Source organism: Qipengyuania sp. (assembly GCF_964227205.1).
Lineage (GTDB): Bacteria > Pseudomonadota > Alphaproteobacteria > Sphingomonadales > Sphingomonadaceae > Qipengyuania.
In genome coordinates this window covers 55,915-273,342 of the sequence record NZ_CAXQVB010000003.1, presented here as the reverse complement: position 1 = coordinate 273,342, position 217,428 = coordinate 55,915, and the positions used below count along the sequence as shown (strand labels likewise).

General features: G+C 65.7%; 232 protein-coding genes and 4 tRNA genes (2 of these 236 cut by a window edge). 111 read left to right on the top strand and 125 right to left on the bottom strand.

Annotation, left to right across the window (positions count from 1 at the left end; genetic code table 11):
- Window positions 1-645 carry the 5' portion of a ribose-phosphate pyrophosphokinase gene (locus ACEQZ0_RS08925; protein WP_370190473.1) on the bottom strand. It extends 291 nt beyond the left edge of the window, so 645 of the gene's 936 nt are visible here — the first part of the coding sequence; it begins with the start codon at window positions 643-645; the stop codon falls past the left edge of the window.
- A 151-nt stretch (window positions 646-796) separates the two neighbouring features.
- Window positions 797-1,771 (bottom strand): class II fructose-bisphosphatase, encoded by a 975-nt coding sequence (gene glpX, locus ACEQZ0_RS08920; protein ID WP_370190471.1) that lies wholly within the window; start codon window positions 1,769-1,771, stop codon window positions 797-799.
- A gap of 90 nt (window positions 1,772-1,861) precedes the next feature.
- Here glpX and ACEQZ0_RS08915 point away from each other — a divergent pair, with 90 nt between their 5' ends.
- Window positions 1,862-2,431 carry a hypothetical protein gene (locus ACEQZ0_RS08915; RefSeq protein WP_372520103.1) on the top strand — a complete coding sequence of 190 codons (570 nt, stop codon included), beginning with the start codon at window positions 1,862-1,864 and terminating at the stop codon, window positions 2,429-2,431.
- Here ACEQZ0_RS08915 and ACEQZ0_RS08910 read toward each other — a convergent pair.
- Window positions 2,385-3,692, bottom strand: coding sequence for a homoserine dehydrogenase (locus tag ACEQZ0_RS08910; protein WP_370190467.1), 1,308 nt, complete (start codon window positions 3,690-3,692; stop codon window positions 2,385-2,387). The two genes, ACEQZ0_RS08915 and ACEQZ0_RS08910, sit on opposite strands and share 47 nt — an antisense overlap.
- A gap of 70 nt (window positions 3,693-3,762) precedes the next feature.
- Window positions 3,763-4,605: a hypothetical protein gene (locus ACEQZ0_RS08905; protein ID WP_370190466.1), complete on the bottom strand. Its 843-nt coding sequence runs from the start codon at window positions 4,603-4,605 to the stop codon at window positions 3,763-3,765.
- A gap of 359 nt (window positions 4,606-4,964) precedes the next feature.
- Here ACEQZ0_RS08905 and ACEQZ0_RS08900 point away from each other — a divergent pair, with 359 nt between their 5' ends.
- The 5 genes from ACEQZ0_RS08900 (at window position 4,965) to ACEQZ0_RS08880 (ending at window position 8,129) form a co-directional block, all read left to right on the top strand.
- Window positions 4,965-5,621: an energy transducer TonB gene (locus ACEQZ0_RS08900; protein ID WP_370190464.1), complete on the top strand. Its 657-nt coding sequence runs from the start codon at window positions 4,965-4,967 to the stop codon at window positions 5,619-5,621.
- Between the two features lie 53 nt (window positions 5,622-5,674).
- Window positions 5,675-6,460 carry a MotA/TolQ/ExbB proton channel family protein gene (locus ACEQZ0_RS08895; protein WP_370190462.1) on the top strand — a complete coding sequence of 262 codons (786 nt, stop codon included), beginning with the start codon at window positions 5,675-5,677 and terminating at the stop codon, window positions 6,458-6,460.
- Window positions 6,461-6,544: 84 nt separating this feature from the next.
- Window positions 6,545-7,075 (top strand): ExbD/TolR family protein, encoded by a 531-nt coding sequence (locus ACEQZ0_RS08890; protein WP_370190460.1) that lies wholly within the window; start codon window positions 6,545-6,547, stop codon window positions 7,073-7,075.
- A gap of 39 nt (window positions 7,076-7,114) precedes the next feature.
- Window positions 7,115-7,552 (top strand): ExbD/TolR family protein, encoded by a 438-nt coding sequence (locus ACEQZ0_RS08885; RefSeq protein WP_370190459.1) that lies wholly within the window; start codon window positions 7,115-7,117, stop codon window positions 7,550-7,552.
- A gap of 142 nt (window positions 7,553-7,694) precedes the next feature.
- Window positions 7,695-8,129: an ExbD/TolR family protein gene (locus ACEQZ0_RS08880; RefSeq protein ID WP_370190457.1), complete on the top strand. Its 435-nt coding sequence runs from the start codon at window positions 7,695-7,697 to the stop codon at window positions 8,127-8,129.
- On the opposite strand, the gene ACEQZ0_RS08875 is transcribed toward ACEQZ0_RS08880, so the two are convergent.
- Genes ACEQZ0_RS08875 through ACEQZ0_RS08860 form a run of 4 tightly spaced genes read right to left on the bottom strand, consistent with a single transcriptional unit; the run spans window position 8,126 to window position 13,102 of the window.
- Window positions 8,126-10,597 (bottom strand): ligase-associated DNA damage response DEXH box helicase, encoded by a 2,472-nt coding sequence (locus ACEQZ0_RS08875; RefSeq protein ID WP_370190893.1) that lies wholly within the window; start codon window positions 10,595-10,597, stop codon window positions 8,126-8,128. The genes ACEQZ0_RS08880 and ACEQZ0_RS08875 overlap by 4 nt on opposite strands.
- Window positions 10,594-11,997, bottom strand: coding sequence for a phosphoglucomutase/phosphomannomutase PgmG (gene pgmG / locus ACEQZ0_RS08870; RefSeq protein WP_370190455.1), 1,404 nt, complete (start codon window positions 11,995-11,997; stop codon window positions 10,594-10,596). Before pgmG ends, ACEQZ0_RS08875 begins: the two co-directional genes overlap by 4 nt.
- On the bottom strand, window positions 11,994-12,296 hold the full coding sequence (locus ACEQZ0_RS08865) for a J domain-containing protein (protein WP_370190453.1): 303 nt from the start codon (window positions 12,294-12,296) through the stop codon (window positions 11,994-11,996). The genes pgmG and ACEQZ0_RS08865 overlap by 4 nt, the downstream gene beginning before the upstream one ends.
- Entirely contained in the window at window positions 12,293-13,102 is an 810-nt protein-coding gene (locus ACEQZ0_RS08860; protein ID WP_370190451.1) for a division plane positioning ATPase MipZ, read from the bottom strand. The genes ACEQZ0_RS08865 and ACEQZ0_RS08860 overlap by 4 nt, the downstream gene beginning before the upstream one ends.
- Window positions 13,103-13,324: 222 nt before the next feature.
- On the opposite strand from ACEQZ0_RS08860, the gene ACEQZ0_RS08855 reads away from it, so the two are divergent.
- Window positions 13,325-14,098 carry a CsgG/HfaB family protein gene (locus ACEQZ0_RS08855; protein ID WP_370190449.1) on the top strand — a complete coding sequence of 258 codons (774 nt, stop codon included), beginning with the start codon at window positions 13,325-13,327 and terminating at the stop codon, window positions 14,096-14,098.
- Between the two features lie 75 nt (window positions 14,099-14,173).
- Window positions 14,174-15,025, top strand: coding sequence for a pantoate--beta-alanine ligase (panC, locus tag ACEQZ0_RS08850; protein WP_370190892.1), 852 nt, complete (start codon window positions 14,174-14,176; stop codon window positions 15,023-15,025).
- A 228-nt stretch (window positions 15,026-15,253) separates the two neighbouring features.
- On the opposite strand, the gene ACEQZ0_RS08845 is transcribed toward panC, so the two are convergent.
- The 9 genes from ACEQZ0_RS08845 to pepN form a co-directional block, all read right to left on the bottom strand.
- Window positions 15,254-15,327, bottom strand: a tRNA-Gly gene (locus tag ACEQZ0_RS08845).
- A gap of 46 nt (window positions 15,328-15,373) precedes the next feature.
- Window positions 15,374-15,988 carry an OmpA family protein gene (locus ACEQZ0_RS08840; RefSeq protein WP_370190447.1) on the bottom strand — a complete coding sequence of 205 codons (615 nt, stop codon included), beginning with the start codon at window positions 15,986-15,988 and terminating at the stop codon, window positions 15,374-15,376.
- A gap of 1 nt (window position 15,989) precedes the next feature.
- Window positions 15,990-17,843 (bottom strand): cation:proton antiporter, encoded by a 1,854-nt coding sequence (locus ACEQZ0_RS08835; RefSeq protein WP_370190445.1) that lies wholly within the window; start codon window positions 17,841-17,843, stop codon window positions 15,990-15,992.
- 104 nt (window positions 17,844-17,947) lie between these two features.
- Entirely contained in the window at window positions 17,948-18,478 is a 531-nt protein-coding gene (locus tag ACEQZ0_RS08830; protein ID WP_370190444.1) for an adenine phosphoribosyltransferase, read from the bottom strand.
- Window positions 18,479-18,557: 79 nt separating this feature from the next.
- Window positions 18,558-19,424, bottom strand: coding sequence for a cytochrome c1 (locus tag ACEQZ0_RS08825; RefSeq protein WP_370190443.1), 867 nt, complete (start codon window positions 19,422-19,424; stop codon window positions 18,558-18,560).
- Window positions 19,425-19,447: 23 nt separating this feature from the next.
- Entirely contained in the window at window positions 19,448-20,743 is a 1,296-nt protein-coding gene (locus ACEQZ0_RS08820; RefSeq protein ID WP_370190442.1) for a cytochrome bc complex cytochrome b subunit, read from the bottom strand.
- Window positions 20,744-20,766: 23 nt separating this feature from the next.
- Window positions 20,767-21,339, bottom strand: a complete 573-nt coding sequence (gene petA, locus ACEQZ0_RS08815; protein ID WP_370190440.1) for a ubiquinol-cytochrome c reductase iron-sulfur subunit — start codon at window positions 21,337-21,339, stop codon at window positions 20,767-20,769.
- 230 nt (window positions 21,340-21,569) lie between these two features.
- Complete coding sequence (gene pgeF, locus ACEQZ0_RS08810; protein ID WP_370190438.1) at window positions 21,570-22,232, bottom strand: peptidoglycan editing factor PgeF; 663 nt, start codon at window positions 22,230-22,232, stop codon at window positions 21,570-21,572.
- Window positions 22,233-22,237: 5 nt separating this feature from the next.
- Window positions 22,238-24,886, bottom strand: a complete 2,649-nt coding sequence (gene pepN, locus ACEQZ0_RS08805; RefSeq protein ID WP_370190436.1) for an aminopeptidase N — start codon at window positions 24,884-24,886, stop codon at window positions 22,238-22,240.
- A gap of 203 nt (window positions 24,887-25,089) precedes the next feature.
- On the opposite strand from pepN, the gene ACEQZ0_RS08800 reads away from it, so the two are divergent.
- Window positions 25,090-25,875 (top strand): SDR family NAD(P)-dependent oxidoreductase, encoded by a 786-nt coding sequence (locus ACEQZ0_RS08800; RefSeq protein ID WP_370190434.1) that lies wholly within the window; start codon window positions 25,090-25,092, stop codon window positions 25,873-25,875.
- Here the strand turns inward: ACEQZ0_RS08800 and ACEQZ0_RS08795 are convergent.
- The gene (locus ACEQZ0_RS08795) at window positions 25,859-26,797 is read right to left on the bottom strand and encodes a DMT family transporter (protein WP_370190891.1); all 939 of its coding nucleotides are present in this window, start codon (window positions 26,795-26,797) and stop codon (window positions 25,859-25,861) included. The two genes, ACEQZ0_RS08800 and ACEQZ0_RS08795, sit on opposite strands and share 17 nt — an antisense overlap.
- Window positions 26,798-26,799: 2 nt before the next feature.
- Window positions 26,800-27,795, bottom strand: a complete 996-nt coding sequence (locus tag ACEQZ0_RS08790) for a low specificity L-threonine aldolase (protein WP_370190432.1) — start codon at window positions 27,793-27,795, stop codon at window positions 26,800-26,802.
- 53 nt (window positions 27,796-27,848) lie between these two features.
- Between ACEQZ0_RS08790 and ACEQZ0_RS08785 the strand changes: the two genes are divergently transcribed.
- Entirely contained in the window at window positions 27,849-28,145 is a 297-nt protein-coding gene (locus tag ACEQZ0_RS08785) for a GNAT family N-acetyltransferase (protein WP_370190430.1), read from the top strand.
- On the opposite strand, the gene ACEQZ0_RS08780 is transcribed toward ACEQZ0_RS08785, so the two are convergent.
- Complete coding sequence (locus ACEQZ0_RS08780) at window positions 28,142-29,671, bottom strand: PH domain-containing protein (protein ID WP_370190429.1); 1,530 nt, start codon at window positions 29,669-29,671, stop codon at window positions 28,142-28,144. The two genes, ACEQZ0_RS08785 and ACEQZ0_RS08780, sit on opposite strands and share 4 nt — an antisense overlap.
- A complete protein-coding gene (locus ACEQZ0_RS08775) occupies window positions 29,668-30,135 on the bottom strand; it encodes a PH domain-containing protein (RefSeq protein ID WP_370190426.1) in 468 nt (155 codons plus the stop codon). Before ACEQZ0_RS08775 ends, ACEQZ0_RS08780 begins: the two co-directional genes overlap by 4 nt.
- Window positions 30,136-30,223: 88 nt before the next feature.
- Between ACEQZ0_RS08775 and ACEQZ0_RS08770 the strand changes: the two genes are divergently transcribed.
- Window positions 30,224-31,120, top strand: coding sequence for an SDR family oxidoreductase (locus ACEQZ0_RS08770; RefSeq protein ID WP_370190424.1), 897 nt, complete (start codon window positions 30,224-30,226; stop codon window positions 31,118-31,120).
- 301 nt (window positions 31,121-31,421) lie between these two features.
- Here ACEQZ0_RS08770 and ACEQZ0_RS08765 read toward each other — a convergent pair.
- Window positions 31,422-31,496 (bottom strand) — tRNA-Thr (locus ACEQZ0_RS08765).
- Window positions 31,497-31,610: 114 nt separating this feature from the next.
- Here ACEQZ0_RS08765 and ACEQZ0_RS08760 point away from each other — a divergent pair.
- From ACEQZ0_RS08760 to ACEQZ0_RS08715, 10 genes are all read left to right on the top strand, one after another.
- On the top strand, window positions 31,611-31,754 hold the full coding sequence (locus ACEQZ0_RS08760; RefSeq protein ID WP_370190423.1) for a hypothetical protein: 144 nt from the start codon (window positions 31,611-31,613) through the stop codon (window positions 31,752-31,754).
- A 132-nt stretch (window positions 31,755-31,886) separates the two neighbouring features.
- Window positions 31,887-32,573, top strand: coding sequence for a 2,3-diphosphoglycerate-dependent phosphoglycerate mutase (gene gpmA, locus ACEQZ0_RS08755; RefSeq protein ID WP_370190422.1), 687 nt, complete (start codon window positions 31,887-31,889; stop codon window positions 32,571-32,573).
- A 1-nt stretch (window position 32,574) separates the two neighbouring features.
- On the top strand, window positions 32,575-33,069 hold the full coding sequence (gene purE / locus ACEQZ0_RS08750; protein WP_370190421.1) for a 5-(carboxyamino)imidazole ribonucleotide mutase: 495 nt from the start codon (window positions 32,575-32,577) through the stop codon (window positions 33,067-33,069).
- On the top strand, window positions 33,069-34,124 hold the full coding sequence (locus ACEQZ0_RS08745; RefSeq protein ID WP_370190419.1) for a 5-(carboxyamino)imidazole ribonucleotide synthase: 1,056 nt from the start codon (window positions 33,069-33,071) through the stop codon (window positions 34,122-34,124). Before purE ends, ACEQZ0_RS08745 begins: the two co-directional genes overlap by 1 nt.
- On the top strand, window positions 34,121-34,627 hold the full coding sequence (locus ACEQZ0_RS08740; RefSeq protein ID WP_370190418.1) for a dihydrofolate reductase: 507 nt from the start codon (window positions 34,121-34,123) through the stop codon (window positions 34,625-34,627). The genes ACEQZ0_RS08745 and ACEQZ0_RS08740 overlap by 4 nt, the downstream gene beginning before the upstream one ends.
- Window positions 34,624-35,793 (top strand): dipeptidase, encoded by a 1,170-nt coding sequence (locus tag ACEQZ0_RS08735; protein ID WP_370190416.1) that lies wholly within the window; start codon window positions 34,624-34,626, stop codon window positions 35,791-35,793. The genes ACEQZ0_RS08740 and ACEQZ0_RS08735 overlap by 4 nt, the downstream gene beginning before the upstream one ends.
- Window positions 35,790-36,716 (top strand): bifunctional riboflavin kinase/FAD synthetase, encoded by a 927-nt coding sequence (locus ACEQZ0_RS08730; RefSeq protein ID WP_370190415.1) that lies wholly within the window; start codon window positions 35,790-35,792, stop codon window positions 36,714-36,716. Before ACEQZ0_RS08735 ends, ACEQZ0_RS08730 begins: the two co-directional genes overlap by 4 nt.
- A gap of 129 nt (window positions 36,717-36,845) precedes the next feature.
- Complete coding sequence (gene ileS / locus ACEQZ0_RS08725; RefSeq protein WP_370190413.1) at window positions 36,846-39,701, top strand: isoleucine--tRNA ligase; 2,856 nt, start codon at window positions 36,846-36,848, stop codon at window positions 39,699-39,701.
- On the top strand, window positions 39,698-40,246 hold the full coding sequence (lspA, locus tag ACEQZ0_RS08720; RefSeq protein WP_370190411.1) for a signal peptidase II: 549 nt from the start codon (window positions 39,698-39,700) through the stop codon (window positions 40,244-40,246). The genes ileS and lspA overlap by 4 nt, the downstream gene beginning before the upstream one ends.
- Window positions 40,246-40,668, top strand: a complete 423-nt coding sequence (locus tag ACEQZ0_RS08715) for a DUF3035 domain-containing protein (protein WP_370190409.1) — start codon at window positions 40,246-40,248, stop codon at window positions 40,666-40,668. Before lspA ends, ACEQZ0_RS08715 begins: the two co-directional genes overlap by 1 nt.
- 285 nt (window positions 40,669-40,953) lie before the next feature.
- Here ACEQZ0_RS08715 and ACEQZ0_RS08710 read toward each other — a convergent pair whose 3' ends face one another.
- A complete protein-coding gene (locus tag ACEQZ0_RS08710; protein WP_370190407.1) occupies window positions 40,954-42,273 on the bottom strand; it encodes a hemolysin family protein in 1,320 nt (439 codons plus the stop codon).
- Between the two features lie 184 nt (window positions 42,274-42,457).
- Between ACEQZ0_RS08710 and ACEQZ0_RS08705 the strand changes: the two genes are divergently transcribed.
- Window positions 42,458-43,153, top strand: coding sequence for an OmpA family protein (locus ACEQZ0_RS08705; protein WP_370190405.1), 696 nt, complete (start codon window positions 42,458-42,460; stop codon window positions 43,151-43,153).
- A gap of 218 nt (window positions 43,154-43,371) precedes the next feature.
- Here the strand turns inward: ACEQZ0_RS08705 and ACEQZ0_RS08700 are convergent, their stop codons facing one another.
- Window positions 43,372-44,139, bottom strand: a complete 768-nt coding sequence (locus ACEQZ0_RS08700; protein WP_370190403.1) for a 3'(2'),5'-bisphosphate nucleotidase CysQ — start codon at window positions 44,137-44,139, stop codon at window positions 43,372-43,374.
- Window positions 44,140-44,258: 119 nt separating this feature from the next.
- On the opposite strand from ACEQZ0_RS08700, the gene sucC reads away from it, so the two are divergent.
- Entirely contained in the window at window positions 44,259-45,458 is a 1,200-nt protein-coding gene (gene sucC, locus ACEQZ0_RS08695; RefSeq protein ID WP_370190401.1) for an ADP-forming succinate--CoA ligase subunit beta, read from the top strand.
- Window positions 45,459-45,474: 16 nt separating this feature from the next.
- Here sucC and ACEQZ0_RS08690 read toward each other — a convergent pair whose 3' ends face one another.
- The gene (locus ACEQZ0_RS08690) at window positions 45,475-45,984 is read right to left on the bottom strand and encodes a DUF6265 family protein (RefSeq protein ID WP_370190399.1); all 510 of its coding nucleotides are present in this window, start codon (window positions 45,982-45,984) and stop codon (window positions 45,475-45,477) included.
- Between the two features lie 200 nt (window positions 45,985-46,184).
- Between ACEQZ0_RS08690 and ACEQZ0_RS08685 the strand changes: the two genes are divergently transcribed.
- From ACEQZ0_RS08685 to ACEQZ0_RS08675, 3 genes are all read left to right on the top strand, one after another.
- Window positions 46,185-46,931, top strand: a complete 747-nt coding sequence (locus ACEQZ0_RS08685; RefSeq protein ID WP_370190397.1) for an electron transfer flavoprotein subunit beta/FixA family protein — start codon at window positions 46,185-46,187, stop codon at window positions 46,929-46,931.
- 28 nt (window positions 46,932-46,959) lie between these two features.
- Window positions 46,960-47,889: an electron transfer flavoprotein subunit alpha/FixB family protein gene (locus ACEQZ0_RS08680; RefSeq protein WP_370190395.1), complete on the top strand. Its 930-nt coding sequence runs from the start codon at window positions 46,960-46,962 to the stop codon at window positions 47,887-47,889.
- Between the two features lie 88 nt (window positions 47,890-47,977).
- Complete coding sequence (locus ACEQZ0_RS08675; protein ID WP_370190393.1) at window positions 47,978-48,868, top strand: energy transducer TonB; 891 nt, start codon at window positions 47,978-47,980, stop codon at window positions 48,866-48,868.
- Between the two features lie 10 nt (window positions 48,869-48,878).
- Here the strand turns inward: ACEQZ0_RS08675 and ACEQZ0_RS08670 are convergent, their stop codons facing one another.
- The 6 genes from ACEQZ0_RS08670 to ACEQZ0_RS08645 form a co-directional block, all read right to left on the bottom strand.
- Complete coding sequence (locus ACEQZ0_RS08670; protein WP_370190890.1) at window positions 48,879-50,090, bottom strand: DUF445 domain-containing protein; 1,212 nt, start codon at window positions 50,088-50,090, stop codon at window positions 48,879-48,881.
- 65 nt (window positions 50,091-50,155) lie between these two features.
- Window positions 50,156-53,632 (bottom strand): efflux RND transporter permease subunit, encoded by a 3,477-nt coding sequence (locus ACEQZ0_RS08665; protein ID WP_370190391.1) that lies wholly within the window; start codon window positions 53,630-53,632, stop codon window positions 50,156-50,158.
- A gap of 15 nt (window positions 53,633-53,647) precedes the next feature.
- Complete coding sequence (locus ACEQZ0_RS08660) at window positions 53,648-54,850, bottom strand: efflux RND transporter periplasmic adaptor subunit (protein ID WP_370190389.1); 1,203 nt, start codon at window positions 54,848-54,850, stop codon at window positions 53,648-53,650.
- Between the two features lie 239 nt (window positions 54,851-55,089).
- Entirely contained in the window at window positions 55,090-55,353 is a 264-nt protein-coding gene (locus ACEQZ0_RS08655) for a GlsB/YeaQ/YmgE family stress response membrane protein (protein ID WP_221602176.1), read from the bottom strand.
- Between the two features lie 137 nt (window positions 55,354-55,490).
- On the bottom strand, window positions 55,491-55,790 hold the full coding sequence (locus ACEQZ0_RS08650) for a DUF1153 domain-containing protein (RefSeq protein WP_370190387.1): 300 nt from the start codon (window positions 55,788-55,790) through the stop codon (window positions 55,491-55,493).
- On the bottom strand, window positions 55,787-56,080 hold the full coding sequence (locus ACEQZ0_RS08645) for a hypothetical protein (protein ID WP_370190385.1): 294 nt from the start codon (window positions 56,078-56,080) through the stop codon (window positions 55,787-55,789). Before ACEQZ0_RS08645 ends, ACEQZ0_RS08650 begins: the two co-directional genes overlap by 4 nt.
- A 104-nt stretch (window positions 56,081-56,184) precedes the next feature.
- Here ACEQZ0_RS08645 and mnmA point away from each other — a divergent pair, with 104 nt between their 5' ends.
- Window positions 56,185-57,339, top strand: coding sequence for a tRNA 2-thiouridine(34) synthase MnmA (gene mnmA, locus ACEQZ0_RS08640; protein ID WP_370190383.1), 1,155 nt, complete (start codon window positions 56,185-56,187; stop codon window positions 57,337-57,339).
- On the opposite strand, the gene ACEQZ0_RS08635 is transcribed toward mnmA, so the two are convergent.
- Window positions 57,336-57,680 (bottom strand): hypothetical protein, encoded by a 345-nt coding sequence (locus ACEQZ0_RS08635; protein WP_370190381.1) that lies wholly within the window; start codon window positions 57,678-57,680, stop codon window positions 57,336-57,338. The two genes, mnmA and ACEQZ0_RS08635, sit on opposite strands and share 4 nt — an antisense overlap.
- A gap of 32 nt (window positions 57,681-57,712) precedes the next feature.
- On the opposite strand from ACEQZ0_RS08635, the gene ACEQZ0_RS08630 reads away from it, so the two are divergent.
- Window positions 57,713-58,843 (top strand): serine hydrolase domain-containing protein, encoded by a 1,131-nt coding sequence (locus ACEQZ0_RS08630; protein WP_370190379.1) that lies wholly within the window; start codon window positions 57,713-57,715, stop codon window positions 58,841-58,843.
- On the opposite strand, the gene ACEQZ0_RS08625 is transcribed toward ACEQZ0_RS08630, so the two are convergent.
- Genes ACEQZ0_RS08625 through pdxH form a run of 3 tightly spaced genes read right to left on the bottom strand, consistent with a single transcriptional unit; the run spans window position 58,840 to window position 61,188 of the window.
- On the bottom strand, window positions 58,840-59,637 hold the full coding sequence (locus ACEQZ0_RS08625; protein ID WP_370190377.1) for a PhzF family phenazine biosynthesis protein: 798 nt from the start codon (window positions 59,635-59,637) through the stop codon (window positions 58,840-58,842). The two genes, ACEQZ0_RS08630 and ACEQZ0_RS08625, sit on opposite strands and share 4 nt — an antisense overlap.
- On the bottom strand, window positions 59,634-60,569 hold the full coding sequence (locus tag ACEQZ0_RS08620; protein ID WP_370190375.1) for a cation diffusion facilitator family transporter: 936 nt from the start codon (window positions 60,567-60,569) through the stop codon (window positions 59,634-59,636). Before ACEQZ0_RS08620 ends, ACEQZ0_RS08625 begins: the two co-directional genes overlap by 4 nt.
- Window positions 60,570-60,579: 10 nt before the next feature.
- Window positions 60,580-61,188, bottom strand: a complete 609-nt coding sequence (gene pdxH / locus ACEQZ0_RS08615) for a pyridoxamine 5'-phosphate oxidase (RefSeq protein WP_370190374.1) — start codon at window positions 61,186-61,188, stop codon at window positions 60,580-60,582.
- A gap of 183 nt (window positions 61,189-61,371) precedes the next feature.
- On the opposite strand from pdxH, the gene ACEQZ0_RS08610 reads away from it, so the two are divergent.
- From ACEQZ0_RS08610 to fabI, 3 genes are read left to right on the top strand one after another with little or no spacing between them, the layout of a single operon-like run.
- On the top strand, window positions 61,372-62,325 hold the full coding sequence (locus tag ACEQZ0_RS08610) for a DnaJ C-terminal domain-containing protein (RefSeq protein ID WP_370190373.1): 954 nt from the start codon (window positions 61,372-61,374) through the stop codon (window positions 62,323-62,325).
- 3 nt (window positions 62,326-62,328) lie between these two features.
- Window positions 62,329-63,345, top strand: a complete 1,017-nt coding sequence (locus ACEQZ0_RS08605; protein ID WP_370190371.1) for a YihY/virulence factor BrkB family protein — start codon at window positions 62,329-62,331, stop codon at window positions 63,343-63,345.
- Window positions 63,342-64,151, top strand: coding sequence for an enoyl-ACP reductase FabI (gene fabI, locus ACEQZ0_RS08600; protein ID WP_370190369.1), 810 nt, complete (start codon window positions 63,342-63,344; stop codon window positions 64,149-64,151). Before ACEQZ0_RS08605 ends, fabI begins: the two co-directional genes overlap by 4 nt.
- Window positions 64,152-64,154: 3 nt before the next feature.
- Here fabI and wecC read toward each other — a convergent pair whose 3' ends face one another.
- The 10 genes from wecC to ACEQZ0_RS08550 form a co-directional block, all read right to left on the bottom strand.
- The gene (wecC, locus tag ACEQZ0_RS08595) at window positions 64,155-65,420 is read right to left on the bottom strand and encodes a UDP-N-acetyl-D-mannosamine dehydrogenase (protein WP_370190367.1); all 1,266 of its coding nucleotides are present in this window, start codon (window positions 65,418-65,420) and stop codon (window positions 64,155-64,157) included.
- 185 nt (window positions 65,421-65,605) lie between these two features.
- Window positions 65,606-66,730 (bottom strand): non-hydrolyzing UDP-N-acetylglucosamine 2-epimerase, encoded by a 1,125-nt coding sequence (gene wecB / locus ACEQZ0_RS08590; RefSeq protein ID WP_370190365.1) that lies wholly within the window; start codon window positions 66,728-66,730, stop codon window positions 65,606-65,608.
- 39 nt (window positions 66,731-66,769) lie between these two features.
- Window positions 66,770-67,342: a hypothetical protein gene (locus ACEQZ0_RS08585; RefSeq protein WP_370190364.1), complete on the bottom strand. Its 573-nt coding sequence runs from the start codon at window positions 67,340-67,342 to the stop codon at window positions 66,770-66,772.
- Window positions 67,343-67,433: 91 nt separating this feature from the next.
- Window positions 67,434-67,961, bottom strand: a complete 528-nt coding sequence (locus ACEQZ0_RS08580) for a demethoxyubiquinone hydroxylase family protein (protein ID WP_370190361.1) — start codon at window positions 67,959-67,961, stop codon at window positions 67,434-67,436.
- A complete protein-coding gene (locus tag ACEQZ0_RS08575) occupies window positions 67,958-68,434 on the bottom strand; it encodes a disulfide bond formation protein B (protein ID WP_370190359.1) in 477 nt (158 codons plus the stop codon). Before ACEQZ0_RS08575 ends, ACEQZ0_RS08580 begins: the two co-directional genes overlap by 4 nt.
- A gap of 15 nt (window positions 68,435-68,449) precedes the next feature.
- On the bottom strand, window positions 68,450-69,790 hold the full coding sequence (locus ACEQZ0_RS08570; RefSeq protein ID WP_370190357.1) for a S41 family peptidase: 1,341 nt from the start codon (window positions 69,788-69,790) through the stop codon (window positions 68,450-68,452).
- 104 nt (window positions 69,791-69,894) lie between these two features.
- Window positions 69,895-71,106 carry a murein hydrolase activator EnvC gene (locus tag ACEQZ0_RS08565; protein WP_370190356.1) on the bottom strand — a complete coding sequence of 404 codons (1,212 nt, stop codon included), beginning with the start codon at window positions 71,104-71,106 and terminating at the stop codon, window positions 69,895-69,897.
- Between the two features lie 18 nt (window positions 71,107-71,124).
- Window positions 71,125-71,547, bottom strand: a complete 423-nt coding sequence (locus ACEQZ0_RS08560) for a 23S rRNA (pseudouridine(1915)-N(3))-methyltransferase RlmH (RefSeq protein ID WP_370190889.1) — start codon at window positions 71,545-71,547, stop codon at window positions 71,125-71,127.
- A gap of 108 nt (window positions 71,548-71,655) precedes the next feature.
- Window positions 71,656-72,075, bottom strand: coding sequence for a ribosome silencing factor (gene rsfS, locus ACEQZ0_RS08555; RefSeq protein ID WP_370190354.1), 420 nt, complete (start codon window positions 72,073-72,075; stop codon window positions 71,656-71,658).
- A gap of 57 nt (window positions 72,076-72,132) precedes the next feature.
- Complete coding sequence (locus ACEQZ0_RS08550; protein ID WP_370190888.1) at window positions 72,133-72,792, bottom strand: nicotinate-nucleotide adenylyltransferase; 660 nt, start codon at window positions 72,790-72,792, stop codon at window positions 72,133-72,135.
- A 296-nt stretch (window positions 72,793-73,088) separates the two neighbouring features.
- Between ACEQZ0_RS08550 and ACEQZ0_RS08545 the strand changes: the two genes are divergently transcribed.
- Both ACEQZ0_RS08545 and ACEQZ0_RS08540 read left to right on the top strand, forming a co-directional pair.
- Window positions 73,089-74,207 carry a peptidoglycan DD-metalloendopeptidase family protein gene (locus ACEQZ0_RS08545; protein ID WP_370190352.1) on the top strand — a complete coding sequence of 373 codons (1,119 nt, stop codon included), beginning with the start codon at window positions 73,089-73,091 and terminating at the stop codon, window positions 74,205-74,207.
- Between the two features lie 16 nt (window positions 74,208-74,223).
- Window positions 74,224-74,607: a polymer-forming cytoskeletal protein gene (locus ACEQZ0_RS08540; RefSeq protein ID WP_370190350.1), complete on the top strand. Its 384-nt coding sequence runs from the start codon at window positions 74,224-74,226 to the stop codon at window positions 74,605-74,607.
- A 74-nt stretch (window positions 74,608-74,681) separates the two neighbouring features.
- Here ACEQZ0_RS08540 and ACEQZ0_RS08535 read toward each other — a convergent pair whose 3' ends face one another.
- From ACEQZ0_RS08535 to ACEQZ0_RS08510, 6 genes are all read right to left on the bottom strand, one after another.
- Complete coding sequence (locus ACEQZ0_RS08535) at window positions 74,682-76,355, bottom strand: long-chain fatty acid--CoA ligase (RefSeq protein ID WP_370190347.1); 1,674 nt, start codon at window positions 76,353-76,355, stop codon at window positions 74,682-74,684.
- A gap of 97 nt (window positions 76,356-76,452) precedes the next feature.
- The gene (locus tag ACEQZ0_RS08530; RefSeq protein ID WP_370190345.1) at window positions 76,453-77,184 is read right to left on the bottom strand and encodes a DUF1013 domain-containing protein; all 732 of its coding nucleotides are present in this window, start codon (window positions 77,182-77,184) and stop codon (window positions 76,453-76,455) included.
- 104 nt (window positions 77,185-77,288) lie between these two features.
- Window positions 77,289-78,275 (bottom strand): glycosyltransferase family 4 protein, encoded by a 987-nt coding sequence (locus tag ACEQZ0_RS08525; protein WP_370190887.1) that lies wholly within the window; start codon window positions 78,273-78,275, stop codon window positions 77,289-77,291.
- A gap of 50 nt (window positions 78,276-78,325) precedes the next feature.
- Window positions 78,326-79,222 carry a UDP-2,3-diacylglucosamine diphosphatase gene (locus ACEQZ0_RS08520; RefSeq protein WP_370190344.1) on the bottom strand — a complete coding sequence of 299 codons (897 nt, stop codon included), beginning with the start codon at window positions 79,220-79,222 and terminating at the stop codon, window positions 78,326-78,328.
- Between the two features lie 99 nt (window positions 79,223-79,321).
- The gene (locus ACEQZ0_RS08515; protein ID WP_370190342.1) at window positions 79,322-79,936 is read right to left on the bottom strand and encodes a glutathione S-transferase family protein; all 615 of its coding nucleotides are present in this window, start codon (window positions 79,934-79,936) and stop codon (window positions 79,322-79,324) included.
- Window positions 79,929-80,939 (bottom strand): NAD(P)H-quinone oxidoreductase, encoded by a 1,011-nt coding sequence (locus ACEQZ0_RS08510; protein ID WP_370190340.1) that lies wholly within the window; start codon window positions 80,937-80,939, stop codon window positions 79,929-79,931. The genes ACEQZ0_RS08515 and ACEQZ0_RS08510 overlap by 8 nt, the downstream gene beginning before the upstream one ends.
- Before the next feature lie 105 nt (window positions 80,940-81,044).
- On the opposite strand from ACEQZ0_RS08510, the gene ACEQZ0_RS08505 reads away from it, so the two are divergent.
- Both ACEQZ0_RS08505 and clpA read left to right on the top strand, forming a co-directional pair.
- Window positions 81,045-81,245, top strand: coding sequence for a DUF1192 family protein (locus ACEQZ0_RS08505; protein ID WP_370190338.1), 201 nt, complete (start codon window positions 81,045-81,047; stop codon window positions 81,243-81,245).
- Between the two features lie 130 nt (window positions 81,246-81,375).
- A complete protein-coding gene (gene clpA, locus ACEQZ0_RS08500; protein WP_370190336.1) occupies window positions 81,376-83,748 on the top strand; it encodes an ATP-dependent Clp protease ATP-binding subunit ClpA in 2,373 nt (790 codons plus the stop codon).
- A 57-nt stretch (window positions 83,749-83,805) separates the two neighbouring features.
- Here the strand turns inward: clpA and ACEQZ0_RS08495 are convergent, their stop codons facing one another.
- Together ACEQZ0_RS08495 and ACEQZ0_RS08490 are read right to left on the bottom strand one after the other, a co-directional pair.
- Entirely contained in the window at window positions 83,806-84,060 is a 255-nt protein-coding gene (locus tag ACEQZ0_RS08495; RefSeq protein WP_370190334.1) for a hypothetical protein, read from the bottom strand.
- A gap of 14 nt (window positions 84,061-84,074) precedes the next feature.
- Window positions 84,075-84,893 carry a caspase family protein gene (locus tag ACEQZ0_RS08490; protein WP_370190333.1) on the bottom strand — a complete coding sequence of 273 codons (819 nt, stop codon included), beginning with the start codon at window positions 84,891-84,893 and terminating at the stop codon, window positions 84,075-84,077.
- A gap of 122 nt (window positions 84,894-85,015) precedes the next feature.
- Between ACEQZ0_RS08490 and ACEQZ0_RS08485 the strand changes: the two genes are divergently transcribed.
- Both ACEQZ0_RS08485 and ACEQZ0_RS08480 read left to right on the top strand, forming a co-directional pair.
- On the top strand, window positions 85,016-86,020 hold the full coding sequence (locus ACEQZ0_RS08485) for a ligase-associated DNA damage response exonuclease (protein ID WP_370190332.1): 1,005 nt from the start codon (window positions 85,016-85,018) through the stop codon (window positions 86,018-86,020).
- 123 nt (window positions 86,021-86,143) lie between these two features.
- Window positions 86,144-87,736: a cisplatin damage response ATP-dependent DNA ligase gene (locus ACEQZ0_RS08480; protein WP_370190331.1), complete on the top strand. Its 1,593-nt coding sequence runs from the start codon at window positions 86,144-86,146 to the stop codon at window positions 87,734-87,736.
- Here the strand turns inward: ACEQZ0_RS08480 and ACEQZ0_RS08475 are convergent.
- Genes ACEQZ0_RS08475 through ACEQZ0_RS08450 form a run of 6 tightly spaced genes read right to left on the bottom strand, consistent with a single transcriptional unit; the run spans window position 87,726 to window position 92,297 of the window.
- Window positions 87,726-88,004, bottom strand: a complete 279-nt coding sequence (locus ACEQZ0_RS08475) for a DUF167 domain-containing protein (protein WP_370190329.1) — start codon at window positions 88,002-88,004, stop codon at window positions 87,726-87,728. The genes ACEQZ0_RS08480 and ACEQZ0_RS08475 overlap by 11 nt on opposite strands.
- Complete coding sequence (locus tag ACEQZ0_RS08470) at window positions 87,985-88,587, bottom strand: gamma carbonic anhydrase family protein (protein WP_370190327.1); 603 nt, start codon at window positions 88,585-88,587, stop codon at window positions 87,985-87,987. The genes ACEQZ0_RS08475 and ACEQZ0_RS08470 overlap by 20 nt, the downstream gene beginning before the upstream one ends.
- Window positions 88,569-89,126 (bottom strand): GNAT family N-acetyltransferase, encoded by a 558-nt coding sequence (locus ACEQZ0_RS08465; RefSeq protein WP_370190325.1) that lies wholly within the window; start codon window positions 89,124-89,126, stop codon window positions 88,569-88,571. The genes ACEQZ0_RS08470 and ACEQZ0_RS08465 overlap by 19 nt, the downstream gene beginning before the upstream one ends.
- Window positions 89,119-89,682 (bottom strand): GNAT family N-acetyltransferase, encoded by a 564-nt coding sequence (locus tag ACEQZ0_RS08460; RefSeq protein WP_370190323.1) that lies wholly within the window; start codon window positions 89,680-89,682, stop codon window positions 89,119-89,121. The genes ACEQZ0_RS08465 and ACEQZ0_RS08460 overlap by 8 nt, the downstream gene beginning before the upstream one ends.
- Window positions 89,675-90,673, bottom strand: coding sequence for a porphobilinogen synthase (gene hemB, locus ACEQZ0_RS08455; protein WP_370190321.1), 999 nt, complete (start codon window positions 90,671-90,673; stop codon window positions 89,675-89,677). Before hemB ends, ACEQZ0_RS08460 begins: the two co-directional genes overlap by 8 nt.
- A 37-nt stretch (window positions 90,674-90,710) precedes the next feature.
- A complete protein-coding gene (locus tag ACEQZ0_RS08450; protein ID WP_370190886.1) occupies window positions 90,711-92,297 on the bottom strand; it encodes a M23 family metallopeptidase in 1,587 nt (528 codons plus the stop codon).
- Between the two features lie 222 nt (window positions 92,298-92,519).
- On the opposite strand from ACEQZ0_RS08450, the gene ACEQZ0_RS08445 reads away from it, so the two are divergent.
- The 7 genes from ACEQZ0_RS08445 to ACEQZ0_RS08415 all read left to right on the top strand — a co-directional run bounded on the left by ACEQZ0_RS08445 (window position 92,520) and on the right by ACEQZ0_RS08415 (window position 98,725).
- A complete protein-coding gene (locus ACEQZ0_RS08445; protein WP_370190320.1) occupies window positions 92,520-95,024 on the top strand; it encodes a helicase-related protein in 2,505 nt (834 codons plus the stop codon).
- A 13-nt stretch (window positions 95,025-95,037) separates the two neighbouring features.
- The gene (locus tag ACEQZ0_RS08440; RefSeq protein ID WP_370190318.1) at window positions 95,038-95,295 is read left to right on the top strand and encodes an RNA-binding S4 domain-containing protein; all 258 of its coding nucleotides are present in this window, start codon (window positions 95,038-95,040) and stop codon (window positions 95,293-95,295) included.
- A gap of 51 nt (window positions 95,296-95,346) precedes the next feature.
- On the top strand, window positions 95,347-95,685 hold the full coding sequence (gene fdxA / locus ACEQZ0_RS08435; protein ID WP_370190316.1) for a ferredoxin FdxA: 339 nt from the start codon (window positions 95,347-95,349) through the stop codon (window positions 95,683-95,685).
- 258 nt (window positions 95,686-95,943) lie between these two features.
- Entirely contained in the window at window positions 95,944-96,477 is a 534-nt protein-coding gene (locus ACEQZ0_RS08430) for a CarD family transcriptional regulator (protein WP_115415586.1), read from the top strand.
- 167 nt (window positions 96,478-96,644) lie between these two features.
- On the top strand, window positions 96,645-97,382 hold the full coding sequence (locus ACEQZ0_RS08425; RefSeq protein WP_370190314.1) for a head GIN domain-containing protein: 738 nt from the start codon (window positions 96,645-96,647) through the stop codon (window positions 97,380-97,382).
- Window positions 97,383-97,518: 136 nt separating this feature from the next.
- Window positions 97,519-98,337, top strand: a complete 819-nt coding sequence (locus ACEQZ0_RS08420; RefSeq protein WP_370190312.1) for a head GIN domain-containing protein — start codon at window positions 97,519-97,521, stop codon at window positions 98,335-98,337.
- 55 nt (window positions 98,338-98,392) lie between these two features.
- A complete protein-coding gene (locus ACEQZ0_RS08415) occupies window positions 98,393-98,725 on the top strand; it encodes a hypothetical protein (protein WP_370190310.1) in 333 nt (110 codons plus the stop codon).
- Here ACEQZ0_RS08415 and ACEQZ0_RS08410 read toward each other — a convergent pair.
- Window positions 98,722-99,651 carry an L-threonylcarbamoyladenylate synthase gene (locus tag ACEQZ0_RS08410; protein ID WP_370190307.1) on the bottom strand — a complete coding sequence of 310 codons (930 nt, stop codon included), beginning with the start codon at window positions 99,649-99,651 and terminating at the stop codon, window positions 98,722-98,724. The two genes, ACEQZ0_RS08415 and ACEQZ0_RS08410, sit on opposite strands and share 4 nt — an antisense overlap.
- Before the next feature lie 46 nt (window positions 99,652-99,697).
- Between ACEQZ0_RS08410 and ACEQZ0_RS08405 the strand changes: the two genes are divergently transcribed.
- Window positions 99,698-101,437, top strand: coding sequence for an acyl-CoA dehydrogenase (locus ACEQZ0_RS08405; protein ID WP_370190305.1), 1,740 nt, complete (start codon window positions 99,698-99,700; stop codon window positions 101,435-101,437).
- A gap of 1 nt (window position 101,438) precedes the next feature.
- Here the strand turns inward: ACEQZ0_RS08405 and ACEQZ0_RS08400 are convergent, their stop codons facing one another.
- A complete protein-coding gene (locus ACEQZ0_RS08400; protein ID WP_370190303.1) occupies window positions 101,439-102,899 on the bottom strand; it encodes a sorbosone dehydrogenase family protein in 1,461 nt (486 codons plus the stop codon).
- Window positions 102,900-102,975: 76 nt separating this feature from the next.
- Between ACEQZ0_RS08400 and ACEQZ0_RS08395 the strand changes: the two genes are divergently transcribed.
- Both ACEQZ0_RS08395 and ACEQZ0_RS08390 read left to right on the top strand, forming a co-directional pair.
- Window positions 102,976-103,458: a GAF domain-containing protein gene (locus ACEQZ0_RS08395; protein ID WP_370190301.1), complete on the top strand. Its 483-nt coding sequence runs from the start codon at window positions 102,976-102,978 to the stop codon at window positions 103,456-103,458.
- Between the two features lie 122 nt (window positions 103,459-103,580).
- The gene (locus ACEQZ0_RS08390) at window positions 103,581-104,531 is read left to right on the top strand and encodes a glycine zipper 2TM domain-containing protein (RefSeq protein WP_370190300.1); all 951 of its coding nucleotides are present in this window, start codon (window positions 103,581-103,583) and stop codon (window positions 104,529-104,531) included.
- Between the two features lie 93 nt (window positions 104,532-104,624).
- Here ACEQZ0_RS08390 and ACEQZ0_RS08385 read toward each other — a convergent pair whose 3' ends face one another.
- From ACEQZ0_RS08385 to ACEQZ0_RS08360, 6 genes are all read right to left on the bottom strand, one after another.
- The gene (locus tag ACEQZ0_RS08385) at window positions 104,625-105,602 is read right to left on the bottom strand and encodes a ParB/RepB/Spo0J family partition protein (protein WP_370190298.1); all 978 of its coding nucleotides are present in this window, start codon (window positions 105,600-105,602) and stop codon (window positions 104,625-104,627) included.
- A complete protein-coding gene (locus ACEQZ0_RS08380; protein WP_370190296.1) occupies window positions 105,599-106,390 on the bottom strand; it encodes a ParA family protein in 792 nt (263 codons plus the stop codon). Before ACEQZ0_RS08380 ends, ACEQZ0_RS08385 begins: the two co-directional genes overlap by 4 nt.
- Window positions 106,387-107,016: a 16S rRNA (guanine(527)-N(7))-methyltransferase RsmG gene (gene rsmG / locus ACEQZ0_RS08375; protein WP_370190293.1), complete on the bottom strand. Its 630-nt coding sequence runs from the start codon at window positions 107,014-107,016 to the stop codon at window positions 106,387-106,389. Before rsmG ends, ACEQZ0_RS08380 begins: the two co-directional genes overlap by 4 nt.
- The gene (gene mnmG, locus ACEQZ0_RS08370; protein ID WP_370190291.1) at window positions 107,013-108,863 is read right to left on the bottom strand and encodes a tRNA uridine-5-carboxymethylaminomethyl(34) synthesis enzyme MnmG; all 1,851 of its coding nucleotides are present in this window, start codon (window positions 108,861-108,863) and stop codon (window positions 107,013-107,015) included. The genes rsmG and mnmG overlap by 4 nt, the downstream gene beginning before the upstream one ends.
- A 62-nt stretch (window positions 108,864-108,925) precedes the next feature.
- Window positions 108,926-110,197 (bottom strand): tRNA uridine-5-carboxymethylaminomethyl(34) synthesis GTPase MnmE, encoded by a 1,272-nt coding sequence (mnmE, locus tag ACEQZ0_RS08365; RefSeq protein ID WP_370190289.1) that lies wholly within the window; start codon window positions 110,195-110,197, stop codon window positions 108,926-108,928.
- 15 nt (window positions 110,198-110,212) lie between these two features.
- Complete coding sequence (locus ACEQZ0_RS08360; RefSeq protein WP_370190287.1) at window positions 110,213-110,476, bottom strand: DUF6489 family protein; 264 nt, start codon at window positions 110,474-110,476, stop codon at window positions 110,213-110,215.
- Between the two features lie 94 nt (window positions 110,477-110,570).
- Between ACEQZ0_RS08360 and ACEQZ0_RS08355 the strand changes: the two genes are divergently transcribed.
- Complete coding sequence (locus ACEQZ0_RS08355) at window positions 110,571-111,269, top strand: dienelactone hydrolase family protein (RefSeq protein ID WP_370190285.1); 699 nt, start codon at window positions 110,571-110,573, stop codon at window positions 111,267-111,269.
- Window positions 111,270-111,402: 133 nt separating this feature from the next.
- Window positions 111,403-111,804 (top strand): nuclear transport factor 2 family protein, encoded by a 402-nt coding sequence (locus ACEQZ0_RS08350; RefSeq protein WP_370190283.1) that lies wholly within the window; start codon window positions 111,403-111,405, stop codon window positions 111,802-111,804.
- Here the strand turns inward: ACEQZ0_RS08350 and ACEQZ0_RS08345 are convergent.
- The 4 genes from ACEQZ0_RS08345 to hemE all read right to left on the bottom strand — a co-directional run bounded on the left by ACEQZ0_RS08345 (window position 111,799) and on the right by hemE (window position 115,302).
- Complete coding sequence (locus tag ACEQZ0_RS08345; RefSeq protein WP_370190281.1) at window positions 111,799-112,323, bottom strand: AAA family ATPase; 525 nt, start codon at window positions 112,321-112,323, stop codon at window positions 111,799-111,801. The two genes, ACEQZ0_RS08350 and ACEQZ0_RS08345, sit on opposite strands and share 6 nt — an antisense overlap.
- A gap of 13 nt (window positions 112,324-112,336) precedes the next feature.
- The gene (rho, locus tag ACEQZ0_RS08340; protein ID WP_370190279.1) at window positions 112,337-113,602 is read right to left on the bottom strand and encodes a transcription termination factor Rho; all 1,266 of its coding nucleotides are present in this window, start codon (window positions 113,600-113,602) and stop codon (window positions 112,337-112,339) included.
- Window positions 113,603-113,799: 197 nt separating this feature from the next.
- On the bottom strand, window positions 113,800-114,243 hold the full coding sequence (locus tag ACEQZ0_RS08335; RefSeq protein WP_370190277.1) for a CopD family protein: 444 nt from the start codon (window positions 114,241-114,243) through the stop codon (window positions 113,800-113,802).
- A gap of 33 nt (window positions 114,244-114,276) precedes the next feature.
- Window positions 114,277-115,302, bottom strand: a complete 1,026-nt coding sequence (gene hemE / locus ACEQZ0_RS08330; RefSeq protein ID WP_370190275.1) for a uroporphyrinogen decarboxylase — start codon at window positions 115,300-115,302, stop codon at window positions 114,277-114,279.
- Between the two features lie 285 nt (window positions 115,303-115,587).
- On the opposite strand from hemE, the gene ACEQZ0_RS08325 reads away from it, so the two are divergent.
- The 9 genes from ACEQZ0_RS08325 (at window position 115,588) to ACEQZ0_RS08285 (ending at window position 121,599) form a co-directional block, all read left to right on the top strand.
- On the top strand, window positions 115,588-116,466 hold the full coding sequence (locus ACEQZ0_RS08325) for a pyruvate, water dikinase regulatory protein (RefSeq protein WP_370190273.1): 879 nt from the start codon (window positions 115,588-115,590) through the stop codon (window positions 116,464-116,466).
- Window positions 116,463-117,068 (top strand): Maf family protein, encoded by a 606-nt coding sequence (locus ACEQZ0_RS08320; RefSeq protein ID WP_370190272.1) that lies wholly within the window; start codon window positions 116,463-116,465, stop codon window positions 117,066-117,068. Before ACEQZ0_RS08325 ends, ACEQZ0_RS08320 begins: the two co-directional genes overlap by 4 nt.
- On the top strand, window positions 117,065-117,919 hold the full coding sequence (aroE, locus tag ACEQZ0_RS08315) for a shikimate dehydrogenase (protein ID WP_370190270.1): 855 nt from the start codon (window positions 117,065-117,067) through the stop codon (window positions 117,917-117,919). The genes ACEQZ0_RS08320 and aroE overlap by 4 nt, the downstream gene beginning before the upstream one ends.
- Window positions 117,916-118,524 carry a dephospho-CoA kinase gene (coaE, locus tag ACEQZ0_RS08310; protein WP_370190269.1) on the top strand — a complete coding sequence of 203 codons (609 nt, stop codon included), beginning with the start codon at window positions 117,916-117,918 and terminating at the stop codon, window positions 118,522-118,524. The genes aroE and coaE overlap by 4 nt, the downstream gene beginning before the upstream one ends.
- 47 nt (window positions 118,525-118,571) lie before the next feature.
- Window positions 118,572-119,267: a DNA polymerase III subunit epsilon gene (gene dnaQ, locus ACEQZ0_RS08305; protein WP_370190268.1), complete on the top strand. Its 696-nt coding sequence runs from the start codon at window positions 118,572-118,574 to the stop codon at window positions 119,265-119,267.
- A gap of 79 nt (window positions 119,268-119,346) precedes the next feature.
- Window positions 119,347-119,916 (top strand): ribosome hibernation-promoting factor, HPF/YfiA family, encoded by a 570-nt coding sequence (hpf, locus tag ACEQZ0_RS08300; RefSeq protein ID WP_370190266.1) that lies wholly within the window; start codon window positions 119,347-119,349, stop codon window positions 119,914-119,916.
- A 16-nt stretch (window positions 119,917-119,932) separates the two neighbouring features.
- Window positions 119,933-120,397, top strand: a complete 465-nt coding sequence (locus tag ACEQZ0_RS08295) for a PaaI family thioesterase (RefSeq protein ID WP_370190264.1) — start codon at window positions 119,933-119,935, stop codon at window positions 120,395-120,397.
- Window positions 120,398-120,402: 5 nt separating this feature from the next.
- On the top strand, window positions 120,403-120,738 hold the full coding sequence (locus ACEQZ0_RS08290; RefSeq protein ID WP_370190262.1) for a DUF1491 family protein: 336 nt from the start codon (window positions 120,403-120,405) through the stop codon (window positions 120,736-120,738).
- A 201-nt stretch (window positions 120,739-120,939) separates the two neighbouring features.
- Entirely contained in the window at window positions 120,940-121,599 is a 660-nt protein-coding gene (locus tag ACEQZ0_RS08285; protein ID WP_370190260.1) for a cell wall hydrolase, read from the top strand.
- Window positions 121,600-121,659: 60 nt separating this feature from the next.
- Here the strand turns inward: ACEQZ0_RS08285 and xth are convergent, their stop codons facing one another.
- Genes xth through ACEQZ0_RS08270 form a run of 3 tightly spaced genes read right to left on the bottom strand, consistent with a single transcriptional unit; the run spans window position 121,660 to window position 123,276 of the window.
- Window positions 121,660-122,445: an exodeoxyribonuclease III gene (gene xth / locus ACEQZ0_RS08280; protein WP_370190258.1), complete on the bottom strand. Its 786-nt coding sequence runs from the start codon at window positions 122,443-122,445 to the stop codon at window positions 121,660-121,662.
- Between the two features lie 38 nt (window positions 122,446-122,483).
- Window positions 122,484-122,813: a HesB/IscA family protein gene (locus ACEQZ0_RS08275; RefSeq protein WP_370190256.1), complete on the bottom strand. Its 330-nt coding sequence runs from the start codon at window positions 122,811-122,813 to the stop codon at window positions 122,484-122,486.
- A 31-nt stretch (window positions 122,814-122,844) separates the two neighbouring features.
- Window positions 122,845-123,276, bottom strand: coding sequence for a CBS domain-containing protein (locus ACEQZ0_RS08270; RefSeq protein WP_370190254.1), 432 nt, complete (start codon window positions 123,274-123,276; stop codon window positions 122,845-122,847).
- A gap of 115 nt (window positions 123,277-123,391) precedes the next feature.
- Here ACEQZ0_RS08270 and ACEQZ0_RS08265 point away from each other — a divergent pair, with 115 nt between their 5' ends.
- Window positions 123,392-123,682 (top strand): hypothetical protein, encoded by a 291-nt coding sequence (locus ACEQZ0_RS08265; protein ID WP_370190252.1) that lies wholly within the window; start codon window positions 123,392-123,394, stop codon window positions 123,680-123,682.
- Here the strand turns inward: ACEQZ0_RS08265 and ACEQZ0_RS08260 are convergent.
- Genes ACEQZ0_RS08260 through ACEQZ0_RS08245 form a run of 4 tightly spaced genes read right to left on the bottom strand, consistent with a single transcriptional unit; the run spans window position 123,679 to window position 126,669 of the window.
- On the bottom strand, window positions 123,679-124,053 hold the full coding sequence (locus ACEQZ0_RS08260) for a ferredoxin (protein WP_370190250.1): 375 nt from the start codon (window positions 124,051-124,053) through the stop codon (window positions 123,679-123,681). The genes ACEQZ0_RS08265 and ACEQZ0_RS08260 overlap by 4 nt on opposite strands.
- Before the next feature lie 17 nt (window positions 124,054-124,070).
- Window positions 124,071-124,538, bottom strand: coding sequence for a DUF2497 domain-containing protein (locus ACEQZ0_RS08255; protein WP_370190248.1), 468 nt, complete (start codon window positions 124,536-124,538; stop codon window positions 124,071-124,073).
- 52 nt (window positions 124,539-124,590) lie between these two features.
- Window positions 124,591-126,072 (bottom strand): TolC family outer membrane protein, encoded by a 1,482-nt coding sequence (locus tag ACEQZ0_RS08250; RefSeq protein WP_370190246.1) that lies wholly within the window; start codon window positions 126,070-126,072, stop codon window positions 124,591-124,593.
- Complete coding sequence (locus ACEQZ0_RS08245) at window positions 126,073-126,669, bottom strand: protein-L-isoaspartate O-methyltransferase (RefSeq protein WP_370190244.1); 597 nt, start codon at window positions 126,667-126,669, stop codon at window positions 126,073-126,075.
- A gap of 160 nt (window positions 126,670-126,829) precedes the next feature.
- Here ACEQZ0_RS08245 and ACEQZ0_RS08240 point away from each other — a divergent pair, with 160 nt between their 5' ends.
- The 3 genes from ACEQZ0_RS08240 to ACEQZ0_RS08230 are packed head-to-tail and all read left to right on the top strand — an operon-like array spanning window position 126,830 to window position 130,403.
- The gene (locus ACEQZ0_RS08240) at window positions 126,830-128,347 is read left to right on the top strand and encodes a fumarate hydratase (RefSeq protein ID WP_370190885.1); all 1,518 of its coding nucleotides are present in this window, start codon (window positions 126,830-126,832) and stop codon (window positions 128,345-128,347) included.
- Window positions 128,348-128,407: 60 nt separating this feature from the next.
- Window positions 128,408-129,661, top strand: a complete 1,254-nt coding sequence (locus ACEQZ0_RS08235; RefSeq protein ID WP_370190242.1) for a sensor histidine kinase — start codon at window positions 128,408-128,410, stop codon at window positions 129,659-129,661.
- Window positions 129,654-130,403, top strand: coding sequence for a LytR/AlgR family response regulator transcription factor (locus ACEQZ0_RS08230; protein ID WP_370190240.1), 750 nt, complete (start codon window positions 129,654-129,656; stop codon window positions 130,401-130,403). Before ACEQZ0_RS08235 ends, ACEQZ0_RS08230 begins: the two co-directional genes overlap by 8 nt.
- Window positions 130,404-130,493: 90 nt before the next feature.
- Here ACEQZ0_RS08230 and ACEQZ0_RS08225 read toward each other — a convergent pair whose 3' ends face one another.
- The gene (locus tag ACEQZ0_RS08225) at window positions 130,494-130,787 is read right to left on the bottom strand and encodes a UrcA family protein (protein WP_370190238.1); all 294 of its coding nucleotides are present in this window, start codon (window positions 130,785-130,787) and stop codon (window positions 130,494-130,496) included.
- 193 nt (window positions 130,788-130,980) lie between these two features.
- Here ACEQZ0_RS08225 and ACEQZ0_RS08220 point away from each other — a divergent pair, with 193 nt between their 5' ends.
- The 4 genes from ACEQZ0_RS08220 (at window position 130,981) to ACEQZ0_RS08205 (ending at window position 133,291) form a co-directional block, all read left to right on the top strand.
- Window positions 130,981-131,247, top strand: a complete 267-nt coding sequence (locus ACEQZ0_RS08220) for a hypothetical protein (RefSeq protein ID WP_370190236.1) — start codon at window positions 130,981-130,983, stop codon at window positions 131,245-131,247.
- A 40-nt stretch (window positions 131,248-131,287) separates the two neighbouring features.
- Window positions 131,288-132,142 carry a diacylglycerol kinase family protein gene (locus ACEQZ0_RS08215; protein WP_370190234.1) on the top strand — a complete coding sequence of 285 codons (855 nt, stop codon included), beginning with the start codon at window positions 131,288-131,290 and terminating at the stop codon, window positions 132,140-132,142.
- Window positions 132,132-132,992 (top strand): metallophosphoesterase, encoded by an 861-nt coding sequence (locus ACEQZ0_RS08210; RefSeq protein WP_370190232.1) that lies wholly within the window; start codon window positions 132,132-132,134, stop codon window positions 132,990-132,992. The genes ACEQZ0_RS08215 and ACEQZ0_RS08210 overlap by 11 nt, the downstream gene beginning before the upstream one ends.
- A gap of 77 nt (window positions 132,993-133,069) precedes the next feature.
- Window positions 133,070-133,291 carry a hypothetical protein gene (locus tag ACEQZ0_RS08205; protein WP_370190231.1) on the top strand — a complete coding sequence of 74 codons (222 nt, stop codon included), beginning with the start codon at window positions 133,070-133,072 and terminating at the stop codon, window positions 133,289-133,291.
- Window positions 133,292-133,368: 77 nt separating this feature from the next.
- Here the strand turns inward: ACEQZ0_RS08205 and rpsI are convergent, their stop codons facing one another.
- The 5 genes from rpsI to ACEQZ0_RS08180 form a co-directional block, all read right to left on the bottom strand.
- A complete protein-coding gene (rpsI, locus tag ACEQZ0_RS08200; protein WP_370190229.1) occupies window positions 133,369-133,893 on the bottom strand; it encodes a 30S ribosomal protein S9 in 525 nt (174 codons plus the stop codon).
- Window positions 133,893-134,372: a 50S ribosomal protein L13 gene (gene rplM, locus ACEQZ0_RS08195; RefSeq protein WP_370190227.1), complete on the bottom strand. Its 480-nt coding sequence runs from the start codon at window positions 134,370-134,372 to the stop codon at window positions 133,893-133,895. The genes rpsI and rplM overlap by 1 nt, the downstream gene beginning before the upstream one ends.
- A 169-nt stretch (window positions 134,373-134,541) precedes the next feature.
- Window positions 134,542-135,270 carry a hypothetical protein gene (locus ACEQZ0_RS08190; RefSeq protein ID WP_370190225.1) on the bottom strand — a complete coding sequence of 243 codons (729 nt, stop codon included), beginning with the start codon at window positions 135,268-135,270 and terminating at the stop codon, window positions 134,542-134,544.
- A 26-nt stretch (window positions 135,271-135,296) separates the two neighbouring features.
- Window positions 135,297-135,602 (bottom strand): divalent-cation tolerance protein CutA, encoded by a 306-nt coding sequence (gene cutA, locus ACEQZ0_RS08185; protein WP_370190223.1) that lies wholly within the window; start codon window positions 135,600-135,602, stop codon window positions 135,297-135,299.
- A complete protein-coding gene (locus ACEQZ0_RS08180) occupies window positions 135,599-136,621 on the bottom strand; it encodes a COX15/CtaA family protein (protein ID WP_370190221.1) in 1,023 nt (340 codons plus the stop codon). Before ACEQZ0_RS08180 ends, cutA begins: the two co-directional genes overlap by 4 nt.
- Before the next feature lie 142 nt (window positions 136,622-136,763).
- On the opposite strand from ACEQZ0_RS08180, the gene ACEQZ0_RS08175 reads away from it, so the two are divergent.
- The 3 genes from ACEQZ0_RS08175 (at window position 136,764) to ACEQZ0_RS08165 (ending at window position 138,849) form a co-directional block, all read left to right on the top strand.
- Window positions 136,764-137,168, top strand: a complete 405-nt coding sequence (locus ACEQZ0_RS08175) for a MerC domain-containing protein (protein WP_370190219.1) — start codon at window positions 136,764-136,766, stop codon at window positions 137,166-137,168.
- A gap of 10 nt (window positions 137,169-137,178) precedes the next feature.
- Complete coding sequence (thiS, locus tag ACEQZ0_RS08170) at window positions 137,179-138,150, top strand: sulfur carrier protein ThiS (protein ID WP_370190217.1); 972 nt, start codon at window positions 137,179-137,181, stop codon at window positions 138,148-138,150.
- 171 nt (window positions 138,151-138,321) lie between these two features.
- Window positions 138,322-138,849, top strand: coding sequence for a hypothetical protein (locus tag ACEQZ0_RS08165; RefSeq protein WP_370190215.1), 528 nt, complete (start codon window positions 138,322-138,324; stop codon window positions 138,847-138,849).
- Here the strand turns inward: ACEQZ0_RS08165 and ACEQZ0_RS08160 are convergent.
- The 3 genes from ACEQZ0_RS08160 to ACEQZ0_RS08150 all read right to left on the bottom strand — a co-directional run bounded on the left by ACEQZ0_RS08160 (window position 138,846) and on the right by ACEQZ0_RS08150 (window position 143,501).
- Window positions 138,846-140,648, bottom strand: coding sequence for a long-chain fatty acid--CoA ligase (locus ACEQZ0_RS08160; RefSeq protein WP_370190213.1), 1,803 nt, complete (start codon window positions 140,646-140,648; stop codon window positions 138,846-138,848). The two genes, ACEQZ0_RS08165 and ACEQZ0_RS08160, sit on opposite strands and share 4 nt — an antisense overlap.
- A gap of 95 nt (window positions 140,649-140,743) precedes the next feature.
- The gene (gene ggt, locus ACEQZ0_RS08155; RefSeq protein WP_370190211.1) at window positions 140,744-142,462 is read right to left on the bottom strand and encodes a gamma-glutamyltransferase; all 1,719 of its coding nucleotides are present in this window, start codon (window positions 142,460-142,462) and stop codon (window positions 140,744-140,746) included.
- A gap of 10 nt (window positions 142,463-142,472) precedes the next feature.
- Entirely contained in the window at window positions 142,473-143,501 is a 1,029-nt protein-coding gene (locus tag ACEQZ0_RS08150; protein WP_370190209.1) for a quinone-dependent dihydroorotate dehydrogenase, read from the bottom strand.
- Window positions 143,502-143,844: 343 nt separating this feature from the next.
- Between ACEQZ0_RS08150 and ACEQZ0_RS08145 the strand changes: the two genes are divergently transcribed.
- The 10 genes from ACEQZ0_RS08145 (at window position 143,845) to ACEQZ0_RS08100 (ending at window position 151,067) form a co-directional block, all read left to right on the top strand.
- Window positions 143,845-144,768 carry a hypothetical protein gene (locus ACEQZ0_RS08145; protein ID WP_370190207.1) on the top strand — a complete coding sequence of 308 codons (924 nt, stop codon included), beginning with the start codon at window positions 143,845-143,847 and terminating at the stop codon, window positions 144,766-144,768.
- Window positions 144,769-144,872: 104 nt separating this feature from the next.
- Window positions 144,873-145,283 (top strand): SUF system Fe-S cluster assembly regulator, encoded by a 411-nt coding sequence (locus ACEQZ0_RS08140; protein WP_370190205.1) that lies wholly within the window; start codon window positions 144,873-144,875, stop codon window positions 145,281-145,283.
- Window positions 145,280-146,761 carry a Fe-S cluster assembly protein SufB gene (gene sufB / locus ACEQZ0_RS08135; RefSeq protein WP_370190203.1) on the top strand — a complete coding sequence of 494 codons (1,482 nt, stop codon included), beginning with the start codon at window positions 145,280-145,282 and terminating at the stop codon, window positions 146,759-146,761. Before ACEQZ0_RS08140 ends, sufB begins: the two co-directional genes overlap by 4 nt.
- Window positions 146,758-147,291, top strand: coding sequence for a DUF559 domain-containing protein (locus ACEQZ0_RS08130; protein ID WP_370190201.1), 534 nt, complete (start codon window positions 146,758-146,760; stop codon window positions 147,289-147,291). Before sufB ends, ACEQZ0_RS08130 begins: the two co-directional genes overlap by 4 nt.
- Entirely contained in the window at window positions 147,288-147,419 is a 132-nt protein-coding gene (locus ACEQZ0_RS08125) for a hypothetical protein (protein WP_370190199.1), read from the top strand. Before ACEQZ0_RS08130 ends, ACEQZ0_RS08125 begins: the two co-directional genes overlap by 4 nt.
- A complete protein-coding gene (gene sufC, locus ACEQZ0_RS08120; protein WP_370190197.1) occupies window positions 147,419-148,168 on the top strand; it encodes a Fe-S cluster assembly ATPase SufC in 750 nt (249 codons plus the stop codon). The genes ACEQZ0_RS08125 and sufC overlap by 1 nt, the downstream gene beginning before the upstream one ends.
- On the top strand, window positions 148,161-148,919 hold the full coding sequence (locus ACEQZ0_RS08115; protein ID WP_370190195.1) for a SufD family Fe-S cluster assembly protein: 759 nt from the start codon (window positions 148,161-148,163) through the stop codon (window positions 148,917-148,919). Before sufC ends, ACEQZ0_RS08115 begins: the two co-directional genes overlap by 8 nt.
- A 14-nt stretch (window positions 148,920-148,933) precedes the next feature.
- Complete coding sequence (locus tag ACEQZ0_RS08110; RefSeq protein ID WP_370190193.1) at window positions 148,934-150,205, top strand: aminotransferase class V-fold PLP-dependent enzyme; 1,272 nt, start codon at window positions 148,934-148,936, stop codon at window positions 150,203-150,205.
- On the top strand, window positions 150,202-150,708 hold the full coding sequence (locus ACEQZ0_RS08105; protein WP_370190192.1) for an SUF system Fe-S cluster assembly protein: 507 nt from the start codon (window positions 150,202-150,204) through the stop codon (window positions 150,706-150,708). The genes ACEQZ0_RS08110 and ACEQZ0_RS08105 overlap by 4 nt, the downstream gene beginning before the upstream one ends.
- A complete protein-coding gene (locus tag ACEQZ0_RS08100; protein ID WP_370190190.1) occupies window positions 150,708-151,067 on the top strand; it encodes a HesB/IscA family protein in 360 nt (119 codons plus the stop codon). Before ACEQZ0_RS08105 ends, ACEQZ0_RS08100 begins: the two co-directional genes overlap by 1 nt.
- Window positions 151,068-151,082: 15 nt before the next feature.
- Here the strand turns inward: ACEQZ0_RS08100 and ACEQZ0_RS08095 are convergent, their stop codons facing one another.
- Window positions 151,083-151,340, bottom strand: coding sequence for a hypothetical protein (locus ACEQZ0_RS08095; RefSeq protein WP_370190188.1), 258 nt, complete (start codon window positions 151,338-151,340; stop codon window positions 151,083-151,085).
- A 148-nt stretch (window positions 151,341-151,488) separates the two neighbouring features.
- Complete coding sequence (locus tag ACEQZ0_RS08090) at window positions 151,489-152,172, bottom strand: EI24 domain-containing protein (RefSeq protein ID WP_370190186.1); 684 nt, start codon at window positions 152,170-152,172, stop codon at window positions 151,489-151,491.
- A gap of 111 nt (window positions 152,173-152,283) precedes the next feature.
- On the opposite strand from ACEQZ0_RS08090, the gene ACEQZ0_RS08085 reads away from it, so the two are divergent.
- The 3 genes from ACEQZ0_RS08085 (at window position 152,284) to ACEQZ0_RS08075 (ending at window position 155,268) form a co-directional block, all read left to right on the top strand.
- Window positions 152,284-153,279, top strand: coding sequence for an adenosine kinase (locus ACEQZ0_RS08085; protein ID WP_370190184.1), 996 nt, complete (start codon window positions 152,284-152,286; stop codon window positions 153,277-153,279).
- A gap of 76 nt (window positions 153,280-153,355) precedes the next feature.
- The gene (locus ACEQZ0_RS08080; protein ID WP_370190182.1) at window positions 153,356-154,453 is read left to right on the top strand and encodes a GNAT family N-acetyltransferase; all 1,098 of its coding nucleotides are present in this window, start codon (window positions 153,356-153,358) and stop codon (window positions 154,451-154,453) included.
- A complete protein-coding gene (locus ACEQZ0_RS08075; RefSeq protein WP_370190180.1) occupies window positions 154,450-155,268 on the top strand; it encodes a proline dehydrogenase in 819 nt (272 codons plus the stop codon). The genes ACEQZ0_RS08080 and ACEQZ0_RS08075 overlap by 4 nt, the downstream gene beginning before the upstream one ends.
- Before the next feature lie 43 nt (window positions 155,269-155,311).
- Here ACEQZ0_RS08075 and ACEQZ0_RS08070 read toward each other — a convergent pair whose 3' ends face one another.
- Complete coding sequence (locus tag ACEQZ0_RS08070) at window positions 155,312-155,815, bottom strand: helix-turn-helix transcriptional regulator (RefSeq protein WP_370190178.1); 504 nt, start codon at window positions 155,813-155,815, stop codon at window positions 155,312-155,314.
- Window positions 155,816-155,898: 83 nt separating this feature from the next.
- Here ACEQZ0_RS08070 and ACEQZ0_RS08065 point away from each other — a divergent pair, with 83 nt between their 5' ends.
- Window positions 155,899-156,696, top strand: a complete 798-nt coding sequence (locus ACEQZ0_RS08065; protein ID WP_370190176.1) for a hypothetical protein — start codon at window positions 155,899-155,901, stop codon at window positions 156,694-156,696.
- A 6-nt stretch (window positions 156,697-156,702) separates the two neighbouring features.
- On the opposite strand, the gene purD is transcribed toward ACEQZ0_RS08065, so the two are convergent.
- On the bottom strand, window positions 156,703-157,977 hold the full coding sequence (gene purD, locus ACEQZ0_RS08060; protein WP_370190174.1) for a phosphoribosylamine--glycine ligase: 1,275 nt from the start codon (window positions 157,975-157,977) through the stop codon (window positions 156,703-156,705).
- Here purD and xseA point away from each other — a divergent pair.
- The 4 genes from xseA to ACEQZ0_RS08040 all read left to right on the top strand — a co-directional run bounded on the left by xseA (window position 157,976) and on the right by ACEQZ0_RS08040 (window position 161,603).
- The gene (gene xseA, locus ACEQZ0_RS08055; RefSeq protein WP_370190172.1) at window positions 157,976-159,433 is read left to right on the top strand and encodes an exodeoxyribonuclease VII large subunit; all 1,458 of its coding nucleotides are present in this window, start codon (window positions 157,976-157,978) and stop codon (window positions 159,431-159,433) included. The two genes, purD and xseA, sit on opposite strands and share 2 nt — an antisense overlap.
- A gap of 24 nt (window positions 159,434-159,457) precedes the next feature.
- Window positions 159,458-159,667 (top strand): DUF2093 domain-containing protein, encoded by a 210-nt coding sequence (locus ACEQZ0_RS08050; protein ID WP_370190170.1) that lies wholly within the window; start codon window positions 159,458-159,460, stop codon window positions 159,665-159,667.
- A 110-nt stretch (window positions 159,668-159,777) separates the two neighbouring features.
- Window positions 159,778-160,578, top strand: a complete 801-nt coding sequence (locus tag ACEQZ0_RS08045; protein ID WP_370220874.1) for a M23 family metallopeptidase — start codon at window positions 159,778-159,780, stop codon at window positions 160,576-160,578.
- A 44-nt stretch (window positions 160,579-160,622) separates the two neighbouring features.
- Entirely contained in the window at window positions 160,623-161,603 is a 981-nt protein-coding gene (locus ACEQZ0_RS08040; protein WP_370190166.1) for an esterase-like activity of phytase family protein, read from the top strand.
- A gap of 52 nt (window positions 161,604-161,655) precedes the next feature.
- Here the strand turns inward: ACEQZ0_RS08040 and rpmB are convergent, their stop codons facing one another.
- Window positions 161,656-161,943 (bottom strand): 50S ribosomal protein L28, encoded by a 288-nt coding sequence (rpmB, locus tag ACEQZ0_RS08035; RefSeq protein WP_370190163.1) that lies wholly within the window; start codon window positions 161,941-161,943, stop codon window positions 161,656-161,658.
- A 159-nt stretch (window positions 161,944-162,102) separates the two neighbouring features.
- Here rpmB and ACEQZ0_RS08030 point away from each other — a divergent pair, with 159 nt between their 5' ends.
- On the top strand, window positions 162,103-162,558 hold the full coding sequence (locus ACEQZ0_RS08030) for a nucleoside deaminase (protein ID WP_370190161.1): 456 nt from the start codon (window positions 162,103-162,105) through the stop codon (window positions 162,556-162,558).
- Between the two features lie 21 nt (window positions 162,559-162,579).
- On the opposite strand, the gene ACEQZ0_RS08025 is transcribed toward ACEQZ0_RS08030, so the two are convergent.
- The 6 genes from ACEQZ0_RS08025 to ACEQZ0_RS08000 all read right to left on the bottom strand — a co-directional run bounded on the left by ACEQZ0_RS08025 (window position 162,580) and on the right by ACEQZ0_RS08000 (window position 167,316).
- Window positions 162,580-163,293: a ribonuclease T gene (locus ACEQZ0_RS08025; protein ID WP_370190159.1), complete on the bottom strand. Its 714-nt coding sequence runs from the start codon at window positions 163,291-163,293 to the stop codon at window positions 162,580-162,582.
- Window positions 163,280-163,714: a hypothetical protein gene (locus tag ACEQZ0_RS08020; RefSeq protein ID WP_370190157.1), complete on the bottom strand. Its 435-nt coding sequence runs from the start codon at window positions 163,712-163,714 to the stop codon at window positions 163,280-163,282. The genes ACEQZ0_RS08025 and ACEQZ0_RS08020 overlap by 14 nt, the downstream gene beginning before the upstream one ends.
- A 122-nt stretch (window positions 163,715-163,836) precedes the next feature.
- On the bottom strand, window positions 163,837-164,259 hold the full coding sequence (locus ACEQZ0_RS08015) for a hypothetical protein (protein ID WP_370190154.1): 423 nt from the start codon (window positions 164,257-164,259) through the stop codon (window positions 163,837-163,839).
- A gap of 44 nt (window positions 164,260-164,303) precedes the next feature.
- Complete coding sequence (gene nadC / locus ACEQZ0_RS08010; RefSeq protein ID WP_370190152.1) at window positions 164,304-165,164, bottom strand: carboxylating nicotinate-nucleotide diphosphorylase; 861 nt, start codon at window positions 165,162-165,164, stop codon at window positions 164,304-164,306.
- Between the two features lie 119 nt (window positions 165,165-165,283).
- Complete coding sequence (locus ACEQZ0_RS08005; RefSeq protein ID WP_370190150.1) at window positions 165,284-166,081, bottom strand: LytR/AlgR family response regulator transcription factor; 798 nt, start codon at window positions 166,079-166,081, stop codon at window positions 165,284-165,286.
- Window positions 166,078-167,316, bottom strand: a complete 1,239-nt coding sequence (locus ACEQZ0_RS08000; protein ID WP_370190148.1) for a sensor histidine kinase — start codon at window positions 167,314-167,316, stop codon at window positions 166,078-166,080. Before ACEQZ0_RS08000 ends, ACEQZ0_RS08005 begins: the two co-directional genes overlap by 4 nt.
- Window positions 167,317-167,398: 82 nt before the next feature.
- Here ACEQZ0_RS08000 and ACEQZ0_RS07995 point away from each other — a divergent pair, with 82 nt between their 5' ends.
- Window positions 167,399-168,010, top strand: coding sequence for an HD domain-containing protein (locus ACEQZ0_RS07995; RefSeq protein ID WP_370190147.1), 612 nt, complete (start codon window positions 167,399-167,401; stop codon window positions 168,008-168,010).
- A 4-nt stretch (window positions 168,011-168,014) separates the two neighbouring features.
- On the opposite strand, the gene ACEQZ0_RS07990 is transcribed toward ACEQZ0_RS07995, so the two are convergent.
- From ACEQZ0_RS07990 to ACEQZ0_RS07955, 8 genes are all read right to left on the bottom strand, one after another.
- Window positions 168,015-168,701 carry a DsbA family protein gene (locus ACEQZ0_RS07990; protein ID WP_370190145.1) on the bottom strand — a complete coding sequence of 229 codons (687 nt, stop codon included), beginning with the start codon at window positions 168,699-168,701 and terminating at the stop codon, window positions 168,015-168,017.
- A gap of 16 nt (window positions 168,702-168,717) precedes the next feature.
- Entirely contained in the window at window positions 168,718-170,097 is a 1,380-nt protein-coding gene (locus ACEQZ0_RS07985) for a M48 family metalloprotease (RefSeq protein WP_370190143.1), read from the bottom strand.
- 11 nt (window positions 170,098-170,108) lie between these two features.
- Complete coding sequence (locus tag ACEQZ0_RS07980; protein ID WP_370190141.1) at window positions 170,109-171,011, bottom strand: alpha/beta hydrolase; 903 nt, start codon at window positions 171,009-171,011, stop codon at window positions 170,109-170,111.
- Window positions 171,012-171,096: 85 nt separating this feature from the next.
- Window positions 171,097-172,980, bottom strand: coding sequence for a hypothetical protein (locus ACEQZ0_RS07975; RefSeq protein ID WP_370190140.1), 1,884 nt, complete (start codon window positions 172,978-172,980; stop codon window positions 171,097-171,099).
- Between the two features lie 107 nt (window positions 172,981-173,087).
- The gene (locus ACEQZ0_RS07970) at window positions 173,088-173,615 is read right to left on the bottom strand and encodes a DUF2141 domain-containing protein (protein WP_370190139.1); all 528 of its coding nucleotides are present in this window, start codon (window positions 173,613-173,615) and stop codon (window positions 173,088-173,090) included.
- Entirely contained in the window at window positions 173,579-174,295 is a 717-nt protein-coding gene (locus ACEQZ0_RS07965; RefSeq protein ID WP_370190137.1) for a sterol desaturase family protein, read from the bottom strand. Before ACEQZ0_RS07965 ends, ACEQZ0_RS07970 begins: the two co-directional genes overlap by 37 nt.
- A gap of 48 nt (window positions 174,296-174,343) precedes the next feature.
- Window positions 174,344-174,823 (bottom strand): MmcB family DNA repair protein, encoded by a 480-nt coding sequence (locus ACEQZ0_RS07960; RefSeq protein ID WP_370190135.1) that lies wholly within the window; start codon window positions 174,821-174,823, stop codon window positions 174,344-174,346.
- A gap of 71 nt (window positions 174,824-174,894) precedes the next feature.
- A complete protein-coding gene (locus ACEQZ0_RS07955; protein WP_370190133.1) occupies window positions 174,895-175,296 on the bottom strand; it encodes a hypothetical protein in 402 nt (133 codons plus the stop codon).
- A gap of 130 nt (window positions 175,297-175,426) precedes the next feature.
- Between ACEQZ0_RS07955 and ACEQZ0_RS07950 the strand changes: the two genes are divergently transcribed.
- The 3 genes from ACEQZ0_RS07950 to ACEQZ0_RS07940 all read left to right on the top strand — a co-directional run bounded on the left by ACEQZ0_RS07950 (window position 175,427) and on the right by ACEQZ0_RS07940 (window position 177,630).
- Window positions 175,427-175,503, top strand: a tRNA-Arg gene (locus ACEQZ0_RS07950).
- Window positions 175,504-175,699: 196 nt separating this feature from the next.
- Window positions 175,700-176,737 carry a diacylglycerol kinase family protein gene (locus tag ACEQZ0_RS07945; protein ID WP_370190131.1) on the top strand — a complete coding sequence of 346 codons (1,038 nt, stop codon included), beginning with the start codon at window positions 175,700-175,702 and terminating at the stop codon, window positions 176,735-176,737.
- On the top strand, window positions 176,734-177,630 hold the full coding sequence (locus tag ACEQZ0_RS07940) for a hypothetical protein (protein WP_370190129.1): 897 nt from the start codon (window positions 176,734-176,736) through the stop codon (window positions 177,628-177,630). Before ACEQZ0_RS07945 ends, ACEQZ0_RS07940 begins: the two co-directional genes overlap by 4 nt.
- On the opposite strand, the gene ACEQZ0_RS07935 is transcribed toward ACEQZ0_RS07940, so the two are convergent.
- Window positions 177,621-178,118 (bottom strand): DUF2141 domain-containing protein, encoded by a 498-nt coding sequence (locus ACEQZ0_RS07935; RefSeq protein WP_370190127.1) that lies wholly within the window; start codon window positions 178,116-178,118, stop codon window positions 177,621-177,623. The genes ACEQZ0_RS07940 and ACEQZ0_RS07935 overlap by 10 nt on opposite strands.
- A gap of 270 nt (window positions 178,119-178,388) precedes the next feature.
- On the opposite strand from ACEQZ0_RS07935, the gene rpe reads away from it, so the two are divergent.
- From rpe to ACEQZ0_RS07890, 9 genes are all read left to right on the top strand, one after another.
- Entirely contained in the window at window positions 178,389-179,051 is a 663-nt protein-coding gene (gene rpe / locus ACEQZ0_RS07930) for a ribulose-phosphate 3-epimerase (RefSeq protein WP_370190125.1), read from the top strand.
- An 80-nt stretch (window positions 179,052-179,131) separates the two neighbouring features.
- The gene (locus ACEQZ0_RS07925; protein ID WP_370190123.1) at window positions 179,132-180,907 is read left to right on the top strand and encodes a heparinase II/III family protein; all 1,776 of its coding nucleotides are present in this window, start codon (window positions 179,132-179,134) and stop codon (window positions 180,905-180,907) included.
- 5 nt (window positions 180,908-180,912) lie between these two features.
- Window positions 180,913-182,499, top strand: coding sequence for a bifunctional phosphoribosylaminoimidazolecarboxamide formyltransferase/IMP cyclohydrolase (gene purH / locus ACEQZ0_RS07920; protein ID WP_370190121.1), 1,587 nt, complete (start codon window positions 180,913-180,915; stop codon window positions 182,497-182,499).
- A gap of 110 nt (window positions 182,500-182,609) precedes the next feature.
- On the top strand, window positions 182,610-182,741 hold the full coding sequence (locus ACEQZ0_RS07915) for a hypothetical protein (protein WP_370190119.1): 132 nt from the start codon (window positions 182,610-182,612) through the stop codon (window positions 182,739-182,741).
- Window positions 182,741-183,421, top strand: coding sequence for a peptide-methionine (S)-S-oxide reductase MsrA (msrA, locus tag ACEQZ0_RS07910; protein WP_370190118.1), 681 nt, complete (start codon window positions 182,741-182,743; stop codon window positions 183,419-183,421). Before ACEQZ0_RS07915 ends, msrA begins: the two co-directional genes overlap by 1 nt.
- Before the next feature lie 36 nt (window positions 183,422-183,457).
- On the top strand, window positions 183,458-183,925 hold the full coding sequence (locus tag ACEQZ0_RS07905; protein WP_370190116.1) for a Fur family transcriptional regulator: 468 nt from the start codon (window positions 183,458-183,460) through the stop codon (window positions 183,923-183,925).
- Window positions 183,926-184,001: 76 nt separating this feature from the next.
- A complete protein-coding gene (gene dxs / locus ACEQZ0_RS07900; RefSeq protein WP_370190114.1) occupies window positions 184,002-185,924 on the top strand; it encodes a 1-deoxy-D-xylulose-5-phosphate synthase in 1,923 nt (640 codons plus the stop codon).
- Window positions 185,925-186,234: 310 nt separating this feature from the next.
- Window positions 186,235-186,531, top strand: a complete 297-nt coding sequence (locus tag ACEQZ0_RS07895) for a hypothetical protein (protein WP_370190112.1) — start codon at window positions 186,235-186,237, stop codon at window positions 186,529-186,531.
- A gap of 143 nt (window positions 186,532-186,674) precedes the next feature.
- Window positions 186,675-187,472: a crotonase/enoyl-CoA hydratase family protein gene (locus tag ACEQZ0_RS07890; RefSeq protein ID WP_370190110.1), complete on the top strand. Its 798-nt coding sequence runs from the start codon at window positions 186,675-186,677 to the stop codon at window positions 187,470-187,472.
- A gap of 39 nt (window positions 187,473-187,511) precedes the next feature.
- Here ACEQZ0_RS07890 and ACEQZ0_RS07885 read toward each other — a convergent pair whose 3' ends face one another.
- The 5 genes from ACEQZ0_RS07885 to ACEQZ0_RS07865 form a co-directional block, all read right to left on the bottom strand.
- The gene (locus tag ACEQZ0_RS07885) at window positions 187,512-188,192 is read right to left on the bottom strand and encodes an NnrU family protein (protein ID WP_370190108.1); all 681 of its coding nucleotides are present in this window, start codon (window positions 188,190-188,192) and stop codon (window positions 187,512-187,514) included.
- A gap of 64 nt (window positions 188,193-188,256) precedes the next feature.
- The gene (locus ACEQZ0_RS07880; RefSeq protein WP_370190106.1) at window positions 188,257-188,748 is read right to left on the bottom strand and encodes an FKBP-type peptidyl-prolyl cis-trans isomerase; all 492 of its coding nucleotides are present in this window, start codon (window positions 188,746-188,748) and stop codon (window positions 188,257-188,259) included.
- A gap of 10 nt (window positions 188,749-188,758) precedes the next feature.
- Window positions 188,759-190,147, bottom strand: a complete 1,389-nt coding sequence (locus ACEQZ0_RS07875; RefSeq protein ID WP_370190104.1) for an amidohydrolase family protein — start codon at window positions 190,145-190,147, stop codon at window positions 188,759-188,761.
- Window positions 190,144-191,526: an amidohydrolase gene (locus tag ACEQZ0_RS07870; protein ID WP_370190102.1), complete on the bottom strand. Its 1,383-nt coding sequence runs from the start codon at window positions 191,524-191,526 to the stop codon at window positions 190,144-190,146. The genes ACEQZ0_RS07875 and ACEQZ0_RS07870 overlap by 4 nt, the downstream gene beginning before the upstream one ends.
- Before the next feature lie 105 nt (window positions 191,527-191,631).
- Window positions 191,632-193,140, bottom strand: a complete 1,509-nt coding sequence (locus ACEQZ0_RS07865; RefSeq protein WP_370190884.1) for a peptide MFS transporter — start codon at window positions 193,138-193,140, stop codon at window positions 191,632-191,634.
- A 337-nt stretch (window positions 193,141-193,477) separates the two neighbouring features.
- Between ACEQZ0_RS07865 and ACEQZ0_RS07860 the strand changes: the two genes are divergently transcribed.
- The 7 genes from ACEQZ0_RS07860 to ACEQZ0_RS07830 all read left to right on the top strand — a co-directional run bounded on the left by ACEQZ0_RS07860 (window position 193,478) and on the right by ACEQZ0_RS07830 (window position 199,036).
- A complete protein-coding gene (locus ACEQZ0_RS07860) occupies window positions 193,478-193,819 on the top strand; it encodes a GntR family transcriptional regulator (protein WP_370190100.1) in 342 nt (113 codons plus the stop codon).
- Window positions 193,820-193,968: 149 nt separating this feature from the next.
- Window positions 193,969-194,250, top strand: a complete 282-nt coding sequence (locus tag ACEQZ0_RS07855; RefSeq protein WP_221602440.1) for an integration host factor subunit beta — start codon at window positions 193,969-193,971, stop codon at window positions 194,248-194,250.
- Between the two features lie 66 nt (window positions 194,251-194,316).
- Window positions 194,317-194,401 (top strand) — tRNA-Leu (locus tag ACEQZ0_RS07850).
- 153 nt (window positions 194,402-194,554) lie between these two features.
- Window positions 194,555-195,187 (top strand): PilZ domain-containing protein, encoded by a 633-nt coding sequence (locus ACEQZ0_RS07845; RefSeq protein ID WP_370190098.1) that lies wholly within the window; start codon window positions 194,555-194,557, stop codon window positions 195,185-195,187.
- Between the two features lie 81 nt (window positions 195,188-195,268).
- Entirely contained in the window at window positions 195,269-196,843 is a 1,575-nt protein-coding gene (locus ACEQZ0_RS07840) for an NAD(P)/FAD-dependent oxidoreductase (RefSeq protein WP_370190097.1), read from the top strand.
- Window positions 196,843-197,259: a GtrA family protein gene (locus ACEQZ0_RS07835; RefSeq protein WP_370190095.1), complete on the top strand. Its 417-nt coding sequence runs from the start codon at window positions 196,843-196,845 to the stop codon at window positions 197,257-197,259. Before ACEQZ0_RS07840 ends, ACEQZ0_RS07835 begins: the two co-directional genes overlap by 1 nt.
- Window position 197,260: 1 nt before the next feature.
- Window positions 197,261-199,036 carry a hypothetical protein gene (locus ACEQZ0_RS07830; RefSeq protein WP_370190093.1) on the top strand — a complete coding sequence of 592 codons (1,776 nt, stop codon included), beginning with the start codon at window positions 197,261-197,263 and terminating at the stop codon, window positions 199,034-199,036.
- On the opposite strand, the gene msrB is transcribed toward ACEQZ0_RS07830, so the two are convergent.
- From msrB to ACEQZ0_RS07810, 4 genes are all read right to left on the bottom strand, one after another.
- Window positions 199,023-199,520 carry a peptide-methionine (R)-S-oxide reductase MsrB gene (gene msrB / locus ACEQZ0_RS07825; protein ID WP_370190091.1) on the bottom strand — a complete coding sequence of 166 codons (498 nt, stop codon included), beginning with the start codon at window positions 199,518-199,520 and terminating at the stop codon, window positions 199,023-199,025. The two genes, ACEQZ0_RS07830 and msrB, sit on opposite strands and share 14 nt — an antisense overlap.
- A gap of 81 nt (window positions 199,521-199,601) precedes the next feature.
- Complete coding sequence (locus ACEQZ0_RS07820) at window positions 199,602-200,942, bottom strand: cytochrome P450 (protein ID WP_370190089.1); 1,341 nt, start codon at window positions 200,940-200,942, stop codon at window positions 199,602-199,604.
- 121 nt (window positions 200,943-201,063) lie between these two features.
- Complete coding sequence (locus ACEQZ0_RS07815) at window positions 201,064-202,302, bottom strand: ABC transporter permease (RefSeq protein WP_370190087.1); 1,239 nt, start codon at window positions 202,300-202,302, stop codon at window positions 201,064-201,066.
- Window positions 202,299-203,300 carry an ABC transporter ATP-binding protein gene (locus tag ACEQZ0_RS07810; protein WP_370190085.1) on the bottom strand — a complete coding sequence of 334 codons (1,002 nt, stop codon included), beginning with the start codon at window positions 203,298-203,300 and terminating at the stop codon, window positions 202,299-202,301. Before ACEQZ0_RS07810 ends, ACEQZ0_RS07815 begins: the two co-directional genes overlap by 4 nt.
- A 45-nt stretch (window positions 203,301-203,345) precedes the next feature.
- Here ACEQZ0_RS07810 and queG point away from each other — a divergent pair, with 45 nt between their 5' ends.
- Window positions 203,346-204,398, top strand: a complete 1,053-nt coding sequence (gene queG, locus ACEQZ0_RS07805) for a tRNA epoxyqueuosine(34) reductase QueG (RefSeq protein ID WP_370190084.1) — start codon at window positions 203,346-203,348, stop codon at window positions 204,396-204,398.
- A 10-nt stretch (window positions 204,399-204,408) separates the two neighbouring features.
- Here the strand turns inward: queG and ACEQZ0_RS07800 are convergent, their stop codons facing one another.
- From ACEQZ0_RS07800 to ACEQZ0_RS07760, 9 genes are all read right to left on the bottom strand, one after another.
- The gene (locus tag ACEQZ0_RS07800; protein WP_370190082.1) at window positions 204,409-205,635 is read right to left on the bottom strand and encodes an NAD(P)/FAD-dependent oxidoreductase; all 1,227 of its coding nucleotides are present in this window, start codon (window positions 205,633-205,635) and stop codon (window positions 204,409-204,411) included.
- A 56-nt stretch (window positions 205,636-205,691) separates the two neighbouring features.
- Window positions 205,692-210,380: an NAD-glutamate dehydrogenase domain-containing protein gene (locus ACEQZ0_RS07795; protein ID WP_370190080.1), complete on the bottom strand. Its 4,689-nt coding sequence runs from the start codon at window positions 210,378-210,380 to the stop codon at window positions 205,692-205,694.
- 177 nt (window positions 210,381-210,557) lie between these two features.
- A complete protein-coding gene (locus ACEQZ0_RS07790; protein WP_370190078.1) occupies window positions 210,558-211,535 on the bottom strand; it encodes an LLM class flavin-dependent oxidoreductase in 978 nt (325 codons plus the stop codon).
- Window positions 211,532-212,371 carry a tetratricopeptide repeat protein gene (locus ACEQZ0_RS07785; RefSeq protein WP_370190076.1) on the bottom strand — a complete coding sequence of 280 codons (840 nt, stop codon included), beginning with the start codon at window positions 212,369-212,371 and terminating at the stop codon, window positions 211,532-211,534. Before ACEQZ0_RS07785 ends, ACEQZ0_RS07790 begins: the two co-directional genes overlap by 4 nt.
- Window positions 212,368-213,111, bottom strand: a complete 744-nt coding sequence (locus ACEQZ0_RS07780; RefSeq protein WP_370190074.1) for an alpha/beta hydrolase family protein — start codon at window positions 213,109-213,111, stop codon at window positions 212,368-212,370. Before ACEQZ0_RS07780 ends, ACEQZ0_RS07785 begins: the two co-directional genes overlap by 4 nt.
- A 95-nt stretch (window positions 213,112-213,206) precedes the next feature.
- Complete coding sequence (locus ACEQZ0_RS07775) at window positions 213,207-213,401, bottom strand: helix-turn-helix transcriptional regulator (protein WP_370190072.1); 195 nt, start codon at window positions 213,399-213,401, stop codon at window positions 213,207-213,209.
- Window positions 213,398-213,994 carry a hypothetical protein gene (locus ACEQZ0_RS07770; RefSeq protein WP_370190070.1) on the bottom strand — a complete coding sequence of 199 codons (597 nt, stop codon included), beginning with the start codon at window positions 213,992-213,994 and terminating at the stop codon, window positions 213,398-213,400. The genes ACEQZ0_RS07775 and ACEQZ0_RS07770 overlap by 4 nt, the downstream gene beginning before the upstream one ends.
- Window positions 213,976-214,152, bottom strand: a complete 177-nt coding sequence (locus ACEQZ0_RS07765; RefSeq protein WP_370190068.1) for a hypothetical protein — start codon at window positions 214,150-214,152, stop codon at window positions 213,976-213,978. Before ACEQZ0_RS07765 ends, ACEQZ0_RS07770 begins: the two co-directional genes overlap by 19 nt.
- Window positions 214,153-214,211: 59 nt before the next feature.
- Window positions 214,212-214,394 (bottom strand): hypothetical protein, encoded by a 183-nt coding sequence (locus ACEQZ0_RS07760; RefSeq protein ID WP_370190066.1) that lies wholly within the window; start codon window positions 214,392-214,394, stop codon window positions 214,212-214,214.
- 113 nt (window positions 214,395-214,507) lie between these two features.
- Between ACEQZ0_RS07760 and ACEQZ0_RS07755 the strand changes: the two genes are divergently transcribed.
- Both ACEQZ0_RS07755 and ACEQZ0_RS07750 read left to right on the top strand, forming a co-directional pair.
- A complete protein-coding gene (locus ACEQZ0_RS07755) occupies window positions 214,508-215,476 on the top strand; it encodes an IS1595 family transposase (protein ID WP_370190064.1) in 969 nt (322 codons plus the stop codon).
- A gap of 1,091 nt (window positions 215,477-216,567) precedes the next feature.
- Window positions 216,568-217,428, top strand: the 5' portion of a protein-coding gene (locus ACEQZ0_RS07750; protein WP_370190062.1) for an alkaline phosphatase. The gene runs 804 nt beyond the window's last position; the window shows 861 of its 1,665 coding nt (coding positions 1-861); its start codon is at window positions 216,568-216,570; its stop codon lies beyond the right edge, outside the window.

The window sequence follows — 217,428 nt, the reverse complement described above, 5'->3', positions numbered from 1 at the left end:
CAGGATGCAGTGGCGGCCGGAAACCTCGCCAATGATGTTCATCACCTCGCTCTCGCCGGGGCGGTCGCGGCGCTTGTCGACGATCGCCAGCGGGGCGTTGTCGAGCCGCTTGGCCAGCGCACGAGCGCGGACCACGCCGCCGACGTCGGGGCTGACCACCATCAGGTCCTGGTCGCCGTAGCGAGCCTGGATATCCGCCGCCATGACGGGCGCGGCGAAGAGGTTGTCGGTCGGGATGTCGAAGAAGCCCTGGATCTGCCCGGCGTGGAGATCGACCGCGAGGACGCGGTCGGCGCCCGCCTCGGTGATCAGATTGGCAACCAGCTTGGCCGAGATCGGCGTGCGCGGCCCGGGTTTGCGATCCTGCCTTGCGTAGCCGAAATAGGGCACCACTGCCGTGATGCGCCGCGCCGAGGCACGCTTGAGCGCATCGATGCAGATCAGCAGTTCCATGAGATTATCGTTCGCTGGATAGCTGGTCGACTGGACGACGAAGACGTCTTCGCCGCGCACGTTTTCGTGAATCTCGACGAAGATCTCCTCGTCGGCGAAGCGGCGTACCTGCGCATCGACGAGCGGCATTTCGAGATAGCCGGCGATCGCGCGGGCGAGCGGCAGGTTCGAATTGGCGGCCATGATCTTCATGTGGCGATTCCCTGGGTCAGCTGGCGATGCGCACCGCCTAGCCGAGCGTCACGGGAATGCAACACGGGGATGCGCGTTTCGGCAAGTCTTTTGCCGGCGCGCGGCCGTGCCCCATCGGCAGCGGCCGGTGCACCGGCGTTGCGCAGGATCGCTACTTCGCGCGGTGTTCGCCCTTGACCCAGCGCACCGTGCCCGAACTGGCGCGCATGACCACGCTGTCGGTCGTCATCCGCCCGCCGCGGAGATATTTGACGCCGTCGAGCAGCGAGCCCGAGGTGACTCCCGTGGCGGCGAAGATGCAGTCACCCTTCACCAGATCGTCGCGCGTATAGATTCGATCAAGATCTTCGATCCCCCACTTGGCCGCGCGCGCCTTTTCGTCCTCGTTGCGGAAGACGAGGCGGCCGTTGAACTGGCCGCCGACGCAGCGCAAAGCCGCAGCCGCGAGCACGCCTTCGGGCGCTCCGCCCTGCCCCATGTACATGTCGATCGTGGTGTTCTCGTCGGTCACCGCGATCACGCCGGCAACGTCGCCATCGCCGATCAGCACCACGCCGCAGCCGAGGCTGCGCAGTTCGGCGATCAAGTCGGCGTGGCGCGGACGGTCGAGCACGCAGACGATGATGTCGCCCGGTTCGACACCCTTGGCTTGGGCCACCGCCTTGACGTTTTCGGTCGGAGTCCTGGCCAGATCGATGATGCCTTCGGGATAGCCCGGGCCGACCGCCAGCTTGTCCATGTATACGTCGGGCGCATTGAGCAGGCACCCCTCGGCCGCCGCGGCGAGCACGGCGAGCGCATTGGGGCCCGCCTTGGCCGTGATGGTAGTGCCTTCGAGCGGATCGAGTGCGATGTCGATCTTCGGCCCGTCGCCCGGCGCGCCGCCGACCTTCTCGCCGATGAAGAGCATCGGCGCCTCGTCGCGCTCGCCCTCGCCGATCACCACCGTGCCGTCGATGTAAAGCGTGTCGAATGCCTTGCGCATCGCCTCGACCGCGGCGGCATCGGCGGCCTTTTCGTCGCCGCGCCCGATCAGCTTGGACGCGGCGACGGCGGCGGCTTCGGTCACGCGGACCATTTCCATGACGAGGACGCGATCGAGCGGATTGTCGGCGGGCGAGTTCATAGTCGGTTCAGTCCCTCAGGTGAGTTTGGCGCGACAGGGTGCCGCCGCGTGAATTCGTATGCGCGGCGCGAATAGACAGGGAGCCTTGCATTGTCGAGACGCTGGTGGGTGGCATGCGCGACAATCGGTCCGGGGCTGGTCGCCGTGCCCTGCATGGCGCAGCAGGCCGAGGAGGCTCCACGGCAGATCGACATTCTCATTCCGCAGGAAGAATTCGACGCGCCGCTCGAGGATTGCAGCGCCGAGCAGGAAGCGGCGAGCATATCTGGCGAGATCGTCGTCTGTCGGCGCCGCCGCAGCGGGCGCGAGTTCGGTTATGACGAGGAGCGCGCGGAGCAGCGCTATGCCGCTGAAACGATGAACAAGGGCGATCCGCGTGCTCCGGATTTCGGTGAGTCCTGCAAGAAGAACCCGGAAAAGGGCATGTGCATCGGTTTCGGCAAGGTCCCGCCTCCCGCCTACTTCGTCGATTTCGACGCGATCCCGGAAGCGCCTCCGGGCTCCGATGCCGACCGGGTCGGGCGCGGCCTTGCGCCGCGCGGCATCGAAGCGCCGGTAGCGGCCCAGGACGCGAAAGGAGCCGAGCTCGGCCTGCCCCCGGTCCCCACAGAGATCACTCCTTCAGGATCGGCATCACCAGCGGCGGAGCCGTCAGGCTAGGCGAACCCTCGAGCAGGTCGAGCGCCCGGGTGACGCAGCGCTCGGGACCTTCGTGGGTCACCATCGCCACGAGCACCTCGCCCCCGTCATGATCGCGACCGCGCTGGATGAGGCTTTCGATCGAGACTTCGGCGTCGCGCATGGCGGCAGTGATCTCGGCCAGAACGCCGGGCCGGTCGGTAACGGTGAAACGGATATAGTCGCGGCCCACGCGGTTGCCCGGATCGGCAGGGGCGAACTGCTCGAGTTCCTCGACCGGGACCGAAAAGGGCGCGCCGGAGTCGCCGCGGGCAATATCGATAAGGTCGGCGACCACCGCGCTGGCGGTCGGACCGGCTCCCGCGCCCGCGCCCTGGAACAGCAGGCGGCCGGAGAAATTGCCCTCGGCCACCACCGCGTTGGTGGGCCCGGTCACCGCTGCCAGCGGATGGCCGCGTGCCACGAGGCAGGGGCGCACCCGCTGGAGCAATCGCGGCTCGGCATCGCTTTCGTCGAGCGAGGCGATGCCGACCAGCCGGATGACATAGCCGAGCGTTGCAGCCTGGGTGATGTCGGCTGCGCGCACCTCGCCGATGCCCGTCGCGCTGACACTGTCGAAATCGACCCTTGCGCCGAAGCCGATCGCGGCGAGGATTGCGAGCTTGTGCGCGGCATCGACACCCTCGACATCGAAGGTCGGATCGGCTTCGGCATAGCCCTTATCCTGCGCCGCGCGCAGCATGTCGGAGAAGTCGGCGCCGGTCCGCTCCATCTCCGAGAGGATGTAATTGCAGGTGCCATTGAGAATGCCGTAGATGCGTTCGATCCGGTTGGCGGCGGCACCTTCGCGCAGGCCCTTCACCACCGGGATGCCGCCCGCAACCGCCGCCTCGAATTTCAGGGGCAGGCCGCGCAGCGCAGCCTGCTCGGCCAGGGCGAGGCCGTGGTGTGCGATCATCGCCTTGTTCGCGGTGACGAAGCCCTTGCCCGCATCGAGCGCCGCGCGCGCGAGCGTCAGCGCAGGGCCGTCGCTGCCGCCGACCAGTTCGAGCACCACGTCGATATCGCCGCGCTCGGCCATGGCCTGCATGTCGTCGACCCAGGCATAGGGAGACAGGTCGATACCCCGGTCGCGCGTACGATCGCGGGCATTGACCGCGACGATTTCGAGCGCACGCCCGGCGCGCCGTTCGATCGTCGCGCGATTGGTTTCGAGAAGGTCGATAACACCGGTTCCGACGGTGCCGAGCCCGGCGAGGGCGATGCGAAGCGGTTCAGCCATGGCCGCCCGCCTAGCGCAGGCGCACCTGCCGATGGAACCAGTTTGTCTTGGCGAGGGTCAAGCGCGGCCTTCAGTCGCGCGTGCGGGCGCAGGCCCCGAGCTCGGAACGAACCAGCGCATAGTCGCGCGCCGCCAGCGCGCGCGCCTGCGGATCGCGCGACAGGTTTGCGCTGGCCGGCAGCGTTTCGGGCAGCGAGCAGGCGAGGCGGTACCATTCCAGCGTATCGCGCCGCGGAGGCCGCGCCGCCTGATCGACGATCTCGGTCCAGGAAACACCCCAGCGCGGTGCCTGGCCGGGACGGCGGACCACCGTCACCGACACCGGGCCATCGCTGCTCGTATCGAGGAACAACTGGGTTTCCGATTCCCCGACCAGTGTCCCTTCGACCGCGAGCGCGTCGCGGATTCCGGTGATCCGCGGCGGGGCATCGGGCGACAGGAGATCGGTCAGGATCGGGCGCAGGCGCTGCTCGACTGCCTCGCTATAGGGCAGCTGGGCCTGCGGATCGACCAGCTGCAGCTGACCGGGACGGCCGGGCACGGACCGGGCAAATAGGATGACTTCCTGCTTCTTGAGCTTGGGCGGCTTGCCCTTGGCGTCGAGCGGTACGTCGACGAGATAGCGCAGCGCTTCGCCCACCGGTGCGTTGCCGGCGATCAGCGCGGTCGTACGTGCCTCGATATAGAGGCGCACGAAGCCGGGCGCGAGGCCGGGAGAGCGTTCGCGCTCGACTGTCGCCTGCTTGCGGATCTGCGCGCGCAGGACCAGCGGCGTGCCATCGGCCAGATCGACCATGTCGGCATAAGTCAGCGGCGTGGCAGCGGCGGGGGCCTGGGCGAGAGCCGGGCCGGACGCTGCCGCCAGCGCTGCGGAAAGGAAGAACACGCGGGCGGAAGTAAGGAAGGGTGGCATGGCGAGAGATTCTTTTTCGCTGGATTGGGCAGGGTCCGATTCGGTGAACCCGCGGGCGTCATGGTAGGTTCCTTTGCCCAAGCCACTGAATCCGCGGTTAACCGATAAAGCATTTGCGGTGAGGGGGCATCGTAGCTAAAGGGTCGGGCCGGACCCGAGTGCATGATACATTATTGCTTGGGGAGAGGTGTCCGGGTTCTTATCGGGAACTTCTGTGCACCTTCGTCGCTAGAGCTTCTAGAAGCCCTAGCGGCGCGAATGCGTTAACGATGCCCCTGTCACGCCATACCGGCGGGTCGCAAGGGGGGTGTCCAAATGCCCCGGCCTTTCCGGGGCGACCGATGGAGTGATGCAACCGAATGGCTTATGCTGACCAACAGATGAGCGGCAATCGCGTGGTCGCGATCATCATTGTTGCCCTCATCCATATTGCTCTCGGTTACGCTCTCATCACCGGTCTCGCATATAATGCGGTCCAGCAGGTGGTCGAGCGCGTGACGACGATCGATATCGAGGAGCCCCCGCCGCCCGAGGAAGAACCGCCGCCGCCGCCGGAACAGGTGCCCGACACCCCGCCGCCGCCGGTCGCGCCGCCGCCGCCGATCAATATCGCGCCGGCTCCGCCGCCGATCCGCACGCAGGTGACGATTCCGCCGCCCGCGCCGCCGCGGCTGGTGATCCCGCCGCCGGCACCTCCGGCTCCGCCGCCGCCGCCCTCGAAGGCGCAGGGTGCCTCGCCCAAAGGCCTCAATGGCTGGGCTTCGCGAATCCAGAACAACTATCCGCGTCGTGCGGAGCGTGAAGGAATCGAGGGCGTCGTCGGCATGTCGGTGACTGTCGGACCCGACGGCCGCGTTTCGGCCTGCACCGTGACCCGTTCGAGCGGGTCGAGCGATCTGGATAGCGCCGCATGCGACGGCATGATGCGTTACGCCCGCTACAACCCCGCTCTCGATGCGGCTGGCAACCCGATCTCGGATACGCTGCCGCAGTCGATCCAGTACAAGCTCAACTAGTTTAATCGGGTCCGGGCGACCGGACATCGGAATTTTCAAAAGGACCATTCGTTATGACCTTCGAACTTCTTGCTGCTGCCGGTGAGGCGGCCCCGCAGAACTCCTTCGGCTTCATGGAAGCGATGGAACAGGGCGGGATCATCGCCTGGTCGATCCTCACCGTGCTGGTGATCATGTCGGTCGGCTCGTTCTACATCCTGTTCACCAAGCTCCTCGAACAGCGCAAGGTGATGAGCCAGTACAAGAACGTCCGGACCCAGTTCTGGAAGGCCAACAGCCTCAAGGAAGGTGCGACCAAGCTCGAGAAGAACAGTGCATGGCGCCAGCTCGTCGACGATGCGATCACCGCCGAAGACCAGCACACCAAGATGACCGACAAGCTCGAAGCGCATGACTGGATGCACGGTTCGCTGCAGCGTTCGGAAGATACGATCAACGCCAAGCTTGCGGGCGGCCTGCCGTTCCTCGCCACCGTCGGCGCGACCGCGCCCTTCGTCGGCCTGCTCGGCACCGTCATCGGCATCTACCGCGCGCTGATCAACATCGGCATCGCCGGTTCGGCCTCGATCGACAAGGTCGCCGGTCCGGTCGGTGAAGCGCTCATCATGACCGCCATCGGCCTGCTCGTCGCGGTTCCCGCGGTGTTCGCCTACAACTGGCTGCAGGGCCGCAACCGCCGCATCGCGGAAATGCTGCACGCTTTCTCGACCGATCTGCTGGCCAACATCAGCTCGAACGGCACCGTGAAGCCGACCTTCCTGACCGCTACCTCGACCCAAGCGGCGGGCAAGGCTGCTCGCACCGCTCCGGCTGCTGCGACCACCACGGCCAAGAAGTAATCGAAGCTGTTAGCGGGGGCGGCTCCGGTCGCTCCCGCCCAGCCGCCTCGATCCCAAGAATTTTCGTACGATAGGATTTGAACCATGGCGATTTCGACAGGAGGTGGCGGCGATACGCCCATGTCGGACATCAACACCACCCCGCTCGTGGACGTGATGCTGGTGCTTCTGATCATCTTCCTCATCGCGGTTCCGGTCGCGATCCAGACCATCGAAAAGCTGGAAATCCCGGTTTTCGAATCGGTCGAGTCCAAGGATAAGGTCGAAAACCTCCTCCTGACCGTCAGCACCACCGACGAAAACGGCGTCAGCGCCGGCGAGCCTGGCTTCCAGGGTGCGTCGCGCAATGGCCAGTGCCGCGTCTATTTCAACAATATTTCGCCGGTCTCCTCGGAAGAACTCTACGATCAGGCATTCGAGCGCCTCGATGCGATCGTCCAGCGCGCCGGTGGTCCGGACGCGATCATGAACGATCCGGAGAAGATCCCGCAGGTGCATATTCGCGGCGACGTCAACGCTCCGTGGTCCTGCGTGGCCGGCGCGATCTACAACGTCCAGGCGGCGGGCTATCCCACCGTCGGCTTCATCTCGAACCCGGTCGACCCGAACGGTTGATCGCGCGGTTCGGCAAAGCAGATTAGGGAGTAACCCACTATGGCAATGTCAGGCGGCAAGGATGATGGCGCGCCGATGATGGAAATGAACATGACGCCGTTGATCGACGTCCTGCTCGTTCTCCTCATCATGTTCATCATCACCATCCCGGTGGCAACGCATTCGGTCGACATCGACCTGCCCGCACCCAGCCAGACCCCGCCCGACGTGACCGTCGAGCCGGACAAGAACAAGCTGGTGCTCACGGTCAACAACGAGATCCTGTGGAACGGCAATGCGATCGACATGGGCCAGCTGCGCACGCTGCTGGACGAGTCGACCAAGATGGCGGTCGAGCCCGAACTGCAGTTCGAGCCCGAAGCCCTCGCCAGCTACGATCTCTCGGCCAAGGTGCTGCAGATCATCAAGGCCAGCGGGGTGACCAAGTTCGGCTTCGTCGGAAACGAGCGTTACCGGACCTTCGGCAAGGCCGGCTAAGCCCGATCTTACCCACACGAACACCGGAAAGGGGCGGAGCGATCCGCCCCTTTCTTTTTGCCCCGCCCGCCAATCCCTTTCGAAGCTTGCCAATCGGTGTACTGGTGATGTAATCACATCTCATTGCAATGGGAGAGATTGCATGCCTTATGGAAATCGGTTCCACCGCCACGCGCCGACATCGCGCCCGATGGCCGACATGAACATCACACCGCTGATCGACGTCCTGCTGGTTCTGCTGATCATGTTCATCATGGTGATCCCCATCGCAACGCACACGCTGCTGGTACCCCTTCCCAACGGAGGGCCTGGATTTGCCATAGAGCGCGTGAACACGGTCCATATCGACGATGCGGACCGGCTCTACTGGAACGGCCAGCCGCTCGATCGGCAGGCGCTTCTCAACCAGCTTGCCGCGACTGCAAAGGCTGCACCGCAAGCGGTGCTGCGTTTCGAACCCGATGCCCGGGCGAGCTACGGTTCCTCGGCAATGACGATCGCCCTCATCAAGGGTGCCGGAGTCGAACGCTTCGCCTTCGTCGGCAACGAGAAGTTCCGCCACTTCGCGGCCGACTAGCCTTCCTCGAGCGGGGGCCCGTCGACCCGCATCGCCGCGCCTGCCAAGCTTTCTGCCTCGAGCAGCAATTCGTCGTCCACCGCGCCCTGCGGCGTCGCCTCGCGGCCGATCATGACCATGACCGGCACCGCGAGCGGGCTGACGCGATCGAGCTCGACATGGACCAGTTGTTCCGCCGAGCGGTCGAGCAGGTCGCCCAGGCGGCCGACATCCGTCAGCCGCGTGCGCGCATCGGCCCATGCAGCTTCGAGCAAGACATGGTCCGGTTCGTATTTGCGCAGCACATCGTAGATCAGGTCGGTCGAGAACGTAACCTGCTTGCCGGTCTTCCGCCTGCCCGGATGCTGTCGCTCGACAAGCCCGCCGATTACCGCCACTTCACGGAAAGCACGGCGCAAGAGGTGCGAATTCTGCACCCATTCTATGAATTCATCCTGCAGGATATCGGGTGACAGGAGCGGAGCCGGGTCGACCACCGGCTTCAGACCCCACACGGCGAGCGAATAGTCATTGGCAACGAAGCCGCCGGGCATCAGCCCGCGATCCTCCATCCGCCGCGTGATCAGCATGCCGAGGCTCTGGTTCGCGTTCCACCCCTCGAAAGTGTAATAGACGCTGTAGTGTCGCTTGGCGTGCGGGAAGCTTTCGACCAGCAAGTGCCCCGGCCCCGGCATCTGCGAACGCCAGTCCTGCACTTCGAGCCATTCGCGCACATCGTCCGGAAAGCGCGCCCAGCCCGCGCGGTCGACCAGCATTGCCCGCACGCGATCGGCAAGATGCGTGGTCAGCGGCATGCGCGCGCCGCCATAGCTGGGGATCATGGCGCTGGCCTTGGCCGCCTTTACCACCACCTCCATGTCCTGCAGCTTGACCACCTCCAGGCTCATCCCGGCGAAGGCGAAAGTATCGCCCGGGCTGAGCGAGGCAGCGAAGCGTTCCTCCACCTTGCCCAAGCTGCGCCCGCCCCGCCCGCGCCCGGCATTGATGCGCACCTCGAGCATTTCGGAGTCGATGATGATACCCGCGTTCATGCGGTGCCGGGCAGCCTGTTCGGGATGCGAAAGCCGCCAGACCCCGTCCGCGTCGCGCACGATCCGCCTGAACTTGTCATAGGCCTTGAGCGCATAGCCACCCGTTTCGACGAAAGAGAGCACGCGCTGCCAGACCACCTCGTCGACCCAGGCATAGGACAGGCTCGAACGAATCTCCCCAAGCAGCTCGTTTTCCTGGAACGGCGCCGCGCAGGCACAGGCCATGACATGCTGCGCGAGCACATCGAGCCCGCCGGGCCGGAAATCCTCGCCGTCGCGCTGCCCCTCGTCGACCGCCTCCTTGGCCGCGGTCGCTTCTAGAAATTCGAATCGGTTGCCCGGGACGAGCAAGGCGCGGCTGGGCTGGTCGAGCCGGTGGTTGGCGCGTCCGATCCGTTGCAACAGCCGGCTGGAGCCCTTCGGCGCCCCCATCTGCACCACGAGATCGATATCGCCCCAGTCGACCCCCAAATCGAGGCTCGCGGTAGCCACCAGCGCGCGCAGCTCGCCGCGAGCCATGGCGCCTTCGACCTTGCGCCGCGCCTCCTTGCTCAGGCTCCCGTGATGGACGCCGATCGGCAGGTTCCCCTCGTTCACGTCCCACAGGTTCTGGAAGATGTATTCGGCGAGGAAGCGGGTGTTGGTGAAGATCAGCGTGGTGCGGTTGGCGCGGATCAGCTCGTAAAGCTGCGGGATCGCCCAAGTCGCGGCATGCCCGCCCCAAGGCACGCGTTCCTCCTGCGGGAGGAGGATCTCGACCTCGGCCGGGGCGCCGGCTTCGCCCGTGACCAGCTCGACCGCATCGATCTCGCCCCAAGGCGCCAGCCACTCGCGAAAGCCCTCGGGATTGGAGAGCGTGGCCGACAGCGCAGCGCGGCGCATCCCCGGTGCGATCGCCTGGAGGCGGCTGAGCGCCAGCGCCAGCAAGTCGCCGCGTTTGCCGGTGGCGAAGGCGTGCACCTCGTCGATGACGATGCGCTTAAGGTCCCGAAACAGCTCGAAGCTGTCGGGATAGGAGAGCAACAGGGAGAGGCTCTCGGGTGTGGTCAGCAGCACATGCGGCGGACGCGTGCGCTGGCGTTTCTTGCGATCCGACGGTGTATCGCCGCTACGCGTCTCGACGCGGATCGAGAGGCCGATCTCCTCGATCGGGGTTAGCAGGTTGCGTTGCACGTCATGCGCCAGCGCCTTCAGCGGCGAGACGTAGAGCGTGTGCAGGCCTTCGGGAGGTTCGTTTCCTGCCAGCCGCGAGGGGACGAAATCGGCAAGCGTGGGGAGAAACCCGGCCAGCGTCTTGCCCGCCCCGGTATCGGCCACCAGCAACGCATGCCGCCCGGCATCGCTCGCGGCGAGCATCTCGTCCTGATGCCGCCGGATACGCCAGCCGCGCCCTGCGAACCAGGAGGAAAGCTCAGGAGGGATTTCGGTTACGGTCAGTGCCCCGCCTGCGGGCCTCGTTCGAGTCCGCTGAGCGCCAATTGCTCGTCGATCTGGGCAACAAGGCGGTCGAGCCCTTGCTTGCTGTCGCTTTCGGCGCGGGCGACGAGGACGTCTTGCGTGTTCGAGGCGCGCAGCAGCCACCAGCCGTCGTCGGTGGTCACGCGCACGCCGTCGGTCGTGTCGGCCACGGCCCCACTGGCTGCCACGCGCGCGGCAATTTCCTCGATCGCGGCGAACTTGCGGCTTTCGTCGACCTGGAAGCGCATTTCGGGCGTGTTGACCATCGGGGGCATCGCGCCGCGCAGATCGGTAACCGATTTGCCGAGCCGGGCGCTCGCGGCGATCAGGCGCACGCCGGCGTAGAGCGCATCGTCGAAGCCGTAATAGTCGTCGGCGAAAAAGACGTGCCCGCTCATCTCCCCGGCCAGTGGTGAGCCGGTTTCCTTCATTTTGGACTTGATCAGCGAGTGGCCGGTCTTCCACATCAGCGGGGTGCCGCCATGCGCCGCGACATCGTCGAACAGCGCGCGGCTGGCCTTGACGTCGGCGATGATCGTCGCCCCCTTGCGGCGCGCAAGCAAATCCTCGGCATAGATCATCAGCAGCTGGTCGCCCCAGATCACCCGACCCTGGCCGTCGATCGCCCCGATCCGGTCGCCGTCGCCATCGAAGGCGACACCGAAATCGAGCGACTTTTCGGCGACGAGCGCGCGCAGATCGGCGAGATTCGCCTCGACCGTGGGATCGGGATGATGATTGGGAAAATTACCGTCGACTTCGGTGTAGAGCAGGTGGTGTTCGCCTGGCAGGCGCGCGGCAAGCACTTCGAGCGCGGGACCGGCAGCGCCATTGCCTGCATCCCAGCCGACGCGAAGGCTGTCGAGGGTGGATGCATCGATCCCCCCGAGCGCTTCGAGCAGGCGGTCGATATAGGCCTCGAGCACCTCGCGCCGCTCGACCTCGCCCGCGCCGTCGACCCATTCGCCCGCGGCGCTGCGGCGCCCGAGTTCCTGGATGTCCGCGCCGAAGAACGGACGCCCCTGGAATACCATCTTGAAGCCGTTGTAATTGGCGGGGTTGTGGCTGCCGGTTATCTGGATGCCGCCATCCACGTCATCGGCTGACGCCTCGGCATAATAGAGCATCGGCGTCGGGCCCATGCCCACGCGCACCACATCCATGCCCGAGCAGGTCAGCCCTTCGACCAGCGCATGTTCGAGCATGGGCGAGCTGACCCGCCCGTCATAGCCGACCGCGACCTTGCTGCCGCCTGCCTCGCCGAGCATCGAGCCGAAGACGCGTCCGATCGCGCGGGCGTCGTCGGGCCCCAGCGTTTCGCCGATGATCCCGCGGATATCGTATTCGCGCAGAACGGTGGGGTCGAAAGTGTGGGTCATTCGGAACGCTCCAGTCGGGTCCGTGAAAGGTTGTCGAGCAAGAGGTCGCGCGCGGCATTGGCCTCTTGCAGGTCCGCGGCGCTACCCCCTCTGTCGGGGTGAATTATTGTAACAATGCGACGGTGCGCGGCACGGATGTCCTCGGCGCTCGCGTCGCGTGCCACACCGAGGGTCGTTCGCGCACGGGCGAGCGCCCGTTCCGCCGCGCTTTGCGTCGTGAGATAGTCCCATGGCCATTTGCCGAAGATCCAGCGGCAGGCCACCGAGAGCAGAACGGCGAGGGCCAGCAGGCGGATCACTGGGCTGCTTCCACGACCTGCTCGGCCCCCGCGCCCGGAAGCCGCAGGCTGGCGACCAGTCCGCGCAATTCCTGGCGGGCAACCAGGTGACTGGTGCCGAGATCGCCGAGATGCCCCTTGTCGAGCAAGGTCAGGCCCGAAGGGAAAAGCTCGCGATAGATCACGCGCTCCGACAGCCCCTTGGCAACCCGGAAGCCGACTCGCTTGGACATTTCCATCAGCGCCTGTTCGATGCGCGCCATGTTGCGCGCCTCGGTAAAGCCGGTGCGGTTCCGCACCACGACCCAGTCCATCTGCGTGCGGTTCTGTTCGATCGAGGTGCGGCTGCGTTTCAGGCGCGCTTCCCAGATCAGCTCGGCGTAGAAGGACAGCTTCCTAACCTTGAAGTTCTCGCCTTCGACCTGCCCGATGAGGTCGAAGTCGACGAAACTGTCGTTCATCGGCGTGACCAGCGTATCGGCAGTGGTGGCCGAATGGCGGGCCAGCGGATCGTCGCGCCCCGGGGTGTCGACGACCACGAAATCCGCGTTGCGCGCCGTGTCATGGACGAAGGCTTCCATCTGGGCACCGTCCATGCCCTCGACCACATGGCAACGGACCGTGGGCAGGTCGATCCCGCGACGCTGCATGGTTTCGGCTCGGTTCTCGAAATAGCGGCACATGGTGCGCTGGCGATGGTCGAGGTCGTAGGCGACGACATCGGCCCCGCGACTGGCGAGCGCGACGGCGACATGGACTGCCGTGGTCGATTTGCCGGTCCCGCCCTTCTCATTGGCGAAAACGATGCGATGGGGCTGCGAATTCATCAGGATTGGGCCGTCGATATCATGCTGGCGGTGTCCCTATCCAACCCATGGCGCGGCGGCAACGCGTGCTCCCCCGGCGGCGCAGGATAACCCACAATGGCGGATGCGTACTAGCCTGCCCGCTATCATTTGATAATGTCGGCCTTGCCTGGGTCGCATTCGACCAGCGTCGATCGGCAAGAGCCGGCGGCCGGAGACGAACCAAAGAGGGGATCCCAGGACATGAAAAAGCTACTCTTCACCGCGCTCGCCGCGCTCTCGATCACCGGCGTGGCGGCCGAACCGGTGTTCGCCCAGGGCCGCTCGTCCGGCCGCAAGGCCCAGGACCGCGCAACGATGGAAATTCCGCAATGCTCGCGTAATCTCGGCACGATCGCGGTGGTCGAACCCGACGACAAATGGTGGCGCGAGCTCAACCTCGGCAGCCCGGAACAGATCATCCGCGTCTTCGTCCAGCGCTCGGGCTGCTTCACCCTGGTCAACCGTGGTGGCGCGATGCGCAGCCGCGCCATGGAACGCGCGCTGCAGGAACAGGGCGAACTGCAGGAAGGCCAGAACGCGGGCCTCGGCCAGGTGGTGACGGCGGACTATTTCCTCCAGCCCGACATCGTAAGCACCAACAGCAATTCGGGTGGCGGCGGCGGGCTGCTCGGCGGCGTGGTCGGCGGATTGTTCGGCCGCACCGCAGGAGCGCTCGCGGGCGGTATCCGGGTCAAGAAGGGCGAAGCCAATGTCGTCCTCTCACTGGTCAACGCCCGCACCACGGTGGAGGAAGCGCTGGTCGAAGGCTATTTCCGCAAGAAAGATCTCGGCTGGGCCGCGGGTGGCGGCCTGTTCGGCGGCGGCGGCGGCGCGGCGGGTGGCTTTGGCGGATATGAGAACACCGCCATCGGACAGATCATCGTACTCGCCTATCTCAACGCCTATACCGATCTGGTGGCCCAGCTTGGCGGCCTGCCCGAGGATGCGGCGGCAGCGGCGCCCGAAGCGCGCTGAACGGGCAGCGCTTGCAACATTGAGGGCGGGGCGGCAGATGTCGCACCGCCCCTTGTCGTTGCAGGAGCAGGAACGCTGCACACCGTCACCACCCTCGCCGATCTTCGACCTGCGACCGAGGCGCTGCGCGCCAGCGGAACCCTTGCCCTAGTACCGACGATGGGGGCGCTACACGAGGGTCACCTGGCGCTGGTACGCGAAGCCCGCGAGGCTGCCGACCACGTCGCGGTATCGATCTTCGTCAATCCTCGCCAGTTCGGGGCGAACGAGGACCTCGATGCCTATCCACGCCAGCTTGCCCTCGATTCGGCGCTGCTCGAGGTTGAGGGCGTAGGGCTTCTGTGGGCTCCCTCGCCAGAGGAAGTCTATCCGCAGGGCTATGCCACCAATATTTCCGTCGCAGGTGTCAGCGAGGGCCTGTGCGGTGCCGACCGTCCGGGCCATTTCGACGGCGTCGCCACGGTGGTCTGCAAACTTTTCAACCAGGTGCGGCCGGACATAGCCTTTTTTGGCGAGAAGGACTGGCAGCAACTGGCGGTAATCCGCCGGATGGCGCGCGACCTCGACCTGACGCTTCCGCATGTCGAGGCGATCCATGGCGTCCCTATCGTCCGCGAAGCCGACGGTCTCGCGATGTCGAGCCGCAATGCCTATCTCTCCGCCGATCAGCGCGCGACGGCGGCGGCGCTTCCGCGCGAGATGCGCGCCGCTATCGCGCGCCTCGCTGCCGGAGACCCAGCGCACTCGGTGCTTCCCGCGCTGACCGGGGAACTGCTCGAGGCAGGATTCGACAGCGTCGACTATGCCGAGCTGCGCCATGGCGACAATCTTGCCCCGACTGCGGGCGCGGCGCCGGGCACCCGCCTTTTCGTCGCCGCGCGTATCGGAGGAACCCGGCTGATCGACAACATGCCGGTGGTCGGCTGAAACGCCGCGTGGTCCTCTGCCTGGGGGACTGTCGCAAAAGAGAAACAACCGCTATTCGAACGGTCCGTCGTGAACGGTGCCGAACAGCACCGGCCCTTCGGTTCGCAAGGGTCGGGTGCACGGCGCCAAAGGCATGGTGCACCCGGCTTTTGCCCATCCCCCTTGAACGCAAGGATTTCTCCTGCGAGCCGTGGCCCGGAGGCGGGAACATCTGCGCCTTTGTGGGAGTGGAGCGGGTAAGGGGAATCGAACCCCTCTAGCCAGCTTGGAAGGCTGGAGCATTACCACTATGCTATACCCGCCCGGGTGAGGCGCCAATGCCACCGAAGTCGCGCCCGCGTCAACACGCTATTGCGCCGGTTGGTCGGCTTTCGCCTCGTCTTTCTCGGCTGCCTCCGCCAAGCTCTCGGCCAGCGTCGGAGGCTTGTCGAGAGCAGCCTCGACCTTGCCGCGTATCTCGATTTCCACCCTGCGATTCGCTGCCCTGCCCGCTTCGTCGGGCGAGCCGTCCGGCAGGGCATTGGGCCTTTCCGGATTCTGTTCGCCGAATGCGATAACGGTGATGCGGTCCGCAGCCACCCCGTTCTCGACGAGCCAGTCGCGCACAGCATCGGCACGCTGCTGCGAGATCCGCATATTCGCGTCGTCGCTTCCTCCGCTGTCGCTGTGGCCGCGCAAGACGATGGCCCCGCCTTCGGCGATCTGCGGCGAGGCGAGAACCGTTGCCAGTTCGGCGCGCGCCGCTTCGGTGAGGTCCGCGCCCTCGGGAAATTGCACGCGGGTTTCGAGCGAGCCTTGCGGATCGAGAGCCTCGATCGGTTCGACCTGGAATTCGGGGCGGAAGATGGAGCGTTTCTCGCCTGCGGTCTCGTCTTTGGGCGGAGCTCCACGATTGTCCTCGCAGGCAGCCAGGCCAAGGCTGGCGACGGTAGTTGTGAGGACAAGGGCAAGCCGGTGGGTCATGTCATCCTCCCTGTTCGGCGGTCTTGGTGCGCTTGCGTTCGCGCTTGGCAGCGGCCTCCTGCGCGCTGCGCTCCTGCGGCGGGGCGAAACTGACGATCACATCGCCGGCCCTGGGTTCGGGGCGTGCAGCGTGGGTGAAGAAGCGAATCGTTCCGTTGTCGCGCACGAGCAGCAGCAGCGAGGCACCTTTGGGCAGGCGCTCCTGGGCGGCGTCGAAGTCGAATTCCTCGGACAGCTTGGTCTTGCGGAAGACCCAGCCACGCGCGAGCCGCTCGTTGACGTCCTCGACACCGAAGCCCGATTCGAAAAGCGCCCGGCCGCGAATGCTGCTGGGCAGCGCGTGGCGATCGTCGTCATCGACAGCATCGCCGAGCTGGAACACCGTGTCGCGACCGATCTCATAGGCGAATTCATTGCAGACCAGCGCGTTGTAGGCTTCGTTCTCGGTCGCTGCGACCAGGACCGCATAGGGCGAAAGGTCGAGGTTGTGTTCGGTCGCCTCGTTGAGGATTTCGCCGTGGTAGAAGGGCAACCCCTTCTGCCGCGCCAGCGCGAGGCGTTGCCAGCTTGCATCGACCACCATGACCGGTGCCTTGAGTTCCTGCATCATCAAGGCGAGCGAGATCGTCCAGGGCGTACTGCCGACGATCAGGATGCCCGGTCGGTTGCTGCCCTTGAGATTGAGCAGGCGGGCGACGAGGTCGATGGTGAAGCCGTGGGCGACGATGGTCGCGACCACAACCGCGAAACTGAGCCCGATCAGCGCGGTCCCGTCATAGCCGATATCCTCGAGCCGCAGTGCGAACAGGCCCGAAATCGCGACGAGCACGATACCGCGCGGTGCGATCCAGGCGAGAAAGAGGCGCTCGTTCCAGGGCACCGAACTGCCGAGCAGGCTGAGCAGAATCGTGGCCGGGCGCACCAGGAACAGCAGCGCGAGCAGGAACAGGCCGAAATTCCAGTTGAGATAGGCCAGCTCTTCGAATTCGAGGCTGGCCGAGAGCAGGATGAAAATGCCCGATATCAGCAATACCGCGATGTTTTGCTTGAACGGATGGATGCTGCGCAGCGACGACACGTTCATATTCGCCAGCGCGATGCCCATCACCGTCACCGCCACAAGGCCCGCTTCGTGCTCGATCTGGTTGGCGAAGACGAAGACGACGATCACCGATGTGAGCAGGACCGGGACTTTGAGAAATTCGGGGATCGTCCCGCGCGGGAAGGCCCATGCGATCGCGGCGGCGGCGACATAGCCGATCAGCCCGGCGATGATCGCGGCGATGACCAGTGGCGGGACCACATCGAACAGTCCGGCGCCCGGCGATTCGGCGACTGCGCGGAAATATTCATAAGCGACGACCGCGAAAAGCGCGCCGATCGGGTCATTGACGATCGCCTCCCACTTGAGGATCGCCGCCGGGCGAGTCTTGACCGAGGATTGGCGCAGCAGCGGCATCACCACCGTTGGACCGGTGACCACGAGGATCCCGGCGAAGAGGATCGCGACGGGCCACTCCAGCCCGCCGATCGAATGCGCGGCGAAGGACCCGAGCACCCAAGCGATCGGCCCGCCGAGCAGCACCAGCCGCCAGACGCCGTCGCCGGCGTGGCGCAATTCGCGAAAGTCGAGGCTGAGCCCGCCTTCGAAGAGGATCAGCGCAACCCCGATGGCGATCATCGGGTCGAGCAGTTCGCCGAATGCATGCTCGGGGTCGAACAGGCCGAGGATGGGGCCGGCAAGGAACCCGGCGGCCAGCATCAGCACGATGGCCGGCCAGCCCGTGCGCCAGGCCAGCCACTGCGCACCAATGCCCAGCATGCCGACCATCGCGATGACTAAAGACTGTTCCATGCCCCTCTCTGGCTACGCGGTTGGCCGCGGATCCACGCACCCCCTAGGGCACGAGACCTAACAATGCCCGAGATGCGAAATTTATCCAGCCCCGTGATCGAAGCTCAGTGCCCTGCGAACTGCATCAGCGCCCTGACGTCGACACCCTCGCGCAAGAGCCGCTCGCTGCCGCCCAGCTCGGGCAAATCGATCACGAAGGCAGCGCAGTCCACCCTCGCCCCTGCAAGCCGCAGCAATTCGCTGGCGGCGAGCGCGGTTCCGCCAGTCGCGAGAAGGTCGTCGACGATCGCGACGCTCTGGCCCGCACGGACCGCCCCGGGGTCCATCTCAAGCCGGTCGAGCCCATATTCGAGCTCGTAATCCACGCCGATCACCGCGCAGGGAAGCTTTCCGGGCTTTCGGATCGGAAGGAACGGCAGGCACAGGCGTGCCGCGACTGCCGCACCGAAGATGAAGCCGCGGGCCTCCATTCCCGCCACCGCCTCGGCCCCTTCCACCTCTCCCGCCAGCCATTCGACCGTGGCGGCGAAGCCGGGGCCATCGCCAAGCAGCGTGGTGATGTCGCGGAACTGGATCCCCGTCTTGGGAAAATCGGGAATCGTCCGGACCAGCGCCTTGATTTCGGCAGGTGTCATTCGGAAGCTCCCCGGAATCGAAACGCCCCTCGCATCGGGTGGATGCAAGGGGCGCTCGTCATATCTGCGGTGCGTCGGATCAGTCGTCCTTGCGTTTCGCGGCTGCCCAGATCTGCTGCTTGGACAGATAGGCCAAAACGGTCGCAAAGAGCAGGAAGATCAACACCGGCCAGCCGGTTTGCTTGCGCTTCACCATGGTCGGTTCGGCAGTCCAGGCCAGGAATGCAGCAACATCCTTGGACATTTGTTCAACCGTGGCTTCGGTGCCGTCGTCGTAGGTCACCTGTCCCGCGCTGGTCAGCGGCGGTGCCATCGCCAGGCCGAGATTGGCGAAATAGGGATTGTAGTGCCCCGTCGGCGAGAGCGCGAAGTCGGGGAATTCCTTCTTCAGCTCGGCCGGGACTTCGCGGTACCCGGTCAGCAACGAGGCGACGTAATTGGTCCCGTCGTGGCGCGCCTTGGTGATCAGCGAAAGATCGGGCGGGATTGCATTGTTGTTGGCCGCCGCCGCCGCCACCGCATTGGGATAGGGCGAGGGGAAATAGTCGGTCGGCAGGCCGGGGCGCGACGTCGCTTCGCCGGTCTGCGGATCGATGCCCGGAACCTGCTTCGATGCCGCGAAGGCCTTGATCTGGCCCTCGTCATAGCCGAGCGCTTCGAGATCGCGGAAGGCCACGTAGTTGAGGCTGTGACAGGCCGAGCACACTTCGTTGTAGACCTTGAAGCCGCGCTGCAACTGCCCGGTATCCCACTTGCCGAAGGGGCCGTCGAACGACCAGGCATACTGCTTCGGATACTCGTGGAACTCGTGCTCGGCAGTGGCCGGCTTGAGTTCGCCTTCCTGGATGACCGCAAGGGCACCGCTGACGAAGGCCCACAGGACGGCCACGGTGAAGCCGAGACCGACGATGATCGCTACGAGGCGGATGCTGAGAAGTTTGCTCATTATCTCAAGTCTCTCTTTCTCGGTCAGACCGCCGGAGTGGCGTTTTCGCCGAGGACGGCTTTGTCGTCGGAGCCGAGAACGGCTTCGGTTATCGAATAGGGCAGCGGCTCTGGCTTCTCGATCTGGCTGACGATCGGCAGGATCACCAGAAAATGGAGGAAGTAGTAGGCCGTCGCGATCTGGCTGAGCATCACGAAGGGCTCCTCGGCCGGAGCGCCGCCGCAGTAGAACAGCACCGCCATGGCCGGGATCAGTCCGAACCAGAAGAACTTGCGGAACAGCGGACGGTAGTGGCCGCTACGCACCGGCGACTTGTCGAGCCAGGGCAGGAAGAACCACAGCAGGATAGCGCTGAACATGGCGAGCACGCCCATCAGCTTGGCCGGAATGAAGAAGAAGTCCGCGGTGAAGGCACGCAGGATCGCGTAGAACGGCCAGAAATACCATTCGGGAACGATGTGCGCCGGGGTCGAGAGCGGGTTCGCCTCGATGTAGTTGTCGGGGTGCCCCAGATAGTTCGGCAGGAAGAACACGAGGCCGAAATAGAGCAGCAGCGCGACGCCCAGGCCGAAGCCGTCCTTCGCCGTGTAGTAAGGGTGGAAGGGCAGCGTGTCGCTTTCGCTCTTCACTTCGACGCCGGTCGGGTTCGACGAGCCGGGGATGTGCAGCGCCCAGATGTGCAGGATGACGACGCCTGCGATCACGAACGGCAGCAGGAAGTGGAGGCTGAAGAAGCGGTTCAGTGCGGCATTGTCGGGCGCGAAACCGCCAAGCAGCCACACCTGAATCGGCTCGCCGATCAAGGGGATGGCGCCGAACAGGCCGGTGATGACCTTCGCGCCCCAGAAGCTCATCTGGCCCCAGGGAAGCACGTAACCCATGAAGGCGGTCGCCATCATGAGCAGGAAGATGACCACGCCGAGCAGCCAGATCATCTCGCGCGGCGCCTTGTACGAAGAATAGTAGAAGCCGCGGAAGATGTGCAGGTAGACGACGATGAAGAAGAAGCTGGCGCCGTTGGCGTGCGCATAGCGCATCAGCCAGCCCCAATTGACGTCGCGCATGATGTGCTCGGTCGTCGCGAAGGCGACCTGCGCATTGGCGGCGTAATGCATCGCCAGCACCACACCGGTGACGATCTGCAGCACGAGGAAGAAGCCGGCGAGCACGCCGAAATTCCAGAAATACGACAGGTTGCGCGGGACCGGGTAGCCGGCTCCGACGGCATTGTAGACGAGGCGCGGAAGCGGCAGCTTCTCGTCGAGGAATTTCATGACCGGGTTGGTCGGGGTGTATTCCTTGGCCCAGGGAAAGCTCATGGTTTCGTCTCTTCTCTCTAAGCTCAGCCGACCTGGATGACGGTGTCCGAGGTGAACGCGTATTCCGGCACTTCGAGGTTTGTCGGCGCCGGGCCCTTCCGGATACGTCCGGCGGTATCGTAGTGCGACCCGTGACAGGGGCAGAAATAACCGCCGAACTCGCCACGTGGCTCGCCCACGGCGGCCCCCAGCGGGACGCAGCCGAGATGGGTGCAGACACCCATGGTCACCAGCATGTCCTTGTGACCTTCCTTGGTCCGCTCCTCGAGCGTCTGCGGATCACGCAGCGATCCAACGGCGACGTCCTCCGCCATCTTGATTTCCTGTGCCGTCAGACGGCGCACGAACAGCGGCTGCTTGCGGAAGATCGCCTTGATAGCCATTCCCGGCTCGATCGAGCCAACATCGACCTCTGTCGAGCTGGCGGCGAGCACGTCCTTCGACGGCGCCATCTGGCTGACCAGCGGATAGACGACCGCGAGGCCGCCGATGCCGGCGGCGCTTACGGCTGCGATGTCGAGGAAATCGCGGCGACGGATGCCGTTATCGGTCACGCCTGCCGTTTCGGGAGTTGCGGTTGCAGCGGTGTCTGCCATCAGCGCCTTGCCTTGCCTGCCTTGGTCTAGCGCCGCCGCCCGGACGGGTTTTGGCGCGATTACGAATCCTTGAACCGGCCTGAGGGATAGACGGTGCACGCGATAGATTATGCATGCGCGAAAGCCCCCGGTACGCCCGGTTTGGACGCGCCTCTAGCCGCTCTGGGGCAGGTTGCCAACCGCCATTTTGGCCTGCCGCGCGCAGGCGCGGGCTATCGCAGCGGCAGGCTTCAGCCGGGCAGGCCGATGACGCTGAGCTGGCGGCCGTCGGTTTTTTCTCCGCGATGGGTGGCGCGGCGATAGGAGTAAAACCTGTCGGGCTGCGAATAGGTGTCCTCGGCCAGATCCTCGACCTGGCGTACGCCGGCAGCCTCCAGCCGATGCGCGACATAGGCCGGAAGGTCGAACTGCCAGCGGTCCGCGCGCCCGGCGGCAAAGAAGCGCCCGTCCTGCGGCGCAAAAGCAGCGCGAAAGCCCTCGTCGACCTCGTAGCTGCGCTGCGCGATCGTGGGGCCGATCGACGCGCGAATATTGGCGAGACCGGCTCCGAGCAAAATCATCGCCTCGAGTGTGTTCTCGATCACACCCCCCTGTGCGCCGCGCCATCCGGCATGCGCCGCCCCGATCACGCCGGCGCTGGGATCGGCCAGCAGCACCGGCGCGCAATCGGCAGTCACGATCCCCAGCAGCAGCCCGCTTCGATCGGTCACGATACCGTCGGCTTCGACCGCCCCCGGGGCTTGGGGATCCGCAACGACCACCCGGGTGCCATGGACCTGCTTCACTCGGACCAGCACCGCGCCCGGCAGGATGACCTCCGGATCGAGCGCGCGCTCGGTCGAAAAACCGTGCGGGACGTCTGCCAGTAACGTCCCCTCGAGATGGTCGTGCATGTGCCCTACCCCAGCGAGCGGGTTACCTGCTCGAAGGTGTCGCGCGAGAGCTTGGGCGCCGCTGCGATCCGTTCGAGCGCCCGGTGCATCAGGGCCGAACGCCCCGGTTCGATCCGTCGCCAGCGACCGAGCGGGGGGACGAACCGCGCTGCGGTTTGCGCGTTGATCGGATCGAGCTCGAGGATGAGGTCGGCGATCAACCGGTATCCTTCGCCGTCGGCGGCATGGAAAGCGGCAGGATTGGCGGCGAACGCCATGTAGAGCGCGCGGACCCGGTTGGGATTCCTGAGGGTGAAATCGGGATGGTCGCGCAGCGCCTTCACATGGTCGACCACCTGCGGGTGGAGCGAAGCCGCCTGGAGCGAGAACCACTTGTCGACCACCAGCGCATTGTCGCGGTAGCGTTCGTAGAAGTCGAGCAACCTGCCCGTGCGCGCACCACTGTCGAGCCCGGCAAGGACCATCAGCGCGCCCTGCCGGTCGGTCATGTTGTCGGCGCGATCGTATTGATACGCCGCCAGCTCGGCGGCCTTCTCCGCATCGCTCGCGGCGGCGTAGGCGAGCACCAGCGTCTTGACCTTGCGCGCGCCCTTGGCTTCCGCATCGAGCGAGAAGGCAACCTCTTGGGCGCGGTCGTAAAGCGTGTGCAATTGCGGCGCGAGCCGTGCACCCAGATCGGCCTTCAGCGCCTCGCGCTCGGCATGGATGCGGCCCGGGTCGGCGAGCAGCATCTGTTCGGCGAGATAGGCCTGGCTGGGCATCGACATAAGCTCGCCGCGCATCAGATCGTCGAGCGCCTCGTCCTCGATTACCGCCTGCATCGCCTGCGCGATGTCGGCGCGGGCGGCCTCGCGTTCATTGGCACCGAGGTCGCCCGAAACGGTCGCCACGAGATAGCCGGTCATCAGGTCCTGCATCGCCTCGTAACGGGCGAAGGGGTCATCATCGCGCGCGGCGAGAAAGACAAGCTCCTCGCGTGGCACGGCGCGCTCGATCTGGACCGGTGCGGAAAAGCTCCGGTTGATCGACAGGACCGGCTTCTCGGCGAAGCCATCGAAGGCGAATTCGGCGCTATCCTCGTCGAGGACCACCAGTTCCTCGCCGCGATGCTTGCCGCTTGCGCGGTCGAACAGAGCCAGCTTGAGCGGAATCGGCATGGGCTCTTTTTCGGGCTGGCCGGGGGTCGGGGGCACCGTCTGCGTGAGCCGGAGCCGCGCGACATCGCCGTCATGGTCGAGGCTGACGCCGACCTTGGGCGTACCGGCCTGCGCATACCAGCGGCGGAACCGGGTGAGGTCGAGCCCCGCCCCGTCCTCGATCGACGTGACGAAATCCTCGCAAGTCGCCGCCTCGCCGTCGTGGCGCTCGAAATAGAGGTCGGTGCCTTTGCGGAAGGCTTCCTCGCCCGCCATGGTGCGCATCATGCGGATCACCTCGGCACCCTTGTTGTAGACCGTTGCGGTATAGAAGTTACTGATCTCGCGATAGGAATCGGGTCGGATGGGGTGCGCCAGCGGCCCCGAATCCTCGGGGAATTGGGCGCCGCGCAACACGCGGACATCCTCGATCCGCTTGACCGGTTCGCTACCCATGTCCGCGCTGAACAGCTGGTCGCGCAGCACGGTGAAGCCTTCCTTGAGACTCAGCTGGAACCAGTCGCGGCAGGTGATGCGATTGCCCGACCAGTTGTGGAAGTACTCATGGCCGATGACCCCTTCGATTGCGTCGTAATCGCTGTCGGTCGCGGTCTCGGGGTCGGCCAGAACATATTTGGTGTTGAAGATGTTGAGGCCCTTGTTCTCCATCGCCCCCATGTTGAAGTCGGAGACTGCAACGATGTTGAACAGGTCGAGATCGTACTCGCGCCCGAAAACCTCTTCGTCCCACCTCATCGAACGCTTGAGGCTTTCCATCGCATGCTCTGTCCGCTCGAGATCGCCCTCGCGGACCCAGACGTTGAGCTCGACCTCGCGCCCGCTCATCGTGGTGAAACTGTCGCTGCGCGCGATCAGGTCGCCCGCGACCAGCGCGAAGAGGTAGCACGGCTTGGGCCAGGGATCGTGCCATTCGGCCCAGTGGCTATCGCCATCCTCGCCGGCACCGGTGCGGTTGCCGTTGCACAACAGCACTGGGAACTGCGCTTTGGGGCCGCTCATGCGCACGGTATAGGTGCTGAGCACGTCGGGCCGGTCGGGAAAGAAGGTGATCCGGCGGAAACCCTCGGCCTCGCACTGGGTGCAGAGCATGCCGTTCGAGGCATAGAGCCCCATCAGCTGCGTATTTGCGCTCGGATCGATCTCGGTCTCGATGCCGATCTCATGCGCTTCGCCGCTCAGCGTCAGCAGGAGATCGTCGCCGTCCATGGCGAAAGCCTGCGTCGGCTCGCCATCGACCGTGACGCTCGTCGGAACCAGCCCGTCGCCATTGAGACGGATGGTCCGCGAGGGCGCCGCCTTGTCGTTGCGTACCACGGTCAGCCCAGCCCGCACCCGCGTGCAGTCGAGCCCGAGTTCGAAGTCGAGCCGGGTCTCGGGCACCAGCCATGCAAAGGGTTGGTAATCCTCACGCCGGATTTCGGACGGCGCCTTGGGCTCGACGGCCGCATCGGCCATTTCGGGATTGCCGTCGGTGGCGGCGGTGCGAACGATATCCATGGAATTCCTGTCAGACGTGGTTCGAAGGTTGCTGTGTCATTTTCTTCAACGCCCGTCGATGACAAGTGTTCACTCGGCAGGCCGCCACTGTGGACCGATTGACAGATTCACCGGGGTGTCCCAGCAGCGCGTGGCCAGGGAAGGATAGCAATGCCCGATACGACTGCCGCACCACCCGTGCGCGCGCTCCGGCGCGTGATCGCATGAGCCGCCTGCTCATCTTCGGTCTCGGCTATACCGCCTCGCGCAGCGCAAACGCCCTGCGCGACCGCGGCTGGCAGGTCGACGCCACGGGCAGCGCGGGCAATCTGGATTTTGCAGATCGTGACGGGGTCGCTGCCGCGCTGCGGAATGCCAGCCATGTGCTCAGTTCGGTCCCACCCACCGACGCATGCGACCCGGTGCTCGACAAATACGGTGCAGCGCTGGGCGGAAAATGGCTCGGCTATCTCTCTTCGACCGGGGTCTATGGCGACACCGGCGGCGCGTGGGTCGACGAAGCGGCGCCGACCGGTGGGGGGCGTCGCACCGCGCGCGCAACATGCGATGCGCGCTGGCTCGCTCTCGGCGCGCGCGTTTTCCGCCTGCCCGGCATCTATGGGCCGGATCGCAGCGCGTTCGAGCGGGTCGAGCAGGGAAAAGCACACCGCATCGACCTGCCGGGACAGGTTTTCAGCCGAGTGCATGTGGACGATATCGTGGCAGGTGTCGTTGCCGCCGTCGACACCCGAGCCCCGGCGGGGGCTTATAATCTCGCCGACGATCTCCCGAGCAGCCAGAATGCGGTGATCGAGGAGGCCTGTCGCCTGCTGGGGCTTGCGCCGCCACCGCTCGTCACGGTCGAGGAAGCGAATCTGTCACCCACGGCACGCGGCTTCTATGCAGAAAACCGGAGAGTGGCGAACGGCAAGGCGCGGCGCCTGCTGGGCTGGATTCCGCGCTATCCGACCTATCGCGAAGGCCTCGCCGCAATCAGGGCTCGGGCGTAGCGCGCCGCGGCGGCGCGTTCGCCCGCCCGCGCATTGCGACCACCATGCCCGCCAGTGTGATTGCGGCCCCGACCGCTGGCAATGGGCCCCAGACGAAGCCTTCGAACAGTGTCGAAAGGGCCATGGCGATCACCGGCACGATCACCGAGCTGTAGGCCGCCCGCCCCGCGCCGACCTTGCGTACGAGACCGTAGTAGAGCGGGAACGTCACAACAGATCCGGCCAGACCTAGATAGAGGATGCCGAGCGCGTAGGACGGGCGCGGATCGAATTGCGGCGGGCCCTCGGTGGCCAGCGCGAACCCTGCATTAATGATCACCCCGACCACCATCGACCAGGCAAGCAGCGCGAGAAAGGGCTGTCTCTTCGCTCCGTCCATCGCCTGCGTAATGTTCGCCGCGCTGGCCGAAAGGATACCGCACAGCGTAAGGCCAGCCCCCAGCAGGACCTCTTCGAGCGTGGCGGGCGAGGACCGCCATTCATGCGCGAACAGCAGTGCCACGCCCACCGCGGCGATGGCCGATCCGAGGACGAAGGCGCCGGTGATCGGCTGGTGCAGGAGGATGCGCCCGAGCACGGCATTGGGCACCACCAGCAGCGCAAACATCACCGCGACGAGGCCCGAGGTGATGTGCGCTTCGGCCTGGTAGACGAAGGCGAAGTTGAGGGTAAACTGGAACAGGCCGAGCAGCAGCGCCCATCGCAGCCCGCCTCTGGTCAGCGCCAGCTGCTCGCCGCGCCACGCCGCCAGCGCGAACATGCCGGCCGCCGCCACCACGAAGCGGTACGCGATCGACCAGTTGGCCGGGACGCTGGCGATCTGGTCGCGGATCACCAGCCAGGTCCCGCCCCAGATCACGCTGACGAGCAGGAAGGCGGCGAAATTGCGCGGGGTGAAGAGGCTCTCGCCTTCGGGGGACATGCTCACAGGTCGGCGATCGCCCGGGCAAGCGCGCGCGCATCGTCCTCACGCGTGTTCCAGGCGGTCACGAAGCGCGCCGCATCCTCCCCCCAGTCGTAAAAGCCGAATCCATGCCGGCGCAGCGCGTCGCGCTCGGCGGAGGTGCAGCGGACGAAAAGCTCGTTCGCCTCCACCGGATGCATCAGCCGTTCGCCGCAGGCCGACGCGATCTCGCGTGCCGCGTCGTTGGCATGGCGGGCATTGGCCAGCCAGAGATCGCCATCGAGCATGGCGTGCAGCTGGGCAGCGAGGAAGCGTCCCTTCGATTGCAGGTGCCCGGCGCGCTTGCGACGATAGCGCGCGACATCGGCCAGCGCGGGATCGAAGAATACGATCGCCTCGGCACTCATCGCGCCGTTCTTGATGCAGCCGAAGCTCAGCGCATCGGCCGGGCCGACGGCCTCGCCCGGCGCGCAATCGAGAAAGGCGACGGCATTGGCGAAGCGCGCGCCATCGACATGGAAGCCGAGCCCGCGCTTGCGCGCCACCCCGGCAATCGCGGCGATCTCGTCCGGACGATAGCTGCAGCCATACTCACTCGCCTGGGTGATCGAGATCGCATGCGGCTGGACCTGGTGCACGTCGTCGCGGATCGGGTCTATCACCGCGCCGATCGCGTCCGGGGTCAGCTTGGCGCCCTCGCCCTGCGCCAGCATCAATTTGGCACCGTGAAGGTAAAAGCCCGGCGCGCCGCCCTCGTCGACCTCGATATGCGCCTCTTCATGGCACACGACGCCGCCGTGCGGGGGGACCATGGTCGCCAGCGCAAGGCAATTCGCCGCGGTCCCTGTTGCCACCCACAATGCCGTGCACGGACGACCGAAAACTGCGGAAAAACGCTCGTCGAGCGCGTGGCTTAACGTATCCCCATCATAGGGGGAATCGGGTGCATCGGCGGCCTTGAGGGCATCCCAGACGGCGGGGTGGACGGCTGCTGCGTTGTCGGACAGGAACTGCATTGGAACGCCATAAACGGCAATGCGTTGCTTGCCCAGAAAGGAAACTTTCGACTATGAATTCGGATGAAATTGTAATCGAGCGGCGCAATAGGGTCACGCACGGCGAATATGTGGCAAGTTTCGATGAAAAAGCCACTGCCGGACGGCTGAGCTGGACCTTGCGCGACGGGGCTCGCGATGCCCAGCACACCCATGTGCCCGCGGCGATGCGCGGACGCGGCATTGCCGCGCGACTGGTCGAGGCCCTCGTCCGCGACGCCCGCAGCGAAGGGTTCAAGATCATCCCGAGCTGTACCTATGTCGCGGCGCAGTTCGACAGGCACCCCGACTGGGCCGATTTGCGCGCTTAATCGCCCTCCACGCGGCTTTCGACCACCGACGAAAAATCCCGCTCGGCCATGCTTAGGAGCACGGCATTGCGGATCCGCCGGGCATCTCCAAGCGCCAGTCCGCGCATCCGCAGCTGCCCCCCGGCAAGGCCGAAATGCAGGGTGGCATAACCGCGCAAGCGCGCCAGCGGATGGCGAACGATCTCGACCGACTGCAGTTTTTCGCGGGCCGCAATCGTCAGGCGCGGCGCCAGCCAGCCATGCCGCACATAGAGCTGGCGCCGGCCGATCGCGTGCCGATGCCAGCGCCAGCGCAGAAACCCGTGCACCCCGATCAGCGGCCCGCCCAGCAGCAGGGGCACGAGCGCAAGATCGATCCGCCCCAGGATCGCGGCACCCACCGCGATAGCGCCCATTGCTGCCAGGCCCAGCAGAAAGCCATCGATGCAGGAGGCTGGCGCCGCGCGGTGCCATTCGACGGCGTCGTCCGGCAAGGCGAAGCCCGTTTCGGCCACGACCGGGGCGATTTCCTCAATCTGCGCGAAGGGCACGGCTTCGTGATTGGCCGAGCCGCTGTCGCTGGCGAGGCTCACCAGCTTGAGCGAGTGCCAGCCGAACAACCGCCGCACCGGACCGGTCCTGACGCGCAGCGCCTGAACCCGGTGAACCGGCATGACCAGATCGGTACGCGTGAGCAGCCCGCGACGGCGGCGGAGCCCCTTGTCACTACGCTCGAGGCGGAACCCCCATTCGCGCAATGTGGTGCGAATCACGCCGGTGGCCACGCCGACGAGCACGAGCGAGCCGAACGCGACGGCGATGCCCACGACCTGCGCGAGGAAGCCCAGCCCGGCAAGCCATTGGCCCGGAGCGGCGAACTGTTCGCGCCACGCGCGCCAGTCCCAGACCTCGAAAGGAAGGAGGAAGTCGAACTGTTGTGCGAGACCGCCAAGGACCGCGACGATAGCGAGAGAGAATTCGAAGAAGCCGAAAGTAAGCACACGCCGGGGGGACATGGCGAAGAGCAGCTGCGGCTGCTCCGCCGGGGACAGATCCTGCCCCCCCGACTCCGCCATGCCTTCCTCGCGCCGGCTGCGCACCAGCTCTCGCAAACGCTCGCCCTCGCTCTCGGGAAGGTAGGCTAGCGCAATGTCGTCGCCACCGCCCGCCCCGGTCTCGAACTTGACTTCGACCAGACCGAACAGGCGCGGGATGGGCTTCTGTTCGAGGCTCACATCCTGGATGCGTTCGTAGGGCACAGAGCGTGCCGAGCGCGACAGCACGCCGCTCTCGACGCGGATATCTGCGGAACCGACCGTGTAGGTGAGGCGGCGCCAGCGCAGATAGGCGAACAGGAGGTTGGCCCCGACCACCGCAACGACCAGCGGCACGAAATAGGCGACGACATCGTCGAACTTGCCTTCGTCGAAAATGGCGAAGCCCCCGACCAGAATGGGGAGCACCAGCTGCGACAGCAACGAGATCGCGCGCACGACGAATGTGCGCGGATCGGTCCGTCGCGGAGCGGCTTCCGGGGCCTCGCTCACCGCGTATCGCGCCCGATTGCCGCGCGGATCCGTTCACGCATGGCGCTCGCGTCCTCACGGCGCAGGCCGGGCAGCGAGACCGAGGCATTGTGCGTTCCTGCGGTGTGGACGGTCAGCGTTGCAAGCCCGTAGGCCCGCTCGAGCGGGCCCTGCCCCACGTCGATATGCTGGACCCGGCCGAAAGGGACGACCGTATCGGCACGGAAGATCACGCCGCGCACCACGCGTAACCGTTCCTGCTCGAGCGAATAACCGCGCGCATTGTATCGGCGCAGCGGAACCCGGATCAGCCCATAGGCGATCACCAGTAGCGCGGGGATCCACACCGCGCCCGCCCACCCTGGTATCGCAATTTCGGCAATCGTCGCCGCAACGAGCAGCACCAGCGCACCAAGCGCCAGCTGCACGCGCAGCATCGACTTGTAGGCGGGATCGAGCGGGATCAGGTCGTCGGGATCATTCATGCCGTCCTAGCTAGGCAATACAGCTTGGCGATACAATTGGGTTTCCGCCCATCGGGTCGCTATGCCGTCTGCAGAAGGAGAGAGCGCGATGGATATTTCCAAGCTGATGTTCCGCAATCGCCTGCTCGAGGGCGAACGCATCCTAGTCACGGGCGGCGGCACCGGGCTGGGGCGCGAAATGGCGGAGGCCTTCGTCAGCCTCGGCGCCGAGGTGCATATCTGCGGCCGGCGGCAAGGCAAGCTCGACGAAACCGCCCAGGACCTGACCGACCGCCATGGCGGGACGATCATCGGCCATGCCTGCGACATTCGCGATCCCGAGGCGATCCAGGCGATGGTAGAGGCGATCTGGCAGCACGGCCCACTGACCGGCGTCGTCAACAATGCCGCGGGCAACTTCATCAGCCGGACCGAGGACCTGTCGGTCGGCGGGTTCAATGCCATCAGCGACATCGTCTTTCGCGGCAGCTTCTATGTCACGCTCGAAGTCGGCAAGCGGCTGATCGCCGAGCAGCGCAGAGCGAGCTTCCTCTCGATCCTGACGACATGGGTATGGAATGGCGGACCCTTCGTGGTGCCGAGCGCGATGAGCAAGGCCGGGCTCAATGCGATGACGCAGAGCCTCGCGGTCGAATGGGGGCGCTACGGCCTGCGCTTCAATGCCATTGCGCCGGGGCTTTTCCCCACCGACGGGATGAGTGCGCGCCTGTCGCCAGCCGGACGCGGTGGAAATTCGCACGACGAGATGAACCCGATGGGCCGCCATGGTGAAATGCACGAACTTGCCAATCTGGCGGTATTCCTGATGGGTCCGGGCGCCGAATGGGTCAACGGCCAGACGATCGCCGTCGATGGCGGCGGATACCAGGCGCATGGCGGCAACTTCTATGCCGCGCTCAAGGACATGCGTGACGAGCAGTGGGACGCGATGCGCGCGATGATCAAGGGCACAAATGCGAAGGACAAGGCGGAGCGTTCGACTTAGGTTGTGCCGCGCATTCGGTTGTTTGTTTAGCCTCAAGCGTCGGCGGGCCCATCCGGGCCCTCAGGCTATCCTCGCTCATGCGACCTGAAGGTCGCGTCGCTGCGGGCGCGCAGTCGCGCTTGCCTCGCCTATCGACTCGGAAATCACAGCCATTCGCTTGCAATCGCAAGGGCACCGGGCCGGCGGAGGCCCGGCAAGGGCGACCGCCCGCCCGCAGCGGGTGTAGCTTGCTGCACGCATAGCGAGGACGCGCCCGCGGATGCGGGTGCGAAAAACAAGAGATCCATTTTTCTTCGAAAAATGGTGCTGCTGGGGAGGATTGAACTCCCGGCCTCACCCTTACCAAGGGTGCGCTCTACCACTGAGCTACAGCAGCACATCTCGCCCACCAGCCAAGCCGGTGGGGTGGAGGCGCGCGCTATTGGCAGACGGGGCGCATAAGTCAACCTTAGCTTGCAGCCGCGAGGCAATTTCGCAAAAGGAATGCGCCATGAGCGCCGAAAACGACAAGATGACGCGCGAAGAGCGTCTCGCCGCGAAACTTCGTGAGAACCTGCGCCGCCGCAAGGGCCAGGCGCGCGAAATGCGCGAATCGGATGCAGACGGGGTTTCCAAGCCGGACGAGGGCCGCTAGCGGACGGTCCACATTCTTGTCCCGCTGACGCGGGGATGCGGTGCCAGCCCACTCCCCACCCGGCCACCCAATCAGTATCGTGCCGTGGGTGGCCGGGTGGGGAGTGGGCTGGAGCCGGAAACGGGAGCAGATATGTCGAAGCTTATCCTCGTCCGCCACGGCCAGAGCGAGTGGAACCTCGCCAACCGCTTTACCGGCTGGTGGGATGTCGACCTTACCGAAAAGGGCGAGGAGGAAGCGCGCGCCGCGGGCGAGCTGATGAAGGCCAAGGGCGTCCTGCCGACGGTCGCCTTCACCAGCGTGCAGAAACGGGCGATCAAGACGCTCAACATCGCGCTCGAAGCCTGCGACCGCCTGTGGATCCCGGTCACTCGCGACTGGCACTTGAACGAACGTCACTATGGCGGGCTTACCGGGCTCGACAAGCAGCAGACGCGCGAGAAGCAAGGCGACGAGCAGGTGCACATCTGGCGCCGCAGCTTCGACGTCCCTCCGCCCGAACTCGAAAAGGGCAGCGAGTTCGATCTTTCGGACGACCCTCGTTATGCCGGGATCGACGTGCCGCGCACCGAGAGCCTCAAGCTCACCATCGAGCGTGTGCTGCCCTATTGGGAAGAGGCGATCCTGCCGCAGCTCGCCAAGGGCGAAAACGTGATTATCTCGGCGCATGGCAATTCCTTGCGCGCGCTGGTCAAGCACCTCTCGAACATCTCCGACGACGACATCACCGGGCTGGAGATCCCCACCGGCCAGCCGATCGTCTACGATTTCGACGGCGCGAAGGTGTCGGGCGAACGCTATTACCTGAAGGATGCGTGAGATGGCAGCGGAGGGAACAGCGAAGGTTGCCATCGTCATGGGCAGCCAGTCGGACTGGTCTACCATGACCTGCGCCGCCGAGGTGCTCGACGAACTTGGCGTGACGACCGATATCCGCATCGTCTCCGCCCATCGCACGCCCGAACGGATGTATGATTTCGCCAAGGGTGCAGCGGACACAGGCTTCGAGGTCATCATAGCGGGCGCCGGCGGTGCGGCGCATCTGCCGGGCATGATCGCCGCGCTCACGCACCTGCCGGTGCTCGGCGTACCGGTGCAGTCGAATGCACTTTCGGGACAGGACAGCCTGCTTTCGATCGTCCAGATGCCAGCCGGTGTCCCCGTCGGCACACTGGCGATCGGCAAGGCCGGGGCGACCAATGCCGGCCTGCTCGCCGCCGCGATCCTCGCCAATCACGACCCCGCGCTCTCGCAGCGACTGCAGGAGTGGCGCGCGGCCCGCAGCGCGGCGGTGGCCGAGCGACCGGTCGACTGATGCTCAAGCGGGGCGGCACGATCGGCATTCTCGGCGCCGGCCAGCTCGGCCGGATGATGGCGATGAGCGCCGCGCAACTCGGCTATCGCTGTATCGCCTATGCGCCCGATGGCGACAATGTCGCGGGCCAGGTCTGCGACGACCTGTTCACCAACAAGTGGGACGACACTGCCGCGCTCGCCGCCTTCGCCGCCCGGTGCGACGTGGTGACCTGGGAATTCGAGAACGTCCCCGTCGCCACCGCCAGCGCCATGCCCGAGGGTCGCATCTTCCCGCATCCGCGCGCGCTCGAGACCGCGCAGGACCGCTTGAACGAGAAGCGCTTCGTCGAGGGGCTCGGCGGCAGGCCGGCGGCCTATGCCCGCGTCGACTCGCGCGCCGACCTGGAGGCCGCGGTCGACCGGTTGGGCGCGCCCGGCATCCTCAAGACGCGCCGCGACGGATACGACGGCAAGGGCCAATGGCGAATCGGCTCGGACCGCGAGGCGCAGGGCCTGCACCTGCCCGAAATGCCGCTGATCTACGAAGGCTTCGTCGAGTTCGAGGCCGAGTTCTCGGTTATCCTCGTGCGCGGGCAGGATGGCGAGATCCGCTTCTGGGGTTCGACCCGCAACACGCATGAGGACGGGATTCTCGCGACCTCCTCGCTCCCCGCGGGCGAAGCGATCGAGGCGCAGGTCGGCGAAGCGCGCGAGCTCGCGCGGCAGGTCGCCGATGCGCTCAAATATGTCGGCGTGCTGACGCTCGAATTCTTCGCCACGCGCGAAGGGCCGGTGTTCAACGAGATGGCCCCGCGGGTGCACAATTCGGGTCACTGGACGATCGAGGGCGCGGCCACCAGCCAGTTCGAGAACCATATCCGCGCGGTGGCGGGCCTGCCGCTGGGCGACACCGCGACGGTGGCGCAATCGGTCACCATGACCAATATCATCGGCAAGGACATCAAGCGGGCCCAGGCGCACCTGACGGCGCCCGACACGCACCTCCACGATTACGGCAAGGCCAAGGTGCGCGAGGGGCGCAAGATGGGCCACGTGACGCGGCTCGAACGGTGAGCCTTTTTCTCATCTATGCCCGCGCGGCCAATGGCTGCATCGGCAAGGACGGCGCGCTGCCGTGGCACCTGCCCGCCGACCTCAAGCGCTTCAAGGCGCTGACCATGGGCCAGGAAAATCAGGGCCTCCCGATGATCATGGGGCGCAAGACCTTCGAGAGCCTGCCCGGCCTGCTCCCCGGGCGCCGCCATATCGTGCTCACGCGCAAGGAGCGCTGGGATTCGACCGGCGCCGAAGTTGCCCGCTCGGTCGAGGAAGCGCTCGCGCTGGCGGGCGCAGGCGACGACGGGGGCGAGATCGCGGTCATCGGCGGCGCGGCGATCTACGACGTGTTCATGGAACATGCCGACCGCATCGAGCTGACCGAAATTCATGCCGATTTCCAGGGCGACACCTTCATGCCCCCGCTCGGCCCCGAATGGGAAACGGTCGCGCGAGAGGATTTCGACGGCGAGGACGGGCGCCCCGCCTACAGCTTCGTCACGCTGGAGCGGGCTGCGTGAAGCGCAAGCTGATCCTCGGCCTGCTCGGCGTAATCGTCCTCGCGTTGGCGGGCTTCTTCCTGCTTGCACCCGGCGTGGTCGAGCGGAGCATGAACAAGATCGACGGCAAGCCGCTGATCGCCGTCTCCGACGAAGCGAAGGCGCTCCAGAAAACCCTTACCATCGTCGACCTGCATTCGGACACGCTACTGTGGAAACGCAGCGTGCTCGACGCGGCCGACCGGGGGCACATGGATCTGCCGCGGCTCGAAGAGGGCAATGTCGCATTGCAGGTCTTCTCGAGCGTGACCAAGACCCCCAAGGGGCAGAATTACGACGCGAACGGCGCCGACAGCGACAACATCACCATGCTTGCGGTCGCGCAGCTCCAGCCGATGCGGACATGGAACAGCCTGCTCGAACGCTCGCTCTGGCACGCACAGAAATTGCAGGCGGCAGCCGAGGCGTCCGATGGCGAGCTGGTGCGGGTAATCGACGATGCCGCGCTCGATTCGCTGCTGGAAAGCCGTGCCGGCGCGAACAGGCCGGTCGGCGCGCTGTTCAGCGCCGAGGGGCTCCAAAGTCTCGAAGGCGATATCGCCAATCTCGACCGGCTCTATGACGCGGGCATGCGTATGGCGGGGCTGACGCATTTCTTCGACAACCGCCTCGCCGGCTCGATGCACGGCCTGGAAAAAGGCGGGCTGACCCCCTTCGGACGCGCGGTGGTGCGCAAGATGGAGGCCAAGGGCATGATCGTCGACATCGCGCATTGCAGCCACCGCTGCGTCGCCGACATCCTCGCGATGGCGCAGCGCCCGGTGGTGTCGAGCCATGGCGGGGTGCAGGCTACCTGCAAGGTCAATCGCAACCTCACCGACGCGGAAATCCGCGGTGTCGCGAAAACCGGCGGCGTGGTCGGCATCGGCTATTGGGACGGCGCGATCTGCGGCACCGATCCGCGCGCCACCGCCAGGGCGATGAAACACGTTCGCGACCTCGTCGGAATCGAGCATGTCGCGCTCGGCAGCGACTTCGACGGGGCGACGACGGTGCGGTTCGACACCGCACAATTGGTTCAAGTGACGCAGGCGCTGCTCGACGAGGGATTCACACCGGAAGAAATCCGCGCGGCGATGGGCGGCAATGCGCTGCGCGTGATCCGCGCGGGGCTGGTCCCCCAATGAGATTTCTCGACCATCGCGAACCGCTACCCGAATCGCTGCGCGGCGCGATCATAGCGCTGGGCAATTTCGACGGCTTCCACCTCGGCCACCAGGCGGTGGCGGGCGAGGCGATCCGCTGGGCGCGCGAGGAAGGCCGTCCCGCGATCATCGCCACCTTCGATCCGCACCCGGTGCGGCATTTCAAGCCCGATGCCCCACCCTTCCGGCTGACCACGCTCGAACAGCGGCAGGAACTCTATCTCGCCGCCGGGGCGACTGCGATGCTGGTGTTCCATTTCGACGGCGAACTGGCGGGCACCACGGCGGAGGATTTCGTCGTCAAGCTGCTCGGCGAGCATCTCGGCGTCTCCGGAGTGGTGACGGGCGGGGATTTCACCTTTGGCAAGGCGCGCGGCGGCAATTTCGAAAAGCTGGTGGAACTCGGCAAGGACGTGGGGATCGAGGCGCGCGCGGTGCAGCCGGTGATGGACCACGGCGAGCCCGTTTCCTCCAGCCGCGTGCGCGATGCACTGCGCGCAGGCGACCCGCAGGAGGCGGCGCGACTGCTGACCCGCCCCTTCGCGATCCGCGGCGTGGTCCAGCACGGCGACAAGCGCGGCCGCGAAATCGGCTATCCCACCGCCAATTTGCCGGTCGAGCATTACCTGCGCCCCAAATACGGGATCTACGCGGTGACCGGGCGCATCCTCGCCACCGGGCAGGAGCTGAAAGGCGCCGCCAATATCGGCGTGCGCCCGCAGTTCGACCCGCCCAAGGAATTGCTCGAACCCTATTTCTTCGATTTTTCGGGCGATCTCTACGGCCAGGAAATCGAGGTCGCCTTCCACCACTTCCTGCGCGGCGAGGCGAAGTTCGATTCGCTCGACGCGCTGGTGGCGCAGATGGAGAAGGATTGCGACGAGGCGCGACGCCTGCTCGGCTGAGCTTCCTCAGTCATTGCGAGCGAAGTGAAGCAATCCAGTCCCGCGCTATCTGGATTGCCGCGTTGCCTGCGGCTCCTCGCAATGACGAGTATTTGCAGCGGACGCACTTACCGCTAAGGCGCGCAGCCTATGTCCGAGAAGCGCGATTACAGAGACACGGTCTTCCTGCCCAAGACCGATTTCCCCATGAAGGCCGGCCTCCCGCAGAAGGAGCCGGGCATTGCCGCGCGCTGGCAGGACGAGAAGCTCTACGAACAGCTGCGCAAGAGCCGACAGGGGCGCGAAAAGTTCATCTTCCACGACGGCCCGCCCTACGCCAATGGCGACATGCATATCGGCCATGCGCTCAACCACACGCTCAAGGACATGGTCTGCCGCACGCAGAACCTGCTTGGGCGTGACGCGCCCTACGTGCCCGGCTGGGACTGCCACGGCCTCCCGATCGAGTGGAAGGTCGAGGAACAGTACCGCAAGAAGAAGAAGAACAAGAACGACGTTCCGGCGAAGGAATTCCGCGCCGAATGCCGCGCCTATGCGCAGCACTGGGTCGACGTGCAGCGCGAGCAGCTCAAGCGTCTCGGCATCATGGCCGACTGGGACAATCCCTACCTGACCATGGATTTCGAGGCCGAGGCCACGATCGTCGCCGAGCTGATGAAGTTCGCCGAGGCGGGCAATCTCTATCGCGGCTCGAAGCCGGTGATGTGGAGCCCGGTCGAGGAAACCGCGCTGGCCGAGGCCGAGGTCGAATATGAGGACATCACCTCGACGCAGATCGACGTGGCTTTCGAGATCACGGAATCGCCCATCCCCGAACTGGTCGGCGCGCACGCGGTAATCTGGACGACGACGCCCTGGACGATCCCGGTGAACCAGGCGATCGCCTATGGGCCGGAGGTTGAGTATGTGTGGTTCACGATTGCAGCTGGCGGTCCGTATGACATTGTGTCGGGCTCTGCGCCACCACGCACCAATTTTGACGATCACGGTCAAAAGTCTTTTTTGATCGCATTGCCGCTGCTTGAAGAATTTCAGAAGCGTACAGGATTGATTGCAGCTGAAGGTGCCTACAGGCGCACGTTCAAAGGTTCCGACCTCGCCGGAACCGTCGTGCGCCACCCGATGCACAAGCTCGGCGGGTTCTACGCCAGGCCGCGTCCCTTCCTGCCGGGCGATTTCGTTACCACCGACAGCGGTACGGGCCTCGTCCATATGTCGCCCGACCATGGCGAGGACGATTTCCTGCTGTGCCGCGCCAATGGGATCGAGCCGGTCTTCGCGGTCATGGGCGACGGGCGCTACCGCGACGACTGGGAGTGGCTCGGCGGCGAGGACGACCGCCGCCGCGCGGTGATCAACAAGCAATTCAACGCCCCCGACGGCCCGATCTGTTCGGATTTGCGCGAGGCGGGCGCGCTGCTTTCGGCCAGCGACGACTACCAGCATTCCTATCCGCATAGCTGGCGCTCGAAGGCCAAGGTCATCTATCGCTGCACGCCGCAATGGTTCGTGCCGATGGACAAGGAGCTTGCCGGCGGCGGAACGCTGCGTGGGCGCGCCATGCAGGCCATCGCCGATACGCGCTTCATTCCCGAAAAGGGCCGCAACCGCATCGGTTCGATGGTCGAGGGCCGTCCCGACTGGGTGCTTTCCCGCCAACGCGCCTGGGGCGTGCCGATCACGCTGTTCGTCAAGAACGGCACGGGCGAGTACCTGCAGGACGCCGAGGTCAATGCGCGCGTGATTGCTGCGGTACGCGAAGAGGGTGTTGACGCCTGGGACGAGGCGCGCAAGGCCGAATTCCTCGGCGCCGACCATAATCCCGACGAGTACGAGATGGTCACCGATATTCTCGACGTCTGGTTCGATTCGGGCTGCACGCATGCCTTCGTGCTCGAAAGCGGGCGCTGGCCCGAAATGCGCTGGCCCGCCGATCTCTATCTCGAAGGCAGCGACCAGCATCGCGGCTGGTTCCAGTCCTCGCTGCTCGAAAGCTGCGCCACGCGCGGCCGCGCGCCCTACGACCAGATCCTGACGCATGGCTTCACCATGGCGAGCGACGGGCGCAAGATGTCGAAGAGCCTCGGCAACACGGTCGATCCCTTGAAGGTCATGGAGCAGTACGGCGCCGACATCATCCGGCTGTGGGCTCTGAGCGTCGATTCGACCGAAGACCACCGCATCGGCGACGAGATCCTCAAGGGCACGGGCGACCAGTATCGCAAGCTGAGGAACACCTTCCGCTACCTGCTCGGCGCGCTCGACGGCTTCGTCGGCGACATGGGCGATGTCGGCGAGGTGCCCGAGCTCGAGCTCCATGTCCTCGCGCTGCTCGCCGATCTCGACGGCAAGCTGCGCCGGGCGGTCGAAGACTACGACTTCAACGCCTACACGCGCCTGCTGGTCGATTTCTGCAACGAGGACCTCTCGGCCTTCTACTTCGATATCCGCAAGGACGTGCTCTATTGCGACGGGCCCGACAGCGTGAAACGCAATGCCTATCGCACCGTGCTCGACATCCTGTTCCATGCGCTGGTCCGCTATGCCGCGCCGGTGCTGGTGTTCACCGCCGAGGAAGTGTGGACCACGCGCTATCCCGATGGCGGCAGCGTCCATTTGCTCGAATGGCCCAAGGTCCCGGGCGTGAGCGCCGACGGCGCGCGCTGGGATGCGCTGCGCAAGCTGCGCGAGGAGGTGATGGAGGCGATCGAGCCGCTGCGCCGCGAGAAGGTGATCCGTTCCGGCCTCGAAGCCGATGTCGTCGTGCCCGCCGCTGCGGTGCCCGAAGGCTTTTCCGACGCCGATCTCGCCGAGCTGTTCATCACCGCGTCAGTCGCGCGTGGCGATAGCGGGGCGGTGACGGTCACGCGGACATCGGAAAGCAAATGCGGGCGCTGCTGGCGCCTGCTGCCCAGCGTGGCTGAGGACGGCGATCTGTGCGATCGCTGCGAGGATGTCGTCGCCCAGATGGACGAAGTGGCATGAGCCCGGTCCTGCGCAATCGCCTGATCGGCTGCGTCACTGCGCTCGGCATCTTCGCCGTCGACCAGTGGAGCAAGAATTTCGTCACCAAGGGGCTCGGCATCGATCGCATCGGCGACGCGATGGAACTGCTGCCCTTCTTCGACCTGCGCTTCACCCGCAATTTCGGCGTCTCGCTCGGCATGTTCGAGGCGAGCAGCCCCGAGATGCGCTGGGCCCTGGTGCTGGTCACCGGGATCATCGCGCTGGTAGTGACCGTGTGGATGATGCGCGAGAAGCTGCTTGGCGATATCCTCGCGCTGTCGCTGATCCTCGGCGGGGCGCTGGGCAATATCAAGGACCGCTACGATCTCGGCTATGTGGTCGATTTCGCCGACCTGCATTTCGGGGATTTCCGCCCCTTCCTCATTTTCAACCTCGCCGATGCGGCTATCACCATCGGCGTCGTCATCGTCCTTGCACGGGCCTTCTTCATGCGCGACAAGGACATGGCAGAGGTCGATGGCCTCATGAACAGCAAGGCGGCCGAGACCGCGGAGAGCAAGTGATGACCAAATTCGCCCGTTTCGCCCCAAGAATTGCAATTCTCGCCGGCCTCGGCGCCATGACCGCCGCCTGCGGTGGCAGCGGCCTGTTCAACCGCGATCGGCCCGACGAGTTTGCCGTGCAACGCCAGGCGCCGCTGGTGGTCCCGCCCGATTTCAACCTCGTGCCTCCGCAGCCCGGCGCCCCGCGCCCGGCCGAAGGCAGCGCCGCGACGCAGACGCTGGAAGCGCTGTTTGGCGGTCCGCAGGCACGCAGCAGCGTCGAGACCAGCCTGCTCGAACGTGCGGGCAGCGCAGCGCCCGGCATCCGCAGCGCGGTGGGCGATCCGAACACCGCGACGGTCGCCAAGGGCACCGTCACCCGCGACATCATCGCCGCCCCCGAAGGCGACGGCGCGAGTGCCAGTGCGGTGATTCCGGGCTAGTTTTGCGTTTCGCACCGGCATCCGCCGGTGGGTCCGGATTCTTTGTTTGCCTCAGACGCCGGCGCCGCACGTCCGTGCGGCTTGGCTTCGCGGCATAAGCCGCGGCGGCCGCTCGGCCTTGTCTCGCCTATCGGCTCGGATACTTCCACCAGATTGCTGGCTAGGCGCTAGTTCCGGCCCGGCGGGGGGCCGATAAGGGCGACCGCCCGCCCGCAGCGGGTGCACCTGCTGCTTGTCTAACGAGGACGAACCCGCGGAGGCGGGTTCGGAAAACAAGAAATTCCTCTACACTTCGGCTTTCGGAGGAGCCTCGCCCTCGCTGCTCACCAGCAGCTTGTCGATCCGGCGCCCGTCCATATCGACCACTTCGAAGCGCCAGCCCTGGTCGGTGAAATGGTCGCCCTCGCCCGGCAGGCGCTTGAGCACGTGGAGCGCATAGCCCGCGGCGGTGCCGAATTCGCGATCCTCGCCATATTCGAGCCCCAGCCGGTCGGCGAGGACGTCGGCCGAGAGCGAGCCCGCGACCAGCAGGCTACCGTCGTCGCGCTCGATGACGCCGGGGCCGTCGCCCGCGTCCTGGTCGCTGGCGAAATCGCCGACCAGCGCGGTCAGCAGATCGACCGGAGTGATGATCCCGTCGAGATGGCCGTATTCGTCGTGCACCATCGCCATCGCGACCTCGGCCTGCTGCAGCACGCGCAGCGCATCGACCGCGTCGAGCTGGTCGGGCACGACTTCGGGCTTGGCCATCAGCGCGGCGAGGTCGACCGGCTCGCCGGCGACGAGCCGGGTGAGGATGTCGCGCACCTTCACCACGCCGAGCACGCGGTCGGGCGACCCCTCGGCCACCGGCAGCAGCGAGTGCGGGCTGTCGTCGAGCGCCGCGCGGATCGCTGCGGCATCGGCAGCTATATCGACCCAGTCGACTTCGGTGCGCGGGGTCATCAGCTCGCGCACCGGGCGCTGCGCCAGCCGCACCACGCCCTGCAGCATCTGGTGCTGTTCGTGTTCGATCACTCCCGAGCGCGTCGCCTCGGCGAAGAGCATGTGCAGCTCCTCGGCGGTCACCGCGCTCTGTCCCGCCGGGCGCACGCCGAGCAGGCGGATGAGCAGACCCGAGGAAGCATCGAGCAGCCACACCAGCGGCGCGGCGACTTTGGCCAGCACCGCCATCGGGCGCGCCATGACGATCGCGATCGGCGCGGCGGCGCGCAGCGCGACCTGCTTGGGCACCAGCTCGCCCACCACCAGGCTGAGATAGGTGGTCAGGACGATCACCGTCGCGAAGCCCGCTTCCGGGGCCCAATTGGCGGGGAAGCCGAGAAGCGCGAGCCGCTCGCCCACCGGGCCGCCAAGGCTGGCGCCCGAATAGGCGCCGGCGACGATACCGATCAGCGTGATGCCGATCTGCACGGTCGAGAGAAACTTGCCCGGCTCGGCGGCGAGCGCGAGCGCGATCCGCGCGCCGCCATTGCCCTGATGCGCCGCGGCGCGCAGGCGCGCGGTCCGCGCCGAGACGATGGCCAGCTCGCTCATGGCGAAAACGCCGTTGAGGACAATCAGTCCGGCGATGATGACGAGGTCGGTCCAGGGAAATGGGGTCACCCGCGCGTGGCTAGCACAAAAGCTTCGCGCTGCCAGTGCCCTCGCGCGACTTATCTGCCGCCGCGCCGGAACGGGTGGCGCATTGGACGGTTGGAAGCCTTGTGACGCGAGTGGGCGCGTCCGGCCCCAATTGCCCGGCAGCGATCCCGCATGGGCCGCCTGCCCCTCAGAGGAGGAGAATTACATGATGAAGTCGCGCATTCTTACCGCCAGCCTGGCCGCGGTCTCGCTGCTGACCGTATCGGCCTGTGTCACCGACCCCAACACCGGCGAGAAGAAAGTCTCGCGCACCGTGCTCGGCACCGCCGGCGGCGCGCTCGCTGGCGGCCTGCTCGGCGGCGTCATCGGCGGCAAGACCGGCCGCATCATCGGCGCGGCCGCGGGTGGCGTCGCCGGCGGCGTGGTCGGCTACAAGATGGACCAGCAGATCAAGGAGCTGAAAGAGCAAACCGCCGGATCGGGCGTCGACGTCAGCGAAGTCGACGGGGGCGACGCGATCCTCGTCAACCTGCCCGACGGGGTGACCTTCGCTACCGGCAGCTACACCATCTCGCCCGGCTTCCGCGACCTGCTCGACCGCGTCGCCGCGAGCCTGCGGCAGTATCCCAACAGCCTCGTCGACGTTTACGGCCACACCGACACGGTGGGTTCGGCGCAGTCGAACCAGCGCCTTTCCGAACAGCGCGCGCAGGCGGTGGCGAACTACCTCATCTCGCAGGGCGTCAGCTCGTCGCGCATCCGCTGGATGGGCTTCGGCGAAACGCGGCTCAAGGTAGCGACCGGCGACAATGTCAACGAGCCGCTGAACCGCCGCGTCGAAATCAAGATCATCCCCTTCGACCAGCAGGACGTCCAGGCCGCACAGGCGCAGGGCAGCTGAGCAACGATCCCCTCGGGACAATCGCACGACTTGGGGGTCGGCCTGCGGGCCGGCCCCCTTTTCATGTGCGTGCGTGAAGCGCATCGGCGCTTCCCATGCGGCACCAGCCCCCCCGGCCACCCACGGAAGTATTCTCAATGGGTTGCCGGGTGGGGGGCTGGAGCCGCCGCAAGGGCGGGAAGGATGTCCCGACCGTACCCAACCAGCAAAAAGCCTCCCTACCCCAACCTTTTCGCGAGCCGTTCGACTGCCGCGCCGTGGATGTCGGGCGCGCTGACCAGCACGCCGAAAGCGCGCGGATCGCGCTTGTTGTAATCGAGCTTGCGGCCATAGGCGTCGCTCACCGCGGCCCCCGCCTCGCGCGCGATCATGCCCGCGGCAGCAATGTCCCACTCGAAGCCCCAGCGCACGGTCGCCACCAGATCGGCCTCGTCGGCGGCAACCATGGCGATGCGCAGCGCGATCGAGTTGGGCTGGTCGACCGCGACCAGATCGGTATCGACCTTGGGCAGAGCATGCGCGGGGACACGTGCGCCGGGCAGCGTGCGCCGGGTGGAAGCCCGGAGCCGTTCGCCATTGCGCCAGGCGCCCTGCCCCGCCACGGCGGTCCAGTTCTCGCCGCGCGCGGGGGCGCACAGCGCGCCGATCAGCGGACGTCCGCCGCTGATGAGCGCGACCGAGACCGCCCAGCCGCTGCGTCCACGGATGAAGTCGCGCGTCCCGTCGACCGGATCGACCAGCCAGATGAGATCGTGGCCGAGCCGCGCGGGATCATCGGCGGTTTCTTCCGACAACCAGCCCGCCGCGGGCAGCAGCGCGCCGAGCTCGCGCTTGAGAAAGCCATCGACCGCGATATCGGCCTCGCACACCGGATCGCCGGGCTTTTTTTCCCACGCTTCCAGCGCATTGCCCGCCCCGGGCCACAGGTCGTAGGCGATCCTCCCGGCTTCGGAGACGATGGATTCGAGGCGCTGGCTGTCGATCATGGGGAGTGGACCGCGCCCTGCACCCGAATGCGGGCCTTTTCAAGCGCGCCCAGACATGCTTATGTCGCTCGCGACTCCATATTCCCCCACGCGCATCACGCGAAGGACGAAGCTTCGACATGAACATTCACGAATACCAGGCCAAGGAACTGCTTGCGAAATACGGCATCGGCATCCCCGCGGGTCATGCCGCGCTGACCGTCGAGGAAGCCGTCGAGGGCGCCAAGCAGCTGCCCGGGCCGCTCTATGTCGTGAAGGCGCAGATCCACGCCGGCGGACGCGGCAAGGGCAAGTTCAAGGAACTGGGCCCCGATGCCAAGGGCGGCGTGCGCCTGTCGAAGAGCATCGAGGACGTCGAAGCCAATGCCAGGGAAATGCTCGGCAACACGCTGGTCACCGTCCAGACCGGCGATGCGGGCAAGCAGGTCAACCGCCTGTACGTGACCGACGGCGTCGACATCGCCGAGGAATACTATCTTTCGATGCTGGTCGACCGCGCCACCGGCCGCGTCGCCATGATCGTTTCGACCGAAGGCGGGATGGACATCGAGGAAGTCGCGCATTCGACTCCGGAAAAGATCACCACCATCACCATCGACCCGGCGCAGGGCTTCATGCCGCATCACGGCCGCGCGGTAGCCTTTGCGCTCAAGCTGACGGGCGACCTCAACAAGCAGGCACAGAAGCTCGCGAAGCAACTCTACACCGCCTTCATGGATCTCGACTGCGAAATGCTCGAGATCAACCCGCTGGTCGAAACCGAGGACGGCAATCTGCTCGTGCTCGACACCAAGATGAGCTTCGACGGCAACGCGCTGTTCCGCCACAAGGACGTCGAGGCGCTGCGCGACGTGACCGAGGAAGACCCGGCCGAAGTCGAGGCAAGCGAATACGACCTCGCCTACATCAAGCTCGACGGCAACATCGGCTGCATGGTCAATGGCGCCGGCCTCGCCATGGCGACCATGGACATCATCAAATTGAATGGCGCCTTCCCGGCGAACTTCCTCGACGTGGGCGGCGGCGCGACGACCGAGAAGGTCACCGCGGCGTTCAAGATCATCCTCAAGGACCCGGCGGTCGAGGGCATCCTCGTCAACATCTTCGGCGGCATCATGAAGTGCGACGTCATCGCCAACGGCATCGTCCAAGCGGCGAAGGACGTGAACCTTTCGGTTCCGCTGGTCGTCCGCCTCGAGGGCACCAATGTCGAAGAAGGCAAGGCCATCCTCGACAATTCGGGCCTCGCCATCGTCAGCGCCGACGATCTCGGCGATGCGGCGAAGAAGATCGTGGCCGAGGTCAAGAAGGCGGCCTGAGCGCCGCCTTCGCCGATCACTCCATCCGTGTGAACCGGAACACCAGCTCGCCCGCTGGCTTGCCTTCGCGCGTCATGCGTACGGCGGCCAGCAGGCCGTCCTTGCCATCGCAGCGCAGGGTGAGCGCGTGGAAATAGGCCGCGCAATCCTCCACCGCGATCAGGCGGAACGAGAGCATGTCGTTCTTTTCTTCCCACCCAGTCAGATCGGCATTGAAATGCTTGAGGCGCAGCGCCAGCGTGCCGCCTTCCTCGATCAAATACATGTGCTCGGTAAACCGGAGCGTTTCGCCATCCGCCTGCTGCACGAAGGTGCCGACCATCGTGTTGCCCGACGGCGGGAGCCAGCTCTCGTAGGCAGGCGCCCCGCCGATCCCCTCGCCGCGCCACTGGCCGACCAGCCAGCCCATCTCTTCGAGCGTGGCGGCGGGCGGCGTGTGGTCGTCGGGAGCGGTCCGGGTCTCCTGCGCCCACAGGGGCAGGGCCAGCAGTGCCGCAGCACTCGCGAACATGGGCCTGACGCGCATCGGACACCTCCCGCCTCTGCGCCTGAAACTATGCCTCGCGCCAAGCATAGTAAAGACAGGTTCCGACGCCGCTTGACCTGCACCCCGGCCCGCGCGAGGGACGGGGCAAGGGTCAAAAGCCACTCCAGCCGTCAGCTTGACGTTTACGTAAACGCAAGTTAGGCGGTCGCCACAGTTTCCAGCCGAGAGGAAGGTATCGCATGAAAATCCTCGTCCCCGTGAAACGGGTGATCGATTACAACGTCAAGCCGCGCGTCAAGGCCGACGGCTCGGGCGTCGACCTCGCCAACGTCAAGATGAGCATGAACCCGTTCGACGAAATCGCCGTCGAGGAAGCCATCCGCATCAAGGAAGCCGGCAAGGCCGAAGAGATCGTGGCCGTCAGCATCGGCCCGGCAAAGGCGCAGGAAACGCTGCGCACCGCGCTGGCCATGGGTGCCGACCGCGCGATCTTGGTCGAGACCGAGGACGAGGTCGAACCGCTGGCCGTCGCCAAGATCCTCAAGGCGATCGCCGAAGAGGAACAGCCCGGCCTGATCCTGCTGGGCAAGCAGGCGATCGACGACGATTCGAACCAGACCGGCCAGATGCTGGCTGCGCTGATGGGCCGCCCGCAGGGCACCTTCGCCAACACCGTCGAGGTCGAGGGCGATAGCGTGACGGTGAAGCGCGAGGTCGACGGCGGGTTGCAGACGGTCAAGCTGACCATGCCCGCGATCGTCACCACCGACCTGCGCCTCAACGAGCCGCGCTATGCCTCGCTTCCGAATATCATGAAGGCCAAGAAGAAGCCGCTCGATACCAAGAGCCCGGCAGATTTCGGTGTCGACACCGCACCGCGCCTCAAGACCACCAACGTCTCCGAGCCGCCGGTCCGCCAGGCGGGCGAAAAGGTCGAGGACGTCGATGCGCTGGTCGCCAAGATCAAAGCCCTCGGCATCGCCTGAGCAACACTGAACGAGAAGGAAGACAGCTATGAAAACCCTCGTTTGGGTCGAACACGACAACAAGAGCCTCGCCGATGCGACGCTGGCCGCGGTTACCGCTGCCGGCAAGCTCGGTGAAGTCCACCTGCTGGTCGCCGGAGCGGGCTGCCGCACGGTGGCCGAGGAAGCCGCCAAGATCGCGGGCGTGGGCAAGGTCCACCTCGCCGACGACGCGGCCTACGAACACGCGCTGGCGGAAAACGTCGCGCCGCTGGTGGCCGACCTCATGGGCCATCACGACGCCTTCGTCGCGCCAGCAACCACCACCGGCAAGAACATCGCGCCGCGTGTCGCCGCGCTGCTCGACGTAATGCAGGTCTCGGACATCCTCTCGGTCGAAGGCGACAAGACCTTCACCCGTCCGATCTATGCCGGCAACGCCATCGCCACCGTCGAATCCTCCGATGCGAAGCTGGTCATCACCGTGCGCGGCACGGCCTTCGAAAAGGCTGCGGCCGAAGGCGGCTCGGCGGAGATCGAAGAGGTTTCGGGGCCCACCGATGCGGGCATCTCGACCTTCGTCAGCGAAGAGATCGCCGAGAGCGACCGCCCCGAACTGACCAGCGCCAAGGTGATCGTCTCGGGTGGCCGCGCCCTCAAGGACGCGGAAACCTTCGAACAGGTCATCACCCCGCTCGCCGACAAGCTCGGCGCCGGGATCGGTGCGAGCCGCGCGGCGGTCGATGCGGGCTATGTCCCCAACGACTACCAGGTCGGCCAGACCGGCAAGATCGTCGCCCCCGAAGTCTATATCGCGATCGGCATCTCGGGCGCGATCCAGCACCTTGCGGGGATGAAGGATTCGAAGACCATCATCGCCATCAACAAGGACGAAGACGCCCCGATCTTCCAGGTCGCGGACATCGGCCTCGTCGCCGACCTGTTCAAGGCCGTGCCGGAGCTGACCGAAAAGCTCTGATTGAAATCAGACTGATAGATTCCTACCCTCCCGACCACCAGATCGGGAGGGTTTTTCTTTGCGCTACGTAGTCTTGTCTTTTGTCGCCTTGCTGGCTGGTCTCTCTGCACCAGCCTACGCGCAAGATGAGGCGCCTGTGATCGTGCCGCCTGTGACGCCGTGGCAGGTCGACTTCGGCGAGAACAAATGCCGCGCAGTGCGGGTTTTCGGTGAGGGCGACGAGCGAACCGTACTACTGCTCGAACAGATCACACCTTCGGATTCGCCGCGCTGGATCATGGCGGGGGACGTTGCCGAGCGGCTGAATTCCGGGGGCGACCTGACGGTCCAGTTCGGGCCCGGTGTGGGGGCTTTCGAGATGTCCGCCGCCAAGGGCACCACCCTGGGCGACTTCGGAAAGGCCTATCGCTCGTTTTCCATCCGCAAGCCGGATTGGGACGGGCGCGACGGTAAGAAAGAGGACGAAGCGGATAACCTCGATGATGAAGCAGATCCGACGCCCGGGATCCCGATGCTCGACATCGAGGAAGGCGCCTCGATCGAATGGGTGCAGTTCAGCCGCGACAAACGGGCACCGCAAAGGCTGGCCACGGGCGATCTTGGTCAGCTGTTCTCCGTACTCAACACCTGCATGACCGATCTCGTCGGGACTTGGGGCGTGGACGTGGAGGCGCAGCAGCGCCGAGCCAAGGGCCCCAGTCCGCTCAATTTGAGCCAGATAGCCAATCGCATCCAGCAGTACTATCCGAGCCGAGCCGAACGCTGGGGCAAGCAGGCCGATCTCAGTATCCGGATGCTGGTCGACGAGAACGGTGCGATCACCGACTGCCGCATAACCAACATCACGATTGCCGAGGATTTCGACGACCGCGCCTGCAGCGAATTCAAAAAAGTCGGCAAATTCGAACCGGCAATCGACACGGATGGCAAGCCGATGGCTTCCTTCTACGCGTCGACCATCCTCTATCGCCTGAACTGACCGCCGCGTATCAGATCACGTATACATCCAGTGCATGGATGGTGACACCCACCAGCCCGCCGACCAGCGTGCCGTTGATACGGATGAACTGGAGGTCGCGGCCGACCGCGCCCTCGACCCGGTCGGTGATCGTCTGCGCATCCCAGCGACGCACGGTTTCCGATACGAGCCGCACGATCTGGTCGCCATAGCGCGTCGCCACGCCCACGGCAGTGCGGCGGGCGAAGCGGTTGACCTGGCGCTGGAGCCGCTCGTCGTCGCGTAGCGCCGCGCCCAGTTCTCCCAGTGTCTCGCCGATATAGCCGTGGCCGGTGCCGCCCGAGTTGCGGATCGTCTGGATGAGGTTCGCGCGCAGCCGCTCCCACACGCCCTGCCACCACTCGCCGATCGCGGGGTTCTCGAGCAGCTCGCGCTTCATCCGCTCGACGCGCTCCTGCATTTCCGGATCTTCGCGCAAGCCCTTCGCGAGCTCCTGCAGCCCTTCCTCGATCTTGTCGCGCAGCGGATGCTCGGGATCGACCAGCACCTCGGCGAGCAGCTTGTAGAGCCCGTCGAGCACCGAATTGGCGAGCCTTTCGTCGAGCCCGGTGAAGCGCAGCACGGCATTGGCACGCCGGTGCACCATGTCGCGCACCGTCGCCTCGTTGTCCTCGAGTACCAGCCCCGCCCAGCGGATGATCTTGTCGATCAGCGGCTTGTGCCGTCCGTCGGCGATCATCGCCTCGAGCATGCCGCCGAGCAGCGGGGCGATATCGAGCTTGCCCAGCTGGCTCTTGATGCCGCTGCGCACCTGCGTGCCGAGCCGTTCGGGATCGAGCGATTCGAGCACTTCGATGGCGAGTTCGCCCGCGCCCGCGCGGATGCGCGAATCCTTCACCGATTTGGGGTCGGCGAGATAGCTGCCCACCGCGCCTGCCAGGTTCATCGCCCCCATCCGGCGGCCGACCACGGCAGGAGTGAGGAAGTTCTCGCGCAGGAAGCCGGCCATGGTGTCGGCGATACGGTCCTTGTTCTCCGGAATGATCGCGGTGTGCGGGATCGGCAGGCCGAGCGGGCGGCGGAACAGCGCGGTGACCGCGAACCAGTCGGCCAGCCCGCCGACCATCGCCGCCTCGGCGAAGGCGTGGAGATAGCCCCAGCCGGGATGCAGTCCGAGATAGCGGCCCGAGAACAGGAACAGCGCCGCCATCAGCACGATCAGCCCGGTCGCCGTCCGCCGCATCGCCCGCGCGCGATCGGGCGCGATCGGCGGCCGGGCTGTCGGGAGGCCAGCGGGAATGCGGTCGGTCACTCGGCGGGTTCTACCCCGGGCTCATGCGTGCCGCCACCGGCAATGCCGCGTGCATCGTCGCCGTCCTTGTAGGTCAGCAGGCGGTTGCGCAGCCAGGGGCCGACACGCTTTTCGAAGCCGTCGGCCAGGCTGAATCCCGCCGGCACGATCAGCAGCGTCAGCACCGTCGAGAGGATCAAGCCGCCGATCACCACCGTGCCCATCGGCGCGCGCCAGGCACCATCGCCCGACCCCATCACGCCCGAAAGCGCGGTGGGCACCATGCCCGCGGTCATCGCCACTGTGGTCATGACGATCGGCTGGGCCCGCTTGTGGCCCGCATCGACGATCGCGTGGAGCTTGCGCGTGCCCTTGTCCATTTCCTCGATTGCGAAGTCGATCAGCAGGATCGAGTTCTTCGAGACGATGCCGAGCAGCAGCAGGATACCGATATAGACCGGCATCGACTGCGGCTGGCCGAACAGCCACACCAGAAGTATGCCGCCGAGCGGGGCGAGCGCGAGGCTGGTCATGTTGACCAGCGGGCTCATCAGCCGCTTGTAGAGCAGCACCAGCACGGCAAACACCAACAGCACGCCCGAGACGATGGCGATCAGCAGGCTGGTGATCAGTTCCTGCTGCCATTGATCCTCGCCCACGACGTCGCGGATCACGCCCTGCGGCAGATCTTGCAGGATCGGCAGGGCATCGATCTTGGCCTGCGCCTCGCCCTTGATCACGCCCTGCGCCAGATCGGCGCCGACCAGCACGCGGCGGTTCTGGTTGTAGCGCTGGATCGTCGTCGGGCCCGAACCGAAGGAGATATCGGCCACGCGCGAGAGTGGCACCGAGCCACCGCTCATCGTTTGTACCGGCAGGTTCTTGATCGTCTCGAGACTCTCGCGCGACTGTTCGGGCAGCTTGACGCGGATCGGGATCTGGCGATCCGAGAGCGAGAACTTCGCGGCGTTCTGCTCGATCTCGCCCATCGTCGCGATCCGGATCGTCTGGCTCAACGCAATGGTGGTCACGCCGAGTTCGGCGGCAAGATCCTCGCGCGGCTCGATGATCAGTTCGGGCCGGTTGATGTCGGCGCTGATGCGCGGGGCGACGAGCATGTCGATGCCCTTCATCTGCTCCACCAGCGTCGCGGCAGTCTGGTTGAGCAGTTCGGGATTCGACCCGGCGAGCATCACCGTCATGTCGCGACCCGAGCCGAAGCCGCCCGATTGCGAGGCGAAGCGTACCCGCGCATCGGCGATCTGGGCGAAGGTCGGCGCCAGCGCGCGTTCGAATTCGATCGAGGTGCGCTCGCGGTCGGGCCGCAGCGAGACGTAGATCGTCGCCCGCCCTTCGCGGACCCGTTCGAGCGCGCGTTCGACCTCCTGCTGCTGATAGAGGATGTCCGCTACCTGGTCGGCCACCCGTTCGGTCGTCTCGAGTGTGGTGCCGGGCACCATTTCGATTTCGACGCGGCTGTTTTCATCGTCGATGACCGGCTGGAACTGGGCCGGCACGATGCCGAACAGCAGGATCGTCAGCAGCAGCGAGTAATAGCCCACGCCGAGCATCCATACGCGGTGATCGAGGAAGCGCGCCTGGAGATACTGCCAGGTCTGCGCCATGTGCTCGCCGAAGCGGCGGACGATGAACCCCGTGATCCGGAAGAAGGCCAGCGTGGCAATGAAGCCAATGGCCAGTGCCACCGCCAGCTGGACGAGTCCGATCAGCGTGGCGATGAACTTGAGGAAGCCGCCGACATTGGGATCGCCCCCGGTAACGAGATTGGGCAGGCCGAGTCCCTGGATCAGGCCTGACGCGGCGAAGGTCGCTACCGCCGAGATGCCCAGCGCGCCGAGCACGACCAAGAATAGCGAGAGGATGTAGAGCCAGCGGCGGCGCGGGCCGTCGATGCCCTGACGCGCGGCAAACATCTTGCCGCGATCGAGCGACCAGCGCAGCACGTTCATGTAGCGGTCCATCATCGGGCCCTCGCCATGCGAGGCCTGGCCCTTGGCCTTGAGGAAATAGGCCGCCAGCATCGGCGTGATCATGCGCGCCACGGCCAGCGACATGAGCACCGCAACCACAACGGTGAAGCCGAAGTTCTTGAAGAACTGTCCCGAGATGCCCGGCATGGCGCCGACGGGGAAGAAAACCGCGACGATACAGAAGCTGGTGGCGACCACCGGCAGACCGATTTCGTCGGCCGCGTCGATACTTGCCTGGTAGGCACTCTTGCCCATGCGCATGTGGCGCACGATGTTCTCGATTTCGACGATCGCGTCGTCGACCAGCACGCCCGCGACCAGCGCCAGCGCAAGCAGCGACAATTGGTTGAGGTTGAAGCCGAGCAGATCCATGAACCAGAAGGTCGGGATCGCCGAAAGCGGGATGGCGACCGCCGAAATGGCGGTTGCGCGCCAGTCGCGCAGGAAGAAGAACACCACGACCACGGCGAGCAGCGCGCCCTCGATCATCGCCGCCATGGCGCTTTCATACTGGTCCTTGGTATATTTGACCGTGTTGAACAGCGGGATGAACTTGACGCCCGGGTTCTCCGCCTCGATTTCCTTGATCTTCTCGAGCGCCTCTTCGTAGACGGTCACGTCCGAGGCCCCCTTGGCGCGGCTCATGGCGAAGTTGACGACTTCCTTGTCGCGCACCTTGCTGATCGAGGTCCGCTCCGAATAGCCGTCGCGCACCGTAGCAACGTCGGCCAGCTTGACCGTGCGGCCGCCGCCGAGCTGGATCTGGCGCTGGCTCAGCGCATAGGCATCGTCGCTGTTGCCGAGCACGCGGACCGACTGCTTCGTCCCGCCCACTTCGGTGGCGCCGCCCGCGGCGTCGATATTGCTCTGCCGCAGCACGCCGTTGATCTGGCTGGCGGTGACGCCGAGCGCCTGCATCTTGGGCAGGTCGAGAATCACCTCGATCTCGCGGTCGACGCCGCCGAAGCGGTTGACCTCGGCCATGCCCTCGATGCCGAGCAACTGCTTGGCCACCGTATCGTCGATGAACCAGCTGAGCCCCTCGATCGTCATATCGTCGGCCTCGACCGCATAGATCGCGAGGAAGCCGCCCGAAATCTCTTCCTTGGTCACGCGGGGTTCGATGATGCCGTCGGGCAGCGACCCGCGGATCTGGTCGATCGCGTTCTTGACCTCGGCCACCGCATCGTTGGGATCGGTACCGATTTCGAATTCGATGAAGGTGCTCGAATTGCCTTCGCTGGCGGTCGAGTTGATCGAGTTGACCCCATTGATCGAGCGCACGGCGGCCTCGACCCGCTGGGTGATCTGGTTCTCGATCTCGGTCGGTGCCGCGCCGGGTTGCGAGATCGAGACGTTGACCGCGGGAAATTCGATGTCCGGGTTGTTGACAACGTCCATCCGGGCGAAGCTGATCAGGCCCGCAAGCAGCAGCGCGGTGAACGCGACCAGCGGGATTACCGGGTTGCGGATCGACCAGGCGGAAATGTTGCGGAAGTTCATCGAATTACCCCCCGATCAGTCGCGCTTGGCCAGCTGGGCCTTGACCGTTTCGCCTTCGGTCAGGAAGCCGCCGGCGCGCAGCACGACTCGCTCCGATCCGGTCAGTCCCTCGGTAATGACGATCCCCTTGGGCGTGACCGCGCCCGTGGTTACCGCGCGCCGCTCGGCCTTGTTGTCGCCGTTTACGATCAGGACATAGGGCCCCTGGGCGTCGGAGAGGACTGCGCTTTCGGGCAGGATCGGTGCGACAACCGTGCCGCTGGCGATGGTGGCCGTGGCAAAACCGCCCGGACGCAGGCCCGGGGCATAGGCAAGCGCGATCCGAGCAGTGCCCTGGCGGTCCTGCTGGTCGATCGTCGGCGAAACCTGCCACACCTGGCCGGTGAACAGCTTGTCGGTGCCGACCGGACGAACCTGCGCGGTGGTGCCGACCGATATGGCCGCGAGCGAATCCTCGTTGAGGCGCGCCCGCAGTTCCATCTCGCCGCCGCGCGCGATGCGGAACAGCGGCGGCGATCCGGCACTGACGGTCTGGCCGGTTTCGACGTTGCGTTCGAGCACATAGCCCGAGGCGGGAGCGAGGACGTTGAGGCGGGCATTGCGGGCACGCAGCTCGCTCAGCTGCGCCTGGGCAACGCGGACGCGAGCGTTGGCGGCATCGCGGGTCGCGGTCAGGCGATCGACATCGGCTTGCGAGACGAAGCCGCGCTCGACCAGCTTGAGCGCGCGGTCGAGATTGGCCTGCGCTAGATTGGCATCCGCCTGCGCGACCTGGACGTTGGCAGCGGCGCTCTGGACCTGGCGCGACTGGACCGACTGGTCGATGCTCGCGAGGACCTGGCCCTGGCGCACCCAGTCGCCGGCATCGACCGGGACCGAGACCACCCGGCCGCCTTCGCCGACCACGCCGACCGGCATGTCGCGGCGGGCCGCCAGCGTGCCCGTGGCGGTGATCCGCCCTTCGACAGTGGTCTTGCCGGGGGTTACGACGGTGACCGTGGGAGCCTGGGCATCCTCGTCGCCGGCGGGCGTGGTGGTGCCGTTGCCGCGCATGGCGAAGAAGGTGGCGATGGCGAGACCGAGCACGACCAACGCACCAATCAGGAACAGCCGACGCCGACCGCGACGCTCGGAAGCCTCGAATTCGGAGGGGTCCTCGTCCAGGCCGACGGTAATCGGCTCCCCCTTCTCGGCCATCACTCCAGATTCGTAATTCATACCCTACCCTGCCCCAGAAGCGCTGCGGATAAGCAGTGTATTACATCGCTATATCACTTCGCGCAAGATGTTCGCAATCGGCGGGTTAGACCCGGGTACGGCCAAGAGCAATCGACGCTTCGACCGGGGACGTGTGGGACTGGACGAATGTCGCATTGCGACCACAGCCGGCGGTGCCACGCAAAAAGGGCGAGACGTCCTGCGACGTCCCGCCCCTCTTGTTCTGCAGTTTGTCCGGCTTAGCGAACGCGGCCGCGCTGGACCATGTTGGCGATGCCGAGCAGCACGATCGCGCCGAGCAGCGACATCAGCAGGCCGGGCACGCTGAAGGTCGTGAGCGTAGCGCCGACGCCAATCAGCGAACCGATGAAGCCGCCGATGAACGAGCCGACGATGCCGACGATGATATTCCAGAAGATGCCCATCGAAGCATCGCGATTCATCACCAGGCTGGCCAGCCAGCCGATGATCCCACCGACGATAATTGCGATAATCCAACCCATTCCAATTCCTCCTGTTTCTCCCGCCAACCCTACGCCTGAAGAACGGTCAGACGCGAACTGCGGTTCCCCGATTTTATGCCGGAGATGGAATGGGAGCGTGCCGCCGGGGGTTTGGTTCCCGCGCGCGGGCCGAGCGATCAGTACTTGAGCTGGCGTTCGTAGAGGTCGCGATAGTGCTGGATGCGGGTCACGCGCAGGCCCTGCATGCCCGAACGATCGACCGCACGCTGCCACGAGGCGAACTCCTCGAGGCTGAGCGAATAGCGCTCGAGCACCTCGTCGATCGTCAGCAGGCCGCCATTGACCGCCGCCACGACCTCGGCCTTGCGACGGACCACCCAGCGCTTCGTGTCGGGCGAAGGCAAGTCCGCCAGAGTCAGCGGTTCCCCGAGGGGGCCGATAACCTGCGCAGGGCGGATGTCCTGGTTTTCGATCATTCTTTCTCTCTGTCGCCTTGCACCGCGTTACCTGCGGCGTCCCCAAGGCCTAAGCCGGCGGCTTTGCCATCGCTTAAAGCAGCTTGGTTAACGGTCGGTTTACTTTCTTGGCAACTTTCGCGGCGAGCCTCGGCGAATGCATTGAACCCGCCGTCGACCTTGTGCAGCTCGTCGCGCAGGTCGCGACTCGCAGCCAGCTTGGCAACCAGATCGGTCCAGCGGAACTGGCGCAAATCCGGGCTTTTGCCCGGTTCCCCGACGGATTTCGCTTTGAAACGGCCCTCATACATGCCGATTGAATTAGGCCTACATGGTAAATGTTCCGTGAAACGTCGCCTGCGGGGCCTACGGTGTCCCTCTGGCAGCGGTGGGCCAAGCCGTGTATGGGGCCGCCATGCCCGCAATCGAAACCCTCTCGCCGGACCAGGCAGCCGCATTGTTCGACCTGCCGCGGCCGGCCGCCGAAAGCCGCATCGTGGTCGCCATGTCGGGCGGCGTCGACAGCTCGGTCGTCGCCGCGCTGGCAGCGCGCACGGGTGCCGAAGTGATCGGCATCACGCTGCAGCTCTACGACTACGGCGCCGCCACCGGGCGCAAGGGCGCGTGCTGCGCAGGCGACGACATCCGCGATGCCCGCGCGGTCGCCGAACGCCTCGGCATCGCCCATTACGTCCACGACCACGAAAGCGCCTTTCGCGAGGAAGTGGTCGAGACCTTTGCCGACGATTACCTCGCCGGACGTACGCCGGTGCCCTGCATCCGCTGCAACATGGGGCCCAAGTTCACCGATCTGCTGGCGATGGCGCGCGAACTGGGCGCGGACTGCCTCGCCACCGGCCATTATGTGCGCCGGGTCATGGGCCCCGCCGGAGCGGAGCTGCACCGGGCGGAAGATCCGGCGCGCGACCAGTCCTATTTCCTTTACGCGACCACCGAGGAGCAGCTCGATTTCCTGCGCTTCCCGCTCGGCGGCCTGCCCAAGGCAGAGGTTCGCGAGCTCGCCGAAGCCGCAGGCCTGCGCAATGCCGCGAAGCCCGACAGCCAGGACATCTGCTTCGTACCCGATGGCGATTATGCCAAGATCGTCAGGAAAATGCGCCCAGAGGGCGGCCGGCCGGGTGCGATCGTCCACGCCGCGACGGGCGAGACACTGGGCGAGCACAAGGGCGTGATCCACTACACCGTCGGCCAGCGCCGCGGGCTCGAGATCGGTGGCCAGCCCGAACCGCTCTATGTCGTCGGGATCGATGCCGATGCGGCACAGGTCAGGGTCGGCCCCAAGCGCATGCTCGCGGTGACCGCGGCGCGAATCATCGAGACCAATCGCATCGGCCCGCTGCCAGACGTCCCGCTGACCGCCAAGGTCCGCAGCCTGGCTAGGCCGGTCCCGATCGTGCTCGAGGGACCGATCGGCGGCGGCGCAGCGACCGAAATCCGTTTCGCCGATCCCGAATTCGGCGTCGCGCCCGGTCAGGCGGCGGTGATCTATGCCGGTGAGCGCGTGGTCGGGGGCGGCTGGATCGATTCGACCAGCCGGGTCGAGGCTTAGTCGCGCCACTCCTCCAGCACGCAGCCATAGCCTTCGCGGTAGGTGGCGGTGTCCGAGGCAAGCAGCGGGATCGAAGCAGTGACGCTTTTCGCCTGCACGTCCTCGCTCAGCGAGACCAGCTCCATCCCCTTGAGCTTGTCCTTGGCGCAATCGTCGAGGCTGCGCCCGGCGACGAAGCGGCACGAACAGCCGACCCGTGCGGCATAGGCCGATCCCGCCTCGCCGGTCCTGCGCAGGCCTTCACCCCAGGCAAGCCAGGCAGCGCCGAGCAGAATGGCGATGAGCAGCACCAGCGCGAGCCGGAAGCGCGTCTTGCGCGAGCGTGTTTTGGCCGTTGCCAAGCGGGATTCCTTCGTGCGAGTGACGCGGAGCCATGACCCCGCGGACCACCTCCCTTATCGCGCTTGCCCTCGCCACCTCAAGCCTTGCAGCCTGCGGTTCGTCCGGCGCCCCCGCCGAGCCGCCGCTGAGCGAGGAAGCGCTGGCGGCGGTGACCGCGCATCCCGGCGCGCCCACGCGGCCGCTGGCTCGCGCTGCAGACGATCTGTTCACGCTCGACGGCCTTGGCGAAACGCGTGCGCTGATCGTCTATCACGGTGGCCGCCTGGCGCTGGAACGCTATGCCCCCGGCTACGACAGGAGCACGCGCTTCGTAAGCTGGTCGATGGCCAAGACGGTCACCGCGGTGCTGATCGGCATGCTGGTGGCCGACGGGCAACTGCGGCTCGACGCGCCGGCGCCGGTCCCACGCTGGCAGCGAACCGGCGATCCGCGCGCCGAAATCACGCTGCGGCACCTGCTGCAGATGCGCAGTGGGCTCGACCATACCGAGGCGGGCGATCCTGCGTGGGAGAGCAGCGAGGTGCGTATGCTGTTCCTCGACGGGCGCGACGACATGGCCGATTTCGCCACCGCACAACCGCTCGAGGCCGAGCCCGGCGCGAAGTTCGAATATTCGTCGAGCACCACCGTAATCCTCGCCGATATCGCCGCGCGCGCGCTGACCGACAGCAAGGATCCCGACATGCGGCGCAAGGCGGTGGCCGACTATCTCGAGGCGCGGCTGTTCGGCCCGCTCGGCATGACCAGCGCGGTCCCCGAATTCGACCGTGCGGGCACGCTGATCGGCGGCAGCCTGATCCACGCCACCGCGCGCGACTGGGCCAGGTTCGGCGAACTCTTGCGCAACAAGGGCTCCTATCGCGGCGAGCAGCTGGTCCCGCGTGCCTGGGTCGAGGAAATGGTCGAGCCGAGCCCGAAGAGCCCGCAATACGGGCTGCAGACCTGGCTCAACCGCCCGCTGCCCGAGGGCGAAGAGCACCCCCTGTTCCCCGACCGCGCACCGCACAGCGCCTTTTCGCTGATCGGGCACATGGGCCAATATGTCTTCGTTTCACCGAGCCAGAAACTCACCGTGGTGCGGCTCGGCCATTCGGATGCCGAGGAGCGCAAGGCGATGCTGCAGCAGCTCGCCGATGTGATCGAGCTCTATCCGGAGACCTAGGGCAGGAAGAATCGGCCTTCGACCACCGTCACGCAGGGCCCCGACAGGATCGCCTTGTCGCCCTCGCGCCGACAGGCGGCCTGCCCGCCGCGCTGCGAGGCCTGGAACGCAGTAAACCGCTCGCGCCCCAGACGTTCGGTCCAGAAATAGGTCAACGCGGCATGGGCCGAGCCGGTGAAGCTGTCCTCGTCAACGCCGCCGCCGGGGACGAAGACCCGGCTTACTACATCGGTGTCCCTGCCCGGCGCCGTACAGATGAACTGGTCGTTCCCAAGGGTCCGCAGGCCGCGCAGGTCGGGGTCCAGCGCGCGCACCTCCTCCTCGCTGGCATAGAGGTAGACGCCGTAGCGGTCGGGACTGAGCCATACTTCCTGCGGATCCGCGCCGAGCAGCGCCACTGCTTCGGGCCAGGCATCGGGCGCGGTGCGGATCAGCGGCAGCGCGAGCTCGTATCCCTCCCCGGCGCGTGCCACCTCGAGCACCCCCGCCTTGCGGGTGCGGAAGCTGACCCGATCGCCTCCGTCGCGCGTCAGCAGCACATGGCCGCTGGCGAGCGTCGCATGGCCGCACAGCCGCACTTCCTCGGTCGGCGTGAACCAGCGCAGCTCCCAATCGGCGTCACCCGAGCCATCGCGCACCACGAAGGCGGTTTCGGCGAAATTGTTCTCCTCGGCGATGGCCTGCAGCGTGGCATCTTCGAGCCATTGCTCGAGCGGCATCACCGCCGCCTGGTTCCCCGCGAAAGGCCGCGCCGCGAAGGCATCGACGTGCCAATAGGGAAGCGAATTCGTCATGCACCCTTCTCCAGTTGTGCGAACTCGTCCTTCTCGACCAGCGGATTGTCGGGTTCGTCGACATGACCCTCGGGATCGATATGGATGAGCAGTTCCATGCCCGGGAACTGGCGGCATAGGTCGGCCTCGACCCGTTCGATGATGTCATGCGCCTGGGCAATCGTCATGGCGGGCGGCAAATCGACGTGAAACTGGACGAAATCGCGATGGCCGCTCGTGCGCGTGCGCAGGTCGTGCAGGTTCGACAGCTCGGGATGTTTCGCCGCCGCCTCGACGAAAGCGAGCCGCTTTTCCTCGGGCCATTCACGATCCATCAGATCGTCGACCGCATCGCTCATTCCGCGCCAGGCGCCCAGGGCAAGCCAGCCGGCGATGGCGAGGCCGAACAGCGGATCGGCCATGCCAAGACCGAGATACTGGTCGAGCACCAGCGCGGCGATCACCGAGAGGTTCAGGAACAGGTCCGACCGGTAGTGCAAATGATCGGTCTGGATTGCCAAGCTGCGCGTACGGCTCATCACGTGACGCTGCCAGGCGAGCAATGCGAAGGTCAGCACGATCGCCACGAGCGAGACCGCGATGCCTTCGCCCGCGGCTGCGGTATCGCGCTCTCCAGCCAGGTGCATCAGCGCGCGAACCGCGATGCCGAAGGCCGACAGCGCGATCAGCATGACCTGGAAGATCGCCGCCAGCGCTTCCGCCTTGCCGTGGCCGAAGCGGTGGTCCTCGTCGGCCGGCCTCGAGGCGATCCATACGCCGGTGAGCGTGGCCATGCTGGCGATCAGGTCGAGCGCCGAATCGGCAAGGCTGCCCAGCATCGCGGTCGAGCCGGTGCGCCAGGCGGCCCAGGTCTTGAGCGCCACCAGCACCACCGCCACCGCGATCGAGGCCATCGCCGCCGAACGGGCCAGAAAGGCGCGGCTGTCGGTCATCGCGGCGCGATCACGGATAAAGCAGCGTGTTCGACCATGGCGCACCCGCATCATCGCGGGTGAACAGGCGCCGGTCGTGGAGGCGGTACTGGCGATCGTGCCAGAATTCGATCCGTCGCGGGCTCAGGCGGAAGCCGGTCCAGTGCGGCGGACGCGGAATATCGCCTTCGGGATAGCGCTGTTCGAGCGCGGCGACGCGGTCGAGGTAGATCGTCCGGTCGGGCAGCGGGCGCGACTGGTCGCTCGCTGCCGAGCCGATTTGCGAGACACGCGGACGCGAATGGAAATAGGCGTCGGCCTCCGCCTCGCTCACCTCCTCAAGCGGGCCTTCGATGCGGATCTGGCGGCGCAGGCTCTTCCAGTGAAACAGCAGCGCGGCGCGCATATTGGCGCGGATCTGCTCGCCCTTGCGGCTTTCGGCATTGGTATAGAAGACGAAGCCATCGGGGCCGTGCCCCTTGAGCAGCACCATGCGGACCGACGGTTGGCCATCGGCCGAAGCGGTTGCCAGGGCCATCGCATTGGGATCGTTCGGTTCGCTCTCCTTCGCTTCGGCGAACCACACCTCGAACAGCGCGAAGGGGTCGCTCGGCGGGATGGCGCTGTCGTCGTCTTGCATCGGACCTTTCCTACACCAGGGAACAGGGTTCAGGAGCAAAACGTACTGCAACCCGTTTCCGCCCGGAACCCGCTGCAAAAAGGAGAAGAACGCCGTCCATGCCTCTCCCCCTATCGCCAATGCGTGCCTTAGGAAACCGCCCGCGCTTGCACGCGACTGCTGTTACACCTAGCTAATACGCCGATGGCCATGAACACACCCGATCCCTACAGCACGCTTGGCGTACCCCGCGGCGCATCCGAAAAGGACATCAAGAGCGCCTATCGCAAGCTCGCCAAGGAGCTGCACCCCGACCGCAACAAGGACAATCCCAAGGCGGCCGAGCGCTTCAGCCAGGTTACCAATGCCTACGACCTGCTGTCGGACAAGGACAAACGCGCACGCTTCGATCGCGGCGAGATCGACGCCGAGGGCAATCCGGCCAATCCCTTCGCCGGGATGGGCGGTGGCGGGGGCGGCTTTCGCCCCAATGGCGGCCAGCGCGGCTTCCGCGCCGAGGACTTTCAGGGTTTCGACACCGAGGATGTCGATCTCGGCGATATATTCGAGGGCCTGTTCGGCGGGCGCGGCGGAGGCAGTCCCTTCGGGGGCGGGCAGCAACGCCGCCAGCCCCCGCAGAAAGGCGCCGACATCGCTTATAAATTGCGCGTGCCCTTTACCGATGCCGCGACGCTGAAAGACCAGCGGATCACGCTTGCCGACGGCAAGACGATCGACCTCAAGCTGCCCAAGGGGGTCGAGGACGGCACGCAGATGCGGCTCAAGGGCAAGGGCCAGCATGGGCCTGGCGGCGCGGGCGACGGCATCGTCACCATCGCGATCGACCGGCACAAGGTCTACAAGCGCGAAGGCGACGATGTGCGCCTCGACCTGCCGATCACGCTCGACGAGGCGGTCAATGGCGGCAAGGTGCGCGTTCCCACGGTCGACGGTCCGGTGATGATGACGATCAAGCCGGGCACGCATGGCGGCACCGTCCTGCGGCTCAAGGGCAAGGGGTTCACCCGCAAGAACGGCACGCGCGGCGACCAGTTGGTTACCCTCGAGATTCAGTTGCCCGACGATCTCGGCGAGCTCGCCAAGCGGCTCGAGGGATGGAAGGACGAGGGCGATCCGCGAGCCGGGCTCGGGGTCTAGCGCTTGTCGCCCGAACCCTTTTCGGAGGTGCCCGAGCGCGAGGTCCACTCGCTCTCGCCCGAGCAGCGCCGGAAGGAAGCGCGCGACTTGCGCGAGCGCCTCGAACATCATGTTGGCCCTGGCACGCGCGCTTGGGAAGTGGCCAAGCGGACGCTGATAGGAACCTATAACGACGGGTTCATCCACGCCGGCAATCTCGCCTATCTCTCGATGTTGGCGATCTTCCCCTTCTTCATCCTCGGCGCTGCGGTGTTTTCCGCCTTCGGCGAAGCGACCGAGCGGGCGGCGATGATCAACACGGTCCTATATGCACTGCCACCGGTCGTGCGCGATGTTATCGAACCTGTCGCCCGCGACGTGATCGAGGCCCGCAGCGGCTGGCTGCTGTGGGTCGGTGCGATCGTGGGGCTGTGGACCGTGGGCAGCCTGGTCGAGACGATCCGCGACATCCTGCGGCGCGCCTATGGCACGCATGCGACGCATGCCTTCTGGAAATACCGCCTGATCTCCTCGGGCGTGATTCTCGCCGCGGTGTTCCTGCTGCTGATCAGCCTGATCGCGCAGGTGCTGATCGGTACGGCGCAGGAGGTGATCCAGGCCTATTACCCCCAGCTCGTCGACCGGCTGATCGATCTGCGCCTGACGCGCATCGTTCCGGCGCTCGGCCTGTTCGGCTCGCTCTACCTGCTGTTCTACTCGCTCACCCCGTCGAAATATCGCCGCAAGCGCTACCCCAAGTGGCCCGGCGTTCTGCTGACGACGCTATGGTGGATCGCGGTCACCACCATCATGCCCGCTGTGCTGCGCAATTTCTTCGCCTACAACCTCACCTATGGCGCATTGGCCGGCGTAATGATCGCGCTGTTCTTTTTCTGGCTTGTCGGGCTCGGCGTGGTTATCGGCGCGGAATTGAATGCGGCGCTGGCGGAAACGCCCGAAGAGGAACTCGCCGAGGAAACCGACGAGAACCGCAGGGCCGCGCTGGCGCGGGAAATGGAAGAAGAGGAGCATGCCCGATGAGCGGATTGATGGCAGGGAAGCGCGGACTGATCATGGGGCTCGCCAATGACAAGTCGCTTGCCTGGGGGATCGCCAGACAGTTGCGCGACCAGGGCGCGGAACTCGCCTTCTCCTACCAGGGCGAGGCGCTGAAGAAGCGCGTCGGCCCGCTCGCCGAACAGCTCGGCAGCGATTTCCTCATCGAATGCGACGTCTCCGACATGGCCGCGCTCGATACCGCCTTCGATACCCTCAAGGCACGCTGGGAGACGATCGATTTCGTCGTCCACGCGATCGGCTTTTCGGACAAGAACGAGCTGCGCGGGAAATATGTCGATACCAGCCTCGACAACTTCCTGATGACGATGAACATCTCGGCTTACAGCCTCGTCGCCGTTTCGCAGCGCGCCGCGGCGATGATGCCCGATGGCGGCAGCATCCTCACGCTGACCTATTACGGCGCGGAAAAGGTCATCCCGCATTACAATGTCATGGGCGTGGCCAAGGCGGCGCTCGAGACGAGCGTGAAATACCTCGCCAACGACCTCGGCCCGCAGAACATCCGCGTCAACGCGATCAGCGCGGGGCCGATCAAGACGCTGGCCGCCAGCGGCATCGGCGACTTCCGCTACATCCTCAAGTGGAACGAGCTGAATTCGCCGCTGCGCCGCAATGTGACGATCGACGACGTCGGCGGCTCGGGCCTCTATTTCCTCTCCGATCTGTCATCGGGCGTGACCGGCGAGACGCACCATGTCGATGCGGGCTATCACGTCGTCGGGATGAAGCAGGAAGACGCGCCCGACATCGCCCTCGACAAGGGGTAGGCGTCAGGCGACGTCGGGCCAGATGCCGCGGGTGTCGTAGACGGCCTTGCCCGCGCGCTCCTCGGGCGGGATCACCTTGAAGACATCGTGGTCGACCAGCGTGATCAGCACGCCGCACTCTTCGAGCGCGGTGTCGATGTCGACCAGTTCCGCGCCGGTGCCGTCGAATTCGCGCGGAAGTTCGCCCGCATAGGGTTCGACCACCTGGATGCGGTCGCCGTATTCGCGCGCGAGGCTCGCCGCGATATAGCGGGCGGGGCTTTCGCGGAAGTCGTCGATATTCGCCTTGAAGGCGAGGCCGAGGCAGGCGACCTTCGCGCCCGGATTGGCCGCCACCAGCGCTTTCGCACGGGCGAGAACGTGGTGCATCTTGGCATCGTTGGTCTCGCGCGCCTGGCGGATGATCTTCGCCTCTTCCGGAGCGCCGTGAACGATGAACCAGGGGTCGACCGCGATGCAGTGCCCCCCGACACCCGGCCCCGGCGTGAGGATGTTCACGCGCGGGTGGCGATTGGCGAGGCGGATCACCTCCCACACGTCCAGACCCTGCCGGTCGGCGATCATCGACAGCTCGTTGGCGAAGGCGATGTTCACGTCGCGGAAGGCGTTCTCGACCAGCTTGGTCATTTCGGCGCTGCGCGCATCGGTGGTGACGCATTCGCCCTTTACGAAGCGCTTGTAGAAGGCGAGCGCCTTGCGCGCGCAGCGCGGCGTGATCCCGCCGATCGAACGGTCGTTATGCGTCAGTTCCTCGAGGATCTTTCCCGGCAACACGCGTTCGGGGCAATAAGCGAGGCTGACATCGGGCTGGCCCTCGCTCAGGCCCGGCATGGCGAGATCGGGCCGCTTGGCGGCGATCGCATCGCGCATCGCCTCGGTCGTCCCGACGGGCGAGGTCGATTCGAGGATCACCGTGTCCCCCTTCTTGAGCACTTCGGCGACTTGCTCGGCGGCAGCCATGACATAGGAGGTGTCGGGCGTGTGGTTGCCGTCCTTGGCGAAGGGCGTGGGCACCGCGATGACGAAGACATCGGCCGGCGCGATATCAGTCGAGGCCTTGAGCAGCCCGCGCTGGACCACCGCCTGCACCAGGCCGTCGAGGTCAACCTCCTCGATATGGATTTCGCCGCGGTTGATCGTGTCGACGACGCTTTGCGTCACGTCGACACCATGCACCGGGCAGCCCGCGCGCGCGATGATCGCGGCGGTGGGCAAGCCGATATAGCCGAGGCCGATGACGCAGACGTCGGGCTTGGTGTCACCACGCATGAATTGTGTTTCCCTGATCCTTTGCGCGAGCGGTCTAGCGCCTGTCGGTAAATTTTACAGTAACGGGGGCGTCCTATCGCAGTCATTGCGAGCGCAGCGAAGCAGTCCATCACCTGCCGCCGCATCAAACCGATAGGTCCGAAGATGGATTTGCCGCGTCGCCTGCGGCTCCTCGCAATGACTACTTAGGCTGAAGCGAGCAGATCCGCGATGCGCTGGGCGGAGTGGCCGTCGCCGAAGGGGTTATGCGCTTTCGCCATGGCCGAATAGGCCGCCTCGTCGTCTAGCAGCCGTTCGGTTTCGCGCACGATTGTATCGGCATCAGTTCCGACCAGCTTGGCGGTTCCCGCTTCGACGCCCTCGGGTCGCTCGGTCGTCTCGCGCATGACGAGTACCGGCTTGCCGAGCGCGGGGGCCTCTTCCTGCACCCCGCCGCTATCGGTGAGCATGATGTGGCTGATATCGAGGAGGCGGGCGAAATGCGGATAATCGAGCGGTGCGATCAGCGCGACATTGTCGAGGCCCGCAAGCTGCTCGTTCATCACGGCGCGCACGTTTGGGTTGAGATGCACGGGGAAGATAACCGCAACGTCATTGCGTGAGGCAATCTTTTTAACCGCATTGGCGATATTCTGCATGCCTTCGCCGAAGTTTTCACGGCGGTGGCTGGTCATGCCGATGATCCGCTTGCCTGCAAAGCGTCGCTCGAGATCGCCTAGGTCCGAAGCGAGCGCAGGCTCATCGGCGACTCGTTTCGTCACCCAGTGCAGCGCGTCGATGACCGTATTGCCGGTGACGTGCACGCTCGCCGGATCCACGTTTTCCCTCAGCAGCGCGTCGCGCGCGGTCGCGGTCGGGGCGCAGTGGAGCGCGGCGAAGCTGCCGACCACGCGGCGGTTCACCTCTTCGGGCCAGGGATGATGGATATCGCCGCTGCGCAACCCCGCCTCGACATGGCATACCGGGATCTTGCGGTAATAGGCCGCAATCGCGCCCGCCATCACCGTGGTCGTATCGCCCTGCACCACCACCCAGTCGGGCCGTTCGGCGTCGAGCACCTTGCCGATTTCCACCAGAGCGCGCGCGGTGAGCGCATCGAGCGTCTGGCCCGGCGTCATCAGGTCGAGGTCGTGGTCGGGGACCACACCGGCAATGGCCAGCACTTGGTCGAGCATCTCGCGATGCTGCGCCGAAATGCACACGCGGCTCTCGAAGCGCGCGTCGCGCTCCAGCGCATGCACCAGCGGAAACAGTTTGATCGCTTCGGGGCGGGTTCCGAAAACGGTGAGGATTTTCCGGCGCGAACTCATGCCCGGCCTAGTAGCCGGAAATGGTTAAGCGGCGATAGACTATCCCGGTCCGTCCGCGCTTTCGGGTTGCGGGAGCGCCGCCTCGTCGGGGGTTTCTGCCGCCCGTTCGCGTTCGAGCCGTTCCATATATTCGCGCTCGATCATCTCGACGCGTTCCTGCTCGGCCGCCGCATCGGCATCGATCGTCGACAGGCGCTTGGCACGCTCGGCGGCGATGATCTCGCCGAACCGGACGCCGGCATCATTGGCCTTGTCGGCATAGGCGGCGTTGATCATCTCCTGCGTGCAGCCGGTGAAGCCGCCCGCCCCGGTGGGAGAGCAGGACATGGTGCCGAAATCGCCGACCATCTCGAAACTCTCGACCCGTTCGGCCCAGGACTGGTTTTGCGGACTGTCCGAGAAGCGCAGGTTCTGCGGAATGCGATAGCGTTCGCTTTCCGCCTTGCGCGCGCAGACCACGATCTGGTCGGCGGTGGTCTGCGGGCATTCGTCATCGCCATAGACGATGACCATGTTGTAGCTGTCGTCGCCGGCATCGGCGGCGTCCTGCGCCTGCGCGGAAACAGGCAGGGCGAGGGCCAGGCCGGCCAGGGCAATCAGCGGTTTGGTCATCGTGCGTCCTCTCGGCGGATGGGTCTGCGGACATTGAGCGCCCGCGCGGGTGAACTGTCAATGAAGCGTCCGCACCCTGCGGTGGTTCCGCTCATACACGCTCCGAAATGCGGATCGCGGCGCGACAGCCGAGCCGGATCAGGCCCGACAGCAGCGGGTAGGCCGGCGCGCGTTCCGCCCCCGCGGCCAGCGCCGCATCGCGATGCTCGCGCTCGTCTTCGCGAAACTCCTCGACCATCGCCGCCAGCTCGGGATCCTCGCCGCTGGCGTGGAGCTGGTCGAGCTGGCGCGAATAATGCTCGTCGATCTCGGTCTCGACCGCCGCAGTGCAGGCCATCGCAGCTTCGGGGCCGATCAGCGCGGTGACCGCACCCAGCGCGAAGCCGGCACGATCCCAGAAGGGCTGCAGCGCGGTGGGCCGTACGCCGCGCCGCGCCATCAGGGCGTCGAACTTCGCGCGATGACCCGCCTCCTGTTCCGCCATGCCGGCGATCTCGGCCGAATGCGGGCCGCGATCGCCCATCACCGCAAGCTGGCCAGCGTAGATTCGCGTTGCACCGAATTCGCCGGCCTGGTCGACGCGAATCATGCGGGCGAGGTGGTCTGGAACCTTGGTCATGTGCGGCGATCCTTCGCCAGAAGTGCGAGGATGGCGAGGCCTGCGGCACTCGAAATCAGGAAGTTGAAGCCCGCCAGGCTGATCCCCAGCAGCGTCCAAGCCGGTTCGTCGCAGCGGACCAGCGGCGTGTTCATGATGTTTTCGAGCGCGCTGCCGGCGCCAGACGAGGCGATGACCGCGCAGGAGGTGATGCCCGGCCACCAGCCATATTCGACCCCGGCGTGGAACAAGCCGATCGCCCCCGAGGTCAGGATCGCCAGCGCCGCGAGCGCGGTCCAGACCCGCTGCGGGGGTACCGTGAAGGCCAGCATTGCCAACCCGATCGCAACGAAATGCGGCCAGCGCTGCCACCAGCACATCTCGCAGGGATAGAGGCCGAAACCGTATTGCGAGACATAGGCCCCGCCGAGCAGGGCGGCGGGCACGGCAAGCGCCAGGAAACGGGCGAAGCGGACGGGCTGCGAAAGGCTCATGCCCCGCGATCTAGCCTATTTCGCGCGGGCGGCAATGCTCTTGGGGCTCGTACGGCGCAGCGTCTCGAGCGCGTAATGGAGCTGGAAATCCTCGATTCCCTTCGCCTTGAGCTCGTCGGCGGTCTGCTGGAAGCGCGGATCCTCGCGCGAGTCCTTTTCCACCGCGTCGTCGTCGAGGCCGATCTCGTTGATCAAATGGCCGCGCAGATCCGATTCGCGCATCTGGAAGCGCGCCCGCTTGGCAAGGTCGGGATCGGAAAGCTGCGGCACCGCGATATCGGGCTTGATCCCGCCTTCCTGCACCGAATGGCCCGAGGGCGTGTAATAGCGTGCGGTGGTCAGCTTGAGCGCGGCGTCGCGACCGAGCGGCAGCAGCGACTGGACGCTGCCCTTGCCGAAACTGCGTTCGCCCATCACCACCGCGCGGCGATGGTCCTGCAGTGCGCCGGCGACGATTTCGGACGCGGAGGCCGAGCCGGCGTCGATCAGCACCACGATCGGAAGCCCTTCGGCAATGTCGCCGCGGAACATGGTTTCGGCGTTGTAGGCGATGTTTTCGCCCCGTGCGCGACCGCGCTGCGAGACGATCCGCCCCTCGGTGAGGAACAGGTCGGAGAGCGCGACCGCCTCGTCGAGCGAGCCGCCGGGGTTCGAACGCAAGTCAAGCACCAGGCCATTGAGGCGGCCGGCGGCCTTGCTCTTGAGGTCTTCCCACGCCGAAAACACATCGCTGCCGACATCGCGCGAGAATTCGTTGATCATGATGTGGCCGATATTGCCGTCTTCGAGCTCCCAGGTGACCGGCTCGAGCTCGATCACCCCGCGCGTGACGGTGACATCGAAGGGTTCATCGCGCCCGGGACGGAAGATGGTCAGCCTGATCGCAGTGCCCTCGCGTCCGCGCATCTGCGCGACCGATTCGTCGAGCGTCTGGTTGACGATCAGCCTGCCATCGAGGTGGGTGATGAAGTCGCCCGCCTTGATTCCCGCCTTGTCGGCCGGACTGCCGCGGAAGGGCGAGATGACCTTGACCGCGCCGTCTTCGGCCACGACCGACAGGCCGAGTCCCGAATAATTGCCGTCGATCATCGTTTCGAGCCGCTGGAGGTCGCTGCCGTCGAGATAGGCCGAGTGCGGATCGAGCGCGGCGAGCATGCCGTCGATCATGCCGCGCATCAGCACATCGTCCTCGACCGGTTCGACATAGCTCGCCTTGATCCGCTGGTAGACCGCGATCACCTTGGCGAATTCAGGTCCGGCGCGCCCATCGACCTGGGCAAGGCCAGCCGTCGTCGCGGGAATCAGCGCGACCGCAGTCACAAGGGCGGCCGAACGGGCCAGGGCGGCGAACTTCATGGGCGAGAACTCTCCTTTGCGCGCACGCAATCTATCGCTTGCGGGCGGTTAATGCCAGATGAGCATGCGAGGCCCGGCGCGGACAAGGCCTTTTCGACCGGGACCTAACGCAGGTGGTCGAGCGGATTGAGCGGCTGGCCGCCCTGCCTCAGCTCGAGTGCAACCTCGCCGCGCGCCGCCGGAGCAAGGCCGAGCGGCGATCCCGCGGTGACCTGCTGGCCGACCGCGACGTCGAGTGTGGCAAGCCCGGTGACGAGGCTGGTCCAGCCATGCGCATGTTCGATGATCACGATCCGCCCATAGCCGCGATAGGGCCCGGCAAAAGAAACTCTGCCCGCGCCCGGCGCAACGACCTGCGCGCGCGGACGTGCCGCGAGCGCAATGCCCGCCCGGCGCTGGCCGCTGGGATCCGCTTCGCCGAAACCGGCAGTGATCCTTCCGGCTACGGGCAATTGGTAGCGCGCAGGCGGCGCGGTTTCGCTGGGGGCGGGGCGTGGGGGCGCGGCCATGCGCGCCGCCGCCGGATCGGCGGGACGCGGCAGCGGTCCCGGCAATGCTGCCAGCCGTTCACGCAGCGTGCCCGCCGCCTCGAGCCGCTCGACCAGCTGGTCGAGATCGAGGGCCTGTTCGGCCAGTACCAACGCCCGTTCGGCTTCGCGATCGGCGCCGCCCGCCGCCTGCTGCGCCTTGAGCCGCTCCTGCGCCGCCAGCGCGACAAGTTGTCCACGTCGCTGGCGGAGTTCCGCCTCGCCGGCGCGGAGCTCGGCAAGCGCCACGCGCGCTTCGGCCTCGAGCACTTTCGCCCGGTCGAGGTCGGTGCGCAGCGCGGCGGTCCGCTGGCGTACCAGCGGAATCGTGCTGTCGAGCACGGCGCGGGTATAGACGAGATCGCGCAAGCTGCCCGGCTGCAGCGCCGAGAGCGCCAGCGGCCGACGCGACATCGCCTGGAGCGCGCCGGTCAGCCGGACCAGCGGCCTGCGCCGCTCGGCCAGCTTGTCTGCCAGCGCGCGGCGTTCGCGATTGGTCAACGCCAGTTGCGCTTCCGCGGCCGCGATGCCGGCCTCGGCCTGCTGGACGCGCGCCGCGAGCGCCGCAGCCGCGGCCTTGGCCTTGGCCGCCGCCTCCTGCGAGCGCGCGGCCTCGCGCTCGAGCCGCTCGCCGCGCGCTCGCGCATTGCGCTGTTGCTGGCGCGCGGAGGCCAGCGCCGCGCGCGCATCCTCGGGTGTGTCGAAACCGGCCGGAACTTGCGCAAGTGCGGGCAGGCCGAGCAGGGCTGCGGCGACCAGGGCGGTGATGGCGGCGCGGCTGCGGTTCATGCCCGCATTCCTGCCCGATCAGCCGCTGCGATGATAGGGGTGGCCGGCGATTATCGTCGTCGCGCGATAGAGCTGCTCGGCGAGCATGGCGCGGGCGAGCAGGTGCGGCCAGGTGGCCCTGCCGAAGGCGAGCAGCAGGTCGGCGTGGGCGCGCTCCTCTTGCGAATGGCCATCGGCGGCGCCGAGCACGAAGCGGCATTCGCGCATCCCGTCGTCGCGCCACCGCCCGAGAATTTCGGCGAGTTTGTCGGACGACAGGTCCTTGCCGCGCTCGTCGAGCAGGACCGTCCTGCACGGTGCTTGCGGCTCGGGAACGCGCCCGCCGGTCTCGGGCAGTTCGGTGAACTTCACCGGCCAGGTCAGGCGCTTCTCATAGCGCGCGACCAAATCCGCCTCGGGCGAGCGGGCGATCTTTCCGCGAGCGATGACGTGAAGAAGAATCGGAAATCCTTTCCGAGCTGTCGGCAAGTCGATGGCCGACCCGCAGCATGCGCAGCGGCACTGCGCCGTCAGCAAGGACGCAGCCACGCGGGTGGCCGCGAGGCCCCGTTATGCCCGACCGGCCACCGGCGGCGCGTCGCCGAACGCCCACATGCGCTCGAGGTTGTAGAAGCTGCGCACTTCGGGGCGGAACAGGTGGACGACCACGTCGCCGGCGTCGAGCAGCACCCAGTCGGCCGCCGGAAGCCCCTCGAGCTTCACCGGGCCAAAGCCGGCCTGTTTGACCTTTTCGGCCAGTTTCTGCGCGATCGCGGCGACCTGGCGGGTCGAGCGGCCCGAAGCGATCACCATGTGATCGGCGATCGAGCTCTTGCCCTCGAGGTCGATGGTCACGACCTCCTGCGCCTGGTCGTCTTCGAGCTGCTGGAGCACGAGGCTGAGCAGCGGGTCGGTAGTTGCCTCAGCCAAGTTGATCACCTGGGCCGATGCGGTCCCGGCAGCGGCCGGGCTGGTTTGCGCCTGTGTCATAGGCGAATACGAAACTCCTGGATTGAAGGGCTCGGGCCATGAAAGGTCCAACGCGCATCATGGCGCGGTGGTTTCCTCCCCCGACGGAATCGAACGATGCGTCAGCTGGTCCCTCGGAGGCGGTCCGGCATAGCGTAAGGCCCAGTCGGGATCGGCGCGGCGGATGGCCGTGGCCGATCTTTCGTCGGGATCGAAACGCAATGTCACCAGTGCCGGCGCGCTCCATTCGCCCCTGTTCACGAAGCTGGACAGCGGCACCGAAAAGTGCCTCAGCCAGGCCATCGCGGGGCTCGCGACGGCAGGGCCATCATAGCCGGGCCGCGCAATGACCGCAATCGGCATCGTGCGTGCAATGCCCCGCCAGTCGCGCCAGCGATGAAACTGCGCCAGATTGTCCGCGCCCATCAGCCAGACGAATTCGCGTTTGCGATAACGGCGCTTGAGCGCTGCAAGCGTATCCACGGTATAGCGCGTCCCCAGCTCGCGCTCGATCGCCGTCACCCGGATCGGTGCCCGCCGGGCCTGCGCCATTGCCGAGCGGACCCGCGCCGCCAGCGGCGCCATGCCGCTGGCCGGTTTGAGCGGATTGCCCGGCGACACGAGCCACCATATTTCGTCGAGATCGAGTGCGCGCAGGGCGAACAGCGAGATCCGCCGATGCCCGCCATGCGCCGGATTGAAACTGCCGCCGAGCAGGCCGATTCGCTGGCCGCGCATCACGATTGACGGTCGCCGGAGTATTTGTCGGTTTTATACAATGGCTTGGCTGGGTGCCGCGGGAAGAATGGGAAGCCCTTATAAAGCCACGACTTAATATCCGGTTCCCGACGGGGTTCGAAAATTATGCGGTTTTGAAACGACTCGTCGCGTCGATGCTTCGACTCGTGGATTCTTCGGGAACCAAGATTCGATTTCACAGGCAACCTTTGATAGCGCAGCGCCCCGGGACATAAGACCATAAGGGACGGGTCGTTTTGAGCAATCACATTGGCGCGAATGGCTGGGGGAGCCGTATGCGCAGCTGGTTCCCGGATCGCGAATTCTTCATGCGCTCCGAAGGCCAGGTTCGTTTCATCACCATTTCCTCGCGGGTGCAGATCATCGCTGCGGCGATCGCCGTGACGGTGCTCGTCGTCTGGGCGCTGTCGATGGCGGTGGCCGGCTGGACGCAGTATCGCGCGACAGCCGATCGCCTTTCGCTGCTCGACCGCGAGGCCAAGGTCGCCACCGCGACCGAACGCGTGAACGCCTATCGCGACGATATCGACGCGGTCGCAACCGATCTGGTCAAGCGCCAGGAATTCATCGAAAGCATGATGGATGTCCTTCCCGACGACGTGAAGTCGATCGAGAATGTCAGCGATTCCTCGGGCGAAGCCGCCGCCACCGTAGACAAGGTGAGCCTCGCCGTTCCCGAAGCGGCGACGCTGGCGAAGATCGAGGCCCGCCAGCTCGCTTTCGTCGAAGGCCTGACCCGCTATGCCGACTGGCGGTCGCAGCGTGCCGCAGCCGCGCTCAAGAAGCTCGGGCTCAATCCCGACCGCATGATCCGCAATGCCGACCGCAGTGCGATGGGTGGCCCGCTCGAAAAGCTGAGCACCGATGCCGACGGCAGCATCGACCCGCGCTTCGAGCGTCTCGGCCTTTCGATCGCGCGGATGGACGCACTCGAACGCGGCCTCGCCGGCGTTCCTCAGGTTGCACCTGCGGCGGTCGGCATGGTCTCGTCGAGCTACGGCTACCGACGCGATCCGTTCACCGGGGCCGCAGCGATGCACAAGGGGCTCGATTTCCGCGGCCCCACCGGCTCGCCGATCTTCGCCGCAGCCGACGGTCGCGTGAGCTTCGTCGGTCGCAAGTCGGGTTATGGCAATGTCGTCGAGATCAGCCATGGCAACGGGCTCATGACTCGCTATGCGCATATGTCGAAGTTCAAGACCAAGGTCGGACAGGTGGTCGAGGCCGGCCAGACGATCGGCGCCATCGGCTCGACCGGACGGTCGACCGGTCCACACCTGCATTTCGAAGTGCGCATCAATAATCGCGCGGTGAACCCGCGCACCTTCCTGGAGACCGCTCCCAATGTTCTCGAAGAAATCCGGCGAGCTCCCCAACTCGCCTCTGCCAAGTAACCCGGGACGCGAGCGTATGGCCAGCAAGAGCAATTCGACATTCTCGGTCCTCGGTTCGGATCTTTCGATCACCGGCGACATCGTCGCCTCGGCCGACCTGCATATCGACGGCAATGTCGAGGGTGACATCGCCTGCTCCTCGCTCGTCCAGGGCGAGACCAGCAGCGTCAAGGGCGCGATCAAGGCCGAAAGCGCCCGTCTTGCGGGCACGGTCGAGGGATCGATCACCGCGCGAGAGCTGGTGATCCTCAAGAGCGCCAAGATTACCGGAGACGTGTTCTACGATGCGCTGACGATCGAACAGGGTGCGCAGGTCGAGGGCCGCTTCGCCCACCGCGACGCGAAGCCCAAGGGCGCCGCGAACGCCACGGCCAAGCCGGAGCTTGCCGTAGCCGGCTGACAGAAATTTCGGTTGGAGGGGACGAGGGCCGCACGCGCGACGACGCGGGCGGCCTTCTCTTTTCGCGCGGGATCCTAGCCGAGAACCTCGGCGCGCAGCGCCTTGCGGTCGAGCTTGCCGATCATCGTCTTGGGCAGTTCGCTTCGGATCACGACGTCGTCGGCCCGCTCGTGCTTCCCCACGCGCGCGTTGAGCCACGCCTTGAGCTCGGCGCCGGTGGCCGTGCCCTGTGCGTTCAGCGTGACGTAGGCCACGGGGATTTCGCCGTGATAGGCGTCGGGGCGACCGATCACGAGCGCCTCTTTCACCGCCGGATGTTCGAGCAGCACCTCCTCGACCTGGCTGGGGAAGACCTTGAAGCCGCCGACCGCGATCATGTCCTTGATGCGGTCGACGATCTGGAGGAAGCCGTCTTCGTCGAGCATGGCGACATCGCCCGTCCGCAGCCAGCGCTTGCCCCGATGCTCGACGAAGACCTCCTCCGTGGCATCGGGCCGGTTCCAGTAGCCCTGCATTATCTGCGGGCCATGCAGCGCGAGCTCCCCCGGGACGCCGTCGGCAACGATCCCCGACGGGTCTTCCTTGTCGAGCAGCAGCACTTCGGTGCCTGCCACGACCTGGCCGATGGTGCCCGGCTTGCGCATGCCCTCGTAGGGATTGGCCGAGACCACGCCCGAACTCTCGGTCAGGCCGTAGCCTTCGACCAGCCGCACGCCGGTCGCCGCCTCGAACTTCTCGCGCAGGGGCCCGGGCAGCGGTGCGCCGCCCGAGATGCAGACCTTGAGCGTCGACAGGTCGGTCCGGGCGAGATCGGGATGGTCGAGCAGTGCCTGGAACATGGTCGGCACGCCGGGAAAGCCGGTCGTGCCGTATTGCTGGATCGTCTGCAGCACCTGCTCGGTCTCGAACCGCGGAACCATCGCGATCGAGGCCCCGGTCACGACCGCATGGTTGAGCAGGGCGGTGTTGGCAAAGACATGGAAGAAGGGCAGCGCACCCATGAAGACCTCGCCCGCGGGATCGCCGAATGGGTTGAGGCCGGCAGTCTGCTGCGCATTGATCGACAGGTTCGCGTGGGTGAGCATGGCGCCCTTGGGCACACCCGTCGTGCCGCCGGTATATTGCAGCAGCGCAAGCGCGTGCGGGTCGATGACCGGCAGCGAAACCGCCGCCGAAGAACCCTCTTTCAGCAGCGCATCCCAGCGAAGGATGTCCCTGCCGTAGCCGACCTTGGCGACCTTGCTGCGCGCGAAGATCCGCAGGGCGAAACCCTTCAGCGTGGGCAGCATCTGCGGCAGCGAACTGACGACGAGGGTTTCCAGTGCCGAGCCGTGGAGAACCTTTTCCGCGGTAGCAAAGAGCGCGGGGACGTCGATGGTGACCAGCAGCTTCGTGCCCGAATCGGCGACCTGGTGCGCGAGCTCCTCGACCGAATAGAGCGGTGAGAAATTGACCACCACCGCGCCGGCCATCATCGCTCCGTAATAGGCCGCGACATAGCTCGGCACATTGGGCAGGAACAGGCCGACCCGATCGCCCGGTTCCACCCCCCGCGCGACCAGCGCCCGGGCGAAGGCCTGCGCATCGCGCAAAATCTCGGCATAGGAATAGGTCCGGCCGAGAAACTGCAAGAGCGGCGCAGCGGGAGTCTGGCGAGCAGTCCGCCTCAGCATTTCGCCCAGCGCCATCGCCTCGAAACGCGTGTCCCAAGGCACCGGGTGGTGGTTCGGCAGCCTGCTTACATCCATGTCAGTAGACATGGAGCTTTATCGCTGAAACGCAAGCAAAAAGGGCGGGAGAAGTCCGTGCTTCCCCCGCCCCGTATTGTGTCGTCCAGCGAACCCGTCAGGCCTCGTCGGTCGCTCCGGCTTCGCCGGCTTCTTCGGCGGCGCGCTTGGCTTCGAGCCAGGCGGCGGCTTCGGCCTCCTGCGCCGCTTCGGTGGCGGCCTTCTCATTGGCCTCGCGCTCGGCGCGCAGTTCCTCGATCAGCTTCTCGCGATCGCTGGCGCCGCTGGCAGCGACCGGGGCGTCCTCGCCCTCTTCGCTGGCGGGCAGGTTCTTCGCGGCCTTGGCGACAACCGCGTCGAGCTCGCGCTGCGAGCACAGGCCCAGCGTCACCGGATCCTTGGGCTGGATATTCTGGATGTTCCAGTGGCTGCGTTCGCGGATGGCGGTGATCGTGTTGCGCGTGGTACCGATCAGCTTGCCGATCTGCGCGTCGGAGATTTCCGGGTGGTTGCGCAGGATCCAGGCAATACCGTCGGGTTTGTCCTGGCGCTTGGAAACCGGCGTGTAGCGCGGGCCTTTGGTGCGGCTCACCGCAACCGGCGCGCGCTGCATCTTGAGCCGGTACTCGGCATCGGCCTGGCCCTTCTCGATTTCAGCCTGTGTCAGCTCGCCCGAATGCACCGGGTCGCGGCCGGTATACTTGCTGCCCGCGAGATCGTCGGCCATCGCCTGCACTTCGAGGATGTGGAGACCGCAGAATTCGGCAATCTGCTCGAACGACAGGCCGGTGTTGTCGACCAGCCAGGTGGCGGTCGCATGCGGCATCAGCGGTTTGGGTTGGTCGGCCATGGAAATGCCTTTTCTCGTATCCGAAAATAGAAGGGCCGCCCCTCGCGGGACGGCCGTTATCCTGCCGATGTAGGGCGGAATGGGGGATTCGGCAAGCGAAAGCCTCAGGCTTCGGGCAGTGCGTCCGCATCGAAAGCGGCAAGACCGCTGAGGAACTGGCCCGTCGCGGCGGCCCAGGTGAAACCCTCCGCATGGGCAAGGCAGGCGGTAGGCGCGCACATCAGCGCGACATCGATCGCCTGGTCGAGGTCCTCGCTCAGCGCCCCTACCTCATCGATCACGATGTCGCGCGGGCCGGCGACCGGGTAGGCGGCAACCGGCGTCCCGCAGGCCAGCGCCTCGATCATCACGAGGCCGAAGGTGTCGGTCCGGCTGGGGAAGACGAAGACGTCGGCCCCAGCATAACACCCCGCCAGATCGCGCCCCGACCGGCGGCCGAGGAAATGCGCTTCGGGGAATTTCGCCTGCAGTGCGGCGAGCGCGGGCCCGTCGCCCACGACGACCTTGCTCCCGGGATAATCGCTCTTGAGGAAGGCCTCGATGTTCTTCTCGACCGCGACACGCCCGACATAGAGCTGGATCGGGCGCGGCAGGCGAGCGAATTCGGGCGGGTGCGGTGCATCGGGGGTGAAGCAGGACAGATCGACGCCGCGGCTCCAGCGGTGGAGCTGGGTCAGTCCCTGCGCGCGCAATTCCTCGCCGATGCTCTCGGTAGCGACGAGGACGCGCTGCGCCGGGCGGTGGAACCAGCGGATATAATGCCAGAACCACGCAGCGGGCAGGTGCGATCGCTGCGCCAGATAGTCGGGAAACTGCGTGTGATAGGCGGTGGTGAAATGGATAGCGTGCCGCGCGCAATAGCGCCGCGCGGTCATCCCCAGCGGCCCTTCTGTGGCGATATGGATCGCCTCGGGCGCAAAATCGCGCAATCGCCGCGCGACTGCCCCCGGGCGCGCCAGCGCGAGACGGATCTCGGGATAGGTCGGACACGGTAGCGAGGCGAACTGGTCGGGCGAGACCACCAGAACTTCGCGCCCCTGATCGCGCAGCAGCTCGCAGGTCGTGGTCAGCGTGCGCACGACGCCGTTCATCTGCGGCAGCCACGCATCGGTGACGATGGCGATCCGTTGCGGCCCTCTGGTCACGCGGCCTCGGGAACTGTCGTCTTGACGTCATCACGCCGGATCTCGCGCCGCGCGACTTCCTCGGGCCAGTGGAGGATCTCCATCGTCCCGTCGAAATGCTCGACCAGCGCGTTGCAGCCCTCGACCCAGTCGCCGTCGTTCCAGTACTCGACCTCTTTCCCGTCATGGATGAAGCTGCGGAATTCGGCGGTATGGATGTGGCCGCAGACGACGCCATCGACACCGCGCTCGCCCGCGGCACGGGCCACCACCTCCTCGTATCGGGAGATGAACTCGACCGCGTTCTTGACCTTGTGCTTGGCGGCCCTGGACAGCGACCAATAGGGCAGGCCGAGCGCGGTTCGCACCCGTGCGACCCAAGTGTTGAGCTTCATCATCAGGTGGTAAAGCGCGTCGCCCACGAAGGCGAGCCAGCGGTGCGCCAGCATGATGGTGTCGAACTCGTCGCCATGCAGCACCATTAGCCGACGCCCGTCGGCGGTCTCGTGGAATGCGGCGCGCATGATCTCGACGCCGCCGAAATTCATCCCCGCGAAGGGGCGGACCATCTCGTCGTGATTGCCCGGGATATAGACGATCCGCGTGCCCCGCTTGGCGCGTTTGAGGATGCGCCAGACGATGTCGTTGTGTTCGGCCGGCCAGTAGAACTTCTTCTTCAGCCGCCAGCCATCGATGATGTCGCCGACGAGATACATCGTCTCGCTGTCGGTGTGGTCGAGAAAGTCGATCAGCAGCTCGTGGTTGCAGCCCTTGGTGCCGAGATGGACGTCGCTGATCCAGATGGTGCGAAACCGGCGCCGCTCGCCGACCACGCGCTCGGGCACGCTCGGCTTTACCGAAGCGAAGTTCGCCACCTTGTGGGCGGCATCGAAATGTCTGGGCAAATCGTTCATGGGCCGACCCCCGTCCAATACCGGGTCTGCCATGGCGCATGATTGTTACAGGGGATTCACACTGCCGTTGCGAAACGGCGACAGTGCGTCACTTGCGCGTCAGTCCATCGGGACGAAGCGGGGCTGTTCCCGCACGCGCAGGATCCAGCGCTGGATCGCCGGATAGTCTCCCAGCCCGAAGCCGCCTTCCTCCGCGACATGGGTATAGGCGAAGAGCGCGATATCGGCGAGGGTGACGCGATCGCCGACGAACCAGTCGCGCGCGGAAAGATGGCGGTCCATCAACGCCAGCGCGTCGCAGCCGGCGATCCGCTTGGCCATCATCTGCGCCTTCTGCTGCGGCGAAAGATGCGCTTCGCCGACAAAGCGCAGCCAGAAGCGCAGCGTCGCGATATTGGGCTCGTGGCTGTATTGTTCGAAGAACATCCAGCGCAGCATGTCCGCCTGATCGAAGCCGTCGCGCGGCACCAGCGCGCTGCCCCGGGCCAGGTACCAGCAGGCGGCATTGCTCTCGGGCAGGAACCGCGCGCCGACCTGCAGCACGGGAATGCGGCCGTTGGCATTGACCGTGGCGAGGAAATCGGGCGTCCGCGTCTCGCCCGCGAGGATATCGTACTGGCGCGTCTCGATTTCGATACCGAGCAGCGCGGCGGTGAGCTTGATCTTGTAGCAATTGCCGCTGCGCGGATCCTCGTGGAGGATGGCATCAGCCACCGGCGACCTCGAGCACGATCTTGCCGATATGCTCGCCGCCTTCCATCCGCGCATGCGCCGCCGCAGCATCGGCCAGAGGGAAAGTCTGGTCCATGACCGGGGCGATCGTGCCGTCGCCGAATAGCGGCCAGGCGTAATTGTAGATCTCGTCGGCGAGCATGGCCTTGAACTCGTCCGAGCGCGGGCGCAGCGTCGAACCGGTCAGCGACAGGCGCTTGCGCATCACCGTGGCCATGTTGATCTCGGCCTTCAGCCCGCCGAGGACGGCGATCGTCACATGGCGGCCGTCTTCGGCGAGGCATTCGATATTGCGCGCGACATAACTGCCCGAGACCATGTCGAGCACGACATCGACGCCCGCGCCCTTGGTGAAAGCCTTCACTTCCTCGACGAAATCCTGCGTCTTGTAGTTGATCGCGAGATCCGCACCGAGATCGCGGATCGCCTGGCACTTGTCCTCGCTCCCCGCGGTCGCGATCACCGTCATGTCGAACGCCTTGGCCAGCTGGATCGCCATGGTCCCGATGCCGCTCGTCCCGCCATGGACCAGCAGGCTGTCGCCCTCGCTCGCCCAGCCGCGCTCGAAGACATTGTGCCACACGGTGAACAGCGTTTCCGGAATCGCCGCCGCGACGTCGAACGGCATGGCATCGGGAAGCGAGAGGCAGTGCGCCGCATGGGCGAGGCAGTATTCGGCATAGCCGCCGCCCGAAACCAGCGCGCAGACCCGCCGCCCCAGCATTTCGGTTGCCGCGCCCTCGCCGATCGCCACTACCGTCCCCGCGACCTCGAGGCCGGGAATCGGCGAGGCGCCGGGCGGCGGCGGGTAGAAGCCCTGCCGCTGGATCACATCGGGGCGGTTGACCCCGGCATAGGCAACGCGGATCAGCACCTGGTTGGCGCCGGGCACCGGCAGCGGCATCACCTGCGGGACGAGCACCTCGGGTCCACCCGGCTTCTCGAACCCAACCGCCGTCATCGTCTCGGGCAAATCTGCTGCCACGCCTGTCCCCATCGTCCGTCCCGTCGTGGCGCCGCGGCCACGAGGCGGTGCAATACCGCGCAGCCCCGTTGACAGCAACCGCCCAGACTTGCGACATTGCCGACGATGGATGACGATGCCCGTCCGCGCCCGCGAGGCGATGCCGCGAGTCAGCTCGCAACCGAGGATCTCGGTCCCTATTCGCAGGATGAGCTGGAAATGCGCATTGCGCTGCTCGAAGCCGAGATCGCGCGGGTGGAAAAGCACCGGCTGATGGCCGCCGCACAGCGCGATGCGGCCGAGGCCTTGTTCGGACGAAAGGAATAGTTGGTGGCGCAGGGGGCTGAAAATCCACCCTGCGTATGCCTATCTAGTGCATATACAGCATTGGCTAACTTTCGGCCTGTAGGCTGTCCCTCATTCGCCCCGTGCGAGTCTCTTTGAGAAAGACCACTGAATGCCCAGCTTCGCCGCCAATCTCGAAAAGACCCTCCATTCCGCCCTGAGCGATGCGGGCGAGCGGCGGCACGAATATGCGACGCTCGAACACCTTCTGCTCGCGCTGATCGACGACGAGGATGCGGCGCAAGTGATGACTGCTTGCGGCGTCGACCTGACCGAGCTGACCGCGGTGGTGAAACAGTATCTCGAACAGGAATACCAGTCGCTGCAGTCGGACGAGAGTGCCGATCCCCAGCCGACCGCCGGGTTCCAGCGCGTTATCCAGCGCGCGATCCTGCATGTGCAGTCGAGTGGCAAGGACACCGTGACCGGCGCCAACGTGCTGGTGGCGCTGTTTTCCGAGCGTGACAGCTATGCGGTCTATTTCCTCCAGCAGCAGGACATGAGCCGGCTCGATGCCGTCAGCTTCATCAGCCACGGCATCGGCAAGGGCGGCAAGCAGATCGAAAGCCGGTCCCCGCAGGGCGCCGAAGAGGCCGAGGCGCAGGGCGAGGAGAAGCTGGCCGAAAAGGGCAAGAAGGAAACCGCGCTCGACCAGTTCACGGTCAACCTCAATCAGAAAGCCGAGGACGGGCGGATCGATCCGCTGATCGGCCGCGGCCCCGAAGTCGACCGGACGATCCAGATCCTCTGCCGGCGGTCGAAGAACAACCCGCTCTACGTAGGCGATCCGGGCGTCGGCAAGACCGCCATCGCCGAAGGCCTCGCGCGCAAGATCGTCGAGGGCGAAGTGCCCGAGGTGCTGCAGGACGCGGTGATCTATTCGCTCGACATGGGCGCGCTGCTTGCCGGTACGCGCTATCGCGGCGATTTCGAGGAACGTCTCAAGCAGGTGGTTACCGAGCTCGAGGGCATGCCCGAAGCAATCCTCTTCATCGACGAGATCCACACGGTGATCGGTGCGGGGGCGACCAGCGGCGGGGCGATGGATGCCTCGAACCTGTTGAAGCCGGCGCTCTCGAGCGGCGCGATCCGCTGCATCGGCTCGACCACCTACAAGGAATTCCGCAACCACTTCGAGAAGGACCGCGCACTGCTGCGCCGGTTCCAGAAGATCGACGTGAATGAGCCGACGATCGAGGACACGATCAAGATCCTCAAGGGCCTTAAGAGCGCCTTCCAGGATCACCACAAGGTCTCCTACACCGTCGATGCGCTCAAGACCGCGGTGGAACTTTCCGCGCGCTACATCAACGACCGCAAGCTGCCCGACAAGGCGATCGACGTTATCGACGAGGTCGGCGCGATGCAGATGCTGGTCCCGCCCAGCCGCCGCAAGAAGAAGATCACCGCCAAGGAGATCGAAGCGGTCATCGCCACCATGGCGCGCATCCCGCCCAAATCGGTCAGCAAGGACGACAAGAAGGCGCTCGAAAACCTCGAACGCGACCTCAAGCATGTCGTGTTCGGACAGGACCCTGCGGTCCGCAAGCTTTCGACCGCGATGAAACTCAGCCGCGCAGGGCTGCGCGATCCGGACAAGCCGATCGGCTCGTTCCTGTTCAGCGGCCCGACCGGCGTCGGCAAGACCGAGGTTGCGCGCCAGCTCGCCAGCATCATGGGCATCGAACTGAAGCGCTTCGACATGTCCGAATATATGGAGCGCCACAGCGTGAGCCGCCTGATCGGCGCGCCTCCGGGCTATGTCGGCTACGACCAGGGCGGTTTGCTGACCGATGCGGTCGACCAGAACCCGCATTGCGTGCTGCTGCTCGACGAGATCGAGAAGGCGCATCCCGACCTGTTCAACATCCTGCTTCAGGTGATGGATAACGGCCGCCTGACCGACCACCACGGCAAGACGGTCGACTTCCGCAATGTCGTGCTGATCATGACCACCAATGCCGGCGCCGCCGACATGGCGCGGCAGGGCATCGGCTTCGGCGACGTGAGCAAGGAAGATGCGAGCGAGGAAGCGGTGAAGCGGATGTTCACTCCCGAATTCCGCAACCGGCTCGATGCGGTGGTGCCCTTCGGCTATCTCGGCAAGGACACCGTCGCGCGCGTGGTCGACAAGTTCATCCTCCAGCTCGAACTGCAGCTGGCCGAACAGAATGTCGACATCCAGTTCGACAAGGCAAGCCGCGCGTGGCTGGCCGACAAGGGGTACGACCGCCTCTATGGCGCGCGCCCGATGGGCCGCCTGATCCAGGAGAGGATCAAGCAACCGCTGGCGGAAGAATTGCTCTTCGGCAAGCTTGCCGATGGCGGCGAGGTCTCGGTGACGATGAAGGACGGCAAGCCCAGCTTCGAGCTGACCCCGGCCCCGCCCTCCAGCAGGCCCAGGCGCAAGAAGCCTGCGGCAAAGAAGAAAACAGCCAAAAAGGCGCCCCAGGCACCTGCGTCCGAAGACAAGAGCAAAGACTGAGCCGAATTGGCGAAAAGTAAGGGCGGCAGTCGGCTACCGACTACCGCCCGTTTTGCATCACCAGCGGATCGAGGCGCCGACCGTACATTCGGCATGGCCGTGACTGTCGGCCGAGCAGGACACGTTGACCTCGCCCCCGCGCGTGGCGTCGTCGAGGATGGGCTCGACATAGGGGACCGACGCTTTGGCCGCCGCCATCGCCTCCCAGCAGGGCGGGAAGCACGTGTCGATCATGTACTGGCGGAAGGTGGCGTGGTCCATGTTCAGCACGTCGGGACCCATGTCGATATCTAATACGCAGCGCGAAGCCATGGTGTTTCTCCTTCTCAGATGGTGAATGGACGCTGTGCGAGAAACGCAGCGTTTTCTCTGCCGAGAAGCTGGCGGTTCGGCTGCTGCTTGCGCGGCATTGCCTGCCTCAGGTTCTCGTAGAGTTCGGTGTAGCTGCCCTGCCATGCACCCTGGTCCCACTGGTCGAGCAGATGCGAGGTAAAGTAGCCATTGTCAGGGCCGTCTCCGGCAAGCTGGTCGTCCTGGCAGGCGGCGAACAGCTGCAGCGAACAGGACAGCGACGAACGCCCTCCTGCGGCAGCTAGCGCTTGGACCGAATCGTACAGTTCGGAATGGTCGGCATAGACGGCGCGCGCCGCCACGGGATCGATGGTGCGGAACACCTCGTCGGAATCGGCTGCAAAGGGATCGGCGGCCGCACTCGCCGATACCATCCGGGCAACGGTGCCGCTGTGGCACGAATCGGACACGATCAACAGCCGGACGTCGGGGCCGAACAGCGTATAGAGACCGTAAAGCTCGTCATCGACCATCATCCGGTCGAACAGACACCAGGTCTCGTCGAGCGAATCGGGTTCGTCGCCGCCCGAATCGTAGATGTTGCTGCCGTGCCCGGCGTAGCTGATGAGGACGATATCCTTGCGCCGGGCCCGGCTCGCCAGCTGGTGGATATGCCGCGCCACCGCGCCGCTCGTCGCTGCGTCATCGTGCAACGCCTGAGAGGAGAAGCCCTGCGCCCGGGCAATAGCCTCCATCGCCTCTGCGTCGGCAACTGCGCTGCGTAGCGGCATCTCCGAGCCGTAATGACCCGCCGAAACGCGATTGAGTCCGATATGGAGCGAGTACCCAGCCATTACATGTCCTCCTTGTCTGCGAAAGAGAGATAAGGCCGGGCGCGCCAGGCTGCGCGTGACGGGCATCACGCTACGAAGCGGCGGTCCGGGAACATCGGCGTAGCCGTGCGGGTTTCTGTGCGATGGCAGCCCCCTTTTCCTGGATCAGGCCCGAACCCCACGGAATCCATATCCTGCCCGCCGATTGCTGGGTCGATCCCAGCCGCGCGGTCGACAAGGCCTTGGTAACGCACGGCCATGCCGACCATGCCCGCGGGGGACACGGCCAGACCGTCGCCACCCCCGAGACGCTGGCGATCATGAAGTTGCGCTACGCGACTTCGGATGGTGCCACGCCGGTCCAGTATGGCGAGACGATCCGCCTGCCCGGCGGGGTTGAGGCGACCTATATCCCCGCCGGCCACGTGCTCGGCAGCGCGCAGATCCTGCTCGAACATGCCGGCGAGCGGGTGATCGTCACGGGGGACTACAAGCGACGTCACGACCCCACCTGTCCGCCCTTCCAAGTCACCCCCTGCGACATCTTCATCACCGAGGCGACTTTCGGTCTGCCCGTGTTCTGCCATCCGCCGATCGAGGAGGAGATGGCGAAGCTGCTCGACCGGCTCGCCGCGCATCCCGAGCGCTGTGTGCTGGTCGGTGCCTATGCGCTCGGAAAGGCGCAGCGGGTGATCGCCGAACTGCGTCGCGCTGGGCACGACGCGCCGATCTACCTCCACGGCGCGATGGAGAAGATGTGCCGGCTCTATGAGGAACACGGGGTCGATCTTGGCGAATTGCGGCTGGTGGCGGATCATTCGAAGGAGGACATGCGGGGCCACATCGTGGTGTGCCCGCCCTCCGCGCTCAACGATCGCTGGTCGCGCCGCCTGCCCGATCCGATCACCGCGATGGCGAGCGGCTGGATGCGCATTCGCCAGCGCGCGCGCCAGCGCAATGTCGAACTGCCGCTGGTGATTTCCGACCACGCCGACTGGGGCGAGCTGACGCGGACGATCGAGGAAGTCGGCGCGCAGGAAAACTGGATCACCCACGGCCGCGAGGATGCGCTGCTGCGCTGGTGCCAACTCCACCAGCGCCGCGCCCGCGCGCTGGCGCTCGTGGGGTACGAGGACGAGGATGATTGAGCCCGTGGGCGTGACTGTCCTTCGACAGGCTCGGGACGAGCGGCCCTCATGTTCGCCTCGCATCGCCACGTCCGCTCACGCTGAGCCTGTCGAAGCGCAGTCGCAACGTCTCGGAATTCGCTGATGGAAGACTTCGCCGCCCTGATCGACGCGCTGGTCTACACGCGCAGCCGCAACGAGAAACTGCGGCTGATTGCGGACTATCTGCGTATGACGCCCGATCCCGACCGCGGCTGGGCACTCGCCGCGCTCGCCGACGGGCTCGACTTTCCCGCGGTCAAAAGCTCGACCATTCGCAACCTGCTCAAGGACCGGATCGATCCTGTGCTGTGGACGCTCTCGCGCGATTTCGTCGGCGACACGGCGGAGACCGCCAGCCTGCTCTGGCCCGCGCCCGAACAAGCCCCCTCGCCGCCGACGGTGAGCGAGGCTGTCGAACTGCTCGGCGGCATGAATCGCAAGAGCGTGCTGGCCGAGCTGCCGCGCCTGCTCGACCGGCTCGACCCCTCGGGCCGCTATGCGCTGCTCAAGCTCGCCACCGGCGGCATGCGGATCGGCGTGTCGAGCCGCCTTGCGAAGACCGCTTTCGGCCAGGCCTTCGACGTATCGGTCGAGGAGGTCGAGGAATATTGGCACGGGCTCGAGCCGCCCTACGACCCGCTGTTCGCCTGGGCCGCGCGCGGCGAGCCACCGCCCGATATCGAGAATCTGCCGACCTTCCGCCCCTTCATGCTCGCGCATCCGCTCGAGGAAACGGTCGTCGACCTCTCCGACTACGCCGCCGAGTGGAAATGGGACGGGATCCGCGTCCAGCTGGTCCGCGCGGGCGACGAGACCCGCGTCTATTCGCGCTCGGGCGACGACATCTCGGCGACATTTCCCGAACTGCTCGATGTCCTCCCCTTCCCCGCGGTGCTCGATGGCGAACTGCTCGTGCGCGGCGCGCACCAGGGCGGCGAGCAAGGCGGCGCGGCGAGCTTCAACGCGCTGCAGCAGCGGCTCGGGCGCAAGACGGTGAGCAAGAAGATGCTCGCCGAGTTTCCCGCTTTCGTGCGGCTCTACGATGCGCTCCTGCTCGAGGGCGAGGATCTGCGCGAACAGCCCTGGACCGCGCGGCGGCAGCGGCTCGAGACGCTCATGACGCGGCTGCCGGGTACGCATTTCGACCTCAGCCAGCTGGTCGAGGCGCGCGATTTCGACCAGCTCGCCGAAATCCGCGAGGGCGCGCGCGACGATGCGATCGAGGGGCTGATGCTCAAGCGACGCGACAGCCCCTATATCGCCGGGCGGCGCATCGGCTACTGGTACAAGTGGAAGCGCGACCCGCTGCTGGTCGATTGCGTGCTGATGTACGCCCAGCGCGGCAGCGGCAAGCGCTCGAGCTTTTTCTCCGACTACACCTTCGGCTGCTGGGACGGCGACCCCGATGCCGGCGCCGAACTGTTGCCCGTGGGCAAGGCCTATTCGGGCTTCACCGACGAGGAGCTGAAGAAGATCGATCGCCATGTCCGCCAGAACACCGTGAACCGCTTCGGCCCGGTACGCGAAACCGACAAGAGCCTGGTCTTCGAAGTCGCCTTCGACAGCGTCCATGAAAGCAAGCGCCACAAGTCCGGGCTCGCCATGCGCTTCCCGCGTATCCACCGTATCCGCTGGGACAAGCCGCCGCACGAGGCCGACCGGATCGAGGCGCTGCGGGCGCTGATCAGGGACTGACAGCGAGCACCTTCTCGCGCGACGTCGCGCCGCGTACAATCCGGCAGCGTGACGCCGGCACGCCAAGGGCGCGCGCCACCAGCTTTTCGACCGCGATGTTGGCCGCGCCGTCGGTGGGCCGGGCGCGCACCTTCACCAGCACCCTGCGGTCCTCGATGGCGATGCTTTCGCTGCGTGCACCCGGCGTCACGCGCAGGCGCAAATGCCCCTCGGTGACGAGCGCATTCAGCTCTGCAGGATCGGGGAGGTCAGCCCTGCGGCGTGCCATGGCCCGTCGCGGCATGGACGGCTGCCGCGTGGTGCTTGGCGTTCTCGGCGTAATGCGCGACGCCCATGCGCATGCCGGCAATCGCGGCATCGTCGAGATCGCGCATCTTGCGCGCGGGACGCCCGCCCCACAGCTCGCGTGCGCCCATCACCTTGCCCTCGGTCAGCATCGCCCCCGCCGCCAGCATCGCGTCCGAGCCGATCACCGCCTTGTTCATCGCGATCGCGCCAAGGCCGACAAATCCGCGATCCTCGATCGTGCAGCCGTGGACCATCGCCATGTGGCCGATCAGCACGTCGTCGCCGATGATCAGCGGCGAACCGTCGGGATCGCCCGGGCATTCGGGGTCGCAATGGCAGACGGTGCCGTCCTGGATGTTGCTCCGCTGGCCGATGACGATCCGGCTGACATCGGCGCGCAGCACGCAATTGTACCACACCGAACTGTCGGCCCCGATCTCGACATTGCCGATGATCGTGCAGCCGGGCGCGATGAAGGCGCTGTCGTGGATCTTCGGCGTGTGGCCATGGATCGGGATGATGGTCACTCCGGGGCGGCTTGCAGTCACTGTGCGCTCTCCCATTGGTCTTTCGTGAGCGAATACTGAATCGTCGGATTGTCTTCGGGCGGAAAGGCGGGATCCGAAAAATCGAGATCCTCGCGCCGGACCATGCCGAGCTTTTCCATCAGTTTCCAGCTGCCGGTATTGGCCTCGCTGGTCAGTGCCACGACATGCGGTGCACCGACGCGGGTGAAGGCCCAGTCGAGCACCGCGCGCATCGCCTCCTCGGCGTAGCCCCTGCGCCAGCGGTCCTTGCGCACCAGCCAGCCGACCTCGTGATCACCGACATTGGGCGCAAGCGGATTGTCGACGCGCTTGATCCCGCAATGGCCGACCATTTCGCCGCTCGCCTTTTCGATCATGAAGAGGAAGCTGAAGCCCTCGCGCGCGTAGAGCGCGCGTGACTTGGCGTGCTTGGCCTCGATCTCGTGGCGTTCCTTCACCCCGCCGAGCCGCGCCATCACCGTCGGCGTGTTGAGCAGCCGGTCCTGTAGCTCGACATCGCTGTCCTCGATCGTGCGCAGCACCAGCCGGTCGGTCTCGGCGACGATGTCAGCCATGCGCCTCTTCCCATGTCGCGCGGTCGATCGAATAGACGATCGTATCGCGCCACGGCGGGTCATAGCGCTCGTCGGCATAATCGAGCTCTTCGCGCCGCCGCATGCCGAGCCGCTTCATCAGCCCCCAGCTCGCCGCATTGCCTTCGACCGTGAGCGCCACGACTTCCTCGGCGCCAAAGCGTTCGAAAGCCGCACCGAGCGCAGCCAGCGCCGCCTCTTTCGCGTAGCCCTGGCCCCAGGCATCCTCGCGCAGGCGCCAGCCGATCTCTACCGCCCCGGTTACGCTCGAGCCCGGAGCATCGGCCCGCTTGAGGCCGCAAAATCCCAGCAGGGCACCATCGTCCCTGCGTTCGACCGCCCAGAAGCAGAAGCCGTTGCGCGCGGCGCAGCCTTCGACCCGTTCGCGCTGCTTGGCCCGGCCGTTCTCGTCGAGCACGCCGCCTAGCCATTCCATTACCGCCGGCGTGTTGGTGACGCGGAAGAACTCGGCCCAGTCGGCATCGCCGCGCCAGTCGCGCAGGATCAGCCGCTCGGTCCCGATCCGGAATTCAGCCATTGAGCAGCTGTGCCGCGCGCGGTGCGTGGTAGGTCAGAACCCCGCTGCACCCGGCGCGTTTGAAGGCGAGCAGTTTCTCCATCAGCAGCGCGTCGCGATCGCCCACGCCCGCCGCCGCGCCGGCCTCGATCAGCGCATATTCGCCGCTCACCTGATAGGCGAAGACGGGCACGTGGAACTGCTGCTTGGCGCGCCAGATGATGTCGAGATAGGCGAGGCCGGGCTTGACCATGACGCTGTCGGCGCCCTCGGCGATATCGAGCGCAATCTCGCGCATCGCCTCGTCGCCATTGGCCGGGTCCATCTGGTAGCTCTTCTTGTCGCCTTTCAGCAGGCCCCCAGACCCCACGGCATCGCGGAAGGGGCCGTAAAAGGCCGAGGCGTATTTCGCCGCATAGGCCATGATCTGGACATTGGGATGCGCGTTCATTTCCAGCGCCATGCGGATCGCCTTCACGCGACCGTCCATCATGTCCGACGGGGCGATGATGTCCGCCCCCGCATCGGCCTGGTTGACGGCCTGGTCGACCAGCACCGCGACCGTATCGTCGTTGAGAACATAGCCGCTATCGTCGAGCAGCCCGTCCTGCCCGTGGCTGGTATAGGGATCGAGCGCCACGTCGGTGAGGATACCGATGTCGCTGCCGCAGGCATCGCGCACCGCCTTGATCGCGCGGCACATGAGATTGTCGGGATTGAGCGCTTCGGCGCCGTCGTTGCTGCGCTTTTCCGGCTGCGTGTTGGGGAACAGCGCAATGCAGGGGATGCCGAGCGCGACCGCCTCCTTCGCGCGCGCCGCAATTCCATCGACCGACCAGCGCGATACGCCCGGCAGGCTGGCGACCGGGTCTTCCACCCCCTGCCCGTCGGTTACGAACAGCGGCCAGATCAGATCGGCCGGAGTCAGCACCGTTTCGCGGTGCATGGCGCGGCTCCAGCCGCTCGCGCGGGTGCGGCGCAGGCGGGTGGCGGGGTAACTTGCGTTGGTCATGGCGCCGCTGTGCCGCAAGCGGGCGCGCCGCGCAATCTCAGCCCTTCTTGGGCGGGGAGAGCCGGTCGATTTCGCGTACCGGTTCGCTCGCCGCAACCTCCGCCGAGGTCTGCTCGAGTTCGGCCAGCGCAGCGCCCGGCTGGACCGTGCGGATCCGCGCCAGCGCGTCCTTGAAGCGCCGCAGTTCGGCGCCGGCCAGCTGCGCCCGGCTCACATATTGGACACTCGCCGGGTCGATCGCACGGCCGTTGCGGTACATTTCGTAATGCAGGTGCGCGCCGGTGGAGAGGCCGGTCGAGCCGACATAGCCGATCACCTGTCCGCGGCGGACACTCTGCCCGCGGTTCACCGCGATCCGGCTCATGTGGCAATAGCGTGTGTCGATCCCGCCGTCGTGGCGCAGCCGCACTGCATTGCCGCAGCCGCCCATGCGCCCGGCGCCGGTCACGCGCCCATCGGTCACCGCGACGATGGGCGTGCCGTAGCCGGCCTTGAAATCGAGCCCCGAATGCATCCGGCGATAGCCCAAAATCGGATGCCGCCGCATGCCGAAGCGCGAGGTCGTCCGGCCAGCGACCGGAGCCATCAGCCCGCCGCGTTGTTCGCCCACGCCCGAAGCCTCGTAGAATTCGCCGTCCTTGCCCCAGCGCATCAATTGCACCCGGGGCTTCTCGTCGCGCTCGAGCCCGGCGTAGAGCAATTGCCCGGCCTGCCGCTCGCCGGTTGCGGCACGGCGGTGCGCGACGATGAAGTCGAAAGTGTCGTCTGCGCGCACGTCGCGGTCGAGATTCACATACTGGCCGAGCGTCTTGAGATAGGCCTGGACCGCGCTCGCCGGGGCGCCGGCGGCGCGCGCCGAACGATAGAGGCTGTCGCCCACGGTGCCGCGAATGCGCAATGGGGTCTCGTCGACGCGGATGACGTGTTTCGTCAGCGCAAGTTCGGCCCCTTCTCCGTGCCGCTCGACTGCCAGTTCGAGATCGAAGCGGGCGCGAAAGGCAATGGCTTCGAGCGGGCGCGGCGCACCGGGTGCAGGACGCCGGCCGAGCGTGATGTCGAAGCTCGTACCCGGGGCCAGCTCGGACAGGTCCATCGCGCCCCCGACGAGTTCGGTGACGCGCAGGCTGTCGTCTCGCCCGATGCCCGCGCGGCGCAGCAGGCGCTCGAAAGTGTCGCCGCGGCCTATCGTCAGGACCGTCTCGAGCGTAGGCCGTTCGGGCGCGGCGGCGAGCGGCTCGACCAGCGCGGTCGCGCCCATATGGCGGCCGCTGTCGGCACCCAGCGCCAGCGGGAGGATCATCTGGCTGCGGTATTCGTCGCGCACGGCATCGTCGACATGCGCCGGGGGTGCTGCCTCGAGTGGGGCGAAGCTGGGCCAGAGGGCCAGTGCCGCTGCGGTGAGCCCGACGAAGGTTCCGAGCCCGCGCATCCAGCGCTTGCTGCCGATCTCGCTGCCGAGATCGGGGGCGAGGTCGAGTGCGGCGATCCGGCCTGAAAGCTGGTCGCGCATGGTGGTCCAGGAAAAAGCGGGCTGGTGTGCCGGGGCGACGATCTGGTCATGCGCGAGCGAGGCAGGGGGCTGGCCCTGTCCGCCAGTGGCGTGATGCCTGTGCGTATCGTCCATGTCCGCGGGGGACCTGTACACCTGCGCTGTCCCTTCTTTCCGGCCGCTCGCTGCAATCGATGGCGGCCCGACCCTTGCTGCAGGGTCCTTTGCCCGTTCCGCTTGCCAAAACAAAGTAAAGGCCGACTTAACTTGCGGCGATCCGAGTCGCGATTGCGGCGAATCGAGGGAACGGGGCGCCGGGTGGTTGCCCTCGGCCCCCGCCGCTGCCACCTAGGGGGGGTGCAGGGTAGCGCGATCAAGGCGGTCCTCGGACCCACCAATACCGGCAAGACGCATCTGGCGATCGAGCGCATGGCAGCGCATTCGAGCGGCTGCATGGGCTTTCCGCTGCGCCTGCTGGCGCGCGAGGTCTACGACCGGGTGCGCGCGATCAAGGGCGACGATGCGGTCGCGCTGATCACCGGCGAGGAACGGATCGAGCCGGCAAACGCACGCTACATGTGCTGCACGGTCGAGGCCATGCCGCGCGACGGAGCCGGGGCGGCCTTCGTGGCGCTCGACGAAGCGCAGCTCGCCGCGGATCGCGAGCGCGGGCACATCTTCACCGACCGGCTGCTCAACGCGCGCGGGCGCGAGGAGACGATGCTGCTGGGCGCTGCGACGCTCGAGCCGCTGGTGCGGCAGCTTGTGCCCGAGGCCGAAATCTCGGACCGCCCTCGCTTCTCCACCCTCACCCATATCGGGCCGCGCAAATTGTCGCGTCTGCCCCCGCGCAGCGCGATCGTCGCCTTCAGCGCCGAGCAGGTCTATGCCGTCGCCGAGATGCTGCGACGCTTCCGCGGCGGCGCGGCGGTGGTCATGGGCGCGCTGAGCCCCGAGACGCGCAACAAGCAGGTCGCGCTGTTCCAGAATGGCGAGGTCGACTACATCGTCGCCACCGATGCCATCGGCATGGGCCTGAACCTTGACGTCAACCACGTCGCCTTTGCCGGGCTCAGCAAGTTCGATGGTGTGCGCATGCGCCGCCTGCTGCCGGCCGAGATGGCGCAGATCGCGGGTCGCGCGGGGCGCCACCAGCGCGACGGCACCTTCGGGACGCTGGCGGGGACGAACAAGCACGGCACCGCGCCCGAGTTCACCGAGGAAGAGGTCTATGCGATCGAGGAGCACCGCTTCGCGCCGCTGACGCATCTGTTCTGGCGCGAACCCGAGCCGCGCTTCGATTCGCTCGGCACGCTGATCGGCGATCTCGAAGCCCCGCCGCGCGATCCCGCGCTGCGGCTGGCGCCCGAAGCCATCGACCTCGCTACGCTCAAGCGCCTTGCCGAGGAGCCCTTTGCGCAGACCATCCGCGGCCCCGGCACTGTCCGCCGTTTCTGGGAGGCGTGCTCGCTGCCCGACTTCCGCCAGCGCGGGCCCGACGTCCACGCGCGCTTCGTCGCGCGGTTGTGGCGCGACTTGTCGAAAGGATACATCGGCGCGGATTACGTCGCCGCGAGGATATCCGAACTCGACAACATGTCCGGCGATATCGATACGCTGCAGGGGCGGATCGCGGCGATTCGCAGCTGGGCCTATATCTGCCAGCGGCCCGACTGGGTGCTGGCGCGTGACGAAATGGCGTCGCGCGCACGCGCAGTCGAAGCCAAATTGTCGGACGCGCTTCATGCGCGGCTAACCGAGAGATTCGTAAACCGGAGGACGGCGATCCTGATGAAGTCGCTGGGACAGGATGCAGGCATGTTGCCGATTGAACTGAACGAGGCGGGCGAAGTGAGCGTCGAGGGCGAGGTGCTCGGCCATGTCGAGGGGCTGCGCTTCGTGGTCGATCCCTCCGCCCGGCACGAGGACCGCCGCATGCTGCTCGCCGCCGCGGAAAAGGCGCTGCCCAGGCTGCTGGGCGAAAGGGCCGAGGCGCTGGTCGCCTCCGACCTCGCCGGGGTTGAACTGGCGCGCGGCGCGGTTCGCTGGGGCAAGGAAGAACTCGCCAAGCTGGACCAGCGCGATGGCAGCGTGACGCCGCTCCTGCAGCCTTCGCGCGAAGTTGCCGCGCTGCCCGATGCCCCGCGTACGAGCCTGCTTGCCGCGCTCGAAGGCTGGCTCGCCAAAACGCTCGCGCCGCTCGAGCCGCTCGAAAAGCTGCATCATGCGGCGAGCAATCCCGACGCGGGATCGCAAGCGCGCGCGCTGCTGCTCAACCTGATTGCCGGGCATGGCTATGTCACGCGCGAGAAGGCGGGCATCGAGCACCTGCCCAAGGAGATGCGCCCCTTCCTGCGCAAGATCGGCGTGACCTTCGGTGCACTCGACATCTTCGCGCCCGCGCTGCTCAAGCCTGCGCCGCGCCAGCTGCTCCATGCGCTGGGGCGCGACCGGCGGCCGCTGCAGGAGGCGATGCTGCCGGTGATCGCCGATGCCAAGAAGCTGCCCTCGGGCTATCGCCATGCGGGCAGCCAGGCGATCCGCATCGACCTTGCCGAGAAAATCCTGCGCGCCGCGCACGAGGTCCGCGCCAAGGCGCAGGGCAAGGACCGCAGGCGCAAATTCGTGCTCGACTATGCGCTGCCGGTCTCGATCGGGCTCGAGGAAGGCAATATTGCGCGCCTGCTCGGCAATGCCGGCTTCCGCGTGCAGAAGGCACGCCCTCTGGCGGAGGGGCAGTTCGGCCCGCCGCGTCCCGACCGCTGGGAATGGCGCCCGGCGCGGCGCAAGCAGGAGCGGCAGAAGCCCACGCAACCGCGCGAGGGCAATGCCTTCGCCGCGCTCGCCGACCTGGTGCGCTGATGGAGAGCCTTGAGTGAGGATCGACCGGCTGCTGTGCTATTTGCGCTTCGTGCGCACCCGCAGCGCGGCGCACAGGCTGGTCGAAGAAGGGCACATCCGCCGCAACGGCGAGCGGGTGACGCGCTGTTCTCGCGATATCGGCACGGGCGACATCCTCACCCTTCCGCTCGGCGAAAGGGTGCGGCTGATCGAAATCCTCGCAGTTCCCGAAAGGCGCGGCCCCCCGCGCGAAGCGCAGGCCTGCTACCGCGAGCTTGACCCCAACGGATAAACCGCCCTAGCAGCGCGGATCAGAGAACCACTTCTAGGGATTACGCTACCCATGACCTATGTCGTCACCGAGGCCTGCATCAAGTGCAAGTACACCGACTGCGTCGAGGTCTGTCCGGTCGACTGCTTCTACGAAGGCGACAACATGCTGGTCATCAATCCCAGCGAGTGCATCGACTGCGGCGTATGCGAACCCGAATGCCCCGCCGAAGCGATTCTCCCCGATACCGAAGACGGTCTGGAGAAGTGGCTCGAGCTGAACACCAAGTTCAGCGCCGAATGGCCCAACATCACCCAGTCGAAGGAGCCGCCGGCCGACGCCGACGAGCACAAGGACGAAGAAGACAAGTTCGCCAAGTACTTCTCGCCCGAGCCCGGCGAAGGCGACTGATCCGGGGGCGGCCGCCGAACGCCGCCTGCCCGCTCCCTCCGGTCGACTCAATTGCGATTCGCAATTTTCTTGCGGCTGTGCTATATAATGCAACAACTGCGCCGGTTTGCTCCCGGCCAGGTGTGAGAATTGAAAGGGCAGGCCACCAGCACACGTCACATTCGGCACCCGACCGCACTCCCTCGGAGGGGATTGCGGCCAAGGGTTTCGACGACGCTGTTGTCCCTCCGGCCGGGCCCGGACGAAAGGATAGATTGCATGGCAAGCAAGGCTGATGCCTTCGACGTTGGCGACTACGTTGTATACCCCAAGCACGGCGTTGGCCGTGTGATCGAGCTCCAGAGCGAGGAAATCGCCGGCATGCAGCTCGACCTTTATGTCCTCCGCTTCGAAAAGGAACGCATGACGCTGCGCGTTCCGGTCAACAAGGTTGAATCGATCGGCATGCGCAAGCTGTCGAGCGACAAGACGCTGAAAGAAGCGATGGAAACGCTCAAGGGCAAGCCCAAGGTCAAGCGGACCATGTGGAGCCGCCGCGCACAGGAATACGAAGCCAAGATCAACTCGGGCGAGATCGTCCTGATCGCCGAAGTGACGCGCGACCTGTTCCGTCCCGACGACCAGCCCGAACAGTCCTATTCGGAACGCCAGATCTTCGAAGCGGCCTCGAGCCGCCTGGCCCGCGAACTCGCGGCGATGGAGAAGACCGACGAGGCGACCGCGCTGGAGAAGATCCTCGACGTGCTGCGCGAACACGCGCCGCAGTATTACGAGAACACCGAAGACGCGTAAGCGCGTCCAAAACCTTACATTCGAAGGGGGTGCCACCAGGCGCCCCCTTTTCGTTTGCGGCGTGGCCGGACCCCCCTATTCCATTAAACGATTACAGTTGTCGACGAACGTCCTCGACTTCGTTCGCCGATGGTGAGACCTATGCCCCACCATTCGGGAGAACCACCATGTTTCGCATTCTTGCCGCCGCCTCGCTCGGCCTCGCCACGATTGTCGCCCTGCCCGCCGACACCGCGATCGCGCATGGGAAATGGCATTCCAGGCTCGATGACGGGCAGCCTATCTCGCAGGACTGGGCCCGCACGGGTCGCTTCGATTCGGTGGTCCTCGCCGGTGCCGACAATCTCACCGTGACGCGCGGCGATCGTTGGCAGATCCGTGCCAGCGGCAGCAGCGAAGTGCTCGCCGAGCTGCGCTTCCTCGTCGAGGACGGAAAGATTACTATCGGCCGGCGCCACCGCCACGACCGGATCGACGGTACGGCGCGCATCGAGATTATCGCGCCGGCAGTCGAGGACGTCGTCCTCGCCGGTTCGGGCGATCTTTCGGTCGACGCGATGAACGGCGAGGATATCGGCGCCACCGTCGCGGGATCGGGCACGATCGACATACGCCGCGTTCAGGCATCCGAGCTCAAGGCGACGATCGCCGGTTCGGGCGATCTGCACATCGCGGGCCAGGCCGACGACGGCAAGATCACCATTGCGGGCAGCGGCGACATCCACGGCCGCGGCCTGCGCGTGGGACGTGCGAATGTCACGATCGCAGGTTCGGGTGACGCGCGCTTCCACGCGGACGGGCGGGTCTCGGCGAGCATCGTCGGCAGCGGCGGTGCCGTGGTGACGGGAACCACCGACTGTTCGCAAACGCGGATGGGTTCGGGCCGCCTCACCTGCACGCGCTGAGTTCTACGAACGGTAGCAATCGATCGATCGGCGGGGCGGACCCTGCCGGTCGGTCCGCATCCTCCGGCTTGATGATCGTCGCGCGCTGTATTATATCAGCAACACGGACTGCCGCTGCGAGAGGAATACCACTGCGATGATCCACCGTTTACTCAAGGGCCTCGCGCCCCTGGCCGTGCTGGCCGGCGCCGCCATCGTCACCGGCTGCGATGGCGTGAATATCCAGATCGGCGACAGCGAAGGCGTGCCGCTGGCCGAACTCGACACCAGCGGACCGGCGCCGACCGAGCTGGTGCTCGCGGGCCCCGACACGGTCGTCGTCACCGAAGGCGATGCGCTCGACATCTCGGTTTCGGGCGACGACGAAGCGGTCGAGGCCCTGCGCTTCTCGCTCGACGACGGATCGCTCGGCATCAGCCGCGAGAAGAACAGCTGGAAGGACAAGGGACACGCGACCGTTCGCGTGACCATGCCCAGCCTCACCGCCATGGTACTCGCCGGTTCGGGCGACATCGAGGCCGAATCGATGACCGGCAAGGCCGATGTGACCATCGCCGGTTCGGGCAAGGCCAAGGTCGCGCGGATGGACGCGAGCTCGCTCGACCTCACCATCGCCGGTTCGGGCGACTTCTCCGCCAGCGGCAAGGTCGAATCGCTCGACCTGACCATCGCCGGTTCGGGTGCAGCGGACATGGCCGGCCTCGAAGTCGGTGGCGCCGATATCTCGGTTGCCGGATCGGGCAGTGCCGAATTCGCCTCGGACGGCGATGTCGAGGCCAGCATCATGGGAACGGGCTCGATCACCGTGAACGGCCGCGCCAACTGCACCGTCAGCGCCATGGGTTCGGGCAAACTCAATTGCCGCGAGGTGACCCGCGCGCGCAAGGCCCCCGAAGCTCCGGCGGCGCCGATCGCCCCGCCGGCACCCGAGGCGCCCGAAGCACCCGACGCCTGAGTTCATCGACGGCTCACCCGTTTTGAGCTAGGCGGCGCGGCGAAAGGATTTCGTCATGCGTCGCCTAGCTCTTCTGATTCTGCTGCCTTCCGCAGTCATGCTGCCCGGCTGCCTCGCCAAGACTGTGGTCGACGTTGCCACCGCGCCGGTGAAGGTCGTCAGCAAGGGCGTCGATCTCGCCACGACCAGCCAGTCGGAAGCCGACGAGAAACGCGGGCGCGAAATCCGGCGGCGCGAGGAGCGACTCGCCAAGCTCGAGCGCCAGTACGAAAAGCAGCTCGACGAATGCGAGGATGGCAGCCGCCGCGCCTGCGACGAAGCGCGCGACACCTATGCCGAAATGCAACAGATCATCCCCTCGATCCCGGTCGAGCCCGAAGGCGACTAGCCGGGCGGGGTTGCGGCCCGGCGCAGCCGGTCGTTGATCGCGATCCCGATACCCTCATCGGGTATCGGCGCGACCGCGATGCGCGGTTTCTCCGAGCGTGCGCCCTCGTGGAGGCAGGCATAGAGCCGCGCCGCCGCCTCGGCGAGATCGCCGCGGGTGGATAGGGTGCAGTCCCCGACGATCGCACCGAAGCCGATCATGAAGTCGTCTGGCGCAACTTGCGTCGCGTCGAGCCGCACCGGCTTGCCGGGGGCGTAATGGCTGGCGAGCTGGCCTGGCGCTTCGATGTGCTCGCCATCGCCTGCCTCGGCCTCAAGCGCGATAGGGCCCGGACGCAGCAGATCGATCGAACCATCGGCACGGACCGCGGCGATCGTCGATTCGAGCCCGCGTTCGCATTCGCCACCCTCGAGCACCGCATCGATCCGCCCGTCGAGCGAGGCGAGCACATGGGCCGCGGTGGTCGGACTGATGAAGCCGCTGCGATTGGCCGAGGGCGCGGCGAGCGCGAGACCGACCTCCTGGAGAAGGCGTTGCATCAGCGGATGCGCGGGCATGCGCAGCGCGACCGTGTCGAGACCCGCGGTGACGGCGGTCGCAAGCCCGGCCTTGCGGCGGCGCGGGAGAACCAGCGTGAGCGGCCCGGGCCAGTGTTCCCCGGCGAGCCGCTCGGCCGCTGCGGAAAACTCCGCCAGACCCCGCGCCTGGTCGAGCGATGCCACATGGACGATCAGCGGGTTGAAGCTTGGCCTCCCCTTCGCTGCATAGATTCGCGCGACGGCCTCATCGCTGTCGGCGCGCGCGGCGAGGCCGTATACCGTCTCGGTCGGGACGGCGACCAGGCCGCCTTCGCGCAGAATCCCAGCCGCGCGGGCCAAGCCCACGGCATCTGCGCGAAGCGTTTCCGTAACGTATTTGCCGCCCATGCCCGCGCGCTATATCTGCGGGCAGGCAAAGCCAAGAGGATTAGACGTGACCTATACCCCCGCCACCCAGGACCAGCTGCTCGCCATCCGCGTCAATGCCGGGATCGAGGAGCTCGCGCAGGCCGAGAGATTCGCCGCTGCCGAGCCCGACATGGTCGATGCGATCGTTGGCGGGATCGGCGAGTTCGCCGCGGGTGAATGGGCGCCGCTCAACCGCGTCGGCGACCTCGAGGGCGCGAAGCTCGAGAACGGCGTGGTGCGCCTGCCCGACGGCTTCGAGGAAGCTTACCACCACTATGTCGAGCAAGGCTGGAACGCGATCTCGGGCCCGGTCGAGTTCGGCGGGCAGGGCCTGCCCTTCACGCTTTCGTGCAACGTGCTCGAGAATCTCGGCACGGCGAACATGGCCTTCAACCTGCTGCCCATGCTCAGCGTCGGGGCGATCGAATCGCTCGAACACCACGGGTCGAATGCGCTGCAGGAAAAGTACCTGCCCAGGCTGGTGAGCGGCGAATGGTCAGGCACCATGAACCTGACCGAGCCGCAGGCCGGTTCCGACCTCGGTGCGCTGCGGACTACCGCCCGGCCGATCGCCGAGGGCGAACACGCCGGCAAGTACCGGATCAAGGGCCAGAAGATTTACATCACCTGGGGCGAGCACGAGCTGGCGAAGAACATCATCCACCTCGTCCTCGCGCGCCTGCCCGACGCGCCCGAGGGCAGCCACGGCATCTCGCTCTTCATCGTGCCGAAGTATCACGTGACAGACGATGGCTCGCTCGGCGCGCGCAACGACCTGCGCTGCGTCAGCATCGAGCACAAGCTCGGCATCAACGCCTCGCCCACCTGCGTGATGAGCTATGGCGACAATGACGAATGCATCGGCGAGCTGGTCGGTGCGGAAAACCGCGGGCTGATGGCGATGTTCACGATGATGAACAATGCGCGCATCAATGTCGGCAACCAGGGCGTCCAGATCGGCGAACGCGCGACGCAGCAGGCGCTGGCCTATGCGCAGGAGCGCGTGCAATCGGCGCGCGCCGGATCGCCCGACAAGTCGCCGGTGGCGATCGTCGAGCATCCCGACGTGCGGCGCATGCTGCTGCGGATGAAGGCGCTCACCGAAGGGGCACGCGCGCTGCTCTATTACACCGCCGGGCAGGTCGATCGCGGCACGCTGGGCGACGAAGGCGCCGGTGCGCGCGGCGAAGTGCTCACCCCGCTGATCAAGGCCTGGGGCACCGATATCGGGATCGAGGTGGCCAGCCTCGGCGTGCAGGTCCATGGCGGCATGGGCTTCATCGAGGAAACCGGCGCCGCGCAGCACTGGCGCGATTCGCGCATCGCCCCGATCTACGAAGGCACCAACGGCATCCAGGCCGCCGACCTCGTCACCCGCAAGCTCGGCCTCGACGGCGGCGAGGCGCTGACCTCGCTCGTCGCCGACATCGCCCGGAATGCGACGCAGGAGCCGACCCTCGCAGCGCTCGCCGCCGATTGCGAAGCGGTGGTCCATTGGATGCGCGACGAGGCCAGCCTCGATGATCGCCTAGCCGGGTCGGTGCCCTTCTGCACCATGCTCGCCGTGGCGGTCGCGGGTTGGCAGCTATTGAACCAATTGCGCGCGGTCGAAGCGGGCGATGCACCGGCCTTGGCCGCCGGCAAGACGGCCTCGGTGCGCTTTTTCCTCGATCGGATCGTGCCCGAAGCTGCGGGCCTGAAGGCGTCTGCCACCGCAGGGGCCGAGACGCTTTACGCGCTATCGACCGCACAGCTGGCGGGCTGAACTATTCGGCAGTGACCCGCCGCGCATAGTCGTCCTTGCCGAATTTGGCTTCGAGCCCGTTCAGCTCGCGCTGCGGCGGCAGGCGGTCGCCCGTTACACGCGCAATGCCTTTCTGCCCCTCGGCACCGGGCGCTACGACGCGCCAGATGATTCCCGCCGTATCGTCGGACACCAGCAGCGAACCGTCGCCGGCCCATTCGACCCAAGTCGGGCGTCCGCGAGTCGTGCCGTCGTCCTTGAGGAAACCGGTCAGCACAGGCACCGGCTTGCCGGTCGGGTTGCCGCGCTCGTCGAAGGCGACATAGACGACATCGTAGCCCGACGGCGGCTTGCGGTTCCACGAACCGTGTTGCGCAATAAAGGCGCCGCTGGCGAATTTCGGCCCCATCCTCGCGCCTTCCTTGCTGAATACCAGCCCGAGCGCGGCGACGTGCGGGCCGAGCGCATATTCGGGTGTGCGGACGTAGTTGATGAACTGCGGAATCGGATATTTCACCCGACGATCGTAATTGTCGCCGTAATAGACCCATGGCCATCCATAATGCGATCCGACGGGGACATTGGTGAGGTAATCGGGCACGAGATCCGAGCCGAGCATGTCGCGCTCGTTCACCGTGGTCCAGAGCTCGCCCGACCAGGGGCTGAAATCGAGCCCGTTGGGATTGCGCAGGCCCGCGCCGAAGACCCGCTGGCGACCGGTCTCGAGATTGATCTCCCAAATCAGCGCGCGGCCTTGCTCGATCTCCATGCCGTCTTCGCCGATGTTCGACTTCGAACCCACGGCGGCATATAGCCGGTCACCGTCGGGATGCAGCGCGAGATTGCGCATCCAGTGGCCGGTTCCCTCGGCGAGATCGGCGATCTTGCGGCCTTCGCCGGCAATCTGCGTGGCACCAGGCTCGTAATCGAAGGCCAGGACCTCATCATGGTTTGCCACGTAGAGCGTGCCATCGCCCCAGGCGATGCCCGAAGGAGACTGGAGATCGTCGCGCAGCACGAAGCGGCGTTCGGCGACGCCGTCGCCGTCCGCATCGCGCAGCAAGACAAGTTGGTTGGGGCTTTCGCCGCCCGCGCCCGCCTTGCGGAACAGGAACCCGGCGATGATGTCTCGCAACCCTTTGCTCTTGCCGCTGGGTATCGAAGGTGAGCGGGTCAGCGATACAAGAATGTCGCCATTGGGCAGCGCCTGCAGCGTCCGCGGATGGTCGAGCCCTTCGGCAAAGCGGGTGACGGCAAGACCCTCCGCGGCGACTGGCGCCTCGTCCTCGCCCCAGCCGACGGGCTCGGCGATCGCAACGGTGGGGAAGCTTTCCGCGTCGGGTTCGTCGAGCTTCGGATCGGTTCCGACCGTCTCGTCGAAGGGGACATCGGCGGTATCGCCGCGGGTGAGGAAATATCCTGCCGCAAGAACGACCAGCAGGATGACGAGGAGCGCGATGCCCAGCTTCTTGAGGATACCCATGGCGCGGGAATAAGCGAGCGTGCCCGATCGGGCAATGGGGGTTGCAGCGGCGCTTGCGCGCGTTACATCGCGCGCCATGTTCGATTTTCGCCCCGCTCCCGACACACCCAAGCCCGAGGCCTATCGCCAGCTGTGCGACGCAGCCGACGCGCTCACCGCCGGCGAGCCCGACGCCGTTGCCAATATGGCGAATGTCGCCGCGCTGCTGTGGGATTTCCTGCCCGATCTCAACTGGGCGGGTTTCTATCGCCTTGTCGAGGACGAGCTGGTCCTCGGTCCCTTCGTCGGCCGCCCAGCCTGCATTCGCATCCCCCTGGGCAAGGGCGTCTGCGGAGCGGCGGCATCCGCGGGCCGGACCCAGCTGGTCGAGGACGTCCATTCGTTTCCGGGACATATAGCCTGCGATGCGGTGACCCGGTCGGAACTGGTTGTACCCGTGATCCGCGAGGGCGCGGTCGTCGCGGTCATCGACCTCGACAGCCCCGTGGCCGCACGATTCGACCAGGCCGACGCGGAGGGGATCGAAGCGCTTGCCGCGGTGCTGGAAAAACGGATCTGATCGCGCCTGCCCCATAGCGGCACAGCGCGGGCTCGGCTTTTGCGCTTGCGCGGCGGAATGCTAACATCGCGATAACCATAGCGGCCGGGCCTTCGCTCGAGTCGCCTGAAGGAGCCCGCGCCATGTTCGTTCGTACCGCACTCGCCCTCACCGCTTCGAGCCTCGCCACGATGCCGAACGTGGCCCTGGCACAGGACACCCTATCCTACGAGACGGGTCAATACGAATACGCTCAGCCCGAGGCCGCGCTCGACGACGACGTGGTGACCGAAACGGTCCCGAACGACAAAGCGCCGGCGGTTGTCTTCGTCGAGGCGCCGACGATCCAGCCGATCGACCCTTCGAATCCGGCGTATCGCGCACCGACCACCGACAGCGGCCAACCGCTTCCGGCGGCACGGACGATCGCAACCCGCAATACGGTGCCGGTAGCACCCGTTTCGCCACCCCCTCCGACCTATGTCTACGTCCAGCAGCCGCCGCAGGTGCTGTATGCCTATCCGGCCCCGGTCACCTATGCACAGCCAAGCGGCGGTGCATCGCGTGTGATCTACCGCGATGCGACCGCACAGCCGGTCCAGCCGATGCAGCAGGGCAGCTATGGCTATGGCTACCAGCCGGGCCAGGTCTCGACCCAGCTCTACCTTCCCGCAGGCGCGCAACTGGTCGCCTTCGATCGCAATGCGTGGCTCGCGGAGTGTCGCACGCGGCTCGACACCTATGAAAACGACAGTGATCGCGGCAAGGTGATCGGGGCGCTGGTTGGCGCGGCGGCAGGTGGCGTCCTGGGTAACCGGATCGCCGGAAGCGGCAATCGCACCGCCGGGACGCTGATCGGTGCCGGTGGCGGGGCGCTCGCCGGTATGGCGGTGGGCGACGCAATCGATGGCGCGGCGCGCACCAGGAACGACAGTTCGCGCCAGTGCGAGGCCTATCTCGACAATTACATGGAGCAGGCGAACGCGAGCGCTGGGCGCGTCCAGTACAACCAGCCAGGGCAGTACATGCTCGTGCCGGTCACGGTCGCACTGCCGCAAACGGCGGTCTATCGCGACGGCACGCCAGCCAACTGACGAATTTCTCGGACAACGATCGCGTCGAGTGCCCTCGTCTGCCGCAAAACGGCGTGGATCTCTTCGCCGGAACTCTTGGCAGGTGCCGACAGGCTAGATTTCTCCGCCTGTAAGCCTCTGACAAATAAGATCTAATTGGTCGAGCGTACGATAGCGAATCGTAACGCTGCCGGTGTTGGGCGTGCTTTCGGTGGTGATTTTGACTGGCATACCGAGGAATTCCTCGAGATGGCCTTGCACTGCGGCGATATCGGCATTGTCCTCGCCCGCAGGTGCCGCGGATGATCCGCCGGCGGCAGCGTTGCGACGCGGTTTACGCGTCAACGCCTCCATTTCCCTAACCGAGAGGCCTTCGGAGACGGCGCGGCGAGCGAGATCGACCGCCTCCTCACGCCCGATGAGCGCGCGTGCATGCCCCATCGACAGCGAACCATCGGCGAGCAGTGACAGGACGGTGTCCGGCAACGCAAGAAGCCGCTGGAAATTGGCCACGTGGCTTCGCGACTTGTCGACCAGCCGAGCGATTTCGGCCTGGGTCATACCCTCGTCCTCGGCGAGCTTCTGGTAGGCATGCGCCTCTTCGACGGGGTTGAGATCTTCGCGCTGGAGGTTTTCGATCAGCGCCAGTGCCATGACCTCACGCTGGTCGAGATCGCGGACCAGCGCGGGAATCTCGTGGAGCCGCGCCTTCTGCGCCGCCCGCCAGCGGCGTTCACCCGCGACGAGGCGATACCGGCCGCGGGCGAGCGGCGTAACGATGACCGGCTGGATGACGCCACGCGACGCGATCGAGGAAGCGAGTGCATCGAGGCTTTCCTCGTCGAACCGCGAGCGCGGCTGTCCGGGAAGCGGTTCGATATCCGCGACCGGAATCGACGCGAGCCCGTCGAGCGGTGTGGAGCGCAATGCTGCGTCGCCCGATTCGGTGGAAGCACCCGCAGCGCCGGCCTGCGCGGACCTGACAAGCGGTTCCTCGCGCCGTGTTTCCCCCAGAAGGGCGCCCAGCCCCTTCCCCAATTTCTTCTTGCGGTCGATCGGTCGTGCTCCCGTATTGGCGGCTTTCTCGCTCATGCCGCCTTCCTCTTCTCAGGCAGACGCCCGATCAATTCGCGCGCCAGGCCGATATAGGCCCGGCTCCCCGGACAATTGTGATCGTAGACCAGCGCCGGCATCCCATGGCTCGGCGCCTCGGACAGGCGGACGTTGCGTGGAATGACATTTTCGAACACCAGGTTGCCGAGGCAGTCGCGGACATCGTCGCCCACCTGGTCGGTTAGCCGGTTGCGGCGATCGAACATGGTCAGCACCACGCCGACGATTCCAAGGTCCGGATTGAAACCCTGTTGCACCCGCTCGACGGTCTGCAGCAGCTGGCTGAGCCCTTCGAGCGCGAAAAATTCGCATTGCAGCGGCACCATCAACGTATCGGCCGCGCACAGCGCATTGAGCGTCAGCAGGCCTAGCGAGGGAGGGCAGTCGATGAAGCAAGCATCGTAGCCAGCAAAGCTGCCGCGTGCCTGCGCCGAAAGCGCCTTGGTTAGCCGTGCGGTACGATCGTCAACCGAAACCAGCTCGACTTCGGCACCGGAAAGATCCTGCGTTGCGGGGACGATATCGAGCCCGGGAATTTCGGTTTCCAGCGCACATTCGGCGAGCGTCGCCTGGTCGAGCAGCAAGTCATAGCTCGTGTTTTCACGTGCGGCACTGGGTATGCCCAGCCCCGTCGAGGCATTGCCCTGCGGATCGAGGTCGATCAGCAGCGTCTTCCAGCCCGTCGCGGCCATCGCGGTGGCGATGTTGATGGCGGTGGTAGTCTTGCCTACCCCGCCCTTCTGGTTGGCGATTGCGATGGTGATCATGACGTTTCGCTCCACTTCCCGCGGCCGACGACGATGCCCGCTTCTGGGTCGGTCAGCGATTGTTCCACGTGAAACATGGCGCGACCGGTCCGGGACAACCCCTGCACTTCTTGCTCTGCCGAGCGTCCCTTGGGCAACACCCAACAGGTGGTGGTTGTGGAGAAGCGTGCGGATAAGCTGAGCAAACGATCGAGCGGGGCGAAGGCGCGGGCGGATATCACCCCGGCGTCGAACCGTTCGACCTGCTCAAGGCGACATCCCTCGACCCGGCAATTCTCCAGCCCCATTCGGGTCGACGCGCGGTTGAGCCAATCGACCCGTCGCTTGCGCGATTCAACGAGCATGACCGGGATTTGTGGTCGGAGCGCTGCGATGACCAGGCCCGGAAAGCCGGCGCCACTGCCGAGATCCATCCAGACAGCCGGTTGCTCGGGACAGTAGGCGAGCAACTGCGCCGAATCGGCGATGTGGCGCTGCCAGACTGTCGCCATTGTTGCCCTCGCCACGAGATTCTGGCTTTGGTTCTCTTCGGCGAGATCGGCCGCGAGCAGCGAGAGGCGATCTATTGCCGCCTCGTCGCCGAGCCCCGCGACATAGGACTTCGCCCCAGCCTCTGTACTGATCATGCCGCACGATCCCGCTTGCGGGCGTGGACGAGCAAGGCGGCGAGCGCGGCAGGGGTAATCCCCCGAATCCGGCCTGCAGCAGCCAGCGATTCGGGCCGCGCGGCCGACAGGCGTTCGATCATTTCGTTCGACAGGCCCGGAACCTCCGCAAAGGGAAAATCGGGCGACAGTCTTTGGGCTTCGCTGGTGCGCAGGTCGTCGAGCTCGGCCCGTTGCCGCGCGAGATAGGGCGCGTAGAACGCATCCTCGGCAAGTTCGATCGCCAGGGGATCCGCAGGATCGACGTTCTCCAGCCAAGGCGCGAGGTCCGAAAGCTCGGCATGGCCGCCTGCGAGCCAGTCAACAGCGGCACGCGGGCCGGCGTCCTGTTTCACGTGAAACCCTGCTGCAACGAGCTCTTTGGCGTGGATCGGTTTGGCGAATTGTTCCGCATACCGCCCCCGGCGGGCTTCACGCCGGGCATACCATTCGGCTCGGTCGGATCCGACCAGCCCACACGCTATCCCCAGCGGGGTAAGGCGCGTATCGGCATTGCTCGCGCGCAGCCGAAGGCGATACTCGGCACGCGAGGTTAGCATGCGGTAGGGCTCGGTAATTCCCTGCAACGTCAAGTCATCGAGCATCACCGCGATATAGGCGCTGGCACGGTCGAGAGTCGCGGGCTCGGTGCCGAGGACCGAAGCCGCGGCGTGCATCCCTGCAACAAGGCCCTGCGCTGCCGCCTCCTCATATCCCGTCGTACCGTTGATCTGTCCGGCGCAATAAAGGCCGGGGATAGCGTGCAGCTCGAGCGAGGAACCGAGCGCGCGCGGATCGATATGATCGTATTCGACCGCATAGCCGGGAACCGCCATCTCGACACGAGCAAGGCCGTCCATCTCGCGGAGCATGGCAAGCTGCACATCGGCGGGTAAAGAAGTCGAAATGCCGTTGGGATAGACCAGCTCGCTATCGAGGCCCTCCGGCTCGAGGAAGACCTGATGCCCCTCGCGATCGCCGAAACGGTGGATCTTGTCTTCAATCGAGGGACAGTAGCGCGGGCCAGACGCCCCGATTGCCCCCGAAAAGAGCGGCGAACGGTCCAGATTGGCGCGGATGATGTCGTGTGCGCGCGCATTGGTCCGGGTGATCGCGCAGAAGACCTGCGGATTGGCCCTGCCCTGTGTCAGCGAGGACATCGTCCAGGACTCGCCATCAGAGGGCTGCTCGTCGAGCGCAGCCCAATCGATCGTACGCCCGTCGAGCCGCGGCGGCGTGCCCGTCTTGAGCCGTCCCATAGGCAGCTCGGCCTCGCGCAATTGCTGCGCTAGCCGATGGGCCGCCCCCTCGCCGATCCTTCCGCCTTCGAAACGCTCTTCACCGCGAAAGAGCACTCCACCGAGAAATGTCCCGGTGCAAAGCACCACTGCGCGCGCTGCGAGCGCCGATCCGTCGGCCAACTCGAGCCCGGCGACCCTGCCTCCCTCGAGCCGCAGCGCTGCCGCTTCGCCAGCAACCAACTCGAGGCCCTGTTGGCCCGCGACAATAGATTGGACGGCCGCATGGAACAGCCGCCGGTCGGCCTGGACCCTCGGGCCCCAGACCGCGCTCCCTTTCGACCGGTTGAGCATGCGGTAATGGATCGCGGCAGCATCGGCAGCCCGACCGATCACGCCGTCGAGCGCATCGACTTCGCGAACCAGATGCCCCTTGCCCAATCCGCCGATAGCGGGATTGCAGCTCATCGCCCCAACCTTCTCGAGGTCGAGCGTGACGAGCCCGGTGCGCGCACCCATACGGGCCGCGGCGCAGGCCGCCTCGACCCCGGCATGGCCGCCTCCGACAATCAGGACATCGAATGTATGCATGGGACGCGCGCCTTAGCTCGCAGTGGGATTCGCGTCAAAGCCCGCGTGTTTCACGTGAAACATTACTTCCCGATGCAAAACCGTCCGAACAGCGCATCGAGCATTTCCTCGGTCGAATCGCGCCCCACCAGCGCGTCGAGTGCGCGCCGCGCACTGCGGATGTTCTCCGCCGCAAGGAGCAGATCCCCTTCGCCATCGACGGCCTCGATCGCCGAGACGGCGGCGAGCGCCAAATCGCGTTGGCGCCGATTGAACGCGAGCCGGTCGACGGGCGGCAACACCTCCCGTGCCCTCGCGACAAGCCATTCGATCAGTTCCTCCAGCCCCGAACCGGTTACAGTCGAAACTTCGAGCCCCGAGCTCGAGCCGGACGGCCGCAGATCCGCCTTTGAGCGCACGAGAAACGCACCTTCCGGCCTGTCTGCAGGGTCACCCAGCCACAACACGATCTGTCCCGCGGCGACTTCGCGGCGAGCACGCTCGATCCCGAGCGCTTCGATCGGCCCCGCCCCCTCCTCGCGCATCCCAGCGGTATCGACGAGGACGAAGGGCACCCCGCCGATCGATACCGGCCGTTCCAGTACATCGCGGGTCGTCCCCGCCTCGGCGGTAACAATCGCCGCATCGTCGGCGAGCAAGGCATTGAACAGCGACGATTTCCCGGCATTGGGTGGACCTGCAAGCACCACCCTGATCCCGTCCCTCAGCCGCTCGGTCGCAGGACGTTCGGCTACGCGCCGAATTTCCGCTGCAAGGGCACCCAACTCTGCCCCGAAACCGGCAGGCAAGCTGGCAACATCGTCCTCGTCAGCGAAATCGATCACCGCCTCGATCGCCGCGCCAAAGGCCAACAGGCGATCGCGCCAGCCCTCTATCCGGCGCGACAATTCACCCCCTGCGGCAAGCAGTGCGCCGCGGCGCTGCAATTCGGTTTCAGCCGAAAGCAGATCGGCCAACCCCTCGGCCTCTGCGAGATCGATCCTGCCATTGGTAAAGGCACGGCGCGTGAATTCGCCCGGTTCGGCCTCGCGCAGTCCCTCGATGGTACCGAGCGTGGCCAGGACCGCTGCGACGACCGCCCTGCCCCCGTGGCAATGCAATTCGACCAGATCTTCCCCCGTCGCCGTCGCCGGCCCCGGAAACCACAGCACCAGAGCACGGTCCAGCATTTCGCCGGCGCCATCGCGCAGGGTCCGCAGCCGCGGTGAGCGCTCGACCGGAAGCGTCCCACATAACCGGGCCAATGCTTGTCCCGCCCGCGGACCGCTGATCCGGATTACCCCGATGGCAGCCGGCGGCGCGCCGCTGGACAGGGCATAGATCGTCTCATCCATCGCGCGCTGGCGCCTCTAGTCGTCGTCGCCAGTCTTGGGTTTCGAAGCGCCCTTCGCGCTGTTGGCGCCTTCCATGAAGCTCTGGAACAGCTTGAAACCCGCTTGGCCCATCGGCGCCAGCTGCTTGGCATATTCTTGAAGCTGGTCGGTGTTGCTGACACCCTTCATCGCCTTCGACATCATGTCGACATAGACATCGTTGGCCTTGCCCACATCGGGCAGCCCCATAAAGGTCCGCGCCTCTTCGGGCGTGCAGTCGATTTCGATATGGACCTTCATCGCACTTTCTCCGTTACCTCTTGCAAGGCCCTATTTGGGTCCGCATCACGCGTCATGCAAGCATAAGACACCATTCGCAGCGAGGGACCCCATCATGAGCGAGACCGTCACCATCGAAACCCTCTCGGGCAACGACAGCTTCACCGGCTATGTCGCCCGGCCGGCCGACACCCCGCGAGCGGCCATCCTCGTCATCCAGGAAATCTTCGGGGTCAATGCCGGTATCAGGCGCAAATGCGACCGGCTCGCCGAAGACGGCTATCTCGCGGTCGCGCCCGACCTCTTCTGGCGCCTCGAACCGGGCGTCGAGCTCGACCCCGATGTCGAACCCGAGTTCCAGCGCGCGCTCGAGCTGATGGGCAAGTTCGATCAGGATCAGGGCATTCGCGATATCGAAGCGACGATCCATTACATCCGCAACACCGAGGGAGTGCCCAGCGTGGGCTGCGTCGGTTACTGCCTCGGCGGGCGGCTCGCCTATATGACCGCGGCGCGCACCGATGTGAACGCCAGCGTCGGCTATTACGGCGTCGGTATCGATGGCTTGCTCGGCGAAAAGCACGCCATCGCCCATCCCCTGATGCTGCATATTCCGACCGAGGACGGCTTTGTCGACAAGGCAACGCAGAAGGCGATGCACGAAGGCCTCGACGACCACCCCAATGTCACGCTGCACGACTACGAGGGTCTCGACCACGGGTTCGCCACCGAATTCGGCAAGCGCCGTAGCGAAGAGGCGGCGCAGCTGGCAGACAAGCGCACCGCCGATTTCTTCGCCGCGAATCTCGGCTGATACAACGAGCGAGCCTCACCCACTCTCCCCTGTCGGAAACGGTTTTCCTGTCCGGCACAGGAGAATTGCTGGCCGATGGCTCGATCGCGCCCTATGCCAGTCCCGAAAAGCAACCGGACTGCAGGAGGTATCGATGAGCGCCGAACAGGGCCTGAAACGCTGGCACGAGGTGATCGAAGGCGGGTCCTCGACCGAAGCGCTTGCCGCCATCATCCACAAGGATGCGGTGTTCCATTCTCCCGTCGTCCACACGCCGCAGGTCGGGCGCCCGATCGTCGTCGCCTATCTCTCGGCAGCTGGAAAGACGCTCGGCAACGGTAGTTTCGAATATGTCCGCGAGCTGGTCGACGGCGACAATGCGATGCTCGAATTCACCACCGAGATGGACGGCATCCACGTCAACGGCATCGACCTGATCCGCTTCGACGAGGACGGCATGATCACCGATTTCAAGGTAATGGTGCGACCGCTGAAGGCGGTGAACAAGGTGTGGGAGCAGATGGCGGCGATGCTCGAGAAGATGAAGGCTTCATAATCGGGCCGACACGAAATCCGCTCGCCTGGCGGGTGTCAACAGCGGCAAATCGATCAATTGGTAGCCGTAGTCGCGCCAAGCGCCGGTGACCGCCTCGTCGCTGGCAAGGGCTTGCTGCCAATCCTGTATTCGCTCCGCGTCGGACCGGTAGATCGCCCGCCATGCTGGTGCACGAAAGATCGGGCCGTCAAAGCGGCACTCACGGCACGCCCGGTCGATCGGCGCGGGTACTGCTAACCCCTCGGCGCGCAGGAAGCCGGCTATATCGGCAAAGCCGCGATCGTAGATCACCCGACTGGCCCTCACAGGGGTTTCCCAGGCGCGCATCTGCGCCTCGAGCATGGCCTCCGCAAAACCTAGCGGGTCGGCTTCGCGCAGCGCCATTCCACCCGGCCGCTTAAGGATAGGGCGCGCGACCTCGGGCGCGATCGCATGGCCGCGCCGCGCGAGTTCATCCAGCAATGTCGACTTGCCCGCGCCGGGAGCCCCCGTGATGGCGGCTCTCCGGTGGGCGGACATCGCGGCCGAACCCTTACTGGTTCATCGTCGCGAAGAAGTCCTCGTTGGTCTTGGAATCCTTCATCTTGTCGAGGAGGAATTCCATCGCGTCGACCGTGCCCATCTGCATCAGGATACGGCGCAGGACCCACATCTTCGAGAGCTTGTCCTTCTCGACCAGCAGCTCTTCCTTGCGGGTGCCGCTCTTGCCGACATCGAGCGCAGGGAAGATGCGCTTGTCGGCGACCTTGCGGTCGAGCACGATTTCGCTGTTACCGGTGCCCTTGAACTCTTCGAAGATCACTTCGTCCATGCGGCTGCCGGTGTCGATCAGCGCGGTGGCGATGATCGAAAGACTGCCGCCTTCCTCGATATTGCGCGCCGCGCCGAAGAAGCGCTTGGGGCGCTGGAGGGCATTGGCGTCGACACCGCCGGTCAGCACCTTGCCCGAGCTCGGCACCACGGTGTTGTAGGCACGGCCGAGGCGGGTGATCGAGTCGAGCAGGATGACGACGTCGTGCTTGTGCTCGACGAGGCGCTTGGCCTTTTCGATCACCATTTCGGCGACCTGCACGTGGCGGTTGGCCGGCTCGTCGAAGGTCGAGGAGATGACCTCGCCCTTCACGCTGCGCTGCATATCGGTGACTTCCTCGGGGCGCTCGTCGACGAGCAGCACCAGCAGGAAGACCTCGGGGTGATTGTCGGTAATCGCCTTGGCAATGTTCTGCAGCAGCACGGTCTTACCGGTGCGCGGCGGGGCGACGATCAGCGCGCGCTGGCCCTTGCCCTGCGGCGAGATGATATCGATCACCCTTGCCGACTTGTCCTTGACCGTCGGGTCGAGCGTATCGAGCGAGAGTTTCTCGTCGGGATAGAGCGGCGTGAGATTGTCGAAATTGGTGCGGTGGCGGACCGCATCGGGTTCGTCGAAATTGACCTTGTAGAGCGTCGTCAGCGCGAAGTAGCGCTCGCCTTCCTGCGGCGCACGGATTTCGCCTTCGACCGTGTCACCCGTACGCAGGCCCCATTTGCGGACCTGGTTGGGCGAAACATAGATATCGTCGGGGCCGGCGAGGTAGTTCGCCTCGGGGCTGCGCAGGAAGCCGAAACCGTCCTGGAGCACCTCGATGGTGCCGATGCCCATGATCTTTTCTTCGTATTCCTCGTCCTCCGCCAGTTCGCGCAGGATGCAGAACATCAGGTCCTGCCGGCGCATGGTCGAGGCCCCCTCGACACCCAGCTCTTCGGCCATCGCGACCAGATCAGCCGGGGTTTTCGCTTTCAAATCCTTGAGATGCATATGTTTTACTCGGTATTCGGGTTTGGATGGCCGGCGGGTCGGTATGGGCTTGGAGAAAGCGGACCCGGCCTCGTGGAAAACGAAGCCCGTAGCCGGTAGATGAGGTGCAGTTACGCCCGCGCAGATGGGGCGTCAATTCACAAAGCGACGTATGGTTTGCCGGCGGCTACGAGTACCGCATTGGCGCGGCCCGTGGCTCAAAACGGTTTGACGACGACCAGCACGACGATGATCGCCAGCGCGATCCCCGGAAATTCGCCCCAGATACGCAGCTGCTTCTCGGTCATCGACCGCTCGCCGGCAGCCATCTTCTTCGACCGGGCGACCATGATGCCGTGGAATGCCGTCAAAGCCACGACAATGGCCAGTTTGGCGTGAAACCACCCCTGGCTCCACGCACCGATCGATTGCGCCAGCAGCAGGCCCAGAACCCAGACGACGATGACGCTGGGAGTGAGGATGACCTTGCGCAGCAGCCCCATTCGCTTCGCCCACAGCGCCGCTTCCTCGGATTCGGGTGCGGCGGAATGGAGATAGATCATCTGGCGCGGCAACATGAACAGGCCCGCCATCCAGAACACCATGAAGATGATGTGGCCGGCCTTGAGCCAGTAATAGGTCATCGCGAGGAATTCCTGCATCGCGCCGTCATGTAGGGATCCGGCATGCCCGCGTCACCCCTCGAAAGCGCGGACGACTGCGATCAGGCGTTCGACATGCTCGATCGGCGTGCGGCGATCGATCCCGTGGCCGAGATTGAAGACATGCGGCCGGTCGGCGAAGGCCTCGAGGATGACGCGGGCGCGGGCCTCGAGCCGGTCGCTCCCGGCGAGCAGAAGCAACGGATCGAAATTGCCCTGCACCGGCATTCCGGCGGGCAGTTCGCGCGCAGTCCAGGCCGGATCGATCGTCTCGTCGACTCCGACCGCCTGCACGCCGGTCTCGCGCGCATAGGCGGGAAGCTTCTCGCCCGCGCCTTTGGGAAAGCCGATCACCGGTGTATCGGGATGCTTTGCACGCAACGCGGCGACGATCCGGGCGTTGGGCGCAATCACCAGCCGCTCGAATTCGTCGGGGGCCAGGCTCCCCGCCCAGCTGTCGAACAGCTGCACCGCTTCCGCACCCGATTCGATCTGGCCCGAAAGATATTCGATCGTCTCTGCAACGATCCTGTCGAGGATTGCGTCGAGCTTTAATGGATCGCGATAGGCCATCGCGCGCGCTTCGTGCTGGTCTCTGCTGCCCTCGCCCGCCACCATGTAGGTGGCTACCGTCCACGGACTACCCGCAAAGCCCAGCATGGTCGTGTCCGCGCCCAGCCGTTGGCGACAGAGGCGTACCGTCTCGTATATCGGATCGTAGCGCGAGCGGTCGGGAGCGAGCCCGTCGAGCTCAGCTTCGACCAGCGGGGGCGAGAGCTTGGGCCCCTCCCCTGCGAGGAATTCGAGATGCTGGCCCATCGCATGCGGCACGATGAGAATGTCCGAGAACAGGATCGCTCCGTCGAAACCGAAGCGCTCGATCGGCTGCAGCGTGATCTCGCAGGCCGCCTCGCTGTCGTAGGCCATGGCGAGAAACCCGCCCTTCTCTTCCCGCAGCGCGCGATATTCGGGCAGGTAGCGACCCGCCTGGCGCATGAGCCAGAGAGGCACGCGATCGCCGCGCTTGCCGTTCAGCGTATCGAGGAGGAGACCGGGCATCGAGGAGTCCAATCCAATAAATAATGATATTTATATAAGGGTTGAAGGAGTCTGTTGGCCCTGTGGATTTCAGGGATAACCGGCCCCTGCCCGATTTCTCCCGCGCTGCAAAGGGTCGAAGCCGGATTGCGACTCGCCAGCACCTGTGAGTCGAGTCAAACTTATCCTCGCTCTCCCCACCCCTGCGCATAAATCATATTTGCTGTGCGGGAATCGCCCCGTGGAGGACTCGTAGCGGGGAGGGTTTTTGCTCCCGAACTTGTCGCCAGCTTTCTCCCGTGGTTTATGCCTCGCATTCTCCACAGGCCGCAGGACTCCGAAATTTCCAACCCCGTCCATCTCCATCTACTGTCCGATTCCACCGGCGAAACGCTCGAAATGCTCGCCAAGGCGGCGCTTGCGCAGTTCGAGGATGCCGATGTCGTGCGCCATTTCTGGCCGATGGTGCGCAGCCGCCAGCATCTTGAAAGGATCCTTCCCGAACTCAAGGCCAATCCGGGGCTAGTGCTGTTTACGCTGGTCAATCCCGAAACCCGCGAGAGGCTCGAGGATGCCTGCAGTCAGCTCGGCCTGCCGGCAGTTCCGATCCTCGACCGTGTGACCGAAGCGCTTGAAAAGGCGCTGGGGCAGGAAGCGCACGGTCGGCCGGGGCGGCAGCACGCGATGGACCAGGCCTATTTCGCCCGCGTCGAGGCAATCCAGTTCACCATTGCGCATGACGACGGTGTTGGTTGGGAGAACTGGGACGAAGCCGATATCGTGCTCGCGGGCGTCTCGCGCAGTTCGAAGACTCCGACCAGTATCTATCTTGCCAATCGCGGCTACAAGGTCGCCAATATCCCGCTGGTGGTCGAAAGCCCGCCCCCGCCCAAGCTATTCGAGCTCGAACGCGCGATGGTCGTCGGCCTCACCACGGCGCCCGAACGGCTGGTCCAGATTCGCCGCAACCGGCTGCTGACGCTCAATGAAGAGCGTGAGACGCATTATGTCGACAACGAGCGCGTGAAGGACGAGGTCAAATTCGCGCGGCGGATGTTCGCCGACAACGGCTGGCCGGTGATCGACGTCACCCGTCGCTCGATCGAGGAAACCGCGGCGGCCGTGATCCGCCTTTATAACGAACGTGCAGCGCGTGGTACGCGGCAGGGAGCGAAGCCGATATGAACGATCTGAGCGGACGCGGAATCCTGCTCGCTTCGAACAGCGCCTCGCGCAGGGCGATGCTCGACGCGGCAGGGATCGCCTTCGAAGCACTTGGCGCGGATATCGACGAGCGCGCGCTCGAAGCGGAAATGGACGGTGCCGAGCCCGGCGAGATCGCGCAGGCGCTCGCGGCGGCCAAGGCGGCGGCGGTCTCGGACAGACGTCGCGATGCGCTGGTCCTCGGATCGGACTCGCTGGTCGAGGTGGCAGGCCGGCGGTTCGACAAGCCGGCAAGCCGCGAGGAAGCGGCCGAGCACCTGCGTTTCTTTTCGGGCCAGGTGATGACGCTGCACAGCGCCGCGGCACTGGCGCGCGGCGGACAGATTGTCTGGATCGGTTCCGATTTCGCGCGCCTGCGGGTGCGGACGCTGAGCGAGGATTTCATCGCCGCCTATCTGGCAGCGGAATGGCCTGCGGTTGCGCATTGCGTCGGCGTTTTCCGCATCGAGGGGCCGGGCGTGCAATTGTTCGAGAGCATCATGGGCGACCAGTTCACCGTGCTGGGCATGCCGCTGCTGCAGGTGCAGGAAGCATTGCGCGAAGCAGGCACGCTCCTCGAATGAAACCCTATGCCGAAGTGATCGGCGATCCGATCGCCCAGTCGAAATCGCCTGCGATTCACGGTTTCTGGATCGAGAAGCTTGGTCTGGATGCCGAATATCGCGCCACTCGGGTAGAGAGTGAAGGCCTCGCGGAGTATCTCGCCGATCGGCAGCGGGATGCCGATTGGCGCGGCTGTAATGTGACGATGCCGCACAAGCAGGCTGTCCTGCCCTTGCTCGACCGGCTCGAACCGCTGGCGAAACGCGTCGGCGCGGTAAACACCGTGATAAAGGCACCCGATGGGAAACTGGTCGGACGCAACACCGACGTCGCCGGCTTCCTCGAGCCGCTGGCCGATCGGCTGCGCGACCAGCACTATTTCCGCATGGCGCGTGTGCTCGGCACCGGCGGTGCGGCGCGGGCGATCCTGGCGGGCCTCGCCAAAGAGGGCTTCACACTCGTGCTTGCCGGGCGCAACCCGGACAAGGCGCGCGCACTGCTCGATGAACTCGATCCCGAGGGCGAACACCACGTCGCTTCGCTCGATCACTTTTCCGAGGCCACCGATTTCGCCTTCGACGACCGCGAGGGATGCTGCGACCTGGTCGTCAATGCCAGTCCGCTCGGCATGTGCGGGCAGCCGTCGCTAGTTTTCGACTGGAGTCATGCACCCCCCGGATCAATCGCCTACGACATCGTCACTGATCCGGTGAAAACCGAATTCCTCAAGAACGCGCGATCGGCCGGATTCGAAACGATCGACGGCCTTTCGATGCTGATCGGGCAGGCAGCCGTGGCCTTCACCCACTTCTTCGGGGTCGAGCCGCCGCGCGAATACGATGCGGATCTTCGTGAAAGGCTCGGCGCATGACGCGCCCGCTGATCGTGGGCCTCACCGGCTCCATCGGGATGGGCAAATCGACCGTCGCGGCGATGTTCGAAGCGGCCGGCGTGCCCGTGTTCGATGCCGATGCCGAAGTGCGCGCCATGCAGGGACCCGATGGCGAGCTAGTGGCCGCGATCGAATCCGCATTCCCGGGAAGCACCGATTCCTCCGGGGTATCGCGCGACCGGCTGGGCGCGCTGGTCTTCGGCGATCCCGAACAGCTCGCCCGGCTCGAGGCGATCGTCCATCCAGCGGTGGCCCGCAAGCGCGAGGCATTCCTGATCGAACATGCCCATGCGCCGGTGGTCGTCTTCGATGTTCCCTTGCTGTTCGAAAAGGGAGGAGCCGCGGCAGTCGACCGGATTGTCGTCGTGTCCGCCCCTCCCGAAATACAACGCATGCGTGTGCTGGCCCGACCGGGTATGACCGAGGACAAGTTCACCCACATCCTCGCACTCCAGACACCCGATGGCGAAAAGCGCGCCCGCGCCGATCATGTCATCGATACCGGCACCACGCTTGCCCGGACCGAGGATGCGGTGCTGGAGCTGGTGGCCGAACTGCGTGCGGCGAGCGGCGCCCGCTCGTGATCGCAACCCCCTTGTAATCTGGCAGTACGAGGCCGATAGAAGAGTAGATGCGCGAAATCGTGTTCGATACCGAAACGACCGGACTCGACCCCAAGACCGGGGACCGGATGGTCGAAATAGGCTGTATCGAACTGGTCAATCTCGTCCCGACCGGCGCTCATTATCACGCCTATTTCAATCCCGAACGTGACATGCCTGCGGGCGCCGAGGCGGTGCACGGCCTCTCGGCCGCATTCCTGTCGGACAAGCCGCTTTTCCGCGAGCTGGCCGGCGAGCTGCTCGAATTTATCGGCGATTCCCCGCTGATCGCCCACAACGCCGGTTTCGACTTCGGATTTCTCAATGCCGAGCTGGCCCTGTGCGCGATGGATCCAGTCTGCGCCAGCCGCATGGTCGACACGGTCGCGCTGGCACGCAAGCGCCATCCGGGCGCCAAGCTTTCGCTCGACGCACTCTGCTCGCGCTACGGGATCGATCGCAGCCACCGTGTGAAGCACGGCGCGCTTCTCGATGCGGAGCTGCTTGCGCAGGTCTATGTAGAGTTAAAGGGCGGCCGTCAGATCGGTCTCGAATTGGCTGCCGAAGCGGTGATCGTCGAGACGGGACCGGCCAAGGCGGACCCGGTCGTGCGCCAGGCACCTGCCGGGCCGAGACGCGAGCCGCGCCCACATCGGGCCAGTGCCGCCGAACTGGCACGCCATCGCGACTTCATGGCCGGGATCGAAAACCCCTTGTGGGGGTAAATCGATCCCGATCGGAAACCGGCCGGCGGGCCGGCGAGTTGGGATCGCACGGGGGACGGTAGAAGGAGAAAACGACAAGATGGATATTCGTGTTTCCGGCCACCAGATCGACACCGGCGCAGCGCTCCAGGAGCATGTCGGTGATCGCTTGAACTCCATCGTCGAAAAATATTTCAATCGGGCGATTTCCTCGCATGTGACCTTCGGCAAGGGACCGGGCGGGGCCTTCACTTCCGACATCGTTACGCATGTCATGCAGGGCCTGATTCTGAAGGGACATGCCGAGGCGCACGATGTGCACCAGGCCTTCGATGCCGCCGCGGGCAAGATCGAGAAACAGCTGCGTCGCTACAAGCGGCGGATCCAGGATCGCCACGAGCAGGCAGCGCATGCCATGCGCGAATCCGAGGCCGCCTATACGATCCTCGCCGCGCCCGAGCCCGACAATGACGAGGAAGTGACGGCCGACAGCCCGCCGGTGATCGCCGAGACGAAAGCGATCATTCCCGAATGCAGCGTGGCCGATGCAGTGATGATGCTCGACTTGCAGAACGCCAACGGCCTGTTGTTCAAGAATGCTGGCAGCGGCGAGCACAATATGGTCTATCGCCGCCACGACGGGTCGATCGGCTGGGTCGAACCGCGCTAGAGGAGGCGAAACTGCGATGACCGGGGCCGCATCCAGCGGGGCAGGGCGCCACTACCGTGCGCTCGAGAGCCTCTATGCCTCGGCGCCGGTCAACGCGCTGTTTTCCTCGCACCTCGAAATCACCGGCGAAGGCACGTCGCGCATCACTTTCGACGTGACCGAGGAGGTGTATCACGCGGCGGGTGCGGCGCATGGCACGATCTATTTCAAGATGCTCGACGATGCGGGCTTCTATGCCGCGAATACCTTCGTCACCGACCGGTTCCTGCTGACCACCTCGTTCAACCTCCATTTCACCAAGCCGGTCCGGATCGGCCAGGTGGTGGCCGAAGGGCGCTGGGTCAGCGGGCGCAAGCGGGTTTTCGTTGCCGAATCGCGGCTGGTCGATTCCGAAGGCGACGAGATAGGTCGGGGGACGGGCACCTTCATGCGCTCGCATATCCCGCTGTCGAGCCTTCCCGGCTACCTCGCCGACGGCTGAGCGCCATGGACGCGCGCCTGCCCGCCCATGTGGAAGTTTCCGGCCTTATCCGTGCTGTAGGAGCAGATGGCGGTTTCGCCGTGGTGGTGCAAAGGGGGGAAAAGGACGCGGGAGTAATACTCATATTAACCACGCATAGTGGCAAAAATACCCGCCTGTGGGAACGGATGCCGCAGCTCGACGGGTCCCGCAAATTCGTCTGCACGCGGACACAAGATGATGAAAAAAAACAGGAATTTGAAGAGTATGTGGATCGTCGGCGGCGATCCGATCCCGACTGCTGGGTGATTGAGCTGGATATCGAAAACGCAGAACGGTTCGTCGCAGAGGCTGCGCGTTAACTTGACTTGATTTCATTTGCGACTATTTGGCCGCGAACTTCGATGCGCAGGCGGCGTTTGGACGACAATGGGGTCGACACGCAAGCACGCAGACGGGGGGTGGGCGGCAGGCCCGCAACGGATCCGTCTTCCAGGACGCTAGAAACGCGCCATGGATCCCAGCCTGCGACAGTCCGCCAACCGCTCAGTTGTCAGTGACAAATGATTCGCAAGACTACCGGTCTCACCGCGATCCTCGCGGCGATTGCCCTTACTACTTTTGCCGGAGCCGAAGGTTCCGGTGCCAACGCCCAGGTAGGGGCCGCGGCAACTGAAAATACCGCCACCCAGGCACAGCTCACCGAAGAGGTGGTGCCGGTCTTTGCCGAAAAGGCGGTGGTACAGGAGCTTCCCGAACAGGCAGAAGCCCAATCCGAAAAATCAGCCGACGACATGCTGCAGGCAAACAGCCTGCGCGAGCTCGTCGATGCCATGCCTGCCGCGGGCCAGCTCTCCGAAGAGCTGCAGTGTCTCGCCGGGACGGTCTACTTCGAATCGCGCGGCGAACCGCTCGAAGGCCAGCTCGCAGTCGCGCAGGTGGTGATCAACCGCGCCGAGGACAGCCGCTGGCCCTCGAGCTATTGCGGCGTGGTCTACCAGCGCGCGCAATTCTCCTTCGTGAAGAACGGTAGCATGCCGCGGATCCGAACCGGATCGAAGGCATGGAAGCGCGCCCAGGCGATCGCCCGTATCGCGCATCGCGGACTGTGGGACAGCAGCGCGCAGGATGCGGTCTATTTCCACGCGCGCTATGTCCGGCCCAGCTGGAGCCGCCGCAAGGTGGCGCTCGCCACGATCGACACGCACATCTTCTATCGCTGAGGCGGCCAAGCACGCCTGGGGCCGTCGGCTGATGCGACGGCCCCAGGCGTGCTTGGCGGGCTAGTCGCGCAGCTCGACCCAGACGGGTGCGTGATCGCTGGCCTTCTCGCGACCGCGGTATTCCTTGTCGACGCCCGCCGCCACCATCCGGTCGGCGAGTTCGGGCGAAAGCAGCACATGGTCGATGCGGAAGCCGTGATCGCGCTGCCACGCTCCGGCCTGGTAATCCCAATAGGTCCAGACCCCGCCGCGCGGGTTGAGCGTGTCGATCGCGTCGGTCCAGCCATCGTCCAGCAGCCGGCGATAAGCGTCGCGCGATTCGGGCTGCATCAGCGCGTCCGAGGCCATCGCCCTGACCGACCAGACGTCCTTGTTCTCGGGAATGACGTTGAAATCCCCCAGCACGACCGCCGGGATTTCCGCTGCCCAGACTTCGCGCATTCGCTCGCGCAATCTATCCATCCAGGCGAGCTTGTAGTCGAACTTGGGCCCCGGATGCGGATTGCCGTTGGGCAGGTAGAGGTTGCAGATGCGGATGCCGTTGACCTCGGCCTCGAGATAACGCGCCTGCTCACCCTCGCCATCCTTGGGGCCGTCTATACCCAGGCCGCGCCGGACTTCCGTCGGTGCGACACCATCGGCAAGGATGGCAACGCCGTTGAAGGCCTTCTGGCCGTGCCAGATCGCATGATAGCCGATCGCCTCGAATTCCTCCGCCGGGAAACCCTCGTCCATCGTCTTGATTTCCTGCAGGCAGGCGACGGCGGGGCGCGTTTCCTCGAGCCATTCCTTGAGGCGCGGCAGGCGCGCCTTGATACCATTGATGTTGAAACTGGCGATACGCATGGCGGACCTGATGCCCGAAACGCCTGCGCGGGTCTAACCTAAATCCCGAAGCTCGATCCGCAGCCGCAACCGGCCGCCGCCTGGGGATTTTCAACCCGGAACGCCGCACCCCCGAGCGATTCGACGAAATCGACGCTGCTTCCTGAAACCAGGTCGAGGCTGACCGGATCGACTACAAGCTTCACGCCTGCGTTCTCGCTCACCGCATCGTCGCTCTCGGCCGCCTGGGCGAGCGCGAACTTGTACTGGAATCCGGAACAGCCGCCGCCCTCGACCGAAAGGCGCAGAATCGCCGGCTGGGCTTGCTTGGCGGCAATCGCGGCAACCCGGGCTGCGGCCGCGTCGGTGAGGTAGGGGGCGGATGTCATGGAAGCGATGTAGGGAGCCGCGGCGGCGGTCTCAAGCGGTCTGGATATAGGTGCGCATGGCTTCGGCTTCGTGCTCGATCTCGTCGAGCCTCGCCTTGACGAGATCGCCGATCGAAATGAATCCGCACATGGCCCCGGCTTCGACCACGGGCAGGTGGCGGATACGCCGCCGCGTCATCAGCGCCAGCGCCTCGAGCACCGCCGTGCTGCGCTCCACGGTGATGGCCGGGGCGGTCATGACTTCGCCAAGGGGCCGTGACAGGCAAGCGTCTCCTTCTTCGGCCAAGCGGTAGATTACATCCCGCTCGGAGAAGATGCCGGCCACCCGGTCGCCGTCCATAACCGGTACCGCGCCGATCCTGCGCGAAGCAAGCAGGGATACCGCCTCGCGAACCGAGGTGTCGATGGTGCAGGAGACCACCTCCGAATTCGTCCGTCCCTCGATCAGCGTGCCGATGTCCATAGATGCCTGCCTCTTTCTCTCTGATCGGCACAGAATGCCACCTTGGGCGCGAAAAAGCCAGCCGAGCGCATCGCGCGCGTTGCAACTTGCGCTGGTGCATACCATCTCGCTTACGATGGCCCGCAAGTCTCCCCTCGATGATCCCGGGAACGCCGCCTACGCCTGGGCGCGCTATCGGAGGATCATGCGCTTCATGTTCCTGCTGACGGTGGGGATCGTCGCGATCGCGCTGGCACTGCTCTACAAGCACGGCAACGATGAGGTGTCGATCCATTACTACATTGCCGCAGCGCTGGGGATCGGCTTCACCATGCTGCTGACCAGCGCGCTGATGGGACTGGTCTTTCTCTCGTCGGGGACCGGCCACGACGAGTCGATCGAGGACCCGCTCTCGGATCGCGATTAATCGGCCGGCCTGAGCCGGAATTCCTCCGCGGGCACGCCACCGATCAAATGTCGCTGGATGATCGCCTCGAGCACTTCGGGCGTGCACGAATGGTACCAGACATTGTCCGGCCAGATCACCGCAATGGGGCCGGCTTCGCAGATCTGCAGGCAATCGGCCTTGGTCCGCTGGACGGTGCCGTTGCGGCCAACGAGGCCGAGTTCCTTCAGTCTCCGCTTCAGGTAGCTCCAGGCCTCCTTGCCCTCTTCGTAGCGGCAGCATTTCTGCTTCTCGGAGATCGCGCAGAGAAAAATCTGCCGTTGGGCAGTTGCGCCACCGGTCTTGGCCAGCGCTTGCTCGGCCTTGCGCAGCGATTTCGGTCGGGCAGTCAATTCGGGCAAGGAGCCGCCTAGCTGCGCTTGCCAGCAATCCGTGCGATTTCAGCCTTCACGAGCTCCTCGACCATGCCCGGGAGGTTGTCGTCGAGCCACTGAGCCAGCATCGGGCGCAGCATTTCGCGCACCAGCCCCTCGAGCGAGGTCTCTCCCGAGCGGACGATTTGCGGCTGCTTGCCGGGCTTGGCGAGCATGGCGAGCGCGGCGAAATTCTGGCGCATCGCCTCGCGTGTGTCGCCGCGCGTGAGGGCGTCGGTTTCGCTATCGCCCTCGCGCGTATCGTCGTCGAGCGCGCTTTCCTCGGCGAGCTCGAGCACCTCTTCCGCTTCTTCAGCGTCGACCGGTTCGGCGGGGCCGCGGTCTTCCGCCGACATGGTCCGCCGCCGCCGCTCCTGCAGCGCGCCTTCGCGGTTGTCGCGTGCGATCACCTTCTTGATCGAGTCGAGGATTTCCTCGACCGAAGGCTCACCCGGGTGTTGCATCGTTCTTCAGGCCCCTGTTGCGAATCGGCACGTCCCGATTCGGTACACCCGTTCAATAGCCTGAAACGGTTTCGTTTTCACCAATTGCGGAAACGGCGGCGTTGGGGGCTGCTACATCCACGGTCCGGGTGGCGGTGGCAACGGGCACGGGATCGCGATCCCAGTCCCATACCTTGCCGCGTACACGCTTGTAGTTTTCGGCCGGATCGTAGAGCAGGCCTTCGCCGATGAAGCCGAGATCGCGGGCCTCGGCCCGCCCCATCGCGGCAAGCAGGCTGAAACCGGCGACATAGGCGTTGCGCCGCGCGGTCACCAGCTGGACGCGCGCACTGAGCAGTTCCTGTTCGGCGTTGAGAACATCGAGGATCTGGCGGCTGCCGATCGAATTCTCGGCCCGCACCCCTTCGAGGCTCAGTTCGGCGGCTTCGACAGCCACCTGGCTGCTTTCGATGACCGCGAGCGATGCGCGCCAGCTCGACCAAGCCGCGCGAACCTGTGCGATGACATCGCGTTCGGTGGCGATGACCTGTTCGAGCGCCGCCGTCTCGCGGGCCTGCGCCTGCCGCTGGCGCGCGGCGGGAAGCCCGCCCTGGAAGATCGGGATGCTGACCTGTACGCCGGCCCGCGCGGTGGTTTCTTCCTGCGCGATGCCGCCTCGCCCGCCGGCGAGCGTATTGAAGTAATCGGTGTAGGTCGCCCCGGCAAACAGCGACACATTGGGCAGACGTCCCGCGCCCGCGACTTCCGAATCGAAACCGGCAGCCTTGGCGCGCTCCTTGTCTGCGATCAGGTCGGGATTGTGCGCCAGCGCGATGTCGACCGCACTTTCGACGTCTTCAGGAAGGTTGGGCAACGGCGGCGGCGGCGCCAGGTCGGTCGGCGCATCGCCCACCAGCCTGATGTAGGCCTCGCGGGCATTGATCAGATTGGCCTGTGCATTGCGCAGATCGCCCCGAGCCAGCGCCAGCCGCGACTGCGACTGGGCCACGTCGGTCCGGGTCAGATCGCCGATTTCGAACCGGTCGCTGGTCGCCTGGACATTGACCGACAGGACATCGACCTGGTTGGCCGAGAGGCTGACGAGCGCCTCGGCGCGCAGCACGTCCATATAGGCGGCAACCACTTGGCTGAAGATCGCGCTTTCGATGGCGCGCAAGTCGGCCTGTCCGGCGGTGACCCGCTCCTTGGCCGCCTTCACCGAATTCCTGATCGCGCCACCGGCATAGACCGGGACCGTAAGCGTCGGTCCGACCTGGAAGGTCCGGTCGGGTGCGGTGAAGCTGTTGGGCGACTTCTTGATGAACTCGACATAGCTTGCCGTAGCTTCGATGCTGGGAATGCCCTGCGCTTCGTTGATCGGGACGTTTTCGTCAACGGCGCGCTGGCTGGCCCGGGCCGAAAGCAGCGTCGGGTTGTTCACATAGGCCTGTGTCAGCGCTTCCTGAAGCGTATCGGCCTGAGCCGGTACCGCCCACGCGAGGACAGCCGTGCCCGACGCCAAGACCAGAGATCGTGCAAACCCGGTGCGATGCATTCAGAAACTCCAGCTTTGCGGCCGGTCGAATGCACCGAGCCGCGGGATTCCCATTTCGGCGAGCGGAAGCAGTGCCAGCGCCTTGCCCGACTTGCGCCCTGTCGCCAGACGGGTGACGTCGCGATCGACCATGCCGGTGACGATCCGTCCGCCTTCGGCAACCAGCTTCGCGAGCGCGGGCGGCACATGCTCGATCGCCCCGTCGACCAGGACGAGGGTGTAATCGCCGCGCTTGCTGCCGTTGGCGGCCTTGTCGGGGGCGATGGTGTCGAGCTTTCCGACCAGCGGTTCGACCAGCGCCGGCAGATAGCCGCTGCCTGCATCGACCACGAGCGTGCGGTCCTCGACGGTCGGACGCGCCTCGGCGAGCATGGCCCCATGGAACACCGGAGCAGGCAGGAAGCCGCCGTCCTCGAGCCGGATCGCTCGGTCCATATAGGCGGTCGCCCTCGCGCTTTCGGGCACGAAGTCTTCGCGCGCGACGGCGCTCATGCGCTCGAGTACGAAGGCATCGTTGACGCCGCTGGTGCGCAGCTGGCTGTCGATCATCGCCTTGCGGGCGGCAGCGAAATCGGGGCGGGTGGTTGTCAGGGTCATGGTCGTTCCGCGAGCTGTATTACATCAATAACACGCTTATGCAAGCTCCGGTTGCCTTAGGCGCAAGGCCCGTTGCGGCCAAGCGCTTTGACCGATGCCGCCAAACGCGCCTATCGGGGAGCGCAAATCTGCAACATGGGAATTTGCGGCGATGAGCGACATGACCGTCATCAGCGAAGACGACCTGATCGAGAGCGTGGCCGATGCGCTCCAGTATATCTCCTACTATCACCCGATGGACTACATCCGCGCGCTGGGCGAGGCCTACGAGGCCGAGAAAGGGCCGGCCGCTAAGGACGCGATCGCGCAGATCCTGACCAACAGCCGAATGTGCGCCGAAGGGCATCGTCCGATCTGCCAGGACACGGGGATCGTCAACGTCTTCGTCAAATGGGGCATGAACTGCCGCATCGACAGCGAGCGCTCGCTTCAGGATATCGTCGATGAGGGCGTGCGCCGCGCCTACAACCATCCCGACAACAAGCTGCGCGCCTCGATTCTCGCCGATCCGGCCTTCACCCGGCGCAATACGCGCGACAACACGCCCTGCGTACTTTCGGTGGAGATGGTGCCGGGCAACCAGGTGAGTGTCGACGTCGCGGCCAAGGGCGGCGGCAGCGAGAACAAGTCCAAGTTCAAGATGATGAACCCGAGCGACAACATCATCGACTGGGTGGTCGAGCAGCTGCCCTCGATGGGCGCTGGCTGGTGCCCCCCGGGCATGCTCGGCATCGGCATCGGCGGAACGGCCGAGCATTGCATGAAGCTTGCCAAACTGTCGTTGATGGATCCGATCGACATGGGCCAGTTGAAGAAGCGCGGTGCGCAGAGCGATCTCGAGCAACTGCGCATCGACATATACGATGCGGTCAATGCGCAGGGTATCGGCGCGCAGGGGCTTGGCGGGCTTTCGACCGTACTCGACGTGAAGATCCTCGACGCCCCCTGCCACGCTGCGGGCAAGCCGGTGGCGATGATCCCCAATTGCGCCGCCACGCGCCACGCGCATTTCACGCTCGAGGGATCGGGGCCGGCCTATCTCGAGCCGCCCAAGCTCGACGATTATCCTCAGGTGACGTGGAAGCCCGACGCCGCGGCCAAGCGCGTGAATCTCGACGCACTCACGCCCGAGGAGGTCGCCAGCTGGAGCCATGGCGATCGCCTGCTGCTCTCGGGCAAGATGCTCACCGGTCGCGACGCGGCGCACAAGCGCATTCACGACATGCTCGAAAAAGGCGAAGAACTGCCGGTCGAATTCAAAGGCCGCGCGATCTATTATGTCGGCCCCGTCGATCCGGTGATGGGCGAAGTGGTGGGGCCCGCCGGCCCGACCACCGCCACCCGGATGGACAAGTTCACCGAGATGATGCTCGACCTCGGATTGCTGGCCATGATCGGCAAGGCCGAACGCGGGCACGATGCGGTCGAGGTGATCAGCAAGTTCAAGGTCGCCTATCTCATGGCTACGGGTGGCGCAGCCTATCTTGTCAGCCGCGCGATCAAGGGCGCCAGGGTCCTCGCCTTCGAGGATCTCGGCATGGAAGCGATCTACGAATTCGAAGTGCAGGACATGCCGGTGACGGTGGCGGTCGACGCCGAGGGCAACAATGTTCACACGCTCGCCCCCGCCGAATGGCGCCGCCGCATCGCCGAAGGGGATCTGGAACCCGCCGAATAGCAGGACGCTCGACCAACCGCGTTGCCTGTTCGACCGCCGCTCTGGCATTTGGCGGCGCGAATGGGCACATCGCAGAGCGTGTCGATCGATGAACGCCAGATGAATCCCGAAAGCGAACGCCTCTCCGGCAAGGTCGTGCTGGCCTCGATGGTCGGTGTGTGGCTGTGCTATTTCCTGCTAATCACTCTACGCGGCGTCATCGTCGGACTGGAATTTCAGGACGAGTTGCTGTGGCGACGCGCGCTGGTCTGTACGGTCGGGGTCGCGGTGACGGGGCTGCTGTGGCTGCTGCTGCGTGCGGTCGAGGACCGCGCGCTCGGCATCAAGATCGCCGTGGCCCTGATCGCGGCGATGCCCGGCGCTATCATGATCGCCCAGGTCAATCGCTGGGTCTTCGATTCGATCGAAGCCAAGGTCGAGGAGCAGATGGGCAAGGAACGCGGCATCGCCCTGCGGCGCGACGACGCCGGCAATTTGCTCATCGACCTGCCCCGCAAGCATATGGACGAAGACGTCGAGGAAGCCGAGGAGGCGACCCCGCAGAGCGTGGTCATCGCCCCTGCCCCAACCTCGCTCGACCAGTGGCGGATGACCTTCGACCTGGCAGTCGGGCGCTACTTCGTCCTGCTGGCCTGGGCAGCCCTGTTCCTCGCGCTGCTCGCCGGGGCTCAGGCCCGCGCGGCCGAACGGCGGGGGGAGCGGTTTCGCAGTGCCGCCAAGGCGGCGGAATTGCGATCGTTGCGCTATCAGGTGAACCCGCACTTCCTGTTCAACACGCTCAACTCGCTCTCGGCGCTGGTCATGACCGGCAAGGCGGAGCGGGCCGAGCAGATGATCCAGACCATCTCGCGCTTCTACCGTCACAGCCTGGCCGACGATCCGACCGGCGATGTCAGCCTCGAGGACGAGATCGACCGGCAGGAGCACTATCTCGAGATCGAATCGGTGCGCTTTCCGCAGCGCTTGAAGGTCAAGGTCGACCTCCCGTCGGAGCTGGCGGGTTACAAGGTCCCCGGCATGATCCTTCAGCCGCTTGTCGAGAACTCGGTAAAATACGGGGTGTCGGCTTCGAGCAAGCCGGTAACGATCACGATTGCCGCACGCGAGGAATACGGCCGCCTGGTGCTGACTGTCAGCGACGACGGGCCGGGGGTGGCGCAGACCGCGTCGGGTACGCATGGATTGGGCATCGGGCTTGCCAATGTGCGCGACCGGCTCGTGGCGCGTTTCGGCAATGCCGCAACGATCGTTTCCGGTCCCTCGCTGACCGGCTATGAAACCGAACTCAGGATACCGATGGTGAAGCATGGCTGAGGAAAGCGGCGAAAAACTGAAAACCCTGATCGTCGATGACGAGCCCCTCGCGGTCGAGCGGATGCAGGTGATCTGCTCGAAGATCGCGGAATTGCAGGTCGTCGGCACCGCCAGCGATGGCGCCCAGGCGCTCAGGCTGGTCGACGCACTGCAGCCCGACCTCATGCTGCTCGACATGACCATGCCCGAAGTCGATGGCATAGCGGTCGCCAAATCCTTGTCGAAGAAGTCCCCGCGCCCGGCCGTGGTCTTCGTGACCGCGCACGACAATTACGCGGTCGAGGCCTTCGATCTCGACGCGGTCGATTACGTGCTCAAGCCGGTCAAGGCCGAGCGGCTCGAGCGGGCGGTGGCTCGCGCGCTCGCTCGGCGGGGCGATGGCGAAAGATCGGACAGCGCCTGGCTCGAGGAATTGTGGATTCCGCATCGCTCCGAACTCATCCGGATCGCCACTTCGGAAGTGGGCCGCATAGATGCCGAACGCGACTATGTCCGGCTGTATGTGGGAGAGGGCGAGGCGGCCCGGACCTACCTGTTGCTGCAGACCATCGCGGGGCTCGAGAAGCGTCTCGATCCCGACAAGTTCATCCGCATCCATCGCTCGACGATCCTGCGCAAGGATCGCATCACCGGGCTGCGCCACGATGGTCTCGGGGTCTGGTCGGTCGAGCTGGAGGATGACGAAACGTTGCGCATAGGGCGCACCTATCTGCCCAAGGTCAAGGCGATGGCAGGGCGTTGATTCGCCCTGTTGGCCGCGTGCCCGAATAAAAAGGACCCCGGCCGGGGGACTGCATCCGGCCGGGGTCCACAGGTGGGCGGACTGGGGGTATCAGCCGCCCATGGCCTCGTCGTTGACGCGGGCGGCCATTTCGGTGCCGGCGCTCGCCTTGGCCCTTTCGAAACAGGCGCGGGTCGCCATGTCGAAACGCAGGTTGCGGGTGCCGCCACGCTGGTGGCCGCAGACTTCGCGGGCGGCCTTGTCGATGCGGTGCGAGAGCGCATCCTGGCCCGCCACGCTGCCGAGATCGAGATCGTCGTAGGTCACCAGGACCGACTTTGCCTGAACGGCCGGAGCCGACAGGGCGAGGCCTGCGGCGGCGAGAATTGCGAGGGTTGTCTTCATGGGTAATCCTCCGGGTCTGCGGCGGGCCCGATCGAGTGAGGGGGAGAGGCCCGCCGCACGAACTGTATTGCATGGCTACAACTGTAATCTCACGCGATGTTCGACCGACGACCACTGGATTTGACCGGTTGCGCATAGCTGCCGACCAACCGCGATTCGCAATCGGCGGACGACGGGCGTAAGACGTTGATCGATGCCGATCGTCGTCCTTTTCCTGCTCGGAACGGTGAATTTCGCGATTCACAAGGCGGTGCTCGAATCGGGACATCCGCTTCTCGGATCGCTTCCCGCAGCACTGCGGGCGCGGGGCGGCCGACTTTCGCTGCTGTTCGAGTTCGTGGTTTTACTCGCCAGCATGCTGCTGACGGCAAATGGCTGGACGTCCGCTGCCTGGGCCTATGGTTTCTACAGCATCCTCAATGCGATAACCGGCTGGTTACTGCTGACCGAACGGTTTTGACCGAGCGGGAACCGCACCCGCGGCTCGGCGCTTCATCTGCATGGGAACAGCGAAAGCATGGCTCGTGGTCAATGCGCGCAGCGGCAGCAACAGCGCTGCTGCGCGCGATGCGCTCGAGCGTTCGCTGGCCGCGCATGGGCTGACTCCAGAGAGGACCATCGAATTTCCCGACGAAGATCTGCCGACGGCCGCCAGCTTGCGCGAAGCCGGGGTGGCGCGGCTGATCGTCTTTACCGGCGACGGCAGTCTCAATGCCGCAATCAAGGCGGTGGCCGGCTGGGATGGCGAACTGCTGGTCCTCCCGGGTGGGACGATGAACCTCCTCAGCGCGCGACTGCATGGCGCGGAGACGGGTTACGAGGAGATCCTCGACTGCATTCATCGCGGCGCCTACCGCCCTGTCCGACCGGTCATGGCGTGCTGCGACGCGGGATGTGCGCATGCGGGCTTGCTGGTCGGACCCGGAACGGCCTGGGCCGAAGTGCGCGAGGCGATGCGCGATTTCGACATTCCGGGGCTGGCGCGCGGTACTGGCGAGGCCTTGGCAGAAATGACCGGGGGTGCGCGCGTGCGCATGGTCGATCCCCTAATCGGGCATGAAGACGGCTATCCCCTGCTCGAACTCACTCCCAGCCATCGCGGTCTGCAGGTCGAGGGTTATCGACCCGAGGGGCCCGGCGATTTCCTGCAACAGGGCTGGGCCATGCTGCGCCGCAGGTTTCGCGAAGGCCCGCACGAGCGCCTCGGCCTCTACGACAGACTGGTGATCGAAAATTGCGCCGGCGAGCCCCTAGAATTGCTGCTCGATGGCGAACCTGCCCGCCTGGGCAGCAAGGCCGAATTCTCGGTGGAGGAGTGCCCCGTCGATCTGCTAGCGACCGCGCATGGTTTCTGACTTTCGCCGGATATTTCACCTCTCCGACATTCATTTCGGGCTCGAAAACAATCGCGCGCTCGACTGGGTCAAGCGTGAGATCGCCGAAAAGCGGCCCGATGCGGTGGCGATCACGGGCGATCTGACCATGCGTGCACGGCATCGCGAGTTCGCGGCCGCAACGCAGTGGATCAACACGCTCGAGGCCCCGGTCACGGTAGAGGTGGGCAATCACGACATGCCTTATTTCAATCCCATCGAGCGGTTCTTCGCGCCTTACCGCCGCTTTCGCGGCATGCAGGAAAAGGTGGAAAGGGAGCTCGACCTCGGCTGCCTGGCGGTCGTCCCGCTCAAGACCGCCGTGCGGATGCAGCCGCGGCTGAACTGGTCGAAAGGATGGGTCAGCAGCGCGGCGCTCGAGCGCTGCCTGGCGGCGCTCGATGCCCTGCCCCGCGGAACACGGGCGCTCGTCGCCGTCCATCACCCGCTGCGCGAAGTCGGCACGCAGGGAACGGCGTTGACCAAGCATGGCGGCAAGGCGCTGCGCGAACTGGCCCGGCGCAATGTCGCTGCGGTCCTCTCGGGCCACGTCCACGATGCCTTCGATATCATGGAAGAGACGAGCGAAGGCCCGGTGCGGATGATCGGCGCAGGCACGCTGTCGCAGCGGACGCGCTCGACCCCGCCGAGCTTCAACGAAATCGAATGGGATGGCGAAAATCTGAAAGTTTGCGTTCGCAACCTGCAGGCGGTCGAAACGCCCGACATGCAGATCGACGACGTTCCCGAAAACGCGTTGCCGCCGCGCAGGCCCGGCGAACCCGTGGCACCGGTCCATCAGATTCCGCGCGTCGATCCGCCGGTGCATTAACCGCGTAGGGCAACCGCATCCGCTAAGACGGATCGATACCGATTGCGAAATCGACCTTGCCTATCCTTTCCCCGACAGTGGTGGGGAAAAGGGGCATCGTGGTGGAATTCTTCAAGGCGGCGCCGCTGGGCGCAATCCTCACCTTCGTGGTGGCACTGCTAATCGGCACGCAGGGATCGAAAGGCGGCTGGCTCGCAATCTATCGCGCCGAGATCTACCAATACGACATCTGGTGGTCGTGGCCGTTGTTCTTTGCCGCTACCGCGCTCGCCTGGGGCATCATGATGCTCCAGCGCTGAGCGGGGCCTAGCCCGAACGAAAGGGGCGGCTCCTTGCGGAACCGCCCCACTCGGTGATCCGTAAGATCGGGTAAGCCTTAGCGCTTCGAGAACTGGAAGCTGCGGCGGGCCTTGGCGCGGCCGTACTTCTTGCGCTCGACCACGCGGCTGTCGCGGGTGAGGAAGCCGGCGGCCTTGACCGTGCTGCGCAGCGCCGGTTCGTACTTGGCGAGAGCCTGCGAAATGCCGTGCTTGACCGCACCGGCCTGGCCCGAAAGGCCGCCGCCGCGGACAGTGGCGACGACGTCGTACTGGCCCTGGCGATCGGTGATCGTGAAGGGCTGGTCGATGATCAGGCGCAGCGTGGGACGGGCGAAATAGACTTCCTGGTCCTTGCCGTTGACGATGACCTTGCCGCTGCCCGGCTTGAGCCAGACGCGCGCGGTGGCATCCTTGCGGCGACCGGTGGCATAGGCGCGGCCCTGGGCGTCGAGCTCCTGCTCGCGCAGCGGAACGTCCGCGGTCGCAGCGATGTCTGCCGAATCGCCCTGAGGCGCGTCACCGGCGATGTCCTTCAGATCGGCGAGATCCGAGACGGTTTCGTTCTTGGTTTCGTCGGCCATTATGCGACAACCTTGTTCTTGCGGTTCATCGAGGCAACGTCGAGCTTCTCGGGCTTCTGGCCGTCATAGGGGTGCTCGGTGCCGGCGAATACGTGGAGCGCGCGCATCTGCGCACGGCCAAGCGGGCCGCGCGGAATCATGCGCTCGACAGCCTTCTCGAGGACGCGCTCGGGAAACTTGCCTTCCAGCACCTTGGCCGGAGTGGTTTCCTTAATGCCGCCCGGGTGGCCGGTGTGTTTGTAGTACACCTTGTCGTTCAGCTTCTTGCCGGTGAACTTCACCTTGTCGGCGTTGATGACGACGACATGGTCGCCGCAATCGACATGCGGGGTGTAGCTCGGCTTGTGCTTGCCGCGCAGGTGGTTGGCGATGATAGCGGCGAGACGACCGACGACGAGACCTTCGGCGTCGATGATGTGCCACTTCTTTTCGACCTCGGCCGGCTTGATCGACCGGGTGGCCTTCGTAAGAGCCTTCATGGCTGGTTTCCGTTCCTAGTGTTCGTGCCGTGCCTGTTGGGGACAGCGGCGCCAATCGGCGAATCCCGTGTTGCGGGACCCGCGAAGCGCGCGGCAAATGGCGCCGGATCGCCTGTCAGTCAAGTATTTCCGCGCCTTTCCCGTGGGGTAAAATAAAACCCCAAGAGCTTTATGCAAGCCGTAGACGCCAGGTTTCGCGCGAATTGCGGGTATCGTCGCCTATCCGGGTGACGATCCGCCGATCGAAGCTTTCGAGTAGGCCCCCTGCCCCTGCGCGCGCGGCGATCTTGACCGAAACCTCACCCATCGTCCCGCCGGGGAGTGCCAGCTCGCGGCGCTCGCTTGCCTCGCCGACGAGGGGGAAGAAGAGATCGGGCGGGATCGCACTGATGATCCTGCCCGAGGCTTCCGCGAGCCTGCCCAGATATTCGCGGGCCTCGCGCATTTCGGTATTCGGTGTACCCAGGCGTTCGAGGACGGCAAAGGCGGCCTGCACCGCGGCGCCCGCCCCGGCGCCGCGGGCGACGCTCCGATCGTCGATGATCCGTCCATTCACGTCAAGCCTCGCCGGAAACGGACCGGCCTCGATACGGTCGCGCTCGATCGCCGCAATCGGTTCGAGCACGGCGGGCGCATCGACAGTGCACAAGACTTGGGAACCCTCGACCAGTGTTCCACGCTCGGATTGTTCGAAACGGGCGCGCCATTCCCTGACCACCAAGAGCGAGTCGCCGTGCGCCAGACCGCGCTCGAGCTCGCGCCGCAAGACGAACGAGCGCTGCGGCACGACGATCGAGGCGCTGACGGCCCTTGCCCTTGCGGCCAGCGCCAGACCCGAACCCGCAGCAAGCGTTGCGCCAATCGAGCGCAGGATCATGCGGCGATCCACTGCGATCACATCCCCCTCCCCTGATTGGCGACGCCTCAGAGCGCGCCGAGCCAAGCCTGCGTCGCCGCCCCCGCCGCGTCGCAATGCCAGCCCATTATTGCTGGCGCCTCATAGGGGTGCAAGTCCTCGAGCCGGGCAATCGCCCGTTCGAGCAGATCGCCCGAGGTCTTCATCAGGCAGGGCACCTCATCCGCCTGATCGGTCGTGCCGCTCCAGCAGAAAACCGAGCGGATCGGGTTGCCGATATTGATGCAGCCGATCAGGCGCTCGCCGATCAGTATGCGACCGGTCGCCTCGGCGCAGCCGGCGTCCGGGAAGGGGCAATAGATCAGCGCGGTCATCGCCGGCCGAGCACGTGCGCGCCCCAGGCGAAACTCGCCACGAGCAGCGCGCCGACGATTTGATGGGCCACCGCGACCCACAGCGCGACACCGGTCAGGACGGTGGCGATGCCGAGCAGGATCTGCGTCCCGAATGCCGAATGGATGGCCACCGAAGCGCGGCGTTCGAGCGGTCTGACACGGCGCGCCATCACCACCAGCCCCGCGACTGCGACCCACGCCCACCAGCGATGGAGGAAATGGATCAGGTAGGGATCGTGGGTGGCGGCCCAGACAAGGCCCCGCGCCCCGTCGTATTCGGGTACGAACCGGCCCTGCATAAGCGGCCAGCTGTCGGAGGCGAGCCCGGCGTCGAGACCGGCCACCCAGGCGCCAAGCAGCAGCTGGACGAACAGGATCGCGCCTACCCAGCTGGCGGTCCGCGTCCAGCGTGCGGGCGCGGCACCGCGGCTTGCCAGCTGTCGGAGGTCGAGCGCGGTCCACACCAGCCCGCCGAGCGTCACCAGCGCGGTCAGCAGGTGGATCGACAGCCAGAAATGGCTCACGTCGGTCATCGTCGCCGAAAGGCCGCTGCGGACCATGAACCAGCCGAACACGCCCTGCAGGCCGCCCAGCGCGAGCAGGGCGAGGAGGCGTCCCTTGTAGCCCGCGGGGATCGCTCCCCGGATCCAGAACCAGGCAAGCGGCAGCGCGAAGACGAGGCCGATCAGCCGGCCCCACAGCCGGTGGAACCATTCCCAGAAAAAGATGAACTTGAAGGCGGCCAGATCCATGCCCGCCGGCCCCGATACGTTCTTGTATTCGCCGGTCGCCTTGTAGAGCTCGAACTCGGCCTGCCAGGCGCTTTCGGATAGGGGCGGTATCGCGCCGGTGATCGGGCTCCAGTGGGTGATCGACAATCCGCTTTCGGTCAGGCGGGTAATGCCGCCCACGGCTACCATGATGATAACCATCGCCGCGGTAACCAGAAGCCAGTTGGCGAGCGCGACGGGGCGGCCCTGTTTGAATGTCTCGGACATGGAACCGTCTCTGGGTGGCGCGCCGTTCGGGCGCAAGTGCAAATCTCGAAAGCGGCGGTCCGGTCGCTGCAACCGCCGAAGCGGGATGTATTTTTCACGCTTCCGCTTGAATCAGGTTACACCATAACATAACTGGCGTGTCATGTTGCAACGCGCCATCTCGCCGATTCGTCGGAGGCTCGACCGCACCGGGATCTTCCTCTCGGGCGCCTGCGCCGTGCATTGCCTGCTTTCGATTGTGCTGGTTTCCGGGCTGGGAATCGGAGGCGAGTTCTTCCTTGCGCCCGACATTCACCGCTTCGGCCTGCTTGTGGCGACGTTGATCGCAGGCGTTGCGATCGGCTGGGGAGCGTTGCGGCACCGCGTCGCGGCTCCCTTCGTCGTGGCGATGACGGGGCTCACCTTCATGGGCGGGGCGCTCGCGGTTCCGCACGGTATCGAGGAGGCCGTGCTGACCATCATCGGGGTCGCCCTGGTGTCGCTCGGCCACATCCTCAATATGCGGCACGCGCATGCCTGTGCTTGCAAGGACGGCCACGCCGATTAAGTGGGCGGGCATGATTGCCCTCACCATCAATGGCGAAACCCGCCGCACCGCTGCCGCCACCATCGCCGATCTCGTGCGCGAGCTCGAGCTCGACCCCGCCAAGGTCGCGGTGGAACACAATGGCGTGATCGCGCCGCGCAGCGCACTCGCCGAGCACCCGATAGCGGATGGCGACACGCTCGAGATCGTCCATTTCGTCGGAGGGGGCCAGGGCGACGACACATGGAGCGTAGCCGGACGGACTTTCACAAGCCGCCTCATCGTCGGCACCGGCAAGTACAAGGATTTCGAACAGAACGCCGCCGCGCTCGAGGCGAGCGGGGCCGAGATCGTCACGGTGGCGGTTCGGCGCGTCAATGTCAGCGATCCCAAGGCGCCGATGCTGACCGACTATATCGATCCCAAGAAGATCACCTACCTGCCGAATACCGCCGGCTGCTTCACCGCCGATGAGGCGATCCGCACCCTGCGGCTGGCGCGCGAAGCGGGCGGCTGGGACCTCGTCAAGCTCGAGGTGCTGGGCGAAGCGCGCACGCTCTATCCCGACATGCGCGAAACGCTGGTTGCGACCGAAACGCTGGCGAAGGAAGGGTTCCTGCCGATGGTCTATTGCGTCGACGATCCCATTGCGGCGAAGCAGCTCGAGGACGCCGGTGCGGTGGCGGTGATGCCGCTGGGGGCACCGATCGGTTCGGGCCTCGGAATCCAGAACCGCGTGACGATCCGGCTGATCAAGGAAGGCGCGAGCGTGCCGGTGCTGGTCGATGCAGGGGTCGGCACAGCATCGGACGCGGCGGTGGCCATGGAGCTGGGCTGCGACGGCGTCTTGATGAATACCGCCATCGCCGAAGCCAAGGACCCGATCCGCATGGCGCGCGCGATGAAGCTGGCGGTCGAAGCGGGGCGCGACGCTTATCTCGCAGGGCGCATGGCGACGCGCAAATATGCCGATCCTTCGAGTCCGCTGGCGGGCCTGATCTAGCCGCGGACCGCCCCGCGTGCGGTGAGGGCTTCATCCCGGCGGCCGATGGCCGTTCTCCTGGGTGAGGCCGATAGGCCCGAAGACCGGCACGACGGTGGCGAGTTTCGACGCAGCTCACCACTTGTTAACCATATTCGGCGACACTCGGCCTCGTAGCAGGAGAGTGCCGCCATGGCCGTTACGCATACCGCATCGCTGACCATCGCCGAAATGCGCGAATTTGCCGGATTCACCGCCGCCGAGCAGCGCTACATCCGCCGCAGTCTCGACATCGGGCTCAGCCGCTGCGACGCCTTCCGGGTCTGGGGACGCAATGCGGGCGAGAATGCCGCGATCCGCAGCCAGTATGTCGCCTACCAGGAATTGAAGGCGCTGCGTAACTCGATCCCCGAACAATCGGGCTTCGACAGCATCGAGGGCTTTGTGGGCAAACTCACCCGCGTCGCGGCCTTCGACCTCGCGCAGGAACGGATCGACAGCTTCTCCGCCTTTCGCTTCCTCTATGAACGCCTGATTTCGGCCGATGCGCGCCCTTGGCTGCCGAGCGCGTTCTGTGCTGCCGCCGCGCTGCCGCAGATTCGTCCCGAACGCCGCAAGATGCTCCTCCAGTCGCTCAGCGAAGCCGCTGCGACCGCGCCCGGCTGGAGCGATCGCGAACCGAGCTTCTACCCCGAATTTATCGAGGAAGCGGCAGCCTAGCTGCGATAGAGCTTCTCCAGCCGCTCGCCATAGCGTTCCTTGATCTTGTGGCGGCGGATCTTCATCGAGGGGGTCATTTCCTCGTTCTCGATGGTAAAGGGCTCGTCGGCGAAGGCGAATTGGCGGACTTTCTCGACCACCGACAAATCCTTGTTGACCCGGTCGACCGCGGTGCGCACGGCGGCCTTGAATTCGGGTAGCTCCTGAACCTTCTTGCAGTCGAACTTCTTGCCCTGCGCGCGGCACCATTCGAGCGTCCATTCGGCATCGGGCACGATCAGCCCGACGATATAGGGCTTGCGATCGCCCGCGACCATCGCCTGACCGATCTCGGGCTGGAGCGTCAGCATGCCCTCGACTTTCTGCGGGGCAATATTGTCGCCCTTGTCGTTGACGATCATGTCCTTCTTGCGATCGGTGATGACGATCCGCCGCCGGTCGTCGACATGGCCGATATCGCCCGTGTGGAGCCAGCCGTCCTTGATCGTGCGTTCGGTCTCGCTATCGTTCTGCCAATAGCCCCGCATAACGAGTTCGCCTTGGACCAGGATCTCCCCGTCCTCGGCGATGCGGATATCGACGCCACGCATCGCCGGGCCCACCGAATGCATGGCAATGCCCGCCGACGGGCGATTGCAACTGATCACCGGCCCCGCTTCGGTCTGGCCATAGCCTTGCAGCATGGTGAGGCCCATCGACTCGAAGAAGATTCCGACATCGGGGTTGAGCGGAGCACCGCCCGAAACCATCGCCTTGATGCGTCCCCCGAAGCGTTGGCGGATCTTGGGCTTGAGCAGGCGTCCGACCAGCGCATCCCTCAACGCGTCGCCGAACTTCGGTTTGCCCGCGGCGCGCCGCTCGCCGACCTCGAGCGCCGTGTTCATCAGCTTTTCGGCCAACCCGCCCTGTTTCTGGACCTGCTTCATGATCCGCGTGCGCAGCACTTCGAACAGGCGCGGCACCACGACCATGATCGTCGGGCGGGTTTCCTCGATGTTGCTGGCGAGCTTCTCGAGACCTTCGGCGTAAAAGATCTGCGCACCCACGCTGATCGGCAGGAACTGGCCGCCAGTGTGTTCATAGGCATGGCTCAGCGGCAGGAACGACAGGAACCGCTCGTCGTCGGCAATGCCGAAATCCTCGATCAGGATCTCCGCCGCGCCGGCCACGTTGCACAGGATCGCGCCATGATGCTGCATCACGCCGCGCGGCGCGCCCCCGGTCCCGCTGGTGTAGATGATGCAGGCGGTGGTTTCGCGTCCAATAGCGGCGATCCGCCGTTCGACCGCCTGCCGCGCCGTCGCGGGATCGCCGGACAGCATCTTGTCCCAGGTGTGGAAGGTAAAGCTGCCCGACTGCTGGCGATGAAGATCCTCGATACCGATGACATGGTCGGCAATGCCCGAAGCCTGGAGGGCGCCATGCAGTGGGCGCAACAGTTTCTCGGTCGAAACGATGACCGCCTTGGCTCCCGAATTGTCGAGGATGTGGACATGGTCGCGTTCGGTGTTGGTGATGTAGGCGGGCACGGTGATGCAGCCCGCCGCCATGATCGCGAGATCGGAGATGCACCACTCTGGCCGGTTCTCGGAAACGAGGCAGACGCGGTCGCCGTCCCTCAGGCCCAGGGCGCGCAAGTTCTCCGCAAGGAGGCACACCTGCTCGGCGGCCTCGCTCCAGCTGATGGTCTGCCAGCTTCCCGCGATCTTGGCGCCGAGGAACGGCCTGTCACCCTTCTCGGCAGCACGCTTCAGGAAGAGTTCGACGAGATTGTTGGCGGAATCGATATCCGACAGCACGGCTTGGCTCCTCAGCAGTTATGTTCTTGTGCGACCATTCGGTAGCGCGGGCTTAGGCCGCTCGCTGCGCCTCGGCAAGCCGAAGGCTGGCCCGATCAGGGCGTTTCGATCTTGCCGTCGAGCCGGGGATCGCGCGCGCTTTCCCAGCCGAGCGGGCCGCGCAGCACGGCACCGGCCTTCACCGGGGCCTCGCGCACGAAAACCTCGCCATGGCCGAGCGCGCGAAAGGCCGACGCCTGTTCTTCCAGCCATGTGCCCTCTTCGACCATCACCCTGTCGTCGAAGGCCATGATGAAGGGCAGGCCGAGAATCTCGCGCGCCGACAGGCCGAAATCGATCGCACCGATGATGCTGCGTGCGGTCTGGACCGGGATCGTGCTTCCGCCCGCCGCGCCGACCGCCAGAAAAGGCTTGCCTTCAGGGTCCCAGATCACCGTGGGCGACATCGAACTGCGCGGGCGTTTTCCGCCCTCCACGCGATTGGCCACAAGCCTGCCATCGATCACCGGCGAGCGGCTGAAATCGGTTAGTTCGTTGTTGAGGAAGAAGCCGCCGACCATCAGGCCCGAGCCGAAGGGGCCCTCCACCGTCGAGGTATAGCTGACCATGGTGCGATTCGCATCGACCACTGCGAAATGCGTCGTACCATGCTCGATCGGTTCGTCGCCATCGGCGAGCGCTTGCGGCGCGCCCCGAGGCGTGCCTGGGACCGCCTGCGACAAGGTGGAGTCTGCCGAGATGAGCGCGCTGCGCTGGGCCAGATAGTCCGGCTCGACGAGCCCGGCGACGGGCACGGAGACGTAATCGCTGTCGGCGAGGTAGAGTTCGCGATCGGCATAGGCGAGCCGCTGCGATTCGACGAACAGGTGCCAGGTTACGGGATTTTGCAGGCCGAGCGCGGCGAGATCGAAACGTTCGAGCTGACCCAGAATCTGGAGCACCGCGACCCCACCCGAGGTCGGCGGCCCCATGGTGCAGATGCGATAGGCGCGGTAGCTGCCGCAAACTCCGTCGCGCGCCTTGGCTTCGTACGAGGTGATATCCGCATAGGTCATCGCCCCGTCGCGCGGGGTATCGGCCGCAACCGTCGCGGCGATTTCACGCGCCAGGTCTCCCGAATAGAAGGCCTTGGAGCCTGCCGCGGCAATTTTCTCGAACGTCCGGGCGAGCGGTTCGTTGATGATCCGTGTGCCCACAGGCAGCGGATTGCCCGAAGCATCGAAGAACAGCGCACGCGCCGCGGCCGAATGCGCCGAGCGGTCCTTGGCCATGGCGAGCATGCCGTTGAGCCGCGGGTTCATCTCGAACCCCTCGCGTGCCAGCCGGATCGCCGGGTCGAATAGCGTGGCCCAGGCGAGCTTGCCGTGCTCCTGGTGGGCCTTGGCGGCGAGCGCGATATTGCCGGGCACGCCGACCGAAAGGCCGCTGCGCACCGAATCGATAAAGGGCGGAAGCTTGCCGTCGGGGCCGAGAAACCATTCGGGCGTCGCCCCGGAAGGCGCAGTCTCGCGCCCATCGAAAGTCTCGATGCCGCCTGCGGCAGTGCCACGCACCATGAAGCCGCCGCCGCCGATGCCCGAGCTCTGCGGCTCGACGACGGTCAGGGCCAGCATCACCGCGATCGCGGCGTCGGTGGCGCTGCCACCCTTCGCCAGCATCTCCTCGCCCGCGGCCTGCGCGCGCGGGTCGGCGGCTGAGACGGTCCCTGAAAAAGCGGTTTCGGTGTGGGCTGGCGTCGAGGCGACCGGGGGCGTGGCGGCGCATCCGCACAGCGTCAGCGCCAGAAGCGTGGAGGAGACGAGAGGTCTGATCATGCGCGCGAAGCTATTCGCTTCCGACCGCTTCGGCAATCGAAGCGAAGCCGTCGCGATGCATCAGTTGTTCGAGCCCGCGCACAATGCGGTGCGGCAGGCCAGGGCCTTCATAGACCATGGCACTGTAGAGCTGAACCAGGCTGGCACCCGCGCGGATCCGGGACCACGCGTCCTCTGCCGTAGCGATCCCGCCCACTCCGACCAGCGGAATGGTGCCACCGGTGGCCTTGCGGAAGTCCCTCAATCGTTGCTGCGCCAGATCGCGCAGTGGCGCCCCCGACAGTCCGCCTGCCTCGGTGGCATGGCGCGAGCGCAGGGCAGGGCGCGATATCGTCGTGTTCGAAACGATCAGCGCGCCGAGCCGCCGCTCGATGGCGATGCGCGCGATCGCGTCGATATCCGCCGGCTGGAGGTCGGGCGCGACCTTGAGGAATACGGGCGGACCGCCTGCTCCGCGCGCTGCGATCACCGCATCGAGCAGCGCGGTGAGCGCGCTCTCGTCCTGCAGCGCGCGCAGACCCGGCGTGTTGGGGCTGGAGATATTGACCGCGAGATAGGAGGCAAGCGGTGCCATGATCCGGGTCATCGCGACATAGTCCGCGATGCGGTCCTCGCTGTCCTTGTTGGCACCGATATTGATCCCGACGATGCCGGGGCGCCCGGCGCGGCGCGCGAGCCGGGTTCGTGCAACCTCCGCCCCGCGATTGTTGAAGCCCATGCGATTGATTACGCCGCGGTCCTCGACGAGGCGGAACAGGCGCGGCTTCGGATTGCCTGCCTGCGGGCGCGGGGTGATCGACCCGACCTCGGCAAACCCGAAGCCCAGGCCGAGCAACTGGTCGGGCACCTCGCCGTCCTTGTCGAAGCCGGCAGCCATGCCGAGCGGGGTGGGAAACTCCAGCCCGGCCACCGTGGTTGCCAGCGCCCCTGCCGATGGCGGGCCGCAGCGCGGCGAAAGGGCCAGCGCGCGGACGGACAGGCGGTGGGCGCGTTCGGGATCGAGCGCGAACAGGGCAGGGCGGGCGAGGTCGAACAGCATGCCGCGCGCAATGCCGTCTGGCGGACCGGCTGTCGAGCCGTTTCCCCGTCTCCGAACGGTCGTGGATTAGGCAGGGAAATCAAGAAAAACCTTCAGTCCGCCGCCTTGTCGCTTGCATACAATCAATCATCCCGGACTCGGTTTAACACAATAGCGCGACCCGAAGGGCTCGGTGCAGTTCTGCAGCGAGTTCTCGACTTCAACGGGGGCGACTTCATAGGTCGCCCCCTTTTTTTGGCCGGTGTTCGGCGCGTGGTCGGATTTGTCGACAAGGTGATTGCGGCATTCGCCTGTTTGGCGTATTTATACAATTCTTTGGGCAGATAAGAAACGGAACAGGGGTTTGTCGGGTCGAACAGGTGACGCTGCGTCACATTCATTCGAATTTGTAGCGGCGCCGAACGATCTGGCGCCGTATCTCAACTCGCTCTATGTCTGGCGCAGTCCTTCCGACCAGCTGGACGACGTGCTGCCTGCCTATTCAGGCCAGATGGTGATGTTCGCCCAGGGGGTCGGGCGGATGCAGTTCGACCAGGGTACGGTAGCCGAAACCAGCGACGCCTTCTTTCTCGCACCACTGTGCCAGGCGCGCAATTTCAGCGTCAGCGGCCCGGCCGTCCTGTTTGGCGTTTCGCTCAACTTTCGCGGCTGGGCGGCGCTTTCGGGCCTGTCGGTCCACGATTACCACGACTGCTTCCTCGAACCGGAGATGGTGCTCGGGGATACGCTCGCCGGGCGATTCCGCGAGCTGGCGGTGCGCTGCCGCGAGAGCGAGCTCGGCGATGACGCGTTGCTCGAGGCGATGAGCGACATCGTCCGCAATGGCATATCGCAGCTGCCCGAACAGCATCTCACCGTGATCGACCGGACGCTCGAATGGCTTTCGAGTTCGTTCAAGCCCGATCTCGAAAGCCTGTACGAAAGATTGCCCTATTCGAAGCGTCAGGCGCAGCGGTTGGTGGCGCAGTTCTTCGGCCAGTCGCCGGTGCGCCTGGTGCGGCGGTATCGCGCCGTCCGTGCGGCTACCTTGCTGTCGATGCCGCAACTGCCCGAGGAAATCGAAGCCGAGATTCGCGAAGCGTTCTACGACCAGGCGCATCTGATCAAGGAAATCCGCTTCTTTACCGGGCGCACGCCCAAGCGGCTTCAGCCGGGCGGCGAATCGAGCATCAACGACATGCTCGGGCCCGACGGCTACGGCTCGGTCGACCTCTTCGGCTCGGGCGAAGCCGAGCAGCTCGGTCGCGGGCTGCTCGACGAAGTCTGACTGCTAACGACTCGCAACAAGCCGATTCCCGTTGAAATGGCGGTTTCGCGCGCCTAGCTGGCCAATCGGAACAAATTGGTCCGATTAAGCTTTGTGTCGCTGGAATGAGACTGTCCAACCTTGCCGATTATGCCGTGGTCGCGATGTGCGCCGCCGCACGCCATTGCGGCGGCGGGCGGACCAGCGCTGCGGAACTGGCGGCGGAAACCGGCCTCCCCGTCCCGACCGTGCAGAAGCTGGTCAGCAAGCTTTCGTCCGCCGGCCTGCTGCGCTCGACGCGCGGGGCGGGGGGCGGGCTGCAACTGGCGCGGCCTGCGGCGGCGATCACCCTCGCCGACATCGTCGAGGCGGTCGAAGGACCGATCGCGCTGACCGCCTGTATCGAGGGGGCGGATTGTACGGTCGGGCACGATTGCTCGGTCAGGCCGCACTGGCCGCTCGTCAATGAAGCGTTGCGCGGCGCGCTGGCGGCGATCCCGCTGACCCAGCTCGCCCCGTCAAGAGAGATTGCATGAATCAAGAGATCGACATCCAGGACCGCGAAGCGAAGGAGGCCGCTGCCAGGGCGGCCGAATACGAACACGGCTGGTCGGCCGAGATCGAGACCGAGTTCGCCGAGAAGGGGCTGACCGAAGACACCGTCCGGTTCATTTCCGCCAAGAAGGGCGAGCCCGAATGGATGCTCGACTGGCGCCTCAAGGCCTTCCGCCTGTGGCAGGAGATGGAAGAGCCCGACTGGGCCAAGCTCGGCTATCCGGCGATCAATTACCAGGATGCCTATTATTACGCCGCGCCCAAGAAGAAGGAAAAGCTTGCCTCGCTCGACGAGCTCGATCCCGAGATCAAGGCGGTCTACGACAAGCTCGGCATTCCCGTGGCGGAGCAGGAAGTGCTCGCCGGGGTCGAGGGCGCGCGCAAGGTTGCGGTCGATGCGGTGTTCGATTCGGTCAGCGTCGCCACCACCTTCCGCGAAGAGCTCAAGAAGGCGGGGGTCATCTTCCTCTCGATCAGCGAGGCGATCAAGGAGTATCCGGAACTCGTAAAAAAGTGGCTCGGCAAGGTCGTGCCGCAGCACGACAACTTCTTCGCCACGCTGAACAGCGCGGTCTTTTCCGACGGCACCTTCGTCTATCTGCCCGAAGGCGTGCGCTGCCCGATGGAGCTCTCCACCTATTTCCGCATCAACGCCGAGAATACAGGCCAGTTCGAACGCACGCTGATCGTCGCCGAAAAGGGCAGTTACGTCAGCTATCTCGAAGGCTGCACAGCGCCGATGCGCGACGAGAACCAGCTCCACGCCGCGGTGGTCGAACTGGTCGCGCTCGAAGATGCCGAGATCAAATATTCGACCGTGCAGAACTGGTATCCCGGCAATGCCGAGGGCAAGGGCGGCATCTACAATTTCGTCACCAAGCGTGGGTTGTGCCAGGGCGCGCGGAGCAAGATCAGCTGGACGCAGGTCGAAACCGGCAGCGCAGTGACGTGGAAATATCCCAGCTGCGTGCTCAACGGCGAAGACAGCGTGGGCGAGTTCTACTCGGTCGCGGTGACCAACAACTACCAGCAGGCCGATACCGGCACCAAGATGATCCACAATGGCAGGGGCAGCCGTTCGACGATCATCTCCAAGGGCATTTCGGCGGGCAAGTCCAACAACACCTATCGCGGGCTGGTGCGCGTGGCGGCCAATGCCGACGGCGTTCGCAACCGTACCGAATGCGATTCGCTGCTGATCGGCGACCAATGCGGCGCGCACACCGTGCCCTATATCGAGGTGAAGAATCCGAGCGCGCAGATCGAGCACGAGGCGACCACCAGCAAGATTAGCGACGACCAGCTCTTCTACGCCATGCAGCGCGGGCTGGATGATGAGGAAGCGATGGCGCTGATCGTCAACGGCTTCGCCAAGGATGTGCTGAAAGAGCTGCCGATGGAATTCGCGGTCGAAGCGCAGAAGCTGCTGGCGATCTCGCTCGAAGGGAGTGTGGGATGACCGACCGCAAAACCCTCCAGCTCCGCGATCCTGGCGAAGCCGCCGACGAAACCCCCGCGCTCAAGAAGAAGGGCCGCGGGTGGGAGATCTCGGAGAAGCGGCTCGACAAGATCCACGAGCGCGCGCGCTATCTGCGGCGGCATGCGAGCCCGGCGCACAAGGCGCTCGCTGCGCGCTTCGCCAAGGAAGATTTCGGCAAATACAAGTTCACCCGCCACACCGTGGTCGGCTCGGCCATCCTCGATTTCGTTTCGCACCCGCTCGGCCTCGCGATCGCAATCGACGAGGAGGGGCAGAACGACACCCTCGCCAAGCGCCGCGACAAGAGCCTTTCGAGCGTCGGCATCGAGGTCTTCCGCATCCCCGCCGCGACAATCCTCGAGGATGTCGAGGCCGCGATGCAGCCGATCTTCGCCGCGATGAACGCGCGCTACCGCGACAAGCAGACCGCGCGCCGCGCGCACCAGTCGAAATACGGCTCGACGCCGAGGCGGGGACGCCCGGCAGGCGGGCCGCGAGATCGCCGATGATGATCGCCAACCCCTTTCCCGTCATCCCGGACGTGATCCGGGATGCAGCTCCTCTTTCTGCCGCTGCGCCCAAGGCAGCACCGGCCCCGGATCAGGTCCGGGGCGACGATAATCTGGAAATCGCCTGATGCTCAAAATCGACAATCTCCACGCCGAAATCGACGGCAAGACAATCCTCAACGGCCTCTCGCTGACCGTGCCCGCGGGCGAGGTCCATGCAATCATGGGCCCCAATGGCGCGGGCAAGTCGACGCTCGCCTATGTGCTGGGCGGTCGGCCTGGCTACGAGGTCACCGCCGGTTCCGTAGAGTTCAACGGGCAGGACCTGCTCGACCTCGAACCGCACGAACGCGCGGCGGCGGGCCTGTTCCTCGGCTTCCAGTACCCGGTCGAAATCCCCGGCGTCTCGAACTTGCAGTTCCTCCGCGAGGCGCTCAATTCGCAGCGCAAGGCACGCGGCGAAGAATCGCTCACCGGCGGCGAGTTCCTCAAGCTCGCGAAGGAAAAGGCCGGCCTGCTCAAGCTCGACCCCGAAATGCTCAAGCGCCACGTCAATGTCGGCTTCTCGGGCGGCGAGAAGAAGCGCGCCGAGATGGTCCAGATGGGCATTCTCGATCCCGCCTTCGCCGTGCTCGACGAGACCGACAGTGGCCTCGACATCGATGCGCTGCGCGTGGTGGGCGAAGGCATCAATGCGATCATGCGCGATCCGGCCAAGGGCGTGCTGCTGATCACCCACTACCAGCGCCTGCTCGAAGTCGTGAAGCCGGACAAGGTCTCGATCCTGTCGAAGGGCCGCATCGTGAAGACCGGTGGACCGGAGCTGGCAGTCGAACTCGAAAACGAAGGCTATGATGCGGTGATGGCGGATGCCTGAAGCAGCCGAACTTCCCACGCGGCGCGAGGAGGCCTGGCGCTATTCTGCGGTCGACCGGCTGCAGGGTGAGAACCTCGATGCCTGGCGCACGATCGATATCGCGGCGGGCGAAACCTTCCGCGAGACGCTTGCGATCGCCGATGGCGAGGCTACGCGACCGACCGAACTGCACCGCTGGCGCGTTTCCGTGGGCGAAGGCGCAACCTGCGAGATTTTCGCGGTGCTGTCCTCCGCCGAATACGCCCGGCTCGAAATCGAAGTGACGCTGGGCAGGGGCGCCCATTTCGAATTTGGCGGAATCACCGTTGGCGGACGCGAAACAGTCCGCGAATTCGTCACCCGCACGGTGCACGCCGAGCCCGAGGCGACTAGCAACCAGACCGTCCGTAGCGTCCACTGGGGCCACGGCACGGGTAACTTCCTCGGCAATATCGACGTCTTGCGCCACGCGCAGAAGACCGACGCCGCGCAGGACTTCAAGGGGCTGTTGCTCGAGAAGGGTGCGAGCGTGAATGCCGTTCCGCAGCTCGAAATCTTCGCCGACGACGTGAAATGCGCGCATGGCGCCAGCGTCGGCCAATTGGACGAGGCAGCGCGTTTCTACATGGCCGCGCGCGGGCTTTCGCCCGATCTCGCGCGCTGCCTGCTGGTGCAGGCCTTCCTCGGCGATGCGCTGGTCTCGCTCGACGATGACGATACGCGCGAGGCGCTGATGAGGCACGCGCTCGACAAGGTGGACAAGGCGCTGTGAGCGATAGTTCACTCATGAGTCCCCGCGAAGGCGGGGACCTCGGTCGGTCTGGCGCCAATCTGCCGGAGACCCCTGCCCGCGCGGGGGATCGGTTGCGGAGCGACTTCCCCGGCCTCGTCACGGCCGACGGGCAGCCGTGGCACTACCTCGACACGGCGGCTTCGGCGCAAAAGCCGCAAGCGGTGATCGATGCCATGACCCGCGCGCTGGGCAGGGATTATGCCACCGTCCATCGCGGGGTCTATGGCCGCAGCGCGCAGATGACGCTGGGCTACGAGGCGGCCCGCAAGCGCGTTGCCGACTTCATCGGCGCGCGAAGCGAAAACGAGGTGGTGTTCGTCCGCGGTGCGACCGAGGCGATCAACCTCGTCGCCGCGAGCTGGGGGATGACGCAGCTCGGCGAAGGCGACCGGATCGTCCTCTCGACGCTCGAGCATCACTCGAACATCGTCCCCTGGCAGATGGTTGCCGAGCGCACAGGCGCGCACATCGACGTCTGCCCGCTGACCGACGACGGTCGGATCGACCTCGGCGCGCTCGAAGCGCTACTGACCCCGCGCACCAAGCTGGTCTCGCTCGCGCATGTCTCCAACGTGCTCGGCAGCGTGCTCGACGCGCGCGCGGCGGCCGACCTGGCGCATTCGGTTGGGGCGAAAATCCTGCTCGATGGTTGCCAGGCTGCGCCGCGCATGAAGCTCGACATGGCCGCGCTCGACTGCGACTTTTATGCCTTCTCGGGACACAAGATCTACGGCCCCACGGGTATCGGCGTGCTGTGGGCGCGCGAGGCGATCCTCGATGCCATGCCACCCTGGCAGGGCGGCGGCGCGATGATCGACCGCGTGACTTTCGAGAAGACCACCTACGCCCCGCCGCCGCAGCGCTTCGAGGCGGGCACGCCGATGATCACCGAGGCGATCGCGCTGCATGCGGCGATCGACTATGTCGATGCGCTCGGCCCCGATGCGCTCTTCGCGCATGAAAGCGCGCTGGCGAAACAGCTTCGCGACGAGCTGCGCGCGATGAATTCGGTCACGCTGTTCGGCCCCGAGGAAAGCGCGGGTATCGTCTCTTTTGCCCTAGAAGGGGTTCACCCGCACGATCTCGGCACCATATTGGATGAAGAGAATGTCGCGATCCGCGCCGGGCATCATTGCGCGCAGCCGCTGATGGACCATCTCGGCGTCCCCGCCACCGCCCGCGCGAGCTTCGGGCTGTATTCCGACGAAAGCGACATCGCCGCGCTGCTGCGCGGCATCGAGCGTACCCAGAGGATCTTCGGATGAGCGAAGAAACGACCAACGATACCGACTTTATCGCAGCTCCGTCGCCTGCCGACGTCGCACCGGCCAAGCCGCCGCGCGCGCGGGTCGAGGATGCCGTCGATCCGGATGAATCGCCGCGCGAGACGATGGAGCGCAAGCGCGACTACCTCGAAGGCTTCCTCCAGAAGAAACCGGAGAACGTCCCCGCGGGCGCGCCGGGCGGCGATCTCTACGAGGCGGTGATCGCCGCGCTGAAGGAGATCTACGACCCGGAAATCCCGGTCAATATCTACGACCTCGGTCTGATCTACGGCGTCGAAGTCGACGAGGAGTGCGACGTTACGGTCACCATGACGCTGACCACGCCGCATTGCCCCGTCGCCGAAACAATGCCGGGCGAAGTCGAACTGCGCGCCGCGAGCGTGCCCGGCGTGCGCGATGCCGAAGTCAATTTGGTCTGGGATCCGCCCTGGGGCCCCGATAAGATGACCGACGAAGCGCGCCTCGAACTGGGGATGCTGTGATGAGCGATACCGAGACCCGCCCCGCGCCCAAGGCCGCCGTCGTGCTGACCAAGGCCGCCGAGCAGCGCGTCGCCGACCTGATGGCAAGGGCGCCCGAGGATGCGATCGGCGTGAAGCTGTCGACCCCGCGCCGCGGCTGCTCGGGGCTGGCCTATTCGGTCGACTATGTGATCGAAGAGGCGAAGTTCGACGAGAAGATCGAGACGCCCGGCGGCGTCTTCTACATCGACGGCGCGAGCGTACTCTATCTCGTCGGCAGCACGATGGACTGGGTCGAGGACGACTTCACCGCCGGCTTCGTGTTCGAGAACCCGAACGCCAAGGGCGCGTGCGGCTGCGGCGAGAGCTTTATGGTCTGACCACGGCGGCGCGGATTAGCGCCGCAGCGCCTTGACGCAGGCGGCGCGGTCGACGTCGAGTCCGTCGCTCGCACGGCGCGCATCGACATAGGTCGCGCTCGGCTCGCCGCCCGGAGTCAAGGGATAGAGGTAGACGTCGAGCACGCAGGCCTCGCCGGTGAATTGCAGCTTGCGCGCATCACCTTCCTTTACCGTCAGCCGCGGGGGGCCGAAGAGATTGGCGAGCGCGGTTTCGTTGCGCCCGATCACGCTTTCGAGCCCGGGAATGTTCATAACGCGCGGGGCACGGAACCCCTGAACCGTTGGGGCCACGCGCACCTCTTGTGGCGGTGTGGAGGTGGCGGGACGCGCAGGTGCCGGTCCGCCAGGCACGGGTCCGGTGGCGCAGGCGCCCAGCAAGGGGAGCAGCAGGAGGGCGATATTACGCATGAGGTTCTTTCTCGCGTGCGCGGTGGACGAGGTGCGTGGCACTGGCAGCGCCCACTATCGGGGCAAGGAGGTTGAGGAAAGGTATCGCGAGCAGGCCGACCACCGCCCCACCGAGCATGAGGCGCGTCCCGGCGCTTATCGGGGCAAGTTCGGTGGTATCGGCGCGGTGCGGCAGCCACACCAGATCCTGCAGGTCTCGCCCCACCAGCCAGGCATTGACGAGAAGGAATACGAGCACCGGCCCGACCCCCGACAGGAGCAGCAGACCTGCCACCGGCAGCGCAAGTAGATTGGCAATCAGCGTCCGCGCCAGCGATCGCAGCGCGCTGCCCAGTTCCTCGCCGAAGCCGATCTGGCGTCGTGTCGCGGCGGCTTGCGGGTAATACTGCCGCTCGACCGCGCCCACGATGTCCTCGGCGAAAAACTGCAGCACGAAAAGCGCTACGATACGGAACAGGAACCAGCCGGCGACCAGGGTGACGAGAACCGCCGCCAGCGCGCCAAGGCCCCCAAGCGGACCGTCGTCCAACGCCGTCGCAAGCGCGAGATAGACACCCGCTCCGCCGGCTGCGAAGATCGCCAGCGTCAGCATTGCCGTCTTGCCGAGAATCCCGAGAATCGCCGCGTCGCCGAGCTGGCCGAAAGCAAGGGCAAGGGCGCGGGGAAGCGACAGCATCGGTGTGCCGGGATGCGCGCCGTCCGCGGTCGAGTCAACGCCGACCTTGGACTCCGCCCGTTGAACCGCTAACGGCGCGCGACACACAGATTCTGTTCCCCCGGAGTATCCATGACCGCACCCCGCTACGACGTGATCGCGATCGGCAATGCCATCGTCGATGTGATGGCCCCTTGCGAAGACGACCTTATCGACGAGCTCGAACTGAACAAGGGCGGCATGACGCTGGTCGATGAAGACGGCGCGCGCCGGCTTTACGCAGCAATGGGGCCGGCGCGCGAGATTTCGGGCGGCTCGGCGGCCAACACCCTGGCCGGCATGAGCGCGCTGGGGGCGCAATGCGCTTTCGTCGGGCAGGTTGCGAACGACCAGCTGGGCGATGTCTTCAGCCACGACATCCGCGCTGTCGGCATCGATTTCGACACGCCGGCGCGCGAGGGCGAACCTTCGACCGCGCGGTGCCTCATTTTCGTGACGCCCGATGGCGAGCGCACGATGAACACCTTTCTCGGCGCAAGCCAGTTCCTGCCTCCTGCAGCGCTCGACGACGAGCTGATCGCCAGTGCCGGGATTCTCTATCTCGAAGGCTATCTGTGGGATCCGGAGGAACCGCGCAGCGCCATGCGCCGCGCGATCGAGGTCGCGCGCAAGGCCGGTCGCAAGGTCGCTTTTACCGCCTCCGAAAGCTTCGTCATCGAACGCCACGGCGATGATTTCCGCGCGCTGATCGAAAAGGGGCAGATCGACATCCTCTTCGTCAACGAGCACGAACTCGCGACGCTCACCGGGACGAACGATTTCGAGGACGGCGTGGCCATGGTGGCGGGCAAGGTTCCAGTGCTCGTCGCCACGCGCAGCGCCAAGGGCGCGGTCGGCATCGCCTATGGCGAGCGGGTGACCATCGCCGCCGAACCGATCGACAAGGTGGTGGACACCACCGGTGCGGGCGACCTCTTCGCCGCAGGTTTCCTGACTGGCCATGCGCGCGGCGAAAGCCTCGAGACATGCCTGCGCATGGGTGCCATCTGCGCGGCGGAAATCATCTCGCATTACGGTGCGCGGAGCGAGGCCGATCTCAAGGCGCTGGTGGCCGAAAAGCTCGGCTGACAAGGCGCCGCGATTCGCAAGGACCCACCGAATGTTAGGGTTTGGGTGCTAAGGGGCAGCGCGAAAGGAAACGCGCTTGCGCTACGAATCCTTCGCCGAACGTCGTGCCACTCCGGGGCTGCCGAGCCGCGCGCTGGCGCACGTCCAGGCTTGGGCGGTGCTAGGCGAAGCGGCCACATTGCCGACGCAGCATCCCGATTTCGGACAGGCGGCGGTGCAGGCCCTCCTGCCGTCGACCCCGCAGATACTGGTCGAGGGATCGCCCGCCGCGGGCTTCGAGGCGATCGTGCCCCTTGTTCGCGATGGCGGCCGGCTGGCACGTTGGCGCCTGCTGGGCGATCGCGAGGTCCATGAACCCGGCGGGCCCCTGGTCCGCGATGCGAAGGCCGCGATGCGGCTCGCCCAAGCGTTGTGCGCGCTCGCGCGGCCGGTCGAGTTTGCGCGAGTTCCGCTCGACTCGCCGATCGTCGCTGCGTTGCGCGAGGTGGCTCCGGCCCACGGGAAGCTGATCGTTCGCGAAGCCGATCCGTGCCCTTTCCTCGCGCTCGACGAGAGCTGGGGCACGCCCGAAAACCGGTTCTCCTCGCGCCGCCGGTCCGATTTCCGCCGTGCGCAGCGCAAGGCGGACCGTCTGGGCGAGGTCGGTTATGCCATGCATCGCCCGAGCCCGGTGGAATTCAATCAGCTGTTCGACGAGGCGATCGCAGTCGAGGCCAAGAGCTGGAAACGGGCTGCGGGTACGGCAATTCTGTGCGACCCGGCGAAAGAACGCTTCTTTCGCAGTTATCTGCGCGCCTGTGCCGAGCGTGGCGAGACGCGAATCGCGGCCATGCGGATCGATGGCAAGATGGTTGCCGTGCAGCTCGCCGTGGCCTGGCGCGGCCGCTACTGGCTCTACAAGATCGGCTTCGACGAGGCCGTCGGCAAATGCTCTCCCGGCACCTTGCTGATGCTCCATGCGCTCGGCGAGGCGGCGCGCGAGGGTCTCTCCAGATTCGAGATGATGGGCGAATCTGACAGCTGGATCAGCGATTTCTGGACCCGCGAGGCGCATCCCTGCGTGCGCTTGCGCTTCTATCCGCGAAGCCTCGCTGGCTATGTCGGGCTTGCGCAGGATACTCTGGGCTGGGCGCAAACGCGGCTCGATAGGCGGTTCAGGCCGGACGCCGCATGAATTTTCCCGGCAAGGTGCTGCTTCGCAAGGCGCGCTATGCCCTGCCGGATGCGGTCGGTGCACGCCTGCCGATCGAGACGAGCGAAGTCGCCGTCTCATCTTGCCTGCGGATCGCGACGCCAGCGGGAACGCGGATATCGCTCGGCTATTTTGCTCCGCCGGACGAAGAACCCGCAGTCGTGGCGGAAGCATTAATCGGCGCGGCTCGGGCGCTGCAAGCCGCCGGGGCGAGCGCTGTCGAACTGGCGGTGAAAGCGCCGCCCCTGGGCTTCGATCCGATGTTACTCGAGAGGATCGCCGCCGAGCGCATACCGCTGATTTTCGATGCGCTGACGCCCGAGCAGGCTCCCGAGACCATGGCTCTGGCCGAGACGCTCGGTTGCGGTGTCGCCCTGCCTGCGCGCTGGCGGCGCAGCGTGGACGATGCCTGCGCCCTGCGCGAGCGCGCCTGTCGTATCCGGGTGGTCAAGGGCGAGTGGGCCGATCCCCGAGACGATCCCGAGGATATCGCCAATGCCCATCTCGACGTGGTGCGCACGCTTGCCGGACGCGCTGCGCCGGTCGAAGTGGCGACCCATGATCCCGGTCTCGCCGAAGCCGCGCTGTCGCTTCTCTCCTCGAGCGGCACGCCTGCCGAGCTAGGGCAGCTCCGCGGATTGCCGCAGCGGCGCAGCCGTGCGGTGGCGCTGCGGCACAAGGTGCCCGTGCGCTATTACTATCCATACGGTCCCGGCTGGGGGCCCTATGCGATCGAGCAGGGCCTGCGGAAACCCTACCTTCCGCTCTGGGCGCTGCGCGACCGGATCGCGCGCTAGGTTCTTGCCACTCGGAGGATTACCTCCGGCAAGGGTCTCCGGCTCAGCCGGGCGCCATGGGGGTTTCGTCGAGCAGATCGTCGAGGAACAGCGACATCAGCATGGGCTGCCCGCTCACTCCGGCCTTGGCATAAACCTGGCTCAACTGCGAACGGACGGTCCCGGCAGAAGAGCCGCGCAGCGTGGCAATCTCGGCTATCGAGCACCCCTTCAGCGCGAACAGAGCGACTTCGGCTTCGCCGGGCGACAGGTTCCACTCGGCGAAGCGCTGGCGCATGAGCGCGCCCAGCGCGCCACGTGCGATGGCCACGACTTCTTCGCGTTTGCGGGCTTCGCCCAGCAAGCGCCGGATGGCGAGCGCACCAAGCGCGATTCCGGCAAACAGGGCAAGTCCGACGAACAGGTCGAGCAGTGCCGGCAGGCCGCCCTCCTCGCGCACAGAGTCCCACAGGAAATAGACCACCGCGACGATTTGCACGAGGATCACGAGGGCGATCGGGACAAGCTCGCGATCGCGGTTGCCGGTCATGGCACTTTGGCTGGTCATGGCTGTTTTGGACTTCCGCTTATGGCCCGATCCCTAGCACCGATCGTAGCTCTCCCGAACGCATAGGCGTCAGGAGTAACGTAATGAACGAACAAGCGAAAGACGCGCTGGCCAAGGTGCCGGCGGTGACTCTGGGATTCTGGATCGTCAAGATCCTCGCCACCACCTTCGGGGAAACCATGGGCGACACGGTCAGCATGAGCTGGCTGGGCGAAACCACTGTCAGTGCCGGCCAAGCGGGCCTCAACGGCTATCTGATCGGCACCGCGCTCTTCGGCACCGTGCTCGCGCTGCTCGTCGCGGCGCAGATCCGGGCACGGCAGTTCCACCCCCTGCTCTACTGGGCGACGATTATCGCTTCGACCACCGCCGGCACGACACTCGCGGATTTCGCCACGCGCTCGCTGGGAATCGGCTATCCGGGCGGTTCGACCCTGCTGTTGGGTATGGTGCTCGCCTCTCTCTTCGTCTGGCACCGGGCGCTGGGCAGTATTTCGGTGAGCACGGTGCACGAACCGCGTGCCGAGGTATATTACTGGCTGACGATCACATTCTCGCAGACACTCGGTACCGCGCTGGGTGACTGGGTTGCCGACGGGGCGCTGGGATATCTCGGTGCGGCGGTCATCTTCGGCGGACTGCTTGCGCTGGTCGCGGCGGCCTATTTCTGGACCAGGATCAACCGGGTGGCGCTGTTCTGGGCCGCATTCATTCTCACCCGTCCTCTGGGGGCGGTAGTCGGCGATTTCCTCGACAAGCCGGTCGCGCATGGCGGGCTCGAACTCAGCCGCCCGATCGCTTCGCTCGTGCTCGCCGGGACGATTTTGGGCCTGATCCTCCTTGTTCCCCAGCGCGCGGAGAACCGCACTCTGGCTGGGTAAAGGTGCCTAGCCTCGTTCGCGCCGCACCTCGCGCTGGCCGATGTCGCGCCGGCAGAATCCGTCGGCGAAGGTGATTGCGTCGACTGCCCGATAGGCGTTGCGCTGGGCTTCGGTGGCGCTTTTTCCGCGTGCGGTGACGTTGAGCACGCGGCCGCCGCTTGCGGTCAGCGTGCCGCCGTCCAGCTTCGTTCCGGCATGGAAGACCCTGGCGCCGTTCGACTCGGCGTCGCCCAGCGCGATCGCCCCGCCCTTCTTCGGCGTTCCGGGATAGCCCTCGGCCGCCATCACCACGGTCAGCGCGAAATCGTCGGACAGCTTGGGCGCAGCCACCTCGCCCAGCCGCCCCTGTGCGCAGGCCTGCATCAGCTCGACGAGATCGCTCTCCAACCGCATCATCAGCACCTGGCATTCGGGATCGCCGAAGCGGGCATTGTATTCAATCAATTGCGGGCCGGCCTTGGTCAGCATGAGCCCGGCATAGAGCACGCCAGAATAGGGCATGCCTTCCTCGCGCATGGTGCGCACGGTCGGTTCGACGATCTCTCTCATCACCTGCGCCTGCAGCGCTTCGGAAAGCACCGGAGCTGGCGAATAGGCACCCATGCCGCCGGTGTTGGGGCCGGTGTCGCCTTCGCCCACGCGCTTGTGGTCCTGCGCGGTGCCGATCGGGACGATCGCGGTCCCGTCGGTCAGCGCGAAGAAGCTCGCTTCCTCGCCGGTGAGGAACTGCTCGATCACCACCTCGTTGCCCGCGCTGCCGAACCGGCCGTCGAACATCTCGTCGAGCGCATGCTGTGCCTCCTCGCGCGTCTCGGCGATCACCACGCCCTTGCCCGCGGCGAGGCCGTCGGCCTTGAGCACGAAGGGCGGGTCGAATTTCTTGAGTGCGCCCCAGGCCGCCTCGAGCGAGGTGCAGCGCTCGTAGCGTGCGGTGGGGATGTTGGCCCGCCGGCACAATTCCTTGGTAAAGCCCTTGCTGCCTTCGAGCTGCGCCGCCTCGCCCGAGGGACCGAATGTGTCGATTCCCTTGGCCCGCAGCGAATCGGCAAGGCCATCGACGAGCGGCGCCTCGGGGCCGATGACGACGAGGCCGATGTCGTTGGTCTGGCAGAAGTTGATCACCGCTTCGTGGTCGGCGGCATCGAGCGCGACGCAGGTGGCATCCTGCGCGATGCCCGGATTGCCCGGCGCCGCCCACAGCTTGTCGCACAGCGGCGATTGCGCCAGTTTCCAGCTGAGCGCATGTTCGCGCCCGCCCGAGCCGAGCAAAAGGATATTCATGGCCAGCTACTTTCCGTCAGACAGCGAAGATGGGGGCTTGGTAGCGAAGGGTCGGGCAGGCGACAACGCCGAGCCGCTCTCGATCAGCGAAATCTCCAGCCTGCTCAAGCGCACCGTCGAGGATCGCTTCGGTTTCGTGCGGCTGCGCGGCGAATTGTCGGGCGTGAAGCGCGCCGCGAGCGGGCATCTCTACTGCGCGCTCAAGGACGACAAGGCAGTGCTCGACGGGGTGATGTGGCGCGGCAATACCGACCGGCTGCCCTTCCGCCCTGAAGACGGGCTGGAAGTTGTCGCCAGCGGCAAGCTCACGACCTATCCGGGTCGCTCGAAATACCAGATCGTGATCGAACGGATGGAGCTGGCGGGCGAAGGCGCCCTGCTCGCGCTGCTCGAGAAGACCCGCGCGCGGCTGGCGGCGGAAGGCCTTTTCGCCGCCGAACGCAAGAAGCCGCTGCCCTTCCTGCCGCGCACGATCGGGGTCGTCACATCACCCACCGGCGCGGTGATCCGCGACATTCTCCACCGGCTGGCCGACCGTTTTCCCAGCCGGGTGGTGGTGTGGCCGGTGCTGGTGCAGGGGCAGGGCGCTGCCGAGCAGGTGGCGGGCGCGGTACGCGGCTTCTCCGCCATGCCCGAAAGTCACCCCGACCGGCCCGACCTCGTCATCGTCGCGCGCGGCGGCGGCTCGATCGAGGATCTGTGGAGCTTCAACGAGGAGGCGGTTGTCCGTGCGATTGCCGAGTGTCCGATCCCGACCATCAGCGCCGTGGGGCACGAGACCGACACCACTCTCGCCGACTATGCCGCCGATCGTCGCGCGCCCACCCCCACCGCGGCCGCCGAGATTGCGGTGCCCGTGCGGGCCGAGCTGGCGGCGTCTCTGGCCGATTTCGAGGCACGCAAGAAGCGCGCGATATTGCGCCCGGTACAGTTGGGCCGCGAGAGACTGCAGGCGCGCAGCGAACGTCTGCCCACGCCCGAGGCGCTGCTGCAACCGCAGGGGCAGCGGCTCGACGAGCTTGCCGAGCGGCTGCGGCGGGGCCTGCGCGATAGCGCGGCGCAGGGACGCGAGCGGCTTTCGGAGCTACGCCTGTCGCCTGCCGTGCTGACCCGCAATTTGCGCGAGGCGCAGCGTGCGCTGGCGGGGCAGAAGCTGGCCGTCGCTCTGGTCGAGCGTCCGCTTGCCGAGCGTCGGGAGCGGCTCGCGGCGCTGCAGCGGGTGATGCACTCGCTCGATCCCGACACGGTGCTCAAGCGCGGTTATGTCCGCGTTATCGGAACCGACGGGCGGACTCTCACCGACAAGGCGCTGGCGGAGAAGGAAGGGGCGCTCACCCTCAAGTTTCGCGATGGTGATCTCGAGGTGTCGCCGGGAGGCAATCCGCCGCCCCGCGCACCCCGCCGCACACTCCCGAAAAAAGGAACCGCGCCGAAACAGGATGATTTGTTCGGTTAAGGTGGACCTGCTAGGATTTGCGCCATGCTGATGAACAAGAATTCGGGTCCGTCGAATGGCGAGGCCAAATTGCATTACGGCCCCTCGGGCTTTCGCGTATTGCGTGCAGGCAACCATGTCTTCTGTGCGATGAGCGGGGTGCCGATCCCGCTCGAGGAACTTCGCTACTGGTCGGTCGAGCATCAGGAGGCCTACGCCAGTCCCCAGCTCGCCACCGAGCGGCTCGCGCCGTGAAATTCATCCGGGTCGCACCGCTCCTCCTGCTGGCCAACGCCTGCGTTCCCGCTGTCGAACCCGAGTCTTCCGGCAGCGCCGAGGTTGTGCAGCCGGTGCGCACAGCGCCCATGCCAACATCCACCCCTGCTCCCGAGGCGGCTCCGGCGCGCCCTTCGACCTTCACCTTCGCTGGCGAACTCGAGCAGGGCGGCTGGATCCGCGGGACAGTGCCAGGCGGAACGGTCGAGGCAATGCTGGGGACCGAAAAGCTGGCATTCGACGCGCAAGGCCGCTTCTTCGCGGCATTCGACCGCGACGCACCGGCTTCGACCAGGCTCGTCGCCCGGCTTGCCGACGGCCAGACAATTACCTCGCTGCTCGCCATTGCGCCGCGTGACTGGGATATCGAGCATGTCGATGCGGCCCTCAGGCCAGGCGGGTCGAGTGAAGCCTTCCGTCGTCGTCGCCAGCCCGAACTCGATGCGATCTGGAACGCGCGGCTGAAGGAAACCGGCGCGCAGGGCTGGAGGCAGGATTTTATCTGGCCGGTCTCGGGCCGTATTTCGGGCCGCTTCGGCTCGCAGCGAATCTATCGCGGCGAACCCGGCAGCTACCATTCGGGCATCGACATCACCACCGGCACCGCTGGCACGCCCTATGTCGCACCCGCCGATGGCGTCGTCGTGCTCGCGGTCGACGATTTCAGCCTCGAGGGAAAACTGTTGATCATCGATCACGGGCAGGGCCTCAACAGCGCTTTCCTCCATTCTTCGCGGCTCTACGTCAAAGAGGGCGACCGGGTGACCAAGGGTCAGCATATCGGCGACATCGGCTCGTCCGGTCGCGCGACAGGTCCGCATCTCCACTGGAGTCTCAAGTGGCGCAATGCGCGGCTCGATCCGCTGCTCTTCACCGGCCCGATGCGCTGAGCGCTTGACGCCGGTAGCACGCCAGCCAAGGAATCTTCACGCCCATGCGTCCTAGGCGACTGTTCCTTGCTTCCCTGATCGCCATCGCGCTCGCACCCGGCACATGGCTGCGTACGCCGGAGCCGAGCGATTTCGACCGGCTGGCGCGGATCGTGCCGCTCGCGGTCGATGCCGCGCGCAGCGGTCCCTTCGAATTGGTCGCTGCATGGCGCATGTCCGGCGATCCGGTACAATTCGGCGGGCTGTCGGCTCTGGTCGCTCTCGACGGCACGCACTTTCTCGCGGGCTCCGACACGGGGCGCTGGCTCCGATTTACGCGGCCCGACCGCAGCGGGCTCGCACCGGGCGAAATCGCCCCGCTCTTCGCCGACGAGGATACGATCAAGGAAAGCCGCGATCTCGAATCGCTCGCAGTGGATCCCGCGCACGGAATCGTATGGGGGGGCTTCGAATATCGCAATTCGATCATGCGCTTCGACGCCGCGCTTGAACCGAATGGCGAGGTCCGGCCTCCGGCGATGCGCCGTTGGGACGACAATGCAGGGCCGGAGACGCTGGTGCGTCTGGCCGACGGTCGGTTTCTCGCGATCGCGGAAGGTTCACGGCGCTGGCGCGGGCAGCACCACCGCGCGCTGGTCTTTGCCGGTGATCCGGTGGAAGGAGCGCGAGCGGAACGGGTGGTGGTCGAAATTCCGAAGGGCTATCGCCCGGTTGATGCAACGCCCGCCGGTGACGGACGGGCACTGGTGTTGCTGCGGCGCGTAATCTGGGGCTTACCGCCGGGCTTCGCGACTGCCATTGCCGAAATCGACATTGACGACCGGGCGCCGGACGGGACGATCGCCGCTCGGCTGCTGGCCGAATTCGGCGCCCGAATCCCGCAAGACAATTACGAGGGCATTGCGCTGACCGAGGATCCCGACGGGACGCATGTGTGGCTGGTCTCGGACGACAATTTCATGGTTTTCCAGCGCACGATACTGCTCAAGTTGCTCTGGCGCGCACGCGAAAAGGCGCGCGAGTAGACCTCGCGCGCCTTTCGAATTCTCTCTGCGGCGCCGGAGCGCGCGTCAGGCCTTACGAGGCCGCGACGGCCTTCTTCAGCTCGCGCTTCACCTTGAGCGCATTGGCCGACAGCTTCTCGTCGCTGGTCTTCAGGAGCCAGTTGTCGAGGCCGCCATTGTGCTCGACCGAACGCAGGCCGTGGGTCGACACGCGGAACTTGAAGCTGCGGTCGAGCTTCTCGCTCATCAGCGTGACGTTCTGCAGGTTCGGCAGGAAGACCTTCTTGGTCTTGTTGTTGGCGTGGCTCACATTGTGACCGACCTGGCGGCCCTTGCCGGTGAGTTCGCAAATGCGCGACATGATACGTCTCTCGTTCGAATGGGCGGGCGAGCTTTCCCGTGCTGATCTCGTGCCAGCGTGGGTCCGTTCTTGTCCCGGAAAGCGGCGCGCATAGCGGCGAGGGTGCGAATCGTCAAGCACGTTGCGCGCCCGTCCTCCGGGGGCTAGCGCGTCCGCATTATGAGCGCCTGGACCCTTCCGCAACCCATGGACCGCGCGATTGCGCTCGCCGAAAAGGCAGCGGCGCTGGGCGAAGTGCCTGTGGGCGCAGTGGTGACGCGCGGCGGCGAAGTGATCGCCGAGGCGCACAACGCCCCGCGCGAAACGCACGATCCGACCGCGCATGCCGAAATCCTTGCGATTCGCCGCGCGGCGAAGGTGCTGGGCGACGAGCGCCTCTCGGCATGCGAACTCTGGGTTACGCTCGAGCCCTGCGCCATGTGCGCCGGCGCCATCGTCCACGCGCGGATCGGCAAGCTCTATTACGCCGCCAGCGACCCCAAGGGCGGTGCGGTCGAACATGGCGCGCGGGTTTTCGACCAGCCGCAATGCCTCCACCGGCCCGAGGTCTATCCGGGCATGGGCGAGGCCAGGGCGGCGGAATTGCTGCGGGGCTTCTTCAGGGAGCGGCGGTGATCGAAGCGAGTTTGGCGTCCGTCACAACCCCCGCCAGATCTTCGCCTCTGCGCCATCCCGCGCTCCATACTGCCGTCGATCGCAGGCGGTGGGCATGAAACCCCTATCGTAGCACAGCCGTAGTTCTTCGAGCCACCCGCGCGCATTGAGGTGGACGCCCACCGCCTCGCGCGGCCAGTCGGGATTGGCATCGATGAAGCGGGTCCGGATGGTGCCGGCCGTGAGGCCCTTTTCGCGGCTTACGCGATCGAGATCGGGAATGCGCAGGCCCTGCCACAGGATACGCGTGACCTTGAAATAGGTTGCAGGGCGCTTGGTCATGCAGGCGCCGTGTTTCGCCCATTGTCGTGCAAGCAGGGCGGCGGAAGGCGTCAGGCACATGTTCGCTGCCGCCTCGCGTGGCAGCGGATCGCGCGAGGCGGGGCACCACTGCGGCCAGCTGCGGCCGCTCTCGGGCCATAGCCCGTGCACCACGAGGCCGAAAAATCCAGCCCGCCCGCCGCACTGGCGTGCATGCGCAGGCCGGCGCTTGCGCGGCTTGCAGAACTCGGGGCTCCAGCTCAACGCCAGCGTGTAGCCCGTGATTGGCAAGACACGGGGCGGCCCATCGGCCTGGACCTGCGGAAGATTGATGCTTCGCGGCAGGCGGCACTGGTAGTGCTGTGCAGCGAGCGGCGCGGCGTCGAGCAGCGCGACCGCGAGAATGGCGAGCGCGATCCCCCTAGGGCGCGGCACGGTCGTCGGGGTTCTCGGCAAACCAGGCCCTGGCGCCAGGACGAAACAGCATCGCAGCCGCCGCCCCGGCGACAAGGCTCGCGGCGAGATCGACCCAGGCGCCCGCACTCGGTCCCACGACCGTCAGTTCGCGGTAGTTATGGAACAGCGCATACGCCACTACGAGGACCAGCACATAACGCATCACCCCCATCCGCAGCAGCGAGATGGTGGTCCACAGGATGCCCGCAAGCAGCAGCAGAATGAAGATCGAGGCGGTGATCATCCAGATCGCCATCCCGCGCGCACCTTCGCCCCCTCCTTCGTATCCCGCCATCGCATGCTCTTCGAGACCGGAGAAGCTGAGCGCCGCAGAGACCAGGACGAGCAGCGTCGCGACCGGAAACAGCACATCGAACAGTTTGATCGAACTCGGCTTCACGCCCGGTCTCCCACTGTTGCCGATTGGAGATGCAACAAAGTCCGCGGCAGGTAAAGGTCTGCGGGGCAGGCCGGGCGTCGTCGCGCGAGGTGGACGGGGTCAGCCGGACTGCTGCGGGCATGCTATTCGCCGCCAATCCCCCGATGGGCGGCGAACCAGTCCCTCGACCCGGGGCGAAACAGGAAGCCGATCGCCACCAGGGTCATGACCGTGCTGAGGAGTCCCCAGACCATTATGCTTTCGAGGCCCAGCGAAAGCGATTTCACGGTGGTCAGGATCGACCAGGCGGTGAGCAGGACGAGCGCCCATTTCGCCAGTCCGATCCGCAGGACGGAAATCAAGAACCACAAGCCCAGGTTGATTGCGAGGCCGATCAGGAGGGAGCCGACAAGCATGCCCGCGCCCGATTCCGCCATCCCACGTGCGGCGAATTCTGCTTCAGCCTGCGCGGACAGCGAATCGAAATTAAGGAGAATACCGATCAGGTTGACGCCAAGCGAGCCGAGATAGAGCCAGTCGAACTTCCTGATCGATGCGGGTTTCATCCGGCCCACCTCCCTTGGCGCTGCGGCGCCAGCCTCGGTTCACGTTACAGCGGCGTAAAATCGAAACCGATATCGGCGGCGGGCGCACTCTGGGTGAGCCGCCCGACCGAAACATAGTCGACCCCGGTCGCGGCCTTGGCCCTGATGGTGTCGAGGTTGATCCCCCCGCTGGCTTCGGTCGGCACGCGTCCGGCGACCATCGTCACCGCCTCGCGCAGCGTGTCGGGCTCCATGTTGTCGAGCAGCAACCGTGTCGCACCTGCCTGCAGCGCAGGTTCGATCTGGTCGATACGGTCGACTTCGCAGATGATGTCCTTCACGCCTGCCTCGACGGCGCGACGCACCGCCTCGCCCACCGAACCGGCGACGAGGACGTGGTTGTCCTTGATCATCGCCGCATCCCACAGGCCCATGCGGTGGTTGGCACCGCCGCCCATGCGGACAGCGTATTTCTCCAGCATACGCAGTCCGGGAATGGTCTTGCGCGTGTCAAGCAGCGTGCAGGCGGGATTGTCCATCGCGCGGACATATTGCGCAACCAGCGTGGCGATGCCGGAGAGGTGCTGGACGGTATTCAAGGCGCTGCGTTCGGCGGTCAGCATGGCGCGGGCATTGCCTTCGAGCCGCATCAGATCGGTGCCCGCAGGCACGCTCGCGCCATCCGCGACCAGGATCTCAATTTTCATGTCCGGATCGAGCGCGCGGAAGAAGGCTTCGGCTATGCCAAGCCCCGCTACCTTTATCGTATCGCGCGTATCCATTATCCCGGCAAAGCGGGCGTCGGGCGGAATCACGCTTTCGCTGGTGACATCGCGCCCGCCGCCGGGCAGTCCCTCGCCGAGATCCTCCGCCAGCGTGTCGCGGACGAAGGCAGCGAGGTCGAAGCCGGGGAGGCTAAAGGCCATCGGTTATCTCCAGTTCCGAGCCGCAGGCGAGGCAAGGCCGACTGGCCGCCCGCAGCGGGTGCAGCTTGCTGCACATCTAGCGAGGACGCGCCGACGGAGGTCGGCGCGGAAACGAATACTCAATGCACGAAGCGGGCGACCACGTCGCGATAGCTGCGGCTCACCTTCACCTCGGCGCCCGAATCGAGCACGAGAAAACATTCGCCATTGGTATGCGGCTTGACCTGCCGGACCTGGTCGAGATTGACGATGGTCGAGCGGTGGACGCGCTGAAACTTGCGCGGATCGAGCCGACGTTCGAGGTCCTTCATCGTCTCGCGCAGAATCAGCGAATTGTCGCCGGTGTAGATGCACATATAGTCGCCGGCCGCCTCGATATGCTCGATCGTGTCGGTTTCGACGCGGAAGATCTGCCCGCGATCCTTGACGTTGATCAGCTTCTCGTAGCGGCTTGCCGTCTCTGCGTCCTCGGCAGCGAGTTCTTCTGCCGCTTCGGGCGCCACTTCGGAGAGCACGCTCTTGAGTTTCTCGGCCTCCTCGGTCGATTTCTTTTCGGCGAGGCGCTGACGCACGCGTTCGATCGTGTCGGCGAGCTTGTCCTCGTCCACCGGCTTCATCAGGTAATTGACCGCATTGGCCTCGAAGGCGCGGATCGCGTGTTCCTGGAATGCGGTGACGAAGACGAACAGCGGCGGGTCGATTTCCATCACGCCCTGGACGACCGAGAAGCCGTCGAATCCGGGCATCTGGATGTCGAGGAAGACGAGGTCGGGTTTCTCGGTCTTGATCGCGCGGATCGCCTCGCGTCCGTTCTGGCACGTGGCAATGATCTCGACGTCCTCGAACGGTTCGAGGCGCAGCTGGAGGCCCTGGATGGCGAGCTTTTCGTCGTCGACGAGAATGGTGCGAATGGTCATGTCGTCTGGTGTGCTTTCGGGGGTAGGGATGGGGGTAGAACGGCCGGGGGAGCCGAGGGTTTCTGTATCGGGGCGCCGCCCTGCTGCGCGGGTGCGGCTTGCGGCGCGCTTAACGTCTCGTCCTGCTCTTCGGTTTCATAGGGCAGTTCGATGAGGACCGAAAAGCCGCCGCTTTCGGGCGAGCGGATCTCGAACCGGTGCTCCTCGCCATAGGCCTGCGCCAACCGATCGCGAATATTGGTCAGGCCGACGCCGGTCGAATCGCGCCGTGCATGCGTCGGGCGGACGGCGGGCAGCCCGTCCTCGGCATCGTTCATCGTCATCCCCGGCCCGGTGTCCGACACGGTCACCCGCAGGCGCGGCCCGACGACCTGCGCGACGATCGAGATCTCCGCCCCTTCTTCCTGCGGGCTGACGCCGTATTTGATCGCGTTTTCGACCAGCGGCTGCAGCAACATGGCGGGCAGGCGCGCCTTGGCCGCCTGTGGTTCGACACGGAAGCTCGTCCGCAACCGCTCCTCGAAGCGCATCTGTTCGATCCCTAGATAGAGCTGGAGAGTTTCGACCTCCTGCGCGACGCTGACCTTGCCGCCCGGCTGCGTCACCAGCGTGTGCCGCAGGAAGCTCGACAGGCGGGTGAGCATGGCATTGGCGGTCTCGCTCTGCTTGAGGAGCACCAGCGTGCTGATCGAATTGAGCGTGTTGAACAGGAAATGCGGGTTGAGCTGATAGCGCAGCATGGCCAGCTGCGCGCTGGTCGCCTGCGCTTCCAGCCGTTCGAGCCGGTCGGCCTGTTCCTCGACCTGAAGGAAGAAATTGATCGCGTAATAGAGCGCCGACCACGCGCCGAGCAGCGTCAGATCGATGAAGTACATGCCGACGAAAAGGCTGACGAAATTGCCATCGGTCGCCGCGCCGGCCACCTGCAGCACCCAGCTGTCGATGAAGGCATAGACGCCGGTCGCGAACATCAGCACCACCGCCGTCGCCCCCCAAGTCACCAGCGGGCGCTGGCGGATCAACTGGCCATAGACCACGGCGAGGATGAGGCTGAGCGAAAAGCCGGTGATCGTGGCGATAAGGATGATCACCAGGCGGTCGGGTGGCTGGCCGTTCGCCAGCGCGGACATGGCACGCAGCATCGCCGCCCCGCCCCAGCCGCCCAGCTGGAGGTTCCAGAACGCCTGGTTCTTGTTGGCGAAGAACGGCGTGGGTCGAATGGGCAGTACTGCCATTTGCCTGCCCCTCTAGCGCAATTGCGACGAGTTGCACCAGTCGCTAGAATGGCCGCGACAGGCGAAGCGAGGGAGAGACGCGATGGGCGTGCAGGAAACGATCGACGAGGCGGGGGCCGAGCGCGCCAAGTTCCGCGAGATGAAACAGGGTACCGCCGAGGACTGGGCGATCATCGGCGGCGAGTATCGTACTTTCGCCAAGGGCCTGCCCGACCGCGTGCTCGACCACCTCAAATTGCTCGACGGCGACTTCGGCGGCTTTCCGGTCGACCGGCTCGAACATTCGCTGCAGACTGCGACGCGCGCGCATCGCGACGGGCGCGACGAGCAATATGTGGTGATGGCGCTGCTGCACGACATCGGCGACACATTGGGTAGCTACAACCACCCCGAAGTCGCCGCCTCGATCATAAAGCCCTTCGTGAGCGAGGAAGTGCACTGGATTTGCCAGAACCATGGCGCCTTCCAGGGCTATTACTATTTCCACTTCCTCGGCATGGACCAGAACGCGCGCGACAAGTTCGCCGACCACCCCCACTTCGAGGCTTGCCGAGAATTCTGCGAAAAATACGACCAGGCGGCGTTCGATCCCGATTACGAGAGCGAGAGCCTCGAATTCTTCGAGCCTATGGTGCGGCGGGTAATGGCGAAGCCGCTCGCCTCGATGTACGCCAAGGCGATGGAAGAGGAGTAGGCGCCTAGCCCGCGGCGTCGAGCGCTTCGGCGAGCCTTTCGGGCGGGACCATCCCCTCGATCACTTCATTGCCGGCGATCCAGCTCGGCGTGCCGGTGAATTGCAGCTGGCGGGCATAGGCCATGTTGCGGGCGAGCTCTGCCGTCGCTTCGTCCGATGCCGCGAAGTCTCGCGCTGCGGCCAGATCGAGCCCGGCGATCTTTGCCGCGCGCTCGATACTCGCGGCGCTGGGCGGGCCCTGTTCGAACATGGCGTGGAAGAAGGCGCCGTATTTGCCCTGCTTCGCTGCGGCGAGCGCCATGCGGGCGGCCTGTTCGCTGCCGTCGAAGATCGGCCATTCGCGAATCACCACCTTGAGCTCCGGATCCTCGGCGATCAGCTTGTCGGTGCCGGGGATCGACTGGCGGCAATAGGTACAGCCGTAATCGGTGAACTTGACGAGCACTTTCGAACCCTTCGGGTTGCCCAGCACCGCCCCCGGGAAGGGCTGCTTCACCTCGTCCGAGACCTGCGCAAGCCTGTCCTTCGCCTGGTTGCGCTGATAGGCCTCGGCCATCTCGGGCAGGATCTGCGGATTGGCGATCAGATAGTCGCGCGTCTGACTGTTGCCGAGACCGGAAAGCGACCACAGGCCGGCCCCGGCGATGCCGAACACCAGCGCGATCAGCGCGGTCAGCAGGTGGTTCTTCATGAAAATCCTTCGTCGCTCAGCCCGGCGCGCAATTGCGCCCGCGCTCCATTTCGCACTGGCGCTCGATCAAGGCGCGCGCCTGCATGCCGATATCCTGCGCGCGAATCCAGTCCGGCGTACCACGATCGAGCCCCGCCTCGGCCGCCTGCGCACTGCGCAGCGCCAATCCGTACTGGCCGCTCATGACCTGCTGTTCGGCGGAGGCCAGTCGGGCGCGGGCTGTATCGCCGCGCTCGGCATAGACCACGCCGAGCTGGTACCAGGCGAAGGGATTGCGGCGGTCGCGGCCGACGGCAGCGCGCAACACGCGCTCGGCCTCTTCGTAATTGTCCTTGTCCTCGGTGGCGATCAACGCGTGGCCGAAGAGCCCCGCGATCAGCGGTTCGGCATTGGTCAGTTCTGTCGCGCGGCGCAGGGGGTCGAGTGCTTCCTCGGGACGGCCCGATTCGAGCAGCACCTGCCCCTTGAGCTCGAGGAAATAGGGATCGTCCGGATCGATCGCGAGCAGTTGGTCGGCCGCCGCGAGCGCCAGGTCGACGCGCGCGTTCTGGTGATAGGCATAGGCGCGCGCATAGAGCGCGGGCACGCTCTGGTCGGTTTCGGGATAGTCGCGCAGCGTTGCCGATGGTTTCGAGATATACCCCACCAGCTTGGCCTTCACGCGTTCGAAATGATCCTGGTTGTGGGCATTGGCGGGGCGGTTCCACGCCGGGTCCTTTTCGTAGACCTCGCGCAGGGCCGAGATGCGGTCGCCCGACAGCGGGTGCGTGCGATAGAAGCCCGCCTCGTCGCTCTGGCTGTAGCCGTAGCGGAATTCCTGGTTGAGCAGCTTGCCGAAGAAACTGAGCGAACCGCGCCCCGAAATTCCCGCCTTTGACAGATACTCCGCCCCGGCGAAGTCGGCGGAGGATTCCTGCGTCCGGCTGAAGGCGAGGAACTTGCCCATGGCTGCCTGCTGACCGGCCATCATGATGCCCATCGCGGCATCGCCCGCACCCGCCAGCGCGGCGCCGATTCCGGCGATCATCGACAGCAGCGAGATCTTGGTCGCGGCGGCCGCGCCTTCGCCATAGCGCAGCACATGCCCCCCGGTGATATGGCCGAGTTCGTGGGCGATCACGCCCTGGACCTCCTCGGCGGAATCGGCCGCTTCGATCAGTCCCGAATGGATATAGACCGCCTGTCCGCCGGCGACGAAGGCATTGATCGTGGGATCGTTGATCAGGACGATGTCGACATTCTCGGGTTCGAGACCCGCGGCCTCGATCAGCGGGGCGGAAATCTCGTCGAGAAAGGCCTCGGTCTCGGCATCGCGCAAGATGCTCTGTGCGGCAACGGGCTGCGCCGCGAGAACGGTGGCGGCAAGCAGGGCGAGCAGGCGGGCGATCAGGCGCATTGAGGCTCAGCCTAAGGCGTTTCGGCCTGAACCGGAACTGAAACCTCGCTTACCCGGCGCGCGAAATCGATCACCGCCTCATCGACGTCGCGCCGTGCGCGCCAGGGGCTGGCGAGCGAGATCAGCGGCGCATTGTGATCGAAGCCGGGATAGAAACGCGTCTCGACCGATGCACCGGCCTGTTCCAGCGCGCTTGCCAGTGCACGCGTGTTGCGCGGTTTGACCAGCGTGTCCTCCTCGCCGTGGATCAGCAGCGCGGGCGGCGCGTCGCGGCGGGCGTGGTTGATCGGCTGGCTTTCGGCACCGGCGCCGACCGATCCGAAGGCGGCGCGGGTCGAGGGCTTGTCGAAGGGATAGAAGTCGTATGGACCCGAGAGGCCGATCACTCCACGCGGCTTCACCCCGCTCGCGGCCAGCCATTTCGTTTCGAGTGCGACTTGTACGACGTCGTAGGCGCCTGCCGAGTGGCCGGCCAGCACGATGCGGCGGGGATCGCCGCCGAAGCGCGGGGAAAGCCGAACCGTCTCGGCAACCGCCGCAGCGGTGTCCTCGAGCATGACTGGGTAGCGCCCCTCCTCGCCCAGCCGGTATCCGGCCAGCACGACGACGAACCCTGCCGGTGCGATCGCACGCGCGATGAAATTGTAGTCGTCGGGATCGCCCCAACTCCAACTCCCGCCATGGACGAAGAGAAAGACCGGCAGGGGGCCGTCTGTGTCGGCAGGGGCGTAGATGCGCAGTTTCTGTGCCGGATGCGAGCCATATTGCGCCTTCGCCACCAGCCTGGTGCCGCGCGTCCCACCGGTCAGCCGGTCGAAGGCATCGAGTACGGCGGGGCCATTGTTTCGGATCGCCAGCAGCAGAGCGATCCCTGCCAGAAGGATCGCGGCAAGGCCGCCGAGCAGGATCTTCATGCCGCGTCGCACTCCCGGTTGCGTATCGCGGTGGGGCTAGCCTTTACGCTGCGGGGACGACAAGGCCTTCTGTCGAATTGTCCAGCTAGCCGAGCAGCTTGCGGGCCGCGCGTTCGACCAGCGGAATGTCTTCGGGAACTTCGCCGAGCACCTCGATCGCGCCCTTCTCATTGCGGCGGATCATCACCAGCGCGAATTCGGCACCGTCTTCGTTGAGTTCGGCGAGCGAGAGCGCTTCGATGGCGCGCAGTTTTTCGGCGAGCTTGGCGCGGAGGACCTTCTTCTCTTCGGCCGGCTTGCCCTGCTCTTCCCTGCGCGCGCGGCGCTCGGCCTGGACCACGCCCTTGAGCCCCCCCTCGGCCTCGCGCAGGAAACCGGCGAGCTTGCCGCGCTCGATTCCCAGTCGGTGCCCATGCATCAGCACCGCGGCGTATTCGGTCAGACGGGTCTTGTCGTAATCGGCCCCGAACACCAGCTTCACCACCGGCGTCATCGGAGCCCGGTCCTGCACGGTCAGCCCGCTTTCGGAAAGCAGCTCGTCGAAGCCGGCGGGATCGCCCTGTGCCTCGATGCTGAAATCATAGGCGCGGCCGACTGCCTCGTAGAGCGTCTTGCGGCTGCGATCCTCGGTGTTCTGCGCGGCCTGCGCCAGTTCGCGCGCCGCGGCGAGCGCGTCGTAGAGGTTTTCGGGCGTGTTTTCCTCACCCGGCCAGTCCGAGGCGGTATCGTCGACCTGTTCGTTGTCCTCCGTTTCGGACTGCCGATCGGCGGCACTTGCCATGTCTGTCTCTGCCACCGTGGCCTCGGCCGGCGGTGCGGGCGGGGGAACATAGGCTTCGGGGATAGGGTAGGCGTCAGCATCCCTCTCGGACGGATCCGGCGAGGGCATGCCCTCGCCGAGCGTAAGATCGACGCTCTTCTTGGTACGGTCGCCGCGATTGACCAGAGCGACGAGGCTGCTCGAGGCTTCTTCATCGGCGAGCGGGTCGATCACATCGTCGACATCTTCTTCGCCTTCGTCTTCTTGGTCCCAGTCGGGCAAGCCGTAATCGGCGGCGGTCTTCATCGTGGCGTCGAATTCGTCTTCGTCGCCGGTCTCGTCATATGCCGCGTGGCCGCCGATCGGGTTGCCGAGTGCATCGAGGCGCGCCGCAAGCGGAGTCGAATTCCTGGCTGCGGGGATATGCCCATCCGCGCCCTCGGCCGTGCCGAAGGCCGGGCGCGGCAGTCCGCCCTGATCGCCACCGGCAAGTTCCATCATTTCTGCGCGACCGAGTTCGAGTATGTCTTCGCCCTGGCCTACGCTCTCGCTCAGCGTCTCGGCGGCCTCGAGCCTGTCCATGAAAGCGGCTTCGTGCTCATCTTCCGCGGTACCGAGTGCCTGGTCGAGCTCGAGCAGCAACGCATCGGCCGTCTGGCGGTCGGCCATTTCCTTCCAGTTGATTACGCCGTAAATGTAGTCGACCGTCTCGTCGTCGCTCGAATAGGGCAGCAATATGCCGCGGTAGAGCATGCTGGCGCCTGCGGCATTGTCGAATTCGGCCTCGAAGCCGATCGGTGCCTGGTTGGCGAGAATCTGCATGTAATGATCGGTAAGGCGGCTAAGCACCGACCGGCTCGGCACCGCCGAAAGTCTCGCCGGCGTCCCCTCCGATCCGCTTTCCCCGACCAGTTCCTGGCCGACATAGCGCAGGCGCGGATCCTCGATGTCCTGCGTCAGGTCGAGCAGCACCGAATAGGGGCCGAAATCATCGAGCGTGTCGGGGTGCAATTCGTCGATATGCGGAAAGTTGCGGTCGCCCAGCAGGCTTGCCCAGTGGTTGTAGGCGCGCACCTGCATGCGGCGCTCGTCCTGTCCGACAGGCGAGGGCGGCGGTTCGACGTCGGCGCCGTAGTCTTCGACTTCCGCATCGTCGAAGTCGTCTTCCTCGTCGCGCGAGCCGAAAAATCCGCCCAGCCTGTCTATCACTGCGTCCACCTTTCGCGGGGTCTGCCTAATCGGAAAGGCTATGCAGGTGGCGAGGTAAAAATAGGGTTAAACTTGTTAACCATGGCGCCACTCGGCACCGGCCGATTTCATAGCATGTAACGCATGTGGATTGTCAGCGCGCGGTTCTCGCTACCGATATCGAAGGCGGCTTCCGAAAAGCGCGGCGGCCCCATCCTTACCTTGGCATCGCGCGAGAAGCCGAAACCCTCCTTGGGCATCATGCCAAGCGCGCGATCGGCCTTGCCGTTGCCATTCTCGTCGTGGAGCAGCGCAATGGCATAGCGACCCGGTTTCACGCCGGTGAAGGTGAAGGTCACACTGCCCGCCTGTGCCGCAGTCGTCGCGCCATAGGCACCCGGCACGCCGCGGCAGCGGGGAAAGCGATCCTCGTCGCTGGTCATGCAGGCGCGTACGACACCCTCGGCATTGCGCAGTCCGGTGACGGTGACGGTGATCGTCGCGCCATCGGTGCCAGCGGGCGCAGCGGCGGCGAGCGCGGTGCCGAAAGGAAGCAGCGCCAGCGTGGCGGCGCGGCTCAGGCGGAGGCGCTGAGGCCGCGATCGGTCCCGGGCGCGGCTCAGGCGGAGGCGCTGAGGCCGCGATCGGTCCCGCACGCCCGATCCCAGAAGCGGAAATAGAGGCCGTAATTGCATCGATACTCTTCGTGATGGCGCTGGTGGTGGCTGGCGGTTATCAGCCACCCTCCTAACCTCGAGTGAACCAGCCGGCGCGGAAAAATCTCCCACCCCATGTGATTGGTCACCCCCATGACCGTCATCACCAGCAGCACGAGGCCGAGCATGGTGACATGGATCGGGACAAAGACGACGAGCGTGGGGATCACGATCGCGCCGGTCAGCGCTTCCCACGGATGAAAACTCATCGCGGCCCAGGCGGTCGGTGGGCGGCTGGCATGGTGCACCGCATGCATCGTGCGGAACCACGCCGGGCGATGCATCAAGCGGTGCGTCCAGTAGAACCAGGTGTCGTGCGCCAGCAGGTAGATCAGCGGAGCAAGCGGGAGATACCATAGCGGGTAGGCGTCCCACCGGCTGTAGATCTGCGTCCAGCCCCGCTCCTGCCAGCCCCATGCGACCACGCCCGCGGGGATGCCGTAGATCGCCGCCGAGGCCAGCGACCAGCCGATCTCGCGGCGGATCTGCGCGCCAAGCTTCGCGTGATAGCCCGGTCGCACGCGATCGGTGACCAGCGCGAACAGGCCGCTGGTCGCAAGATAGCGCAGCGCGACGATCGCGGTCATGGCAAGCGCGGACAGGATGATGGCGGTGAGCATCGCAAACCGACACTAGCCGCGCGCGGCGTCCGGCGAAACAGGCGATCGCTAGTCTGGCGTGCCCCAGGGTGCGCATCGCGGATCGAGGGCCACGGTCGCGCGGCGCAGCGCGGTGCGGGCGAGCCGTTCGACCTCGACCTTGCGACGCGCCGCGGCAAGCGGATGGAGCGGGGCGGGGCGCAGGATCTCGCCGTCATAGCCGTCGGCTACGACGATCCCGCAGCAATCGGGGCGATAGTCCGCGCTGTCGAGCGGGCCCCGGTCGAGCCCCGGCGGAACGCCCCAGAAGAAGCGGTCGCAATGGTCGAGATAGTCGGGCCATTTGCCGTCGCCCAGCAGGTCGCCGCGCTGGACCTTGATCTCGACGATGATCACGTGCCCCTTGGGGTCGACCCCCATCAGGTCGGCCCGGCGCCCGTTGCGCAGCGGCATTTCCGCGAGGCACCAGATGTCGTTGCGCGCGAAGAGCCGGGCGATCCCGCGTGCCACGATGGCCGCCGTGGTGGCATCCGCCTGCGAATCCGTCATGCCAACGATTTGGAACAGAGCACGAACACCGTCAAGCCCTCTCGGGGCCCGGCGGTCGCATTGGAAACAGGCTAACCGGCTTCGGAAAGGTCGAGCAGCGCCGCGCGCGCGGTATGGAACTCGCGCCACAGGGTGAGCGCGGCCGCAGTCGTGTCCTGCCCCTTGGCGGTAAGTGCGACGAGTGCCCGCAGGCCGGGCTGCATGAAGGCGGCGAGATCGTCGATGCCGCGCGCGGTCATCTCGTACGTCCAGCCGCCGATACGCGCGGAACGGCCTGGCAATCCGGCGATGTCGGCGGTGGGGGGCTCGTGCGCGAGCTGGGCAAGTGCGGCGATGGCGTCCGCCGCTTCATGAACCGCTTCCCATTGTTCGGTGAGCAATTCGAGATCGGGAGCGGTGCGCGGCCCGGTCGGCGAGGCTGGCGGGAGCATGGTGGCCTGGGCCAGGTCGAACTCGTGTGACGGCGCGTTCATAGGGTCATGAACTAGGCCGCCAGTCTTATGAAAAGCCTAACGCCAGCCGCAGGATTCGTGCTGGGTCGTTTTGGGCTGGCGAGCGCCCGCCGCCTTTGCTAAGCGCCCCGCTCGCCCGCATCGCGTGCATGCACCCGTAGCTCAGCTGGATAGAGCGCTGCCCTCCGAAGGCAGAGGCCACAGGTTCGAATCCTGTCGGGTGCGCCAGCTTGTTCGACGTTTCTCGGTTTGCAGTCGATTTCGGAGGGGCGGAGCGCTGCGCGGCTGGACGGCTCGACCTTGCTCCTGCGCGCCAGTCGGGTCCTTTGCCGTGGTGCAAGTCGAGATTCCCGTGCGACACCATTACAATTTGGCGAAAATGTCCTAGGTAGGCGCGCGCGGGGGCGAATAAGGCACGAGCGTCATGGACCGGGTAATCTACAATTTCGACAGCTTGCCGCTGCGCCAGACGGCGATGCCCGCGCCGCAGCGGCGGTCGATCTATCGCGCTCCGCGCGTGCCCGAACCGCGTATCGGCATCATCTACAACCCGCGCAGCCACCGCAACAAGGGCCAGGATCTCGCCTGCACCGGCGCGGGAAGCATCATGGTCGCCCAGCCGCGCACGCGCGAGGAGATTGCCCATGCGCTGGCGGGTTTCGCGCAGGACGGGATCGACTTCCTCGTCATCAACGGCGGCGACGGCACGGTGCGCGACGTATTGACCATGGGCCAGGCGGTCTTTGCCGACCGCTGGCCGGCCATCGCCGTGCTGCCCAAGGGCAAGACCAATGCGCTCAACGTCGATCTCGGCGCACCGGCCGACTGGTCGCTCGAAGGTGCAATCGCCGCCTATGCCACCGGCCGCCGCCTGCTGCGTCGCCCGCTCGCGGTCAGCCGCGAAGACGACCCGGGTCCGCCGATGCTCGGCTTCATCTTCGGCGCCGGAGCGTTCACGCTGGGTATCGAGGCGGGGCAAGAGGCACACTCGCTCGGTTTCTTCAACAGCCTGGCGGTCGCCGCAACCGGCGCCTGGGGGGTGATGCAGGCCCTGTTCGGCACCAATCGCAACAAATGGCGGCGCGGGACCGAGATGGCGCTGCGTTTCGAGCCATCGGGCGAGCCGGTGCCGCGGTCGGCACATAGCGATCCGGCACGGCGCAGCGTGATGCTCGCCTCGACGCTCGAGCGCATGCCGATGGGCGTCGAACTGTTCGGGAAGCCGCGCCCGGGCCTCAAGCTCGTCGCGCTCGACCGGCCGCGGCGCCGGCTGCTCGCCGCCTTGCCGGCAATCTTGACCGGCTGGCGTCCGGCCTGGCTGGCCACGGCCGGGCTGCACCAGCTCGACGCCGAGGCGCTGGCGATCGAGGTGGCCGAACCGGTCATCCTCGATGGGGAGGCCTTTCCTGCGGGGCGCTATCGCGTCGAACAGGGACCCGAACTGACCTTCATCAGCCCGTGAGCACGGCGCTCGCGCAGCGCATCGCCACCGCGCTCGATAGCCCGGTGCGCGGCGAAGTCGCGGCCTTTGCCCGCCTGCTCGGCGAGGAGGCCGGAGCACGGGCGGTGCTGTTCTATGGCTCGAACCTGCGAACCGGCTCGCTCGAAGGCGTGCTCGATTTCTATGTCTTGCTTCCGGGCGAGCAGCGCGAGATGATCTGGCCGCGCGTCGCCTATCGCGTATGGGACAATGCGGGCGAACGACTGCGCGCCAAGATCGCAACCATGTCGCTTGCGCAGTTCGCCCGCGCGGCGAGTGGCGAGTCGCGCGACACGACGATCTGGGCGCGATTCGTCCAGCCGTCGGCGCTGGTCTGGGCCGAAGACGGAGCTGCACGCGACGCTGTGCTCGAGGCGCTGTGCGAATCGGCTGCCACCGCAGGACGCCTCGCCGCGGCCGTCGGCCCGCCGGCTGGGACGGCGCAGGATTATTGGCGGGCGCTGTTCCGCGCTACCTATCGCGCCGAATTCCGCATCGAGCAGCCGGGGCGCGAGAACGCCATCCTCGAGGTCAATGCGGCGCATTTCGACGGGCTGCTGCCGCTCGCATGGGAGGCTGGCGGGATCGGATTCGCGCGTGATGGCGAACTCTTCCGTCCGGCGCTTGCTCCCGCCCGACGTACGGCCATTCTCGGCTGGTGGCGGCGGCGCCGACGGCTGGGCAAGCCGCTCAACCTGCTGCGGCTGGCCAAGGCGACCACCACATTCGACGGCGCAGCGGATTACGCCGCATGGAAGCTCCACCGGCATACCGGCATCGCGCTCGAGGTCACGCCCTTCCGGGCGAAACACCCGTTGCTGGCCGCGCCCGGCGCGCTGCTCGAATTGTGGCGCAGGCGCCGCGCTCAGCGGTAGCGCATGCGGATCGACATCGCCTGGACTCCGCTGCCGACCTCGAAGGCAACCTTCTTGTAGCTCGGCTTGCCGAGATTGAAGATGTTGAGGCTGGGGTTGTTCGACATGGCTCCGCCATCGGTGAAGATGTCGGTGCTGCCATTGCCGTTGAGATCGTGGCGCACAGCGATGGCATAGGTGCCGGGCGCGGGGAGCGGCATGCAAAAGCTCATCGACCCCGCCTTGGCGGGGGCTTCCATGCGATAGATCCACTTGCCCTTTTCGAGCCAGTCTTCCTTGGTTGCGCGATAACTCTGGACGCGGATAGTGCCCTTGCTTTCCCTGATGTCGGTGACCGTCACGCGCACCGCGGGGCCGGCCCCGGCGGCGCATTTTGCGGCATCGTTCGAAATCTTCTGGCGATATTGTGCCGCAGCCAGCGCTGGAGCTGCAAGCCCGCCGAGGGCGAGCGCGGCGAGACCGGCGGTGGCGAAGATAGTGCGGGTCATGATTGCAATCCGTTTCTCACTGGGAGGGCCATTGCGGCAGACCATTCGGTCGCCGAGCCCCACGATTTAACCGGCGTTTTAGCAAATTGCGCTGAATTGCGGCTGAATTTCTAGACTGCGCACTATTCAGTCTTTCGCTCGTTTCTGCCGTGACAAGCTGAACCGCGCGACGCGGTCCATGTGGAAAAGCCTCCCGCGCTTGCTTGTTAACCCTCCTTTCGCGCGCGTAGGGCAAGCCAGCATATTTCGCGACCCAAGGCCGCCGCCCGCATGACGACTCCGCTGATTTCCCCTTCGATCCTGTCCGCCGATTTCGCCGCGCTGGGCGAGGAAGTGCGCGCGATCGACGCCGCCGGGGCCGACTGGATCCATGTCGACGTGATGGACGGGCATTACGTGCCCAATATCACCATCGGCCCGGCGGTGGTGAAGGCGCTGCGTCCGCACACGGACAAGCCGTTCGACGTTCATCTGATGATCGCCCCGATCGATCCCTATCTCGAAGCCTTCGCCGAGGCCGGGGCGGATATCATCACCGTTCACCCCGAGGCGGGGCCGCATATCCACCGTACGCTGCAGGCGATCACCGCACTGGGGAAGAAGGCGGGCGTGGTGCTCAACCCCGGCACCCCGGTCGAGGCGCTGGACTACATTCTCGAGGATGCCGACCTGGTTCTCGTGATGAGCGTCAATCCGGGCTTCGGCGGGCAGAGCTTCATCCATTCGCAGCTGCGGAAGGTCGAGGCGATCCGCAAGCGCATCGATGCGCTGGGAAAGCCGATCCACCTCGAGGTCGACGGCGGCGTCAATCGGGAAACCGCGCGGCTGTGTGTCGATGCGGGGGCGGACGTGCTGGTCGCGGGATCGGCTACCTTCAAGGGCGGGCCGGGCAATTACGCGGCGAACATCGCCGCGCTTAAGGGCCGGAAGTGAGTTCCGGGGCGCGCATCCTTCTCCGCGAGGAGACCGACGCGCCAGAGGAGGTGGCCGCACCTGCGTTGCCGCTAAAGGGGTTGACCGAACCGCTTGTCGACGAGGCGCCTCCGCTTCCCGAAGCCATTCCGCTCGAGCCGGCGCGCGCGCTGGTCCTGTCCGATTTGCAGCCGCCGCGCACCGGGCCGATCGACAGCATGCTGCGCTGGGCCTATCGCCTCGGCGTACCTGGTTCGGTGCTCGCGGCGCCCTTGCGCAAGCCCGCCGCGCCGCGGCTGCTGGCCACGGTCGCCAGTCCGCTGGGCGGCGAACGGGCCGCGGGCATGGCGCTGCGCGCGGGCCAATTTCTCGTCCACGGCCTCAAGGTTCCCGTCGACAAGGTCGATTTCGCCAGCAGCGCGCCGTTGACCCCGCCGGTCCAGCGCGTGGTTCAAGGCTTCACCTGGCTGCGCGATCTCTCCGCCTGCGCGCCGCGTGAAGATTGCGCCGGGATCGCCGAAAAGCTGCTCGCGCGGTGGCTCAAGGCCAACCCGCAGCCCGGCAAGGGGCCCGCCTGGACGGTCGAACACGCCGGGCTGCGGTTGCTTGCATGGTTGGTCCACGCGCCACTCCTGTTGGGCGGGGACGCCAAGCTGCGGGGCGAGGCGCTGGCGGCGATGGAGGCGAGTGCGCGCTACCTCGACCGGCAGGTTTCCCGCGCGGAGGACGGTCTGGGCCAGGTCTCCGGCTGGTGCGCGATCGTCGCTGCGGGCCTGCTGTTGCCCGATGGTCGCCCGCGCCGCCTGTTCGGCGAGGCGGGCTTGCTGCGTGCGTTGGGCGAGCTGGTCGGCGAAGATGGCGGGGTGCTGTCGCGCAGCCCGCTGGCGCAGATGGAAGCGATCGCGCTGCTGGTCGATCTGCGTGCCTGTTACGAAGCAGTCGATCGCGAACCTCCGCAAGCGCTCGAGACAATGCTTGGCCTGCTTGTGCCCCCGCTGCTCGCACTGCGGATGGGCGACCGCGGCCTTGGCAGCTGGCAGGGCGGAGGCGCGACTTCAGCCGCGCGTGTCGATGCGCTGGTCGCAGCGAGCGGAGTGCGTGCCCGGCCCGGGAAGGACAGCCGCCATTGGGGGTACCAGCGCGTCGATGCGGGCAAGGCCACGCTGGTGCTCGATGCGGCTCCGCCGCCGCGCTCGCGCCACGCGCGCTATGGCTGCGCCTCGACTCTCGCCTTTGAGCTTTCGCATGGCGACCAGCGGATCGTGGTCAATTGCGGTGGGGCGGAGCTCGCCGGCGGGCTGGTCCCCGTGCGCATCGAACAGGGCCTGCGCGGCACGGCGGCGCATTCGACCATGGTGCTCGACGAGGCGAACTCGACTGCCGTCCTGATCAAGGGCCAGATCGGCAAAGGCGTCGAGGAAGTCGATATTGCGCGGACCACGGTCAAGCAGAAGGGCCGCGATGCCGTGCGGCTCGAGGCCTCGCACAACGGCTATGCCGCGCGCTACGGACTGATTCACCGCCGGACGCTGTTGCTCGGCGCCGACGGCAGCGGGCTTTCTGGCGAGGATGTGCTCGAACCTTCGGGGCGGCAGGGCAAGCGCGGCAAGATCGCCTTTGCCATCCGCTTCCACCTCGGGCAGGGCATCGATGTCGGCCTGTCCGACGATCGCCGTGGCGCCGGTCTCGCGCTGCCCGACGGAAGCTACTGGCAATTCCGCCTCGGAGGCGATAGCGGCGAGGCGCATATCGCGATCGAGGACAGCCTCTGGGTCGACGGGCAGGGCCGCCCGCGTGCGACCAAGCAGCTGGTCGTCGAAGGACTGACATCGCGCAGCGGGGGACGCTTCCCCTGGCTGCTCAAACGCATGGGATAAAATTCATGACCGACGTGGCGATCAAGCGGGCACTGCTTTCGGTGTCCGACAAGAGCGGCTTGGTGGACCTCGGCAAGGCGCTGGCCGCGAAGGGCGTCGAACTGGTATCGACCGGCGGCACCGCCAGGGCATTGCGTGAAGCAGGGCTCGATGTACGCGATGTCTCCGACCTCACCGGCTTTCCCGAAATGATGGACGGACGCGTCAAGACGCTGCACCCGATGGTTCACGGCGGGTTGCTCGCCGTGCGCGACAATGCCGAGCATGCCGCGGCGATGGAAGCGCATGCGATCGGTGCGATCGACCTCGTGGTGGTTAATCTCTACCCCTTCGAAGCGACGGTGGCCAAGGGCGCCGAGCGCGACGAGATCATCGAGAATATCGATATCGGCGGGCCCTCGATGGTGCGCAGCGCGGCCAAGAACCACCAGTTCGTCACTATCGTCACCGACCCGGCCGATTACGACACGCTTGTTGGCGAACTCGAGGCGACCGGTGCAACCTCGCTCGCCTTCCGCCGCACATGCGCGGCCAAGGCCTTCGCCGCCACCGCCGCCTATGACAGCATGATCAGCCAATGGTTCGCCTTCGCCGACCAGCAACAGCTGTTTCCCGATTTCCTCGCAGTCAACGGCAAGGCGCCGGTCGAGCTGCGCTATGGCGAGAACCCGCACCAGAAGGCAGCGCTCTACACGCCCTCGGGCCCGCATGGCCGCGGCATTGCGCAGGCCGAGCAGCTCCAGGGCAAGGAGCTCAGCTACAACAATTACAACGATGCCGATGCGGCGCTCGAACTGTGTGCCGAATTCGCCGGCGGCGATCCCGCGGTCGTGATCGTCAAGCACGCCAACCCCTGCGGCGTGGCGCAGGCATCGAGCCTGCTGGCCTCATGGAACGAGGCGCTCGCCTGTGACAGCGTTTCGGCCTTCGGCGGCATCGTAGCGGTCAACACCGAACTCGACGGGCCGACTGCCGAAGCGATCTGCGAAATCTTCACCGAGGTCGTCATCGCCCCTTCGGTGAGCGAGGAAGCGAAGGCCGCTTTCGCGAAGAAGAAGAACCTGCGCCTGCTGGTGACGGGCGAGTTGCCCGACCCGCGTCGCGGCGGGTTGCTGGTCAAGCCGATCACCGGCGGGCTGCTCGTCCAGACGCGCGATAGTGGCGCGATTTCGGAAGGCGATCTCAAGGTCGTCACCCAGCGCGAGCCGACCGAGCGGGAACTGAAGGACTGCCTTTTCGCCTGGACGGTGGCACGTCACGTCAAGTCGAACGCGATCGTCTATGCCAAGGATGGCGCCACCGCGGGTATCGGCGCGGGTCAGATGAACCGCCGCGATTCCAGCCGCATAGCCGCGATGAAGGCGGCGGAAGCGGCTGAGAAATACGGCTGGGCCCAGAGCCGCACGGTCGGCAGCGCGGTCGCATCGGATGCCTTCTTCCCCTTCGCCGACGGCCTGCTCGCCGCAGCCGAAGCGGGTGCGACCGCAATCATCCAGCCGGGCGGTTCGATCCGCGACGAGGAAGTGATCGCGGCGGCTGACGAGAAGGGGCTCGCCATGGTCTTCACCGGCATGCGCCATTTCCGCCATTGAGGCAGTGGGTCGGGCATTTGATCGCCTGAACCGTTCACAACCATCGCATTAAGCAGGTTGCAAGTGCAGCCAGTGTAACCACGTCGGCAAGACTGACGAAAGACCCGACAATGAGCCTGTTCACCCCCGACCTCTATCGCAATTTCGGCATCGGCTTCGGAGCCGGCGCCATCGCCGTCGTCCTCTCCAACAGCGGCGAAATCCTCGGCGCGGTACCGCAACTGATCGCCGCGATCTTCTGATGCGCGGGCGCGCCGCCCTTGCCGCTGCGGCGCTGGCGCTGGGGGTTGCGGCCTGCCAGCAGCCCGTCCTTGCAGCGGAAAGCGCGGTCGCGGCGCCCAAGGCCAAGCGCGTGGCGCGCGAGGGCGAGGGCCTCAAAACCGCGATCTTCGCGGGGGGCTGCTTTTGGGGCGTCGAGGCGGTGTTCAGCCATGTGAAAGGCGTCAGGAGCGCGGTCTCGGGCTATCACGGCGGCACCGAGCGGCAGGCCTCCTACAAGCTCGTTTCCAGTGGCGTCACCGACCATGCCGAGGCGGTGAAAGTGACCTACGATCCGAGCGTCATCCGTTACGACCAGCTGCTGCGGATCTTCTTCTCGGTCGTCGCCGATCCGACCCAGCTGAACCGGCAGGGCCCCGATACGGGCACGCACTATCGCAGCGCGATCATCCCCATCTCCGCCGAACAGAATGCGGTGGCCAAGGCCTATCTCGCACAGCTCGATGCGGCCAGGCTGTGGGATCGTCCGATAGTCACCAGGATCGAACGCGCCCAAGCCTTCTACCCGGCCGAGCGCTACCATCAGGATTTCGCCGCGAAGAACCCGCGCCATGCCTATATCCTGCGCTGGGACGCGCCCAAGGTGGCGGCGCTCAAGCGGATGTATCCGGGCGTCTATTCGGCGAGCTTCCAGCGCGACTAGCTTGCGCGAGGGCGCGCTGCGTCCTACCTCCTGTCCATGGCCGGACATGCGCATGCTCACAAGGAACACCGGGGCGACGATCTGATCGAGGCCGCCCGCCACACGCTCACCGACAGCGGCGAGCAATGGACGGGCATGCGCCAGTCGGTGTTCGAGGAACTGGCCCAGCACGACAAGCCGGCCAGCGCCTACGACATCGCCGACAACCTCTCGCAAAGCCGCGGCAAGCGGGTGGCGCCCAACAGCGTCTATCGCATCCTCGACCTGTTCGTGCGCACCAATCTCGCCAACCGCATCGAAAGCGCCAACGCCTACCTCGTCAACACCCATCCGGGCTGCCGCCACGACTGCATCTTCCTGATCTGCGACGATTGCGGCAAGGCCACGCATGTCGACGACGACCGCGTGACCGGCGCGCTGCGCGAAGCCGGCAGGGATGCGGGCTTTACCGATGTCCGCCCGGTAATCGAATTGCGCGGCCTGTGCGACGAATGCGCCGCCTGAGCGCCGCCAGGCCGTTCCTTTCCATCGACAAAGCGTTCATCGACAGTTTCGTCCGACGCGTGTAGAGCGCATCACCATGACTAGTCGCCCCAAGACGCCGTTGCTCGACACGGTCGATACGCCCGACGATCTCCGCAAGCTCAAGAAGGACCAGCTTCGCCAGCTGGCCGACGAACTGCGCGCCGAGATGATCGATGCGGTCGGGCAGACGGGCGGGCATCTGGGATCGGGCCTGGGCGTGGTCGAGCTGACCACCGCGATCCACTACGTCTTCGACACGCCGACCGACAAGCTGGTGTGGGACGTTGGCCACCAGTGCTATCCGCACAAGATCCTCACCGGCCGCCGCGACCGCATCCGCACGCTGCGCCAGGGTGGCGGACTGTCGGGCTTCACCAAGCGCGCCGAGAGTGAATACGACCCCTTCGGCGCGGCGCATTCCTCGACCTCGATCTCCGCGGCGCTCGGCTTCGCCATGGCCAACAAGATGCAGGACAAGCCCGGTCGCGGCATCGCGGTGATCGGCGACGGCGCGATGAGTGCGGGCATGGCCTACGAGGCGATGAACAATGCCGAACAGGCGGGCAATCGCCTGATCGTGATCCTCAACGACAACGACATGTCGATTGCTCCGCCGGTAGGCGGTCTCTCGGCCTATCTCGCGCGGATGGTTTCCTCGAGCGAATATCTGGGCTTGCGTAATCTCGCCTCGCGCATCTCCAGGAAGCTCAGCCGCAAGGTGCATTCGGGCCTCGAGAAGGCCGAAGAATATGCGCGCGGCATGGTGACCGGTGGCACGCTGTTCGAAGAGCTTGGCTTCTATTACGTCGGCCCGATCGACGGGCACAATCTCGACCACCTGATCCCGGTGCTCGAGAATGTCCGCGACAGCGAACAGGGTCCGGTACTGATCCATGTCGTGACGCAGAAGGGCAAGGGCTACGCGCCGGCCGAAAACAGCGCCGACAAGTATCACGGTGTCGCCAAGTTCGACGTCGTCACGGGCGAGCAGAAGAAGTCGACCGGCGGCCCGCCCGCCTACCAGAATGTCTTCGGCGAAACGCTGGCGAAGCTCGCCGACACCGACCCGCGCATCTGTGCCATCACCGCCGCCATGCCGAGCGGGACGGGGGTCGACAAATTCGCCAAGGCGCATCCCGACAAGGCTTTCGACGTCGGAATCGCCGAGCAGCATGGCGTGACCTTCGCAGCGGGCCTCGCCGCCGAAGGCATGCGCCCCTTCGCGGCGATCTATTCGACCTTTCTCCAGCGCGCCTACGACCAGGTGGTCCACGACGTGGCGATCCAGAACCTGCCCGTGCGCTTCGCCATCGACCGCGCTGGTCTGGTCGGCGCCGACGGCTGCACGCATGCGGGCAGCTTCGACATCACCTATCTCGCGACGCTGCCCAACATGGTGGTGATGGCCGCCGCCGACGAGGCGGAACTGGCGCATATGACCTACACGGCGGCCGAATATGACGAGGGCCCGATCGCCTTCCGCTATCCGCGAGGGTCAGGCACGGGCGTGGAAATTCCGGAAAAGCTCGAGAAGCTCGCAATCGGCAAGGGCCGGATCGTGCGCGAAGGCACCAAGGTCGCGATCCTCTCGCTCGGCGCGCGTCTGGAGGAGGCCAAGAAGGCCGCCGACCAGCTCGAGGCCAAGGGCCTGTCGACCACGGTCGCCGACATGCGTTTCGCCAAGCCACTCGACACTTCGCTGATCGAAAAGCTGATGCGTAGCCACGAGGTCGTGGTCACGGTCGAGGAAGGCGCCATCGGCGGCCTCGGCGCGCACGTCCTGACCTTCGCTTCGGACGAGGGCCTGACCGACAGCGGCCTCAAGGTGCGCACCATGCGCCTGCCCGATATCTTCCAGGACCAGGACGACCCGGTGAAGCAGTATGACGAGGCGGGCCTCAACGCGCCGCATATCGTCGATACGGTGCTGAATGCGCTGCGACACAACTCGGCTGGCGTGGAAGAGGCGCGGGCCTAATTGTGCTACTAGCCGCAAGCGCTATCGTCGCATTGGCAGGCGGAGTGGCGGCAGAGTCAAGGAATGACTTTCAGTCCATCTCCCATGCTCAAATGGCGGAGCGCACGAGCTCATGCGGGCTCGAGTCGGTTGAGGTTTTCTATGAGGACGATCTGCAGAGCGATGTCGTGCGCATCGCCGCTCAGGCGGCAACCGATGAACAATTGGACTGCCTAATCAACGCGACGCGCAAGACCTTCTATGTCGTCGAAGTAGATCCGCCTCTCGCTCTTAGATACCACGAGCACCTTGACGCTTCAGCCGTCCAGAGATGATAGCGCGGTACAAAGCATGGTTTGCGGCAAGGCCAGAGTTTGCCGATCCGCCCGAGCGCCAGGTTGGCGAAAGCGATGATGACTTGGCTCAAAGGATCGAGGAGTCCTGCGGTCCAAAAGCAGCAGGTGCCTTCACTCGAGAGCAGAGCGTGCTCACGTTCTCGCCTGAGTGGATGCAAAGCTTGATGGAAAATCGCGACGGGGGATCCGAGATTTTAAATTGCGTGTTCTACGCCGCCTCGCTCTCCAGTCTTCCGATCGGGCTCTTTGGCAACGAGAGGATTTCCGAGTAATTTCTCGGTCGTCACCCCGGACTTGATCCGGGGTCCAGCTTCTTCCGGCGCTGCTCTTGAAGGGAGCCTGGCCCCGGCTCGGGGGCCGGGGTGACGAAGCGGTTGGCTGGTGGCATGGGGGTGGGCGAAAGGATCTTCCGCCCATGACCCTGCTCACCATCGACACCGCCGCCCACGTCACCACGCTCACCCTCAACCGGCCCGACACGAGGAACCCGCTCGGCGCGTCGGGCGACGGGGATGCCTTTGCCGCGGCCTGCGATGCGATCAATGGCGACACGGGCGTGCGCTGCGTGATCCTGACAGGCGCGGGGCGGGCGTTCAGCGCGGGCGGCGACATCAAGGCGATGAAGGAGCGGACCGGGACCTTCGGCGGGAATGCGCCGGAAATCTCCGATGGGTACCGCAACAATATCCACAAGGTGCTGCGCGCGCTCTACGGCCTGCGCGTGCCGCTGATCGCGGCGGTCAACGGGCCGGCGATCGGGCTGGGATGCGATCTCGCCTGCCTTGCCGACATGCGCATCGCGAGCGATCGCGCCAAGTTCGGCGTCACCTTCCTCAAGCTCGGCATCATTCCGGGCGACGGCGGCACCTGGATCCTCCCGCGCATCATCGGCGAGGCGCGCGCGGCGGAGCTGTTCTATACCGGCGACGTCATCGACGCGGCCACCGCGCTCGACTGGGGTCTCGTCAGCCGCGTGGTCGAGGGGGAGAGCCTCATGGACGAGGCACGAGCGCTCGCTGCCAAAGTCGCCGCCATGCCCCCGCATGCGCTGCGGCAGGCGAAGAACCTCATGCGGCAGGGACGCAGCGTCGGCTACGACACCGCACTCGAAATGGCGGCCAATACACAAGCTCTGATGCACCTGACCGAAGATCACATGGAAGGGATCGACGCGCTGCTCGAAAAGCGCGCGCCCAGCTTCACGGGACAGTAAATCCAGAGAATTCCGCCGTATCGCTGCGTTGCCCGGGGACTAGACCCAGCGCCAGATTCCGGCGGGGACGCCATTGGCGTGGATATGGCCATAGGTCGCGGCGAGCCAGATGATCACGCCGCCGATCCAGGCCGCGGGCCCCGCGCGGAGCAGCCTGCCGAAGCGCGGCCAATAGCTCGTTTGCGCTTCCCAGCCGACCCAGGCCTCGCCCATGAGCGCTTCTTTCTTGCGGTCCTGCAGATGTGCGCCCACCAGTGCGAGTACGCCGATCGCGCCCGCCAGCACGATTTGGCGTGCGGTCGGGCTCAGCAGCAGGTGCATCGCCGCCCACAGCGCGATGCTCCACATCATCGGGTGGCGTGTCACATGGAAGACCCCGTGCGGGGCCCGTGCGGCGAGCTCGGCCGCACCGGGAGAGGGCAGCGCGGGATTGCCGACGAATGAGCCTGCAAGCAGCACCGAGGCGACGAGCATCACCAGCGTGGCCACCGTCCAGCCGATGTCGCCCATCGCGTACCACAACACCGGTCCCGAGGGGCCGACCGCGCGGAAAGCGATCACCGCCCAGACGAAGGTTGCCAGCGCGACCAGCGAATAGAGCACGCGGAAGCCGGCCTCGCCCAGCGTCCCGACCAGCGGCGCGCGCAACGGGTGCGACAGCGCGAAATGACTGCCGACGAAGGCGGTCGAAGCGGCAACGAGCGACAGCAGCGGATCCATGGCATCCTCCCCCAGGTCGGGGGTCAGGCTATCACAGTGGCGCAGTGCGGCAAGTCGCCTTGGCTCAGCGCCCCTCGATACCGATGAGCTCGACCTTGAACAGCAGCGTCGCGCCGCCGGGGATCGGCCCCTTGCCGCTCGCGCCATAGGCGAGATCGGCGGGGGCGGCGATCTCGATCGTGTCGCCCACGCCCATCTCGGGGATCGCCATCTGCCAGGCCTTGATCAGTCGCCCGAGCGGGAAGGTGGCCGGTTCGCCGCGATCATAGGAGGAATCGAAGGTTTCGCCGTCGATAAAGGTGCCGGCATAATGCACCGTCACCGTGTCCTCGACCGTGGGGTGCACGTCGCTGCCGGCGTATTCGACATAGCGCCAGCGCAGCCCGCCCGGCATGAAACGCCAGCCGCCCCTAGCGTCCAGCTCGGCCAGATAGGCCTGCTGCGCGTTCATCCAGGCGATGTCCTGCGACCGGTCGGGCGGGTTGTCCTGCGCGAAGGCTGCATAGCCGCCGACGGCGAGGATTGCGGCGCCGAGCGCGAGCATGGTTGTGCGCATCTCGTTCATCCTACCAGTCGTAACCCTTGGGCTGGTCGCTCGTATCGAGGTCGCGATAGCGGTCGCGCAGGCGGCTCTGATGGCTCTCGAGCGGCTGCTCGACCCCGTCGATGAAAACCTTCACCGGGACCGAACCGACCTCGAGCGGATCGCCGTCCCAGATCACCAGGTCGCCCAGCGCGCCGGGGGCCAGTACCCCCGCCTTGCCGCCCATGCCGCTGATCGCGGCGGGCACCGCGCTGATCGCGGCGAAGGCCTGGCCCCAGCTGAGGCCATCGGCGCCCGGCACACGGGTCAGCGCGACGAGGTTTCCGGCATATTGGTTGAGATTGCGCGGGTTCTCCATTGCCGATGCATTGATCGCCACGCGGACGCCGGCCTTGACCAACCGGCCGACGTTCGATTGCGTGCTGGCGAGTTCCTCGAAGTTCTGCGGCAGATCGTCGAGCCCGTCGGCGATTACCGGCACGCCCGCTGCGGCGATCTCGCGCGCCACCAGCCATCCCTCGCTCGCCCCGACCAGAACGAGGTCGAGCCGCGGGAAATCGCGCTTGAGCGCAATGACGCTAAGAATGTCCGAGGCGCGCTCGACGCCGACATAGAGCTTCTGTTCGCCGCGGACTACGGGGACCAGTGCCGCCGCGTCGAAACGGGTCAGCAGAACATCGCCTTCCCGATCGGTCGGGTTGCCCGACAGCCGGGGGTCGAGCGGGACATCGTCCCCGAGATCGACATTGCCGCGTTTCGACGAGCGCCCCGGTATGCGGGCATCCTCGCCCAGCCTGGTCGCTTCACGCAGCGCGTTGCGGAACAGCGCATGGGCCGAGACGCGGCTCCCGCCAGCGCGGCGTGCCCCGCCCTCGCCGAGGTCGACGAACTGGAAGGCACGCGGGCGGGTGACCGCATGGGCGTCGGCACCGAGGTCGATGATCGCACCCTGTCCGCCGAAGATCGAGGCCGAGGGCGGCATCATCGTGGCGGCCCGCGTCACCCCGGCTGCGCGGTGGACGAGAATGTGCTGCGAGGAAGGATTGATCGCCGGGCTCACGTCGAGTGCCGCGCTGAAGGGCGAATCCGCCGCGCGCGTATCGTTCGATTCGCTGACTGCCCCGACATCCCACAGGCCGAGTGTGGTCACCGTGGCGAAGATGCCGGGCGTGACCCAGCTGCCGGCGCCGTCGAGCACCGTCATGCCCGCGGGCACGGCGACGCCGCGACCTGCCGCGACCACCTTGCCGCCGCGCACGACGACGGTCGCGCCCTCGATCGGCTCGGAGCCGTCGCCGGTGGCCACGGTCGCATTGGTGATGGCGACATCCTGCGCCAGCGCGGGAGCGGCGGAAGCGAGCGCGATCAGGCTCGCGGCGCCCAGGGCGAATGCGGTCAGGGCGCGGTTCATTTCACATCTCCTTCGCCCGGCTGGCCAAGCTCGAAATCGCTCACCGGCCGCCGTTTGCGGTCCATCGCGTCGAACATCAGCGCGCCGTCGATCCAGACTTTTTCGGGCCGCGAATAGACCGACAGCGGATCGCCGTTCCACAAGACGACATCCGCCATCTTGCCTGGCTCGAGGCTGCCGGTCATCTCGGCAATACCCATCGCCTTGGCAGCGTTGTAGGTGAACCAGCCGACAACTTCGGCGTCGGGTATGTCGATGCCCAGCCGGCGACCGGCGGCCTGGGCCTTGGCCGCTTCCTGGTTGAGGCGCTGGATACCGTTGGCATCGTCCGAGTGGATCACCACGCAGGCACCCGCCTGGCGCAGGAAGGCCGCGTTCTCGAGGATCCCGTCATAGGCTTCCATCTTGAAGCCGTACCAGTCGGCCCAGATCGCGCTGCAGACATCGTTCTCACGCAGCAGATCGCCGATCTTGTAGGCTTCTACCGCGTGGTGGAAAGCGGTGACCTTGTAGCCCATCTCCTTGGCCATATCCATGACCAGCGCCATCTCGTCGGCGCGGTAGCAGTGGTTGTGGACGAGGATTTCGCCGTCGAGCACACCCTTGAGCGTCTCCTTGCCGAGATCGCGCTTCTTGCCGTCATAGGCCTGCGCATCGAGCCACATCTGCCGGTTGACCGCGAAATTGCCCATCCGGGTCGAAGGCATGCGGCCCTTGCCGCCGTAGACGCGCTTGGGGTTCTCGCCGCAGGCCATCTTCATGCCGTAGGGCGCGCCGGGAAACTTCATCCCCTGCACCGTTCGCGAGGACACGTTCTTGAGTGTGACCGAGCGCCCGCCGGTGAGGTTGGCCGAACCGGGGAGGATCTGCAGGCTGGTCACCCCGCCATTGGCCAGCGCCCGGGTGAAGCCGGGGTCCTGCGGCCAGACCGAATGCTCGGCCCAGACTTCGGGAGTCATCGGGCTGGTCGCTTCGTTGCCGTCCGAATGCGCTTGGACACTGGGGGTTGGATAGTCGCCGAGATGCGAGTGGATGTCGATCACGCCGGGGGTGACGAACTTGCCGCTCGCGTCGATCCGGTCGTAGCCCTCGGTCGACAGCGCGGCATCGCCCACTGCGGCCACTTCCCCGTCGCGCAGCAGCACGGTGCCGTTTTCGATCCGTCCGCCCCTGCCGTCATAGACAGTCGCGCCGACCAGCGCGGTCGGGCGGCCGGGGTAGCGGCGATAGGTCGAGGGAAAGGGCGCGTTGCCATCCTTGCCGACCGGCGCAGTCCAGTCCTTGGACGAGGCCGAGGCCACGCCACCGTCCCCGCCAGTGGTTGAGCAACCAGCCACCGCGAAGGCAGCCGCGCAGGCGAGCAAAGTGTATTTTGTCATGGAACCCCCAATGCAGTCGGGCCGGAGCATCGCTGCCCCGGCCCGGCCGGTCAATTGCATTTGTCGGTGTCAGCCAGCGTTTCGCCGATTGGCACCGGTACCGCGTCAGCGGGTTTCGGGATGGATCCCCGCACCCTGCGGTTCGCCCGGGCCTTCGGCCTGGCCGAGCAGGTCGTCGCCGACATTGTCGTCCCTGAGCGTATCGAGATGCATCAGCTTCTTGATCAGCGGACTGATCACGATGACGCCGACACCGACCCCGACCGCGATCCAGCCGATCTGGCTGTAAACGCCGAGCACCACTTCCTTCGAGGCGCCTTCGCCCGAAGCCGCTTCCGAACCGGTCGCCGCGGCGATGAGGCCGGCGACGAAGTTCCCGGTAGCCGAGGCGAAGAACCAGGTGCCCATGATCAGCGATGCCATGTGAGCGGGCGCGAGCCGGTTCATGGCCGACAGGCCCACGGGGCTGAGGCACAGTTCACCGGTGGTGTGCAGCAGATAGATGAGGAAGATGAAGATGACCGGGGTCATGTTCTCCATTCCGACGGCACTCGCACCGAACACCAGTACCAGGAAACCCGCGCCGAGCTGGATCATCGCGAGGCCGAACTTGGCCGGGGTCGAGGGTTCGAGCCCCTTGCGCCCCAGGAAGGTCCACAATGCCGCGAAGAGCGGAGCGAGCAGGATGATGTAGATCGGATTGATCGACTGGAAGATCGAGGCCGAGACGCCCTGACGGTCGACATAGCGGTCGGTGAACAGGTTGAGCGACGAGCCGGCCTGTTCGAACAGGGCCCAGAACAGGATCGAGCCGATGATGAGGAACATCGCGGCAAAGATCCGGTCGCGGTCGTGCCCACCGATCTTGATCGCCTGCCAGATGACATAGGCGACGAGGATGGCGCCGAAAATACCGAGGATCGAGCCGACCACGGCCTGGTTCTGGACCAACCACCAGGTGACTGCCACCGCAGCAAAGCCGACAAGATAGAGGAACCACTCGAACTTGATGCCCATGTAAGGAGCCGCAAGCTTTTCGGGCACGGTGCTCTCGCCCTTGCCGAGGAGCAGCGGCTTGAACACGATGAAGACGACGAGGCCGAGCAGCATGCCGATGCCGGCGGCACCGAAGCCATAGGCCCAGCCATAGGTCTGGCCGAGATAGCCGGCGATGATCGTGCCGACCGCGGCGCCAACGTTAATTCCCATGTAGAAGATCGTGTAGGCACCATCGCGGCGCACGTCGGTGCGCGGATAGAGCTGGCCGACGATCACCGAGATATTGGCCTTGAGGAAGCCCGAGCCGACGATGATGAAAGCGAGCGCGGCCCAGAAGACATCGATCATCGGGTTCGCAGCGTAGCCGGTACCGGCTTCGCCCTCGAACGCCATCAGGAAGTGCCCGATGGTGAGCAGCACGGCACCGAATGCGACCGCCTTGCGCTGGCCGAGGTACTTGTCGGCGAGATAGCCGCCGAGCACGGGAGCGATATAGACCAGCGCAGTATACGCACCGTAGATGACCGAGGCCTTCTCATCGCTGAAGAGCCAGTGCTGCGTGAGGTAGAAAATCAGCAGCGCGCGCATGCCGTAATAGGAGAAGCGCTCCCACATTTCGGCGAAGAAGAGGACGAATAGGCCTTTGGGGTGGCCGGCGAATTCGGCCTTCGACGAGGTTACGATCGTAGCACCTGCGATGAGCAGAAGTACGAGGAACGCCGCCGCCGCCGAGACGATGATCTGTTCAAGGGTCACGCAAAAGGTCTCCCGGTTATGGAATTTGCGGGAGGCGACCCCCGCTCATGGCGGCGCACACTAGCGGCTCGCGCGCCTATGTGAAGCCTTAGTTACAGCTGTCACCACCTTGCGTGCGCCTGAACGCTGCGCTGCGGGAACCTTGCGCGCAGCGGTGTATTATGGCACTGATGCAGTCTGTTGCGGGGAATATACGATGAGCACGCAGTCCAAGCCGGTCTATCTGAAGTTGCGCGACATGATCGCCGCGGCGATCATCGACGGGCGCTATGCCGAAGGCGAGATGTTGCCTTCGGTGCGCGCGCTTGCGGCCGAGCAGGGCGCCAACCCGCTGACTGTCGCCAAGGCCTATCAGCAATTCCAGAACGACGGACTGGTCGAGGTCCAGCGCGGCGTGGGCATGTATGTCGTCCGCGGTGCGGCCGAGCGCCTCCGCCGGAGCGAGCGTGAAAGCTTCCTCCGCGACGAATGGCCCGAAATCCGCGCGCGCATGACCCGGCTCGGCGTTTCGGCGAGCGAGCTGCTCGCCGACGCCTGAGCGCCGATGGCGAAAATTTACAACTGTGAACTTGCGGGGGGCACCGCCATCTGGCACATTCATCCAGTTGGAATCGGGCGGAAAAGCGCGATCCCGAGGGGGCGCATAGACAAACTGCAATTGCGGTCGATGGCACCGGGAGACCCTCTATGATCCGATCCGAACTTCTCGCGGCCCTCGGCCAGGACTATCCGGACCTGCGCGCCGAGGAGGTCGAACAGGTGGTGGACATCTTCTTCGAGGAAATCTCGCAGCGCCTCACCGAAGGCGGGCGAGTCGAGTTGCGCGGCTTCGGCGCCTTTTCCACGCGCGAGCGCGAAGCGCGCAAGGGCCGCAACCCGCGTACCGGCGAAACAGTCGACGTGCCGGCCAAGCGGGTGCCCTATTTCAAGCCGGGCAAGGACATGCGCCGTCGCCTCAATGACGGCTGACCATTCTGTGTGGAGACGATACGCGATTGCCCGCCGGGTGAGCAGCGACTAGGGCTGCCTGCCATTGCGGGTGTGGCGGAATGGTAGACGCCGGGGACTTAAAATCCCCTGAGCTTTGCTCGTGCGGGTTCGAGTCCCGCCACCCGTACCAGTCCCCGGCAAGTCACGATCACGAAAAAACCGTGCCTTCTTTATATTGGTATTAACACTTAGGGTGTCATTACGATAGGACGAAGACGCGCAGGCTTAGAGACGTGGTATTCAGCCACTGCCTGGCTGTTGGCGTTGTAAATGGTTTGCGGCGATGGAATTCACTACTGGATTCGTCATGGAAGACAATGCGACGAGGACTGGCCCCGACCAGCGCGGCGCGCCGCGCTATACCTCGCTCATCCGCGCGGCCAAGCTGGTGTGCGGACAGGGTGAATTCGTCTGCGTCATCCGCGACGTTTCGGCAACGGGCGTTTCCCTGCGGACCTTTCACAAACTCCCCACCGACGCCGCGCTCGCGCTCGAATTGCAGAATGGCGAAAGCTACGAACTCGAACTCGTGCGCTCCGAGGGCTTCGATGCCAGCTACCGTTTCGACAGGCCGATCGAGGTCGACCGGCTGATTCGCGAAAACTGGGACTTCCCCAAGCGCGGGCTGCGCCTCAATATCATGCTGCCGCTGCTGGTGTCCTCGCTTTCGGGCAAGGCGACGGCGGTTACGCTCAACCTCTCGCAGCAAGGTGCGCGAATCGAATGTGATCATGTATTCGCGATCGACCAGCGGGTGACGATCTCGGGTGAACACCTGCCCGACATCCGTTGCACGGTGCGCTGGCGCAGGGATGCCAATTACGGTCTCGTTTTCGAAGACACCTTCTCGCTCCGCGATTTCGCCATGGCCGCGGCCAAGGTGCAATGCCCCCTGCTGCTACAGGGTTGCGCCTGAGCCTGCCCCGCCACGAAGCCGCGCCTCTAACCTTATCCTAACCATTTTCCTTCACTCCCGCCGGGTGCTCAACCGGGGGACATGATGGGCAATACGCCGAACCACCACGAAGTCGATGTGGCCATAGTCGGCGCGGGGCCGGCCGGGCTTACCGCCGCCTACCTGCTGACCAGGCAGGGCAAGTCCGTGGCGATCGTGGAGCAGGACCCCGACTATGTCGGCGGAATCAGCCGCACGGTCGAGCACGCGGGCTATCGCTTCGACATCGGTGGCCACCGGTTCTTTTCCAAGTCGCAGGCGGTGGTCGAACTGTGGAACGAGATTCTCGGCGAGGAAGACTTCATCCAGCGTCCGCGGATGAGCCGGATCTATTACCAGGGCAAGTTCTACAGCTACCCGCTGCGAGCCTTCGAAGCGCTGTGGAACCTGGGTATCTGGCGCTCGACCACCTGCATGGCGAGTTATCTGCGCTCCAAGCTCTTCCCCAAGAAGGACGTGAAAAGCTTCGCCGACTGGACCACCAACCAGTTCGGCAAGGTGCTCTATTCGATCTTCTTCAAGACCTATACCGAAAAGGTCTGGGGCATGCCTTGCGAGGACATGAGCGCCGATTGGGCGGCGCAGCGGATCAAGGGGCTTTCGCTGTGGGGCGCCGTAGTCGACGGGCTCAAACGCAGCCTCGGCCTCAACAAGTCTCCCAATGACGGGATGGCGACCAAGACGCTGCTCGAGACCTTCCGCTATCCGCGGCTCGGCCCCGGCATGATGTGGGAGGCGGCGCGCGACAAGGTCCTCGCCAGCGGGCGCGGACGGATATTCATGGGGCATCGTCTCAAGCAATTGGCCGCCGATCCGCAGGGCGGTTGGCGCCTGAGCGCGACCGGGCCCAACGGCGAGGTGGTAATCAGTGCAGGGCACGCCATCAGCTCGGCGCCGATGCGCGAACTCGCCCGGCGCCTCCACCCGCTACCCCGCACGGCATTGCAGGCTGCCAATCTGCGCTATCGCGACTTCCTCACCGTGGCCTTGATGGTCGAGGGCGAGGACCTGTTCCCCGACAACTGGATCTACATCCACGACAGCAAGGTGAAGGTCGGCCGCGTCCAAAATTTCCGTTCGTGGTCGCCCGAGATGGTGCCCGACGCGCGCATGGCCTGCGTCGGGCTCGAGTATTTCTGCTTCGAGGGCGACGGTCTTTGGGCCCTCCCCGACGAGGAGCTGGTCGCCTTGGCGACGGAGGAAATGGACACGCTCGGGCTGCTCGACCCGGCAAAGGTCAGGGGCGGTGCCGTGGTGCGCCAGGCAAAGGCCTATCCGGTCTATGACGAGCATTACGCCGCCAATGTCGATGCGTTGCGCCGCGAACTCGAGGAACGGCATCCCACACTGCACCTCGTCGGGCGCAATGGCATGCACCGCTACAACAACCAGGACCACGCGATGATGACCGCGATGCTTACGGTGGAGAACATTCTCGCCGGCGAGCGGCTCTACGACACCTGGTGCGTCAACGAGGACGCCGAATATCACGAGACGGGCGAGGAAGGGGCCGACAGGCGCCTGCCGAAGCGCCCGGTCAGCGCCGACCAGGCCGCAGCGCTGGCATCGGTTCGCGACGTGCCCGAGCGGCTTGCGCCGGGACGCAAGGCGGCCTGATGCCAGCACTCCTCGCCCGGCTGCGCGATATCCGCTTCCTGCGCTACCTGCTCGCCAGCCTGGGCGCGCTGGGGGTCGACATGGGATGCTTTCTCGCGCTGCTCGCGATCGGCGCCGGAGCGGTGCCCGCCTCCGCCATCGGCTACAGTGCCGGTATTGCGGCGCATTGGTTGCTGTCGAGCCGCGCGGTGTTCACCGGGCAGGTCGCTCCGCGCGGGTTCGGGCGCCACCGCCAGAAGGCGCTGTTTATCCTTTCCGCCCTGCTCGGCCTCGTGCTGACCACCGCGATCGTCGGCGTTGGCGAAAGCGTGGGTATCGATCCGCGCTTCGCCAAACTCGTCGCCGTAGGCACGAGTTTCCTCGCCACCTGGCTGATGCGCAGCCGGATCGTGTTTCGCGCGCCGGTCGCCGCCTGAGATGCTTATTGAGCGTCGGCGGAGCGGGTGGAGCGGGGCCCTCGTCCTGCGCGCGACGCTCGCCTGGCTGCTTGTCGCGGCGCTGCTGGTGGCGACGCATTGGGCAGCCATTGCGGCGCGGCGCTTTCCCGATCCCGACGACGTCCTGCGGCTGGTCCAGCTGCGCGACCTGATCGCCGGCCAGGGCTGGTTCGACCTTGCGCAGCACCGGCTCGATGCGGCGCATGTCGGCGTACCGATGCACTGGTCTCGGCTGGCCGACATCCCGCTGCTGCTGGCGATCACGGCGCTGACCCCGCTGATCGGGGGGCCGGCCGCCGAGACTGCCGCGCTGGTCGCAGTCCCGCTCCTGACGCTTTACTGCGGCATGCTGCTCGCCGCGCGGCTCGCCTGGCGCATGGTCGATCTCGAGGCGGCGACGCTGGCCGCGCTGGTCATGGCGCTGTCCGCCCCGCTGCTGTTCCAGTTCGCCCCGTTGCGGATCGATCATCACGGCTGGCAGGTGGTCTGCGCGCTTGCAGCCGCCAATGCGCTGGCCACGCGCTCGCCCGCGCGGGGCGGGGTGCTGCTCGGCCTCGCGCTGGCTGTCTGGCTGACGATCTCGCTCGAGGGCCTGCCGCTGGCGCTCGCGTTCTGCGGGGTGGCTGCGCTGCGCTGGCTGCGCGACCCGAAGGATCGCCTCCTGCTCGTCCGGGCGCTGCAGGTACTTGCCTTCGCCTCGCTCGCCCTGTTCGCCGCGACGCGCGGGGTCCAGGACCTCGCGCCGCATTGCGATACGCTTTCGCCCCCCTTCCTCGCCACACTGTGCTGGAGCGCGCTTGGCGTGACGCTGCTCGCGGCGCAGCGCCTGCCCTTGTCCTGGCTTCTCGGCGGCTTCGCACTGACCGCCGCAGGCGGGGTGGGAATCCTGCTCATCGGCGCGCCCCGATGCACGACCGGAAGCTTCGCCGCGATCGACCCGCTGGTGCGCGAGCTGTGGCTCGCGGGGGTCATGGAAGGCATGCCCGTCTGGCGGCAGCCACCTGCCACCGCATTGCAACTGCTGATCCTGCCGCTGTTCGGGCTCGGCGCTGCCTGGCGGCTCCACTGGCAGTCGCACGACTGGCTGCGGCGCTTCTGGTTCGACTATCTGCTGCTGTTGCTCGCCGCACTCGCGGTAACCTGCGCCGTCGCCCGCGCGGGTGCCGCCGCCGCCGCGCTTGCCGCCGTCCCGCTGGGCTGGCAGCTGCGCGAATGGCTCGCGGCGCTACGCGGTCCCGCCCCGCTGCCGCGAAGATTGCTTGCGGCGCTGGCGATCCTGCTCGCTTTCGTGCCCACTCTCCCCTTGATCGCGTGGCAGAAGGCAGCAGGTCCGGAAGCGGGGAACGTGCCGCTCTCGCAGCCCGCCGCGCGCGCCGCGGCCTGCGAGGTCTCCGTGGCCGCACCCGCTATCGCCCGGCTACCGCGAGGCGAGATCGCCGCACCGCTCGATATCGCGCCGGCGCTGCTGCTCGATACGCCGCACTCGCTGGTGGCGAGCGGGCATCATCGCGGCTCGGCCGGGATCCGTTTCATGCTCGACCTCTTCGCTGCCGAACCGGCGAAGGCGGAGGCCATGCTGGTCGCCCGCGGAACGCGCTATCTGGCGCTGTGTCCGGGGCTGGCCGAGGTCCGCCTCGCCGCCGAGCGTAACCCCGGCGGCCTTGCCGATCGACTGCTGCATGGCCGGATCCCCGGCTGGCTCGATCGGGTCGATACCGGCGGTGAATTGCAGTTCTGGAGAATCAGGCCGGATTGAAGTCCAGCGCCGTGCCGTTGATGCAATGGCGCTTGCCGGTCGGCCGGGGGCCGTCGTCGAAGATATGCCCCAGATGCCCGCCGCAATCGGCGCAATGCACCTCGGTCCGCGGATAACCGATCTTGTAGTCGGTGCTGGTGCCGATCGCGCCCTTGTCGATCGGCGCCCAGAAGCTCGGCCAGCCGGTCTTCGAATCATACTTCGTCTTCGAGCTGTAGAGCGCGTTGCCGCAGCCCGCGCAGACGAAAGTGCCCGCCCGCTTCTCGTCATTGAGCGGCGAGCTATAGGGGCGCTCGGTCCCTTCCTCGCGCAGGATCCAATATTCCTGCTTGGTCAGGACCTTGCGCCATTCGGCATCGCTGCGGCCCTTGGGGAAGTCCTTCGCCTCCGCCCGGTCCGAGCCGCAGGCAGTGAGCGCCACGAAGCTGGCCGATGCGCCGATCCAGCCGAGCAGCCGGCGACGGTTCAGGGTCTGGTCGGTCATGGTCGTACCTTTCCGGCTTGGGCCGCGCGCCCAAGCTTTTCCTACGCATGAGGGGCGCCGAAGGTTACATCGAGACCGCGATCAGAATTCGGTGATCTCGACCTCGAGCTTGCGGAAGCCGTGGACGAAGTTGGCCTTCACCCGCTCGACATCGCCGGCCAGATGCACGCGCATGCGGCGCTTGTGCATTTCCTCGAGCAGGACGCGCAGCTGGAGTTCGGCCAATCGCGCGCCGACGCAGCGGTGAATGCCGTAACCGAAGGCGATGTGCCGCCGGGCATTCTCGCGGGTAAGGTCGAGCTTGTCGGGGTTTTCGAACACCTCCTCGTCGCGGTTGGCGGAGAGGTACCACAACACGACCTTGTCGCCCTTCTTGATCGTCTGGCCGAAGACTTCGGTATCCTCGGTGCAGGTGCGGCGCATATGCGCCAGCGGGGTTTGCATGCGCAGCATTTCCTGCACCGCATTGGGGATGATCGAGGGGTCCTGCTCGAACAGCTTGCGCTGGTCGGGGTTCTTGTCGAGCTGGTAGACGAAGCCGCTCATCGAATTGCGCGTGGTGTCGTTGCCGCCGACGATCAGCAGGATCAGATTGCCCATGAATTCCTGCGGGCTCATCTGGTTCATCGCCTCGGAATGGATCATCATGCTGATGAGATCGTCGCCCGGTTCCTTGTCGTGCGTGCGCTCGATCCACAGCGACTGGAAATAGGCAGCCATTTCGTTGAGGAAGCCCCAGCGCATCTCGTCGAGATCGCGCACGGTGGCGAGTTCGGTATCGCCCGACCAGTCCGACCAGAAGGTCAGCAAGCGGCGGTCTTCCCAGGGGAAGCCGAACAGGATGGCGAGCATGCCGGTGGTAAGCTCGATCGAGACCTTGTCGACCCAGTCGAACACTTCGCCGCGCGGCAGGCTGTCGAGCAGTTCGCCGGTGCGCTGGCGAATCTCGCCTTCCATCTCGGCCATTCCGCTGGGGGTGAACTTGGGCGCCACGGTGCGCCGCTGTCCGGTGTGCTGCGGGCGGTCCATGGCGATGAACATCGGCAGCTCGCGCCGTTCCTCGATACCCCGCTCGGCCAGCTCTTCTTCGGTCAGCCGCTCGAGAATGGTGATCCCGCCGTGCTCCCAGCTCGACGAAAAAATGTCGGGCAAGGCCTCGATGTGCTGGATCGCCTTGTGGCTGACCACTGCCCAATAGGGGCCGAAGGGGCTTTCGGGGATGTAGTGGAGCGGACCCGCGGCGCGCATTTCGCGGAAGATCGGGTGCCAGGTATTCTCGGCATAGATGTCGCTGCGGCTGACGTCCCACTTGTGCGGATGCTCGAGCTTGTCCTCGGGGTGCTCCGCGAAATGCTTCTTCAGCGCCTCGTAGGCGGTCGGCGAAGTGTGGCACTGGGGGCGTTCGATTGCAGCGGTTGCCATGTCTCTCTCCTAGCGGGAGCGACTCGTCGAGGCCGCTCTCCCTCCATTCGGGGGCTACTCTGCCCTAACTGACATTTCTGTCAATAGTGCGTTGCAAATCGCTACTCAAATGGCGGCGCGATCATGCGCTGTGCTTTTCGGTAATTCCCGCTGCGGGTGCGGCTGCGCCGACATGGCCCTTGATCGCGCGACCGCCCTTGCCCGATTTCATCACCCGGCGGCGGAAGATCGTCGCCCCCACGCGCACGAACAGGAACACGCAGAGTGCCTGCCACGCCAATGCCAGGGCGTGTGGCCACAGCGCGTCCGACTGCGCCGCGCGGGCCAGCATGGCGAAGGGCGAGGACAGCGGGAAGGCGGCCGCGAACAGCTCCATCGGCGAGCCCGGGCGGGTGATCGAGGAGGCAGCGAGGAAGAACACCAGCAATTGCGCCATGGTCACCGGCATCGACAGCGTCTGCACCTCGCGCACGGTGGCCGCCATCCCGCCGATGGTCAGGAAGAGCGAGCCGAGCAGCAGGTAGCCCATGGCGAAGTAGACGATGCCCAGCGCGACGAAGAGCGGCCAGCCGAGCGCGGGCTCGGGAAAGTGCGGCAGCGCGCTTCCGGCGAGCAGGCCGATGGCCCCGCCGGCCAGCGCCCAGACGGCGATCCCGACGAAGCTTACCCCGAGCATGGCGACGAGCTTGCCGAGGAAGACCGCATCCATCGGGATCGCGGCAGCGAGCACTTCGATGACCTTGTTGGCCTTCTCCTCGACGAGGTTGGACAGGACCATGCCGGCGAGGAGCATCATCAGAAGGAACAGGATCAGCTGGCCCGCCTGCGCGGTACGGATGCGGTCGGTGCGCTGCGCCGCCACGCTGGTGGCAACGGGCCGTTCCGCGACTTCGGGAAAGGCGGATGGTGCCCGGGTGCGGGCCTCGGCGGCGATCATGGCGATCGGGCCGCTCCATGCGTCGATCGCTTCCTGCGGCGCGGTCAGCGCGGGGGCGTCGGGCGATCCCGACACGACGGCGGCATAATTGCGCCCCGGCTCGCGCAAGATGTCCGCGGGAGCTTCGGCGCTGGCGGTGGCGGCGAGTTCGGGCAGTGCCGCGCCGACGCGCGGGGCGAGCCGCTCGCGCGCCGCGATCATCGCCTGGGCATCGCTATCGGCCATCGCCACCGCGACGAGCCGCGTGGTAGCATCGCGCTGGACCTGCCCGCCGATCCCACCGGCAAGCGCGCCGACGATGATCGGAAACAGCGGGCCGAGCAGGAAGAACAGGAAGGCGCGGCTGAACAGGATCGCGCGGAAATCGCGGCGGGCAACGACGCGGGCCGCCTCGACCAGCGACAGGCGGGTGGTATCGCTCATTGCGCGGCTCCCTGTCCATTGTCCTCGGCAAGCGCGCGCGCCGCGCCGGCGCCGGCGATCTCGACGAAGGCATCGTGCAGGCCCGCGCGTTCGATCGACAGCGAGAGGATCCCCGCCTCGCCCTCGATCAGCTGCTTGAGCATGGCCTCGATCCCGCTGTCGGGCACCGGGAAATACCAGAAATGGCTACCCTCGGCCTTGGCGTCGTGGCGCGCATCGGCGGGCAAGGCGCTGCGCCAGGCGCCTTCGCTGCGGCGGGTTTCGAGCCGCACCTGCGCCGGGATCCGGTCGCGCGCGGCATCGACCGATCCGGCATAGGGCACCTTGCCCCCGGCGATGATCGCGACCTCGTCGCACAGCCGTTCGGCGTGATGGATGACATGGGTCGAAAAGATCACCGTGGTGCCGGCGGCGGCGAGATCGCGGATCATTCCCTCGAGCTTGCCCTGATTGATCGCGTCGAGTCCGCTGAAGGGCTCGTCGAAGACCACCAGCCTGGGACGGTGGACCAGCGTACCGAGCAATTGCACGGTCTGCGCCATGCCTTTCGACAATTGCCGAATCTGGCGGTCGACCGCGTGGCCGAGCCCGTAGCTTTCGAGCATTTCGCGGCCCCGCGCCTTGCCTTCGGCGAGCGGCAGTCCGCGCAGCGCGCCCATGAAGGCGATCGCATCGTCGCATTTCATCGCCGGGTAGAGCCCGCGCTCCTCGGGGAGGTAGCCGATCAGCTTGGCAACTTCGTGCGGCCGGTCGTTGCCGAAGACGCGGCGCACGCCTTCGTCCGGATCGATAATCCCCAGCAGCATGCGCAAGGTGGTGGTCTTGCCTGCGCCATTGGGGCCGAGGATGCCGTAGATCGCCCCCTCGGGCACGGCGATATCGACTCCGTCGACTGCCAGGGTCCCGCCGAAGCGCTTGACCAGAGCGCGCGCCTCGATAGCGAGCGGGCGAGAGCTGGCCGCTTGGGCTCGCGTCACGGTGCCGGTCTCGGTAAGCATGGGCGCATGGCTAGCGGCTGGCAGTGAACGGGAGCACAAGCAAGCGTGGTTAACATCGGGTTGCAGGCGGATTTGCGCACGGAGGCGGAGCGACTGGGCTTTGTCGCCTGCGGTTTCACCTCCGCCGCACCCGATCCGCAGCGTACGGCGCGGCTCGAGGAATTCCTCGGGCAGGGTCGTCACGGTGCGATGGAGTGGATGGAAGCGCGCAAGGTTCAGCGCGCCAGCCCGCAGGGGCTCTGGCCCGAGGCGCGGAGCGTCATCGCGCTCGGCATGAGCTACGCCCCCGATGGCGACCCGCTGGCACTCGCGGATGAAGCCGAGAAGGCGCGGATCTCGGTCTATGCGCAGGGGCGCGATTATCACGACGTGGTCAAGAAGGCGCTCAAGGCGCTCGCGCGCTGGCTGATCGAGCGTGAGCCGGAGAGCGAGCTCAAGGTCTTCGTCGATACCGCGCCGGTGATGGAAAAACCGCTCGGCCAGGCGGCGGGCATCGGCTGGCAGGGCAAGCATACCAACCTCGTCAGCCGCGATCACGGGTCATGGCTGTTCCTCGGCGCGATCTATTCGACGCTCGATTTCGTGCCCGACGATCCGCATGCCGATCGCTGCGGCAATTGCCGCGCCTGCCAGGATGCCTGCCCCACCGACGCTTTTCCCCGGCCCTACCAGCTCGATGCGCGGCGTTGCATTTCCTACCTCACGATCGAGCACAAGGGGCCGATCCCCGAGGAATTCCGCACCGCGCTCGGCAACCGCATCTATGGCTGCGACGATTGCCTGGCCGTGTGCCCGTGGAACAAGTTCGCCGATGCCGCGCACCGCCATATCAAGCTCGCCCCGCGCGCCGAACTGAGCGCGCCCGAGCTGGCCCGCTTCCTCCGGTTCGACGATGCAGGCTTCCGCCAGTTCTTCTCCGGCTCGCCGATCAAGCGGATCGGGCGCGACCGCTTCGTGCGCAATTGCCTCTATGCCGCGGGCAACAGCGGACAGGCGGCGATTGAACCGATTGTACGCGGCTTGTGCAGCGATCCCGACCCGGTTGTGGCCGATGCGGCGCGCTGGGCTGCGGCGCGTCTGGCGCAGGCTGCGCGCTGATCGCGACCGGTCAGCGCATGTCCTTCAGCAGAACCGAACTGTCGGCGAGCAGGGCGGGATCGATCTCCGCCCGGTCCATGACCAGCTTGCGCCCCTGGACGTAATCCTTGGTGTTGTTGACGCAGTCGAGCGCGATCACGCGGCCTTCCTTGAGGTAGATTACGCTGAACTTCTTCTCCGCCGGATCGCCGCGCAGGACCGTGGCATCGTATCCCAGCGAGAGCCCGACGGTCTGCAGCCGGAGGTCGAACTGGTTCGACCAGAACCACGGCACCGCTTCGTAATCCTGCTTGTCGCCCATGATCGACTTGGCTGCGACAGTTGCCATGTCGTTGGCGTTCTGGACCGATTCGAGCCGGATCACCGCATTGGCCGCGAAAGGATTGGCATGGCTCGCGCAGTCGCCCACGGCATAGACGTCGTCGAGCGTGGTGCGGCAATAGGAATCGACGTCGACGCCGTTCGATCCGGCCGCCCCGGCAGCGATCAGGGGCCCGACCGAGGGTACGATGCCGATGCCGGTAATGACGACGTCGCAGGCGATCTTTTCGCCGCTGTCGGTGGTGACGCCGGTGACTCGTCCATCGGCGCCTTCGATCGTCTCGACCGCTGTCGACAGGCGCAGGTCGACGCCCTGTTCGCGGTGGTAGTCGGCGTAGAATTCGGACAGTTCCGGGCCGGCGACGCGCGCCAGCACGCGGTCGAGCATTTCGATGACTGTCACCGCACAGCCGAGCTTGCGCAGGACTGCGGCCGCTTCGAGCCCGATATAGCCGGCGCCGACGATGACCGCGCGCCTCGCACCGGCGGCGAGCTCTTCCTTCAGCGTGTCGACGTCGCGCCGGGTGCGGATGTAGTGGATACCGGCAAGGTCGCTCCCCGGGCACGACATGCGCCGCGCATCGCCGCCCCCTGCCCAGATCAGCTTGCGATAACCGATTCGCGTATCGTCGGAGAGGACCAGCGTGTGCGCTGCCGGGTCGATCTCGTTGACGTTTCGGCCCAGCCGCAGTTCGATATTCTTGTCGGCCCAGAACTGCTCGGGGCGGATCTGGATACGTTCGAAGGGTTTCTCTCCGGCGAGATATTCCTTCGACAGCGGTGGACGTTCGTAGGGCGGATTGCGATCGCGGCTGACCATGAGGATCGTGCCCTCATGCCCGTTCTGGCGCAGGGCAATGGCGGCTTGTGCCCCGCCGTGCCCCGATCCCACGATGACGATGTCGAATTGTTCCATCGCCGCGCTGGCTGGCGCGAAAACGCCAGCCGGTCAAGCACAGTGCGGGCGCAGTGCTAGCGCGAAAGCAGGTTGCGCGCCATGCTCGCGACCTGCGCCAGCATCGCCGGGGCAACCGGCGACTGGCCCTGCGCACGGGCGACCATCGAGCGGAACCCGCGTACCGCCACCTCCTGCTCCTCGGCCCATTTCGCAACGATCGCGGACATGTCCTTCTTCGCATCCTTGCGCCGCGCGAGGCGCCGCAACAGCTCCAGCCGCATCTGCTGGAAGTCGCGGGCGAGACCCGAGACGAGCAGCCGTTCCCACACGTCCGAGGGGCTCATCAGCGCGGCGGTCGACTGCGCCCAGTCGAGACCCAGTCGGCGCCCGACATCGGTAAAGGCGGCGGCCAGGTTGCGCGCCGCCATGCCGGTCTCGCTAGCGAGCTTGGCGAGGCCCACTGCGCCATCGAGGTCGTAGAGATGGGCCACCCGGGCGGCTAGCGCGGCAGGCGCGCCGGCGGAAACGAGCTGTTCGCGCAGGCGATCCGACTGCTGGCGCGATTCGGCGCTCAACAGTTCGCCGGTCGCATCGGACAGCTGGGCCGCGCCCTTGCCGATCTCGGCGACCAGCGCGCTCGGATCGACGCTTCCCGAAGAGGTGCGCAGCACGTCCGACATGAGATTGCCGACCGCAGCGGCGATCCGGTCGAACAGCATCAACCGGGCATTTTCGGGCATGGCGGCGGTATCGATCGCGGCCCACAGCGCGGGCAGGTCGAACAGCTCTTCCGCCGCGACGAAGGCGGCGGCGACCTGGCTCAGTTCGACACCTTCCTCTTCGGCGAGCTCGAACGGATGGACCATGCCGAGACGGTTGACGATGCGGTTGGCAAGCTTGGTCGCGATAATCTCGCGGCGCAGCTGGTGGCCCTCGATCTGCGCCTTGAACTTCTTGCGCATCGGTTCGGGAAAGGCTGCGAACAGCGTGGCTTCGAGCAGCGCGTCGTCGGCCAGCGTGCCGCGTTCAATCGCGTCCTGCAGTACCAGTTTCGACGAGGACAGCAGCACTGCCAGTTCGGGCCGGGTCAGCCCCTGCCCGTCGGCGGCGCGGCGCTGGAGCGTCTGGTCGTCGGCAAGCCCTTCGGTCCGGCGGTCGAGATTGCCGCCCGCCTCGAGCGTCTCGATGATGTGGCGCTGCGAGGCCATCGCGCGCGCACCGCCGACTTCGGCGATCGAGAGGGCAAGCGCCTGCAGGCGATTGTCCTCGAGCACGAGCCGGGCGACTTCGTCGGTCATCGATTCGAGCAGCGCGACTCGCTTTGGCTCGCTCAGCTTGCCGGCGCGTTTGGCAGCCGCCAGCGCGATCTTGATATTGACCTCGTTGTCCGAGCAGTCGACCCCTGCCGAATTGTCGATGAAATCGGTGTTCGAGCGACCGCCGGACTGGGCAAATTCGATGCGTCCAGCCTGGGTGATGCCGAGATTGGCGCCTTCGCCGATGACCTTGGCGCGCAGCTCGCGCGCATCGACCCTCAGCGCGTCGTTGGCGGGGTCGCCGACCTGGACGTTGTTCTCGTGCGCGGCCTTCACATAGGTGCCGATGCCGCCGAACCAGATGAGGTCGACCGGCGCGCGGAGGATCGCGGAAATCAGCGCTTCGGGCTCGATCTCGCGCTGCTCGATGCCGAGCTTGGCCTGCACCGCCTTCGACAGCTTGATGCTCTTGGCATCGCGCGGGAAGACCCCGCCGCCCTTCGAGATAAGCTTGCTGTCATAGTCTTCCCAGCTCGAGCGCGGGAGTTCGAACAGCCGCTTCCTTTCCTTCCAGCTGGTCGCCGGATCGGGATCGGGATCGAGAAAGATATGGCGATGGTCGAAGGCAGCGACCAGCTTGATCGCCTGCGATAGCAACATGCCGTTGCCGAAGACGTCGCCCGACATGTCGCCGCAGCCGACGACTTCGATCGAATCCTCTTGCACGTCGACGCCCATTTCGAGGAAATGGCGCTGGACGCTGACCCAGGCACCCTTGGCGGTGATGCCCATAGCCTTGTGGTCGTAGCCCTTCGAGCCGCCGCTGGCGAAGGCATCGTCAAGCCAGAAATCACGGGCTTCGGCAATGCCGTTGGCGATGTCGGAGAAGGTCGCGGTGCCCTTGTCGGCGGCGACCACGAAATAGGGATCCTCACCGTCGGTGATGACGACCTCGTCGGGATGGACGACCGTGTCGTCGACGATGTTGTCGGTCACCGACAGCAGGCTGCGAATGAAGATCTCGTAGCTGGCGCGCCCTTCAGCGGCCCAGCCTTCGCGATCGATGGCGGGATTGGGCAGCTGCTTGGGATAGAAGCCCCCCTTGGCGCCGGTCGGCACGATCACCGCGTTCTTGACGCGCTGTGCCTTCATCAAGCCGAGGATCTCGGTGCGGAAGTCGTCGCGGCGGTCGGACCAGCGTAGCCCGCCGCGCGCGACCGGGCCGCTGCGCAGGTGGATACCCTCGACCCGGCGCGAATAGACGAAGATTTCGCGGTAGGGGATGGGCTTGGGCAGGCCGGGGACCTTGGCCGAATCGATCTTGAAGGCGAGCGCTTCGGCGGCTGCGGGAGCGAAGGCATTGGTCCGCAGGATCGCGTCGATCAGCGAATTATAGAGCCGCAGCAGGCGATCGTCGTTGATCGCCTTGACCCTGGCCAGCCCGCGCTTGATCGCCGCGCGCGCCTCGTCGATCGCCTTGTCGCGGCCGCTGCCGAAATGCGGATCGTGGCGCGCGGTGAACAGCGCCACCAGCGCGCGCGTCACATCGGGTGCGGCGGCGAGCGCATCGACCACGGTGTAGATGGTGAAGCCCATCCCCGCCTGGCGCAGGTAGCGATAGAAGGCGCGCAGCCAGTTGGCTTCGCGCGCGGCGAGCCCGGCCTCGGGTACGAGCCGGTTGAAGGGGTCGTTTTCCGCCTCGCCGTTGAGCACAGCGGCGATGGCTTCCTCGATCGCGTCCGACCGTTCGATCAATGCCTTGGGTTCGGCGCCGGGCTTCAGGTCGAGCAGGAAGTCGTGAATCGTCCCCAGCCGCCCGTCGTCGAGTACGGTGGGCATCTCTGAACGGACATAGAAGCCGAAATCCTCGAGCGCGGGCACGCCTTCGGACAGTGGCAGGCTGCCCTCGGACTGGTAGAGCTTCAGCCGCAGGCAGCCAGCCACATCGCGTTCGCAGAAATACATCCGCGCACCGCGCAGGACTTCCTCGTTCTCGACGCTCGCGCCGAGATCATGCAGGCGGGCGATGTCGTAGGCCGCTTCGCGCGGGCCGAAACGACCGCGGAAGGCGGTGGGGAAATGCTCTGCGAAACGCATTGCGAGACCTGCCGCGCGCGAACCCTCCTCGAGCGCGCCGAGTTCGGCTTCGACAGCCTCGCCCCAGCCGCGCAGCAGCGTCTGCATCTGCTCCTCAAGGGCGGACTCGTCGGGCGCCTGGTCGCCGTCGCGAATATCGAAGACGAAACGCAGCGTCGCCAGATTGCCACCCTCGACCTCGAGGCTCCAGTCGAGCAGGCGCGCAGACGCGGCCTCCTCAAGCAGCGCCTGGATTTCGAGCCGGACTTGCGTCGCGACCATGTCGCGCGGCAGCCAGACGAAGGCGAAGAGGTGGCGCGCGAGTGGCGCCTCGATCAGCGCGAGCCGCGGACGCGGACGGTCGACCAGGCTCATCATGGTCGTCGCGACCCGTTCGACGTCGCCCTCCGAGAAGCCGATCAGCAGATCGTGCGGCAGAGTGGTCAACGCGTGGACGAGCGCCTTGCCGGCATGGCCGGTATCGTCGAAGCCGTGGCGCGTGCGCAACGCGTCGAGCTGGCGGCGCAGGCGCGGCACGTTGCGCGGCGGCGCGGCGAGCGCAGCGCTGGTCCATACGCCCGCGTGGACCGAGAGGGCGACCGTCTTGCCGCCGTCCTCTACCGGGACGATGAACAGGTCGAGCGGAACACGGCGGTGGACGTGACTGAGGTGATTGGCCTTGATGATCAGCGGACGGCGCGGGTCGTTGCCCTGCTCGAACCAAGCGAAGGCACGCTCGTAGGAGCTCTCGGCAAGCAGTTCCTGCGCGCTCCGGCGACAGATGCCGAGTTCGTCCTCCTGGCGCCCGTCGCGGAAGCGCGTGACGTGGCCGAGCTGCGTCAGCATCCCCGAATTGAGCCAGTCGAGCAGTTCGGCGCCCTCGGCATCGGCTGCGGCAATGCGCTTGGCATCCTCGGCCATGGCCTCCTGCAGGCGGGGCCAGTCGCTCACGGCCGCGCGGACGTCGGCGAGCGTAATCTGGAGCGTTTCCTGCAGCTGCCGACGAGTCTTGGCATCGACGCGCGCGGCTTCGATGTAGATCATCGATTCCCAGAAGGCATCGTCGGGATCGCCTTCGGGGATGGCACCCAGCACGCCCTTCTCGTCGCGTTCGACCGGGATGACCGGGTGGACCAGCCGGTCGATCGACAGGCCCAGCGCGGCGATCGTGGCCGCGACCGAATCGACCAGAAAGGGCATGTCGTCATTGATGATCGCGATGCGCGTCAGCCGACGTTCGTCGCTGACGCTTTCGATCGCCATGGCCGAACGGCCGGGCGTCCGCCGGACCGCCAGCTGGCCGACGAATTCGGCGGCATCGACGAGCTGCGCCTTGTCGAACGGCGTATCGCCGCTGAGCAGCGAAAGCCGCATGCGTTCGGTGATGGCATTCTGAAGCTTCTTGGGAAGTGCGGCAGTTGTCGAACCCATGAGGGGCCTCTCTCCTGGCGGCGCATGATCATTTCGGCGCCGCGAAATATCCGAGTCGTTTTGCGCTACGACCTATGAGCCGCGCCTAGGCCCGTTGGCAGAAGCTCGCAAGGTGCTGCGGGCGCAATTTCGCAATCGTATGCGTAAGATGCGCGAAGCGATGCCGCTACGGCTTGCTCAGCCGGTCAAGGCCTCCATCGCCAGGCGCAACGAGCGGCAGCGCGCCCGGGGATCGAACATGCTGCCCCCGAAGATCACCTCGTCGGCGCCGGTACGGGCAACGAAGGCGCGCACCGCCGCGGCGGCCTGCCCAGGGGTGCCGATCGCGCTTGCCTGGCCGATATGCGCGAGCATGGCCTGCGCCGGGGCCGGGAGGCTGTCGCGATAGCCGCGCACCGGCGGTGGCAGCTTGCCCGGCGTCCCCGTGCGCAACGCGACGAAGGCTTGCAGCTGCGACGAGGCGAGATATTCCGCCTCCTCCTCGGATTCGGACACGAAGAGGTTCATCGCAACCATGACATGCGGCCTTTCGAAGGCTTCCGACGGCTGGAAATCGCGACGGTAGAGTTCGAGCGCGGAATCGAGGTGGTCGGGTGCGAAATGGCTGGCGAAGGCATAGGGCAGGCCGAGCTTCGCGGCGAGCTGCGCGCCGAACAGGCTCGAACCGAGCATCCAGAATTCGGGGCGCGCGCCAAGGCCGGGAGTGGGGTGGATGGCCGTCTCGCCCGCCATAAGCGCCATCAGTTCGACGACGTCCTGCGGGAACATCTCCGCCGCGCGGTGGAGGTCCTTGCGGAGCGCGCGCTGCAATTCGGGGCCAGCCCCCGGCGCGCGTCCTAGACCGAGGTCGACGCGGCCAGGAAACAGCCCGTCGAGCGTGCCGAACTGCTCGGCAATCTGGAACGGCGTGTGGTTGGGCAGCATGATCCCGCCCGAACCGATGCGGATGGTCGAGGTGGCATTGCCGATATGTGCGAGCACGACCGAGGTCGCGCCGCCTGCAATTCCTGTCATGGCGTGGTGCTCGGCGACCCAGAAACGCTTGCATCCAGCCTCCTCGGCGGCGATCGCCAGCCGTGTCGCGGCATCGAACGCCTCCCCCACCGTGCCGCCTTCACGCACGGGAACGAGGTCGAGGACCGAATAGGCGGTCACGAATCGAGCTGATCGAGATAGGCGCGGGCGCGCGCGGCCTCCTGGCTCTGCGGGGCGACCTGCAGCACCGATTCGAAGCTGCGGCGCGCCTCGTCCGCACGACCCGCCAGCGCGGCGATCACGCCCGCCTCCAGCCCGACGGCCGGATCTTGCGGCGCGAGCAGCGCGGCCTGGGCAATCTGTTCGCGGGCCTCGCCCAGCCGTTCGAGCCTGCGCGAAAGGGTCGCCGAGAGCAACCAGGCGCGGGCGCTCGCAGGATCGTTGCCGCGTGCGCTCGCGAGCGCCTGCGCGGCTTCCTCGTTGCGGCCAAGTGCGACCAAGGCGCGGGCGCGGTCGACCGCGACGCTGGCCATCAACGGGGCATCGCCGGCCTCGGTGGCGAAACCGACCGAGCGGGCGAAGGCGATTTCGGCGATGGCGGGCTTGCCCTGCGCCATCGCGACATTGCCCGCCATGGCCGCGAGCCGTGCCTGATAGGCGGCCGCACCGTCGGGCACTTCATCGGTGGCTAGCTCGAAGGCGCGCTGCGCGCCGGCGAAATCCTCGAGCCTGACGAGCGCAAGACCGAGGCAATGCGCGGACTGCGCCAGTTCGAGCTGGTTGGCCGCAGTCTCGCGCCAGGCCTGTGCCATGTCGCTTGCAGCCTCGGCATCCCCGGTCGCCAGAGTGACGCATTCGGCCAGCTTGCCGCCCGATGTGCCAGCGGTGGAGGGGGGTGGGCTAGCCCGTTCTTCCCTGACGCGCTCGCGCAGTTCCTCGGGCAGGTCGGGAAAGTCGCTGGTGGAGGTACCGGGGCCGACCTGCATGAGGAGCAGGGCGAGGGCGGAGGTGATCATGCGGAACCTTTCGTAAGCGCGTCGATCGTGCGCAACAGCAGGGCGATGTCCTGCTCGCGCGACAGGCGATGGTCGCCGTCCTTTACCAGCATGACCTGTACATCGTCCGAACGCAGCGCGGCGGCGAGGCGCAGGCTGGTCTGCCACGGCACGTCGGCATCGCGCTGGCCGTGTATCAATCGTACGGGTGCGTCGATCATTATCTCACGGTCGAGCAGGAGCTGAGCCTGTCCATCGGCGAAGAAGCCGGGGTGCATCGGCGTGGGCTCGGGTCCGTAGGGGTTTTCGTCGAACACGGTCTCGCCGGCTGCGAGTTTCGCCTTGTCGGCATCCGAGCGACCCCATTCGGTGAAGTCGGGCGCCGAGGCGATGCCGACGATGCCCGCAAGTCGTTCCCCCAGTGCGAGACCCGCGAGCAGCATGAGCCAGCCGCCCATCGAAGAGCCGATCACGATCACGGGACCTTCAATGACAGCGTCGATCAGTGCAAGCACTTCGTCGCGCCAGAGCGACAAGGTGCCGTCGGCGAAATCGCCGGCACTTTCGCCGCAGCCCGAATAGTCGAGCAGCAAGCAGGCCTGTCCGCGCTCCTCGGCCCAGGCGAACAGCGCACTCGCCTTGCCGCCGGCCATGTCTGACATATAGCCCGGCAGGAAGACCAGCGCGGGTCCTGCGCCGGGCGTGTAGCGATAGGCGATGCGGCGCCCGTCGGGCATGGTGTGAAATCGGGTTTCGCTCATGCGCGGGTTTCTTCACGGCATGCGACACGATTGCAAGCGCAGGCCCGGGAACGGTGCGCAAGGCACCGGCCCGGGCCCGTTCTTCCGGATCCTCGCTACGCTTCGCGCTGGAAGATATCCTCGATCGCGAGGCCGAAGACGTCGGCGATACGGAATGCCAGCGGCAACGAGGGATCGTAGCGCCCGGTTTCGATGGCGTTGACGCTCTGGCGCGAGACCCCGAGCGCGTTGGCCAGATCCTGCTGGCTCCAGTCGCGTTCGGCGCGCAGCACCTTGAGGCGATTCTTCATGCGCCGCGCACCTTTTGCCACAACTGCGTCACGGCGAGACCGATGGCCCAGACCGGCAGGACCCACCAGGCCCATACATGCGGGACCAGCTCGAACATCTCGAGGAAGCCCCAGAAGATGCCGAGTGCCAGGACGATGCCGAGCGCGACCAGCGCCGCCATGATCGTGCGGTGCCGAAGGTATTCGTCCTGTTCCTCGGCGAGATAGCGGGCCATCGCCCAGATGACGCCGAAGGTCGGCAGCGTCGGCAACAGCGAGATCGCGAAGACTGCCGGGCGGGACAGTTCGTAATTGTTCCACAGCGTGACCGCGATGCCGAGTCCGAGCGCATAGCCGAAGCTGCTGAAGAGCACCCGACGATTGTAGTCGATCATCGCCTTGCTCGAGCATGTTGCGGTTCTCTGCCGGGCGATCGGTATCAGCAGCCCGGTCGCCAGCGCGAGCAGGATGAAGCCCGTCGGACCATTGATCGCATCGGTCAGCTTGAGGCCACCGATCGCTCCTATGGCAACAAAGTAGAGGACGACCCAAAGGTAGGGCGAGCGATGCTGGTGTCGGCCCCCCGCCGCGCCGGTCACGAGGCCTGCTCGCACGAGCGGTTGCCGGCTCTACGCATGTGGGTCAGCGCAATGACGGCAAGGCCGATGGTGACGATCAGGGCGGTGCCGTCAGACACGTCGAGATGCATCATCAGCATGGCTGCGGCGATGATCAGCGAGCCATAGGCGAGGCCGATGAGGGTATGTTTCATGAGTATGGGTCCTCGAGGGAATGTTGGTAGGCGAAAGTGCGGCCCGTGCGATGGCGCGATTACCGCATCAGTGTGCACATGCCGCACTCCGACTTGCCCTTGCGCGCGTCGAGTGTGGCGAGGAGCGGCAGCGTTAAAATCGCGACGTAGGTCGTCCAGTCGGGCAGGATGTCGAAAATGTTGAGCAGTGCCACCGAGAGGATCGCGGCGGCCCAGGCGAGATTGCGAATTTTGCGGCTCATGACAAGGTTCCTAAGCTATGTGTAAAGCACAATTTACATAGAAGGGGTTGTCGTGTCAAGCATGCTGGACATTATATACTTGACAAAGCTACGCCTAAGTGTAGGGTGTCCTTATGGAAAACATCTACGCCCCTCGCTTCCAGAACGAAGACGCAGCCCGCGAGCATCTTGAGGCCCTTCATTGGCCCGATGGCCCGGTCTGCCCCCATTGCGAGTCGGGCAATACCAAGCGGCTTCCCCCTCAGCGTGGCCGCAAGACCAAGGCGCATCCCGAAGGCGCGCTCCGCAAGGGTGTGGTCCAGTGCAACCGCTGCCGTAAGCAATTCACGGTTACGGTCGGGACCGTATTCGAATCCTCCAAGGTCCCTCTGCACAAATGGCTACTTGCCACGCATCTGATCGTGTCGAGCAAGAAGGGCATTAGCGCCCACCAGCTCCACCGCATGATCGGCGTGACCTACAAGACCGCATGGTTCATGGCCCACCGTATCCGCGAGGCGATGAAGCCTAGCGATAACGGCCCCGTGGGCGGCCCAGGCTCCGATGTGGAGGCCGATGAAACCTACTACGGCAAGCGCCCCGGCGAAGAGAACAACCGCCTCGGTATGCTCCGCAGGAACCGCATTGTCTCGCTCGTGGATCGCGCGACGGGTCGCGCCACCTCGATTGTCTTCAATGGCACCTTCAATGCCAACACGCTCGGCGCTTACCTCTTCACCCGCGTGGATCGCCGCAGCCGACTGCTTACCGACGAGCATCAGGCTTACAAGCGCCCGGGCCGCGACTTTGCTGCGCATGTCCATGTCGCCCATGCCCGCGACGAGTGGGTTAGCGAGCATGACCGCACCGCCCATACCAATACCGTCGAAGGCTTCTTCGGTATCTTCAAGCGCGGTATGCGCGGGATTTACCAGCATTGCGGCCAGCAGCACCTTGCGCGCTACCTTGCCGAGTTCGACTTCCGCTATTCCAACCGTGTCGGCCTTGGCATCAATGACGCGGAGCGCGCCGACATTGCCCTCAAGGGCATCAGCGGCAAGCGCCTTACCTATCGGCGGACTAACGGCCTCGCAACCGCCTAAGCTGAAACTGCCTCGCCACATTGGCGAGCGCCGCAAGCGTTGGACCGGCGGGGGATAATCCCCAACTTTCTGTCGATTAGAACAAAGCGAGACTCGACTCCAAGCCCGAGTCTCGGAATCCTGCGCAGTTGATTGTCCTGAAAAGCAAAAACCCCGGCGTTGCAGCGCCGGGGCTTCTCGGGGCAACTCCTGCCTTTTCCTAGTCCGGGGGCAGGAGCGGGTTAATCCCCGTGGAGTTGGATGCATCCAACAAAACGTGGTGTCCGTCAAGTCCGGTCGCACATGGAGAAGGTTAAATCCATGGAAGTGCAACCACCAAAACGCCCGATAAGGGCACCATACTCTCCGGAAGTTTACGCCGAGGTTAAGCGCAGGATCGCAGCGGGCGAATATCAGCATGATATCGCTGCGGACCTAAACTGGAACCAAGGCCGCGTTTCCGAGGTCAACACCGGGAAGCGCGGGGCTGACCCTAATCAGCCTTGCCTTCTCTAACTTTCGGCGGGGCGGGTTTTCGGGTCCGCCCCGTTTTCTCGTTCTTCTTCGGCGGCGTGCTAAGCATCCGCTTTAGAACCTCGTCCTCTTTGCAATCGGTGTCTGTCATGGATGATCCTGGTAATAATGCGTTCGGAATCTGGAGGCCGTTCTACACACAATGCGGGCAACTCTTCATTAGCTTCGGACGGCTTGAGAGCCTCTTGAGCAGCCTAGTAAGAGAAAACCTCTCATCCCGAATGCGAGCTATACGCTACCCCAACAGCTGGCTAGACGCAGGAGGGAAAGGGCGCCTTTTGGAGTTCATCCCGACCGAGCCTCCCACATGGCGGTATAAATCATCCGCATTAAAACGTCTGAAGACTGGTAAGCTTCGTTCTCCTCGTAAACGATCCTCCCCGCCTCAATCATCTGGGGGGTGACTGTCGGCCTGTCACGCGACCGTAGGGGTAAAGAATCAGTCTGCTTTGTCAAGTATACAATGTCCAGCATGCTTTCCAAAGAGGCGCGAGGCGAGGGCTTTCCATCTGGCGATTTCGCTTGTCACCACCTCGTCACGCAGCGCAGGCAGGCAATCACAGAGAGAGGAGATTCCGATGCTCGCAACCGAACCGCCCACCGCTGCCCGCATTCCTGCGCTCGACCGCCGTAGCCTGCTCAAGGGGGGACTTCTCGGTCTTGGCGTCGCGGGTGCGCCGCTTTCGGCGCAGGGATCGCTCGGCGGTTTCACCCATGGCGTTGCCAGCGGCGAACCAGGTGCGAATCGGGCGCTCCTGTGGACGCGATATGTCGGTGCGCAAGACACCCGGCTCGATTTCGAGGTCAGCGAATCGCTCGATTTCGCGCGCACCGTGGCGGGCGGTTCGGTCACCGCCGACGCCGAGCGCGACTGGTGCTGCAAGGCCTGGGCCGAGGGCCTCGAACCGGGGCGCTGGTATTACTACCGCTTCACCGCACCCGACGGATCGCATTCGGACGTCGGGCGGACCAAGACCTTGCCCGCAGGAGCGACTGACAAGTTCCGCATGGCGGTGTTCTCCTGCTCGAACATCGGCTTCGGCTGGTTCAACGCCTATGCTCACGCTGCGGCGGATGGCAGCTTCGACTGTGCGCTGCACCTGGGCGACTATTTCTATGAATATGCGCCGGGCACTTACCCCTCGACCGACGAGACCGCGGCCGGCCGCATCGTGTGGCCCTCGCGTGAACTGGTCGCGCTGGCCGATTACCGCGCGCGCTATGCGGCCTATCGCAGCGATCCCGACCTGCGGCGCCTGCACCAGCTCTTTCCGATGATTGCGGTGTGGGACGACCACGAGAGCGCCAATGATTCGTGGGAAGGCGGGGCCGAAAACCATCAGCCTGACAGCGAAGGGCCCTGGCCGGTGCGCAAGGCCGCAGCGATGAAGGCCTATCGCGAATGGATGCCCGTCTCGGACGAGCCCTGGGCGGCCTAT

Bases quoted from the DNA above. Each gene is read 5' to 3' on its own strand.
- dnaQ (WP_370190268.1), top strand. From the start codon at position 118,572: ATGCGCGAAATCGTGTTCGATACCGAAACGACCGGACTCGACCCCAAG.
- ACEQZ0_RS08645 (WP_370190385.1), bottom strand. From the start codon at position 56,080: ATGTATGAGGGCCGTTTCAAAGCGAAATCCGTCGGGGAACCGGGCAAA.
- ACEQZ0_RS08045 (WP_370220874.1), top strand. From the start codon at position 159,778: ATGCCAACATCCACCCCTGCTCCCGAGGCGGCTCCGGCGCGCCCTTCG.
- ACEQZ0_RS08610 (WP_370190373.1), top strand. From the start codon at position 61,372: ATGGCCATGAACACACCCGATCCCTACAGCACGCTTGGCGTACCCCGC.
- ACEQZ0_RS08105 (WP_370190192.1), top strand. From the start codon at position 150,202: ATGAGCGAAGAAACGACCAACGATACCGACTTTATCGCAGCTCCGTCG.
- ACEQZ0_RS08895 (WP_370190462.1), top strand. From the start codon at position 5,675: ATGACCTTCGAACTTCTTGCTGCTGCCGGTGAGGCGGCCCCGCAGAAC.
- ACEQZ0_RS07875 (WP_370190104.1), bottom strand. From the start codon at position 190,147: ATGAACCGCGCCCTGACCGCATTCGCCCTGGGCGCCGCGAGCCTGATC.
- ACEQZ0_RS08115 (WP_370190195.1), top strand. From the start codon at position 148,161: ATGCCTGAAGCAGCCGAACTTCCCACGCGGCGCGAGGAGGCCTGGCGC.
- ACEQZ0_RS08655 (WP_221602176.1), bottom strand. From the start codon at position 55,353: ATGGGTTGGATTATCGCAATTATCGTCGGTGGGATCATCGGCTGGCTG.
- ACEQZ0_RS07895 (WP_370190112.1), top strand. From the start codon at position 186,235: ATGATAGCGCGGTACAAAGCATGGTTTGCGGCAAGGCCAGAGTTTGCC.
- ACEQZ0_RS07800 (WP_370190082.1), bottom strand. From the start codon at position 205,635: ATGGAACAATTCGACATCGTCATCGTGGGATCGGGGCACGGCGGGGCA.
- ACEQZ0_RS08215 (WP_370190234.1), top strand. From the start codon at position 131,288: ATGGGAACAGCGAAAGCATGGCTCGTGGTCAATGCGCGCAGCGGCAGC.
- ACEQZ0_RS08165 (WP_370190215.1), top strand. From the start codon at position 138,322: ATGGCCGTTACGCATACCGCATCGCTGACCATCGCCGAAATGCGCGAA.
- ACEQZ0_RS08905 (WP_370190466.1), bottom strand. From the start codon at position 4,605: ATGCCACCCTTCCTTACTTCCGCCCGCGTGTTCTTCCTTTCCGCAGCG.
- ACEQZ0_RS07995 (WP_370190147.1), top strand. From the start codon at position 167,399: ATGGGCGTGCAGGAAACGATCGACGAGGCGGGGGCCGAGCGCGCCAAG.
- pgeF (WP_370190438.1), bottom strand. From the start codon at position 22,232: ATGCACGACCATCTCGAGGGGACGTTACTGGCAGACGTCCCGCACGGT.
- ACEQZ0_RS08125 (WP_370190199.1), top strand. From the start codon at position 147,288: ATGATGATCGCCAACCCCTTTCCCGTCATCCCGGACGTGATCCGGGAT.
- ACEQZ0_RS07990 (WP_370190145.1), bottom strand. From the start codon at position 168,701: ATGAAGAACCACCTGCTGACCGCGCTGATCGCGCTGGTGTTCGGCATC.
- ACEQZ0_RS08400 (WP_370190303.1), bottom strand. From the start codon at position 102,899: ATGGGTATCCTCAAGAAGCTGGGCATCGCGCTCCTCGTCATCCTGCTG.
- ACEQZ0_RS07915 (WP_370190119.1), top strand. From the start codon at position 182,610: ATGAGCCTGTTCACCCCCGACCTCTATCGCAATTTCGGCATCGGCTTC.
- ACEQZ0_RS08180 (WP_370190221.1), bottom strand. From the start codon at position 136,621: ATGTCCGAGACATTCAAACAGGGCCGCCCCGTCGCGCTCGCCAACTGG.
- ACEQZ0_RS07945 (WP_370190131.1), top strand. From the start codon at position 175,700: ATGGACCGGGTAATCTACAATTTCGACAGCTTGCCGCTGCGCCAGACG.
- pdxH (WP_370190374.1), bottom strand. From the start codon at position 61,188: ATGCAAGACGACGACAGCGCCATCCCGCCGAGCGACCCCTTCGCGCTG.
- ACEQZ0_RS08345 (WP_370190281.1), bottom strand. From the start codon at position 112,323: ATGTCCGCCCACCGGAGAGCCGCCATCACGGGGGCTCCCGGCGCGGGC.
- sufC (WP_370190197.1), top strand. From the start codon at position 147,419: ATGCTCAAAATCGACAATCTCCACGCCGAAATCGACGGCAAGACAATC.
- ACEQZ0_RS08825 (WP_370190443.1), bottom strand. From the start codon at position 19,424: ATGAGCAAACTTCTCAGCATCCGCCTCGTAGCGATCATCGTCGGTCTC.
- ACEQZ0_RS08295 (WP_370190264.1), top strand. From the start codon at position 119,933: ATGACCGGGGCCGCATCCAGCGGGGCAGGGCGCCACTACCGTGCGCTC.
- ACEQZ0_RS08840 (WP_370190447.1), bottom strand. From the start codon at position 15,988: ATGACCCACCGGCTTGCCCTTGTCCTCACAACTACCGTCGCCAGCCTT.
- petA (WP_370190440.1), bottom strand. From the start codon at position 21,339: ATGGCAGACACCGCTGCAACCGCAACTCCCGAAACGGCAGGCGTGACC.
- cutA (WP_370190223.1), bottom strand. From the start codon at position 135,602: ATGACCGCGCTGATCTATTGCCCCTTCCCGGACGCCGGCTGCGCCGAG.
- coaE (WP_370190269.1), top strand. From the start codon at position 117,916: ATGACGCGCCCGCTGATCGTGGGCCTCACCGGCTCCATCGGGATGGGC.
- ACEQZ0_RS08705 (WP_370190405.1), top strand. From the start codon at position 42,458: ATGATGAAGTCGCGCATTCTTACCGCCAGCCTGGCCGCGGTCTCGCTG.
- ACEQZ0_RS08030 (WP_370190161.1), top strand. From the start codon at position 162,103: ATGAGCGCCTGGACCCTTCCGCAACCCATGGACCGCGCGATTGCGCTC.
- ACEQZ0_RS08220 (WP_370190236.1), top strand. From the start codon at position 130,981: ATGCCGATCGTCGTCCTTTTCCTGCTCGGAACGGTGAATTTCGCGATT.
- ACEQZ0_RS08700 (WP_370190403.1), bottom strand. From the start codon at position 44,139: ATGATCGACAGCCAGCGCCTCGAATCCATCGTCTCCGAAGCCGGGAGG.
- ACEQZ0_RS08580 (WP_370190361.1), bottom strand. From the start codon at position 67,961: ATGACCAAGGTTCCAGACCACCTCGCCCGCATGATTCGCGTCGACCAG.
- wecB (WP_370190365.1), bottom strand. From the start codon at position 66,730: ATGAGTTCGCGCCGGAAAATCCTCACCGTTTTCGGAACCCGCCCCGAA.
- ACEQZ0_RS07835 (WP_370190095.1), top strand. From the start codon at position 196,843: ATGCCAGCACTCCTCGCCCGGCTGCGCGATATCCGCTTCCTGCGCTAC.
- ACEQZ0_RS08880 (WP_370190457.1), top strand. From the start codon at position 7,695: ATGCCTTATGGAAATCGGTTCCACCGCCACGCGCCGACATCGCGCCCG.
- ACEQZ0_RS08860 (WP_370190451.1), bottom strand. From the start codon at position 13,102: ATGAATTCGCAGCCCCATCGCATCGTTTTCGCCAATGAGAAGGGCGGG.
- ACEQZ0_RS08070 (WP_370190178.1), bottom strand. From the start codon at position 155,815: ATGACCAGCCAAAGTGCCATGACCGGCAACCGCGATCGCGAGCTTGTC.
- ACEQZ0_RS08325 (WP_370190273.1), top strand. From the start codon at position 115,588: ATGCCTCGCATTCTCCACAGGCCGCAGGACTCCGAAATTTCCAACCCC.
- ACEQZ0_RS08820 (WP_370190442.1), bottom strand. From the start codon at position 20,743: ATGAGCTTTCCCTGGGCCAAGGAATACACCCCGACCAACCCGGTCATG.
- ACEQZ0_RS08050 (WP_370190170.1), top strand. From the start codon at position 159,458: ATGCTGATGAACAAGAATTCGGGTCCGTCGAATGGCGAGGCCAAATTG.
- ACEQZ0_RS08470 (WP_370190327.1), bottom strand. From the start codon at position 88,587: ATGGGAGAGCGCACAGTGACTGCAAGCCGCCCCGGAGTGACCATCATC.
- ACEQZ0_RS08355 (WP_370190285.1), top strand. From the start codon at position 110,571: ATGAGCGAGACCGTCACCATCGAAACCCTCTCGGGCAACGACAGCTTC.
- ACEQZ0_RS08000 (WP_370190148.1), bottom strand. From the start codon at position 167,316: ATGGCAGTACTGCCCATTCGACCCACGCCGTTCTTCGCCAACAAGAAC.
- msrA (WP_370190118.1), top strand. From the start codon at position 182,741: ATGCGCGGGCGCGCCGCCCTTGCCGCTGCGGCGCTGGCGCTGGGGGTT.
- ACEQZ0_RS08140 (WP_370190205.1), top strand. From the start codon at position 144,873: ATGAGACTGTCCAACCTTGCCGATTATGCCGTGGTCGCGATGTGCGCC.
- ACEQZ0_RS07880 (WP_370190106.1), bottom strand. From the start codon at position 188,748: ATGCGCACAACCATGCTCGCGCTCGGCGCCGCAATCCTCGCCGTCGGC.
- ACEQZ0_RS08385 (WP_370190298.1), bottom strand. From the start codon at position 105,602: ATGAGCGAGAAAGCCGCCAATACGGGAGCACGACCGATCGACCGCAAG.
- ACEQZ0_RS07960 (WP_370190135.1), bottom strand. From the start codon at position 174,823: ATGACGGATTCGCAGGCGGATGCCACCACGGCGGCCATCGTGGCACGC.
- ACEQZ0_RS07795 (WP_370190080.1), bottom strand. From the start codon at position 210,380: ATGGGTTCGACAACTGCCGCACTTCCCAAGAAGCTTCAGAATGCCATC.
- ACEQZ0_RS07845 (WP_370190098.1), top strand. From the start codon at position 194,555: ATGGAATTCACTACTGGATTCGTCATGGAAGACAATGCGACGAGGACT.
- ACEQZ0_RS08690 (WP_370190399.1), bottom strand. From the start codon at position 45,984: ATGCGCGTCAGGCCCATGTTCGCGAGTGCTGCGGCACTGCTGGCCCTG.
- ACEQZ0_RS08320 (WP_370190272.1), top strand. From the start codon at position 116,463: ATGAACGATCTGAGCGGACGCGGAATCCTGCTCGCTTCGAACAGCGCC.
- hemE (WP_370190275.1), bottom strand. From the start codon at position 115,302: ATGCCCGGTCTCCTCCTCGATACGCTGAACGGCAAGCGCGGCGATCGC.
- ACEQZ0_RS07785 (WP_370190076.1), bottom strand. From the start codon at position 212,371: ATGATCACCTCCGCCCTCGCCCTGCTCCTCATGCAGGTCGGCCCCGGT.
- ACEQZ0_RS08450 (WP_370190886.1), bottom strand. From the start codon at position 92,297: ATGGACGATACGCACAGGCATCACGCCACTGGCGGACAGGGCCAGCCC.
- ACEQZ0_RS08475 (WP_370190329.1), bottom strand. From the start codon at position 88,004: ATGGCACGCCGCAGGGCTGACCTCCCCGATCCTGCAGAGCTGAATGCG.
- ACEQZ0_RS08175 (WP_370190219.1), top strand. From the start codon at position 136,764: ATGTTGCAACGCGCCATCTCGCCGATTCGTCGGAGGCTCGACCGCACC.
- ACEQZ0_RS08630 (WP_370190379.1), top strand. From the start codon at position 57,713: ATGACCCCGCGGACCACCTCCCTTATCGCGCTTGCCCTCGCCACCTCA.
- ACEQZ0_RS08230 (WP_370190240.1), top strand. From the start codon at position 129,654: ATGGCTGAGGAAAGCGGCGAAAAACTGAAAACCCTGATCGTCGATGAC.
- ACEQZ0_RS08775 (WP_370190426.1), bottom strand. From the start codon at position 30,135: ATGAATGATCCCGACGACCTGATCCCGCTCGATCCCGCCTACAAGTCG.
- ACEQZ0_RS07810 (WP_370190085.1), bottom strand. From the start codon at position 203,300: ATGCTTACCGAGACCGGCACCGTGACGCGAGCCCAAGCGGCCAGCTCT.
- hpf (WP_370190266.1), top strand. From the start codon at position 119,347: ATGGATATTCGTGTTTCCGGCCACCAGATCGACACCGGCGCAGCGCTC.
- ACEQZ0_RS08075 (WP_370190180.1), top strand. From the start codon at position 154,450: ATGAATTTTCCCGGCAAGGTGCTGCTTCGCAAGGCGCGCTATGCCCTG.
- ACEQZ0_RS08390 (WP_370190300.1), top strand. From the start codon at position 103,581: ATGTTCGTTCGTACCGCACTCGCCCTCACCGCTTCGAGCCTCGCCACG.
- ACEQZ0_RS08240 (WP_370190885.1), top strand. From the start codon at position 126,830: ATGACCGTCATCAGCGAAGACGACCTGATCGAGAGCGTGGCCGATGCG.
- xth (WP_370190258.1), bottom strand. From the start codon at position 122,445: ATGCGTATCGCCAGTTTCAACATCAATGGTATCAAGGCGCGCCTGCCG.
- ACEQZ0_RS07955 (WP_370190133.1), bottom strand. From the start codon at position 175,296: ATGAACGCGCCGTCACACGAGTTCGACCTGGCCCAGGCCACCATGCTC.
- ACEQZ0_RS08625 (WP_370190377.1), bottom strand. From the start codon at position 59,637: ATGACGAATTCGCTTCCCTATTGGCACGTCGATGCCTTCGCGGCGCGG.
- ACEQZ0_RS08665 (WP_370190391.1), bottom strand. From the start codon at position 53,632: ATGAACTTCCGCAACATTTCCGCCTGGTCGATCCGCAACCCGGTAATC.
- ACEQZ0_RS08680 (WP_370190395.1), top strand. From the start codon at position 46,960: ATGAAAACCCTCGTTTGGGTCGAACACGACAACAAGAGCCTCGCCGAT.
- ACEQZ0_RS07870 (WP_370190102.1), bottom strand. From the start codon at position 191,526: ATGACAAAATACACTTTGCTCGCCTGCGCGGCTGCCTTCGCGGTGGCT.
- ACEQZ0_RS08525 (WP_370190887.1), bottom strand. From the start codon at position 78,275: ATGAACGGCGTCGTGCGCACGCTGACCACGACCTGCGAGCTGCTGCGC.
- ACEQZ0_RS08150 (WP_370190209.1), bottom strand. From the start codon at position 143,501: ATGCTGTTCGACCTCGCCCGCCCTGCCCTGTTCGCGCTCGATCCCGAA.
- ileS (WP_370190413.1), top strand. From the start codon at position 36,846: ATGTCCGAGAAGCGCGATTACAGAGACACGGTCTTCCTGCCCAAGACC.
- ACEQZ0_RS08505 (WP_370190338.1), top strand. From the start codon at position 81,045: ATGGATGACGATGCCCGTCCGCGCCCGCGAGGCGATGCCGCGAGTCAG.
- lspA (WP_370190411.1), top strand. From the start codon at position 39,698: ATGAGCCCGGTCCTGCGCAATCGCCTGATCGGCTGCGTCACTGCGCTC.
- pgmG (WP_370190455.1), bottom strand. From the start codon at position 11,997: ATGACCCACACTTTCGACCCCACCGTTCTGCGCGAATACGATATCCGC.
- mnmE (WP_370190289.1), bottom strand. From the start codon at position 110,197: ATGGATGAGACGATCTATGCCCTGTCCAGCGGCGCGCCGCCGGCTGCC.
- ACEQZ0_RS08395 (WP_370190301.1), top strand. From the start codon at position 102,976: ATGTTCGATTTTCGCCCCGCTCCCGACACACCCAAGCCCGAGGCCTAT.
- ACEQZ0_RS08335 (WP_370190277.1), bottom strand. From the start codon at position 114,243: ATGCAGGAATTCCTCGCGATGACCTATTACTGGCTCAAGGCCGGCCAC.
- ACEQZ0_RS07840 (WP_370190097.1), top strand. From the start codon at position 195,269: ATGATGGGCAATACGCCGAACCACCACGAAGTCGATGTGGCCATAGTC.
- ACEQZ0_RS08685 (WP_370190397.1), top strand. From the start codon at position 46,185: ATGAAAATCCTCGTCCCCGTGAAACGGGTGATCGATTACAACGTCAAG.
- ACEQZ0_RS08770 (WP_370190424.1), top strand. From the start codon at position 30,224: ATGGATATTTCCAAGCTGATGTTCCGCAATCGCCTGCTCGAGGGCGAA.
- dxs (WP_370190114.1), top strand. From the start codon at position 184,002: ATGACTAGTCGCCCCAAGACGCCGTTGCTCGACACGGTCGATACGCCC.
- ACEQZ0_RS08485 (WP_370190332.1), top strand. From the start codon at position 85,016: ATGGCAGCCCCCTTTTCCTGGATCAGGCCCGAACCCCACGGAATCCAT.
- rpe (WP_370190125.1), top strand. From the start codon at position 178,389: ATGACGACTCCGCTGATTTCCCCTTCGATCCTGTCCGCCGATTTCGCC.
- ACEQZ0_RS08285 (WP_370190260.1), top strand. From the start codon at position 120,940: ATGATTCGCAAGACTACCGGTCTCACCGCGATCCTCGCGGCGATTGCC.
- ACEQZ0_RS08545 (WP_370190352.1), top strand. From the start codon at position 73,089: ATGCGCAGCTGGTTCCCGGATCGCGAATTCTTCATGCGCTCCGAAGGC.
- ACEQZ0_RS08535 (WP_370190347.1), bottom strand. From the start codon at position 76,355: ATGGATGTAAGCAGGCTGCCGAACCACCACCCGGTGCCTTGGGACACG.
- rpsI (WP_370190229.1), bottom strand. From the start codon at position 133,893: ATGGCCGACGAAACCAAGAACGAAACCGTCTCGGATCTCGCCGATCTG.
- ACEQZ0_RS07890 (WP_370190110.1), top strand. From the start codon at position 186,675: ATGACCCTGCTCACCATCGACACCGCCGCCCACGTCACCACGCTCACC.
- ggt (WP_370190211.1), bottom strand. From the start codon at position 142,462: ATGATCAGACCTCTCGTCTCCTCCACGCTTCTGGCGCTGACGCTGTGC.
- ACEQZ0_RS08670 (WP_370190890.1), bottom strand. From the start codon at position 50,090: ATGCGGCGGACGGCGACCGGGCTGATCGTGCTGATGGCGGCGCTGTTC.
- purH (WP_370190121.1), top strand. From the start codon at position 180,913: ATGACCGACGTGGCGATCAAGCGGGCACTGCTTTCGGTGTCCGACAAG.
- ACEQZ0_RS08065 (WP_370190176.1), top strand. From the start codon at position 155,899: ATGAACGAACAAGCGAAAGACGCGCTGGCCAAGGTGCCGGCGGTGACT.
- ACEQZ0_RS08900 (WP_370190464.1), top strand. From the start codon at position 4,965: ATGGCTTATGCTGACCAACAGATGAGCGGCAATCGCGTGGTCGCGATC.
- ACEQZ0_RS08660 (WP_370190389.1), bottom strand. From the start codon at position 54,850: ATGAATTACGAATCTGGAGTGATGGCCGAGAAGGGGGAGCCGATTACC.
- ACEQZ0_RS07760 (WP_370190066.1), bottom strand. From the start codon at position 214,394: ATGAGCCGCAAAATTCGCAATCTCGCCTGGGCCGCCGCGATCCTCTCG.
- ACEQZ0_RS07775 (WP_370190072.1), bottom strand. From the start codon at position 213,401: ATGAAGAATCGCCTCAAGGTGCTGCGCGCCGAACGCGACTGGAGCCAG.
- ACEQZ0_RS08290 (WP_370190262.1), top strand. From the start codon at position 120,403: ATGGACGCGCGCCTGCCCGCCCATGTGGAAGTTTCCGGCCTTATCCGT.
- ACEQZ0_RS07755 (WP_370190064.1), top strand. From the start codon at position 214,508: ATGGAAAACATCTACGCCCCTCGCTTCCAGAACGAAGACGCAGCCCGC.
- ACEQZ0_RS07830 (WP_370190093.1), top strand. From the start codon at position 197,261: ATGCTTATTGAGCGTCGGCGGAGCGGGTGGAGCGGGGCCCTCGTCCTG.
- mnmG (WP_370190291.1), bottom strand. From the start codon at position 108,863: ATGCATACATTCGATGTCCTGATTGTCGGAGGCGGCCATGCCGGGGTC.
- ACEQZ0_RS08795 (WP_370190891.1), bottom strand. From the start codon at position 26,797: ATGTCCCCCGAAGGCGAGAGCCTCTTCACCCCGCGCAATTTCGCCGCC.
- ACEQZ0_RS07935 (WP_370190127.1), bottom strand. From the start codon at position 178,118: ATGACCCGCACTATCTTCGCCACCGCCGGTCTCGCCGCGCTCGCCCTC.
- ACEQZ0_RS08130 (WP_370190201.1), top strand. From the start codon at position 146,758: ATGACCGACCGCAAAACCCTCCAGCTCCGCGATCCTGGCGAAGCCGCC.
- fabI (WP_370190369.1), top strand. From the start codon at position 63,342: ATGAGCGGATTGATGGCAGGGAAGCGCGGACTGATCATGGGGCTCGCC.
- ACEQZ0_RS08540 (WP_370190350.1), top strand. From the start codon at position 74,224: ATGGCCAGCAAGAGCAATTCGACATTCTCGGTCCTCGGTTCGGATCTT.
- pepN (WP_370190436.1), bottom strand. From the start codon at position 24,886: ATGGATATCGTTCGCACCGCCGCCACCGACGGCAATCCCGAAATGGCC.
- ACEQZ0_RS08415 (WP_370190310.1), top strand. From the start codon at position 98,393: ATGCGTCGCCTAGCTCTTCTGATTCTGCTGCCTTCCGCAGTCATGCTG.
- fdxA (WP_370190316.1), top strand. From the start codon at position 95,347: ATGACCTATGTCGTCACCGAGGCCTGCATCAAGTGCAAGTACACCGAC.
- ACEQZ0_RS08585 (WP_370190364.1), bottom strand. From the start codon at position 67,342: ATGACCAAACCGCTGATTGCCCTGGCCGGCCTGGCCCTCGCCCTGCCT.
- ACEQZ0_RS08005 (WP_370190150.1), bottom strand. From the start codon at position 166,081: ATGACCATTCGCACCATTCTCGTCGACGACGAAAAGCTCGCCATCCAG.
- ACEQZ0_RS08715 (WP_370190409.1), top strand. From the start codon at position 40,246: ATGACCAAATTCGCCCGTTTCGCCCCAAGAATTGCAATTCTCGCCGGC.
- ACEQZ0_RS07860 (WP_370190100.1), top strand. From the start codon at position 193,478: ATGAGCACGCAGTCCAAGCCGGTCTATCTGAAGTTGCGCGACATGATC.
- xseA (WP_370190172.1), top strand. From the start codon at position 157,976: ATGGCCAGCTACTTTCCGTCAGACAGCGAAGATGGGGGCTTGGTAGCG.
- ACEQZ0_RS08095 (WP_370190188.1), bottom strand. From the start codon at position 151,340: ATGAACATTCCCGGGCTCGAAAGCGTGATCGGGCGCAACGAAACCGCG.
- ACEQZ0_RS08430 (WP_115415586.1), top strand. From the start codon at position 95,944: ATGGCAAGCAAGGCTGATGCCTTCGACGTTGGCGACTACGTTGTATAC.
- hemB (WP_370190321.1), bottom strand. From the start codon at position 90,673: ATGACCAACGCAAGTTACCCCGCCACCCGCCTGCGCCGCACCCGCGCG.
- ACEQZ0_RS08550 (WP_370190888.1), bottom strand. From the start codon at position 72,792: ATGCGCGGCCAGCGAATCGGCCTGCTCGGCGGCAGTTTCAATCCGGCG.
- ACEQZ0_RS07815 (WP_370190087.1), bottom strand. From the start codon at position 202,302: ATGAGCGATACCACCCGCCTGTCGCTGGTCGAGGCGGCCCGCGTCGTT.
- ACEQZ0_RS08225 (WP_370190238.1), bottom strand. From the start codon at position 130,787: ATGAAGACAACCCTCGCAATTCTCGCCGCCGCAGGCCTCGCCCTGTCG.
- ACEQZ0_RS08425 (WP_370190314.1), top strand. From the start codon at position 96,645: ATGTTTCGCATTCTTGCCGCCGCCTCGCTCGGCCTCGCCACGATTGTC.
- purE (WP_370190421.1), top strand. From the start codon at position 32,575: ATGGCAGCGGAGGGAACAGCGAAGGTTGCCATCGTCATGGGCAGCCAG.
- sucC (WP_370190401.1), top strand. From the start codon at position 44,259: ATGAACATTCACGAATACCAGGCCAAGGAACTGCTTGCGAAATACGGC.
- mnmA (WP_370190383.1), top strand. From the start codon at position 56,185: ATGCCCGCAATCGAAACCCTCTCGCCGGACCAGGCAGCCGCATTGTTC.
- rpmB (WP_370190163.1), bottom strand. From the start codon at position 161,943: ATGTCGCGCATTTGCGAACTCACCGGCAAGGGCCGCCAGGTCGGTCAC.
- ACEQZ0_RS07765 (WP_370190068.1), bottom strand. From the start codon at position 214,152: ATGAAACATACCCTCATCGGCCTCGCCTATGGCTCGCTGATCATCGCC.
- ACEQZ0_RS08110 (WP_370190193.1), top strand. From the start codon at position 148,934: ATGAGTCCCCGCGAAGGCGGGGACCTCGGTCGGTCTGGCGCCAATCTG.
- ACEQZ0_RS07980 (WP_370190141.1), bottom strand. From the start codon at position 171,011: ATGAAGATCCTGCTCGGCGGCCTTGCCGCGATCCTTCTGGCAGGGATC.
- wecC (WP_370190367.1), bottom strand. From the start codon at position 65,420: ATGCGTGGTGACACCAAGCCCGACGTCTGCGTCATCGGCCTCGGCTAT.
- ACEQZ0_RS08650 (WP_370190387.1), bottom strand. From the start codon at position 55,790: ATGATCGAAAACCAGGACATCCGCCCTGCGCAGGTTATCGGCCCCCTC.
- sufB (WP_370190203.1), top strand. From the start codon at position 145,280: ATGAATCAAGAGATCGACATCCAGGACCGCGAAGCGAAGGAGGCCGCT.
- ACEQZ0_RS07855 (WP_221602440.1), top strand. From the start codon at position 193,969: ATGATCCGATCCGAACTTCTCGCGGCCCTCGGCCAGGACTATCCGGAC.
- ACEQZ0_RS08570 (WP_370190357.1), bottom strand. From the start codon at position 69,790: ATGAAGTTCGCCGCCCTGGCCCGTTCGGCCGCCCTTGTGACTGCGGTC.
- ACEQZ0_RS08460 (WP_370190323.1), bottom strand. From the start codon at position 89,682: ATGGCTGAATTCCGGATCGGGACCGAGCGGCTGATCCTGCGCGACTGG.
- ACEQZ0_RS08620 (WP_370190375.1), bottom strand. From the start codon at position 60,569: ATGACCGACAGCCGCGCCTTTCTGGCCCGTTCGGCGGCGATGGCCTCG.
- ACEQZ0_RS08350 (WP_370190283.1), top strand. From the start codon at position 111,403: ATGAGCGCCGAACAGGGCCTGAAACGCTGGCACGAGGTGATCGAAGGC.
- ACEQZ0_RS07820 (WP_370190089.1), bottom strand. From the start codon at position 200,942: ATGGCAACCGCTGCAATCGAACGCCCCCAGTGCCACACTTCGCCGACC.
- ACEQZ0_RS08890 (WP_370190460.1), top strand. From the start codon at position 6,545: ATGGCGATTTCGACAGGAGGTGGCGGCGATACGCCCATGTCGGACATC.
- aroE (WP_370190270.1), top strand. From the start codon at position 117,065: ATGAAACCCTATGCCGAAGTGATCGGCGATCCGATCGCCCAGTCGAAA.
- ACEQZ0_RS07985 (WP_370190143.1), bottom strand. From the start codon at position 170,097: ATGCGCCTGATCGCCCGCCTGCTCGCCCTGCTTGCCGCCACCGTTCTC.
- nadC (WP_370190152.1), bottom strand. From the start codon at position 165,164: ATGGCCTTTAGCCTCCCCGGCTTCGACCTCGCTGCCTTCGTCCGCGAC.
- rplM (WP_370190227.1), bottom strand. From the start codon at position 134,372: ATGAAGGCTCTTACGAAGGCCACCCGGTCGATCAAGCCGGCCGAGGTC.
- ACEQZ0_RS08745 (WP_370190419.1), top strand. From the start codon at position 33,069: ATGCTCAAGCGGGGCGGCACGATCGGCATTCTCGGCGCCGGCCAGCTC.
- ACEQZ0_RS08250 (WP_370190246.1), bottom strand. From the start codon at position 126,072: ATGCATCGCACCGGGTTTGCACGATCTCTGGTCTTGGCGTCGGGCACG.
- ACEQZ0_RS08910 (WP_370190467.1), bottom strand. From the start codon at position 3,692: ATGGCTGAACCGCTTCGCATCGCCCTCGCCGGGCTCGGCACCGTCGGA.
- ACEQZ0_RS08520 (WP_370190344.1), bottom strand. From the start codon at position 79,222: ATGAACGATTTGCCCAGACATTTCGATGCCGCCCACAAGGTGGCGAAC.
- ACEQZ0_RS07965 (WP_370190137.1), bottom strand. From the start codon at position 174,295: ATGCTCACCGCCATCATCCTGTCCGCGCTTGCCATGACCGCGATCGTC.
- ACEQZ0_RS08420 (WP_370190312.1), top strand. From the start codon at position 97,519: ATGATCCACCGTTTACTCAAGGGCCTCGCGCCCCTGGCCGTGCTGGCC.
- ACEQZ0_RS08490 (WP_370190333.1), bottom strand. From the start codon at position 84,893: ATGGCTGGGTACTCGCTCCATATCGGACTCAATCGCGTTTCGGCGGGT.
- ACEQZ0_RS08830 (WP_370190444.1), bottom strand. From the start codon at position 18,478: ATGACACCTGCCGAAATCAAGGCGCTGGTCCGGACGATTCCCGATTTT.
- msrB (WP_370190091.1), bottom strand. From the start codon at position 199,520: ATGACCGACCAGACCCTGAACCGTCGCCGGCTGCTCGGCTGGATCGGC.
- ACEQZ0_RS08480 (WP_370190331.1), top strand. From the start codon at position 86,144: ATGGAAGACTTCGCCGCCCTGATCGACGCGCTGGTCTACACGCGCAGC.
- ACEQZ0_RS08790 (WP_370190432.1), bottom strand. From the start codon at position 27,795: ATGCAGTTCCTGTCCGACAACGCAGCAGCCGTCCACCCCGCCGTCTGG.
- ACEQZ0_RS08265 (WP_370190252.1), top strand. From the start codon at position 123,392: ATGGCCCGCAAGTCTCCCCTCGATGATCCCGGGAACGCCGCCTACGCC.
- ACEQZ0_RS08100 (WP_370190190.1), top strand. From the start codon at position 150,708: ATGAGCGATACCGAGACCCGCCCCGCGCCCAAGGCCGCCGTCGTGCTG.
- ACEQZ0_RS08255 (WP_370190248.1), bottom strand. From the start codon at position 124,538: ATGCAACACCCGGGTGAGCCTTCGGTCGAGGAAATCCTCGACTCGATC.
- ACEQZ0_RS08730 (WP_370190415.1), top strand. From the start codon at position 35,790: ATGAGATTTCTCGACCATCGCGAACCGCTACCCGAATCGCTGCGCGGC.
- ACEQZ0_RS07905 (WP_370190116.1), top strand. From the start codon at position 183,458: ATGGCCGGACATGCGCATGCTCACAAGGAACACCGGGGCGACGATCTG.
- clpA (WP_370190336.1), top strand. From the start codon at position 81,376: ATGCCCAGCTTCGCCGCCAATCTCGAAAAGACCCTCCATTCCGCCCTG.
- purD (WP_370190174.1), bottom strand. From the start codon at position 157,977: ATGAATATCCTTTTGCTCGGCTCGGGCGGGCGCGAACATGCGCTCAGC.
- ACEQZ0_RS08360 (WP_370190287.1), bottom strand. From the start codon at position 110,476: ATGAAGGTCCATATCGAAATCGACTGCACGCCCGAAGAGGCGCGGACC.
- ACEQZ0_RS08210 (WP_370190232.1), top strand. From the start codon at position 132,132: ATGGTTTCTGACTTTCGCCGGATATTTCACCTCTCCGACATTCATTTC.
- ACEQZ0_RS08760 (WP_370190423.1), top strand. From the start codon at position 31,611: ATGAGCGCCGAAAACGACAAGATGACGCGCGAAGAGCGTCTCGCCGCG.
- ACEQZ0_RS08575 (WP_370190359.1), bottom strand. From the start codon at position 68,434: ATGAGCCTTTCGCAGCCCGTCCGCTTCGCCCGTTTCCTGGCGCTTGCC.
- rsmG (WP_370190293.1), bottom strand. From the start codon at position 107,016: ATGATCAGTACAGAGGCTGGGGCGAAGTCCTATGTCGCGGGGCTCGGC.
- ACEQZ0_RS08565 (WP_370190356.1), bottom strand. From the start codon at position 71,106: ATGAACCGCAGCCGCGCCGCCATCACCGCCCTGGTCGCCGCAGCCCTG.
- thiS (WP_370190217.1), top strand. From the start codon at position 137,179: ATGATTGCCCTCACCATCAATGGCGAAACCCGCCGCACCGCTGCCGCC.
- ACEQZ0_RS08015 (WP_370190154.1), bottom strand. From the start codon at position 164,259: ATGAAACCCGCATCGATCAGGAAGTTCGACTGGCTCTATCTCGGCTCG.
- ACEQZ0_RS07865 (WP_370190884.1), bottom strand. From the start codon at position 193,140: ATGTGGGAGCGCTTCTCCTATTACGGCATGCGCGCGCTGCTGATTTTC.
- ACEQZ0_RS08245 (WP_370190244.1), bottom strand. From the start codon at position 126,669: ATGACCCTGACAACCACCCGCCCCGATTTCGCTGCCGCCCGCAAGGCG.
- rho (WP_370190279.1), bottom strand. From the start codon at position 113,602: ATGCATCTCAAGGATTTGAAAGCGAAAACCCCGGCTGATCTGGTCGCG.
- ACEQZ0_RS08530 (WP_370190345.1), bottom strand. From the start codon at position 77,184: ATGGCCGACCAACCCAAACCGCTGATGCCGCATGCGACCGCCACCTGG.
- ACEQZ0_RS08085 (WP_370190184.1), top strand. From the start codon at position 152,284: ATGACCGCACCCCGCTACGACGTGATCGCGATCGGCAATGCCATCGTC.
- ACEQZ0_RS08885 (WP_370190459.1), top strand. From the start codon at position 7,115: ATGGCAATGTCAGGCGGCAAGGATGATGGCGCGCCGATGATGGAAATG.
- ACEQZ0_RS08380 (WP_370190296.1), bottom strand. From the start codon at position 106,390: ATGATCACCATCGCAATCGCCAACCAGAAGGGCGGGGTAGGCAAGACT.
- rsfS (WP_370190354.1), bottom strand. From the start codon at position 72,075: ATGACACAGGCGCAAACCAGCCCGGCCGCTGCCGGGACCGCATCGGCC.
- ACEQZ0_RS08465 (WP_370190325.1), bottom strand. From the start codon at position 89,126: ATGGCTGACATCGTCGCCGAGACCGACCGGCTGGTGCTGCGCACGATC.
- ACEQZ0_RS08040 (WP_370190166.1), top strand. From the start codon at position 160,623: ATGCGTCCTAGGCGACTGTTCCTTGCTTCCCTGATCGCCATCGCGCTC.
- ACEQZ0_RS08275 (WP_370190256.1), bottom strand. From the start codon at position 122,813: ATGACATCCGCCCCCTACCTCACCGACGCGGCCGCAGCCCGGGTTGCC.
- ACEQZ0_RS08235 (WP_370190242.1), top strand. From the start codon at position 128,408: ATGGGCACATCGCAGAGCGTGTCGATCGATGAACGCCAGATGAATCCC.
- ACEQZ0_RS08800 (WP_370190434.1), top strand. From the start codon at position 25,090: ATGAGCCGCCTGCTCATCTTCGGTCTCGGCTATACCGCCTCGCGCAGC.
- ACEQZ0_RS08495 (WP_370190334.1), bottom strand. From the start codon at position 84,060: ATGGCTTCGCGCTGCGTATTAGATATCGACATGGGTCCCGACGTGCTG.
- ACEQZ0_RS08785 (WP_370190430.1), top strand. From the start codon at position 27,849: ATGAATTCGGATGAAATTGTAATCGAGCGGCGCAATAGGGTCACGCAC.
- ACEQZ0_RS07885 (WP_370190108.1), bottom strand. From the start codon at position 188,192: ATGGATCCGCTGCTGTCGCTCGTTGCCGCTTCGACCGCCTTCGTCGGC.
- ACEQZ0_RS08090 (WP_370190186.1), bottom strand. From the start codon at position 152,172: ATGCTGTCGCTTCCCCGCGCCCTTGCCCTTGCTTTCGGCCAGCTCGGC.
- ACEQZ0_RS07780 (WP_370190074.1), bottom strand. From the start codon at position 213,111: ATGAGCGAAACCCGATTTCACACCATGCCCGACGGGCGCCGCATCGCC.
- ACEQZ0_RS08270 (WP_370190254.1), bottom strand. From the start codon at position 123,276: ATGGACATCGGCACGCTGATCGAGGGACGGACGAATTCGGAGGTGGTC.
- ACEQZ0_RS08855 (WP_370190449.1), top strand. From the start codon at position 13,325: ATGAAAAAGCTACTCTTCACCGCGCTCGCCGCGCTCTCGATCACCGGC.
- glpX (WP_370190471.1), bottom strand. From the start codon at position 1,771: ATGAACTCGCCCGCCGACAATCCGCTCGATCGCGTCCTCGTCATGGAA.
- ACEQZ0_RS08835 (WP_370190445.1), bottom strand. From the start codon at position 17,843: ATGGAACAGTCTTTAGTCATCGCGATGGTCGGCATGCTGGGCATTGGT.
- ACEQZ0_RS08410 (WP_370190307.1), bottom strand. From the start codon at position 99,651: ATGGGCGGCAAATACGTTACGGAAACGCTTCGCGCAGATGCCGTGGGC.
- gpmA (WP_370190422.1), top strand. From the start codon at position 31,887: ATGTCGAAGCTTATCCTCGTCCGCCACGGCCAGAGCGAGTGGAACCTC.